The organism is Maribacter sp. UBA3344 (assembly GCF_002362375.1).
GTDB lineage: Bacteria > Bacteroidota > Bacteroidia > Flavobacteriales > Flavobacteriaceae > Maribacter > Maribacter dokdonensis.
In genome coordinates this window covers 170037-400722 of the sequence record NZ_DERI01000009.1, presented here as the reverse complement: position 1 = coordinate 400722, position 230686 = coordinate 170037, and the positions used below count along the sequence as shown (strand labels likewise).

Below are 230686 nucleotides of genomic sequence, written 5' to 3'. Positions count from 1 at the left end.
TTTCATTTTGCCAGTCGGTACTCATCCAGTTGTTCTTTGCAGAACCGTATACTGTAGGGAAATCTAACTGCCATTCTTCTGCACCAAGCTCGAACATCAAATCGAAAACTTTTTCATGCACCTCTTCTGGAGTACAGTTTTCCTTATCTACCTTATTAATTACCAAGCATGGCTTTAAACCTAGATCAATTGCTTTTTGCAATACAAAACGTGTTTGTGGCATGGGACCTTCAAAAGCATCAACCAATAACAAAACACCATCGGCCATGTTCAATACACGCTCTACTTCACCACCAAAATCGGCGTGACCAGGAGTATCTATTATATTTATCTTAGTATCCTTATATACAACGGAAACGTTCTTGGATGTAATGGTAATACCACGCTCTCTTTCCAAGTCGTTATTATCCAAAATTAAATCGCCTGTATTCTCGTTTTCACGAAACAAGCTACAGTGGTACATTATTTTGTCTACCAAGGTGGTCTTACCGTGGTCAACGTGCGCAATGATCGCAATATTCTTTGTAGTAGTGGACATAAGGTCTTATTTAAGCGTGCAAAGATACTTTAAATATTTATAGCTACACTTAAACTTATGTTATTTTTATCTTATTGATTTTGAGAGAGTTCCCTTATAGGCATGCTACTTTTTTCTACCACCTACAACCCAACCAAGTCTAACATCTATTAAAATACCTGCATCCTTATAAAAATCATCAACAAAAATACCGGGACCAAAAGCCAAGCCCCAATAGAATCCTTTTCTGTAAGTACGCTGAATACCATATACTAAAGCACCGTTATAAAAATAATCCGAGGCGTATTCCAAATCACCAATTATTGGCGTACCCAATTGAAGTTGATTTAAAAATGCAATGTAGTTACCCGAGTTGCCAGATATATTCTTTCCTTTATTTAATCTTCTATTAAAATTTATGTATTGCCTTACATCTGCTTCTACGCCAGGATATAATCCAAATCTGGTCTCCCTTTCTGTACCGCCGTTAAGTGCAAATCCTAAGAACGCCTCTAAATTCAAAGTAGTTTTATCAGCAACCCCTAGTTCATAAGATATCCCTGGTGCTAAGGCATTAACTTTGAAAAGTCCGTCTTCCACATGCTTAACGGATTGTGCATTCAAATGAAAAACGGATAATAGAATAGCGGATAAAAAAATGGTTTTTTTCATAATGTAGATTAATTGGATTTTATGCGGGATGTATATCAAATACCAGACCAGATCAATCAAAAGTGGGCTTTCTGGATTTTCTTTTGGTAGCGATCCATCCAAAGGTCACATTAAGCAAAAAGCCATGACCGCTATCTAAAGTTTTTGAATCAAAATAGCCATAACCCACTTCTGCATTTACATTGAAACCTTTTCTGTTGGTTCGCTGAATACCGTATACTCCGCCATAGAATGCAAAGGCATAATCACTATTTCCGTCAGAAATATTATCTGTAAACTGTACAGGCTCCCAAAAAATACTACGTGCAGGACCAATGTAATTTGCAGAGTTACCTATTACATTCTTATTTACATCTAAACGCTCTTGAAAATTATGGTAATATCTAATTCTGGTATGCCATGCATAACCCAAAGCATAGCCTTCTTGGTATCTTGCAAATGCCGGAGTAAAACTTGTAGAAGCACTTACATTTTTAAATAACCCTAGCTCGTACCTAATACCTGGTCCCAATAGATTAATGGTGAATTGATGACGCTCTAGATTGATGAGTCCGTTACCTTTTTCCGAGAAATCCCTTATTTGTGCATTTGACAAGGAAACCGATAAGAACAGTAGAACAAGTGTGATTTTTTTCATGTAGATTGATTGATGTTGCAACTAAAACTACAAGATTAAAAAAAGGTAAACACTTGATTTAAAGAAATATTAAGAAAAAAGGTAAGATATTACCTACCCACACACCAACGTTTCTCACTGATGATCCAGCCAATACTTAAGTTAGCAACCGGATAGATTCCACCCTCAAACTGCCCAGCGTAATAGCCCGCACCAACATCTACCGAAAAATTAAAACCACTATCATAACTACGTTGCAAACCTGTAACCAAACCTGCGTACCCAAAAGCACCTTTTACATTTTCATTGGCAATAGTTCTAGGATTTGGAAAAAACACCGCTGCAGCCGGTGCTATGTAATTGGCAGAGTTGCCATAAATCTGTCTTCTATTGCGTTGTCGTTTTTCAAAGTTGTAATAATACCTATACTGTGCGGCAACTGCCGGAAAAACACCCAATTCATCATAAACATCTGGCAACAATGGATCTAATGCCACTTGAATACCAGCTTTAATATCAAAAGTAGTGTTGGCACCCAATGCCATTTCATACTCTAGACCGGGATTTATGAGGTTGATCTTTACTTGCCTAAGCTCACAATTTTTACCAAATTGAGCATGTAAATTAGATGTAACAAACGCCAGAACTATTAATAAAGTAAACTGTTTGATTTTCATTCAGATTTTTGATTTCGACAATCTTATCCTAATAGAACAGTAAGCTTCTTAAAATAGTATCTTTGTTTAAAAATATTCGACGAATGAACCTATCTCTTATACCCCAAATAAAACATACGGACAGTAACAACTTTTTTCTTCTCTCTGGACCCTGTGCCATTGAAGGTGAAGATATGGCATTGCGCATTGCAGAGCATATTGTGACCATAACCAATGAGCTTAAAATACCCTATGTATTTAAAGGAAGTTTTAAAAAAGCCAACCGTAGTAGGCTGGATTCGTTTACGGGCATTGGAGATGAAAAGGCTCTGAAAATTTTACGTAAGGTTTCTGAAACCTTTAAAGTCCCTACGGTTACCGATATACATACAGAACAAGATGCCGCTATGGCTGCCGAATATGTAGACGTATTGCAAATACCTGCATTTTTAGCCCGCCAGACCGATTTAGTTGTTGCCGCTGCCCAAACCGGAAAAACGGTCAACATAAAGAAAGGGCAATTTATGAGTCCGGAAAGTATGAAGCATGCCGTAAATAAAGTTACCGAAACCGGAAACGAGCAAGCTATCATCACCGATCGTGGAACCATGTTCGGTTACCAAGATATGATCGTAGATTTTAGAGGTGTACCTACCATGAAACAATTTGCTCCCGTGGTATTAGATGTAACCCATTCTTTACAACAACCCAATCAATCTTCTGGCGTAACTGGTGGTAGACCAGCTTTGATCGGCACCATGGCACGCGCTGGTGTTGCTGCAGGAGTTGACGGACTCTTCATTGAAACGCATTTTGATTGTGCCAATGCCAAGAGTGATGGTGCCAATATGTTAGACTTAGGATTAATGAAAAAGTTATTGACGGATTTAGTGGCGTTGAGAGCAATTGTTAATGAGTTTTAGTATTTTTTTCTATCAGTAAACATTATTAATGACCGAAGAAGATATAGTCAGAGGGTTTTGGTTTTTTAATCCAGAAAAAGAATGGCCTCCTAAAAAGGTTACTAAGCTTGATGAGTATAATGGAGGTGATAAATTAAATTTAGATATTACCCAACAGACAAATCTAAGTGCTTACCAACAAACAAAGTTAGTTGACAAATGGTGTGATACCCTACCCAAACTATCAAAAGTAAAATACCTTTGGTTTACTTCTAAAGTAAACCAAAAAACTTTTGACACAGTTTGCAAAATGCCAAATCTAGAAGGCATATGGATTAAATGGAGTAGTATAAAAACCATTGAGAGAATGGTAAAAATAAAATCATTGAAGCATTTTCATCTTGGCAGTTCTTCACAAATTGAAAGTATTACGTGTTTAGCAGATATGAATTCTTTAATAACATTAGAACTTGAGCACATTAAAAAAATCAATGAATTTGAACCGATTTCTAAATGCTTGAAACTAGAAGGTCTGGCAATTGAAGGGAGTATGTGGTCAACTCAAGAAATAAAGAATTTAAAACCGATTGAAAAGTTAAAGAACCTCAAATATTTGTCTTTAATGAATACTAAAGTTCTGGATGCTTCATTAAAACCCTTATTAAAATTAGAAGAACTAAAAAGATTTGATTCATCTTTGAACTTACCTTCTCAGGAGATTACTAGTTTAAAAAAAATAAAAACACTAGAATTCGGTAATGTCCCAGCGGAATATTTAGATGTTAAAATACAAATTAGAAATAAACTAAAATGGATAAAATAAAACTGACATCAATTATTCTACTATTATTTTCTATAGAATGTTTTAGTCAACAAACAGGAAGTACCAGAATGACACAAACTGTAGTTACTAATGGAATTGGGATAGGTAGCGCACTTGCTATTGTAATTTCATGGGACAGAAACAAATCAATTCTGTATGCGCTATTACACGGAATCTTGGGCTGGTTTTATGTGATTTACTACGTTATAGTTAGAGAAAAATAGTGAAATCCAACTATTAAATAAGGTTTATAGTACTAAACATTTACAATCAAAGTAAATCTTTCTGCTTATAAAACCCATTTTTACGAATGGAATAAGCATCTTGTAAAACATCAACTAAAATATCGTTATCTATTTCCTCTAAGGTAGTGTAACGTAATGAACGTACTACTTTTCTGTTTTCAGAAACTAGTACGTTCAAATGTTTGGTAAGGTGAGCAGAATTCCAAAAAGCAATATCTACAAACTTTTTTTTATGATTTGCATTTAAATAACAAATGGGAGATTTCCCAATGTAAAAACAAGGTATATTCCACTTAAATTTTAGTTCAACACCTGGTAAGGTTGTTTCGATCATCATTTGTAGATGCATTAAAATACCTTTATACGGTTCCGGTTGGTTATAAATATAGTGCTCTGCTGGGTTCATATCTATATCAATTGCATTAAGATATCGCACGAATACGACTATGAATTCTAATCAAATATATAATTTTGCCACTTTATAATTTATCATGAGCTTACAAACAACTTTTTTATTTTTCTCTATTTTAATATTTGGCTGTACCACAGGTTTCTCACAAGATAGTGAAGATGATAACTGGTATTTTAATAATAGTAAGACCTTGACCGAGTTGTGGGAGCTAGATGATGAACATCATCGTGGTAATTTCATCCTTACCTCTTATAAGCCTATCTACATGACATTGGCTAAATATTCCACAAACCCTAACGAGTTTCCCGTAGCCGAAAATTCAGATAAAGTCCTAGACGAACCCAATAGTTTAAATGCTGTTGAAGCAAAATTTCAAATCAGTTTAAAAACAAAGATTTTACATAATATGCTGGGCGGGCGAATGGATCTTTGGATGGGTTACTCACAAACTGCCTACTGGCAAATTTATAATACCGATCGCTCAAGACCTTTTAGAGAACTGAATTATAAGCCAGAAATCATAGCCAATTTCCCGATCAAGTTTCCCATTCTCGGATTTGATGCAAAAATGGTAGGTATATCGGTCATTCATGAATCAAACGGACAGTCGGACCCCATCTCCCGAAGCTGGAACCGTATTGCCTTGCACGCCGGTTTTGAAAAAGGCAACTGGCAGGTAATGCTAAAACCATGGTTACGTGTGGGAAGCAAAATTGACGATAACGAAAATATATCTGATTACATAGGAAGAGGTGAAGCCGACGTTACCTATGATTGGGGCAGGCAACGTTTTAGAGCCATAGCCCGGCATTCACTGAATTTAGGAGATAAAAGCAGGGGAAGCCTACAGTTGAACTGGTCTTTTCCAATTCATAAAAACTTCAATGGCCATGTACAATTTTTTGATGGATATGGAGAAACGCTTATAGATTACAATCACCGACAAACAACCCTTGGTATAGGCGTCTCTTTAATTAACTAGTAACCTAAACATTACACAATACGGGTTACTGAATATTGGTTTTAAATTTTTTGGGCGTAGTACCTTCTTGACGCTTAAACGCTGCAGAAAAATGGGTTGCATTTTTATAACCTATTTGCTCCGCAATTTCATAAATAGGCAAATCAGTGTTCACCAGAAGTAATTTAGCCTTTTCAATTTTTTTATTGATACTATATTCATGGACGGTTTGTCCAAAAACCCGCAAGAATTCCCGGTTCAGCAGGGTTTTATTCATACCCATTTCTTTAGACAATGTAGCCACCGAATAATTAATGGCTAAATTATCACTGATCTTTTTTTTGACACTTAAAAGTTTCTTTACCCTGTGACTATTTTGGACCGAGTTGTTCTTATAATGCTCTTTCTTATAATTGGAAACTTGAATGGCCAACATTTCAAAAACCTTAGCCTTCAAATAAATTAGTCTTGCCGTACCTTCTAAACTCAGCGTATCAAAAGATTCAAGAATTACCATCATCTCATTAGAAATGGGTACTACCAAATTATCATCTATAAGTTCTTTTAATTTAAGATCATTGAAAAAACCATGTTTTGTTAAGAACGCATTAGACAACCTTACTTTAATTTCCTTATAAGTTTTGTTCCCCGCAATCTTAGACGTGCCATGAAAAGATTTAATATTTGCCATGTAAGAATCACCGCTACCTAAAAAAATATCTTCACAACCTGCAACAGATATTACCCGTTCACCCTCAATTAAAAAAGTAAGCTGCACAAAATCTATAGTTAGCTGTTGTTTTAAGATAATATCTTTCTGTAACCTAAAATGCATTGCAGATATACAAACATCTTCAATTTGTATTACATCTATACGGCCTTGCCCAAATGAATCTTTTATACGGTATACCTTATGGTCAATATCATTGTTCTGCTTTACCTCAACACAATCGGCAATTTCACTATACGAGATTTTATTGGTCTCAGATAAATCTACAATCTGTACATCTGTAAAACTGCGTCTTTTTTTTATCATTTCACGTCATTTCTAATCCACAACAAGGTCATAAATTCGCTTCAAATTTATTTAGACTAATTAAAAATAACAAATATTAAATGAAGAATCTTTACACTATACTGATCTTGTTCATAGGCACATTGAGCACTTTTGCGCAGTCTGCAGGAGTCTCAGGGTCGGTAGTTGATCAAAATAATAAACCACTTTCAAATGTGAACATCACTATTTCACATACGAGCTTGGGTACTACCACAGATGCCAAAGGTAAATTTGAGATAACCGATCTGGCACCTGGCGCATACACCCTAACGTTCTCCATCATGGGGCATGATACCAAACAGGTACAAGTAAACGTAGTTGCCAATAAAATAAAAGAAATACCGAATGTATCGTTACCGGAGAAAAGTGAACAATTAAATGAAGTGGTGGTAAAAGGCCATCATAACAAATACGCGGTAAAAACACCCTCTTCCTCCTTACGTCTAAAAACAGAAGTAGCTAAACTACCCCAAAACATTCAAATTATTAGTAGTGAACTATTGCAAGATCAGCAGGCTACGAGCATTATGGATGGGGTGATCAGAAACGTATCTGGTGTAACCATGTTAGAGCACTGGGGCAATTTTGCCAGGGTGAATATGAGAGGATTTAGATTACCTGCATTTAGAAACGGTTTCAACGTACAAGACTCATGGGGTCCATTGTCAGAGGACATGGCCTTTGTTGACCAGATAGAATTTGTAAAAGGTCCTGCAGGTTTTATGATGTCTGCCGGTGAACCAGGCGGATTTTATAATGTAGTAACCAAAAAACCTACGGAAAGAACTATTCGTCAAGTTTCATTGATGGCCGGTAGTTTTGACAATTACCGAGCTACTTTAGACCTTGGCGGTAAGGCAACAGAAAACGGAAAGTTATTGTACCGTTTTAATGCCATGTACCAAACAGCTGACAGCCATAGAGGCAATGAAGACGCTGAGCGTTATGGCTTTGCCCCTGCCCTAACCTACAAGCTTTCCCAAAAAACAGCTGTAACGGCAGAATTAAATGTACAACAGGCAGAAAGTTATATGGGTGCCGCTTATGTTTTTGCCCCTAATCATGATGGCTACGGTAGTTTAGATAGAGATTTTAAATTTACCGATACCAACTATCCAGCATCAGACATTCAAGAAGTAACATTCTTTGGAACCATAAAACACGACTTTAATAAAAATTGGAGCTGGGAAACAAAATTTGGTTCTTTACGCTATGATCAAGTAGGAAATTCTACTTGGGTCTGGTCTTTAGAGGAAAATGGAGATGCCGTAAGGTACATTAGCAATTGGGATGCCTTATCCGTTGGAAAATATTTTCAAAGTTATATTACCGGAGCATTCCATACAGGTGGTATAAATCACAATATACTGGGAGGGTTTGATTATAGCCAAAAAGAATATTGGGCAGATTTTAATCAATTCGGCTTAACGGATGTTGATCAACCCTTCAATATTTACAACCCTGTTTACGGAAATACCGAACTTCCTATTTTTGACAAATCTACCCCGGTACAATACAGAGACAATATTTACAATTACGGGGGAATTAATCGTTCTGTATATCTGCAAGATGAAATAGGTTTCTTCAACAACAAAGCAAGATTAACCCTTGCCGGAAGATACACTCACCTGTTCACAAGAGGTAAAGATGAAACAGATTCTAAAATTACGCCGCGTATAGGTCTAAGTGTGGATATATTACCTACACTAAGCGCCTATGGTCTATATGACCGCTCTTTCATTGGTCAAAATGGCGTAAGCTTCACCGGGGAAGCATTTGACCCCGTTGATGCAAACGATATTGAAGGAGGTCTTAAAAAGAGTTTTTTCAACGGAAGGTTAAGAACATCCTTGGGTGCTTACCAGATTACCAAAGAAAACGTATTGGTCACCGATCCTGAAAATCCTAATTTCTCTATACAGTTAGGTGAAATACAATCTAAAGGTATTGAGTTTGATCTGCAGGGCGAAGTAACCCCTGAGTTGAATGTTATACTCAACTACGCTAATACCAACGTTGAAATTACGGAAGATACCGACCCAGAAAATATTGGTCAACGTGTAGCCGGTCATGCAAAACACATTACCAACGGCTGGCTTAATTATAAATTCTCGGAAGAATCCAAACTTCACGGTTTTGGTGGCTCATTGGGGTATCAATATCAAATAGACCGTTCTACCTGGTCTTGGGGAGCGGACAATGAATCTCAATTACCGGATTATTTTAGGTTAGACGGCGCATTGTCATGGAGCAACGACAAACTTAGGGTACAGCTCAACGTGAACAACCTACTAGATGAATACCTCTATTCAGGATCTAATTACGCTGCTTATTTATACTGGCAATCAGAACCCGGTATTAATGGTAGAGTTACCGTAACCTATAATTTTTAAAGAACAGCATACAATTTTTTGTTGAGTTAGTTCAAATTGGTTATCCCCTCGGTTTTACCGGGGGTGTAGCCTTAAAAAAATAAACATGAAAAGAATATTTATTACACTTACTTTACTACTATTTTCCATATCGCCCATGTTCGCCCATTATTTATGGCTTGAAACGGACCGTACCGGCAGTCTAAACAAAGAACAAGAGGTACGTGTATACTTTGGAGAATACACTTATGGGGTTATTGAAAAAGTAAAAGGTGAAAACTACCCATCCGTTTCAAAGTTTACGTTATGGCTTATACATCCTAACGGTAAAAAAACAGCATTGAAAATTTCTTCCAAGGAAGAATATTATGTAGCCCATTTTACTCCAAATACAAATGGCACATATACCGTTGCCCTAAACAATGATGATATAGAAGTACTAGATTATACAGAATGGGATTTCGGTATTTTTAAAACACACTATCAATCGACCGCAAAAGTTCAAGTGGGCGACCAAGCCACAGCTACTAAAACTTTAAACCAAGATGGTATCGTTATCAAAGAACTACCCGGCACCGATAATCAAATTACACTACAAGTACTATTTAAAGGTAAACCCTTAGCTAAAAATGAATTTAAACTATATGTATCTGACCTATGGAGCAAAACCATAGAAACAGATGAAAATGGAGAAGTAAGTTTCTCTTTGCCCTGGAACACCAAATATACTATGGAAACCACTTTTGAAGAACGTGTTCCCGGCACATTCAATGGCAAGGAATATGAATTTATATGGCACTGTGCCACCTATTTTATTTCAAAATAACCTCTAGCAATGATCACCGCAATCCTAACACTTTGTTTTACTGGTTTTTATTTGGGTTACGCCACAACAAAAAGACAAAAAGTGCCAGTACACTTACATATTGAAAACTGGTGTCAAAAGAAAAGTAAAGTAGCAAATTCTTTAGGTTATGTCTTGCTACTATTTGCCTGTTCCCTAACCATTTACCATTTTGGTTGGGGTTCAGGTATTTTTACTTTTTCGGTCATTTTAATGACCATTGCAAGTCTTGTAATCTTGTTACAGCCCTTACACCTAATTACTTACAAAACCTTAATACCAACTGTTCTACTCATATTCTTGATCGAATTTTCACTTCTCTGATATGCCCGCTAATTCAAAATATCTGAATCCGTCTTTCTGGCCACGTTTCTCAAAAATTACCTCAGCTCTTCTTGGCGGTTTTATAGTATCTGTACTTTTTCATTTGGCAGTTGCCAGTTGGTTTGATCATGTGACCGTAATCATAACCAGTACCTATAGCTCACTTATTCTGTGGGCAGTTTTAATGATTGTAGCGTTTTTAGCAAAAAACGGCTGGAAAATATGGGGTATTTACCTGCTTACATCCATCATTTTGGCAATTATCATGTTTTACGGCAAAGCTTTAAATCCAATTCTATAATGAACAAAAGAACTTATAACATTCTATTTCATTTACACACCGTTAGTGGTATCGTGATCAGTGTAGCTCTTTACGTTATTTTCTTTACAGGTTCATTTTCATTTTTTAGAGATGAGATTGCCAATTGGGAACGTGGGCATACCGTAGAAATTCCTGATGAAATACAGTTGAACTTTGATGAGACTTTTCAACACATGTCAACCGAGAAAAACCTGTATGGAAGGGATATTGAATTAAGGCACTATTACAACGAACAGAATATTGGGGTGAATTTAGGCAGCTCCAAAGATACTTTGCTAACCAAAGAGGATGCCGCAGGCTCATTTTATTATTTGAATACCAAAGATGCAACTACTAAAGACTACGTAAGCTCATATACATTGGGGGAGTTCTTGTATAGACTTCACTTTTTTGCACAACTGCCCCACCCTTTTGGGTATTATTTATCTGGTTTTGTAGCATTCTTTTTTCTGTTTGCGCTGTTAACCGGTATTATAGTACACTGGGATAAGATCATTTCCAATTTCTACGTATTTAGACCAATGACCAAATTAAAAACCGTGTGGACAGATGCACATACAGCTTTGGGCGTTATAGGTTTCCCTTTTCAATTCGTTTATGCCGTAACCGGAACGTTCTTTATGTTAAAAGTACTATTGGTTGCGCCTACTGTATTGGCATTATATGATGGTGATGACAAAAAGCTATATGAAGACCTAGAATATGCTCATCCGGAATTTGAATTTCAGAATACTGCACTGACCCGTCCGGTTAGTATCAACAAATACGTAAACAAAGTCAAAAATCAATGGACCAATTTTAAAGTAAACGAAGTGCATATCTTCAACTACGGTGATACGGGCATGCACGTATCGGTAAGTGGCAACTTGGATTTTAAGGACAAAATAAACGGTTATGGTTACACTATTTTTAAAGTAGCCGATGATAGTGTTCATAGTGTAAAAGACCCCACTAAAAAAATACAGTACCTAGATGCCGTTAAGGGTATATTTTATAGGTTGCATTATGGGGATTATGGGGGATATGGCTTACGCATTATCTCTTTTATACTTGGTTTAATAGGATGTTTTGTAATACTTAGCGGTGTACTTATATGGTTAACCGCTAGAAACAAAAAGAACATACCCCTTAAAAAAAGAAAGTTTAACGAAACCGTAGTACGGTATTATTTGGCGATTTGCCTAAGCCTATACCCAATAACGGCCTTATCATTTATTTTGGTACAGGTCATTAATCCTGCGGGCATGGGATTATTGTATCAATTTTATTTTATAGGATGGCTGCTAATTACCATTTTCTTTGTTATCAAAAAAGACAATTATTTCACTAACAAATACACCTTACTCTCGGGTAGTTTAATTGGACTGTCCATTCCTATTGTAAATGGTTTTTGCACTGGCAATTGGCTATGGGTGAGCTATACAAAAGGTTATGATCAAATTCTGTTTATCGATGTCTTTTGGATTGTAATTAGCATTACAGGTTTACTTATTCTTAGTAAAATGAATGTAAAGCAAAAAAAATCTTGAAAATACAGCGGATTAAAAATACCGTTATCATAAACAACTTAATTCTCTATAGAGCAATTTTCAGCTAATAAATAGAACCTTATAAAAACGTAGAAAAATGAGTTCCAATTTCTTGCTCAAATTTTGTTGTAATGGCATTTCGGTATGCCGCTGGCGTTTGCTCACTTACTGTTATTTTATTAGCAATAACATCTACATTAAAATGGAAACATGAAAAATCTGAGCAAGCGTCCAAACTCTCAAAATTTGTAATCAAGAATTTTACGATTTTTGGTCTTAACTGATATTCCAGGTCAACACACCACCTATGTAATTTTTCATCAGCTGTATCACCTAAAATCCAATTAAATCTCATGGCACTTTAAATTATGACCACAATATAACTCTAATTTAACAATTGCTTAACAATTGATTTAAAATTTAATAAATGTAGGTTACACACTTTAATTTTCTCTCAGTTAAGAGATATAATCTTTTAAGTAGCTAAAACGTTCCGTAAGTTTTCCGTCTTTGGTCATTCTTGCTCTATTAAGTACTCCGTCTTTATCACCATTAAAAAATGCAGGAATAACATTTTTTACAAATGCATCACCAAAACCTTCACTAGCATCTCTAGGTAACTCACATGGCAAATTGTCTACGGCCATAACAGCAATAACATGCTCATTTTTGAAATCTGCTTCAGACTCCGTCTCTGGATCATAGCCATAAATTGGATCTGCTATCGTAGAAGGTCTAATGGTCGATGCCACGGGACCATCTATATCACAGCTTACATCTGCAACAACCCGTATCTTAAAATCTTTTTGTTTTGCATCTTCCCTAGTAAATAGATATGGAGCGCCCTGACCATAAAAATGACCGGCAATGTAGAAATCTGTAACCTTTGCAAACCTAAAAAAGTTAGACTTGTATTCTTCTGGGTGCGCAAAAAAATTGGCTTTATTACCGCGTACCCCATCTTTTCGCTTATTATATTCACCGGCATCTATTTGACAATAAACAGGCTCGTTGAAGGTTTCTTCTAAATACTCGGTAACATTTACACGTTTCATGCCCATACCATCTAACATTTCCCTAGCTCCGTTACCAACTCTACCTCTACCGGTAAGCAATACTTTGATATATGGTAATTCCAGTTTTTTAAGCGCGTCAATTAATGCTTGTTGATCAGGTAAATCATTAGCTTTTGGTAATTGAAAAATATCATATTTAAGTCCGTATGTCCTAAAACCATTATAAGCTCCAACAATACCGGCATATCTGCCAAACGCAACAACACGTTGCTCTTGTTTATTGGTAATCACTTCATGGTCGTACAATTCTATATTCTTCTCTAAAATGGCACGGAGCAAATCTCTATTATAAGGTTGCTTTTTAATGGTATGGGAAAAGAAAAAGTATTTTTTATTGGGAATCAGGGCATCAATAGGCACTTCTTTAACACCTAAAAGAACATCGCACTGATCCATTTCATTAGCTACTGTAATACCTAAATCACTATAGGCATTATCCTCATATGCTCTTATAGGGGAAGGTTCTACAACTATTTCTGCCTTATTATAGGTTTTTAAGACTTTTTGACATGCTTTTGGCGATAGAACCACACGCTTATCTGGCGGATTCTTACGTTCTCTAATGATTCCGAACTTCATATAGGTTTGGTATAAATATTGCACTAAATTATACAATTAGAAACACTTTAGCTTGGGTCTAAATAAAATTATAGCGGTTGCTAAAGATTTGTTAGCTTTGCTGCCCGCTATTTATTAGCGTTATGTTTTTAAAAAGACATAAAACATTAATTAGAGTAAAAAGTTCTTTTACATATTGGGGCCGACCGGTTTTGACAGCGAGACCAGTTGGAATGTAAGCATGTCGAGCGCTGGGAAACAGCTCGTTAATCTCATTTTTCACACTTTTAATTGGCGAAAATAATTACGCTCTTGCCGCTTAATCTGAATTATAGTAAGATTAGCCTCGTCCCTACAAGGTAGGGAAGCGAGATGTTCCTGAATAGCCCTTGTTGATGGCGATTCTTATAGGAGCACCAGAAAAGTCAACATAAGGGTGTTCGCTCGCTTTGGCGACACCACCAAAATCTTAAGAAGATAAGTGTGTATTAGGCGGTTTCTGGTCAGGTACACATCGAAAATTAATCAGATCCTAAGCATGTAGAAAGCATTTTAATTGCTTGTTTGGACGAGGGTTCGAATCCCTCCGGCTCCACTAAACAAAAATAAAACCACCCAAAAGGTGGTTTTATTCGTTTAAATATAGCTTATACCCTACCCCGCATTAGACCTAACATTGGAAAAATCCCCTTTAGCCAATTTCTCTTTTTCTATAAATAGCATTAAATATCCACGACCGTTCCAATACAAACCAAAACCGGATTGAAAACGCAAGGTTAATAATGATGTCCAATTTTCATTTTCCCTTGGATCAGCTTTTAGTGAATTATAATAAGGGTAGCCTAATAAATAACTATCGTATTTTTTATCCGATTTCTCCAATACCTTGGTACAGATATAGTTTACTTGTCTTTTATTCAGTCCTTTAGTTTTGTACAGTTCTGGCTTAAAAGGAATATCCACTTCTTGTTTAAAAATTACATCTAATGAATACTTATCTGGAAAATTAGGATTGTCATATTCCTTTAAATCTTCAATATTTTCAAAATAGAAGACCTTCGCATAGTTATCATCTGTCCAAACCATTGTATTTTCCTCATTGTACGCTACAAATATGCTTAACAAACCTTTCTTTGGCAGTTGGTTTTCACCCGGTGGTAGTTCACTTAGATTAAATTGTGCTATAAATTTATAATCCCCAAACTTATGCTTAGGCCATTTAAAATTCCCTGGCACTAGCGGATTTCCTCCATATTTACTGAGCCCCTTTTCATCAAAAACCGTTGCTTGCTCAATTTGTATTGCAGGAAGCATAATCGATCGTAAATAATCATCCTTCTGGTCCAAATCATATTTTCCTGCTATTATAATCTCGTTAAGATCTTTAATATCCATCGTCCGCTTTTACCACTTTAAAACTGGTTCCTCTTTCCAAATGACCAACCTAAATTCTTCATAGTGTTTTCCCGTTGCAATGGTATGGTCATCCCTAAGTCCTTTATCTAATTGTAATTTATGAAGCATACCAGATGACGATCCTACCCATAGTGTTTTTTCATCATCAGAAATGGTCATACCACTTATGGTAGACCCCAGAAAATATCTCCACATACAATTTCCTTTAGTATCAACTGCTTTAATATACCCAAAGGCATCACCCAAAATATAGTAGGTAGCTGTTGCCACACCACAATACACTCGCATTTCTTCATCTACCACGGTATACTGATCACTTTCTTCATAGGCAGGGATATTTAAATTCTCAAAATCAGTAGTGGCTACACCAATAGTAATACCGTTATAAAAGTGGCAAGAATTGGTAATCAACTGATCATCATCTTTAGAAAAAAGGCAAAAATCCGGATAGGATGATTGCGGACCAACAGCACCTACCTCGGTACCGTTTTGGTCCAATATTCTATGATCGCTACATTGGTCACCTACAACAATATACGTGTTATCATTGGAAAGCGTTGCATTCTCCATATCAATATATGGCTCCCATTCATCATCCTCTGGGTCAGGTAACGGATGAATCATTTTCTCAGTATTTTGAGTGATGATAAAAATACCTTCAGAAGTTACCATAAGTACTTTTTTACCGTCATTGAAAGGAATCAATTCCGTTATCCCCAGATTCTTTGCGGTCTCTAGCTCAAATGTTTCAATAATATTGCCTTCCCAACCTTCGGTGGTTACAATGGTATTATTCGTTACAATGGCAAATACATTATTACGTTTAGATTTACCAATGGCGCCTATAGTACTTTCTAATGCAATGACCTGATCACCTTTTAGAAGATATGCTTGTCTTTTCTGATAAGCGGTACCCACCATGAACACAATTTTTTGAGCATCTATAAAAAATAGTTGCTGTATGCTTTGTGATTTCTCTTTCATGAACTGCACCATTGGAGAATGAGCAGGTGGAAAATCATTTCTAAATGCATCAACAGTATTGTTTTTATTAGCATCTTTCAATAATTGAAAAACGGCATCTGATAAATGATCCCTTTCATCCTTAGGCTCTTCCCCCTTCCAATTATCCCATCCATTGGTTTCACCAAATTCAACCATTTTATTTACATCAGAAGCATATTTACTTCCTTTAGAATTCCATTCTTTTTTGATATCGTCAATATTCATTCCTGATTTTTTTAATTTATTAAGTATGGATCGGATCATGTTTATCTTCTAATTAAAAAGAATAGCTGTGTTGTTATTGATACTAAATTTAGCAGCATCAATTAGTGATGCGCATACTAAAATTTCAATCCAGAAATCGCCATTTTTCTGTATTATTTCATTTAACTGTTGAACATTCATAATATCATTGTTGTCATCTAACTCAATACCCAAATACTTAGTGAGACCTTTTAGTTCTTCGAGCAAGCTGTAAGATGAACCGATCATGGCACCGGGTACACGAGCTTCTTCGATATCAAAAAGCACTTCTGGCATTTTTACGGGAAGATAAAAACCCTCGGCATCTGAATGGGTCAGCAAGTGACTTTCCATATACGAATAGTGATCTTCTAAAACTGAATCTACACCAGGGTCTTCATTTTGGGAAAAAGGCTTAGGCTTCCAATTCTCTTCGTCTTCATTTTCCCAAGCATGTGCTAGAAATCGTCTTAAATGGTGCAAAAAACTATAAGGAAAACCGCCAAATTGTAACGCTTCATTTTCCATCTCCTCAGGTTCATTATGCGGTTCTAAATTATTTGTAGCAAGAACAACATTGATATTTTGAAAGATTTTTTTATAAGCTTTGTAGGCTTCAGGCTCACTACCTTTAAACTCTGCCAACATTCCGCTTGTAATTTCTAAACCCATAATTTTTTCTGTTATAATAGGTATCAAATGTATACATAGCATGGTTTTCATTTATCCCTGAAACCAATGAATTCTTTATTTCCTAGATTTCTATTGTTACTGTGTACAATTCCCTTTAAATGAAAAAACACGCTAATTATGCGTACTTTTTTGATTATTGTTATTTACACGACCAATCAAATCCACTCGGCATCAACGCCAAGAATAATCAGTTCGTCACATATATGCTCTTTTGCATAGCATAACGTAGCTTTCTTTAAATTGGGAAAGTGTTTAATATCATCGCTACATTCAATATCCCAAAATTCAACCGCACCACCGGAGAAAGGGGAAAGGTTCATATAAATATCATTACCCCCATCTTGATAAATTTCGGTAATCTCGGGTGCCAAACGTTTTGGTATGGGTAATTTTTTAAAGTATTGGGTTACTTCATCTATGGGGTCATAACCTTCTTCATCAATATCTATTTCACGATCCTTATACCAATCTGCAAACTCGTACAAATCGAATTTTGGTTTCAATAATCCCTTTATATACATCAACTCTTCTATGATGGAAAGCTTGAATCCGAAATCGGCAAACTCTATTTCCTCCTCATCAATTGGCTTAATGGTGTATTTGTCTGCCGGTATTCCTTCTCCACGAACATAAGGTTTGTGCGCACTAACTTCAATAGCTCTTACAAGTTCATTTTTTACACTGAACCACGCACTTAATCCGTTTTGCACCAAGGCACCGGAATCATCACCTTTGAATGTTTTTTCACGTTCATTTTCATGTGTTTTATAGTATTCAATAATATCTTCACCATTGAAAGTGAACGTTCCGCTGAAGATTGCTTTCGGACTGAATTTATACGTTGAAATTTCCAATTCAAACCCTAGGGAATTTACTAGTTCACCATTAGATGTATAGGCGATAATCCCTAAATCATCCCAAACAAAAAGTGTGTTATTCTTTCCTTTATGCTCTCTACATTCTGGGGTAATAATCTCCTTTAATGCTCCTATTGAAACAGGAAACTGTACTGCAACGGAATTGATTTGAAAACTATCCGAAGAAAATTCTATATTGACCATAAGCTATTTATATATTAGATTATAAAGGTTTTTGGGTACTTACAAGCTCTTTAAAAGATTTAGAAAGTAAAGCTACCTCGCCACCATCATGGTAATATGCCCAAACCGTAAATTTACATTTTGGATCTAAATATAGGTAATCTCCATTCTCCTCACCTATAACAAAACCTTTAGCTACACGTGCCAATTTTACGGAATGAAAATGTGCTGAAGGCGCAGTGAACTCCATCCCCGCTTCTTCTTGAACCGTGGTGTATAATTTTAAACATTCATAGTTGGCAGCTTTACCAACGCCACTCATTTCCCATCTTTTTAAAAGGGCTACTTTACCCATTAGGTTCCATGTACGTTTATCCCACCTGCTACTATTTTTCAATAAAACACCCCTAGGATTATCCCGAAGAAAATGAATATAGTCTACCGGCAAATCTTGCTTAAAACTTTCGCTCCATTCCAATTTCATAAGTGCTGGTTAATTGTTTTGAAAGGATGTTTAAAATGAACTACAAAAATGATGCTTCAACTTTAAAATTTGCTAACCGTTTTCAGTGATATTGCTGCCCAAATATGCCGAATTACAAGGTAAACGTTCTTTTCTAAAAATTAAAATCACCCTTTTCGGGGATAGCCTCCCCATTAATCTCAGGTACCTTAGCAGCACCAATAAATAGGTTGAAATGAGAAATAAGATTGCGTTTTCAGACCATGTAGAACAAATGAAATGGGAGGATTTTCATTTTGATATAATGACCGTAAACACCCTGCCACAGATAGAAGACCCTGAAGATATTGATAACAGTTTTACATTTTGCGATGCCCTATTAGATGCATTCAAAGTAGCAACGAACAAAGAAGTAATTAAGCTACTTTTTATTAGTCCAGTTGATATATACAATTCCAAATTCTACGGTATCGCATATTTAGAAAGTAAAGAAGTTTTTACTGCCGAAATAGAAAGCACACCGTTGTTTAAAGAATGGTTTACTATTATAGATGAAAGAACACGTAAAAAAGAAACCAACGCTGCAAAGGTGTATTTTTTTGGCGCCAATTCTTTTAGCAGTCAGCCTATTTCCAATTTTAAGGACAACCAGGTATTTGAAAAGTCCGGTTTATTTATTTCGGACCATATCCCCAATGCATTTATCGCTGAAAAACTGGCAAAAGAAAAAGCGGATTTTATAGCACCATATATTCAGTTGGAAGCTAAAAGCAATTTTCAAAAAGTGGTGCAGCTATTTGTGCAATTGGTACATGCCAAAGGTCTCGTAATTATTCCACCAAAGAACAATGATGCAATTTATGAGGAGTTTGAGGATGAAGCCGGATATCCATTTCCGAATATCATCAAAGAATTTTTAACCCTACATAACGGCGTACAGAACTCAGCGATTATGGGTGCCGAGAAAATCTTACAGGAATGGAAAGATTGGTACAGAATTTATAATGATTGGACACAAGAGGAACTGCTAGACACCTATAGTACCAACGAAGGTAAAACCCTGCTAATGTACACTACACCGTATTGGATTCCGTTTTTCGATTTGCAAAACGGAAATTTTCTGGCATTTGATTTTGCACCGGATACCAAGGGTTCAGCGGGTCAAATTATACGTTTTGGTGCCGACCAAGAAATTGGCTACATACAAGCTGATCGCTTGGATTTATTTTTAGAAAGCTTGATGGATGTTGACGGTGACATTCAAGATTATGAATGGTTCAGCAGTGAATAATTCATGGTTAAACTACCAACTAAATCCATTTAAAACGTATTAGACATCTAGGTACATGTTAGAAATTTTTAAGAATAAAATACTCCCAAAGTTAGAAAAAACACAACTATCGGCACCCGCTGCAAAAGCTTTGTTACAGGTTTTAGAACTACAGGATTGCCAAGACACCAAGGTATTAGAGCAAGTAAAAAACAGCATAGACAATCAAAATAGTGAAGCCGTGTTTACCGAGGAACTGGCACAACAAATTTACTACCATCCAGAAATTTATGCCAATGAAGAAGAAGGCATAGCATTCATAATCTCATGGCTGCCACTCTTGGAAAACGGATTTTATCCTGACAAAAAAAGCAGTGAAAAACTAATTGAGTTTCTTTATTTCAGTCTAGGCTATCTTCAAAGCAAGGCGATTTCAGAAAAAGAACGTACACAAATTTTTAGCGTTTTAAAAGCATTGGTACAAAGCGAATCTAACGCTTCACTAATTGTTGCCCATTTTTTGATTCGGAGGGTATTTGATATTCGAGATTGTGTAAATTCAGATTTTATCATACAAAACTGCATAACGCATCAAATTCTTTCGGGAAACTATTACGTTCTTAATTCCGACAATGGTTTTACAAAATATTCATTCAGTATAGACAATGAATTTGTTCACCATTTTTTTAAAGGCGATTGGCATAAGTTCGTAAACGCTCTTCACCTAATTTTACCCGTAGGTAAAGTTTACCAACCAAATGCATTTAATATCATAACCGCTTGGTTAAGTACCGACTTAGCCAAGTTTTATCAAGAACATCCGGATCTGGTATTTGCAGCCCATAGGGCGCTAAATGAGCGTTTCTTATTTATGGAAGAAGAAGGTATAGCCTTGTTGAACCTGCAAACCAAAGACGGTATTTTTCCGCTAATTTCTGCATTAGGTACAAAGGAATGGGATGCTGGCGATGTGCTCCTTTTCAATAACCGAGATAAAAACATTCCACAAAATCAACTAGACCAATGCTACCTCAGATTTTTAGATTGGCTAAAAGCCGAAAGCGGAAGTAATTTTTACACCGAAGCCTTTCAAGCATATGGCAAACATATTTTAAAGGTAGAAAGCTCCACAGTTCTTCCCGTAGCATATATCTTGTTTTGGTTTGAAAAATGCAATCCAAAATCAGGTATTCCAGATCAAATTGAGTTATACAACAGCCTATTTTCAAGATTTCTAAGTACTGGTTCAACTGGTAAACTACCGGTAGTTAGGTTAGGTAATGAAGATGTTGAGCTAAAAGGAGAATATCTTATAGAAGAAATATTTCAAATTAAAAACAACCGGACTAAATGGATTTCAGACCTGGAGTCATCAAACATATCTGATCCTCTAAATCAGTTTTTGATCCTAACCTTTTATGATGCTCGCGAAAAGCTGGCTACCCTTTTCGATTTAGACAACCAAAAAGTACTATTCGCTTATCTTGAAAAAATGGCATATTCCGCTAAACAAGCGGATGATAAAGTTAAAAAAGAATGCCTACCCCTAGTCGTTAAAATGTTAACTGCACTATTTGCAGAAACCAATGATTTTACACTTATCAATAAAATTTGGGCATTAAAAAATATTGATCCCAGTGTACTAGACCTTTGTAATGATTATGCACAATTACAGTATGTAAATGAAAGTCGCCCTTTGTTTTTGGGGCTTCTGCAAAGCTGGTATAATTTCTTAAGCGACTATTATTATAGTTTGGGTACCGAATCAGTTTGGATTCCGCATATGCTAAATACACAAGGTAGACGCAGTGCCGCCTACCTCAACGAACTTGATGAAAATGTCAGCCACTTTTTAAACCGGGCTTTAGTGCATCTTTTTGATTTCCATAAAAAAAGCAAACAGAAAGCTGAATCCAACCAATTATTTCAATCCATCCAAACGGATATTGAAAACTACCTAGAGGACTTTCTTAAAGAATTAATGGAACACAACCTGGCAAAAGAAACGGCAGAAAATATGTATATCTACAGTAAAGCACACTTTGCACATCGCAAAAAATTACAGGAGTCCATTCAAAAACACCATGACTACCATAAAGTAGAAGAACCAAAATCTGAGAAAGCAATTCTGGTTGAGCAGTTACAAAAGTCACAGATTAATAGTTCAGAAATGACCTTTGACCCAAAATATGCCAGTGCGGTCTTACACAACCTAGAAAATTATAAAACCGAAGGAACCTGTGACAGCAAACTCCTTGAAGTATTGGATAAGAACATAATAGAATTTAAAACTTGGTTATCGGAAACATCTGCTACTGAAGCTAAATTTATTCAAGCTCTTTACATGACCTTACTTGATAAAGACCTAGCTCCTGAAACCCCTTTAGAAACGTACGGAAACCTGTGCAGAAACCTGTTCGTGAAATTGGCAAAAGACAGTAAAATGGCAAGCTCCTACCAAATGGGACTCGCGGCAATGGCAAATTCCGGAGCTTATCCAGAAAACTTAACAACTGCATTGTTGCAGGTGGTTAACCTCTTAAAAGCTTAAAAAATGATAGCAGAAATTACACCCAAAATTCAAGATCAGCTCAACCTATCTGCTTTAGTTTTAATGAACAATTATAAAAAAGCGGATTTAAATACTTGGTACGGATTTAATATAAATGATCATTTGCAACTAAAAACCGTTGAGCGTATTGCCAAGTTGCACGGCATACAATCTGGCGTTCATCTACGCAACAGTTTGCACCGTTACGAAACTGGCGCTATGGCATCAAACCCTTTTGAAAAATTGGCATCTGAATTTCGCCATTATACCACCAACACTTATGAAACAAAGTATAATGCACAGAAAAACCCCATGACCAAGAATGTTTACAAACTAGTTTGGCGCTACCGTTTTAGCCTTAAAAATGAAAAACTGCAGGGCTATGATTTTGCGTATTACATTTTTCTCATGCGTATAGGCGGTGCCTTAGGTTTTATAAAACCCGAGGAAATAGCCTTGCGTTTAGAAGACGTAAATACAAGATTAAAAAACACGTTCTCCAGTTGGGGCGAATTTCACCGCAATGTGTGTATTGGCGATGAATTTATAAGAGGAGCCGCAGAGCCGGACATCAGTAAATACCCCGGCACGGAAACCCTTTGGGAATGCTATCAAAGATTACATATTCACCAAGCGAACAGCTTTAAAGAATGGAACAAATGAGCTTAACAAGAAAAGAAGTCTTAGCACATATTGAACAAGCTTACGCCCTGTTGAACGCAAAAAAGTTCGCTGAGCTAAATCCGCTTATTACTATAATACAAGATAATTTAAATGTTTTGGGCTACACCTATCCGTCGGATAATGCTCGTTACTACCGCTTTTTTATGTTGTATATAGGTGCTTTTGAACAGGTAAATATGGAAGTCATGCATTCATATGTAGAAGCACTTGAAGAAGTGGGGCAAGTTTTGGCATCAGACTATGAATACATTTGTAGTTATTACAAAGCTTGTCCCGAGTTGGTTTATGAAAAAGCTCTACAAGCGTATCCGTACAACGAAACATTGCACATACACTACGCCTTGAAATTACAGGTAGAAAAAAGGTACACGGAAGCAATTGCCATATTAAAATACGTTTTGGAATGTTACCCTGCCACAACCGAAGCACGATTCTTACTTTGGGAAATTCAATCGGCACAGTTAGAGGACCAAGTAAAATCTACCGAGGAAGCCGACTGTTACCAGCTGGTAGAATTAGCCTCAGCGACTCACAATCTTGATGTTTTAAAAGGTCTTCAATTAGATACGCGTTTAGACAAGAAAACCAAATTACTCACCTTTATTCAAGTTGCAATTTGGGAGCTACGATCGGTAGAAGTCATTGAACTATGGAAGAAAGAGTGGAAAACGCTAGATCTAACCGATCTAAGTCGTTATGTACTGGCAGATTACGCCAAGGCTTTTATGATGTACGATCTTGTTCCACAAATATTAAAGGCACCGCAAAATCCAGATTTTCCAGATGCTGATTTTACTAATTTTACGGAATACAAAGCCTTTATACAGGCATTTACGAATGCAGGATGGCAACTGGTACAACATCATTATTTATTGCTTGGTAATGCTGCCTATTTTCATTCTAAAAATGGGAATGCGGTAAAAATTTGTCTAAGAAACGGATTGGCCCTCAACGATAAAAATCCGTTGTTGTTAAATCTAAAGGCAATGTTCCTTAAAAGCGAAGGCAGTTATCAAGAAGCTGGGGCTACCTACCATGAGGCGTTTAGAAACGGGCTCACCATGGATAATTATTTACAATATTTAATTGAACTGAACAACAGAATTGAAAGTTACCAAGGTGTTTTAGACACCGTAAAGCAATTTCACATAAGACATACTCCTACATTAAAATCCATGTTCTTTAAGGCAAGGGCTTTGTTTAAATTCCACCGAGATGATGAAGCATTGGCAGTACTGAACGAAGCGCTTCAAGATTTTCCGTTACACTCCCGATCCTACGCACCGTGGATGTACCACTATCGTATGATCATCAATAAAAGAAAACGGAACTATACCCAGTATTTTTTAGACCAACAAGCTGAAATTAATTACTACGTTGATGGAGATGACGACTATTTTGATACTACCAACCTTGCCGTTGAAACCATTTTTGAACAGGGTGAATACGAAGAATGTTATAAATATGCCATTTACAATCACGAACAGGGGAAACTAACAGAAGAACTATATCCCATTTTTCAATGGATTTGTTTTTACGATTTTCTACTTGAGAAACCAGATGATTTACAAGACCCAACCGAAGCAAATATCAACAAACAACCAGAAACATTTGAAGATTTCAGAAACAATGGTTTGATTTACTGGATGCTGGACGACCATACGGCTGCTGCGGAATCGTTAATGGTAGCGGCATCAAAATCGGTTAATAAAGTTATCTATCTAAAACTAGCATTAACATGTGCAAAAGAAGGGTTTAAAAATTCGCTTAGCCTCACCATTTGTGAAACCATAAGAAAAGAAGTTCCAGAAGCTCGTGAATTTAAAACAGATTATACATATGCCCAGATTTTAAATGATGAACACCGCCATGAAGAAGCTTACAAAGCCCTATTAGATGTTTTAAAAAGTTATCCTGAACGTTCGTTTTTTGAATTCCCAAAAGATTACAATTTCCTTTTGCATATTCTAAAAAACAATGTCAAAGCCATGGAGAACATGAGTGCCTATAATAAATATATATCCATGCTTTTAAGTAGGGATACTCCTATAGAAAATCAACTTAGGGAGCAGCAAGAATTGGTAAAATCACAAAGCAAAGAAGACCTTTTCTTACAGCATAACCTTATGGAAAATTTAGTACGCTATAATTTTGAACTGTACCCAGAAGAACAAGAAGAATTAAAGGAAATGAAAATGCGCATTAAGGCTGCCCATTTCGCTTAAAGGTGGTAATTTTGCCCATTCTTAAATGAAGCTACGCACACTACATAAAATCTTTATCGTCTTCCTATTTTTAGGGGTTTACACGAATATTTGGTCGCAAAAATCAGAAGCAAACCCGCTAATGGACTCGCTTTCATACGTTTATCAAAAAAACGTGTATTCACAACCTGTTTTAGCCAAGGAAGCTGCGCAAAAATGGTTGGAAGAAAGTGAAAAACAAGGCTTAAAAATCCATACCATTAGAGCGCATTATGCACTTGCGAATCTTGGAAATATTTCGGGCGATTATAAAAGTGCAGTGAACGAAACTCAAAAAACCATTGCCCTTCTTAAAGAGCTCAACATGGAAAATGGTTTGGCGGCCAGCTATAATATTTTGGCATTGGGCTATAAAAACCTTGGCAACTACCCAAAGGCAATGGAAAGCTTTTTGGAGTGTTTACGGTATGCAGAAAAAATGGATGACACCCAGCAAGAAGCCAATGCCTACCAAAACATAGCTACTTTATATGTTTTACAAGAAGAGTATAAAAAGGCAACCGAAAATTTAGACCGTGCCGCGGACCTATATCGTGCTTTAGGTGATGATGATGGTGTTCTGGTTACTTTATTCAATTTCGCAAGTATTTTAAAAGAACAAGGTAAATATGATGAGGCTCGCGAACACTTTAAAACGGTGTTAGAATATCGTGAGAAAGAAGGAAACAAAGCAGTAATAGCATATATCAACATGAATCTTTCCCAAATGTTGGTGAAAGAAGAAAAATATGATGAAGCCGTAATTTCTTTAAAGAAAACCCTGTCGCTTTTAAAGGAAGTTGAGTTTACGTCTGACATGGTGATCATTTTAAACGACCTTGGCTTGTGCGAAAGCAAACTAGGACATACCAAAAAAGCCATCTCCTATTTTGAGCAAGCGCTGCAAATGGGTGAAGAACAAGCTATAAAACAATATAAATCTGACATCTATAAAAACCTTTCCCAACTTTACCAAGATGAAGGCGATTATAAAAAAGCCCTGGCATTTTATGAAAAAGGTGTGAGTACATTATCACAGCAGAATTCTCTTGATAAGGAGAAATATGTTGCTGAACTACAAGAGCGGTATGAAACGCAATTAAAAGAAACCAGGATCAACCTTCTTGAAAAAGAACAAAAACTGGGCGAAGCAGAACTGCAAAAAGCAGAACTTACCGCAAAAAGACAACGCCTCATTAGAAACGTATTTATTGCCGGTTTTATCCTGGTTTTATTGTCATTGCTTATTCTCCGTCATCAATATGTTAAACGGTTAAAGGTACAGCAAGAATTAAGCTTACAGCGCGAAGAAAATGCCGATCAGAAAATCAACCAAATGATCAAGGACTATAGATTATCTGCCGTTGAAAGGTATCAACAAGGTCAAGATGAAGAGCGTGCACGTTTGGCTCGTGAAATCCATGACGGTATTGGTAGTGATTTGGCAGGGATTAAAATTGCTTTTGAGCATTATGTGGAAGACCAACAAGAGAAGCCACAGACCAAGCGAATATTAACGGCAATAAATAATGCCTGTACAGATGTTCGCGGATTGTCCCATCAATTACATCCACCGGCTTTTGCCGCACTGGGGTTTACCAATTTCTTGGGTGATTTTATTGACCAAATCTCCGCAAGTGATACTATAGATTTTCAAACCTTCTTTTACCCGGAAGAAGACATCAACAAACTGCCAGATGCCCTGCTTGCAGATGTGTACCGTGTTGTACAAGAATTGGTCAACAATATTCTAAAACATGCCGAAGCCACCAATGCGGAAGTACAACTTACCAAGCATTATGACCATTTGAATATTGTGGTCAATGATAATGGCAAAGGCTTTCAAGAACATAAAAAACAAGGAATAGGTCTACGAAATATTAAGGAGCGCCTTTCTAAAATGAAAGGTACTTTAGACATAGACAGTAGCGCCAGTAGCGGAACATCTATCACCATAGATATTCCATTAAAACAGACCATGTGAAGAAAATCAATATCATAATAGCAGACGATCACTTAATGTTTCTTGAAGGGATCAACACCATTTTAAGTGACATGCCAGAAATTGGAGAAGTCCACCTTGCCACAGAAGGTAAACAGGTGGTACGGCTGTTGAACCAGTTTGAAATCGGCTTGATCATTAGCGACATCAATATGCCAAAAATGGATGGTATTGAGTTGTTGACCGAGATAAAAAAGAAGCACGGTACCGTAAAAATTATCATGCTGAGCATGTTAGACAATCATAGAACGGTACATAAGGTCATTCAAAAAGGTGCAGATGGTTTTGTTCCCAAATTTACCAGCAAAGAAGAACTGCAGAAAGCGGTACGTACCGTTTTAGATGGCGAACAATACTTTTCTGAAATTATTAAGCAACGCTATATGGAAAGTATTTTTGAGCGAAAAAAGTACAAGAATATTGAGCTTTCTCCCAGAGAGAAAGAAGTATTGTCCCTGTTGGCAGACGAGCTGACATCGAAAGAAATATCGGAAAAACTATTTATTTCGGTTAATACCGTGGAAACCCACAGAAAGAATATCCTGTTAAAAACAGGTTCAAAAACCACAACAGGAGCTGTAAAATATGCTATAGAATCTGGCTTGTTCGACTAAAACTAGAGCATTATTACATCTGAATACCCTCGGCTTCCACTTTTAATTTGATAAGGGCTAAGGTCTCATCATAGGAGATATTATCATTTTCTTGACTTACCATTTCACCAAAATACAAATGCCCCGTTTGTATATCGTAGTACGTAATATACAGCCCCGTTAAGGGGTTTTGCCATTTCTCATTTTTATCATTGTCTATGGTTTTATCTTTTAGGTATTGCACCCAAGCAATTTTTGACAAACTGGATTTATCTAAAATGATTTTCCGGTAATTATCGTCTATTTCATAATTAGGATACGAGGCATCCAAATTGGTCTGAATACGTTGTTTTATGTCTTTTTCTATGGTAACAAAATTGTTCATAGTAGCCGAAAGCATAAACATTTGCGGGTGCCATTGATTTTCAATATTCTCTAGCGGAATGTCAATAAACCCCTCAGGATGGGCTTCCGTTTTAATGTACAAAGACATAGTATACGGAATATCCAACTCCTCATATACACTGTTTAGCCTAGCAACAAACCTTTCAATTACATCATGTAAAGCAGCCGTTTCTATTTCCCCCGGAACAAAAATCTCAAACCTATCGTTCTCAAATTTTATTTTAGGTATTTCATTTACAAAATCGGCTTTTACGTTTTGTCGTGTTTCATAGCGCTTGCGTTCTCTTTCGTAGAGGTCCGCAATTTTCAAGTTTTCTTTTCCATAGTAAGATAAGGTGTCATTCTCCAATAGCTCTTTTGGATTCACATGGCAGTAGAATTCAATTTCCGGTATTTCTTTATGAAAAATAACTACGGTAAACATGTTCGGGTTCATGGTAGCGGCATTAAAGAACCTATTCAGTTCTCTAAAACCTAACTCGCCCTTGTGTTCTTTTTCTAAGTAATGTTCTAAATTCTGAGCAGCTTTATTGGTTGAAATCCCACCCATAAAACGGGAAAAATTGCTTACAAAAATGAAAAACAGCACTAACAAAACGCCTATAACAATCAATGTTTTCATACCTGAAATTTTATAAAGTGAAGTTACCGTGATTGCCTTGTAAGCACCTCACGGAATTCCGTGAGTTTTACATTTCACTTAAATGGGGTGCTTAGAAACTAACGTGCTAAAATACCTTTGAAGTATTCAAAATTACATCTAAAAAACAATCATAATGGGATTACAAGAAAAAAGAGCTGCTAAGGCAATTGAAGAACAATATGTAGGGGATTACCAAAAAGAAATCAATGAAATAGTAGGTAAAGAATTACCTATTAACATTAATTGGGACACCTTTGAAATGGATTATATAAAATTTGTACCAAGTGTATGTTTACAACGTGTTACAGATGCCTTTAAAGAAGTTTGTTCAGATGATTTAGGTAAAGAAGCTATTGCAGAAAGTATTAATAGCATTGAAGTATTCTGTATTGCCAATGACGGTGCAGAAGACAAGAAAGAATTGAAAATAGCAGATGGTGTATTCTCACTAACTGCATGTTGGGGAGGTCACCACAGCGGGTATTTCTCTGATTTGGTTATAAGAGAATTCTTAGAGAACAATCTTTAAGAGTATTGGTCTATAAAGACTATGTTGTTACAAAAAAAGGAAAGCCAAGTAGGCTTTCCTTTTTTGTTTTCATCAATCTTATTTTAAGTTTATAAGCACTTCTCTATACGATCCTGCAGTACCGCTTTTGACGCCACACTCTTTATTCCCTTAGAAAAGTCTAAGCATACAGTAAGCATATTGTTTTGTAGGTTTACTGTATTTTCCTCTCCCAAGTGAAACGACAGCTCTTTTACAGCGTTTACAAATGCTTCTTTGGCTAATGCGTCCGCGGCTATTGCTGCTAATGTTTCTTGCAATAACACTATTGTTTTCTTTGCATAGTACTTTTCAAGATCTTCAGGTTTTTCTGCATAGTCATAATTAATGACAATTGCCTTACCCAACATTTTCTCGACCGATTGCTCTACATCCCTAATTGCCTTTTTAAGTTGAAGTACGGTTGGTACATCGTCTGTATTTGGCGTAAAAGGAATGTTACCATCTGAAAATTGATATAGGTAATTTTCAATGTTCCCTAGCGAGATGGAAGCAATGGCATGCAACTCTACATATTGTAAATCTGGTTTGTGGTCATACCAATTCCCCAATAAAACAATACTTTTTTCCGTATCATAATTAATGAAGTACCCAGAGACATTACCTCTACTGGTACCAATAGACACGTTAGGCATTTGGGGTTTTTCTTTATTTCGTTCTTCGTCCGCTATTCCTTGAAGGGTTTTGAGTACCTGGGAAATTTCTAGTACAGGTAGCTGCAGCATTGTCTTAAAATCCATAGTTCTGTTTTAATTTAAGACAGTAAAGATGGAACGTATAGCGCTGAAATTAGTACCCGTTTTCAGTGATATTACATCTTCAATAACAGTTATTGCATATTGGTATTTCATTTTAGGTGAAGCGCTATATTTATTTACCTAAAACGCTAATCCAAAACTTGATTAATTGCCGTCATTCTTTTTAGAAGAATAGGCACGAACAAAGCGAATTTAGCATTGAATTCTTCTTGCGATGCAGCCGTGTTTATGGTTTTCACCATACTGCCCCAACTATTGAACAGAGCTTCTTCCGCATTTTCACCATCGGTATCCATATTCATGGCTTTTACCAGTTTAAAATTCTCATCATCATTGTAAAAACCGGTAGTCTTCACCTTTTCAAAAATGTTCTCAAGGATGCTTTGCGTAGCTAGAAGTTCAGTAACGCCAAGTGTTGCTTCTTGTGATGTTTTGATAGCTTCAAAAACGTCTATCATTAAATTCTGTACCTCATCATTGATACTCTCGTCTAAATATGTCAAAATCGTATGTGTTTTAGTTGTTTGTTTGTGTTCTATAATGGTTTTTTTACGCTGATATTTAAAGTAACTACCAATAGGTACCCACCAAAAATGTCATTCGAATAAAGGCGATAACACTTTCGCTAGTGAGTGCTATTGGTGCTTTTAAATCGGTTACCTCATCATCATCTATGAATACAACAAAGAGTCCGTCTTTAAAAGCAAGCAAAACATTATCAATTGCTTTTTGCTCATCGGTGAGGTCCTTATTTGCCAAATCGCCAAAATCCACTTTACCGCTTTGTGCCTGATCCTGAATTTCTGCGGGACTTAAAAAACCGACCACATTGACTTCCATTCGCTTTTTGTTGAAAGCCGCCACTTGGTTTTTTACGCAACCTATTAAAAGTTCCTCAAGATTCTTTGGAGTTTTTATTAAGGTGAAAGGCACTTGCTTTACCTTTTTCTTACCGAGTCTTTTTAGCTGTAATGTAATTTCCATTGATCTCTGTTTTATTTTGCGTTAGGGATTGTCGTGGAAAGCCCACAGTGCGATAGCACGCGGACTTGCAACAAAAGCCCGACCCCACCTAAGTGGGGTAACGCCATTATTCTTGTTATTTAGCTATTTATCTGCGCCAAAATTGTTGGATCTTGTATTTTATTATCCTCTGATAGTAACTTCATTTTTGAAATGATCTCGGCAGATTTTGGGTCGTCATCCACAAAGGGTAAAAACATACGTCCCCTGTGCTGACTGTGCACTGGAATAATGGATAACGACAAGCCTTTTTTGCTTACTTGACCGCTACCTAAATGTATACTGTACTCGCCCAACGTGCCCTGTATAAATATGTGACGCTCTTTAACCGTTATTTTGCTCAGCTTAAACAATTTTGCCGACTCTTCTGCCAAGGCAGCACGCATTTGCATGGTACTGTGGCTTGCTTCTGGATCTACACCACCAACATGGGCTACACTTACCACAAGATCCATATCTCTCATAATCTCACTAAAAACTACAGCCGGAATTTCTGTTAGCGGAATACGCTCATGCGTTTCAATGGAGTGAAAACAGACTTCTTCTAGCGTTGGTGCCTCTACATCTGACGGGGAATACCAGTCTGCCATAGCATACATGGTGGCAATGAAACCGCGTTTATGATATACTTTCTGTAAACCTTCTTCCCTACTCACCGTCCAGCCGCGACCCCTTAAAAGCGCCACGGTCTGCTTGGGCTGAATTTGATGTCCTTGGTAACGCTCAGACCTATTGCTGTGCTCCCGCTCATCTTCAGTAAGTAGATACAATTCTCTAAATACCTGCTTAAAAGGCTGTACCAAACGTTCAGCAAAAAGGTGTTTCTGATATACATCCCATTCTACCGCTGTATATAAATGCGATGCGTGGGCAATGACCAACTCATCTTCTTCTTGCAATTGATGGGTTTTTCCGGAAACGTCGGTAAGGCTACCATCCGTATAGAAACCGGAGATTTCCTTATTGGGAGCGAACAGTACCAATTTGCTCAACATCACCTTCACGATAGGATGCTGCATCATTTTATGAATCTCCAAAGCGGTAAACTTATCTTCATTTACCATAGCATTCTCTAGCGACAAACGTGTTCTACTATATTGCCTTGAGAGGTAGGTTTTATTCTCTTTTAATGCGATTACCAGCTTGTCTTTGCGCAACTTGGCCGGTATGGATTTTAAAGGTTTATCACCTTTTGCAACTATAATTTCGGCTTTTCCAAGATCATTGATGACCAGAGTAATTTGGGTATCATCAATAGTCAACACCGCATTTTCCATTATAGTCTGGGTTGCCTTTGCCTCCATTGCCCAACCAAAACGTACGCGATCTAGATAGCCCGCATTCCTTGACAAATTATCTAGTGCAATTTCTACCGCTGCCTTTTCACTTTCCTGGCGCTGAGCCCCAAACTGCTTGCTTTCCTTTAAAAAATCTTGCAACAGGTTATAACGCTTCAACAAATCTTTTTCAGGTACGGTTTTGCTCAACGGAATCAACCCTAAGGCACGTACATAATCTTTATCTCGCTTATCTTTTATCTTCTTTAATGTCTCGGTAATTTTTACCTCGCCCAACATTACACTGGAGTATAATTTTACCAGTCTGTGCGCATTACCATCTGTAATATATTTAGCGGCATCATGCAATATTTTCCAGTTGGCTTTACCCAAACTGCCATATACTTTATTGAACCAATCTATATCAATGGCACCCAACGAAAAGTCCGATTTTGGAATATTGGAATACCTTGAGATAATGGTTTCTTTCTCGCTACTCATATAATCCGATGCGTGGGCCTGAAACCACCAAACGGCATCTTCCAGTTTTTCCAATCCTAGATATTCACCAATAACACCTGCCCACTGGGTAGCGTAGCACGCCACTTCTATTAGTCGTTTTTTAGATATTTTATGCTCGTCTGCAAGTGCTACAAAATCAGCATAACTTTCGGTTTCCTTAAATGTCGTCTTCTTTAAAATAGCGCTGAAAAGTGATTTTTTACTATTACCATAATAGCTATAACCACGCTCAAAGGTATCTTTACCCAAACGCTGCAACACTTTAAAAACATAGTCTACCCCTTCAACGGTATTAATGGAAAAAATATAATCCGTTGCCGGTGTCACCAAATCTCCCCGTTCCAGCTCAGTTTCCAACAGGTTCGTTTTTAAGGGTAAAAACACATGTTTAGGCACCAAATTTTCAGTTAGCGTACCTCTACGAATTCTATAATTATAGCCACCATCTATAATGGTCATTAGATCATTGGAATACAGTGCTTGGAAAAGTAGGTCGTCATCATTTATCAATCCTGCTTTATAGAGCCTTAAGGTTACTTCTACATCTGGAAAATTAAGGTTGCCAGAATTTCGTTTTTCCCTGGTAATTTCCTGTATATCCGTAACCGTATCAGGATGTCCAAAATCCTGTGCCACCAAGTACATTTGAATGTCCCAGAATCTTTTTAAATCTTCATTACTTAATATATTAATCTCGCCAACACTTAGATCACCTGCATACGATGTAATAATATTTGCCCAGTTAGCGGTTATAGTATGATGGTACCCACTTAATTGAAACTTATAATTTTGCAACCTTTTGGGAAATGAAGCCACCATGTCTTCAAAAACATCTAACTTATAGGAAACAATGGTTTCCCTATCCGCATATACTATGAACAAGCGCCTGATTATAGTAATGTACGTTCTTATTTTGGTATAATAGTTTTCTTCGCTATTGATATTTAACCCCGTTAAATCTGGATAAAATTGTTTTATATAAGGTACCAGTTCTTCATACTGTCCAAAAGGATAACTCTTATGGTTTAGAAAACGCAATACGGCACTCATTTCAAAATCGTTCAACTTACTTTGTTCGTACCAGGCTACCCAAACATTGGACAATGGTAAATTATGTAAACGATCTTGTGCCGTGGCATGCTCATCTAGTTTTTTCATATCATGAAGCCCTCGGTTAATAAAGGTGGTGTCGTTCTCACCTTGATAGCCCTCCATCTGATATTCATATGTACCATTTTCAGCAACCAGAGCAATTAATGCATTGACAGTGGTAATTATCTTATCAATGTCAATGATATCCTTAAATTTAAAGTCTGAAGACTGAGAGGTTTTAATACCCAGCTTATCCAAGAAATTAGATTTAACCTCAAAACGAGGCTGTGGCTGGTAAAGGGCACTTAAGTTATTGTAATCTACAGTGCCAAAACCGTTACTGAAATTGTATTCATCCTTATTTTTAACGAACTTATTTAAAAGTACTTGTTCATTTTTGGAAATCTTGGGTCGCTCCTTAAATGTAGCCACCTGAGCTTCTACAAAATCTGGATATCTGTTCTCAGCATCTAAAATGGTAAGTATCTCTAAACCTGCCAATCGTTGGTCAATACTTTTTGCCGTAACCAAGTTGCCGGCACTCTGTTTTATGGTATCATTAGGTAAAGACACCAGCAGTTGTATTACGGCGGTACGCATACTTTTGTTCTTCCGTTTCAAAAGATCTTCGGCAATCTCCAAATCGGTATCGTACAAATGCATTTTGCGGAAAATGTTGAGTCCCGTTGCCATAACACACTCATTTCTATTGTATACAGCCTTTCTTGCCAACGCCCTGCGCCATGAGTATTGATCATAGTTTAGCTTTACTTTTTTCTCATCTGTCTTATAATGGTGAAACGCATAACTATAATGTATTGGAAAAACTTTACGAATGTAAGTCTCCCTAAATTCCGACGGCAATTCATCTAAATCGTTTGCCATAAGCTCCAGCTGCTGTTCCGTTGCCTCATGCAATAAAAACTGATAGAAATATTGAGAATTAGGGGTAAAACTCCACCAAGAGAAAATCTTGCTTTCATAAGTTTTTCCCTTATCCTCAACTGTTTTTGCGACCTCTAATAATTTGGTAAACGTATCATTATCCAACTGCATTTCCGGTAAGTTTACCGCCATCCAATGATCTAGGGCATAATCTTTACCTAATTCTTGTATAAAATATGCAACCAAAGAATCATTGGTACGATCCGTTTTACTCATAAAGTAAAGCGCTAGAATTTTCTTGTTCCTATCGGTTGAAGAATAAACAATGTCCAAGGCTTTGGCATTCGCTTTATCAACATCCAAAATACCTATAGCCCATAATGCCACATACACCTCAATATTATCTTTACTTTTCAGAAGTGTGTCTACTTCCTTTAAGTTAAGAATTAAAGAGTGCGCCAGTTCCAAAATACGATTGATGACCGATTTCTTAGGCGCCTCCCAGTTTAACCCAAACCAGGTATTTACCGCCCTTACAACGCTACTGAAACGGATAATATCATTCTCTAACACTACATTGATCATGTATTTTAAAGACTGGAGACCGGCTTCATCCATAGATTCCAGAATGGACTGTCGCAAACCTTCTTGACGTTGAGCAGCCAATAATAATTTACCCACCATCTCCCAGTGTTTTTCATCTTCCGACAGTAATAAAGCTTTGATAATATCTTGACTTACACCACCAATTTCATCTTCACCTTGTAAAATATCGTTCAACAGCTCATTGAACATATCACCACTATTTTGCAAAACAATAGCGAAAAAAACACTGTTGCCATGTGGGTAATATGTGCTGTATTGAAAATGTTCTTGCAAGCTTAATCCACAAAAACCAACACGGCTATTGTATAAAAATTGACTAAATATAGTTAGCTTATTCTGTAAAATATCTTCACTTGGTTGCGATCTAAAGGCTTTGCGATCATAGCTTCTTTGGTAAGGCATGGTATTGATAAAATCCCACATGGCAGATAAATACGGTGCTTGTACCACGCCAAATAATTGTATACCCAAACGCATACCTTCTTCGGTCAACCAAGGGTTTATGGTCAAGGGATCATCAAACTCGCTAATGAAATCGTTACTATTATAATATTCATACTTCTCCTTCTTTATACGTCCTAGAATTTGCCCAAGCCTTCTGTAAGGTTGAGAAAATGAACGAAACTCAAAACGATCTACCTCCGGTTTTTGGTGTTGGGCTATATATTTTTGCGCTTTTTCTGCTGGAATCATATGATGCTATTCTTTATGCTTTATATTCTGATATGAGGGCATTATGGATTGTATCTACATATTAACTTATGCTGTACAATGTTATTTTACAGTCTCCAATTAATTATGGCAAGTTAGCCGGAAAGTAACTTTTCTTTCTACCGGAATTTGGGGATTTTTCAACCTACAGGATTTTTTTAATCTTCAATATCACTGAATGCAGTGACAAAAACACCAGTGCTTTTGGAAAGCTTTGTACATCTAAAAAATTACGTGTTGTTATGCCGAATACTAACAAAACACCCCTATTCGATTTTTTTGAGATCGATGCTTCTTTTGAAGCTATAAAAAGCTGTACAAGATACCCTGAAGGTTTTTTCTATGAAATTTTTGTGATAGCAAAAACAACGGCGAACAAAGAAATTAGAACGGAATGCACCAATATTATCAAAAAACAGGCACCTGAGTACTTTCAAACGGCATTTAAGAGCCGTAAAAAGATAAGTCAAAAAGGAGGTGTGAAATCGGTTGATTCTAGATTGGTTGCGATGTTGGAATACGGATTACTTTCTGATGAATTAAATCTTTTTAAACTACACTCGTTATTATTCAAAGAACCCGAATTAGGGCTCTTCAATTTCACCAAAAACTTTTTAGACCGTTTGGTAGAACACCCAAGTATACTAGGTAGATTCAACGGAATACAAAAGCTAGAAATATCACTAAAGAATGAGGGCAATGCATACACTACAATTTTAGAAGCACTACCTCATCTCACCTCTTTAGAGGCACTAGAAATACATGCAGATTTTGAGCAATTGCCTGATGAACTGGGCAACCTTACCAACTTAAAGAAAATAAAGCTTACCATGCCATTTTTAAAGGAAGTTCCTGCTTCAATAGGTAAATTAAAATCACTGGAAGAATTCACCTTTAAAGGCGATTACTCTTTTGGAGGCGATGATCACAACACCTATTTAAAAGATTTCAATTGGCTTGCTGACCTTAAATTTTTAAAAGAATTAAAGTTGCAAAATGTAGGAGTGGAAGATTTGTCTGAAGTTGTATTTCCACCCACATTGAACAAGATAGATTTGTATGGTTTAGACGAGCTAACGGCGCTGCCAAAGGAAATGAAAAACCTACCAAAACTTGAGAAATTCAAAGTAGCTTCTAACCGTTTGGAAACCTTACCATCAGGATTTGAAGCAATGCCAGAGTTGCAGCTGTTTGAACTTATAGCTCCCAAAATAACAACCATTTCTGCAGATTTCTTTTTTGGTTTTGAGTCCAGACCAAATTTGATCACAAAAATTGGCAACCGCAATGTAGACATTGCCCCAATGACCGAGAAATCTAGCCGAAAAGAACTGAATTTAGACACACCCAAACTGCTAACTTATGTATTGGACTATGCGGAGTTTTTTCCAGAATTGACAACCATCTCAATTAATTGCGAAGCTCCGGAAAAAAAGCACAAGAATACCTTGGTAGCGTTTAAAAACCTATCCAGCATTACTTATAAACTAGTACCCAACTTAGATTGGATTTTTGATGGGATAAATGAATTGGAAACAATAGAAAGTGTCACCCTATACAAAAACACTTCTTATGCTACTCCTGTAGGCGAAGCACCTAGCTCGGCAATGGTACCCAAAGCACTTTCTAAAATTGAAAAACTAAAGCAATTCACCGTTCAGTTCGAGAACCATTTGGAATTAAACACAGATGCACTGCCCAAACATTCAGAGCAGCTGACCATAAAAGGTTTAAAAGGGATTATTCCTGGAAAAACAAAACGCTCGGCAACTCAGGTAAATGTTGAACATACGCCCGTATCAGACTTAAAAGCATTTTATAATGTGATGGATGCTCAACAGATGGACTTAGGTAAAAACAACTCATATATAGCAGGTGAATCGGGATTCGCGTTTCTTAAAAATCCGCAGAACATTAAAAAATATGAATATACCGGTCCTGCCAAAAATATTGCAGAGCTGCTAAAAACTTGTCCTAATTTAGAATATCTGTTTGTTGAGTTCCCGGAAGATAAACCAGAATTCTACGAGGGACTTTCTGGATATAAAAACTCAAAATTAAAATCGCTACAACTCAATAATTATAAGGGAGATAGTGCTTCTTTACAAACGGTATTGGAGCAAGCCCCAAATCTTGAACATCTAGAGCTAAGGGATTGCACGGGAATTCGTGATTTTCCAAAGGTAAGTCTGAACAAGTTAAAAATACTTGAACTATACACTTGTGATGTACAAACAATGTCAGGCTTAAATGTGCCCCAAATAAGAGCGTTTAAAATAAACTTTTGCGATGATTTTGGTTCAGAAGCCTTAGAAACGATTACGCAGTGGAAAACCCTAAAATACCTTTGGTTAGAACATATATCAAAAGAAATGGAAACCTACCCTACTGCAATTGCCAATCTCACTTTAGACACTCTTTTAATTAACGGCAAATACAGCAAAAGGAAAATACCACATTGGATCGGCACTATGAAATCGCTTCGAGTTTTAGGGGTAGAAAGTTTTACACAAAACACACTACCTATAGAATTGGCAAAACTTACCCAATTGGAAGTATTGAGTATCACCGGTTGTGATTTTCAAGAGCGGTTATCAGAGGAATTTAGACAGTTACATTTAAAAAAACTCATTTATTGGACCTCTAAATTTTCAGGCAGTAATATGAAGTATGAACTATATGAACCTCTTGTTGGCAAAGGTATAACCCAAAGATATTTTGACGATGATGACAAAATAAAACCATTTAAACTTGGATGAAATGAACATTTAAACAACAATGAACAATCTCATTTTTGAGATATAAAATCACGCAATAACATTAATGAACATTAACCTTAAAAACTATCTTATGAAGAAATGACAAATTAGATTACTATGGACAAACAAGAATTACTAGGAAAAGAATTGAGTAACCTGTATGCAATTAACAAACAGGTAAGCCATTATTTTAAAAATAGTGACCTGAGCTTTTTAGACGAACATAGACAGCAAACCGTAAATAAATACATAAATGCCAATCTTAAGAATGAGGAATTGGTCACCAAAATGTTACGTTCATTAGAGGTAAACCCAGGCAATACCGTAGATTCAATAGTAAATGAAATTACCGAGAATTTACATGAGATAAGCCTAAAAAAAACCGACAATAAGGCATTGAACGGCTTGGGTTATATGATGTCTTTTAATAGACTATTAAGCTATCATAAAGCAAATGTGGTCAACATTGATTTTATATTGAACGAGCTAGATTTAAGCTAAAGTTGTAACACCTTTACACTGCAGTTTTGCTCATCTCTATAATATCGTTCAGATTTTTTGAAATCAATGGTTTGGAAATAAAATCGCGAACCAGTTCATACTCTTTTGCCCGCTTAATTTCATGGTCTCCATAATGTGAGCTTACTATGAAAATCTGCGGTTTGTTTACCAGCGGTAATTTTGAGAATTTATCCAAAAAGCCCCACCCATCCATGATGGGCATATTGAGATCCAATAAAATAATATCGGGCATTGGCTGTCCCTTATCTAATTGATTGGTTAAATTGGTTAAAGCTTCATCACCATCCTCGTAAACAAGAATATCAGCGCTCACAAAATTGTTGTGGTTCAAAAGAATCTTAGTACCATAAACGCAAATTGGGTCGTCATCTATAATACAAACGGTGTCTATTTTCATAGCAAATTATATTCGTTAATCCCTGGGGAAATTTAGTTCTTACAAATTAACAAGATTTAACTTACAATAAATTTTTGAAACTAACTAATGAATTCTACAGAAAATCCAATAAACAGCAGTAACACCAAAGATTACGATTGGCAATTGCTTAAAATTCCAAGTTGAATTTTTACAAAAAAAAGTTTGATTCTATTATTTCCTACAAAACGGCAATAATTTTGAACGTAAAATCAGGATTTCATAAAAACACACTCAGACCTATTTTCAAACGACCATAAACCTAAAACTATTCACTAATCGCCAAGAATATAACTTGTAAAAAAATAATCTTTAACTATTAAACCTCTAAAATTAAATTAAATGAGAAAAATTAGCATCATCCTTTTATTTAGCCTTTTTGCAATCAGCACTTTACAGGCACAAATTAATTTAGAACAAAAGACAGTGACCGTAACCGGTAGCGCCCCTTTAGAAAAAACAATTATTAAATACAGGGTTAAGGCTACCTTAAGTATGGACCAAGTCTACTATGCCGATACACGAGTGGAAAACCTAGACCAATTAAGAAAACAATATTATCAAGAATTGAAAGCATTGAACATAGATACCTCTAAGTTTCAAGAAAAAGAGATGGAGTATTTTTCTTTAGGATATCAACGCGACGGTACCATTTTATACTATGAAACAGATTCTAAAGAGCTAGCCATGAAATTACTGAAGACAAACTTGTTAGGGGTTCAATTACAATTTCAAGTAAAACAAAATGTTTCACCTGAAAACAATAAAATTGCACTCAATGCCGCATTGGAAAATGCCAAGGCATACGCTATGGAATTATGTAAAACCATAAACACTGAGTTAGGCAACATACACGCTATTAGCAGTAACGCTAATTATAATGACGATTGGACCAGTTATTATGCCGACTACCAAGAGCAATTAACGGTCAACGTAGTGTATAGTATGAATTAATACTTTTGTGTTTAATGTACCAATGGGCTGTTATACTGTGTGTAACAGCCTTCATTTTATTAGATTATCAACAAAAAAAACCAACACCAAAATTGATTGGCATTGGCTTATTTCAACTCTAATTTATTCTAAACTCGCTGTAAAAATCGCAATTAACTTTAGTTTTAATTTAAAGAAATCATCAATCTTATTTTAAGTTAATCGGTTTTGCCGGCATAGTTTGTATATCTACGTCAACATCTAAAATTTCAGCTATGGTTGGTGCAAGTTGATCGGTATAAAGTTGTCCATTAACTGCTTCCCCAATGGGTTTTACATTTGGACCTAAAATTGCCATCCATGTATGTTGGGCTCCTTTTACATTGCTACCATGACTTGTCCATTTAGAATCTTCAAGAATACCAGATCCCCTACCATGGTCCGTAGTGATTATAAAATAGGTATTATCCTTATAAAAATCGTCTTGCTGTACGTATTGCCATAAATCCGCTATTAAAGCGTCAGTATTATGTAATGATTTCATGTAAAAATCAAACTTTCCTCCATGTGCAAAATCATCCGTTTCACCATAAGATATGTATACAACTTTAGGATGGTTCTTTTTTACATATTCTTTTGCGTAATGGTGGGTAAACACATCTAACCGTACACTTTCCCAAATAATTGGCGCTTGACGTTGCATTTCATTTAAGAATATCTCCCTACCACTCAAATCTCCCTGGGCATTCATATACCCTGCATTTACGGGGATTCCGCTCCTTTTATCATTAATAATAAAAGGAAAAACGTCCCAACTGGCAAAGGCGGCAACCTTACCTTTATACCGCTCTTGTTTATTTGCCAACTCTAAAACCGTTACATTCTTATTGTAGTTTTTGTCATTACTATCAATATGGGCATCATCTGCCTTACCGGTTAAGATCTCATTATACCCAGGATAGGAAAATAACATTTTATTAGTGAGATCAACTTTACTGCCTTTGGTCCTATTGCCGTACAATTGACCATCTTTGGCAATGGTATTCCAAAAAAAAGGCATGATTTTCTCCCTACTTTCTTCAGGTGAACTACCTGAAAACATTTTATTCAATAGCTCTTTGTCCTCTGTATAATTACTCTGCACCAATGCCGTATCTAAACCATGATATACATCTTGCCAACGTACACCATCTAACGTAATTAAAAATACATTAGCGGTCTTATCAATTTGGGCTGTTGCCCCTACCCACATAAATAGCACGGCAACCAATAGTATTCTCGTTCGTATTTTCATCATCAAATTAATTATTCGTTTTAAATGATTCAGTTTTTGACCAATCACTCCAATTTAAATGTTGGTCCCTATAGCGTACTCGCCAATAATATTTGGTATTCGGATTTAATCTTTTAGTGGGCTCATCGGTTAAGTTATCGTTTTTTTGCCTGTTCTCGCCGTAGTACCAATTTTCAGATTGTTTCCAACTATCCAGAACCAATGTATCAAAATCCTCTGTTGTGGATATTTGCCAATGTGATGCCGCATGATAGGCATCTTTAAAGGAACTTTTAAAAGGTTGCGCCTTTAACATTCCGCCAGTATACTCCACCGCACCACTAAATGCAATAGCTATTGGAGTTTCCGGTTGATGTGAGTTGGCATAAATGACAATTTCATCTGTTTTTTCATTGTCCCTATACAACTCTTCATTTCCCCTACTGATTCTTTTGATGGTGAATTTTGGATTCTCATGATTACCATCAACCTCTACCATGACAAATCCGTATTCATCTTGGGTAACACTAAATTCATCATAGTCCCTACCCTCAAACTCACCCCAATTATCAATAGCACCACCCGCGGACGCCACGTTGATCCAAAGATGTTTATGATCCTTAGACTGCCCTCTAGAATAGCCATGGGTATGTCCAAAAAAATGCAAACTAGGCTTACCTGTTTTGGTGGTAAATTCCTCTAACATTTTTACCACCTTACCTGAAGATTCTTCTTCACCAGGAATCCATAATTCAGATTTGTGCGGATGGTGCAATTGTGCGAACACAAAATCTATTTCCCCATTCTTAGCCGTCTCTTCAAGCAATGATTTCAGCCAAGCAAATTGCTCACGACTATCACGGTATCCTTCATTTGAATTAAGACCGATAATTCTGGTATTGCCATAATCTTTGTACCACCAATGCTCTGCATATGCGGGTGTACCATTTTTAGGCAAACTAAAATATTTAAAATAATAGTTTGCGTTTCTTTCATGATTACCCAGTACAGGATACACAGGCACTTCTGAAAAAAGTTTTTGCGCAGGCTTAAAAAAGTCGTTTTGCCACTGCTCATACTTTGCACCGTTCTCTACCAAATCTCCAGGTATTAAAACCATTGCCAAATCATCTGGCGTAGTATTGCCATATTCCGACTTCAAGAAGGGCAGTATACCTTTGTTTACAATTTCATTGAACTTATCCGGATTTTGGTGATCAATCTGCATATCGCTCATAGCCAAAAAATTGAACGACTCATTATCACTTGCAAATGGAGGTGTCTTAAACTGATAAATATCTGACACCAACTTATCTGTTTTTACACGATAATAATAGGTAGTAAATCTTTTTAGTCCCGTTAGTTTTACCTCATGAATACGAGATGGACCAAAGTTGATATCCTCAGCACCACCTACCGCTTTTTTACCCAACTTAGGTGATGTACCAAACTCAACCACGCTTTCTTCTCCCAAAGAAGTCTCCCACATTACCGTAATTTCGGTAGGGTTCGCATCTTGCAAATAAGGCTTAACCACAAATACCGATGTCTCTTGGGCATATAAGGCAACACCACAAAAATAGGTTGCCAAAAAAGTAAAATTCAATAGTTTCATATGTCATTAATTACTAACGCTATCTAGCGCATGTTCTAAAATTTGTATTGCATTCTTTAATTCAGTTCTAGTAATGGTCAACGCTGGAGCCAATTGAAGTACATTACCTGCGGATACCTTAAAACTCAGACCATTTCTAAGGCAATTGTACATAACCTGTTCAGCTTTTTCCACCGCTTTCTCCTTCGTCTCCCTATTGATTACCAACTCAACGCCCCATAGTAATCCACGACCACGTATATCGCCTATAAGTTCGTACTTTTCCTTTAAAATGGTCATTGAAGTACACATTGTCAAAGAATCTCCCGCAACCTTATGCAGTATTTTTTCCTCTTCTATAATTTCTAAGGTCGTCAATGCCGCCATGGCACCTAAGGGACTTTTTTCATGGGTATAATGCCCCAATGAAATGTCCGGGAAGGTATTATACCTATCTCTGGTAACCATACAGGCCTGTGGAAAAATACCACCGCCCAAACCTTTGCCCAAGCAAAGAATATCCGGTTCTATACCGTAATGTTCAAAAGCGAACATTTTTCCGGTTCTGCCCAAAGCAATGGGTATTTCATCTAAAATAAGAACAACCCCATACTTATCACATAATGCACGAGCCGCTTTCCAAAATGTGACCGAAGGCAATTGAACGTCCGTATTGCGAACCGTCTCTGCGATAAAAGCACCTATATCACCCTCTTTTGCAAATACATATTCCAGATATTCCAAGCATTTAGCCTCATTGCCTTCAAAAATACCCCTATAGGTCACAGGTGGAGGTATTCTTTCTACACCTGGTATCATTGGTCCCATATATTCCCTAAAAACAGCTTCTCCACCAACACTGATAGCATCTAAAGATGCGCCATGAAAAGAGTCCCAAAACGATACCACTTTAAATTTACCGGTAACGGCGCGTGCCAATTTTAAAGCAATACCTACCGCCGAACTCCCGTTTGGAGTCATTAAAACCCTATTTAAATCCGATGGAAGCAATGAAGCCAGCTTCTCCGCAAATTTTATAGCAGGTTCATTCGTATATCTCCTGGTAGAAAAAGACAGCCCCTGTAACTGCTCCGTTAAGCGCTTTACCAATTTAGGATGTGAGAACCCCAGTTGATGCACATTGTTACCATGAAAATCTAAATATCGCTTACCGGATATATTCTCTATATGTGGACCGCTACAATTACCAAGCACATCTAAACAAGGCGTAGACAAAGCTTGATGAAAAAAGTAACGGGCATCTTTTTCCAATAACCTTAAAGTCTTTACATCGGTAATACCATCAATCCAATCATTTCTGGCATGGGTGTTATTTATATCTCCTTCGGTACGTTTATTCTGCAATGGATCATGTTTCATATTACGGTCATTCAACATTATCGCGCTTTTAAAAAATCCGTAGATAAAATTTGATTAGGCGTTTTATCACCTTCAATATAAACATCTAACCAACCGTCACCACCGCCATTGAACCAAAGCACCTCAACGGTGTGACTACCTTTGTCCATTTCAATACTTCCTGTTTTTGTTCTTACGCCATGGTCCCCGTCATTATCGACAACCAAGTGACCATCTATGTACAGCTTACTACCATCATCTGATCTTACTGCAAAGTTGTAACTGTCTTCATGTTCTATTTTGAGCAAACTCTTAAACCTGAACAATGTGTTTGCTTGTATATGCTGACGAACTTCTTCCGATGAAAATTCAAAAACGGCTCCCCTAGCATCTGGTTTTCTATTCCCTATTGATGGAATAAAGGAAAGGTCGTTCAAATGAAAAACCTCATAAGAAACAGGAGCTTTAAGCGATGCTGGTTTTATCCTAAAAAATGCTTCAGAAACCCTACTGCTCAACTTATCAGCAACAAATATGGCACTCTTTACCACCGTATTTTCTTTTAGAACTATGGACTGTGTAAAGGTGTTGGATTCTTTCGTTGGCATTGCACCATTAAGCGTATACCTAATTTCACCGTAGGCATTTGGGTTCTCTAATACTAACTGGGCCTCATCATTGAACAAGCCCCCATCTGCTGCATAGCCTTTTGCCGGTCTATTTAATCTTGGTTTTTTCAACTGTACCAAAGTAGGGTAACCATCTTCCACATTTTCACCCTCAAAAGCCTCAAGTACAGGTCTACCGATCCATGCACGTGGTGTTTTAATTTGAAGGGCGTGTGCAACAGTTGCAGCATTGTCATATTGGTATACCGGATATTTTATCCTATAATCTTTTTTTATACCCTTGCCCCAAAGTATAAAAGGTATTTCAATTTCTTCCATAGATTCGCCACCATGGCCTTTGCCCTTACCGCCATGATCAGAACTAATGATTACCATAGTATTATCTGCCATACCAGATTCTGTAATGGCCTTCATAATTTCCGCCAATAATGAGTCTGCCTTTTCAACCGCATGGTAATACTCTTTTGTACCGTGACCAAACTCATGACCAGCATGATCAATATGATCAAAGTGGACAAACGTAAATAAGGGTTTTTCTACTTTGATATAACTACTGGCGTTCACAGCAGTTTCTTCCTCGGTAGCAGGATTTTCATCAAAGTCTACCGCATTTTTCTCAAATAACCGTCCAAAACCACCCCAATGATAAATAGCTCCAATTTTTTCCGATGTTCTTTGCTCACGAATCAAATGAAAAATACTGGGAAACAAAAAAGGTTCGCTCTGTGTAACCGCAGGTAAGGTAAGATTATCTCTTTCCCAAGCATTGGATGTAATACCGTGTTGTTCCGGTCCGGCACCCATAATCATAGAAGCCCAATTGGTACTTGAACTTGTGGGTAAAACTGCCCTTGCGTGCATGGTTGAAGCACCTTCTTCTATCATAGTATCAAAAGTAGGCGTATCAGCATTTTGGAGTCCGTCTGGACTCAACCCATCAAAACCAATTACCACAACATGGGTAGTTTCAGAACCCATTTTATCCAACTTGTCATAATCACAAGACCATAGGGAGGTCATCCCTATGGTCAGTGTTATAATTGAAGTGTACTTTTTAACCCTATGCTTAATCAACATCCCACCAAAGTTTGGTATTAATATCATCGGTACCCATACTTTGTACAGCGGCATTGTAGTTTTCGCTATTGGTAGATTTTACGGAATTTGGATATTGAAAACGCACCGGAACCATACCATCGTTAACAGCATCTGGTCCTGGAATTACTTCTGGCATTCCCGTTCTTCTCCAATCTGACCATCCTTCAAAACCGGTATAGAATAACGATATCCATTTTTGAAGCGCAATTTTCGCCAAATTATCATCTGTAGCTGCAGTTAATGCTACAGCATCTTGACCAACATAAGCCTCAAGATCCGTTGCTTGCATAGCATTGGCAATATCTGACCATCCGCCAGCGGCAACTCTTTCTGTATAATATGCAAATGAAGCTCTAATTCCGTTTTCATAATACATAGCTGCATCGCCAGAAGAAATAAATCCTCTTTCAGCAGCTTCTGCCAAAATAAACTGAAGTTCAGAATAGCTCATTATAATTGTATGTGAAGCCGTAGCCGAAGCCTGCTCTGGGTTACAGGCTCTACATGCTAAAAGAATACCTAGTCTAGAGATGAAATTTGAGCCGGACTCATCTGGGTTTCCAGAGGGACTATATCCTAATGCCGCTTCATCATCCAACCCATTGGGCATACCTACATAATCATTAAAATCTTCAGAGAAAATACCTTTATCAGAATCTGTGGTTGGCTGTGCAAAAACATATAGTCTATTATCGTTCAGATCCTTTAAACGGGTTTCAAGAGTTTGGCTTAATCTCACCTCGTCAAAACTACCGCTACGGGCGTCATATTTTGGTTGTGGGTTATCAGAATTCCACTCTACAAAAGCCATATCTTCATTACTTTCAAAAATTGGATAGGCAGATGGGTTACCCGTTATTTGAGCCATACCCGCAACTGCGGTGGCATTATCAACATCACTGATACGCATTAGCAAACGCAACCTCAATGAATTGGCAAACTTTCTCCATTTTTCAATATCACCATTATAGATGATGTCACCAGATATATTGCCAGCTCCCGTTAAAACGGTGTTCGCAGTTTCCAAATCTGCCAAAATACCAGCATAAATAGAGCTTTGAGCATCAAAAGCAGGAGTTACGTTACCATCTTCAATACCACTGGTAGCTTCAGAATAAGGCACATCACCATAGGCATCGGTTACGTAAGAATAAATCCAAGATTTCATTACCAAGGCAACACCATAGTAATTTTGCGCTTCTTCATTGGTTTCGGTATCCCTAATGATATTTTCCACATCACGTAAAGACGCATATGCATTGTCATAAGGATCACCAGACGGAGACCAGTTATAGGTATCGCCACTGGTAAACTGCAACCTAGCGCCATATTGTACCACGGTAAAACCTTCTTCCCAACCTTGGTTTCCCCAATTATAGGCCATTTCTCGTTGTACGCCCGGCAATAAAAGTTCTGGTTGTGCAGAAGCCGGATAATTAGGATTTATATTGATCGTTTCAAAATCTTCGGTACAGCTAACCGCAAGTACCAAGGATATTAGAAGTAATAGTATTTTTTTCATGATTTCTTTATATTATTTAGTTTTCGTCAATTAGAAATTAACCTGTAGGTTAAAGGTGAACGAACGCGAACTTGGGTAACTCATGTTTTCTATACCCGGTTGCAACGTACCCCCGGAAACACCAACCGTTTCTGGATCAAAATGAGGATTGTCCGTCCATAGAATCAGGTTTCTACCAGTTACAGAAATTCTAGCATTGGTGATCGGTAATTGATCGATCATTTTTTGCGGAAATGAATATCCTAATGAAACCTCTCTAAGTTTGGTATAAGAAGCATCATACTTTGCCGCTTCTACATTATCCCTTTCATAATATCTATTATTGAATGTTCTAGCATCCACATTTATAGTGTTTGGAGTATATACAGGGTTCTCTGCCGTTCCCGTATTTATAACACCTTCTGCAACAATTCCGGTTTCCCTTCCTTCTAAAGTTTCTTGCAGTTGCCCAGAAGTACTACCAATAGTCTTAGTTCTAGATACTACGATACCGCCCTGTCTGGTATCGATTAAAAACCCTAGATCAACATTCTTGTATTTGAAGGTATTTTGTATACCCAATGTAAAGTCTGGTGCATAATCACCTTGGTATACCAAATCATCTGTACGTTCTGGAATACCTTGATTATTAATGATCATTTGCCCAAAGTATTCACTAGTTTCATCTTCTACCCTTTGAAAACCTCTACCATAAATAGCACTGATAGAACCTCCTTCACGAGCTTGTATATATGCTCCGTTAGCCTCGGTCAACGTAAATTGGATATCATCACCCAAATCTTTCACCTCACTTTTATTAGTGGCAAAATTGAAGGTTGAGCTCCATTTAAAATTATCCGTTAACACTGGAACAAAGTTGGCAATGGCCTCAAAACCGTAGTTACGAACTTCGCCCGCATTGATCAACTGACTGCTATAACCACTGGCAATATCCGTACTAATATTTATGATCTGGTTTTTGGTAGCGCTATCATAATAGGTCATATCCAAATTAATTCTACTTTGCAGAAAACGCAGGTCCAGTCCAAATTCATAAGAGCCGGTTATCTCTGGTTTTAAATTTGCATTTGGTATCAATGAAGATTCTGTCAATATAGGTGTTGAACTATCAAATTGAGTCTCATTTTGGTAAAAACTACGTAATCTATACGCATCGGTATCATTACCTACCTCAGCATAAGCAGCCCTTACCTTGGCAAACGTTACCCAGTCTGGCATATTGAACATATCACTGGCAATGGCACTTAATGTAACCGACGGATAGAAATATGAATTATTACCTTCTGGCAATGTACTAGACCAGTCATTTCTTCCTGTAATGTCCATAAACAATACATTGTCATAGCCAAATCTGGCATAACCATATAAACTATTGATGCGCTTTTCACTGTTGTTAGAGCTCACTTGCACCGCCTGTCTACTATTATTAAATGAATACACCCCAGGATTGATCAACTGCGGAGCTACACTTTTTGTAAAATCTTGCTTTTGATGTAATTGGTTTCCACCTGCGGAAATATTTAAATTAAACTTTTCTCCAAAGGTTTTATCATAGCTCAACAAGAAATCAGAATTACTTTCTTCAAAGAAAATATTATCTTCTTGATATGTCCCAAAAGGAAAACGCTGCGTACTGAACGCTCTTTTACGAACCCTAAAATCTCTATAGAAATCACGACCGCTACGAAGCAACAACTTCCAGTTTTCACTAATGTCATAAGTAAGACTTACATTACCGAACATACGATCTTTATCTTGCGCATTGGTATTCTCATACATAGTAAAATAAGGGTTGTCATGATAGTTGTAGTTGTAGTTAAACTGCTGTATACCCTCTAGACCAGGTTGCCAATAATCTCTAAGGTTATTGGTATTCAATTGGCGCCCGTACCAAATGAACAGGTACATGATACTTTCCGTACCGTAACCTACTGCAGGTCTATTGTCACTATCTGTCTTTACGTAATTAAGATTGGCATTTACCTTTACTTTATCCGATACATTCATGGTTCCGGAAAAACTTAAGGTATTTCTATTGAGATCAGTATTGGGCAATGTACCTTCTTGATCTAAGTTCTGAAATGACAATCTCATGTTTCCCATGTCACCACTTTTAGAAATGGCAATACTATTGGTCTTTGTAATACCAGTTTCAAAGAAATCTTTTGTGTTATCAGGTTGAGACACCCATGGTGTAGGAATAATATCGGCATTACTGACCGAGGTGTCACCACCTCTGGTTCCATCTGTTCTTGGCGAGTCAAATTGTGCGATCATAAGTCCGGTATCCAATCTTGGACCCCAACTTTCATCAACACCATCGGCAATACCGGAACCACTACCATCCACAAAAGAAAACTGTTGGTTATTCCCCTGTCCATACTCATTTTGCCAGTCTGGCAGCATTAATACATTTTCTACGGTAATACCCGTATTAAAAGAAACACCAAGCTTACTACTTTGGGATTTCCCTTTTTTAGTTGTTATGATTATAGCACCATTTGCCGCTCTTGATCCATAAAGCGCTGCTGCAGCCGGACCTTTTAGTACGTTGATCGATTCTATATCTTGCGGATTGATTTCAGCTGCACCATTACCATAATCTACACTCTGCGTACCTGATCCACTAGAACCAACAATTTCATTACTGATAGGTGTACCATCTACTATGAACAATGGCGAGTTACCATTAATGTTCAGAGAAGCATCACCACGTATAGAAACCCTTGCCGAGCCACCCAATCCGGTTGGGCTGTTGGTAATTTGTAAACCGGCCACCTTACCGGACATGCTGTTCAATAAGTTTGGCTCCCGTGCCTGAACAACCTCGTCATTATCCAATTCTTGAGAGGCGTAACCCAAAGATTTTTTCTCTCTTTCTATTCCCAATGCGGTAACTACAACCTCATCTAGTTGTTGAGAATCGGGCTGTAGGTTTATGGTACCCGTAATTTTATTCGCTGTATTATACTCCTGAGCAATATACCCAATATAGGATACCACTAAAATGTCATTTGAACCATTCAGTTCAATACTGAAGTTGCCATCAAAATCTGTAGCCACCCCGTTCGTTGTTCCTTTCACTACTACGGTAGCACCAGGTAAAGGAACTTGATTTTCGTCTAACACCTTACCCGTAAATACCGTTTGGGCATGTGCTACAAAACTTGCTAAAAACACAAGCATTGTAATTAATAATGTTTTTTTCATTTTGTTCGTATTTGTAAACTTTGGTTTGTTAGTTTAGCAAATATCTAAATGAAAATTCAATGACAAGCCTATTACACATTAAGCAATTGCAACCATTACAAGGTTAAAGTTAGCTTATAGTTAGTTAAACATTATTTACAAATATGCAAAATGTAAGTTTTATGTTAAGTCCCTGCACCATGGCTGATTACAGCTGTAGCACCTACCAAAAAACAATACATTTTATTTTTCATTATGTTTGTAGGAGAACACTTATCAATGGATGATTACCTTATTGGAATTGGCAAACGGATCAAAGAAATTCGTAAAAACGGGAGTTTGACTATTAGTGAAATTGCCATGCGCGCCGGAGTAACAGCAGGACTTATTTCTAGAATAGAAAATGGTAGAACAATTCCCTCTTTACCCGTACTATTAAAAATTATAAGTTCCTTGGATATTGAAGTGACCGATTTTTTTAGCGGACTACCACAATCTAACGGAGCCAATTTTATTGTTTCTAGAAAAGAGGATAATACCTTTATTGAAAAAGAAGACGATGCTATTGGATTTTCTTATTCGCTTATTTTTGGCAAACAGCTTAATAGCCTAGGTTTTGAAGCCGTATTATTACACGTTCACCCCAACTCTAAAAGAGACAAGGTAAAGACCGATGCCTATGAGTTCAAATACATGCTTTCAGGTGAATGCTACTATATTATAGACGAAGAGGAGGTACTGATCAAAGAAGGAGATTCTATATTTTTTGATGGTAGAATTGCCCATGTCCCAGAAAACAGGAGCAACAATACGGCAACTATGTTAGTACTTTACTTTTTTATATAACCAACCAGAACATACAAATAAAAAAAAGCCACGATCAGTGGCTTTTTTTTTATTTTATTTTACTTTTCAAGATGGTAATAGCAGCTGCCTTAATTCGGTTAAGCTATCAAGAACATGGGTTGGGTTTGCACTTAATAACTGATGTCTGGTATGTGCACCAGTGGTCACCCCGATCGTAACCCCACAATTTGCATTTTTACCCTCTTCAATATCGATTATGGAATCACCAGCTTTTAGCACCTGTTCTTCATCATGAACGTTAAGTTTCATCATTGCCTCAACGATCATATCTGGATTAGGCCTACCAAGAACCACATCATCTGCCGTTACTATAACATCATACTGCTTGCCTTTGGTCCAATCCATTTTATTTAATAATAACTGGGCGGTTTTACTATCGTACCCTGTATTCAAAGCTACTTTAATGCCATTTTCTTTTAATGACAGTAACATCTGTTCTACCCCTTCATAACTACCTACGTCTAGCTTATGGTATGCTTCATTAAGCAACACCTTAAAATCTTCAAAAATGGAAGCTGCCATTTCTGCATCAACACTACCGATGTCTGCTATAATAATATCTTTTATTGCTTGATGTTTTTCTTTACCGGCACCGTGTTCCAGCACAAAATCCAAGGTCAATTGAAAACCTCTCTCATTGATCGCCTTTTGTAAAGTCTTATATACTACATTGTCTTCATTGACAACAGTACCTGCCATATCAAATACGGCCAATTTAATTGTATGCATGCTAAATATTAAAAATTTGTTGAATGTTCTGTTTTGAAAAACCTGCACTACCGGTCATTCCCTTACCCCCAATACCGGTAACAATATGAATATTCCTATCTATGGTGCGCTCATAAATATCAGAATTCTTACATTGAGAATACATGCCAAACCAACGCTGTTCAATTTCATAGGTGGGCAGGTTAAAAATTTCTTTGGCCCTTGTTAGCATTAGATCATCAATATCCATATTTAAGTCGAACCCAAGATCATCAATATTGTCCGCATCTGCATATTCATGAGAATCCCCAAGAATAACCCCACCATCCATAGCTTGTTTAAATAGAATGTGTACTCCCCATTTTTTCTCAAGACTATCCATTGGTTCTTTGGATTTGATCTTTAAATAAGACGGACACTCAGCAAAAGCCTCATATCTTCTAATGGAAAGTCCCGTTAAAATAGATCCGCTAATTTTAAAATCGCCTTGTGATTTGGTTTTCATCATCTGTAACTTAGAAACCTCTAAATCACTAGTGGAAAATAGTTCTGGATACAACGTTTTAAAATCACTACCGTTACAGATAATTACCTTTGCAGACATCAACATTCTACCGTTTGCCAATTGAGTGCTTACTTCATTATTAAGTGCATTGCATTCAATTACCTTAGCCTTATAAAAAATGCTTACCCCTTTTTTCTTTAAATACTTATGTACACGACCGATCATGGTGCGAGGTTCTACAGTAATTTCCTCAGGAAAGAATAAGCCAGCTTTTACGTACCGTTCATTTAATCCTGGGTATTTTCTAAGACATTCCGTCTTTGTAAAAAGAATAGAAGTGTAATCATTGGCTCTGTTAATTTCTTTCAACTCTTCAATTAGCTGAATTTCATCATCGTTAGAAGCCAAATAAATAGATCCTTCTTGCCGTACCGAAATATCAAATTTAGCATGGATCTTCTTATATATCTTTAAGCTTTTACGACCGTATTGTTGCCATTTGGTATTCATACCAGAGGGTACCACCTGTCCAAAATTGCGAACTGTAGCCCCTTTGGGCATAGCATCTTTTTCAAGCAAAGCTACTTTTAACCCTTTTTTCATGGCATGATAGGCATGAAAAGTACCTAACACACCACCACCAACTACAACTAAATCATACTCAATATCTGCCATTAACCATGGGGATTTTAAAATGGATACTAGAATTATTTTGCTTGTATTTCTTTTGAAAATAGTACATGGATACTATAGAAACACCTACACCCAAAAAGGCAATACAGTAGGTAGCACCCATGAAAAACTGTAGCCAAGAACTATTTGGGCTTCCAAAATTTTTATAAAGTAGTACTGCCATACTACCCAAGTAACCAAAGGAATCTGCAATATAAATAAGGTAACCAGCATTACCTTTAATAGAAAAAGTGGCGATCATCCGATCAAAAAAGATACAATTGAACGGCACATAACAGGCATAAAGTCCAAAACCAATAAACACCATCCAATACACAGGCTGAAGGGCGCCTTGTTGAAATAAAAAGGTAGAAACCCCTACCAGCACACTTGCCAGTATCAACAAGAAATGAAACCCCATAAAAGCCTTAAAGTTATTTTTTATCAACCCGAACAACCCCAATACAAGTAACACCAAAAATGCTATTGGAAGTTCAGATAGTGTATAAATAGAAGCATCACCGGCATACCCCACACTGTCCCATAATTCTCTAGAAAAATTATCCCTAAAATCCCGTAACGCGGTAAGCGCGGTATAAAAGACCACTAAAATTATAATCGGAAAAGAAAATTTGCTGAAGACTTTTTTACGATCCGCTGCACACATTGGTTTTCTTTTCTTTCTGAGTTTAATATCCTCTGCTGTTGGTGGAGGCAATTTGTTTAAAAAATACAGGCAAATGAAAAACGGCAGAAGAAATAGGGCTCCCGTAACCGCAGGCATCCAAAATTCGGAAATTGCGTAGGTGGTCATTAACCACAACCCAACAGATTTTAAGGCACCGCTAGACACTATAAAACTAGAACATAGAATAATGCTCAGTATCTCGGTCATTTTTCTACCCTCCAAAAAAGAAAACGTAATTCCCCAGATCATACCCAAGGAAAGTCCGTTAAGGAAAAAAAGTATGAAATTATATGGACTTGCCAGCAGACCAAATAGTACCAATGTCAATTCTGCAAATAAGATCATGCCCGTTAAATAGGCTACCCTATGTTGTACCTGCAATGCAGAAACCACCCGAATACCAATAAATTTAGAAAGCATATACCCTACTACCTGAGCCAAAATGAGCAAAATTTTGTAGTCGATACCAAACAACATTTGACCATCAAATGTGGCTACTGAAAAAGGCTTTCTAAAAGCATACATACAAAAGTAAAGTCCGAACGAAGCAAAAGCTCCATTTAACAGTACGGCCATATTAATTTTAGAAATCTTAAACACGTAACATTTGTTTACTAATAGTAAATAATTACCTCAAAAATCTATATTTATTTACTATTAGTAACTTTTTAAATGTTATTAGATGGTTATAAAAAGTGATGGATTAAGTTAAACCTCTGAATTATTGAGGAGATTGTTACAAACATTATTCTAAATGGACCTTAAATTTTATAGACTCTTCCCCATTCATCTGTTTTTGAAAAATTAGCGCAAATAATTGTAATGAAAGTATATCTTCATTTCCAGTTTGCCGTTGCAATACATCAAACAAAAAACTATATGTTTTTAATCTATTATGTTCAATATCAATCAATGCAATTCCATCAGCATTTCTAAGTCGATAAAAATCTAAAATTAAATCTCCACCACTCCAATTTTTAAAATCAGTTTCTGAAACACCAGCATTGTTCATTTTCAACAATAATTCCTTTTCAGAAAAATCCTCGCCTAGAACTTTTTGAACCAATTGCCATCCACTTTTATTTAACAATGACTTTTTTAAATGTTCAGGCCAATTGTTAGGCAATAAACGCCAACGCACCAATTCCTGTAAATGTATATTTGTAAAATCGAGGTAATTGGATGATGCCAAAATAGTGTCGTTCCACATTCTATCAGGAAAATTATCTCTTAGGAAATCATGCTCTTTTTTATAATTTTCAAAAAAAGAATTGAAGGAAGCTACCGAATCCAAAACTACAGTCTCTACTTCCAACTTAGATGTATTTTTTATGGTCATTAACTTATAAGCTGGCGGATAAGCAGCCAATGAAGGAGTTTGTATATTCGTTAATGTATTACCATTCTTGGTAGTTATGATACCCGTATCGTTTAAATGCATATGCCCACCCACATGTACTTTCAATCCCATATCGGCAAAAATTTCACCTACGACCTCATCGGGCACACGATGCGCTTGAAAACTATTGACACCGAATAACTGTTTCATTTCATCAGTTGCCCCATCATTGAAATCGACCATAGGGTAATGACTAAACGCAATTAACGTCTTACCTAACCGATTGGCGTTTTCTACCACCTTTTCTGTCCACTCTAGCAGATATCGTTTATATGTCAATACTTCATTATAACCTATACCAGAACCATTAAACCCTATACCATCTGATTTTGGCGTGTACACATTAGCATCTATAGCCATAAGCCAAACCCCTTCTACCGGCTCTACCAGATAACTTACATCTGGAATTGTTTTTAACGTAGCGTTAGACGAAAATCTATTATCCAGTTTAGATGCCAATTCCGCTTTTTTAAAAGTATAGCCTTCATAATCATAAGTAGAGAAAGGAGTTTCCCAATATCTGAACTTTTGTTGCGGAAAAAAGCCATACGCTTTCAACTCTTCTAAAATCTCTTTATACCCCCACTCCGCAATTTCTTTAGCAATCACTGTAGGCTCCTCAGCTATAGTGCTCGATGTATATAAGCCTTTAGTACTCATAATAGGTTGCAATCGACCATGTTTTGAAAGAAAATCACGTTCACCACTTTGTTTTCCAAAAGGTCTAGTGGGATCATGATTACCATTTACCATAAAAAAAGACACATTGTATTCCTCAGCATAACGATTCATTATTTTCTTTAAACCTTTAATATGAACAGGCTGACCATCATCACTAAAATCGCCAGGCATGGCAATAATTTTAATTCCTCTTTTGACGGCATCATCTAAAGCCGCCTGAAAAGCGAAATAATTTTCATTGAACAATCGGGTAGAATGTAATTGTGATTCCATTGACCGTATTAAAACATTTTTACCATTCACGGTGTCTGTATACACATTAGGATTTAATTCTTCAAATTCAGGATACACATCTGCGAAATGAACATCGGCCATGAAGGCAATTTGAACTTCGTTCCTTATAGTTTGAGAAGTACACGCCAAATGAAATAATAGAACAAAGAAAGTTGACATATAACCTTTCATACTTTTAAAATTAATTTTCATGAACAATCATATATTAAAAGAAAACGGCAAGAATTCACATTCTTACCGTTTCCTATTAAAGCTAATTTTTGATTAATACCCAGGGTTCTGCTCTAAGAAACCATCTATACCAGAAGCACCATCAACGGCACTTTGTGGAATTGGGAACAATCTATGGTTTACATCGGTATCCGTTTTTTCCGTCCAAGTATCTTCATACTTTCCAAAACGAATTTGATCTCCTCTTCTAAACCCTTCCCAATACAATTCAAAACCACGCTCGCGAAATAAGATATCCGTATCTACCGCAGTTAAAGGATCTGGCGTTTGTTCCGGGCGTGCCGTTCTAGAAGTTCTTACCACATTTACATCTGCCAATGCACCGGCAGCATCGCCATTTCTTAGTTTGGCTTCCGCTCGCATTAAATATACCTCGGCAAGTCTCATCAACACCAAGTCAACACTACTGTTACCATTACCATTTGGTGAGGTACGGCTGAATTGATACTTAGATGCCCTGTAGCCCGTATTATGCAAAGATCCTTCATTGGTAAAATCTATTTCCAAAGTATGATCTACGTACCCTATATCTCGAGAAGGACCATTTCCTTTTATCTGTCTTACCGGTAAAATTTTAATAGTACCGTCTTCACAGGTAAGAAACTGGCCGTCATCACCTTTTCTAGGTCCCCATTGTATACCACGAAGAATACCTCTATCCATTTCAAAAGCAACATCTTGTACACAGTAAAAACTATCTTCGGTCTCAGTTTCCAATAATTTTTCACGCCCTTCCAAATCTGCCAGTTGAGCATCTGGAACCAAGGTATTTTTTTGATAGAAACGAGCATCTGCATCCGCAGGATCAACATCTCCATAGGCATCTACCCACGTTTGATAAAAATCTGAAGTAACGGCAGGTCCGTCAGTTCCATCGGCACTAGGCCACTCAGGTCTTGGAAACATAGACCCCGCAATAGACCAATATGCCCAACGACTATGTTCCTGGGTCAATACACCACGTTGATCTAAAGCAAATATCAATTCTGGGTTAGAATGGTTCTCATCATTGAACAGTTCAAAATACTCTGGAGATAAAGAAAAGTTTCCGGAATCTATAATATTACTGGTATATGTGATTACCTGGTCCATATCTGCCTGCGTGAAGTTAGGCGTACCATAAGGGTCACGGTACACGGCAGCGTTCAAGTTCAATCTAGCCAAAAAACCATATACAGCAGAACGCGACATTCTACCAGGTCCTTTATCATCATTGATCACATCAACAACAGACAACAACTCGCTCTCAATATAGTCTATGGCATCTTGTGTTCTTAAAACCTCTGAAAGCTCTTCAGATGATTCTTTTTTAAGAACAATACCCCAACTGTCTAGCAATAACATGTTCAAATACGCTCTTAAGGCTTTCATTTCATACAATGCCCCTGCTGCTTCCGCATCTCCCTCATCCGCTAACGGAGTAAGTACTTCAATGGCGGCCAAGGTTCTTGAAATATTCGTGGTAAGCTCATTCCAACCACTAGCGACCAAATCATTAGTAGGGGTGAAATTATGGCTATGAGCCGCCAAGAACTTACCACCATCAAACCAATCCGTTCCTCCTCTATAAGGTAGTATTGCCTCATCTGATGGTATAAGCTGTAGACCATAATAATTGGTATGCCTCCATGTCCAAGAAATATAACCGTAAGCGGGTGCAATAGCCCCACTAATCACTTCTGCTTGGGCACCTGTTAATGATTCATCTAATAATTCTTCTTCTAGATCAGTACAGCTCCATGTCAACAAAGAGACCAGAACCAGTGATGATATAATTAGTTTATTTTTCATTTTGATAGATTTTTTTTGTGTTAAAAGGATACATTTAAACCAAACAAGATGGTTCTTGAATTAGGGTAAGTATACCGGTCTATACCAAAAGTTTGTATACCATCTATTTCACTACCTGTGTTTACTTCTGGACTGTAGCCTGTATAATCCGTAATGATGAATAAATTTTGACCCGTTAGCGTAAAGCGTATATCGTTCACATAATCATCTAACCCAATTTTATTGGCCAAAAGGTTGTACCCTAACGTAGCATTGTTCAATTTCAGGTAAGCACCGTCTTCCAAATATCTGGTTGATACCTCATTGGAATTATTAACATCTTCGTTTGGAAACTGAATAGCGAAATCAGTAGTATTCAAATTTCTGCTTAATTGTCCTTTTGAGAATGACGACATTACGGTGTGGTTGTAAATTTTATTACCGGACACCCCATTAAAATTAAATCCTAAATCAAAATTCTTATAATCAAAATTCAAATAGAAGGCATAAGTAAAATCTGGCAGGGCACTACCTGCAGCAATACGGTCATCATCTAAAATTTCACCGTCTCCGTTTACATCTCTAAATAGATTTAAACCGTCATCACCAATACCAATAAACTCTTTCATGTAAAAGGTACCTATAGCCTCATTGTTCAAATAACCGTTGATCGTTGCGCCAGTTTGCCCACCACCTTGTGCGGCACCTGTGGTAATAATGGCAAAAGGAGAGTCCGTAACCTCATTTTTAATGAAAGTAGCATTACCACCTACATTAAGAGAGAAATCTTCACCGATCATTGTTCTAAAATCCAACGCAAATTCTACACCGGAGTTATGTATTTCCAAATCTTCAAGATTGGTCCATATTTTCTCGGTTGGTTGAATAGGATCCACTCTATTGGCAAACAATACTACATCTGTAGTTACCTTATTAAAATAATCTACCGTACCCGTAATTTTATTATTCAAGAAACCATAATCCAATCCAATATTGGTCTGAGTGGCAACTTCCCATTTTAAATTAGGATTTGCAGTACGAGCAGGTACCGTACCAAATGGATAACCATCTAATGTGGTAGCACTATCATCTAAAGGATAGGTGTCATTATCACTTTTACTATCAATATAACTTGCCAATGACACTTTATTATCTATACCTTCTTGACTACCCGTTTGACCCCAACTAGCACGTAGCTTTAGGTTGTTCACAATGGTACTTTCTGACAGGAAATTCTCTTTACTTATATTCCAACCTAAGGCTACAGAAGGAAAATAACCGTACTTATTGTTCTCTCCAAATTTTGAAGAACCATCTGCGCGCATGGTGGCAGTCAATAAATATTTATCTTGATAATCATAATTTACCCTACCAAAGAAAGATTGTAATTCATTTTTCTCTGCCGTAGAGAACAAACTAGTAGGAAATTCTTGGCTACTGATCTGATCTTGATATCTTGGATCAATACCATTATCCGCAAAACTTTGCAACTCAAATTTCTTTTGTTGGAAGAACACTTCTTGGTAAGAATGACCAACCAAAATTGTTGCTCCATGATCTCCTTTTTCAAATGTATAGGTCAACGTGTTATCTACCTGTGTATTCTGGTTGGTAGTGATCCAACTATTTAAATACCCTTGATTTAAATCTTCTAACAAGGCATATGGCGCACGTTGTTGATCTCTATTTGTAGAGGAATAATCTACACCCAAATTAAGTTTGTACGTTAATCCTTTTACAATCTCTACAGATGGAGAAATATTCGCCAAAATACGGTTACTATTAGACTCATCGGCATAGATTTCATTACGTATCAATGGGTTTAATCTATTATCATCTAACAAAGTGGGTTCACCATTTGTGTATAAAGGTATTGTAGGGTTCAGCTCTAACATATCTGCAACCGTAGCACCAGCATCTGGTCTATTGTTCAAAGTTCTAGAAGCGGATAAATTGAAATCTACATTCAACTTACCGTCCAAAGCCTTTTGATTCAAGTTTAAACGGCCAGAATATCTTTTTAAAGAACTATTGGCAAACGTACCCTCTTGATCGTCAACCCCTACAGAAGCATAATAATTGAATTTATCAGATGCCCCACCACTCATTGAAAAGTTTACGTTTTTAGAAATACCTGTTTGTGTAAGCTCATCTTGCCAATTGGTATTTGCGCCTCCATCTACCAAAGTACCACCAACAGCTGGCACCTGTCTTCTAAACTCATCTGCAGAAAACACATCTATTTTATTAGCCAATGTTGCAAAAGCCGTAGAAACCGAAACATTCATTTCCGTTTTACCGGTTTTTCCTTTTTTAGTAGTGATTACAATAACCCCATTTGCAGCACGTGCCCCATAAATAGCGGCAGCAGATGCATCTTTCAACACATCCATGGATTCAATATCTTGAGGATTGATAAAATTTAAAGGATTAGAGGCCACACCCGTAGAAGTATTATCTATGACAAAACCATCTATTACGAACAAAGGCGAAGTACCCGATCTAAAACTACCAATACCACGAATAACAATATTTTGTGAAGCGCCAGGCTCACCACTTACCGAAGTAATGTTTACACCGGCAACTTTACCCTGTAATAATTGACCAGGATTGGCAACTACCCCTTTATTGAAGTTTTCACTTTTAACCGATGCAATGGATCCCGTAACATCCGATCTTTTTTGAGTACCATAGCCCACAACAACAACATCATCTAATTGCGTAGCATCTTCCACCAATTGAACAGCTATTGTGGTTTGGCCCTGCAAGGCAACTTCTTGTGTTGTAAAGCCCAAATAAGACACCTCCAATACAGCATCGCTCTTAACATCAATTGTGAAGTTACCATCAAAATCTGTAGTGACCCCGTTTAAAGTTCCCTTTTCAAGTACCGTAGCACCAACCAATGGAACACCACCCTGATCGGTAACCGTACCATTAACGGTCAAAAACTCAACTTCTACCACTCTTTTGAAAACCTTTGGCTTTACGGTAATAGAAATAGTGTTATTAATCCTTCTAAAGGTTAAATTGGCATCTTTGGCCATTAGCTCTAAAACGGATCGTAAAGACACGCTTTCATAAGCTACACTATAGGTATTCTTAAGCTTACCTACTTTGCGATCGTACACAAAATTAAAATTTGTCTGATCTTCGATATTGGTTAAAATATCCAATACCGTAGCGCCTTCAACGGCGATATCCACTTTGTAATTTTCTAATTTTTGGCCCCTAAGGTCAGCTGCAAGTATGGGATTCAGCATCGCCATGATCATAAGGAGACAAAACGTATTGAATGTCAACTTGATAAATTGTTTATTAGTTAGCAAATTCATAATTTCACATAATGTTTAATGGTTGTTTTTTATAAATAATCTTTGAATAATTGACAGCCTGTTTAGCTCGCCAAAGTGTTACAGGCTGTCTACTTTTTTAGGTTTAGGTCTACATCATAATTGGTTTTTGGTTTGTTAGTCATTATCTCTACATTTTCCTTTGATTAGAATTGTACTGTTCTTCAAGGGTTGAAAAGACAAACCCTTTTTCACATAAGTGATACTTTCTAAAACATTGGACAAACTTTCATTATTGAACGAAGCGGTAATATGGCAATCTAACGGCGTATCATCATGAATTACAAAAGTGACTCCGTACCACTTCTCTAAAACATCAAGTGCCTCTTTCATGGTTATATCATTCAGCGTTAAAAGTCCTTTTTGCCAATTGATCAAACTATTGGTATCAACATCGTTTTTTGAAATACTATCAGAATTTTTATGAAATACGCCCTGTTCATTGGGCAGTAAGAACACCGTATTATCCTTAGCTCCAATTTGCACTTTACCCGTAGCAACGGTTACCAAAATATCATTGCTTTTAGGGTAGGCATTAATATTGAATGATGTGCCCAAAACCGTAGTGCTTAAATCTCCGGATTTTATGATAAAAGGTTTGGTCTTATCTTTTGCCACATTAAAAAAAGCCTCGCCCACTAAGGTGACCTCCCTGGTGTTGCCCAAAAATTTCTCTGGAAATGAAATTGTACTTCCCGAATTCAATTTTATCTCTGTACCATCAGCTAACACAAAATCTTTTCGTTGACCCCATTCTGTAGTTTCAACTATTTGTGATACAGTAACCGTCTTTTTATTTTCTGTATTTAACCCTAAATATGTTAAAACCCCTAGGTTGATTATTATCGCAATAGCTGCAGCAACTTTCACCCAAGATTTATCCGACTTTCTATTTTGCTTGTCATGTATTCTCTTCAGCAGTTTTTTCCCTACCTGTTTTCTATGATCATCATTTTTAAATACATGACCTTCTTTATCAAGCATTAGAGAAGCATCAAACTTTTCTAAAAGTTTTTCTTCTGTAGTTGTAATTGTACCATTTAGGTACTTGTTCATGAGTATTTTTACTTCTTTTTCGGTCATTATACTATTGTTACAATCACAAGTACCATAACCTAAGGGGCACGCACACTCCAAAAAGCAGGCTTAATGGTTACTTAACAAAACAACGGTGTGCTTAACTTTTAGATAATGAAAAGGAAACTAAAGAAAGAAAAACAAGGTTTTTGCCACGGCAAGTTCTTTTCGCAATTGGCGTAAGGCAAAAGAAATTTGGTTCTCTACGGAACGTTGGGAAATATCCAATTTATGGGCAATCTCCTTATTGTCGATATTATTTATACGACTAAGTCTAAAAATTACCTGACATCTTTTTGGAAGGTGAGAGATGACACTATTTATTCTGGTAGATAATTCAATGACATCATCATTTTGATCCACATCTGATGCTACAGACAATGTATGTGCAACCTCTAACTGAATCTTATTGAATTTTTGATTGCGTAAATGATTGTAACATTTATTACGAATAGATTTATATAGGTAAGATTTTAAAAACTTGACATCCAAATCTTGTCTTCGTTGCCAAAAATCTACCCAAATATCCTGCACCACATCTTGGGCTAGACTGTCATTCATGAGTATAGAACAAGCGTAGGAATACATTGGATCCCATAACTCTGTAAACAATATATTGAATGCTTTTTGGTCCGACTTTTTTACACGCAAAACCAAATTTTCAATACTACCGTTATCTATTCCCTCCACTTTCATAGTTCACAAATCTCCTATAAATTAATTGAAGTGATATTATAACATTGTAAACATTAGGTAAAATGATCTCTTTAACCTAATGAGCGGATAGTGCTCTGCAAATTACTTTTTAACAGCAATTTTCAACACCTTTAATAATTTATCAAAAATTTCATTGTTCTCGTACACCCCTTGAAATTCCTGAGACATGGGACCGTAAGCAAAAACAGGAACCATAGTGCCGGTATGGTCATGAGTGGTAAAATCCGCCTCAATCTCATGCCTAACAACATTACCTTGCGGTATGGTCAACCCGCCAGTTTCGTGATCTGCTGTAATCACTACTAGGGTATTACCATCTTCATCTGCAAACTTTATAGCCTCTGATACCGCCCTATCAAAAGAGATACTTTCCGTAACAACACCCTTTATATCATTGGCATGACCATAACTATCAATCTTTGCACCTTCTACCATTAAGAAAAAAGGCTTCTCTTTATTCAAATATGAAATTCCATTCTTGGTGGCCAAAGCCAATTTTTGGACATTTGATTCGGTCACGTTTTCATTGGAATGATCAAACCAAGCTCCTATTTTTTCATCTTCACTTGCGCCTATAGTGTTTATATCGGTTTTCATTACAAAACCGGCATCATCAATATGTTTTACCGTTTTTGTTGGCTGAGAGATAAACAGTTTTAATTTAGAGATTTTTAAGTCAGAGGCTATTTCTGCCGCCATACCCCTATCCGTTCTATGCGCATAAAAAGAAGAAGGTGTTGCCCCAGTAATTTCATCTGTAGTAATGACCCCTGTATAAAAACCTTTTTCAGATAATATTTCTGTGAGATTGAGAATAGTCGCACCTTTCTTATTAGTACCTATTGCCCTATTATTTGTTTTTTGCCCTGTAGCTATCGCTGTACCTGCACCCGCAGAATCTGTGGTAAAATCATCTGCAGATTGTGTTTTAATAAAACCTATACTTTTTAATTGCGTTAAGGACAATTCTCCATTATTTGCTAAAACAGTAGACGATATCTGCGTTAACCCATTACCGTCACCTATCATTAGAATAATATTCTTTGGAACCCGTTTTGCTTGATCTACTTTAAAATTTGGATAATACACTTTAGAAAAAACAGAATTTTGCACTACTCTGTCTTTTAAGGAAGTAACATATGTAACACATTCATTGGGCATATCCGTATTTATATAATCTACACCCATGTTTACAAAAGCCTTCCAAGCAGATTTTGAATCTGGTGTTGCCCAAAAACGAAAAGGCTTATTTAAAGCATGTGCCTTATTAATAGCTTCAGTAACACTTATAAAGTCCCGAGAAGTAAGTCTACCTTTACCGTTCCATTCAGAATAGTTTTTAAAACTTAAACTTATCAACGCAATTTTTTTAAGCACTTCAGTATTGTTTACAGGCTGCAAACTCTGATAATCAAAGAAAATAAAATCAGGATAATCAATATATTCTTTCAAATCTGGGCGGTTACCCGAGATAACAATTTTTACATTATCGGCATTAATGATTGCTGGGTATTCTTTCAATTCAGCAACTATAGCATTTAACGTTTTATGTGCGTTTGACTTTACATCTATCAATAATTGTAAAGATTTATTTTTAAGCAACCCTAAGGCTATAGCCTCTTGAAGGGGATTTAAATAAAGTCGAGCCAAGGTTGGGTTTTCTTGAATTTCATTTTGTTCATGTGCTACCAACAATTTTCCGTCCTTATAAAACACATCAACTTCAACAGATTGCACCTCTGCGCCCAAAGCTTTCCAAAAAGGAATATTTTGCTTGTAATCGTTATGGGAATGCACTTTAAATTCTTGTGTATAACCCGCATATACACTAATGAACAATAAGCAAACTATTGGTAATTTTAAAAGTCTCATAAATAATTATATAAAGAAGAAATTTGGTCAACAAACATTAGATATTATTATACCTAAGCTATTTTCTATGGTTTGCAAAAGTGAGGTCTAAATTTCTTAATTATCTTAAATTAATATCAAGTAAACATTAAGTTGTTATCAAAATGCTCATATCTATTTATTTTTTTTAGCCAGCTGAAAGACTTTTTTATTTATTTTTGAAAACTACCAAAACCACCAATGACCGAAAATATTAAACAAATGTTCAGTAAAATGAACGACGAAACTCGCGAAGAAGCTTTAGAATGCTTAATGGCTGAGTTCAACTTGGAAAGTACCAAATACGCTAAGAAGAATTGGATTATAGGAGGGCGTATACCTGAGGAAAACCAAGAAAGAATTGTTCGTATTTTTCAAAATCTACTTAGAACACAAGCCTTTAGAATAAAGGAAATAAAAGTGAAGCTATAAAACTAGATTTTTAATATTTCACCAACTTCAAGCTTTAATGTTACTCCGCTTATTTTTAAAGCGAATGATTTTTCAATTAAATACTGCAAAAGTTGAGCACCTTGTTTACCACTTAGTCCGTTGGCATGAATATTTGAAATACAATTTCTACGCTCATCGGTAAAGCCTATTTTCGGATGATACGTGGTGTAAATACCCATACTTTCAGGTGATGACAAACCTGGTCTTTCACCAATACATACTGCTACAAAATCTGCATGGTAAAATTCCGCTACCGCATCACCAATTGCAACTCTCCCATGTTCCACGAGTGTAATTGCGAAAGTATAGCTGTCGTTCAGATTTGGTAAAAGATGATTTAAAACTTTAAAGGCGTAAGTATTTACAGCTTTTGCCGAAAGTCCGTCAGTAATGACAAAAACAATATCGACTTTTTCAGTCTTAGTTAAATTAGTATTAAACAGTAATTGTCTGCCAAGATCAGGTCTCTTTAAATACTCAAGCCTGTCGCTTGCTCTACTTTTAAATGTTTGATATGGTATTTCCTGCGCTTTACATTTTTGGGATAGCCCCTCTACATCTAACTTGGTTACAATAGCATCTTTTGCCATTGCATATGCATGTTTTAATGCCAGTACTTCGCTCAAAGGCAAACTAGTACCCACATGGCCTAGTGCTACTCTCGCCTTAGTGTGTTCTTTTAATTGCTGCCATTTATTGGCTATGGTTAAATCCTTACTCATAATTTCAACAGCAATTTATTCGCGTCATCTATGCTACATTTATTACCCGCTTCATCTATGATACCCATTTTCAACAACCAAGCTTCAAACTCCGGTGCTGGCTTTTTACCAAGAACCTTACGTAAATACATTGCATCATGAAAAGAGGTAGATTGGTAGTTTAGCATTATATCATCTGTACCGGGTACACCCATAAAAAAATTACATCCGGCTACTCCTAATAAAGTCAATAAATTATCCATATCATCTTGATCGGCATCTGCATGGTTGGTATAACATACATCCATACCCATAGGCAAGCCCATAACTTTGGCACAAAAGTGATCTTCCAATCCCGCACGGATAATCTGTTTTCCATCGAACAAATATTCCGGACCAATAAAACCAACCACAGAGTTTACTAAAAAAGGATCAAAGTGTCTAGCGACCGCATAAGCCCTTGCCTCCATTGTTTGCTGGTCAACACCATGATGGGCATTTGCAGATAAAGCGGACCCTTGACCGGTTTCAAAATACATACACTGATTACCAATCGTACCTCTCGCCAAAGCCAAAGTAGCATCATGAGCTTCCATTAAAACTTGTAGATCGATACCAAAAGAACTGTTGGCCTTTTGCGAACCGGTAATGGATTGAAATACTAAATCGACCGGAGCTTTATCCATAATCTGTAAAGCCGTAGTTACATGACACAACACACAACTCTGGGTAGGTATTTCATATTTTAAACGAACATCATCAAGCATTTTCAATAGATTAATAGTCACACTAGGACTATCGGTTGCGGGATTAATACCAATAACCGCATCTCCACAACCATACAATAATCCGTCTATCGTACTTGCTAAAATCCCTTTCATATCATCCGTAGGATGATTGGGCTGTAAGCGCACCGAAACATGACCTTTTAAGCCGACCGTGTTTCTAAAACGGGTAATTACTTGAATTTTGGAAGTGACGGCAATCAAATCTTGATTACGCATTAGCTTACATACGGCAGCTACCATTTCTGGAGTCAATGCTTTGCTAACTTCTAAAATATTTTGCCCAGATGTAGTATTTTCTAGCAACCAATCCCTAAGGTCACCTACCGTAAAATGAGAAATGTTATCAAAAGCTTTGACATCATGGGTATCGATTATTAACCGAGTAACCTCATCTAATTCATAAGGAACTACTGTTTCATTTAAAAAAACTTTTAGGGGCAATTCACTCAACACATACTGAGCTGCAATTCTTTCCGTATTACTAGCGGCTGCCAAACCCGCCAAAGCATCGCCCGATCGTAACGGACTCGCTTTTGCCAAAACAGATTTCAAATCATCAAAAAGATAATTCTGTTTTCCCAATGTAAATTGATAAGCCATGCTAGTTTTTCCGGATTAAAAATACATACACCAAGCTACAAGCAATAAAAATAACAAACGCCGTAAATTGAAGGTATGCAAAAGCCAATACACAAATTAGCGAAATAATTACAGCAGTCATAGCGCTAACGGTTGAGAAAATAGGGTTAAAATCTGAATGTCGATACCAATCGAACTCAGATACCGAAGATACCAAGTCTTCCCTTTTTCTTAAAACCAACAAAGATGCACTTACCGCCAAATACATACATACCGCCCCAAAAACCGACAGTTCAATTAAAAATCCGGTTTGGCTACTCCAAATAGCGACGAGGCTAATAATAAAAACCAACGCAGAGGCAACGGCTCTTTTAGAAACCCCTTTGATTTTTAAATCCGGCAGCAAGGGCTCTAGCTGCGTAGTTGCCGCAAAAGCAATTCCTTGTAAGGAAGCTATGAGTCCAAATAGCCCAATAAATGTAAATAGTTGCACTAAAAAATTCTCTTTCCCCAATATCAATGCCATAGATGCAGGCATGGGATGATTTTCAGTAAGTATATCCATACTTTCTGGCAATGTCCAATCTATACCTCCAGCGGCAAGGAATAACACCAAAAGCGCCAAAGTCAATAAGGTAAAAAAAGCGAGATTATACCCCCTGGTAATTGTTTTTCTAAACCCCTTTCTATCAATCGTTTTGGTCATAAGCGATATCCCTTCAATGGCTAAAAACAACCAAATAGCATATGGTATGGCTTGAACAAAACGCTCAACATCTAATGACCCCACTCCTGAATTCATGAGATTTTCCACTTGAAAAGAACTAACGACAGAACCTTGGTACAAAAATAATTCCGCAATGGCCAATAAGGTTAAAATCACTAATAGACGCACCCCAACATGCATTTCAAAGAGGTTTATGATAGAGAAAAATAATATAAAAAGTGTAGCTATCCAGGGAGACATCGTTAAATCATCTATTAAAAACCCTAAATATTCACCGAGAGAACTGGCAATAGCAGGAGTGGCAAATAAAAATTCAAACAAAATTGCCAACCCTACAAAATAACCCCATTTCTGACCAAAAGCTTTTTCGACATAAGAATGCGGACCATTGGCATTAGGATGTACACATGCCAATTCAATTAAATTTTGCACTAGCCCAAAGTACATTAAAGCCGCAACTGCCACAGGAACAAAAAACCATAATGGTCCGGTAATGGCCCAACCTAAATTCCAGCCGAAAGATTCACCTGAAATCACCATCCCAACACCAATTGCCCAAATTGCAAAAACTCCAATTTTCTTAGAAACAGCAGGTTTTTCAGTAATCTTCATTAAAGTAAGAGTAAGGTGATGGATATCAACGTTCACCTTAAAGCTAAGATTAATTATGATAGCTTAAGCCCAACACCGATATAATAAATAAGAATTGACATAGAAGTATGAAATCAATAAAAATAATAGGTCCATAATTAAAAAGCGATAATTTAAGACTACCAAATTTTTAGTTTCTGTGGTAAAGTCAAGACACAAAAAACCGACACATTATGAGGATATGCCGGTTTTTTCAACTAACTCAAACTTATTCTAAACTCGCTGCAAAGATGCATTCATTTATTAGGATCAAGTTTAACTAAACATCAAGGAAACTTTAAATCCTCTAAAAGCCAATGACTATTTTAGGGTTATCACGATAGTTCTTTAATTGGTACTTCAAATTTAAAATCTGTATTTTTTTTCCATAGCATAACGCAATAACTCTCCCTTTCCTTTTAAACCTAAAATTCTTGCCATATTTTTTCTATGTGTATCTACTGTGTGAACACCAATAAACAATTCTGCACCTATTTCACGTGACGTTTTACCTTGGGCAATAAGGTGTAAAATTTCTGTTTGCCGCTTAGTCAGTAAACTTTTAGATGAACTCCCTGTTTTTGAATTATTTGCCACGGTAATATTACTATCGTAATACGTTTTACCCTCATAAACAGCATTAATAGCGGCTAGCACTTCTTTTAATGCAGTATTCTTTAAAATATATCCATCTGCTCCTGCTTCTAGCATTTGAGAAACAGCCTCGTTTTGATCGAACATAGTAAACGCCAAGACCTTAATTTTAGGAAATTCCTTTTTAATAACGGTTGTTGCTTGAATACCGTCTAACTTTGGCATTCTAATATCGGTAATAACAACATTGGGTTCTTTTAATCTGACCAAATCCAACAATGCTTCGCCATCGTTTACGGTACCAACTATACTGATATTGTCCTCATACTTCAACTGTAATTCTAATCCATCAATTAGAGCTTGGTGATCTTCTGCAATAACTAGTCTTATCATATCGGTATATCTAAAATAATTACTGTCCCTTTTCCTAACTCAGACTCCACGTCCATGGTTCCATGCAAATGGTTAATACGCTTATCTATACTTTTTAAGCCCATACCACTGCTATCTGCTTGAATAGCATTTACAAGCATACCTTTACCATTATCTTCTACCAAAATATTGAGTGTTTCTCCATGGTTTGTAATATGAATATTCATTTCGGTAGCTTCGGCATGTTTAATTGCGTTGGTAATCAATTCTTGAATGATACGAAAAAGCATAAGTTCTATACTATTCTCTAGCCTATTATCCAACCCATGATCATGCACTAAAATGTTGATTCCGCTAGCTATAGATACTTTTTCCGCCATTTGTTTAACAGCCTGCAACAACCCTTGTTTAGCAATTAAACCGGAATTTTTTGCGTGTGCAATTGCACGTATTTTACCATAAGCTTCATCTATGAGTAATTCTGTTTTTGCAAAAGTTTCTAAATTCTCTTTTTTATCTGAAGCTTCCAACGAATTGAATTGCAATTTTACCGCAGCCATTAAACTTCCTAAATCATCATGAAGCTCATTGGCAACACGTTGCCGTTCTTTTTCTTGCCCCTCTACCATAGCATCTATAGTAGCAAGCTCCTGTTCTTTCAATAAGTTAGAAACTTTTTGCTGCTGCAAGGTTTTCTCTTGTTCAGCCAATAACTGTTTACGTTTGGTATTCTTATGTATTAAAATACCAATTAAGGATCCTAAAATTAAAAGTGTTCCTAGAAATATAGCCCAGTTCCTTATTTTAACATTGGAAGTCTCTAACTCCAACTTATCTAATTTTAATTTATCGGTTTGGTTTTGAACCGTAAGTATTGACGATTCTAAGGTGTTATTTTTATAACCCAATTCATATTCGATATCTACCGATTTACGCAGATAGTGATAAGCAGAGTCAAATTTATCTTCATCATAGTGGATAAATGAAGCCAACCTATTTTCATAAAACTGTTCCCTTAACCTATCAGAATACTTTTTTGATAAATTCAAATACCTTTTAGATTCTTCATTTTGGCCTTTTTGAAGGTAAACGTATGCTAATTGCCAAGCAATTTTATTTCTAAAGTGCCTAACATGATTACTATCACCTAGAAGACTATCTGCTTTTATAAAAAAATCTTCAGCTTTATTAAAATCTTCCTCTATTTTATAAAACATACCCTTTTCATAATAGTAAACGGGGTAAAAGGCATGAGTTGTAGAAAAATCCTGGAAAATAGAATCTAATTTTTTGTAGTTAGAATAATATTGTGCATCAATATTATCAATACCTTTTGAAGAAAAAATCAATTTATAAAATATAATTAAAGCTTCATCTGTTTGATCTTCTTTAATATTCATAAACCGATCTAAATACGGCTCATATTGTTTGCTCCCTATAAAAATTTCACCAGCGAACAGATCCAACATAGCTATATGTGCTGCGCGAATTAACTTTATCTCCTTTAATTCATCGGCTATTTTAATAGCCTTGGAAAAATTTTTAAAAGCCTCTAAATTATTTTGCTTATCCTTAAAAGTAGATTGATATCCTAAGATTAAGTATTTTATAAAATTTAACTCTGTGTCTAGTCCAATTTCCAAATTTACTTCATGGTTAGAAATAGCATCCTTTTCCATCAAAAGGTTTACAAGCAGGCTTAAATGATTTTTAAGTTTAAGATGCTCTTGACTTTCAGCTATTTTAACTGCCAAATCATAATTCTTATTTTTTGTAGCGTCAAAAAACCCATGAATTCCTTTGTTGTTAGACAAGAGATCAGAGCTATTAAATAAAATAAGTACTACGAAAATTCTTAACATTAAAACATAATCTTATTAAAACTTGAACTACATCTTTTACCAGGTAAGGTCGATGCAATTTCATTATTATATACTTTATTCAAATCTTCTTTATCATAATCTTCTTTTCGCACTACCAAGCGCCCATCCTTATAGAAAAACTCAAAATCAAAAGCTTTACCATTATCTGGTTTACAAGCTATTCGCCCATCATTTAGCAAAACTGGAAAACCTGACTCATTAATTTCAGGAAACATAGGATTTAAAATACGTTCTGAGTGTAAATAACTACCGTTTTCAAAATGAATATTTTTCAACTCATTTTTACCCAAATTATAAGTTGACTTATCACTTAACGCTCGCGTATAAATTATAAAGGTTAGCCCATCTAATGCCCTTGTTGTGGAAACAACTACTGAATCTATCCCAATAAAATAAGTTGGTTTATAATTTACTATTTCAAAATCAATATTTTTCAAAGTCCTATATTCTTCACCCAAAACAGAGTTTACCATTTCTATTTTGGCATAAATACCATAATTGGTTTGATAATTTTGCCCTGCCATAACAAGCTGTTTACGACTATCTGCCAAATCAATGGTGGAACTGTATTCTTGAAATGGATTATTGTCAATTTTCTTTAGGATTATTCTTTGTTCACCACCCACGGGCAATTCTTTTTTTTGAGCAACACTCATTTTACATGTGAAAAGAAATAAAATTAAAATGGCGAAACTGGTAACTTCTTTATGCATTTTCATTGTATCCTATATTTTGGTTTGGTTTTTCAAATATGAATTAAGTAATTAAAAAATACTATACCCAATACACGGTATATTCTTTAAAAGAACTAAAAATTAAAGATCAATCAAAGTATTAATACATGAAAAAATACCCGTAACTGGGTATTGTACAGATACCTAACTTCCAATAGTTTTACCCGGTAATCAATCAGGTTCAATAGAGCGTAGTTGTTAGTTGTAAAAATCCGTTCTCCCCACAAGAGGACGGATTTAACCTAAGTGAAATGCAAAGACAAAAAGAAGAACTTCAAATTTTAGCCAGAATAGGAGAACGAAAGATAAATCGTTAAAGAATAGCTATGAATTAACCGAAACTGAGCTTTTAACGATTATTAAACTACATTATAAATACAGAAATAGAAAGGAATTGGATTTTGCTAAAACCTTGAATATATTTTAGACCAAGCCCTTCATGGAAATTGCCTATCGAAATCGGGGGAACTAGAGAAGCAACGAAAATGAAGGGCTTGGTTTTTATATTATTAATGGATAAAACAGCTGCAACCTACACCCATTACATTAACAAATCACCTTATATCATACCCTGATAAATTATTAACAATTAGTGTTAATAACATTTAGTGTGCATTTCATCGAATAAATTCAACTTTTCGTCGTTAATGGATAAAGTTTAAATATTTTCGGATTGCGTTAATTTTTTAGCGAGATAAATTTTACCAACATTTACATGAAATTCCACCTTACCAAAGCCTTTTTCGTCCCTGTTGCAGCCATTGTTTTCTTATTAAGTTTATCTTCTTGCGGTAAAGACTACGACCTAGTTTCAGATTACGTAGTACGTGAGAATGTTGAAACCAATATTTTAGAGGATAACATGAATTCCCAAAATTCTAGTGTAACCTCAATAGATGCCCAAAACAATAAGGGAAAATAATAGGTTCTTTCATCCTACTAGACTCCGATTTTTCCCTAGATGTCTTCACATCTATATCTAAGTGTATATATTTGTCAGAAGCGCCACTGTACTTAAATGCTTTTTAACTTTTATACCACTAAATAATAGTTAGTTTTCTACCTACTAAGTTTCCTTTACCATAAAACAAATTACCTTTCTAACTCATTTTCAACTAACTTTGTAATGATTAGATATTCCTCACTTTTTTGTACACGATAATTGACATAGAAACTACCGGTAACGGTATTAAGGGTAATAAAATTACCGAAATTTCTATTTTTAAATATGATGGTCATGAGGTAGTTGACGAATTCACTTCACTAGTAAATCCGGAATGTGAGATTCCCGCTTTTATTACCGGACTTACAGGTATTGATAATGATATGGTACGTAATGCCCCGTTGTTAGAGGATATTATTCCACAGATTATTGACATTACCAAAGACACCATTTTTGTAGCGCACAGCGTCAATTTTGATTATAATGTCATAAAAAATGAATTTAAACTGCTTGGGCATGACTTTTCTAGAAAAAAATTATGCACCGTACGCTTATCAAGAAAATTATTGCCCGGCTACAATTCTTATAGTTTAGGAAAATTAACCAGCGCCTTAGGCATACCATTAACTGACAGGCACCGTGCCAGGGGTGATGCTCATGCCACCGTACTTTTATTTCATAAATTATTGAGAACTGAAAATGCTGAAATTGTTTTCAAGCAATTTCTCAATGCCAAATCTCAAGAAGCTACACTACCACCCGGCTTACCAAAAGAAGAATTTTTAAAATTACCTACGACCCCCGGTGTTTATTATTTTAAAGATCAAAAGGGAAAGATTATTTATGTTGGTAAGGCAAAAAACATCAAAAAAAGAGTGCTTGGGCATTTTTATGATAAAAAAACGAAAGAATTGGTTCTTTGCGCTGAAACCGCTTCTTTAGATTATGAGGAAACAGGTAATGAACTTATTGCACTTTTAAAGGAATCTGCCGAAATTAAACACTATTACCCCAAGTACAATAGTGCTCAAAAAAGGTCTATTCAACAATATGGTATTTTCACTTACGTTGACCGCAATGGTATTTACCACTTGGCGTTCAATAAGATAAAAATGACTCCCAACCCTATTGCCGTTTGTTATAGCCCAACGGAGGCCAGACAATATTTAGAAACCCTGTGTAGCACTTTTGAGCTTTGCCCAAAATATTGCCATCTGCAAGAAAATGTGGACGTATGTTCTCACTACAAAATAAAACAATGCCTTGGTATTTGTTCTGACCTAGAAATGGTGGATGAGTATAACGAACGCGTTCATAATGCTATACAAAACATTAAAGATGTTTCCTCCACCTTGGTTATTAAGACCAAAGGCAGAACTTTGGACGAAAACGGCTTTGTAATCATTAAAGAAAATAACTACGCCGGTTACGGCTTTGCACCTACCGAAGTGGCTATTTCACAAATGGAAGACCTAGAAATGTTCATTACACCGCAAAAAAATACGTTAGAAACCCAGCGTATCGTAGAAAGCTATTTAAGAAAACACCCCAATACTATTTTTCAATTATAGCGTAGTAGGGCACACATAGTCCGTCTTCTCCAAATCTTCTTTCTTCAATGCTCCATAGCCACCTTTAACATCGATGAGATTATGAATACCACGACTTTTTAAAATAGAAGATGCTATAACAGAACGGTAACCACCTGCACAATGCACCAAAAATTCTCCCTTTTCAGGAAATTTGGACAAATGTTTGTTCAATTCACTTAATGGAGTATGAACTGCACCTGCCAAATGCTCGCTTAAATACTCACCATCTTTACGCACATCAAAAACGGCATTACCTTTATCTATTAAAGTTTTGGCTTCAGGTGCCGTAATAGAAGTTATTTGATCTACTTCCTTCCCTGCCGATTTCCAAGCTTCTATTCCGCCTTTTAAATATCCGATGGCAGCATCAAAACCTACTCGGGACAATCTAGTAATAGCCTCTTCTTCTTTACCTTCAGGAATCACCAATAGTAAAGGCTGTTTGGTATCGGCAATTAAATCGCCCACCCAAGGAGCAAAATCACCGTTCAATCCTATAAATATGGACCTTGGTATATGACCTTTTACAAATTCATCTTGGTGTCTAACATCTAACACCAAAGCCTCGGTATCATTAGCCGCTTTTTCAAATGCATCGGGCGATAATTCAACATTACCACGATCAAGCACATCGTCTATATCTTCATATCCCTCCTTATTCATTTTTACGTTTAAAGGAAAATATTTAGGCGGAGGCAATAGACCATCGGTTACTTCTTTAATGAATTCTTCCTTGGTCATATCCGCTCTAAGAGCGTAATTCATTTTTTTCTGATTACCCAAGGTATCCACCGTTTCTTTCATCATGTTCTTACCACATGCAGAACCGGCACCATGCGCAGGATATACGGTAACATCATCAGCCAAAGGCATTATTTTAGAACGCAAACTATCAAACAGCGTACCTGCTAATTGCTCTTGGGTCATATCAGCAGATTTCTGTGCTAGATCAGGTCTACCCACATCACCTAAGAACAAGGTGTCTCCAGAGAAAATTGCATGATCTTTACCATTTTCATCACGCAACAAATAAGTAGTACTTTCCATAGTATGCCCCGGTGTATGAAGCACTTTAAAAGTGAGCTTGCCCAACTTAAATTCTTGACCGTCTTCGGCAATGATAGCTTCAAAATTTGGGTTAGCGGTGGGACCGTAAATAATAGGAGCTCCTGTTTCTTTTGAAAGCGTTACGTGCCCGCTGACAAAATCTGCATGAAAATGGGTTTCAAATATATACTTGATTTTGGCATTGTCATTTTCAGCCCTTTGAATATAAGGCGTTACCTCACGTAACGGATCTATAATGGCAACTTCCCCTTCACTCTCAATATAATATGCTCCTTGAGCCAAACAACCTGTATATATCTGTTTTATATTCATACTAAACTACTTTATATTATAACAATCGCTACACCTTTAAGGTACAAGATTTTTTTAATTTATATTGCTTTTGGCCTTGGCCATTCTACTATTTTCATAGGCTACTTTCGCGGCCAATAAGGATATCTCATTTGGATCATCAAAGAAATCGACAGCTTCTTTTGTTTTTACGAACAAAAATTCTCGCTGTAATTCCTTTATAATACCTGTACTAAAAATAATATCCCTTGTTGGTCCAATGGCGCCTGCAATGTAAAATTGCAGTTCACGTTCCCTAATATCGTGTATTAATTTAGTCAACATATCCGCAGCGGTAGCATCAATGTAATTTATAGATTCTGCATTCAAAATAATTCCTTTAAGTGCCGGACCTTTTGCCTTTATATGCTTAAGCAATTGCTTTTTAAAATAAGCTGAATTACCAAAATACAACTGAGAATCGAACCTAACGATCAACAAATCATTACGCACCACCACCTCATCCGCAAAACGAATGACGTTTTTATAATAGTCGGAATTGCCAATATTACCAATCTCTACAAAATGGGGTTTAGAAGTCCTATAGACCATTAGCAATAAAGAGCATAGAACACCTATTAATATACCTTGTGTAATACCGATGAACAAAGTGATTAAAAAAGTCACTAGCATCACAAAAAATTCATCTTTTCTGTTTGACCATAAATATTTAAAGTACTTAATATCTATAAGTTTTACTACGGATACCATAATGATACTAGCCAGAATAGCATTCGGTAAAAACTTAAACAACGGTGTTAAAAAAAGTAAGGTCAGCACCACCAAAATAACACTGAAAATAGCACTTAAATTGGTTTTTGTACCAGCATCAAAACTAATTGCCGATCTAGAAAAACTTGCTGTCACTGGATACCCTTGAAAAAAAGACCCCACAATATTTGATGATCCTAAGGCTATTAATTCTTGATTTGCCTTTATGGTATCTTCCCCCGTTTTATCTTCAATGGCCTTACCTATAGAAATAGCTTCTAAATAGCCCACCAATGCCAATGCTATAGCAATTGGCGCCAGTTGCTTTACATCTTCAATATTCAATGTAGGCATTATAAAAGATGGCAATCCACTAGGTACGTTTCCTACCAATTTAATTCCGTAAGTTTCTAGCTGAAAAAAGTAAACCGCCACAATCCCCAACACTACGATAATTAATATACCGGGAATATTCTTGGCCCACTTTTTAAACCCAAGCAACAAGGCTATACCAACAAGACCGATTGAGAAATCCACATAATTTATTTCTCCTAGCTTATAAAAAATATTAATTACGGTCTTGTAGATTCTGTTACTTCCTACTACGGAAATACCCAACAAATGTTTCATTTGGCTAAAAACAATTATAATAGCCGCGGCAGATGTAAAACCACTAATTACCGGTTTTGAAAGAAAATTGACCAAGAAGCCCATTCGCAAAACCCCCAACAAAAACTGAATAACACCTACCATTAAAGCAAGTACCACCACCATTTTTATATAGTTTTCTACCCCGGTTATAGCCAAAGTACCCAATCCTACAGCCACCAAAAGTGAATCCATGGCCACAGGACCAACCGCTATTTTTCTTGAGGTGCCTAAAAGTGCGTAAACAAGGACAGGAAATAAAGAGGCATAAAGACCATGTACGGGTGGCAAACCTGCTATCATTGCATATGCCATACCTTGTGGCACCAATACAATACCTACGGTAATACCCGCCAACAAATCTTTTACAAAGTCGGTTTTTTTATAGGATGAAATCCAATCCAGAAAAGGAAAAATGTTTTTCACGCCGTAAATTTAATCATTTCATAGGGCATGAAAGCCTATTTGACAGCCAAGATCATGTATTTAAAAGCGTATTAAACTCCAAAGCTTTCGCCACCCAAAAATCCAGGTCATTTTCATTATCGAACCCACCTGGTCCAACAAACAAAAAACCGCGTGAAGGCTTACCCGTAAAATCCATTGGGCTACTACCCGGTTTATTTAGCAGTTCTTCATAATTGAGTTTTCCCACTCGTACCATTAACTTGTCTTCTTCGGTTTTTTTATCGAACATAATACCTATGCACATTTTCCCATTAACCATAAAAACGAGCACGCCCATCATTTTCTTCTCCTCTACAAACCCTTTGCCCTTTAATCTTGGCCTTACCCTATCTGCCAAATATTCACTGTATGCCATTTTCTAAAAGTCCAATTCGTTAGTTTCAAGTTCCATGTATTTTACCTCATCGGCAATTGAAGCAATATTGCCTGCATAATTTTTACCTCGAAGCTTGCCCACGGTATGCGCCTCTAATTCCACCTTGTCATTTCTGTTCAATAGTTCTTTTAACTCCTTTTCAAAATCCGAATGAGAGGAAAGCCATTGCTCTTCCATATCATCGGATAGTATTAATGGCATACGGGGTTCTTTTAATTTAGGGTTATTATGAATTTTAGACATCATGCCATTACCAACAGTGGTTACAATTGAAAAAGAATGGATAGTACCACCATGTTCAGGGTGTATCCATTCAGACCATAATGCAGCCAAAGCTAATGGTTCATTACTTTTTCGGTGGATGAAAAATGGATAGGTGTTATTTTTAAAATGATGATGCTCATAAATTCCGTCCACATAAAGTATACAACGTTTCTCATTAGCTGCATCCCTAAAGGCGGGTTTCTCAAAAATGGTTTCTACCCGAGCATTTAATGTACTGTTCCAAATTTTCTTTTGTTGATCTACATTATTTACCCAATGCGGAATTAAACCCCAAGTAGCTACTATGGGATAAAAACGATCCTGATTAGTGTAGATCAACACTTCTGGATGCGAAAACCCCGATGCATGATGAAGCGGTAGATCGGTCAACGGTCCTAATTTTTCAACAATTTCTTCAATTGCCTTTAAATCTTGATTACGTTTCGCTCTTTTTAGCTGCGCTTCCAAACTGGTTTTCACATCATAACACATACGTCTGTTCTTAACGGTAATTTTTGACTACAATGGTTTTAAACTTACCTTGAAAATGGCAGGCTCATCTTTTAGCACCATAAATCCTTCCGCTAAATTCTGTTGTGCCACGGCATATGGATAAAAGGTAATCGGCTCTATACAAACCATATTTGGCACCTCTGTCCAAAGCATAAAATGGCTAAACCCTTCAGATGTTATTTGAATAGATTTCTCATCTTTTAAGGTAATGGTATCCGTTTTAGGCACTTGTAGTGCCCTACTACCCACCGCCATTACTTCTGGAATTGTAATATCTTGATTGCCCGTTGTGATTACGGCATTTTCTGAATGTAGCATAAATGCCGGATGATAACCCAACATAAAAGGCATACCTTCCTCTCCTGAAATAGAAAACGTAACTTCTAACGAATTGTTCACCAATTCAAGTGTTTTTACGAACTCAAAATCATAAGGCCAACTCAACTTTTCTGCAGTTGATTTTGCTGGATATTTAGAGTTTAAAATCTCCGTATTCGCGCTATATGTTTTAGAAAATACGGCTTTACTATCGGTGCTATCGGTAAGCACATATTCCATTTCACGCAATAGACCATGTTGATCTTGGGTAGCAAATCCTTTTGGAGTATTTACCTTAAAGTCCGTTTCATTGGTAGGACCGATCAACGGAAACATTTCAGTATCTACACTTCGCCAACCAGGGTTCCCTTTTTGATGCATAAACTCATGACCAGAAACTCGGTAGCCTACCAATTCTCCAGCTTCAATTTTAACCTGATGGTCACCTACTTTTAATGTTGTTATATTACTCATTTATCAATCTATAAATTAATAATGCCGTTCTTTTTGTTAATGCTTCTATTGTATTTAAGTTCACGGTTTCCTCAGGAGTATGGGCAGCATTTCCCATAGTACCCAACCCGTCTAAACAATCTACATATTCCGCTACAAAAGAAGTATCTGCCGCTCCTCTTTTACCGGGATCATATGCAATTACCTCACCTTGTTTCAAATCAAGGCTTACTTGATTTAGCTTTGCCAACAAAGCTTTATTTCCTTCTGTAGGTTGCATTGCCGGATAACTATCTTTGAAAGTCACCTTTGCCGATGTATGTGGTAAATTGTTGGCAACAACCGCTCTCATATTGTTACGGGCACGTTCTTTTTGTTCTTCGGATATAAAACGTAATCCGCCACGCACCTCTGCTTTTTGGGCTACTACATTAGTCTTACCGAACACACTACCCTTACTGGTCATTTCATCAAATTCAACAAACGTTCCTCCCACTAAAGTTCCAGGATTAAAGGTCAATAAATCTTCCCCCTTAACATCGGTATAAAAACCGTTCAATATTCTTGACATTTCAAAAATGGCACCTGCACCCGTGTCTTCACTAAAAATACCCGATGAATGCGCTCTTTTTCCTTCCACTTCAACTTTCCAGCCAGATGATCCTCTACGGGCAACGGTAGCATAATTGAAACCTGTAGAAGTTTCAAAACCCAGACCAATATCACTTCGTTTGGCTGCCTCAATTAAATCATGCCTACTTTTTTCCAATGGACTACCAGTACTTTCTTCATCTCCGGTAAAAGCTACTATAATCTGGGCATCATCTAGCAATCCGTTTTCCCGTAATGCTTTTAATGCATAGAGCACAATGACATTGCCACCTTTCATATCATTACCTCCCGGCGCATGGGCAATAGAATCGTTCACCATTTTAAATGTTTGAAACGGACTATCTTCTTCAAAAACCGTATCTAAATGACCTATTAATAATAATTTCTTTCCTTCGGTCCCTTTAATCTCCGCAAATAAATGTCCCGCTCTATTCATTTCTTCGGGCATGGGAATCCACGTACTTTCAAAACCAATTTCAGTAAAAGCAGTAGCAAACTCTTTTCCTACCATTTCTACCCCTTTAAGGTTTAAAGTTCCGCTATTGATATTGACGACTTTCTCCAAGAATGAAATTGCCAGGGCATTATTTTTTTCGATGGTTTTTACAACCTTCTTTTCGTTCTTAGAAAGCTTTTGCGCATTGCTAGTGGTCACTAACAACAATGTAAATAGTGTAAAAAGTAACTTTTGATGCATGTGGTCTGTTTTACACCAAATTTACCAAAAAGGGATTTAACCTAAACTAAATATGGAACAAGCTTATTATAATATACTACTCAAATCGTATCGCCTTTACCGGTGTAATTCTAGTTATTATATATGATGGAATCAGTAACATCAATAAACATAACAACAATACCCCCGCATTTAAAAGAAGAATAGTCCACAGATCTATACTTACAGGTATGTACTCAATATAATACTCCTTTGGATTTGGAAATTTAAATACCCTAAACCAATCCTGAATAAAGATAATACCCAAACCTATAAGGTTGCCCCAAAACAAACCTACCGCAATCAAATAAGCCGCATTATATAAAAAGACCTTTCTAATACTCCAATTTGTGGTACCTAATGCCTTTAATATACCGATCATGGGCGTTCGTTCTAAAATAAGCACCAACAATGCAGTAATCATATTAATACCGCCAACTATAATCATAATGCCTATGATCAGGGCAATATTAAAATCAAAAAGTCCGATCCATTCAAAAATTTTATAGTACTTATCTTTTATGGTCTTGGTATCTAAACTAGCAACCGTTTCTCCGTAAATCTCATTTGCTTTTTGATCAATATCATCAAAACTGTTCAAGAATATCTCAAAATTACCAACTTCGGTATCTTCCCACTTATTCATGCGTTGAATATGCCTTATGTCGGTGAAAATATAGAGTCCGTCAATCTCTTCAAATCCGCTATCAAAAATACCGGTAATGGTGAACTTCCGCTGATTGGGTATTTTATCCGCTGCATCATCCCGTAGAAAAAAAGTAAAGAACGAGTCGCCCACTTTAAAATTGAGTCGATTTGCCATTATCCTGGAAATCAGCACATCTGAATTCAACTCCCTGGAATAATCTGGCAACACCCCGTCAATAAGAAACTCTTCAAACGGTTTCCAATTATAATCCTTGCCAACACCTTTGGCAATAATACCTTCAAAAGTATCTTCCGTTCTTATAATACCTGCCTTGGTGGCCACCGCCTGAATATGTTGCACCCCATCTACCATTTTAAAATCCGGGTAGAACTCCTGTTCCGTACTCACAGGTACCACAGATACTTCAGAATTATTATTATCGTAATTATAGATTTGTACGTGACCGTTAAAAGCGGTCACTTTTTCACGGATTTTTTCTTTTAAACCCAAACCCGTAGCAATAGCGATCAACATCATAACCACCCCAATAGCAATTGCGGCAATAGCTATTTTTATTATTGGTGCGGATATACTAATTTTATGCTCCTTACCCTTTATAAGCCGTTTGGCGATAAAATATTCTAGATTCAAATGATGTTATTTTTATCCAATTTCAAAAGTACAGTTTTATTATGGTTTTTGGTATTGGCTACTTGCGGAAACGATTCCGAAAATGTAGCCGAGCGCACGCAAAGCCAAACCGAGCCACAAATAGTACAAGAGAAAAAAGAAATAGTTGTAGCCGCTAACCGCACGGAAGCCTATCTACCAATTTTAAAAGGAAAAAAAATAGCCGTTGTCGCCAACCAGACCAGTGTCATTTTTAAAACCGAAGGTCACACCCATTTGGTTGATAGCCTACTATCTTTAGGTGTGGACATCAAACACGTTTTTGCCCCAGAACACGGATTTAGGGGGAATTTTGATGCCGGTGAACACGTGAACAATAGCAAAGACATCAAGACAGGGCTAGAACTGATATCCTTACATGGAAAAAATAGAAAACCAAACCAGGATCAATTAGAGGGTTTAGACTTAGTGCTGTTCGATATACAAGATGTGGGCGTTCGTTTTTACACTTATATTTCTACCATGCAATTAGTGATGGAGGCTTGTGCAGAAAAAGGTATTCCCGTTTTGGTATTGGATAGACCAAACCCGAACGCACATTATGTAGATGGCCCAACGATGGAAGCAGAACACACTTCTTTTCTTGGCATGACCCAAATACCTTTAGTGTATGGTATGACCATTGGTGAATATGCAAATATGATCAATGAAGAAATGTGGCTTGAAGGAAATAAAAAAGTAAATCTAACAGTAATTCCTCTTGAAAACTGGGCGCATGACATGTTCTACAGTTTACCCATTAGACCTTCGCCAAACTTGCCTAACGATACTTCAATTACCCTATACCCGAGTTTAGGAATGTTTGAAGGTACCAATATCAATGCCGGGCGTGGAACGGAGTTTCAGTTTCAACGTTATGGAGCGTCATTTTTAGATTCAAAAGTGTATGATTTCACCTATACTCCTGAACCAAATTTTGGTTCTAAATACCCAAAGGAAGAGGGAAAACTTTGTTACGGCAAAGATTTATCGAATACCGAACGAATGAACCAAGTAACGATGGATTTTATTATTGACGCCTATACCAATACCTTGGACAAAAGTAAATTCTTTTTAACGAGCGGATTCACCAAACACGCAGGCAATAATAGACTTCAAAAACAAATTGAAGCCGGTGCTACCAATGCCGAAATTAAAACGACTTGGCAAGAAGACATTGAAAAGTTTAAAAAAATAAGGGCAAAGTATCTACTTTACTAAAGGCTGTTCATTAACCACATCCGCTAGATTACTACCATCTGTGGTAGGTTTTCTGTACCCAACAAATGGATATTTTAACAATGGTCCAATTTTACCATTGGCAACCTCATCCGGAAAAGTGTCTACGCCGTAGATAATTTTCTCTCGATCTAAATGCATGTACGTACCGAACAAACGATCCCACCAAGAAAAAATATTACCGTAATTAGAATCTGTATATGGTAACACGTAGTGGTGATGCACTTTATGCATATCTGGCGAAATCAACACCCAACTAATAGCTTTGTCCACACTTTTTGGCAATTTTATGTTCGCATGGTTAAATTGCGACAATACTACAGATAAACTTTGGTACAACATTATAATGCCTATAGGCGCACCAACGATAAAAACCCCAACAAGGGTAAACATATACCTGATCAAACTTTCTAAAGGGTGATGTCTATTTGCTGTAGTAGTATCCACATTATGATCTGTATGGTGCACCAAATGAACCATCCACAACGGTTTTACACGGTGCTCTACCAAGTGCGCCAAATATGCCCCTATAAGGTCAAGCAAGGCAACACCTAAAAACACATAAGCCCATAGTGGCATTTCTGGCAACCAATTAATAATTCCGAAATCATTGGCAACCGTCCAGTCAGACGTTTTCAAAAGAAAAAATGCCAACGGAAAGTTTACGATTATGGTGGTCAAGGTAAAAAAGAAATTGGGTACGGAATGTTTCCACTTATTATAAGCACCATTGTATAAGGGGACAATACCTTCCAGTATCCAGAAAAAGGTAATACCACCCACCAAAATTAAAGAGCGGTGTACAGCAGGTATCGATTCAAAATAGGTTATTAACTGTTCCATTAAATAAATAAGTAGTTAAATTATAAACTGCAGAAATCAACCTGCAACTCAATTATAGTATCATCAGTAAAATATTTAAATTCTAATGATTTTGTAATTAATTACGTAATATAATAAAGTTTTATTGATTTAACCCGCTACAAATACAGGATACTTATACCATGTCATCCTTGAATTAATGACATTAAAAAATTAGAATTTTACAACAAGGTAAACTTTATTGGGTCCATTACCCGCCAAGTATCTTGTATTTTATATGACTTTTTTAAAACGATCAGAAACTTCTTATCGTTACTTGAACACTCCATGGTAATACTTCCTCTTTCAATAGGCACGTTATGGTCAGGGTTACTTTTATAACTTACTTTTTCTAAAATAATATCTTTCCACAATACCCCGAAAGAGTTTCCTCTTTTACTAATGTTTTTAAAATTCTCGATAGCTTTAATCTCAAAGCTTGAAATTATGGTATCTACTGAAGGAACATTTTCATTGGGCTGAGCATTTTTGACCATTGGAATCAAATATTCCACTTCGTTTCTAGTAGGTAAGATTTTTAAAAATTCTTTTTCACTCTGAGTTTTCAGGGCATTAAAAACAGTTTTTATAACCTCAGTATTTCTAAAATTTTCTTGCGCAACGGAAGTATAGGTTACCAATAAGGAAATCATCAATAAAGAAAAATAAAGGGTACGTTTCATCAATAAAGTTTTGGTTGAATAGTATATCTGAGGTAAATAAAAAACTATTAGCTAATCTAATTCAAAAACAACATTTCTTTCGGTATTTGTCTTATACCTGATTTTGGGAGCAATCTCTAAACTAGCACCATAGCGATAATTTTTACTATTTGGGTTTAGCATATAATCAAGTTGATGTTCAATCATTTTTTCAAACGGGACTAGGAAGTCCGCCGTATCACATTGTTCAATCGTTCCTTTATTCAACAAGTTTAAAACGGTATAGACCGATTCTATGGTGCTAAGACAAAGTGCTTCTGGTTGTTGTTTGATGATGAATTTTGATGCTATGCTATTATCAAAACTAACCCTATTTAACTTTTGCAGGTTCTTACTCAATTTAAGCATCTTTCTAGCACAGGGCCAGGTACCATCGAGAATGAAGATATTTGCACCATTACCTATAAAATTATGCATTTCAGCACTACTTCTTTGAGATAGGTTAAAACTGTTTTTACCCGGGTAAAGTAAAAATGAATTTTCATTACTGTCCAGTAATTCATTTACACGAGTATTATAACTAAAATCTACGCCCACTATTATTTCAGAATTTTCAAGTTGAAGATTCGTCATGTAGCCTGTACCGTTCCTTTCCTTTTTATACTCCTTAGGGTGCATTAAAATAATGAAACGTGTTTTAGTTTTTACGGCACTAATATGTTTACAAATACAGGTACTTGAAGGTCTAATGCATTGGTAACATTTTACTCTTGGATTATTTATATCAACCAGCAATCTTAATTTATTTTCAATATTCTACTTACTTCATCAACTTCTTCATCTCCTCTACAATATTATAAGCAGCAGGACAAATAGCCACATTTTTTAAGGTAAGATTACTAATTTGCTGAAACTTCTTTCTATCCGTATGCGGAAATTCTCGACATGCTTTTGGGCGTACATCATAGATAGAACAATAATTATCCGCTCCCAAAAAAGTACATGGTACTTGCTGTAACACATAATCGTTCTCCTCATCTATACGCAAATAGCTTTCAATGAACTTCTGTGGTTTCATTCGGAAAGATTTTGAAATTCGTTCCACATCTGCATTGGTAAACAACGGCCCTGTAGTTTTACAGCAATTGGCACAGGTTAGGCAATCGGTACGTTCAAATTCCGCCTCATGCAGCTCTTGCATGGTATAGTCCAAATCTTTTGGCGGTTTTTTCCTTAGTTTGGCAAAGAACTTTTTATTTTCATTATGTTTTTCCCTTGCCTTTTTGGGCAATAGACGTAAAACCTCTTCCATGTATCAAATTAATTCTTCAAAACTAGGAAAGTAGTACCAAAAAGCGAGACTTTTGCAGACAGAAATACTAGAATTTTGGACAAGGACATTTTAGGAACAGCGCTCTTAGATTATCAACAAGGTAATTATTCAGAAGATATCATCACCTATTCTTCGCTTGAAGAAGAAGATGTATTACCATTACCCTATATGTTCAGAAATTTTGGGGAAATGCCTAAAATTGAACAAAAAGCTCTGAAATTATGTAAAGGCAAGGTTCTGGACGTTGGTTGTGGCGCAGGTAGCCACGGTCTATATTTACAGGAAAAAGGTTTATTGGTCACTGGTTTAGATGCATCGGAAGGTGCAATATCCGTAAGCAAGCAACGTGGACTTAAAAGCACCGCACATTCAGAACTTTTAAAATACGAAGGAGATAAGTACGATACTATTCTCATTTTGATGAATGGCGTTGGTTTAGCAGGTACTTTAAACGGCTTAGAACCCTTTTTCAATAAGCTAAAGTCACTACTTAATGAGAACGGACAAATTCTTTTAGACTCCAGCGATATTATCTACATGTTCGAAAATGACGAAGATGGTGGTTATTGGATACCCGATAATGTTAATTACTACGGTGAAGTGAACTTTAGTATGGAATATAAAAACGAAAAAAGCACTACTTTCCCTTGGCTCTATGTTGATTACAACACGCTACAAAGGGCTGCAAATTATAGCAATTTAACATGTAATCTTGTAATGGAAGGCGAACATTACGACTATTTAGCAAGATTGACCCATATGAAGTAATAGGTCAACTTTTTTTTCGTTATCCTATGCATACATATATTATTATGACCAAATACAAAGGTTTATTGCTGTTAGGTATTCTACTATTTACCTTTTCTTGCTCTAAAAGCTCTTCTGATTCTGAAGATGTTAACGCTACAACACAAGTGGATAAGAGCGGTAATCTTTTGGCAACAGGAGATTCTGCCTTTGATATACTTTCAAATGACAATTTTGACAAACTTTTAATAGAGATAGCTTACGTAAGTGGTTTCAGACCAACGGAGTCAGCTATGACCCAATTCACCGATTACTTGAAACAGCATACGTTCAAAGAAGATATTGAATTGGTTTACAATGAACTATCCAGTCCGTCAGAAGACGAACTTACCCTTCAAGAAATTGCAGATTTAGAAACTTCTAACAGAACCGTATTCAATACGGGCAGCACTTTGGCAATTTATATTTATTTTGCCGATGCCCCTGCGGAAGGTGATGATCTTGATGGAGGTTTAGTAACCCTAGGCTCGGTATATAGAAACACTTCAATGATCATTCATGAGGTTACCGTTAGGGAATTGGCTAGTCTAAGTGCATCGATCAACGAGAGCGATGTGGAAACAACTACCCTAAACCATGAATTTGGGCATTTGTTCGGGTTAGTGGATTTAGGTACTGAAATGGTCAATGACCACCAATCTCAATCTGAAAACGAAGATGGTCAATTAGTGGGTGATAACCATTGTAATCAAGAGGGATGCCTTATGCGAGCAGAATTACAATTTGGAGGTTCATCAGGAAAATCTTTATCCTCAAATGCTTTGGCCAAGTATGAGGCCGGTATAACATCCGGTTGTACTTTATCTGGAGCCACCGTATTACATCTTTTACAGCAAAACACTGCAAAAGGTGTTGCCACAGTAGGTTTAGACCCAGAATGTTTATTAGATATACAAGCAAATGGCGGTCGCCAATAAGCAAAAAATCAGTTAAGGAATATTAAGGTATTTATGGGTCTGTAAAGATACTTTCCATTTGGGATTGTTCATTACATAATCTACGATCATTGGAACCACCTTGTCTCTAACACTCCATTCGGGCTGTAAGTACAAAATACAATTTGCATTGGTTTTGGCTGCTTGCTCCTCGGCAAAAATTAAATCGTGTTTGTTATAGATAATTACTTTAAGCTCATGCGCTTCGTCATAGATACGACCTTCCGGTAATTTATTTTTCTTTGGTGACAGGCAGATCCAATCCCACTCACCCGATAAGGTATATGCACCCGAAGTTTCAATATGGGTCTTTAGCCCCTTTTCCTTTAAGGCCATGGTAATGGGGTTCATATCCCACATTAATGGCTCTCCTCCGGTAATGACAATGGTATCTGAATATTTGGCGGCATTATCCACAATATGCTCAATGGCCGTAGGCGGATGTGTTTCTGCATTCCAGCTTTCTTTCACATCACACCAATGGCAGCCTACATCGCATCCACCAACACGAATAAAATAAGCTGCAGTTCCCTTATGGAATCCTTCACCCTGTATGGTATAAAACTCTTCCATTAAGGGTAAATACACCCCTTTATTCACTTTCTCCAGTACCTCCTCATTTTTCATTCGGCAAAGATACGCTTTAGTTCACAATTTATATAAGAAGAACATGATGGTTAATTCTGCCTTAGACTAGTACTATAGGCGCGTACAATGTTAAAAAGTAGTGATATTTAAGGGTGATGTTGTTTTTTGGTTTGGTGAAAAATGCCCTATTTTTATCGAAAATATAGAAAATGGCCGGTACCGAAGATTTTTTTGACCATATAGAAAAAGGATATGCCACAAAGGGCGATTATATAAATATGGGCGCTGCCATGTTAAATGGTGAAGCCGTAAAAAATGCCTTCGTAAAAATACCTTTAAAAACCTTAAATAGGCACGGGCTTATTGCCGGAGCTACCGGTACAGGAAAAACAAAAACATTACAGGTTTTGGCAGAAAATTTATCTGACAAGGGTATTCCGGTAATGTTGATGGACCTTAAAGGTGATTTAAGTGGATTGGCACAACCTAGTCCCGGTCATGCAAAAATAGACGAGCGCCATGAAAAAATAGGCTTCCCCTTTGAGGCCAGTAGTTTTCCCGTAGAAATACTTTCGTTGTCAGAGCAAGATGGCGTAAAATTGAGAGCCACAGTTTCCGAATTTGGTCCTGTGCTGTTATCAAGAATACTAGACCTTTCCGAAACTCAATCTGGCATTGTGTCCGTGGTATTCAAATATTGCGATGACCAAAAAATGCCCCTATTGGACCTAAAAGATTTTAAAAAGGTATTACAATACGCAACGGGTACTGGCAAAGCAGAATTCACCAAGGAATATGGTAGAATATCCACAAGCTCTACCGGTGCAATTCTTAGAAAGATCATTGAGCTGGAACAGCAAGGTGCTGAATTGTTCTTTGGTGAAAAATCTTTTGATGTAAACGACCTTACCCGAATAGATGATGAAGGACGAGGCTATATCAATATATTACGACTGACCGATATTCAAGATAGACCTAAGCTTTTCTCTACTTTTATGTTGAGCTTACTTGCAGAAATCTACGATACCTTCCCTGAACAAGGTGATAGTGACAAACCAGAATTAATTTTGTTCATAGATGAAGCCCACCTTATTTTCAAGGAAGCTTCAAAAGCACTGTTAGATCAAATAGAGAGTATTGTAAAACTAATTCGTTCAAAAGGAATAGGTTTATATTTTGTAACCCAAAACCCTACAGATGTACCAAATGATGTCTTATCTCAATTAGGGCTAAAAGTTCAGCATGCGTTAAGAGCGTTTACCGCTAGGGACAGAAAGGCTATCAAGCTAACGGCAGAGAACTATCCGGAATCTGAATATTACGATACTAAAGAAGTGTTGACTTCCCTTGGTATAGGCGAAGCATTAATTTCAGCTTTAGATGAAAAAGGTAGACCTACCCCACTTGCCGCAACCTTACTACGTGCACCAATGAGCCGTATGGATGTTTTAACAAAAAAAGAATTGGACGAAGTAGTCAACAGCTCTTCTTTGGTTAAGAAATACGGTGAAATAATCGATAGGGAAAGTGCCTATGAAATTTTGAACGAGAAAATAGAAACTGCCGAAAAGTTAGCGGAAAAAGAAAAAAACAAACCTGCTGCGCGCAAGACCACCAAAAGAGCCAGTACCAGACAAAACCCCGTAATAAAGGTGTTAACCAGCGCTACATTTATAAGAGGTGTACTTGGAGTATTAAAAAAAGTGATGAGATAACCTATGAAGTTTAGATATACCCTTATATTGATTATTTGTTGCATACTAGCAACTAGTTGTGCCGATCAACAGAACAATGATTTTAAAATTACCGGCAACCAAGTTGGCAAATTATCAAAAGAAAGCTTGGCAAGAGATATAGAGTTAATTTTTGAAAAAGACTCTGTAGTTCAAGATACCGTTAAACTAAATTTTGGCAATGGCGCCAGTAAAATCAAAATCTATGAAAAAGGTGGGGCTTTGCTTTTGACCTTAACACCTAATAACGATAGTATAGCCACTATACAAAACGTACTTGTTAACGATGAAAGATTTGAAACCGACAAGGGCATCTCTAAAATGAGCACATTTAAAGAGATTCGTGAAAACTATTCCATAAAAAAGATTATTACTTCTCTTAACAATGTAGTGGTATTGTTAAAAGACAATGACCTTTATTTTACCATAGATAAAAAAGAGTTGCCCGAAAGTCTTAGATATAATGCCAATAATAATATTGAGGAAGTACAAATACCTGATAACGCAAAAGTAAAATATATGATGATTGGCTGGGACTAACAGTATACCCTACAATTAAACAGTGATTACCACATCAATACTTACTAATTTCAAAAAACTCATAGGTGCCCTTATTTCTTCAAAAACTTATTCCTAAACTATACGGTCTATACTTTAATATTCTAGTTTGGTTTGCTCCAAAGAAAACTGCCTACAAAGCTTTTACGGTATTTGCAACCGTACGAAAAGGCAGGGTCTTGCCAAATCAAAAACAATACTTGGACAATGCCAAATTAGAAGTCATTACCACGGGTGATCGCAAAATACAAGTTTATAACTGGCCTGGAAATAATGAAACAGTATTATTGGTACATGGCTGGGAAAGCAATACATGGCGATGGCATAAACTTATTGAAAAACTACAAAAGGAAAATTACAATATCATTGCATTTGATGCCCCTGCCCATGGATATTCTACAGGGAAAATACTTCATGCCCCATTATACGCTGAATTTGTACAGGTCATGTTACAAAAATACAAGCCCACAGTTGCGATAGGGCATTCTATGGGAGGTATGACCATTTTGTACAATGAGTATCAAAATCCAAATTTAGTTTTAGAAAAAATGGTAACCATAGGTTCACCTTCTGAATTTCATGAAATACTAACGCATTACAAAAACCTTCTTGGTCTAAACAGTAAGGTCGTTAACGCTCTCAAAAAATTTGTACATAAAAAATTCAATTTTACAACAGATGAATTTTCAAGTGCCAAATTTGTTGAGAACAATACTAAAAAAGGATTGCTCTTTCATGATCGATTTGATAAAATTGCACCTTACCATGCATCTGTTGATGTACATAAACATTGGAAAGGGAGTGAATTTATAAGCACTGAGGGATTTGGACACTCCATGCACCAAGATGAGGTCAACGACAAAATCATTTCCTTTTTAGCGGAGTAATTTCTAATTGTATACAGCACGTTCACAGACCATTAATTATTTATTTTTAAAATAAAAAATGGCAAAATCAAATAACATACCGCAAATTAAAAACGAAGAGCAATATGAAGCATTGGTAGACAAGGGCTATAGCAAGGAAAAAGCAGCTAGAATCGCCAATACTGAAAATGCGGGCAAAAAAGGTGGTAAAGCATCTACTTATGAAGACAGAACAAAAGATGAGCTTTACGAACAAGCGAAGAAAATTGGTATTGAAGGACGTTCTAAAATGAATAAAAAAGAGTTAATTTCAGCATTAAGAAACAACTGAATATGCAAAACGTTACACCTTTTCACATTGCCATTCCTGTACACAACTTAGCGGAATGTAGAACTTTTTACAGAGAAATATTGAATTGTGAAGAAGGCCGTAGTAGCGACCACTGGGTAGATTTCAATTTATTCGGACATCAATTGGTGATACACTACAAGCCTAAATCTGAAACCGAAACCGTACATCACAACCCCGTTGACGGTCATGATGTACCCGTACCACATTACGGAGTAGTATTGCCTTGGGATACTTTTCTAAGCTTTTCAGAAGAGCTAAAATCCAAAGGTGTACAATTCGTCATTGAGCCTTATGTACGTTTTGCGGGTAAAACAGGAGAGCAAGCCACCATGTTTTTTTATGACCCAGCGGGCAATGCTTTAGAGTTTAAAGCTTTTAAAGATATGGGACAGTTGTTTGCGAAGTGATCTTTAATTTAAATATTTATGATGGCAATCTTAACACTATAGATTTACCTTGAAATATGATAACTGTTTCTCTTTTAAAGTCTGATACATAAATACTCAATTACATTCAACAATCCCATAAAAATATTATTTGTCAAAATAAATGACTCAGCAAAATCTTTAGATAAAAAATATTACTTAACCCAAAATCAATTACCGTTAGATGAATTCAATATTGTACTTAGTCTAAAAATATCTACAGGACCTGCATTGTAAGGCCTAGGAATTAAACCATTATTTCCAAACAATAATTGTTCATAGTCTAAATTTCCCGAGGAACCTATGAAGGTGACATTTTCTATATCTGGTGTTTTAATTGATTCTAATTCAAAAAAACTAGCCGAAGCAAGGGATTTTATGACTTCAGGAAATTCAAACGATTTAATATTAAGGTTAACCTCATTTTCATTTTTATGGAAATATTCCCATCTCACTGTTTTATTATTAACTGGCAATCTTTTTATTGTTAGCAAATGGAATAAATCGAAATCGCCATTCAAAGTGATTAATTCTCCATTTTTTTGCCCACTCCAATCAGGAATTTCAATAGTTTTTTCTCCAACTACAGAAGCTTCCATAGTAGTATAAGCATTTACAGGAAAAGAAATCTTACTTATTATTAAGCCAAATTCATTTATTAAAGGAATTTCAACAGTATTTTTATTGAAATTACGTGGTGACTCAGAAAACATAGTTGAATAGTTTTGCTGATTCATTGCCGATTCATCCTTGAATCCAGTAACAGATAATGAGTATCTTTCTACATTATCAGGCAAATAAATATACCCTATATCATTAGGAGGTAAAAATTGGGAGAATGAAATTGACTGTTCATTAGATGTATTTATAAACAAATACCTATAGTCTTCTAACTTTATTTTATCAAAACTAGAATTTAAAGTCGAGTTTGTAGTATGAAGTAAAATATCCTCGACATTCGCGCTTCTTGAAACATTTCCAAACAAATTACTTTTAAAACCATTTAATTCTTCTACAACCTCAGTAGTAAAGACTTGAGCATAAGTATCCCAACCATTTCTATAATTTCCAAGAAGAGAATTAGCTATATTTTCAAATTCGAAGTCTTGAACTTCAATCGAAAAATATTCCGTAGGGCTAGTAGGGTTGTAAGTGTTTTCCGTAAAAGTTCCAGATTTTTTTTGATATTCAATTAAGTTAGTTCCTGGTTCGATATTAAAAATAGATTTTATCTCTGAAAAAACTCCATTATCTTCACCTAACAAGACATATGAGGTTACTATAATAGGTTGTTCCGTGAAATTATCACCTGCATACAACTTTACATTTTCAAAATCCTTGAAAACTTCTACATTAGTTAATAATTCACCAGACATGCTATTTGCCGAAATAAAAACTCTACCATTACCGATTAAGTAGGGAGAAGCAATACTTGCTAAAAATTTTTTAATTATCGTAGTATTTTCAAATTTAGTTTCATTGCCATCTTCATCTACAGAATAAAAAACAAATTTATTTTCACCTACAGGATAGTCAAAAGGATTTATATCAAACTTAAAATTCTTATCCGAATTTTCTAGTATTTCTTCTCCATTTACTATTAGCCTGTTGCTTACAATTTCTGAATCATCATTTATCTCAATAGTTATTTGAGTGACAACTTCAATTTCTGTTGTAAAACCTTTGACGGTAATTTTTGGAGCATTCTCATCTTCTCCATTAAATTCACTGATGTTTTCTTCTGGATCGCAGGCAACAGTGACAAATACTATTAAAGCAATAAGTAAACGTAGAGGATAGCGGAGCATATTATTCTTGTCTGAAGTTGAATTTTAATTATAAAGCATTTACAAATTTAATGTACACAAAAGAACGTTTATTAATAAACTTGTATTGTGTAGTTAAGTTCGATACTTAATGCTTATTGATTTTAAACCATTAAAATAACCGACAGAACTGTTTCAAAATATTTAACATGAGCATAATATTATTTAACTTCAAGTACTAAATATAATTACTACTGCGACCAAGAAGTAGGCACTCTATCCCAACGGTGCTTTTTCAATTCTTCGTACAATTCGTTAGATAACAATTTGCCATCACTAGTGGCCGTATTCGCCAAAACATTGCGTTGTTTACGCATACCGGGTATGGTAGTACCAACATTATCGTTCATTAGTATAAAACGCAATGCCATTTCTGCCATGGTCATACCTTCAGGAATTAGCGGTCTTAAAGCATCGGCATGCTCTACCGAAGAAATCAAATTCTCAGGAACAAAATAGGTACCTCGCCAGTCACCTTCAGGGAACGTAGTTTCCTTCGTCATAGTTCCTGTCAAAGTTCCTTCATCAAAAGGTACGCGTGCAATGGTTGCGATATCCAACGCTTTACAAAGTGGAAATAAATTATCTACTGGCGCTTGATCGAATATGTTATAAATGACCTGAACGGCATCTAACATTCCTGTTTTTAAGGCTTTTATTCCATTTTCCGGTTCCCAACGATTCATACTAATGCCCATTGCAGCAACTTTACCCGAAATTTTTAAATCTTCAATAGCACGTTGCCATTCTTCTCTGTCGCTCCAACCATCATCCCAAGTATGAAATTGCATAAGATCTATTTGCTCCAACCCTAAATTCTTTAAAGTCTTATGGGTGTATTCCATAATATGCTCCGTAGGATAAGATTCCTCAAAAGCATATTCTGGCTTTGCTGGCCACTGAAAATTTTTAGGTGGAATTTTACTAGCCGTGTATAATTTCTTGGAAGGGTGTCTTTTTACCAACTCGCCCAACAGCTCCTCACTATGACCTTCTCCGTATCCCCAAGCGGTATCAAAGAAATTGACGCCGTTTTCAACTGCCAAATCCAACGATTTTGCAGATTGCGCGTCATCACTTGCCGTCCAACCGGCCATTCCCCACATTCCATATCCAACTTCGCTTACCTGCCAATCTGTTCTTCCGAATCTTCTGTATTTCATTACATCTTTACACTATAGTTATTATACATATTTTAAATAGCGACAAGCATCTTTGTATACAGAAACGCTTCTCGATACTAATTTTTCGTGCCTCAAAATTCACTCGAAGTGACATCCTTATTTTGACTGCACAACTAGCATTACTTATACCTCCAACTTGTTAAATCGGCATCTTTTGGAGCACTTTTCTCAATACGCTCCATAATCTTTGGCACATACATACTATTGTAACGTAGGCGCGTTATGGCATTGGGTTGATCAGGATCACCGTTCCAGCAATGTTCATCACGGTCACCGTATTTTACTTCGCCTTCATAATAAGGATCTGTTGTGCTTTCAAGAAAATCTTCCATTAGGTAGACAGCATTGTTTAAGTAGTAATTATCCATATCACCACAATAGATATGAATTTTACCTTTTAAGTTATCGCCCAGTTTATCCCAATCACGTTCAAGAATATGTCTTAAATCAAAATTCTCTTTCCAATACTCGGCAACCTCATGATCTATATCTCCTGTCATTTTATCCCAAATTCTTTCAGGATAGCCATCTTTGCCCTGTGGGGAATAAGTTGCTTCCCAAATATCCCATTGTTGCCCTGATCTAGATTTATCGCCCAACACCAACTCTAAGTGATTTCCCTGTCTTAAGGTAGATTGAATTTGCCCTAAGTAATTTCTATGTGAGGGTACTTCTAATTTTTTATGCGCGCTTGGATAGTAATATGCATTTTCATCTTCATAAATATTGGTCAAGGTATACGCCCTAAAATCTATAGGATCGGGGCATGCCGCAAAACAACCATTGTATTCCTCCGGATATTTGACCTGTACCGCCAAAGCTTCCCAACCGCCGGTTGATCCGCCGTATAGAAAACGAGACCACCCATCTCCCATGCCCCTGAACTGTTTTTCAATTTCAGGAATAAGTTCATAGGTAATAGCATCTCCATAAGGACCTTGACTAGCAGAATTTACGGCATATGAATCATCATAATATGGAGTTGGGTGTTGAATTTCAATAATTAAAAAGCGAGGAAAATCGGGCTCGTTCCATCGTTTGTAAAAATCGTAGGCTTCTTGCTGTTGAATAATATTATACCCTTCTAAACTAAAACGCTCAGAATACTCTGGCTTTAAATTAGGGTCTGGTGGTGTAGTTCTAAATCCGCCAAAATCCGAAGGATAATGACCGTGAAAAACCATCAATGGGTACCTGGCCTCCGGATGCTCGTTAAATCCCTTAGGCAACAATACATGAGCCCCTAAATAGATATCCCTCCCCCAGAACTCGGATAATTTTTCAGATTTCACCTTTATATGCTTGATCCACTCGGTATCTTTTGGTTCTTCAATGGGCGGAATCACCTGATCTAGTTCTACAGACACATTTTCAAACCCGTTGCTCGCAACCCTTATCTTAAAAGGCTTGCTATATAAATTACCTGGTGATTTATTCCATTGTTGTCCCTCGCCATTATCCATAGGCAACTTTACGGTATGGCCGGTAGAAAGGTTAAACGTTTCATATACATTAAGAAGTGCCTGCACATTATACTCCCCTGGCGGTACATCTTTTAAACTTTCATAAGGGTAACCAAACACAGATTCATCAAAGGTCAATACAGAATCTTGAACCCAATTCTCTACATTCATACCGAAAATGAGTTGAGTGTTGAGTCCGTCATTGATTTGAAATCGAGGTTCATCACTATCATCAGACGATAACATTAGCAATAAACGACCATCTATAGATTCTTGACCAATATCATTACTAAAAGATACTTGTATAGTATGAACAGGCTCTACAACCTTTTCACAACTTATAAAAAGACCTATTACCAATGCTACTGCTATTACTTGTTTTATCATGGCAAATAAATTTACATGCTTAAAGATAATTAATGAAACCACTCAAGTGGATATTCAGAAACATTATTATGCCATATTTACCAAGATAATAATACCGGACAGTAAAAATTATTGCGTAGGAAAAACAATAGTAAACAAAGCCCCTTTATTTAGCTCGCTATCTACCGTAATCGTACCGCCTAGACTATTAATTTGATTATGTATTAAATAAAGACCTACGCCTTTGCCATCTTGTTCGGTATTAAAACGTTCATTTAAACCAAAAATCTTGCTGCCATTTTTAATCATGTCAAAGCCTTGACCATAATCTTTAAAATATAGAACTATTTTACCATCTACAAATTCCGTTTTAATTTCAATTCTTGGTGCTTCACCAGGAATAGTATACTTAATAGCATTGGTAATTAAGTTCAAGAAGATACTTTCCATATAAGAATTATCGAACAAAACACTTTTGCAAAGTGTAAAATCATAAGAAATTGAGGTTCTAGAATTCTTGATAATCGAACTTAATACGTTTTGGGTTTTGGTAAGTACATGATCAAAATAAATCTCCGTTAATGTGTTTAGCCCTTTACGTGCATTTTCAATTAATTTTAAATAATTCTCCAAAGACTCTTTCACCCCCTTGGCGGAAATCTCCATGTATCTCAAAATCTGTAGCGTATCATCATCTAGGACATTGTAATCGAGAACATCAAAAAGGGAAATTAAGTTATTTAATGGCGCCCTTAAATCATGTGAAGTAGTATAATTTAGCCTTACCAGATCATCATTGACCGTTTTCATTTTTGCAAATTCAAGAATTCTAGCATTCTTTAAATTCATTTCATGGGTAATGTCCTTGGCTATAGCATAAACAAGTTTTTCACTATCTACCGGTACTGCGCTCCAAGATAACCATACCACACCGCCGCTCTTGGTCACATACCTATTTTGAAAACTGATTAATTTTTTGTTTTCGTGCAAGCTAGCCCTTGTCTGTTGCGTTACCTCTTTATCCTCTTCAAAAACAAAATCATTAATTTTTCTGGACATTAATTCTTCTTTATCATACCCTAGTAGTTTGATAAATGCCGGATTTACATCTTCAAAGTATCCATCATAATTAGCTATACAAAGCATATCTATGGATGCATCAAAAAAATGGTTCAATTTCATATTCTAGAAGTGTCAAAAAGAAGCCTAAGCGATTGCTAATCACCTAAACCTCTGCTAAACATAGACAAATATCTGTCAGCCTAATAAATACTTATGAAAATTTAACAACCTAACGGTCTCTTATACATTAATTATTTGGGTTTGAAAACATACCATATTAAAGATAAGAACGTTTTAGTTAAACATTGGGTGTTAACATTAAACGTAGTTGTTATGAAAAAAGTAATTTACGTGATTATATTAAGTTGTTCTATAACCATCATTGCAAGCTGCGATTATGATGACAGCAACGATATTGATATTTTAACCCCAAATGACACTACAGAAACCGGAGCAGTGATAAAAAACTACCTGCATAAAAAAAGCCCTGCGATTGTTCCGCAAGGCTGATTTCATCATTTTATTAGATACTAGTTTCTACTTCTATGTCTCTCACGAGCCAGTAAAGTGTTTTTCAACAACATGGCAATCGTCATAGGACCAACCCCACCTGGTACAGGTGTAATATATGACGCTTTTTTACTAACGTTTTCAAAATCAACATCACCGGTTATATAGTACCCTTTTTCTTTTGTATCATCTGGCACTCTTGTAATACCTACGTCTATAACTACGGCATCATCTTTTACCATCTCCGCCTTTAAAAAATTAGGTACACCTAGAGCTGAAATTACAATATCCGCTTGAGAAATAATCTGGGTAATATTTTTAGTGTGACTATGAGTTAAGGTCACCGTAGAGTTACCGGGCCAACCTTTTCTACCCATTAAAATACTCATTGGCCTACCTACAATATGGCTACGACCAATAACTACGGTATGCTTACCCTTGGTATCAACTTTATAACGCTCCAATAATTCTAGAATACCAAATGGTGTTGCGGGTATGAACGTACTCATATCCAAAGCCATTTTACCGAAGTTGGTAGGGTGAAATCCGTCAACATCCTTATCTGGATCAACGGCCATAATTACCTTTTGGGTATCTATTTGTTCCGGCAAAGGCAATTGAACAATAAAACCATCGATATCATCATCAACGTTCAATTCCTTGATCTTGTTCAATAATTCTTGTTCAGAAGTGGTACTGGGCATTTGAATTAACGTAGATTCAAAACCAATACGCTCACAAGAACGCACTTTACTACCAACATAGGTTAAACTGGCACCGTCACTACCAACAATTATTGCCGCTAAATGTGGTACTTTTTCACCACGCTCTTTCATCTTGGCAACCTCAGCCTTGATTTCTTCCTTTATTTGATTGGATACTTTTTTACCATCCAATAATTCCATATCCGTCTCTTTTTTAGTTGTGTTGTTCGCTTATTATTTCATTCCTTTCATGGCGCCCATCATCTGCATCATCTTTTTACCGCCACCGCCTTGCATCATTTTCATCATCTTGCTCATTTGATCAAATTGCTTTAACAATTGATTGATCTCTTGAACTTCCCTACCGGAACCTTTTGCAATACGTTTTTTTCTACTGGCATTTAATTTAGATGGTGTAGAACGTTCATCTGGCGTCATTGAATATATGATCGCCTCAATATGCTTAAAGGCATCATCATCAATATCCAAACCTTTAAGGGCTTTACCTGCACCAGGTATCATCCCCATAAGGTCTTTCATATTACCCATTTTCTTGATTTGCTGAATTTGGCTAAGGAAATCATCGAAACCGAATTTATTCTTTGCAATTTTCTTTTGGATCTTTCGAGCCTCTTCTTCATCGAACTGTTCTTGAGCTCTTTCTACAAGTGATATTACATCACCCATACCCAAAATACGGTCTGCCATACGTGATGGATGAAAAACATCAATTGCTTCCATCTTCTCACCAGTACCAATAAACTTAATTGGTTTATCAACTACAGACTTAATGGATATTGCCGCACCACCACGGGTATCACCATCTAATTTTGTTAATATAACCCCATCAAAGTTCAAGATATCGTTGAAAGCTTTTGCCGTATTCACAGCATCTTGCCCTGTCATAGAATCTACAACGAACAATGTTTCTTGAGGTTCAATGGCTTTATGTATGTCAGATATCTCTGCCATCATTTTATCATCTACCGCCAAACGACCTGCGGTATCAATTATAACAACATTGTTACCATCCGCTTTTGCCTTTGCAATACCAGCTTTTGCGATAGCTACAGGATCGGTATTATCCCTGTCCGAATATACTGGAACCCCTATTTGCTCACCTACTACATGCAATTGATCTATTGCCGCCGGGCGATACACATCACAGGCTACCAATAATGGGTTCTTTGATTTTTTGGTTTTTAGAAAATTTGCAAGCTTTCCAGAAAACGTAGTTTTACCGGAACCCTGCAAACCGGACATCAATATTACCGATGGTTTACCCGATAAATTTATACCCTCTGACTCACCACCCATTAACTGGGTAAGTTCATCTTTAACAATTTTCACCATTAACTGACCTGGCTGTAAGGTCGTTAATACGTTTTGCCCCAATGCCTTCTCTTTAACCCTATTGGTAAATTCCTTGGCAATTTTAAAGTTTACATCGGCATCTAATAAGGCACGGCGTACTTCTTTGGTAGTCTCCGCAACATTTATTTCTGTAATTTGACCATGACCTTTTAGTACATGTAAAGCCTTATCTAGCTTATCGCTTAAATTATCGAACATTCTTTTCTTTTTTAAGGGGCTACAAATTTAATAATATCAATGCTAATTCGGTAGCAAGTACCACAAAATATACAAAACAAAAAGAGCACCCATACTAAAATGGATGCTCTTAACTTAGTTGTGGGGCAAAAAAGGAATTACATTTTCAAAAATTCCCAAAATAAAACCTCCATCAATACCGCCAAAGAGGCCCAACTCTTTACTGTTGACGGTATATTTCTGGATGTTTTAATCTTACTCTCTTTCTAAGACCAGTTGATCATAAAAACCTGTCTCATTTTCATGCTTTAGCTCAATCCTAGTTTCCTCGATCTCAAGAATTTGATAATCATTTGCCAATGGCAAGTAATTACTGCCTGTTTCAAAAGAAATAATCATTTCTAGTTTACCGGTAAAGGCGTTTCTATACACAAACCAATTTCCAGTACTGAAAACGTCTCCGTTTAGGTCTCTTACTTCCAAGGTACCATCATTCTCCATATATAACTTTACATCTGCATAAAGAGCTGTTGACACATCGTTATTTTCTGCGAAGTAAGCTACCTCCCAAGCTGCATTATCAAAAATATTCTTAATGAAAGTGATATCTTCTTCCACATCGTCATCCACCAAACATTTTTTAACGATGACCAATTCATAAAAAGTTTCTTCGACGTTGAACTTAATTATTCGGTCTTTTAAATCTGTTAACAACCATTCAAAACTCACGGCACCTTCATCACCCATAGTAATGGCAACCACAAAACGGCCTTCTGCATTTGTAGTAATTTCCCAAGTACCCTCAGTAACAGTTGCATTGTTGGTCAACGTAATTACACCTTCCGCTTGAAATTCAAATTCACCACCTAGTAACCTATTGATATGATCTCCGTTATTTTTAACTCTTTTAATAACCCAAGAACAATCTCTTAAAGTCTCTCTAAGATCTTCAACCGTTATTTCCAGCAAGTCTTCTTCACAGAATTGTTTCATTATAATTCTGTTACCGGCATCATTATATAACTTAATTTGATCATCACCTAAGTCATATACCGTCCACTCTAAATTAAAATCAGTATTAGACTCAAAATCAATGGTTAATTTAGCGCCATCATCGCCCACCGTACTGCTCCAAGTACCTTCTACCGTTGTAGCTCCTCTAAAACCGGTTACTACGGTACCATCTTCTTTAAAGTTTAATATATAATTTACATATTGAGGCGTCTGATCCACATCGTTTCGTATAAAATCTGTTACGAACCAAACACATTCAACAAGTTCTTCTTTAAACTCATCTTCATTAAAGTCATCGTCATTGTAATCATCATCGTCGTCTTCATCACAATCGTCTTTTGCATTTTCAATAGCAATTGCCAATTCTTGATTGCTTTCAACAACAATGGTTGTTTCATCATGTAACTTAAGTGTCACAGGAAAATCAAAACTTACCAAACTATCGTCATCCAAATCTTTAAAGAACAAACGTAACTCACGATCACTAGACACTTCTACGGTATTTGTTTGTTCTAAGTTGACATTAAAGGTGAACATGGTCATTGGATACACAAAATCTATACATTCTATATCATCATCGTCGCCACCTTCTTTACAGTCGGTCGCTAAATCACGTAGATCTTCTAAACCATTAATGGTAATCTCGGTAAAATCACCTGATGTTACCGTAATAGGAAAAATAATGTCCAATAGATTTTCATCATCGTCTATACTATCGAATATATCTTCTATTTGCTCTATATCTTCCTCAGAATCAATAGTCAATGGAATTCCGTTTACCTCAACAGCGTACGGGAAATTGATTTCAAAGCAACTAGTACCATCTACTATATTATCACCAGAACCATCATTAGAACTGGTACGTTGTATTAAATCTGCAGTGGAAGAACTTGCAGTTATTGCCTGTGGCTCTTCACCTGTATTGATTTCTTCAAATTCATCTTGACATGCAGTAAAACTAAGTGCAATAGTTAGTAGGCTAACATACATTGCATAATTAAAAATCTTTTTCATAATGACTTGGTATTGTTTGTTATTATGTTTCTAAAACAACCGACTTAAAAAATACCCTACCTTCTTTTTTGTTTTTTTTCGGATATCTTTGATAAAAAGTTATGAATTGAACACTGAAAAACATTTGAACGTTTGCGAAGAGTTGGTGTATAAGAGCGTTTTTAATGAAACGTCTAAAACCATCTTCAATTATATTTATTACAAATTTGGCAATGAAGAAAAAGCTCATGATGCCGTTCAAGAGGCATTTGTGAAACTTTGGGAAAATTGTGCTAAAGTTGCCCCAGAAAAAGCAAAATCTTACCTATACACGGTAGCCAATAACTTATACTTAAATGTTATTAAAGCTGAAAAAGTACGATTAAAGTACGCAGACCAAACCTTAAAGACTACTAATGAATCTCCGGAGTTCATCATGGAGGAGAATCAATTTAAGGAAAAATTGGACAACGCGTTGAACAGCTTACCAGACAATCAACGCACTACTTTTTTATTAAATAGAATAGACGGTAAAAAATATGCGGAAATTGCCGAAATGGAAAAAGTGAGCGTAAAGGCAATCGAAAAAAGAATGCACTTGGCTCTAAAAAGTTTAAGGGAGCAGATAGATGGGATATAGGTTATAAGTTAGGAGTTAGGAGTTAGGAGTTAGGAGTTAGGAGTTAGGAGTTAGGATAAAAATAGTATTAAGTAAGGAGTACAAAGTATTAAGTGAAAATTTAAAATATTAGATAAAGTACTTAGTACTTGATACGTAACATAAAAGTAGGGTTTTCAAAAACTTAGTTGTTATACTAAAACAAAGCTAAAAATATGCAAGACAATTACTTAGCAAAATGGCTTAATGATGAACTGACCGATGCCGAGTTGGCAGAGTTCGAGAAATCTGAAGCATACGAAACATATAGAAAAATAAAAGAGTCCGCATCAAAATTAGAATCACCTGAATTTGATAAAGAAAAAGCATGGAATACTATTGAACAACGTAAAACTACAGAAACACCTAAAGTTTTTGTTTTAACTCCGTTCAAGACATTTCTACGTGTTGCAGCGGTCATTGCGGTATTATTGGCCGGGTCTTTCTTTTACCTTAGTACTTTGAACGAGTCTTTTACGACAACATATGCAGAAAACAAATTCATAACCCTACCAGATAATTCTGAGGTTATTTTGAATGCAGCCTCTGAACTATCTTTTAACGAAAAAAAATGGGACTCTAACAGAAACGTAGACCTTGATGGCGAAGCGTATTTTAAAGTTGCCAAGGGAGAAAAATTTACTGTTCATACCTCCCAAGGCCTGGTTACCGTTTTAGGCACCCAGTTCAATGTAGAAAATAGAAAAGATTATTTTGAAGTAACCTGTTTTGAGGGTTTGGTTAGCGTTACCATTAATGGCAATGAAACAAAATTACCTGCAGGCAATTCAATTTTGACTATTGCCGGCAATAGTAGAAAATCTAAAGCTACCGTAAATGGCGAACCTACATGGTTGTCAAAGGAAAGTTCTTTTCAAAGTATACCGTTACATTATGTTTTAGATGAACTTCAAAGACAATATGATATTGAGATTAGCACAGAACATATTGATACCACTCAACTTTTTACGGGTACTTTTAGCAACAAAAATCTAGAACTTGCCCTGCAAAGTATAAGTGTTCCTTTACAAATTAAGTTTAACTTAGATGGGAACAAAGTGCTGTTCTATGCAGAAGAAGCACCTTAAAACTCTTTCTTATTTATTTTTTGTGCTGATATTCGGCTTAAATAGCTATGCACAGAATTCACCAAAAAAATTGGTGCAATTGCGCAATGTGCTTACTGAATTAGAAAAGATCTATGATGTAAAATTCTCTTTTGCCGACAGTGATGTTGATACCGTACAAATACCGCCACCTGATTCTAATTCACTTGAAGCCATCATAAAACAAATTAACAATACAACAGGGATCACCATTAATAAACTTAATGATCGCTATTATACCTTAACCAAAGCCACCACTGTTTCTATATGCGGTTTTGTTTTCGATAATTTCGAAGAGAATACCATACCCGGTGCCACTATTGAAATTTATGGGACCAACTTATCTGGTATCACAAAAGAAAATGGCTCGTTCAGTTTTGACAATGTTCCTATTAATGCAATAATTCAGATCAAACATTTAGGTTACAAACCTACCTTCTTAAAAGCAAAAGAATTCATTAACGCTGCAGAATGCAACATTGTTGCCTTGCCCCTGAGTTACCAAGAATTAGATGAAGTCATTGTAACACAATTTTTGACTACAGGTTTACAGAAGCTTGACAACTCCAGTATTGAAATTAATCCATCAAAATTTGGCATTCTACCAGGTGTTAGTGAACCAGATATTTTACAAACGGTACAGGCTTTACCAGGTATTAAAAGTGTTGATGAAACTGTTTCAGATATTAATATAAGAGGAGGTACCAATGACCAGAACCTTATTCTGTGGGACGGGATAAAAATGTATCAAACGGGACATTTCTTTGGCTTAATATCTGCATTCAACCCTTATGTTACAGAAAACGTAACGATCATAAAAAATGGAACCTCAGCCATATTTAGTGATGGCGTAAGTGGTACCTTGAGCATAACATCTATGGGCAAATTACCTTTAAATTTCAATGGCGGAGCTGGTGTAAATTTAATCTCGGGTGATGTTTTTGGTGAAATTCCAATTAGTAAAAAATCAGCATTACAAGTTTCTGCCCGTAGATCATATACCGATTTCCTTAACACTCCAACCTACACTACCTTCTCAGAAAAAGCCTTTCAAGATTCAGAAGTAAATCAAGAGAGTGAATTTTATTTTTATGATTTCACCACCAAATTCATCTATGAAATAAACCCATACCACAAGGTGAGCACCAGTATGATTACCATGAGTAATAATCTAAACTATTTTGAATCGGTTGAAAACAGCACTGCACCAAACCGCAGTAATCTAAATCAAGATAATTTTTCAATTGGTAGTGAATTACAAAGCGAATGGACAGGTAATCTTACATCACAATTAAGTGCCTATTACACTCAATATGATCTGGATGCCCTATCTATATCAAACAATGACGCACAACGACTAATCCAAAATAATCTAGTAAAAGAATCTAACATAAAACTTGTAACCAATTACCTATTAAGACAAAATCTTAAATGGACAAACGGTTATGAATTTACCGAAACAGGAATTGAAAACACTACAAATGTTAATCAGCCTCCATTTGAAAGTAACATAAAAGGGGTTATCCGTAAACATGGTATATTCACTGAAATAAACTATAATTCAAAAGATGAGAGACTCAACGGATTCATTGGTGGTCGTTTGAACTATATAGAAAACCTGGATACGTTTCAAGAATTCATTTTTGAACCTCGCATCAATATCAGTTATGAGCTACTACCAAATTTTAATACGGAAGTATTAGGGGAATACAAAAGTCAGGTTACCAATCAGATCATAGATTTAGAACAAAACTTTTTAGGTATTGAAAAAAGAAGGTGGATTTTATCTGATGGTGATGCGCTGCCCATTACAAGAAGTAAACAGGGGTCTATTGGTTTCAATTATGATATCAATAAATTATATGTGGGCATAGATGCTTTTTACAAGGAAGTAAATGGTATCAACGTATACACACAAGGTTTTCAAAATCAGAATCAGTTTAATGGTGAAATTGGATCTTATACAGTTAAAGGAGCTGAATTTCTGATCAACACCAAGAATAACGATTATAGTGCTTGGCTTAGTTACACCTTCAACAAAAACGACTACACGTTCAATGTTTTGGATCCTGCAACATTTCCGAACAATTTAGATGTAAGACACGCTATTACACTTGCAGGAAACTATACCGTTGGTAATTTAAAAATAGGAATGGGCATTAATTACAAATCGGGAAAACCTTTTACCCGACCAGACGAAAACGACCCAATAGATCAAACCGTTTTTCCTGCTGAAATAAATTACGAAGAACCAAATAGCAGTAGATTATCAGAATACTTTAGGGCAGATACATCAGCAAATTACACCCTAAAATTTGATGATAAAATGAATATAATCTTTGGAGTATCCGTATTAAATTTCACCAACAGACGTAATACATTAAACACCTATTACAGACTACTAGACGATAATACCATTGAAACTATTGAGCGTATCTCATTAGGTATAACCCCCAATGCCAGCGTACGAATCAATTTTTAAAATTACATACGCTCAGGAACCTCTACGCCTAATAATTTGAATGCATCTTGTATAACCTGGGCAACCTTTTTAGATAATTGAACTCGTAATACTTTCTTAGCTTCATCTACCTCTCCCAATATGGAAACCTGTTGATAGAAAGAATTAAATTCCTTTACCAGATCATAGGTAAAATTAGCAATCAATGCCGGACTAAAATTATCTGCAGCCAATTGAATGGTCTCTGGAAATAGTTGAAGCTGTTTGATCAATTCCTTTTCTTTTGAATGTAACTCAGAAACTTTGGCATCTTCAGAAATATTGATACCCATACTTTCTGCCTTTCTCAAAATAGATTGAATACGAGCATAGGTATACTGAATAAAAGGTCCTGTATTACCTTGAAAATCTACCGACTCTTCTGGGTCGAACAAGATTCTCTTTTTAGGATCTACTTTAAGAATATAGTACTTTAAAGCGCCCAAACCTATCATTTGGTAAAGCGTCTGCTTTTCTTCTTCGTTATAGTCCTCTAGCTTACCAAGTTCCTCAGAAATATTAGCAGCGGTCTGGGTCATATCTGCCATAAGATCATCGGCATCTACAACGGTGCCTTCCCTACTCTTCATTTTCCCACTAGGCAAATCTACCATACCATAACTTAGGTGGTGCAGTTTTTTTGACCAAGAAAAACCAAGTTTTTGCAGAATTAAAAACAAAACCTTGAAGTGATAATCTTGCTCATTACCAACAGTATACACCATACCATTAACATCTGGATGATCTTTAACACGTTGTATGGCGGTACCAATATCCTGGGTCATATAGACCGCAGTGCCATCTGAACGAAGAACAATTTTCTCATCCAATCCATCTTCGGTCAAATCGATCCAAACACTACCATCTTCTTTCTTAAAAAATATTCCTTTCTTTAATCCTTCCGCAACAACATCCTTACCTAAAAGGTAGGTATCACTTTCATAATATAGCGTATCAAAATCTACTCCTAAATTCTTATAGGTAACTTCAAAACCTTTATATACCCAACCGTTCATGGTTTTCCATAAGGTTACGGTTTCAGGATCACCAGCTTCCCATTTTAAAAGCATTTCTTGAGCTTCTAACAAGATAGGAGCTTCTTTTTCAGCAACCTTTTTATCAATTCCCTTAGCAACTAAATCCGCTATTTGTTCTTTATAAGCTTTATCAAAAGCTACATAGTAATTACCAACCAGCTTATCGCCTTTTAGTCCGGTTGATATGGGTGTCTCCCCATTTCCGAACTTTTGCCAAGCCACCATACTTTTACAGATATGAATACCACGGTCATTGATAATTTGAGTTTTATATACTTTTTTACCCGATGCCTTTAAAATTTCCGCAACGGAATATCCTAATAAGTTATTTCTAATATGACCCAAGTGTAATGGCTTATTAGTGTTTGGCGAAGAGTACTCTACCATAACGGCATCATCCGACTCTTGCACATAACCATAATTGGGTATGGTTGAGATCGAATTGAAAAAATTCAAGTAGAAAGAATCGTTTATAACAATATTCAAGAATCCTTTAATCACATTAAAGCCGGCAACCTCATCTATGTGTTCTTCTAAATATGCACCAATTTGCTCCCCAATTTGCACTGGGTTTCCTTTCACTACACGTAACATTGGAAAAACCACAATAGTAATATCTCCCTCAAAATCCTTACGGGTAGGTTGAAATTCCACATTTGGCAAATCCTTATCAAAAATAGATTTTACCGCTTCTTTTACTTTAACTGATAGTACCTCTTGAATATTCATCAAAACGTTTAATTAAGCCTGCAAAATTAATGATTTTTTATGCTTTAAGGGTAAACAGATGTGGCATTCATGCGGTATTTCGTTAACTTTAGTAAAACTGTACAAAAAATTGCATGCTGTTAAACGTATCCTACAATAATAAAGCCGTCACTAAAAAAATTGAGGAAGAAGTAGGCAAGCCTTTTACCTTAAAAGAAAGATGGGCCATGAACGGCATTGGGTCACCAAAACTGATCATTACGGAGACAAGCATTGAAATTAGAAATCTTCTCATATTAGACAGCAATAGGGATGTTTGTAATATAGAGATGAGGCCAAATGGAATTATTATAGGGTTTAGATCACTTTTAGAAACATATGCATTGATCATACCCTACTATAAACTATCTATATACAAAGGGCAAGCTTCGGTTTACTCCATTTACCGCGATCAATATTTTATAAAAGTGGCCTCTGATACCAAGGCGGTACAGAAATTCTTTAAAAAAATCATGGACTACAAAGCGGATAACGCGCCTACATCAATTGAAGATTTGTAATATGTCATCAAATTTACCCAAACTAAAAATAAAACTAACCAAATACCAACAAAGGCTAATTACTTTAGGATGGCTAATTATAGCTATAAACTTTATTATCGTGGGCATATCCTATACCAATTTACCTGATATAATTCCCGCTCATTTTAATTATAAAGGAGAGGTGGACGGATTTGGTACCAAAAGTACTATTTGGACATTTCCAATCTTAAATTCAATAATTTATTTTATTCTTTATCTGGTAATTAAAAATATAAATCTATGGAACATGAACTACCCTATAAAAGTAACGGATGAAAATGCTCCAGAAATTTATAAAACATCATTAAAAATGTTGGTCTATATTAACGTATTGATAGCAATTATAGCTACCCCAATAATCATAGAGATCATTTTACAAGCACATGACATTAACTTAGGTTTTAAATTCTCAAGTTTATCCATAGTTACGGTAATCAGTATAACTATAATACCATTTTTTTACATATTTAAAATGTATAAAACTCCTAAGAAATGAAAATACTGCTCACAGGTGCCAATGGTTATATAGGCATGCGCTTACTACCGCAGCTCTTAGAAATGGGACATGAAATTGTTTGTGCGGTTCGTGATGAAAGCAGACTATCTGTAGACAAAGAAATTAGAAGTAATATTCAAATCATAGAGATTGATTTTTTAGAAGAACCTAAAGAAAATATTGTACCAAAGGATATAGACGCCGCGTACTTCCTTATACACTCCATGAGCTCATCTACCCAAGATTTTGATGACATGGAAGCAAAAACCGCCATTAACTTCAATAAGTACGTAAACAACACAAATATTAAGCAAGTTATTTATTTAAGCGGTATTGTCAATGATGAAAAACTCTCAAAACATTTACAATCACGCAAAAATGTGGAGGACATTCTGTATCAAGGAAAATATAATTTAACGGTTTTAAGGGCAGGTATCATTGTAGGATCAGGAAGTTCTTCTTTCGAAATTATACGTGACCTATGTGAAAAACTGCCCGTTATGATTACGCCAAAATGGGTGTTGACAAAAACGCAACCCATTGCCATAAGAGATGTTATAGCCTTTTTAACCGGAGTACTAGGACATGAAAAAACCTATAACGACTCATTTGATATAGCGGGTCCAAATGTACTTAGCTATAAAGATATGTTGCATAAATATGCCGAAGTGCGAGGATTCAAAAACTGGATTTGGACAGTACCTGTGATGACTCCAAAATTGTCATCATATTGGCTCTATTTTGTAACCTCAACTTCATATAAATTAGCGTTGAACCTAGTGGATAGCATGAAAATTGAAGTCATAGCAAAAGACACTAGATTGCAAGAAATACTTGGTATTGAACCACATACCTACAAAGAGGCCATTGACCTTGCCTTTAAAAAGATAGAACAAAATTTAGTGATCAGCAGTTGGAAAGACAGTATGATCAGTGGTCGTTTTTTAGAAAACCTTGAAAAACATATTCAAGTTCCAAAATATGGCGTACTCAAAGATTACAAACAGATTAAGGTAAAAAATCCAGAAGAAGTCTTGGAACGTATTTGGAGAATTGGTGGCGAAACCGGTTGGTATTACGGAAATTGGCTATGGAAAATCAGGGGTTTTTTAGATAAGATTTGGGGCGGCGTAGGATTACGAAGAGGAAGAACACACCCAGACAAAATATTCGCTGGAGACGCATTGGATTTCTGGAGAGTTCTATTGGCCGATAAAAACGCAAAAAGACTTCTATTGTTTGCAGAAATGAAGCTGCCCGGAGAGGCTTGGCTAGAGTTTAAGATTGACGAGAACAACATATTGCACCAAACCGCAACCTTTAGACCTAGAGGATTACGAGGCAGGTTATACTGGTACAGCATTGTGCCCTTTCATTATTTTATTTTTGGCGGCATGATCAGTAATATTGCTAAAACGGACCACAACTAAATTCCACATGCTAAAGCGTTATTTTTTTATTTTTTAAGGTAATATTCATTTCAATTTTACGACTAGTATTGTACACCTATTTAAGCTGTATTGATCAATGCTTTTAATATTTTGAAGATGAAATATTTACGTTTTTTCCCTTTTTATGTATTGTCCATTCTACCTTTTTGGATGTTATATATGATATCTGACATTACTTACTTTTTAACGTATTATATACTTGGCTACAGAAAAAAAGTAGTGTGTAAAAACTTGCATCTTGCTTTTCCCCACAAATCAGAGAAAGAAATAAACAGCATTGCAAAAAAATTCTACCAGCATTTTTGTGATATGTTCTTTGAGTCAATAAAATTATTAACGATAAAACCAAGTGAGATTGAAAACAGATTTAAGATCAATAACTTATCCCAATTGACCGATCATCTTAAAAATAATGAAAATATAATGCTGTACACTGCACACCAAGGCAATTGGGAATGGCTTACTACGGTTCCTTTATTTCTAGAAGTAAACTGCAATACTTTATACAAACCCTTATCAAACACATATTTCAACGACTTATTCATTTTAATGCGAGAACGATTTAATGTGCATTGTATTCCAAGCAATAAAGGGTACAGACACTTATTACACTTAAAAAACAATAACGTAGTCTCTATGAATTGTGTAATTGGAGATCAAAGTCCTTTAGGAAAATCCGGTAAATCCCAAACCCAATTTTTTAATCAGCATACTTCTTTTTTTACTGGAGCCGCAAAAATTGCCAAAAAGACAGATTCCATAATATTCCTCCCTTATTTGAAGAAAATAAAGCGTGGCACGTATGAACTATTCTTTGAAACAATTGTTAATTCCGCATCTAATTTAGACGAACAAAATATTATAGATACCTATGCCCATAAATTAGAAGAGGTCATACAAAAGTATCCAGAACTATATTTGTGGACCCACAAAAGGTGGAAAAGAGATGGTATTACCTATTAGCTCAGGTTATTTTTAGAAATTTTAAGGGGCAATTCGGTCAGCCTTTCTCCGGTCAATCTTCTAACCGCATTTGCTATAGCTGCACCAATTGGTCCTAATGGAGGTTCGCCCACTGCCCCCGGTGTATCTTTTCCTTGCAACAAAACTACATCTATTTCTTTTGGAGCATTTTTCATTAAAGCCATTTGATAAGGACCATAGATCGTAGGTGTTAATTCGCCATTTTCCACTTCCATTTTCTCGTACAAAACAGCACTCATACCCATAATTACACAACCTTCACACTGAGCACGAATCTGATCAGGATTAACCGCCAACCCAGGGTCCATGGCCACGGTGACTTTACGCACAATTATTTCATTGCCAACCACTGAAACCTCAGCAACCTGTGCACAAGGCGTATTTGCATCTATAGAAGCTGCAAAACCCATAGCCCTACCACCAATAATATCTTCTGTATAATTCGCTTTTTCAGCTGCCGCCCGAATAACGTTTTTTAAACGAACATCAATGGCATCATCCCCAATTAGTGCCAACCTAAAATCTACTGCATTTTTCTTTGCCTTAATAGCCATTTCATCCATAAAACTCTCCATGGCAAAGGTATTCGCCAACAACCCAAGACTGCGCCACCAACTGGTCGCAAATGGTAAGGTAACATGCCAATGAACCGCCTTAAAATTTGGAACAGCCGTATATTGTATAAAACCACCACGTATAGCACCTACATCGGCACCTAAAAAATTAGTTAGTGCATTAGGAATTAAAGCAGAATCAGTTGCAACATCACCACTTACGAAATCATGTTCAAGAGCTTCTAAAAAACCTTCCGCATTCAGCTTACCCTTAATCACATGGTGCGTGGGAGGGCGAAACATATCATGCTGAAACTCTTCTTTTCTACTAAAAAAATATTTTACAGGTTTACCTACAGCTTTTGACATTAAAGCAGCTTGCACCGCATGTGGAGTATGTAATCTTCTACCAAAACCACCTCCTAAATAAGTAGGTATGATATTGACGTTTTCAACATCTATATTTAAACGTTTGGCAACCTCTTTTCTGGTAATACTTACCACTTGGGTTGAAATTTTAACGGTAGCCTTATCTCCTTCTACATAGGCAACAACTCCGTTTGGTTCAATTTGTGCGTGAGCACCGATCGGACTTCTAAACTCCAAAGTTTCAAAATCATCATCTTCGACAAGTGATTGACCTTTCTTTTGTATGACCATGGAATTACCATTACCAACGGTCATCATTCCTATAATATCTGCCGTGCTTAAATCCTCATAACTTTCCCAAACAACCTTAATAGCCTCTTTCGCATGTTCAGCTTCAATGATAGAATTTGCAATTACACCTACAAAATCATTTTCAACAATAATCTTAACGACACCGGGCATACCCTCTGCCTCTTTAATGTCCGCACTTACAAATGTTGCTCCTATTTTAGTTGGTCTTACCACCGCTCCATAGAGCATTCCCTGCATTTCTGCATCCATTCCAAAAATAGGATCTCCGTATACCTTAGCATCCAAATCCACTCTAGAAATAGGCTTACCAATATATTTGTAATCCTTAGCATCCTTTAAAACGGGAACATCTGGAATCTCCCAATCTACAACCCCCTCCGCAACTTGGGCGTAGGTCATTTTATCACCTGCACCAGAAATGATTCCTTTATCTATGGTAAGTTCTTCTACATTTATATTCATTTTGCGAGCAGCTTCATTTGAAAGCATTACCCGCAACATTGCAGCCAACTCTCTAAGCGGTTGCCACAATCCAGATATCGATGTACTTCCGCCAGTAGCAAAGCTATCTACATTACCTGTCGCCGAAGCAGCGTGAACCACATGTATTTGCTCAATACCAACCATAAGTTCTTCCGCTGCCATTTGAGCAATACCCGTAAAAGTTCCTTGGCCCATTTCCATTTTAGGAGAGTGTAATACTATTGTATTATCTGAATTTACCTCAAACCAAACCATAGGCTGGTCTGTATTGTCGGTATAAGGTGCTTCCAATGAATTTACCACACCTAAAATTTGTCGCCGTATCGGGTTTCTAAAGATGTAGGTACCAATGGCAACCACTCCAATAGCACCTAGACCGCCCTTGATTAAAAATTTACGTCTAGATACTTTTTTTGAACCATTTTTTTTATCAGCCATTTACTTCTCCTCTTTAACTGATTCAATATCCATGTTTGCTTGCAACTTAGCTGCCTTATGTATTGCTTTTCGCATTCTATAATACGTACCGCAACGGCATACGTTAATAATATTATTATCGATATCTTCATCTGACGGATTGGGAACCTTATTTAAAAGTGCCGCCGTTGCCATCATAAAACCGGGTTGACAATAGCCACATTGAGGAACAATTTCTTCAATCCAAGCTTGCTGTACGGGGTGTGGACGATCTCTATTTCCTAACCCCTCTATGGTAGTTACATTTTTACCATTTGCAAATTTCACCGGATACGAACAAGAACGCACTGCCTCTCCATCTACATGTAATGTACATGCGCCGCAAGCCGCTTTTCCACAGCCAAATTTTGTTCCTTTTAAATTTAACGTATCTCTTATGACCCAAAGCAATGGCGTATTATCATCTGCAATATCAATTGATCTTACAGCTCCGTTAACCGTTAAGGAAATTTTCATATAGATATATTATTTTACAGGAATAACCGCCCCGTTAGCAAACCAATTTTCTACCGCATTTTTAAAATCTTCTTTTGAAACCGGTGGCAAAGTACGTGGATCACCATCCGCATCTACCCCGGGTTCCCAAGCCCAAAGTACCAACTCATCTTCTGTCATATGCTTAACAAGCGCTGCGTGACTTCTATTGCCATTGGTGGTTTTATCTAACAAACGCTCAGCTAGTTCAGTTCTAGTGAGTCCTTCCCAAGCCATTGATGCCGGAGCCAACCCCCAATGTGGTGCACCTGGCACACCTGAATTCACATTATTTTCTGACTGATGACAAGTATTGCAATTGGTAGCCTCAAAACCATGATCGTCTTCACCTCTTGCCATATCAAAATAATGTGGATGACTATCGTCTCCTTGTTTGGGAATATGATCATTTGGGTGACAGTTTACACAACGTTGATGGGTAAGTACATTCATCATTGTATTGAAGTCATCATCATTTTGATTAGAAAGAGCCTTTTCTTCTATAATTTCATAATCAGTAATTATAGGTGAGCTTGCCCATACAAGAATAAATCCTGCAAAAGAGAATACCAATAAAATATAAATTGCTTTTAACCTCATAAAGACTTTGAATTCTAAATAGCTTCAATCTCTATGAAGATAGCGAATACAGTTTAAAAATGTTACCCCATTAAGTTTAATTATTTTAATAGGGTAACAAGTATCATAATTCTTTTGGTAGAAAAACTTCAGCCATCATGCAACGGGCACTACCACCACCACAGGTTTCAATAGTATGTAAAGAACTATGTAAAATTGAACAATGGTTTTCTATTTTAGTAATCTGCTCTTTGGTCAAACTATGAAATGCAGCTGAGCTCATCACCATATATCTTTTATCTTCGCTACCCAAAACCTGCAACATATTACCAGCAAAATGATGCATTTGCTGCTCGGTAATCGTAATAATCTCTTTACCATCTTTTTTAAGATGATCTAACACATTCTTTTTTTCCTTCTTATCATCAATAGAATCTGCACAGATAATTACAAAATTTTCTGCCAGTGCCATCATTACGTTAGTATGGTAAATTGGTAATCTTTTACCGTCTACAGACTGGTTTGCGGTAAATATTACCGGAAAAAAATCGAAATCTTCACAGAACTCAATAAACAATTCTTCATCTGCACGTTCAGACAATGCGCAATATGCTTTTTTATTTACGCGATCTATAAGAATGCTACCTGTGCCTTCAAGAAACAATTCTTCCTCTTCGGCAGAAGTATAATCAACAACATCATTGATCTTAAAACCGTTAGATTCTAGAATATCAAAAATATCATCGCGCCTTTCATTTCTTCTGTTCTCTGCGAACATTGGGTAGACACCAACGGTACCATTTGCGTGAAATGATATCCAATTATTTGGAAAAATACTGTCTGGGGTATCAGGCTCTTTAGTATCTTGAACAACGATTACGTTTACTCCTTTATTTCTTAATTCTACCACAAAAGCATCAAACTCCTCTTGGGCCTTCTTGTTAATTTCTTGATTCTTCAAGTCAATATCCTCCATAAAGTAGTTATTGACAGCCGTTTGCTCATTCATTCTAAATGACACAGGGCGAATCATTAGTATAGTGTTAGTAATTTGCATAGGGGTACATTTATTTAAATTATACTCTAATTAAGGGTAAAGTACTACAGCGTAATAAACCCTCTTGTTTTGATATTTCGCCATACGGAATCTCTTCTACCGTAAAGCCTTGTTCTCTTAACCAATTATTCAAACGGGTGAAGTTGCGTTCAGATACTACAACATCTGGTGAAATAGAAAATACATTGCTATACATATGGTACATTTCTAAGGCATCTATTTCAAAAACATTTTCTTTTCCAAAAAAATCAACCAACCATTGGTACTCTTCCTCAACCAAAAATCCGTTTTTATGAATAATAGCTTTCCCTTTACCCAAAGGCTGAAAACAACAATCTAAATGTAAAGCGTTGTCTTTAGCTACTGTATTGGACTTGCGAAGCTCAAACGACTTTATAGTTTTATGCGGAAACTGTTTAGCTAAATATTCTACCGCGGCCTTATTTGTTCTTGCAGTAATATATGATGGATAATCATCCGCTGTATAGGTACCAACAAAAATATAATCGTTCCATGGCATTACGTCACCACCTTCAACATGCACGTCCTCAGGCGGTGTAAGAATGTTGTCATCCTCTATTTTATCAAGTACGTGTAAAATAGCCTCAACCTCTTGTTCACGATCAGGTAAGATGTTGGCTTTTATCAACTTATTTTCTATTACAAAAGCGATATCTCTAGTAAAAATCTGATTACAATCTTCTAGAACCTCTGGTCTAAAAACCTTTACACCATATTTTTCAAAGACTTCTCTAAAAGCTTCCATTTCTTTAATCATGTCAGCTTCTAACGGATAAGTCCCAGCCTTTATATGCTCCTTGGATTTTGGATCATAAGCTTCCTCTAAAGTGGGTGTAGGTCCTGAGCTTTTAGCAATACCTAATACCACTGCCTTTAAAGGTGAAATCTCATCATTGATATTTAATTGTAACATATGTGTTTATTTAAATAAAAATTAAAATTTGGCACAAAAAAAAGCTCCTTTAAAATTAAAAGAGCTTTTGTTTTTTTATTAACGGTAGCAATCTACCTTTTGTCAAGTTCGACAAAAGATCTTAAATTTTCACCAGTATATACTTGTCTTGGTCTACCAATTGGCTCACCATTCAATCTCATTTCTCTCCATTGTGCAATCCACCCTGGCAATCTACCTAATGCGAACATAACTGTAAACATTTCTGTTGGTATACCCAAAGCTCTATAAATAATACCTGAGTAGAAATCTACATTAGGGTATAATTTTCTATCCACAAAGTACTGATCTTCCAAAGCCTCTTTTTCTAAGCCTTTGGCTATATCAAGAATAGGGTCATTAATACCTAAATCTGCCAATACCTCGTCAGCTGCAACTTTAATGATTTTTGCACGAGGGTCAAAGTTCTTATATACTCTATGTCCAAAGCCCATTAATCTGAACGGATCAGATTTATCTTTAGCCTTGGCCATATATTTTTTGGTGTCACCACCATCCGCTTCAATTGCTTCAAGCATTTCTAAAACAGCTTGGTTCGCACCACCGTGTAGTGGTCCCCAGAGAGCTGAAATACCAGCAGATAATGATGCAAATAATCCAGCATGTGAAGAACCTACGATACGAACAGTACTTGTAGAACAATTTTGCTCATGATCCGCATGTAATATCAACAACTTATCTAAGGCTTCAATGACAACTTTATTCTTTTTATAATCTTGGTTAGGACGCTTGAACATCATTTTATGAATGTTCTCAACATACCCTAAACTATCATCTCCATAATCTAATGGAAGACCTTTCTTTTTACGTAAAGTCCAAGCTACAAGAACTGGGAATTTTGCAAGTATACGTACAATTGCGTGGTACATATCCTCATCTGAACTTACATCAACAGTAGAAGGATTAAATGCAATTAGTGCACTTGTTAAAGATGATAGAACACCCATTGGATGTGCGGACTTTGGAAAACCATCCAATATCTTCTTCATCTCTTCATCTACGTGAGATTCATCTTTAATATCCTTGTGGAACTTTGCCAGTTCCTCCTTGTTAGGTAAGTCTCCAAATATTAAAGCATAGGCAACTTCTAAGAAATCAGCTTTCTCGGCTAATTCTTCAATTGAATACCCTCTATAACGTAAAATACCTTTTTCGCCATCTAAAAAAGTAATAGCACTTTCACATGATCCTGTATTTTTAAAACCCGGATCTATGGTTATCATTCCTTTGGTTGCTGAACGCAATGATTTGATATCTATTGCAAGTTCATCTTCGGTTCCCTTAATTACCGGAAACTCATATTTTTCACCATTATATTCTAAAATAGCTTTGTCTGACATTTTTAATTTTTACGTTTTAAATACTCCTCGTAAAGTTAACAAAACAGGATTGGTCTACCAATTTCATAAATCTGTTTTGGGTAAAATTAACAATAAGTACTATGAATAGCTTTCATTACAACAGATATAGTTTATCATAATACTCATTTAAGGATTTCTCCCAAGTAAATCTCACCTTTTTAGCATTGGATTTAATTTTTTTCCAAGTGTCTTTATCATGCTCCCAAATAGTCAATGCTTCATCAAAGCTCTTCACCATATTACTAATCTGTTCATCATAGGTATTTCCGCTAAAAGCAAAACCAGTTTTTAAATGTTCTACCGTATCTTTTAGACCGCCTGTATGATGAACTAGGCAAGGATTTCCATTTCTCATTGCTAACATTTGACTTATACCACAGGGCTCAAACAAACTTGGCATAAAATAAAGATCGGTTTCCAAGTACATAGAATCTATTAAATCTTCTGATTGACCGTTCGTAAAAACAAAATTCTTATGATGATAACTCATATGACGAAAGAATTCCTCATAATCAGGATCACCAGTCCCCAAAAGCATAAAAATACCATCCACTTCACTTAGCCTAACCAGCATCTTTTCAAACGCCTCTGGTGAGCGTTTTAAAAAATAAAATTTCTGCTCTGTAAGCCTTGCCACACTAGACACAATAAATTTAGGTCTATTTCCTACATACTGCATTATTTTTTCACCAGTATGGGCTAAAAAATCAGCTTTGTATTTCTTGGAGTTTTCTTGCAACCATCTAAAAAGTGCTTTTACCGTATTCCTATACAAAAGACCTTTTTCCGCAACTCTAATATTACCGTAATTACTCGCATTCAAAATTCCAAATAAACGACCTTCATTATCTGCCTTCAACAAATCATTTTCCAAACTTTCACCGCCAATAAACTCTGGTCTTCTACTAGGTAATAGAACATCTTCTTTATAAGATGGCGATACTGTATGAACGGCATCTGCCAAGCGTATGCCCACAGCCATTAAATTTATACAGTCTTGATATCTTAAATCCTTTAAGGCATTATGATCCAATTGTATTTCTGGAAACCAATTGTTAACCGAAGCATAATTATTATAAAAGGGACGAATACCCTGTATAGCCAAATTATGAATAGTGTAGACGTATCTCATCTTTTTTAGATCATTATAACTTGGATGATAGGTCTTTATAAACAAAAGTGCCGCTGAATGCCAATCATGCATATGCACAATATCCAGATCACCAAAAGCTCCAATTTTAATAGCCTCTGCAGTAGCAGTGCAAAAAATAATGAATTTTACAAAATCATTAAAAAATGGCTCGGTAGGATCATCATGATAAATATGAGCAATTCCACCTTCTAAGATTTCTGGATGATGAATTACATAATGGGTAATATTTTTATCTACCCTTTTTGGAATTACCTCATATAATTCTGCCGTATACGGAACACCACGTAAGCTAAATTCTAGTTTCGTTTTAAAAATTCCGTTTTTATGTAATCTAGAATAAGCTGGTACGACAACGTGAACTTTATCTTCTCGTTTCGAAATTTCCCTAGGCACATCTCTAACAACATCACCCATTCCACCAGCTTTACAATCTGGAATAGCATCGTTTTCTGCTGAAACAAAAAGAAAATTATTCATACGCCAATAAAATGGTATTAAATGTGGTTTATTCTCAAAAGGTAGTTAAAGTTTTGAAGTACGCCAAAAAAAAAAGCCTTTCTAATAAGAAAGGCTTAATTATAATTTTAGCACAGAAATTAACCTAATTTAAAGGCTTTTTCTTGAGGGTAGTAAGCTGTACTCCCCAATTCTTCTTCTATTCTAAGTAGTTGGTTATATTTAGCCATACGATCAGACCTTGATGCTGATCCTGTTTTAATTTGACCTGTATTCAATGCAACCGCTAAATCAGCGATAGTATTATCTTCAGTCTCTCCAGAACGGTGAGACATTACTGAAGTATAACCTGCATTTTTAGCCATATTAACCGCCGCTATTGTTTCTGTCAATGTACCAATCTGGTTTACTTTGATCAAGATGGAATTTGCGATTCCTTTTTCAATACCTGTAGACAAACGCTCAACATTGGTTACAAACAAATCATCACCAACTAATTGAACTTTATCTCCAATTTTGTCAGTTAAAGATTTCCAACCATCCCAATCGTTTTCATCCATACCGTCCTCAATAGAGATAATAGGATACTTTGCACTTAGATCAGCTAAATACTGAGCCTGTTCTTCAGAAGTTCTAACGACACCAGATTCACCTTCAAATTTAGTGTAGTCATATTTTCCATCTACAAAGAATTCCGCTGCAGCACAATCCAATGCGATCATTACATCATCACCTAAGGTATAACCTGCGTTTTTAACCGCTTTTGCAATAGTATCCAAAGCATCTTCAGTACCACCTGCTAGGTTTGGCGCAAAACCACCTTCATCACCTACTGCAGTACTAAGTCCACGGTCATGTAACACCTTTTTAAGATTATGGAATATCTCCGTACCCATCTGCATCGCGTGTGAAAAGCTTTTTGCTTTAACAGGCATAACCATAAATTCCTGAAATGCGATTGGTGCATCTGAGTGAGACCCACCATTAATAATATTCATCATTGGAACCGGTAATGTATTAGCGCTAACACCACCAATATATCTAAAGAGTGAAAGACCTAATTCATTTGCAGCAGCTTTAGCTGCAGCAAGAGAAACACCCAAAATAGCATTAGCTCCTAATTTAGATTTATTTGGAGTACCATCTAAATCTATCATTGTTTGATCTAATAAATTTTGATCAAACACGTTCATACCTAAAATTTCTTCAGCAATAACACTATTTACGTTATCAACAGCTTTCATTACACCTTTACCCATGAAAGTCTCCCCTCCATCACGCAACTCAACAGCTTCATGCTCACCTGTAGACGCACCAGAAGGAACCGCTGCTCTACCCATTACACCATTTTCTGTAACTACATCAACTTCTACAGTTGGGTTTCCTCTAGAATCCAAAATCTGTCTTGCATGAACATTTAAAATTATACTCATTTTTAATCTTTTTATTTGTTGTTTGTTAAAAAGTAAAGATACAAAACAGGGAAATCATTGGGTTTGTTTAGACCCAAGATTTCCCAATTAAATAATGTTTATTTAAACTATTTCGTTATGTTTTGAACTTTTCTCTATCAATTTGAAAAAATCATCAAATAGATAATCGGCATCGTGAGGACCAGGACTAGCTTCTGGGTGATATTGCACAGAAAAAACATCTTTATTCTTCATTTTTATACCAGCTACTGTTTTATCATTTAGATGCGTATGTGTAATCTCTAAATTAGAATTTGCTTCCGTCTCTTCCCTATTAATTGCAAAACCATGGTTTTGAGAGGTTATTTCTCCTTTACCTGTAACCAAGTTCAATATTGGATGATTAATTCCTCTATGGCCGTTGTGCATTTTGTATGTAGAAACACCGTTTGCCAATGCCAAAACTTGATGACCTAAACAAATCCCAAAAAGAGGCTTGTCCGTTTCAATCATCTTTTTTACAGCTGCTATAGCATCTACTAATGGTTCTGGATCTCCAGGTCCATTAGATATAAAGAAAGCATCAGGATTCCACGAAGACATTTCCTCGAAACTACTGTTGTATGGAAAAACTTTTATATATGCCCCTCTTTTAACCAGATTTCTTAAAATATTCTTCTTTATCCCAATATCTAAAGCTGCAATTTTAAAAGTTGCATTTTCATCACCAACAAAATATGCTTCTTTTGTAGATACTTTTGATGCAAGTTCAAGACCCTCCATACTTGGGACCTCACTTAAACGTTTCTTAAGATCTTCAATATTATCCACATCTGTAGATATAACCGCATTCATAGCTCCGTTATCACGTATATAACTTACCAATGCACGAGTATCGACATCTGAAATTGCAAAAAGATCATTCTGTTCTAGAAATCCTTGAAGGCTATCATCTGCTAAAGGCCTAGAATATTCATAACTGAAATTTCTACAAACTAATCCAGAGATTTTTATTGATTCAGATTCAATTTCGTCTTTATTAACACCATAGTTACCAATATGAGCATTAGTAGTTACCATTATTTGCCCAAAATATGAAGGATCTGTGAAAATTTCTTGATATCCGGTCATGCCCGTATTAAAACATACCTCACCAAAAGCAGTACCCTCTTTATCACCAACAGATTTACCGTAAAAAATAGTTCCGTCTGCAAGTAGTATTAATGCTTTTCTTTTTGCTTGATATTTCATCTTGTACTTATAATTTATTCGTTAACAAAAAAACATAAAAAAAAGGATAAGCTAGATAGCTTATCCTTTTTCATTATTAATATTTATTGACAATGTTATTCCTTTGAATCATCTGTCTTAGCTTCTGTATCGGTTTGTGCTTCAGCTTCAGGCTTAGTCTCTTCAACTACCTTAGCTTCCTTTTCAGCTGCAGGAGCTTCAGTAGCAGCAGAGCCAGATCTTCTACTTCTTCTAGTAGATTTTTTCTTAGGCTTACCAGCATTGTATAATTCGTTGAAATCAACCAATTCTATCATTGCCATATCAGCATTATCACCTAAACGATTACCCAGTTTAATGATTCTTGTATAACCACCTGGTCTGTCGGCTACCTTCTCAGAAACCACACTGAATAATTCAGTAACAGCATTCTTATCACGTAAGTTTTTGAAAACTATACGTCTGTTATGGGTACCCTTTTCAGCACTTACATTGTTCTCAGCTTTTGATTTAGTAATCAAAGGCTCAACAAACTGTTTTAAAGCTTTCGCTTTCGCTACAGTAGTATTGATTCTTTTGTGTTCAATCAATGAACAAGCCATGTTTGCCAACATAGCTTTTCTATGCGCTGTTTTTCTACCTAAGTGATTAACTTTTTTACCGTGTCTCATATTTTTGTTTTATCATCTTGCTACCAAACTCGATAGAACGAGGAGCAAAATATGATTATTTAATCTTTGTCTAATTTATATTTTGATAAATCCATACCAAAACTTAACCCCTTGTTGATCACAAGTTCTTCAAGTTCTGTTAAAGATTTTTTACCGAAGTTTCTGAACTTCATTAAATCATTTTTATTGAAAGAAACTAAATCTCCTAAAGTATCAACTTCAGCTGCTTTTAAACAGTTTAGAGCACGAACAGAAAGATCCATGTCTACTAATTTAGTTTTCAACAATTGTCTCATGTGTAAAGACTCTTCATCATACGTCTCCGTTTGAGCAATTTCATCCGCTTCTAAAGTGATACGCTCATCAGAGAATAACATGAAGTGATGAATAAGAACTTTTGCGGCTTCTGTTAAAGCATCCTTAGGATGAATAGAACCATCCGAAGAAATTTCAAAAACTAATTTTTCGTAATCGGTTTTTTGCTCTACACGAAAGTTTTCAATACTATATTTTACATTTTTAATAGGTGTAAAAATAGAATCAACAGCAATAGTACCTAATGGAGCACCAGACTTTCTATTTTCTTCCGCAGGAACATATCCTCTACCCTTTTCAATAGTAATCTCCATATTGATGCTAACTTTTGCATCCATATTACAGATAACCAAATCTGGATTTAATACTTGATAGCCAGAAATAAATTTTTGAAAATCACCGGCAGTCAATTGATTCTTTCCACTTACAGAAATTGAAACAACTTCAGCTTCAGAATCTTCTATTTGCTTCTTGAAACGAACTTGTTTCAAGTTTAATATAATCTCTGTTACATCTTCAACAACGCCAGGAATCATAGAGAACTCATGCTCTACTTTATCTATCCTAACCGAAGTAATTGCATGACCTTCTAACGAAGACAGCAATACTCGTCTTAATGCATTCCCAACAGTTAATCCATAACCAGGTTCCAAAGGGCGAAATTCAAACTTCCCTTCGAAATCAGAGGAATCGATCATTATTACTTTATCGGGTTTCTGAAAATTAAATAATGCCATAATTGGATCGTTGTTGTTTATTTAGAGTATAACTCCACGATTAATTGTTCTTTGATATTTTCTGGAATTTGCATTCTTTCAGGAATAGAAACGTAAGTCCCTTCCTTTTTTTCGCTATTCCAAGAAATCCACTCATATACTGCACTACTAGCAGCTAATGAATCTTGAATACTTTGTAATGATTTAGATTTCTCTCTAACACCAACAACATCTCCCGCTTTTAATGAATAAGATGGTATGTTTACCAACTCACCATTAACCGTAATGTGTCTATGAGATACTAATTGTCTTGCACCGCTTCTAGTTGGAGATATACCCATTCTATAAACTACGTTATCTAAACGTGACTCACATAATTGAAGTAAAATCTCACCAGCAACACCTTCTTTTCTCTTAGCAGTCTGGAATAAGTTTCTAAATTGTTTCTCTAAAATACCGTAAGTATATTTAGCTTTTTGTTTCTCCATCAATTGAACAGAGTACTCAGATTTTTTACCTCTTCTTCTGTTACTACCGTGTTGTCCTGGAGGGTAATTTTTCTTTTCGAAAGATTTGTCGTCTCCGAAAATTGCTTCGCCGAATTTACGAGCGATCTTTGATTTTGGTCCTGTATATCTTGCCATTTTCTATAAATTTGAAAGTGAGATTATGAATTAAGGCTTATCCTTCGATAATCGTAATTACACTTTCGGTGAAATTATTTGTAATTAATTAAACTCTTCTTCTTTTTGGAGGTCTACAACCATTGTGAGGCATTGGAGTAACATCAATGATTTCAGTTACTTCGATACCTGCATTATGTAAAGATCTAATAGCAGATTCTCTACCATTACCTGGACCTTTTACATAAACCTTCACTTTTCTCAAACCTGCTTCATGAGCAACTTTTGAACAATCCTCAGCAGCTACTTGAGCAGCATAAGGAGTATTTTTCTTAGACCCTCTAAAACCTAACTTACCAGCAGATGACCAAGAAATAACATCTCCTTTTTTATTTGTCAAAGAGATAATGATATTATTGAAAGAAGCGCTAATGTGTGCTTCACCAACAGAATCAACTACAACTTTACGTTTCTTGGTAACTTTAGTACTTGCCTTTGCCATACCTAATTATTATTTAGTTGCTTTCTTCTTGTTAGCAACTGTTTTACGCTTTCCTTTTCTAGTTCTAGAGTTGTTCTTAGTTCGCTGACCTCTTAAAGGTAAACCTGATCTATGACGAATTCCTCTATAACACCCAATATCCATTAAACGCTTAATGTTCAATTGAGTTTCTGAACGTAATTCACCTTCAATTGTAAATTCAGAAACAGCTTCCCTGATACGTCCTATTTCATCATCATTCCAATCAGAAACCTTAGTATCTTCGCTAACTTGGGCTTTACTCAATATTTCTTGTGACCTACTTCTTCCAATTCCAAAAATGTAGGTTAAGGCGATAACACCTCTCTTTTGTTTTGGTATATCTATACCTGCGATTCTTGCCATAATTACCCTTGTCTTTGTTTAAATCTAGGATTCTTTTTGTTGATTACGTACAACCTGCCTTTTCTGCGAACAATCTTGCAGTCGGCACTTCTCTTTTTAACTGATGCTCTTACTTTCATCTTGTATCTTAGTATCTATATGTAATTCTTGCTTTTGTAAGGTCATACGGACTCATCTCCAATTTAACCTTATCCCCAGGTAATAGTTTAATATAGTGCATACGCATCTTACCTGATATATGCGCTGTTACCACATGTCCGTTCTCCAATTCTACACGAAACATTGCATTTGACAATGCTTCAATTATAGATCCATCTTGTTCTATTGCTGCCTGTTTAGCCATAAATTATGCTACTTTTCTATTTTTACCGGTTTTCATTAAACCATCATAATGTCTGTTCAACAAATATGAATTTACCTGTTGTACCGTATCGATAGCAACACCAACCATAATTAACAGGGAGGTACCACCATAAAATAACGCCCATCCAGCTTGAACATCCATCAACTTTACCACAACCGCTGGTAAAATAGCCAGCAAAGCTAAGAAAATAGATCCAGGTAACGTTATTAAAGACATAATCTTATCTAAATAATCTCCAGTTTCTTTCCCAGGACGAATTCCAGGTATAAAACCACCACTTCTTTTTAAGTCATCTGCCATCTTATTGGTAGGAACCGTAATAGCAGTATAAAAATATGTGAAGATTATAATCAATATTGCAAAAAGTAAATTATAAGCCCAACCGAATATATCACTGAACTGAACTTGCATCCACTGTCCAAAAGATGTATCATCAAAAGCACCACCTATCATACCAGGTACGAACATGATTGCCTGAGCAAATATTATAGGCATTACACCAGAAGCATTTAACTTCAATGGTATATATTGTCTAGATCCCATGATGTTCTTTTCATAACCACCAGAAGCAGTTCGTCTTGCATATTGTACAGGAATCTGTCTTGTAGCCATTACTAAAAGAATACAAGCCAAAATAACCAAGAACCAAATAATAACTTCAATTAAAATGAACATTAGTCCACCATTATTATTTGTTGTTCTTGAAATAAATTCTTGAACAAAAGACTGTGGCATAGTAGCTATAATACCAATCATTATCAATAACGAAATACCGTTACCAATACCTTTATCGGTAATTTTCTCACCTAACCACATTGCAAAAACCGTACCTGTTACCAATATAATAACAGCTGGCACCATAAAATCAAGTCCCTTTCCTAATAAGAAAGCACTATCCCTAACACCAAAGGCTTCTAATCCATACAAATAAGCAGGAGCTTGAACAATACAAATACCGATAGTCAACCATCTAGTGATTTGATTGATGGTCTTACGACCACTTTCTCCTTCTTTTTGCAATTTTTGAAGATAAGGAATTGCAATACCCATCAACTGAACCACAATAGAAGCAGAGATATACGGCATAATACCTAATGCAAAAACAGAAGCATTAGCAAACGCCCCTCCTGTAAATGCATTTAAAAGACCAAAAATTCCTTGGTCAGTACCATCTGTTAACCCACCTAATTGTGTTGAATCTATACCTGGAAGTACGATTTGACAACCAAAACGATAAACCAACAAAAGACCTAGTGTAATAAGAATTCTATTTCTTAGCTCTTCTATTTTCCAAATATTGGATATTGTATCAATAAAATTCTTCATGCTCTCGTCTATGCTTACAAACTTATTGCTTCACCACCTGCTGCTTCAATTGCTGCTTTGGCAGATGCTGTAAATTTATGTACTGAAACTTTAAGAGTGGCTTTTAACTCGCCATTTCCTAAAATTTTCACTAAATCATTTTTACCAACTAAACCATTCTCAATTAAAATGTCTAAAGACACCTCATTAGTAATAACTTTATTATCTACAAGTTCTTGTAACTTTTCTAAGTTGATACCTTGGTAATTCTTACGGTTAATATTCGTAAAACCAAATTTAGGTACACGACGTTGCAAAGGCATTTGACCACCTTCAAAACCAATTTTCTTAGAATAACCAGATCTTGATTTCGCTCCTTTATGCCCTCTTGCAGCAGTTCCTCCCTTACCAGAACCCTGACCTCTACCAAGGCGTTTTCCGTCTCTATTTACTGAACCTTCTGCAGGCTGTAGACTATGTAAACCCATTTTATTCTAAATTTAAGCTTCCTCAGTGGAAACTAAATGTTTAACTTTATTTATCATTCCAAGAATGTTAGGAGTATCATCATGCTCAACTACCTGACCAATTCTCTTTAAACCAAGAGCCTCTAAAGTTCTTTTTTGATTTTGAGGTTTCTTAATTCCACTTTTTACCTGTGTAACTTTAATCTTTGCCATAATTTTCCTCTTAGCCTTTAAATACTTTTTCTAAAGAAACACCTCTCTGTGTTGCAATGGTTTTTGCATCTCTAAGTTGCAATAAAGCATCAAAAGTAGCTTTTACAACATTATGTGGGTTTGAAGAACCTTGAGACTTAGACAATACATCATGCACACCAACTGATTCAAGTACTGATCTTACAGCACCACCAGCAATAACACCGGTACCATGAGATGCAGGCTGAATATATACTCTAGCCCCACCGAATTTACCTTTTTGCTCATGTGGTAAAGTACCTTTGTTCAAAGGTATACGCACTAAATTCTTTTTACCATCTTCAATTGCTTTGGCAATTGCAGTAGCAACTTCTTTAGATTTACCTAAACCGTGACCAACAACACCATTTTCATCACCTACAACAACAATTGCAGAAAAACCGAATGCTCTACCACCTTTTGTTACCTTAGTTACACGTTGAATACCAACTAATTTATCTTTTAAATCTAAACCACCTGGCTTAACAGTTTCTACGTTTTTATATTTTTGGAACATACTAGTATATTAGAATTTTAGACCTGCTTCTCTTGCACCTTCAGCTAGAGACTTAACTCTACCATGATACAAATTACCCCCTCTATCAAAAGCTACTTTATCTAAACCAGCTTTTACAGATTTCTCAGCGATTGTTTTACCAACCAAAGCAGCAATCTCGGTTTTATTTCCTTTTACTTTTGCAATATCCTTATCTCTTGAAGAAGCAGATACTAAAGTGACTCCTTTAACGTCGTCTATAACTTGAGCGTAAATTTCGCTATTACTTCTAAATACAGATAACCTTGGTCTAGCTGCAGTCCCAGAAGAAACCTTACGAATTCTACGACGGATTCTTAATTTTCTTTGTGTTTTTGATAATCCCATAATATCCTATTATTAAGCTGACTTACCAGCTTTTCTTCTTAATATTTCACCTACAAACTTGATACCTTTCCCTTTGTATGGCTCTGGCTTACGGAAAGATCTGATTTTCGCTGCTATATGACCTACTAGTTGTTTGTCATGTGAAGTCAGCTTTACGATAGGATTCTTACCCTTTTCTGATATAGTTTCAACTTTTACCTCTGGGGCCAAGTCAAAAACAATGTTGTGTGAAAAACCTAAAGCCAAATCAAGTTTTTGCCCTTGATTACTTGCTCTATATCCTACACCAACTAATTCCAATTCTTTAGTCCATCCTTTAGAAACACCTTCAACCATGTTAGTGATAAGTGATCTATACAAACCGTGCTTAGCTTTATGCTCTTTAGAATCTGAAGGTCTTGTTACCCAAGCCTGACCATCTTCTACTTTAATCGCTACACCAGAGAATTCTTGAGTCAATTCACCTAATTTTCCTTTTACAGAAATTATATTGTCATTGATTTCAATTGTAACTCCTTCTGGAATTGCGACTGGATTATTACCTATTCTAGACATTTTCTAAATCTTTAATCAATTAATAAACGTAGCACAAAACTTCACCACCAACTTTCTCTGCCTTGGCCTGCTTGCTAGTCATTACACCATGAGATGTAGAAACAATTGCAATACCTAAACCATTCAATACACGTGGCAATTCTTCACTGCCGGCATATTTTCTAAGACCAGGCTTACTTATACGCTGTATTTTCTTGATAACAGGCTCTTTTGTAAGCTTATCATATTTCAAAGCTATTTTAATAGAACCTTGAACCTTGTCTTCTTCAAACTTATAACTTAAAATATATCCTTGATCGAACAATATTTTAGTTATCTCTTTCTTTAGATTTGACGCAGGGATTTCAACAACCCTATGTCCCGCTCTACTAGCGTTTCTAACTCTCGTTAGGTAATCTGCAATAGTATCTGTTACCATGTATATATAATTCGGGAACGGTTTTCAGCAATAGGCTAAACCTGAACCCATTAATAATCTTTTATTTACCAGCTAGCTTTCTTAACCCCTGGAATTAATCCAGCGTTAGCCATCTCTCTGAACATTACCCTTGAAATACCAAAAGTTCTCATGTAACCTTTTGGTCTACCAGTTAATTTACATCTGTTATGCAAACGTACCGGAGATGCATTTTTAGGTAATCTCTGCAACGCTTCATAATCACCAGCTTCTTTCAAAGCTTTGCGCTTTTCAGCATAATTTGCTACAGTTCTTTCCCTTTTTCTCTCACGGGCTTTCATTGATTCCTTAGCCATACTAATTCTTTTTAAAAGGTAATCCTAATTCTGTTAATAATGATTTTGCTTCCTTATCCGTATTGGCAGAAGTTACAAATGTAATATCCATACCGTTAATTCTATTGATTTTATCAATATTAACTTCAGGAAATATAATTTGTTCCGTAATACCTAAGTTGTAATTTCCACGACCATCAAAACCTGTTGCTTTGATACCCTGAAAATCTCTAACACGTGGTAAAGCAGAAGTTACCAAACGATCCAAAAATTCGTACATACGCTCACCTCTTAAGGTAACTTTTGCACCTATCGGCATGCCTTTTCTTAATTTAAAGGCAGCAACATCCTTTTTAGACATTGTAGCAACAGCTTTCTGACCAGTAATCATAGTCATTTCATCTATTGCATGGTCTATAAGTTTCTTGTCAGCAACGGCAGCACCTACACCTCTACTCATTACTATCTTCTCTAACTTAGGAACCTGCATTACATTACTGTAACCAAACTCTTCGGTAAGGGCAGCTATAATTCGCTCCTTATACTCTTTCTTTAATCTTGCAACGTATGCCATAACTAAATTACTTCATTGGATTTTTTGGAAACCCTAACTTTTTTACCATCCCTTACTTCGTAACCTACTCTAGTTACATCTCCAGTTTTACTGTCGATTAACCCTAAGTTAGAAATATGGATTAAAGCTTCTTTTTTTACAATACCACCTTGAGGATTCTTAGCACTAGGCTTCTCATGTTTAGATACCATATTGGCACCTTCAACGATGGCTTTATTTTTCTCAAGATCAACACGCATAACTTTACCTTCGGTACCTTTATGGTCTCCAGCAATGATTCTTACCGTGTCTCCTGTTTTGATTTTTAACTTTTTCATCTTGTCCGTTATATTATAATACCTCTGGGGCCAATGATACAATCTTCATGAATTGCTTATCTCTAAGCTCTCTTGCAACAGGTCCGAAAACACGTGTTCCTCTCATTTCTCCGGCAGGATTCAATAACACACAAGCGTTATCATCAAATCTGATATAAGACCCATCAGGTCTTCTAACCTCTTTCTTTGTACGAACTACAACAGCTGTTGACACCGCACCTTTCTTGATACCTCCATTTGGAGTTGCTTCTTTAACAGTAACAACAATTTTGTCACCTATAGAAGCATATCTTCTTTTGGTACCACCAAGAACACGAATAGTTAAAACTTCCTTTGCTCCGGTGTTATCCGCTACTTTTAGTCTAGATTCTTGCTGTAACATAACTTATTTAGCTCTTTCTAAGATTTCTACTAATCTCCAACATTTGGTTTTACTCATAGGACGAGTTTCCATGATCTTTACAGTATCACCAATGTTACAATCGTTCTTTTCGTCATGCGCAACATACTTCTTTGTCTTCAAAACGAATTTACCGTACATAGGATGTTTTACTCTTTTCACCTCAGAAATAACTATGGATTTCTCCATCTTATTACTAGTGACAACTCCTACTCTCTCTTTTCTTAAGTTTCTTTTTTCCATAAAGCCCACCAATTATTGGTTTTCCCTATTAGTTAATTCAGTTGCTATTCTTGCCACCGTTCTCCTTACTTTTCTAATCTGAAGTGGATTTTCTAACGGAGTTACAAAATGCGCAATTTTCAAATCTGAATGTTGCTTCTTGTACTCGACCAGTTTCTCCGTAAGTCCTTCCACAGACATTTCTTTAATCTCTTGTTTTTTCATTATTCCTTACGTTTAATTTCCAGCCTCGTAATCACGAGCTACAATAAATTTAGTTTTAACAGGAAGTTTTTGAGCCGCCAATCTTAAAGCTTCTTTTGCTACTTCCATAGGAACTCCGGCCACTTCGAACATAATTCTACCTGGTTTTACCACGGCTACGAAATATTCTGGAGCACCTTTACCTTTACCCATACGTACTTCTAATGGTTTTTTGGTAATCGGCTTATCCGGAAATATTTTAATCCACAATTGCCCTTCCCTTTTCATATATCTAGTAGCAGCAATACGTGCAGCTTCTATTTGACGTGAAGTTAAAAATGCAGCATCATCAACATTCTTTATACCGAACATACCATTTGAAAGTTGGTGTCCTCTTCCAGCAAGACCTTTCATACGGCCTTTCTGCATCTTACGGAACTTTGTTCTTTTCGGTTGTAACATTACTTTAGTTCTTTAAAAAATTACTTTCTACGACGTTGTTTTCTTCCACCTTCTTGTTTACCACCTTTAGAAGAATCCTTTTGCATTCCAACTAACGGAGATAATTCTCTTTTACCGTAAACCTCACCCTTCATAATCCAAACTTTAATACCAAGTTTACCATATGTTGTTTGAGCTTCCTGTAAAGCATAATCAATATCAGCTCTAAAGGTTGATAATGGAATTCTACCATCTTTATATGATTCAGAACGTGCCATTTCAGCACCGTTTAATCTACCTGAGATCTGAATCTTAATACCTTCGGCATTCATACGCATTGCTGCGGCGATTGCCATCTTTATCGCTCTTCTAAAAGAAATTCTACTTTCTATTTGACGAGCTACACTTGCTGCAACTAAATTAGCATCAAGTTCTGGTCTTTTTATTTCAAAAATGTTGATTTGAACCTCCTTATTGGTGATTTTTTTCAACTCTTCTTTTAACTTATCAACTTCTTGACCACCTTTACCAATAATGATACCAGGTCTTGCAGTTGTTACCGTTACAGTTATAAGTTTTAAGGTACGTTCAATTATAACTCTTGAAACACTAGCTTTAGAAAGTCTTGCATGAATATACTTACGTATTTTATCATCCTCAGCCAATTTATCTCCGTAATCGTTTCCACCGTACCAGTTAGACTCCCAACCTCTGATGATTCCTAGACGATTTCCTATTGGATTTGTTTTCTGTCCCATTCTAGTTTTCTGTTATATTTTTTGACCCCAACACCAATGTAACATGGTTTGAACGTTTTCTAATTCTATGCGCTCTACCTTGTGGAGCAGGACGCAATCTCTTAAGCATAGCACCACTATCAACTCTAATCTCAGCAACTACCAAATCAGCATCCTCTAAATTTGCATCTTCGTTTTTTGCTTGCCAATTAGCCAAAGCAGAAAGTAATAATTTCTCTAACTTTCTTGAAGCTTCTTTTGGATTGAATCTTAATATAGCTAATGCCTGCTCTACCTTTACACCACGAATTAAATCAGCAACTAAGCGCATTTTTCTAGGTGATGTAGGACAATTGTTCAACTTAGCGAAAGCTACTTTTTTCTTCTCGGCCTTAATTCTTTCGGCCATCTGTTTTTTACGAACTCCCATAGCTTACTTTTTTCCTTTGTTTTTTGCACCAGCATGACCTCTAAAAGATCTAGTTGGCGAAAATTCCCCAAGTTTATGTCCTACCATGTTTTCTGTTACAAAAACAGGTACAAATTGTTTTCCATTATGAACCGCTATAGTCATCCCAACAAAATCAGGAGTAATCATAGAAGCTCTTGACCAAGTTTTAATTACCGATTTCTTACCGGATGATACACTTTGTTGGATTTTTTTCTCCAAGCTATAGTGTACGTATGGTCCTTTTTTTAGTGAACGTGCCATTTCTTTCTACTTTTTTATTTCTTTCTACGTTCTATTATATACTTATTGGTGCTCTTGGTCTTCGTACGAGTTCTGAAACCTTTAGCAGGTATTCCGTTTCTCGATCTTGGATGACCACCTGAAGCTCTACCTTCACCACCACCCATTGGATGATCGACAGGGTTCATAGCTACCGGTCTTGTTCTTGGTCTTCTACCCAACCATCTACTCCTACCTGCTTTACCAGACACCAATAATTGATGATCAGAGTTTGAAATAGCCCCAATGGTCGCAACACAACCAGAAAGAATTAATCTTGTTTCACCAGATGGCATTTTTACAGTAACAAACTTACCATCCTTTGCCATTAATTGAGCAAATGTACCAGCACTACGCGCCATAACAGCACCTTGACCAGGTCTTAACTCAATACATGAAATTATAGTTCCCAAAGGAATCTCGCTTAATGGAAGAGCATTTCCGATCTCAGGAGCTACAGTAGCACCCGCAGAAACCTGCTGACCTACTTGTAAACCATTTTGAGCGATTACATAACGCTTTTCTCCATCTGCATATTCCAAAAGAGCAATAAATGCAGTTCTGTTTGGATCGTACTCAATAGTTTTAACAGTAGCAGCAACATCTTGCTTATCTCTCTTAAAATCTATTACACGATACCTTCTTTTATGACCACCACCTTTTTGGCGCATGGTCATTTTTCCTTGACTGTTTCTACCTCCGGACTTTTTTAACGGAGCAAGCAAGCTTTTTTCCGGCTTATCAGCAGTAATGGCGTCAAATCCGTTTACTACTCTAAAACGCTGCCCTGGAGTGATTGGTTTTAATTTTCTAACTGACATTTCTTGTCTTTATAGATTACTGTAAAAATCGATAATATCACCTTCTACAACATCAACGATCGCTTTTTTAATTGCATTCGTCTTACCATGTTGCACACCAGTTTTTGTATATCTGGATTTTCTTGAAGGACCGTAATTCATAGTACGAACCTTCTTCACAGAAACACCATAAGTAGCTTCAACCGCATCTTTAATCTGCAATTTGTTAGCCTTAGGGTCAACTACGAATCCATAACGGTTGTTCAACTCGCTATCAGCAGTCATTTTTTCCGTTATAATTGGTTTTATCAACACACTCATGATATTATTGTTTATTTAAATTCGATTCAATTCCCTCTAAAGAGCTCTCTAACAATACCACACTATTAGCGTGAAGAATTTTGTAAGTACTTAATTCTGAGTTAGTTATAACTTCCGACCCTTTAAAATTACGCGAAGACAAATATACACCTTTATTTGAATCACCCAACACTATTAAAGACTTTTTATTCTCAAGACCTAAGGTCTTTAAAACACCAACAAAATCTTTAGTTTTTGGAGTATCAAAATCGAAGTCTTCGACTACTAAAATTGCATTTTCTTTAGACTTTAAAGTAAATGCAGATTTTCTTGCCAAACGCTTTAAGTTTTTATTCAACTTTTGGCTATAATCCTTAGGTCTAGGACCAAATATTCTACCACCACCTCTAAATACCGGCGATTTAATACTACCTGCTCTTGCAGTACCTGTACCTTTTTGTTTTTTAATCTTTCTTGTACTACCAGCTATCTCTGCTCTTTCCTTAGCTTTATGCGTACCTTGTCTTTGATGTGCCAAATACTGCTTAACATCAAGGTATACTGCATGCTCGTTAGGCTCTATAGCGAAAACATCATCAGAAAGGTTTGCCTTTCTACCTGTGTCTTTTCCTTTAATATCTAAAACTGCTACTTTCATTACATCTACCTTTGTATAGTTACATAAGCATTCTTATGGCCCGGAACACAACCTTTAACTACTAAAAGATTCTTTTCTGGAACTACTTTTAAAACTCTAAGGTTTTGAACCGTAACACGATCCGTACCCATTCTACCGGCCATTTTCATACCCTTGAATACTCTTGCGGGATATGATGCAGCACCAATAGAACCTGGAGCTCTAAGTCTGTTATGCTGACCGTGCGTTGCTTGACCAACACCACCAAAACCGTGACGTTTTACAACACCCTGAAAACCCTTACCTTTAGATGTACCTATAACATCTACGAACTGTCCTTCAGCAAAAACATCAACACCAACGGTGTCACCTAATTTAAAATCACCTTCAAAATCTTGAAACTCAACGACTTTTTTCTTAGGAGAAGCACCTGCTTTTTTAAAATGGCCTAATTCAGCCTTATTAGCACGATTTTCTGCCTTGTCATCGAAACCAAGTTGAAGGGCACTATACCCGTCTACCTCTTCGGTTCTGACTTGGGTAACTACACATGGTCCAGCCTCAATAACGGTACAAGGAATGTTCTTTCCGTTCTCGTCAAAAATACTAGTCATGCCTACTTTCTTTCCTATTAACCCAGACATACTTATTTATATTAATTATTACTTATTAAATTCTTATCAAAAAAATAGGGTCAAAATAATTTAACCCTAAATTATTTTTATCCGTTTTTCCCTCGCACGCAGCTTAGGACATGTAGCCCAACTCTATAAAAGAGATGGACGGTGATTATACCTTAATCTCTACTTCAACACCACTTGGAAGCTCTAACTTCATAAGTGCATCAATAGTCTTAGATGAAGAGCTATAAATATCCAACAATCTCTTGTAAGAACTTAATTGGAATTGCTCTCTAGATTTTTTGTTCACGTGAGGTGAACGTAAAACCGTAAATATCTTTTTATGCGTTGGTAAAGGAATTGGTCCTGTTACAACAGCACCGGTAGTCTTTACCGTTTTTACAATCTTCTCAGCAGATTTGTCCACTAAATTATGATCGTAAGATTTTAGTTTTATTCTAATTTTCTGACTCATGTCCTAAATTTATGCTGTTATACCTTTTGCTGCTTTAATAACTTCCTCCGAGATATTAGAAGGAGTTTCCGCATAATGTGAAAATTCCATTGTTGAAGTAGCACGACCTGAAGATAAAGTTCTCAATGAAGTAACATAACCGAACATTTCAGATAAAGGGACAGTACCTTTAACCACTTTTGCTCCAGCTCTATCACTCATATCGCCAATAGTACCTCTACGTCTATTTAAATCCCCAACGATATCACCCATATTTTCTTCAGGAGTAATAACTTCCAATTTCATTATAGGCTCCATAATTACAGCACCGGCAGCTTTACCAGCAGCTTTGTAACCCATTTTAGCAGCCAACTCAAACGAAAGTGCATCTGAATCCACAGGGTGGAAAGAACCATCCTTAAGTACAACTTTCATTGAATCCATTTCATATCCAGCTAAAGGACCATTTTGCATAGCAATCTGGAAACCTTTCTCTACAGATGGTATGAATTCTTTTGGAATACGACCACCTTTAATTTCATCAACAAACTGTAATCCATCACCTTCGAAATCATCATCAGCAGGTCCCATTTCAAATACAATGTCACCAAACTTACCACGACCACCAGATTGCTTTTTATAAGTTTCTCTATGTGCAGCAGTTTTTGTTAACGCTTCTTTATATTCAACTTGAGGCTCACCTTGACTAACCTCTACCTTAAACTCTCTTCTTAAACGGTCAACAATAATATCTAAGTGAAGCTCACCCATACCAGATATAATAGTTTGTCCTGAAGCTTCGTCCGTTTTAACCTGGAAAGTTGGATCCTCTTCAGCCAATTTAGCCAAAGCCATACCTAACTTATCAACATCCGCCTTAGTTTTAGGCTCAACAGCAATACCGATTACAGGCTCTGGGAAGTCCATACTCTCCAAAACAATAGGATGTTTCTCATCTGACATTGTATCACCGGTTTTAATATCCTTAAAACCAACAGCCGCACCAATATCTCCCGCTTCGATAAAATCGATAGCATTTTGCTTATTGGAATGCATTTGATAAATACGAGAAATACGCTCTTTCTTACCAGACCTATTATTCAATATATATGAACCAGCATCTAGACGACCTGAATATGTTCTAAAAAATGCCAATCTCCCCACAAAAGGATCGGTAGCAATTTTAAATGCAAGTGCAGAAAAAGGCTCCTTTACACTTGGCTTACGCTTTTCAACAACGCCAGTATCCGGATTAGTACCAGCAATATCATCCTTATCTACAGGAGAAGGCAAATATCTACATACCGCATCCAACAAAAACTGAACACCTTTATTCTTAAATGAAGAACCACAGATCATAGGTATAATTGCACGATCCATAACAGCAGCTCTTAAAGCAGCATGTACTTCTTCTTCAGTAATAGAATCTTCATCCTCGAAGAATTTCTCCATTAACTCCTCATCATACTCAGCAACAGCTTCAATCAAGGCAGCTCTATACTCCTTAACCTCTGCTTTCATATCTTCAGGAATATCAATAACATCGAAAGTAGAACCAAAGTTGTCATCATGCCAAACAATAGCCCTATTCTTTGCTAAATCTACAATTCCTTTAAAATCAGCCTCTTCTCCAATTGGCAAAACAATAGGAACTGCATTTGAACCCAACATTTCCTTAACCTGCTTACAAACCATAAGGAAGTTAGAACCTTGACGGTCCATTTTGTTTACAAAACCAATTCTTGGAACTTTGTAATTATCTGCCAATCTCCAGTTAGTCTCTGACTGAGGCTCAACACCATCAACAGCACTAAAAAGGAAAACCAAACCATCCAACACACGTAAGGAACGATTTACCTCAACGGTAAAATCAACGTGTCCTGGAGTATCAATAATGTTAAAGTGATAATCTTTGGTATCAGCTAATTCCTTAGCATTTTCCAATGGAAACTTCCATGTACAGGTTGTTGCAGCAGAAGTAATCGTAATACCCCTTTCTTGCTCCTGCTCCATCCAGTCCATAGTTGCAGCACCATCATGTACCTCACCTATTTTATGACTAACACCCGTATAAAAAAGAATACGTTCTGTAGTAGTAGTTTTTCCAGCATCAATATGAGCTGCAATACCAATATTTCTTGTAAATTTTAAATCTCTTGCCATGTCTATTTAGAATCTAAAGTGCGAAAATGCTTTGTTTGCCTCAGCCATCTTGTGCGTATCGACTCTTTTCTTAACAGCAGCACCTTCTTCTTTTGCCGCCGCTAAAATTTCTCCAGCTAGCTTTTGCGCCATACCTTTCTCATTACGCTTTCTTGCATAACTAATCAACCATTTCATAGCAGTTGATATCTTACGGTCCGGTCTAATCTGCATTGGAATTTGAAATGTTGCACCACCAACTCTTCTACTTCTCACCTCAACATGGGGCATAACATTACTTAATGCATCCTTCCAAAGCTCTAAAGCTGTTTTTTCTTCATCGGTCTTTTTAGCATCTACGATATCTATTGCATCGTAAAAAACACCAAAAGCAACTGATTTCTTACCATCCCACATCATCATATTGACGAAACGCGTCACCAACTGATCATTAAATCTTGGATCTGGTAAAAGTGGTCTTTTCTTTGCCTGTCTTTTTCTCATTACTTCGTTTTAAACAAGTTTAATTACTTCTTAGGGCGTTTTGCACCATATTTAGATCTACGCTGTGTTCTACCGGCCACACCTGCTGTGTCCAATGCACCACGTACAATATGATACCTAACTCCTGGTAAATCTTTAACTCTTCCGCCTCTTACTAATACTATCGAGTGCTCTTGCAAATTGTGACCCTCACCAGGTATGTAAGCATTTACCTCCTTACCATTGGTCAACCTAACCCTTGCTACTTTTCTCATAGCTGAATTTGGCTTCTTTGGCGTGGTAGTATAAACACGTGTACAAACACCTCTTCTCTGAGGACACGAATCCAAAGCAGCCGATTTACTCTTCTTAGTAATCGTCTCTCTTCCTATTCGTACTAATTGTGATATTGTTGGCATACTATAATAATATATAAAAATTACCCCTACTTTAAGGGTCGGCAAATGTAGTTATATTTCGGTAAAATTCAAATCATTATGAATTTATTTTTATTTTTTTTCAATTTAACAGAAATCAACACAAAAATCATTGGTTAAAACTGTCTTAACATTTTAAAAACTTCGAGTAAAAACCCATACAATTTTCACTTTAAATTAAATGCAGGTTTTTTAGACTTTTTCTGAAGAATTATGAATATGATAAAAAAAACCGTGTTGAATTATATAACTTTAAATATGGATCGTGTTTAATATGTAACTCCGAATTTTATAACAAGTTCTTAAAGTTTTATTAAAATTATCTTGCATTATTAACACATTATTGTGAAGTTTGTCGCTAGCTAATTCAAATAATTTAAAAATGAGAACAAAACTAAATGGATTGTTAACGCTACTATTGGCGTTAGTTGTGCATATTTCTTTTGCACAGCAAAAAACAGTATCCGGTACGGTTACTGATCAGGGAGGGCTTCCTTTGCCCGGGGTTAACATTGTAGTTGAAGGCACCACAACAGGTACTCAGACAGATTTCGATGGTAACTATTCCATTATGGCCTCACAAGGCGAAACATTATTATTTACTTACATTGGTCAAAAAGCCGTTAGAAAATCGGTTGGTGCTGGCAGTACAGTAAATGTGCAAATGGAAGAAGATGCACAAGCACTGGAAGAAGTGGTTGTAACCGCTCAAGGTATCAAACGTGAGAAAAAAGCTTTAGGTTTTGCAGTTTCTTCTGTAGACGAAGAGGACTTGGAGTCTCGTTCTGAAGGTGATGTTGCCCGTGTATTATCAGGTAAAGCATCTGGTGTACAGATTACCGCTGCAGGTGGTATGTCCGGTTCTGCAACCAACGTTGTAGTTAGGGGTTTAAGTTCCTTTAGTGGAAGTAACCAAGCACTTTTCGTAGTTGATGGTGTACCATTTAGTAGCGATACTAATGCACAAGACACAAATGGTGGTGGTTCTAACTTCTTAACTGGTAACACTGGTTCTTCAAGATTTTTAGATTTAGATCCTAACAACATTGCCAAAATTGAAGTATTAAAAGGTCTTGCAGCAGCAACACTTTATGGTTCACAAGGTAAAAATGGTGTTATTTTGATTACTACAAAGGCAGGTTCTGCAGTAGGAGGTAAAAAGAAAACCGAAATCACAGTAAATCAATCATACTTCGTAAATGAGTTTGCTTCTTTACCTGACTATCAAGATGAATATGGTAATGGTTTTGATCAAGCATTTGGATGGTTCTTCAGTAACTGGGGACCAAGTTTTGAAGAAAGCGGCCTTTCAGGTTGGGGAAGACAATCTGCGATTGACGAAAATGGTACTTTAGAGCACCCTTATAGTAGTACTGCAGTTGCTGCTACTCGTGAAGCTTTTCCTGAATTACAAGGAACAAGATATGACTGGAAACCTTACGATTCTGTAGAAGATTACTTCAAACCAGGTTCTGTAAGCTCTACTTCTGTAAACATTAACGGTGCATCAGAAGATGGAAATACAACCTTTAATGCAAACTTTGGTTACTTAGATGATGAATCTTTTGTACCTGGAAACGGTTTAACAAGAGCTAACATTTCTTTAGGTGGTAGATCTAAATTATCGAATAAATTCACAGTTTCAGGAGCTATGAACTACTCGAGAACAGATTACAGTTCACCTCCAATTGCAGCGAGTGAAGGTAATGGTACTACAGGTCTTTCAATTTTTGGAAACATTTACTTCACACCTCGTAGTGTTGATTTATTAGGATTACCTTACCAAAACCCAATTGATGGTTCTAGTGTATACTATAGAAATGGTAACGATATCATTAATCCACGTTGGACTGAAAATAACGTAAAATACTCTCAGTTAACAACACGTGTTTTCTGGAATGCTTCTGTACAATATGACATCAATGATAACCTAAACATAACCTACAGAGCAGGTTTAGATTATTATAACGAAAGAAATGAACAATACTCTAATAAGGGTGGTGTTGCATTTACAAGTGCAATATTTGGTTTCTTGAATACCTATGATAACAATAATACGATTTGGGATCACTACTTAGCCCTTAACGGTAATTATGATTTATCTGAAAAATTAGGTTTGTCATTCAACGCAGGTGCTACAACAAGATCTACAACTTTTGATCAGCAGGGTGTTGCTAGTACAGGTCAAATTGTATTTGACATACAGAGACATTTTAACTACTCTAACCAATCTCCTATTCAATATTCTGAAAAAAGAAATATTGCTGGTTTATTAGGACAGGTTACTTTGGACTATGACAACATGTTATTCCTTACAGCATCTACTAGAACTGACTGGGTTTCTAACTTAACTACAGAAAACAACAGTCAAACATATCCAAGTGCTAGTGCATCTTTCTTACCTACTGCTGCTTGGCCTGGTATTAAATCTGAAAAAGGTCTTAACTTCTTGAAATTAAGAGCTGGTTTAGGACAGTCTGCGACTTTCCCAACTGCTTATCCAACGGTAAGTGTTGTTGAGCAAAATACACAAGTATATGGTGAAGGCGGTGAAGTTACAACCAACCAAGTTGCAGCTTTTAAAGCTAATCCTGACTTAAAACCTGAGCTATTATCAGAATTTGAAGTAGGATTTGAATCTAAATTCTTTAACAATAGAGTTTCTTTAGATTTCACATATTTTGACAGAACTACAAAAGACTTGATCGTAAGAGAGCCTCTTTCTCCTTCAACCGGTTTTACTTTCACGCAAAGTAACGTTGGTAAAATAGAAGGTGATGGTATTGAAATAGATTTAGGTGTTGACTGGGTAAGAAGTGACAACTTCAACTGGAACACAAGAGCTAACTTCACTAAAAACAAATTTATAGTAACTGAGCAAGAGCAAGATATTATTATCTATGCTGGTAGTTCAACTTTATCAGTTGGTGGTAACGCTGCAATTAAAGGTGAGCAGTTAGGTGTTATTGTAGGTGATGCAATTGCAAGAGATGCGGATGGCAACTTCTTAATTGATGATGGTGGTGATTATGTAACTACAGAGGTAGATGTTAATGGTAATGTTCCAATTATTGGAAATCCTAACCCAGACTATATTATGAACATCATAAACTCTCTTTCTTACAAGAATTGGAATTTAGGTTTTCAATTTAGTCATACCAAAGGTGGTGACATAGTTTCTAATACTATTGGTACATTATTAGGTAGAGGTTTAATTACTGAAACTTTAGATAGAGAGAACACTTATATTTTACCTGGTGTATCTCAGAGCACTGGAGAAGTAAACAATAAGCAGATCAATAACTCTACTTACTACTTCAACAACATCTTATTCGGACCTACAGAATTAAAAGTTTATGATGCTTCAGTAGTACGTTTACAAGAACTTTCTTTAGGATACACTTTCCCTGCAAAAGCATTAGAAAGAACTCCTTTCGGTTCATTAACGATCACTGCCCAAGGATTTAACCTTTGGTATGATGCTTACAACACACCAGATGGAGCTAACTTCGATCCAAACATTCAAGGTGCTGGTGTTGGTAACTCTCAAGGTTTTGACTTTATCAACGGTCCAAGTTCTAGAAGATATGGAGTTAGTATTAAAGCAACCTTTTAAAAATTGCTAATCTTAATTAATAGAAATATTATGAAAAAAATAATTAAATATATAACCGTTGTTTTTGCAGCTGGAGTGTTATTCAACTCTTGTGAAACAACAGATCTAGATCTTAGGACTAGCCCTAATGATCTTGCTGCTGATCAAGCAGATCCTAACCTATTATTGAATTCAATTCAATTAGCGTATGTTGCTAACATGTATACAATAAATGATATTGGTTCTGAATTAACTAGAATTGATTACATGCTTGGTCGTAACTACTTTAATACATACCCTGGTGATACGTTTGATGACATCTGGGAACGTTTGTACAGTAGTACAGATGGTAATGGCGCTGTTTATAGCTCAACTGTAGATTTAGGTATATTCCCTAACGTTGACAACTTGCAAACTATAGATGCTGAAAGTGATATTGATTACTCTTTCCATATTGCCGTAGGTCAAACATTAAAAGCTCACATGCTTTTATTGTTAGTTGATTATCTTGGAAAAGCGACGTTGAGCGAAGCTGGTAATCCAGTTGATTTCCCTGCTCCTATGTTAGATGACGGTCAAGATGTTTATACAGGAGCGTTAGCCCTTTTAAGCGAAGCAGAAGCATTATTTGCAGCTGACCCAGCTACTCAAGGTGGAGAAGATTTCTTTTACGGTGGTGATACTGAAAATTGGATTAAATTAATTAACACCATTAGATTAAAAGCAGCTGTTACTACCGGTGACACAAGTACATTTAATTCTATAATTGCTGGAGGTGAATATATTGCTGATTCTGCAGATGATTTTCAATGGCAATATGGCACTAGAGAATTACAACCAGATACACGTCACCCAGATTATCAGAATGATTATACTACAAGTGGTGCAAACATTTACCAAAATAACTGGTTAATGAACAACATGATGGTAAGAAACGATCCTAGAATTAGATATTATTTCTATCGTCAAGAAAGCGCTACTCCTGGTGCAGCGGGTGAACCAGCCAATGAAGAGCTATTAGCTTGTTCTTTAGCTACACCACCGGCACATTATGACGGTTTCATCTATTGTTCCGTACCTAACGGATACTGGGGTAGATCTCATGGTAACAATGAAGGTACTCCTCCAGATGGTTTCCAAAGAACGGCTGTAGGTGTTTACCCTGCAGGAGGTCGTTTTGACGATAGCAGCTTTGATGTTGTAGGTCTTGGCCTTGGTGGCGGAGGTGGCGGTATAGAGCCGATCATCTTAGCATCTTATGTTGATTTCTGGCAAGCTGAAATGGCTTCATCTGCAGCTGAAAAAGCAACTTTCTTAGAGTCTGCAATGACCAAGTCTATAGCTAAAGTTCAAAGTTTTGGATCATTGGATTCTGGTGCAGATTTATCTGTAGCCCCTTCTGATGATGAAGTAACTACTTACATTGAAGATACGGTTGCTGATTACCTAGCGGCAACAGGAGATGATCAAATGAATATTTTATCTGAACAATACTGGATAGCACTTTACGGTGGTGGTGTTGAAGCATATAACTATTATAGAAGAACTGGCTTCCCTACTACATTGGCTCCAAACTGGGAGTTAAATCCAGGTGCTTTCCCAAGATCATTTTTGTATCCTCAGACAGAGGTAATTACAAACTCAAATGTATCGCAGAAATCAGATTTATCAACTCAAGTATTTTGGGATACAAATCCAGCCGGACCAGCATTCCCATCTGCTAACTAAAAAATAAGAAAATGAAAATAAACAATAAAATATTAGGCGCTATTCTAGGTGTTTCTACGCTACTAATATCATCATGTGATGATGGTGACAAAGTTATTGACACTGTTTTTGACGAAACAACTAGAGGTGCAATTCTTAGAACAATTGAAGCAGACGGTATTTTTGATCGTTTTGATACTTCAACTACCTATGGGTTTACATTTGAAGAGCAAGATTACGAAGATGGTGATCTTTTGGAGAAAGTAGATCTATATATTAGCTTTGAAGATAATACTGAAGCTAATGGTGATTCCACTGTAGACGAAATTCTAATTGAAACTTTCTTACCTGCAGATTTTACAGATGGTGAATTTGGTTTACCTAGAGCTAGTTATGAAACCACTTTAGCTAACGCACTTTCTCAACTAGGTTTAGTTGAAGGTGATTTTGACGGTGGAGACGCTATTCAATTCCGTTTAATTTTAACTTTAACTGACGGAAGAACCTTTACCAATGATGATAGTACAGGTACAATTACAGGTTCTTTCTTTAATGCACCTTATTTCTATGCACCTATCATAAAATGTATTCCTCCAGCACCAGTTGCAGGTGAGTACACTATTGAAATGGAAGATAGTTATGGTGATGGATGGAACGGAGCTTCTATTGATGTTGTTATTGATGGTGTTGAAACATCTTACACTCTTGACAGTGGAGCTGCCGGTTCTCAAACATTTACAGTACCAGAGGGAACAGCTGAATTTACTTTAGCATTTTCTTCAGGTGACTGGGATGGTGAAATTACTTATGAAATTATTGCGCCAACTGGAGAATTAGCCCTTTCTGACGGCCCAACGCCAGCTGTAGGTGTTCAAACATTGAATATCTGTGGAGGGTAGTCTTAAATAATATTTCATTCATTAATATAGCTGCCTTATTTAAAAATTAAGGCAGCTATTTTGTTTACAACAACATATAACTTCCCCTTATGAAATTTGTATTAGAGTTCAATAGAATAAAGAAAATGACGAAAATTCTGATTTTGTCATTACTCCCAATAATGCACTCGTGCTCTGAACAAACAAATAGCAACTCAAAAGAAATTGCTGTAAATAAAAAAGAAACAACAAAAATTTTTGAAAAAATTACCAGTGAACATAGTGCTATAGACTTTAGCAATAACTTAATTGAGAATGTTGAAACTTATGAAAACGTTTTTAATTTTGATTATTTCTACAATGGGGCTGGAGTAGGCGTGGAAGATATCAATAATGACGGTTTATTAGATATTTTCTTTTCCGGCAATCAAGTTGACAATAAATTATATCTAAATAAAGGGAATTTTAAGTTTGAAGACATCTCCTCTACCGCCGGTATCAACATCAATAAAAAATGGTGCAACGGTGTTACTTTCGTAGACATTAACAATGATGGATGGCAAGATATATATGTCTCACAAGGCGGTCCTAACAATAGAAGTAATAGAAACAACCTGTTATATATTAATAACCAAAACTTAACTTTTACGGAAAGTGCCACGGAGTATGGTTTAAACGATCCTGGAATTTCTACACAAACTGCATTTTTCGATTTTGACAACGACGGTGACTTAGATTGCATAGTCATGAACGAAAATGAATTATATGGTTTAGACCCAATATCCTTGTTAAAAACAGTAAATACCACCAAAGAATCTAAGTATTTCAATAGCAGCCATTTTTACAAAAATGTCAATGGCAAATATGTGGATGTCACAAAAGAAGTAGGACTAGAAAACCCGATATTCGGTCTAGGTCTTTGTGTATCCGATATAAATTCCGATGGCTATTTAGACATTTACCTTTCAAGTGACTACTACTTGCCCGATGCTATATACATCAATAATCAAAAAGGCAAATTCACAAACCAAGTCAATCAATTAACACAACAAATTTCATTTTACGGTATGGGCCTGGACATTGGCGATATCAACAATGACAACTTACAAGATATATTTGTATTAGATATGGCTTCGAACGACCATTTTAGGGCTAAAACCCTTATGGCATCTATGAGTACAGAGAGATTCGACTTCTTAACAAAAACAGCCGGATTTCAACATCAATACATGTTTAACTCCTTACAGCTTAATCAAGGTAAAAACCATTATTCCAACATCTCACAATTAACCGGTATGGCGAGCTCTGATTGGAGCTGGTCTGTTTTAATGTCAGACTATAATAACGATGGCACAAAAGATGTATTCATTACCAACGGTTACCGCAAGTATGCATTAGATAATGATTTTCAGAACAAAGTATATAACGCCAAGATAAAATATAGAGGAAACATACCCATTAATTTAAAGCAACAACTTTACAATGAAATGCCTTCTGAAAGTCTTAGCAATTTAATGTATCAAAATAACGGAAACTTAGAATTTCAAGAAGTAAGTACGGATTGGGGATTAAATGAACTTACCTTCAGTAATGGTGCCGCACAAGCTGATTTTGACAACGACGGTGATTTAGATCTAGTGATCAACAATATTGATCAAAAGGCGCTAGTGTATAAAAATAACACGGTTGAAAACCAATTAGGCAATTTCTTGAAAGTGACCACTACGGCTTCTACACCCGAATCTTTTGCCAAAGTAACTATTTCATATGCTGAAAAACAGCAATTTAATGAGATAAAAAGAGTTAGAGGGTACATGTCCTCACAAGAAAACGCTGCCCATTTTGGTATTGGTACAACAACCGTCATTGACACAGTTAAGGTAGAATGGCTTAGTGGAAAAATATCATACAAATACAATATAAAAGCCAACTCATTTTTAACGTTCTCTGAAGATAAAGCAGTAGTACCAAACGTGAAATCTTCACTAGCGTTTAACTCATTTTTTTCTCAAAAAAACGCTACTGATTTTAACTTGAATTACAGTCACCAAGAAACAACATACGACGATTTTGAGCAAGAAATTCTACTACCCTACAAACAGTCTAACACTGGTCCATTTATAGCTAAAGCGGATGTCAATGGTGATGGTAAAGAAGATATTTATGTTGGTGGAGGCTCTAGGCAAACAGGTACCTTATTTTTACAAACTGAAAATGGTTTTGTCAAGAACCCACAGCAATCTTTTGAATTAGACAAGGAAAAAGAGGATGCCGAATCCGTATTTTTTGATTTTGATAATGATAACGATCTAGACCTATATGTAGTTAGTGGTGGTAACGAATATGGAGAAAGCTCCTCATATTATGCAGATAGACTATATATAAATGACGGAAAAGGAAATTTTGAAAAACGTAACACACCAATTTTACAATCTTTTCCAAAAAGTGGTAAATCTGTAACCATATTGGATTTTGATAAAGATGGCGATAACGATATTCTAGTAGGTAATAGAATCATACCACACAACTATCCCAAATTCAGTGCATCCATATTATATGAAAACGATAACGGTGTTTTAAAAAATGTGACAAATACTATTGCCCCGGAATTAGAGAATTTTGGACTGATCAATAGTATTATCACCACAGACTTCAACAATGACGGATGGCAGGATTTTATTGCCGTGGGGGAATGGACGCCAATTGGTATCTTTGAGAACAAAAATGGAAAATTTCAACGTCTAGCATCAGAAAACTCAGTGCTAAATACTAAAGGATGGTGGTTTAAAATAAAAGAAACCGATATTAACAATGACGGTAACAAAGATTATATAGTAGGTAATGTAGGTAGAAATATAAAGTTTACTGCCAGTGAAGAAAAACCATTTAAAATATTTGCAACCGATTTTGATAATAACGGAATAAACGACGTTGTGTTAAGTAAGAAATATCATGAAACTTATGTTCCTGTTAGAGGTAGAGAATGTTCATCTCAGCAAATGCCTTTTATCAAAGAAAAATTTTCGACCTATAATGATTTCGCACATGCAACTATGGAGGATATTTATGGAGAAAAACTTAAAGATGCGTACACAAGCGAAGCTACAGACTTTAACTCCATAATATTGGTGAACCAAGGAAATAATACTTTTGAAAAAGTTACCTTACCTAATGAATCTCAATTATTTCCCACTTTAGCAATTTTATTGTTTGACCTGAACAACGATGGTTTTGAAGATTGCGTACTATCTGGTAACATCTATGAAACAGAGGTTGAAACTCCAAGGCTTGATGCCATAACCGGTTTGGCATTAATTTCCAACAGAAAAGATGGATATACTACCACCTCCATAGGAAAAACAGGAATGTATCTTAGAGGAAATGTAAAAAGTATGGAATCATTAAAATTCAACGAAAAGACGATAGTTGTTGCGGGTTTAAACAACGATAAATTGAGAACTTTCGAATTAACAAAAAATTAAACATACTGATTATAAGATGTTTAAAAAAAATATCTAAATTAAACATCTTAAACAACCATACCATGAGAAAAATTTTAATGTTAGCTATTACAGCAATAGTTAGTACAACTTTACAAGCTCAATATTCTGGTCAAGTACCAACAAATATGGGAGGAGCTAGTCAAAATGCGGCTGCTGGTGCTGCTATAGCCAACTTCTTAGGGCCAGTTAATGAAGCCTACCAAAAAAGAAGAGAAATAGACTTGGATAAATTTCAAGGCACACCCTACACATCCAATACGTTTGCCCCAACCATCTTAAAATATAATGACGAAGTTGTTGGTAATATTTATTACAGGTACAATGCTTTGAACGAAGAAATAGAAATTAAAAAAACCTCTTCTGAAGACGAACCGTACAAAGCCTTAGTTAAGGACAAGGAAGTTAGTTTACTTATCAATGCAAAACCTTTAAGTTTCAAAACTTTTGTTACTGAAAAAAATGAAACTATAAATGGCTATTTAACCTTGCTACAAAAAGGAAATACTTACGATCTGTACCAAAGAACACTTGTTAAATTTACCGAAGGTCAACCTGCACAAAATTCATTTGTAGCAGCAGTTCCTAGTAGGTTTACTAAATTTACAGAATATTATTTTCAAAAAGATGGGGTAAATAGAATTGATCAGATACCTCAAAAAAATAAAAAGCTTTTAAAATTAATAGATGCCTCTAAAAGAGAAGATTTAAAAATCTTTTTAAAGGAGAACAATCTAAATATTAAGAACGAGCAAGATTTAATAAAAGTTTTTGACTATTTAAACAGTTAAAATTTAAATCTTAAGATTAATGACCGCCCAACAATAGTTGGGCGGTTTTTATTTACCTTTGCTCCATGCAAAAAACCACTCAAATTTATGGCTTAAGAGCCATCATAGAAGCCGTTAACTCCAATGAGGAAATAGATAAGGTATTTCTACAAAAAGGTCTTAAGGGAGATCTTATGAAAGAATTGGAAGGTTTATTGCGACGTAATGAAATCAATATGGTTTACGTACCTGTTGAAAAATTAAATAGACTTACCAAAAACAATCACCAAGGTGCCGTTGCCAATATCTCCCCTATTTCATTTCATACCCTTGAAGATTTAGTAGAAAAAGCAAGCGAAAAAGAGGGGCCTGCCCTATTTCTATTGTTAGACCAACTTTCTGATGTTCGCAATTTTGGTGCTATTATTAGAACAGCGGAATGTACCGGTGTTGATGGTATTATCGTTCAAAAGAAAGGTGCTGCTCCTGTTACGGCAGATACCATAAAGACCAGTGCCGGGGCTGCCTATAAAGTTCCCATTGCAAAGGTTGACCACTTAAAAGATGCTGTGTTTTATTTACAAGCATCGGGAATAAAAGTTGTATCGGCTACAGAAAAAACAGATGACTCCGTATATGATGTACCCTTCAAAGATTCTATTGCCATAGTAATGGGAGCGGAAGACCGTGGTATTACACCATCAATTTTAAAGGCTTCAGATTATAAGGCCAAACTTCCTTTATTAGGAGAAATTGGATCACTAAATGTGTCCGTGGCATGTGCAGTATTTTTATATGAAGCTGTTCGTCAGCGTCTATAATTTTCATACTTCACTACTTTTATTATCAACGTTATCTTTATAGATGTAGTTGATTTTCAATGTTTCTTCATTGACTTCAGCATCGTCTTTTGGCAACTCCCTAAAATTTCCATTTTCATCAAAATGTTGTAAAAAAAGGTCGTCATCTTCATTGTAATCATCTTTTTCCCAATCAAACTTAGTTGTTTTAGGAATATGTGCTTTAACTACTTTCGCTAAAAACAAACCGGTAATAAAACCGGCTAAATGCCCTTCCCATGACATACCTTCTTTAACCGGGAATATATACCAAAGCATACTACCATAAATAAAGACTACAATTAAAGAAAGTGCTACAAGTCTAAAGTATGAGCTAAAAATTCCTTTAAAGAATATAAAACTGGCTAAAACATAAATTAGTCCGCTTGCACCAATATGATAAGATGTTCTTCCTATGACCCAAGTCATAAAGCCAGATAAAAGAATGCCATAAAATATGACTTTCCAAGCCACACTTCTATAAAAATACATTAGTGCCGAGAGCAATATTGCCAAGGGTATGGTATTGTTATATAAATGTTCTAGAGACCCATGAATGAACGGACTAAATACTATGCCACGTAAACCGGTTAATGTTCTTGGCATTACCCCAAGTTCATTAAAATTAACACCTAAGGAAAGTTCTACCCAGTATACCGCCCATATCATAATCATTGCCAAAAGTGGTACGGCAACAACATTATTGGAAAACTTAAAATGTGCCATTTCTGACATAAGCTACTTTTTATTATATAAATTACAATTATACTACCAATCTATACTAATTGGTCATATTGTCATTTCAATACTTACTTAACGATCAATTGGCTATTAACTTTATAATCTCTTTTAAGTTTATCATATTTTTGTAATATGAACGAACCTTTAGCCGAACGTGTACGCCCTAAAACATTAGACGAATATATTAGTCAACACCATTTGGTGGGTGTGAAAGGCTCGCTTACGCATCAAATTAAGAAGGGTATTATTCCCTCTTTAATTTTATGGGGACCTCCTGGCACAGGAAAAACAACTTTGGCCAATATTATAGCGGAAGAAAGCAAAAGACCTTTTTATGTTCTTAGTGCTATTAATAGCGGAGTTAAGGACATACGCGAAGTTATAGATAAAGCTAAACAAGCGGGTGGTCTGTTTACTGCAAAAAATCCGATTTTGTTTATTGATGAGATACACCGTTTTAGTAAGTCTCAACAGGATTCACTTTTAGCGGCCGTAGAAAAAGGTTGGGTCACATTAATTGGTGCAACTACCGAAAATCCTAGTTTTGAAGTAATACCCGCTTTACTCTCTCGTTGCCAAGTATATATTTTAAATGCCTTTGGAAAAACCGACTTGGAAAACCTTATCAAAAGGGCAATGGAGAAGGATTCGATATTAAAGTCTAAAAAAATAGATCTTAAGGAAACCGAAGCTTTATTACGAATATCTGGAGGCGATGGCAGAAAACTATTAAATGTTTTTGAATTGGTAGTTAATTCTGAAGAAAGCGACACCGTTGTTATCACCGATGAATTGGTACTTTCCAAGGTTCAGAAAAACACCGTACTATACGATAAGACAGGAGAGCAACATTATGATATTGTTTCTGCATTTATTAAATCTATACGCGGTAGTGACCCTAATGGAGCAGTATATTGGTTGGCTCGTATGATAGAAGGTGGTGAAGATATTAAATTCATTGCGCGTAGAATGCTCATCTCTGCCTCTGAGGATATTGGTTTGGCAAACCCTACGGCTTTGGTCATGGCGAACACCACTTTTCAGGCGGTAACAACTATAGGTTATCCAGAAGCACGTATAATACTTAGCCAATGCGCTATCTATTTAGCTACGTCGGCAAAGAGTAATGCCAGTTATATGGCAATAGGCAAAGCTCAACAGGCAGTTAAGCAAACAGGTAACCTTTCTGTTCCTCTACCTTTAAGAAATGCACCTACAAAGCTAATGAAAGATCTTGGTTATGGTCAAGAATATAAATATGCCCATGATTACCAGAACAACTTTGTAAATGCAGAATTTTTACCGGATGAAATTACCGGTACTACATTTTACAAACCTGGTAACAATGCGAGAGAAAAAAACCTTAGCGATTTTCTAAAGAACAGATGGAAAGACAAGTATGATTTTTAGAACTTAATATTCAGTTCTTCTTTAACCAAAGTATCGTTTTCATAATATTCAAAAACCCAAGTACCATCTTTTTGGTAAACCATACCATTCTTAGAATCGGTCTTTGCCATAAAAACATTTTCCGCAGAACTGTTCATTAAATTCATTCTCACTTTAGGCGAACTATCTACCAATTGATATCCTGTTTCAGTAGCTTGCGCATACCAAATATCTTTAATTACAGACTTATTAACCTCTAAACCGTTAAGAGCCGGCTTATCCATTTCCGCCTTTTTAATATTAGATGCTACGGGAGTACGATCTTTATAATACTGTGTTTTCTCGGTTTCTTCTGAAACAACGGTAGCTTCTTTTTTAACCGGTATATCTGCCATTTCTTTTTCTGCTTCTATTACCTTTTTTGCAGAAGATGGGTCCAACTTTTTAACATCATTTTTGTAACTAACCGTAATAGCCTCATTCTTTTCATTTTTACCACTGTATGAATAATTCATTCCATTAAATGAACGCATAGATTCCCTAATAGCTTCATTGTAGGCTACTTTATATTGCTTTTCTTTACTAATGCCCTGCATACTACTGTACACAATGTTGTCATTACAATCAATCAAATTGATAATCGTTTTGGTAGAAAACATAGTACTATCATCTTGAAGATCAGCAATTACACCTAAACATCTGTTGAATTTTAAATCTTCCGGTAATTGATCGTCATATACCGTGGTAAAACCTTTACCCGTAAAAAGGTATTTTATCAAGGTACTTGTTTGATGCTCGTTCATGTTCTTGAAAGCATCAAACTTTTTTGGAACAATAATATATTTGTAATCGTCCAAGTTTGCTTGGGCAAAAGTTGCATACCCAATGAATGTAAGAAGAATTGTAATAACTGTTTTCAAAACGACATAAAATTTAAATTCAATGTAATATATGAAAAAAGCATGCCAAAAAAATAAAATAGAGGTAAGAAGATGTACTATTTTCCACTACCCCATGAAATGATATTTAAACCGAACTGAAAAGAGGCATAGTTACTATCGGCTACATTATTATAAGATAATAAGTTGTCTGCCATTATGTAAAAATTAACGGGTCCGGCCTGTAGATTCATCCCTAACCCTAAATTGGTATAACTAAATTTATCTACAGTATAAGTACCTTTAAATGCCAAAATATTACCTATTCTACGTGTATAAAACCCAGTTAAAGCCATTTGTGGTCCCCTTGGCCTATTGATCATATAGAATTGTCCCCCAAAAGAATTTCTATACTTTGTTCTCAATTCTCCTCCACCAGGAGATCCCGCCGTACAATCACAATTCTGCAGTCCACTATTGCCAACAGGTTCTCCAAAATCATTTCTAATAGAAGCATATAGCTTTGTAGGTCTAAAAGTGATATAGTTTTTAGTATTTGTATCAAATGGCACAGCAGCTTCAACTTCATCTACCAAATCTTGCCAAAAATCCCTATCCAGACTGGCAAAATTTTCTAAAACATCTATCTCTATACCTTCAACAGTTGTATTTCCTTCTAAACTGTAACTTTTAGGATCACTAGAATGGTATATAAAACCTAGATCTAACAAACTACCTGTTACCGTAGTTCTTTCACTCAAATGGTAAGTAAACCCAACATCCATTCCTATACCTAAGTCTCCACCAAAAAGCGCCCTATTTATAATTTCATTGGTAAGTAAATCATCATCGCTTGCATTATCCAAATCTTGAAAACCAGAGGTCTGTAAAAGCAGATCGGCATTTAAGGTTGATGATATAATATTATTCTGACCTTCTATGTTTCTTAAGGATCCACTGTTACGCGTTGAACTGTAATCCACAATACCAGAATAAATTTTTCCCCTAGCACCTATGGTTAAATAACGGTCTACCTTTTTGTTTATCCCAAAATGTAAAACGTTTACCAAAGACCCACGGGTTTTTAGGTCTCCTAAATTATAACGTCTCCCTAGCTGCCCTGCATTGCCGTCAAAAACTAAAAAAGCGTAGTCTTGGGGCCAGTAAGTAATATTATCCATTTCCAAATACCCTCCAAAAGAATAGAAGTAATTAGGATTCCTACCTCTAAAACCACCCGTAAGATATTCTAATTGAACTGTTGTGCTAAACTCATCTCTTGGACCAAGACTATTTAAGGCACGCTCCCTAAATTTTACATTAATGTCCAAACCATCATCTGCAAAGAGGTCATGAACAGAAATACCGTTAGACCCAAAATTACCGGAAATACCGGATAGCAAGGGTACACCTGCAAACCATTTAAAATCTGATTCAACACCAGGGTTTAAGGAAAGTGATTGAGGTATTTCGTTAAAATCATAGAGCAGTTGTTTATTTTGAGCTCTGACACCCACTACAAAACAAATAGCAATAACAAAAAGGCAATGGTTGAATCTCATTGCAGTTCTAATGTAAATTGTGCACTAGAACGAAGCTCTATTGCCGAGTCTGGAATATCGGATTCACTGCTATTATCCCCTAAATTAACAGCGGTCAATCTTATTTTAGATGTTGTTCTAATGATATCCAAACTTTTACCTGTTGGGCCGTATGCCACATCTCTGCTTAAAACAGAAGTTGGTGCCGGATCCATACTAAACACTTCGGTATCTATAACATTTTCATTTACATCTAAAAATTCAAGTCTTATTTCAATAGGTTTACTTGTTGTATTTTCCAGCTCATAGGTTAACACACCGGATATTACCCTCTCAGTAAAAAAAGGTTCTTCAAACGCATCAAAATTAAAATCTTGGGTAAAAAAATTGAGTCCGGATACTCTATTGATCAAAGTCTCTTGAGCCTTAACGTAAAAAATACTAGCTTCATAACTAGGAACAATGGCCAGCTCATCTATTTGATCAAAGTCTTGATTTTCAGAACAAGAGGTTAGTATTAGGAAACCTAATAATAGCATATAAATAGTGCGTAACCCTTTCATCGACTCTACGAAGTTTTAAATAAGACAGGAATCTGTACTATTAGTAACTCTATAATAACGATTTTATTTCTTCCAAATCATAAATAATAGGTGACAGATCATGCTTTTTTTCTTTATGCGCATTAAAATGAATGGTATAAAAACCTAAAGCTTTTGCACCCATGATATCCGCCTCTAGACTATCTCCGATCATAATTGAACATTCTGGTGTGGCACCTGCCTTTTTTAAAGCTAAATTGAAAATGATAGGGTTTGGTTTTTTGACTCCCGCCATCTCAGAATCTATAATTTGGTCAAAAAAATCATAAATCCCAGAATTTCTTAGTTTCCTTTCTTGTACCTCTTGAAAACCATTGGTAATGATATGTAGCTTATACTTAGGTCGTAAATAGTTCAATACCTCAATAGTATTAGGAAACAAAGCATTAAATGAAGACAGGTGATTAATGTATTCTTCGGATAATAAATGAATGACCTCATCAGAAGCCGGGTAATCCAATTCATCGAAAACAGATTTTAATCTTTGGTAGCGTAATTCTGCTTTGGTTATCTTCTCTTCACGGAAAAGTCTCCAAAACTTGAGATTAGCAGGTACATAAACTGCTAAAAAATCATGCAGTTCTATATCGATATTTTGCTCGTTAAAAATTTTCTGAAATGTATTTGCAGAGTTCTTGTCAAAATCCCAAAGGGTATGATCTAGATCAAAGAAAACATTGGTAACCTTATTGTGGAACATATTGTTGTTTGATTATTTCGGCATATAAAGACATCCAGTCCCTATCTTCTTTATTGCCTAAGACCTCATTAGAGAACATAGTAATAAGCGTACCATTTACTTTACGTACCTCATTAGTCAAAGCTTTTACCTGACTTAAAACATCGTTGTCCTTTTTAATTTTTGATAATGAAATATCATGTATAGCAAACGGATGTACTTTTATTGGCTGCTTTACCTCTAATGGTATATCATAAAACTGAAATGCCGTGCACGTTCCGGCCCTAAACCCAAGTTCAAAGGTATACCCCATGGTATAATCATTTGTAAACTCGGCTGCAATTAAATTACGATAGGTTTGTGGTACATCTACCCTATTATATCTCATTTTAGAATTGTTCACTGGTCTATTTATGACCTCTTCCAAATTTGCCTTTTCTTTCTTCAATAGCTCTAAATCCGAAAATGAACTATAACTCGCCGCCATGGAAACGGGCACATAATCTGCCACATACTTTATAAGCGACTTAAATTTTATACTATTGGTAGAAACATTTTTATCGTACTTGGAATAATCTGCAAATTGAAAAAAGAAATTACATTTTACCTTATATCTTTTATGTAAATCTATGAGCTCTGCATAATTGTCATAAGGATCTTTTTGTCTGTTCAATCCTACTGCAATACGCTCGTAAACACGTTTAAATTTCAACGTCCCCAAATCCATCAACATACCCACCAAACCACGTACGACGCCCCGGTTTGCATAACAATGTGATGTAGCTACATCTATAACGGATATAAAGTCATAAGATTTGTGTTTAAATTCCAAATCTTCAAAGCGTTCCTTTAGTGCTTCTAATAATTTATAGGCCCAAATATCAACAACTGGTTTTAAAAGAAAACCATTCTGGTAGGCTACACTATCTTTTGGAGAAAATCTGCCATGAATATCCTTTACGTGTGGCAAATACTCTTCATACCTAGAAAGCATAAAAAAACTGGCAGCAAAAATATCGAAAGGTAAAGTACTTTTATCACCCGTCTGAAAAAAGCAAGGTGTACCTTCCCAATCACCAATGTTCAATTGAACATCGTTAATGCCTTGCTCAAACAACAATTCATTACTACGAACAAAAAATTCATTCTGTAAGGGCTGTTTTGTATACGTGATTTTTGCCCCCGTATGTTTAATAAAATCTTCGACTTTGGTGGTGAAATCAATCTCAATCCCCAAAATAACCACAAAGATATGCCTCATAACATAGGTAAGGCGCGGTGTTATTTTATGTGTGTAGATCAATAACATTTATAGCATATTTTCATCTGCAAAGCTATAGTAACTTTTTTGGGTAATGATCAAATGGTCTAACACTTTAATATCTAAAGTTTCACTGGCCGTTTTAATCTTTTGGGTAATCTGTTTATCTGCTGCACTAGGTCTTAAAGTGCCCGATGGGTGGTTATGCGCTAATATTATAGCAACCGCACCTAACTCTAACGCCTGTTTCATTACAATTCTCACATCTACAAGGGTACCTGTTATACCACCTTTACTCAATTGAGCCTTATGTAACACTTTATTGGAATTGTTGAGAAAAAGAATCCAGAATTCTTCATGTTCCAATTCTCCCAACATGGGATGTAAAATATGGTAAGCGTCTTTACTACTACCTATTTTCTCAATTTTAGGAGCATCTTCACCTCTTCTTCTTCTACCCACCTCTAAAGCTGCCGCAATGCTTACTGCTTTGGCTTCGCCAATACCTTTGAAAGCCATTAACTGCTTAATGGACAATCTACCCAATTCATTTAAATTGTTATCCACCGATGCCAAAATACGTTTTGAAAGCTCAACTGCGCTTTCTGATCTACTACCCGAACCTATCAAAATAGCGATCAATTCTGCATCGGACAAAACAGCACGGCCTTTGTTGACCAGCTTTTCTCTTGGCTTATCATCATCTGACCAATTTTTTATGGAGAACGAAACGGATTTATCCTGCATTGGCTAAAGATACAGAACAAATTATTTTATGCTAAATTTATACATCAAATTAAAATCATGAAATCATTATTAACAAAAGAGGCTTACGAAGAAATCAATCAAAGAATTGATCTTCTAACCCTAAACTCAGAAAAAGGATGGGGTAAAATGAGTGTTGGTCAAATGTGTTGGCACTGTCAATACCCTCTACAATTGGCTATTAAAAACAAACCTAACAATTCAAAAGGAAATTGGTTCATAAAAACTTTCTTCAAAAAATCATTGTACAATGACAAACCGTGGAGAAAAAATATGCCTACAGCTCCACAATTAAAAGCTAAGGAAGATAAAGACTTTGAAACGGAGCATAAACTATTAAAAAAATTGGTGAGCGATTTTTATGCCGTAAGAGACAGAGAAGAATGGCACCCACACCCAGCTTTTGGTACTTTTACAAAAGAACAGTGGGGTCAAGTTCAATACAAACACCTTGACCATCATTTAAAGCAGTTTGGAGTATAACTTGGTTGTTGAAAAAACTCAAGTTCAAGTTCAAAAATCAAGTTCAATTTCAATCTCAAAAAAAGACTTTGTACTTCCTCCTTAACTCAACAACCCGTGCAATTTGTTTAAATCGAATCCGCCATAATTACCTGAACTCATTAATAACAGCGTAGTATCCTTGTAAGATTGTGTTTCTAAATAATCATGAAATGAATTGGCGTCTGTAAAGATTTTTAAATCGTTGCGTTGAAATGCTTCTGATATTTGATCAGCGGTCACCGCCTCTAATTTCTTTATGGCCACAGATTCTGGCAAGAAGAAAATGACCGCTTCATCTGCAGCATCTAAGGCGCCCTTATATTCCTTTAAAAATTCTGGATTAAAACTGCTGTAAGTATGTAACTCCAAACAAGCTGCCAGTTTTCTATTTGGGTATTGTTCTTTAACTGCTCTGGTAGTTGCCGCAACTTTACTTGGTGAATGTGCAAAATCTTTATACGCAATACTGGTTGCTCCTTCTGCAATTTTTTCCAATCTTTTAGATGCGCCTTTAAATGTAGCTATGGCCTCATAAAAATCTTCCTCATCTACTCCCATATTCTGGCATATCCATTTTGCCCCCGCTAAGTTGCTTAAATTATGTTTACCAAAAACCTCAATTGGCATTGGTCCCTCATTAGTTTCTAAAAGGGTTTCTCCGTCTTCTACAGTATATTCTGGTGTGGAATATGGTAATTTTCTAATGGCATTTTCAGAGGACTCTACTACATCTTTTACAGTATCATCTTCAACATTGTAAGTAATAGAACCACCGTTTACAATACTATCTACAAATATTTTAAACTGCTCTACATAATTTTCAAAAGTTGGAAATACATTAATATGATCCCAGGCAATTCCACTTAGTAAGGCAATATTAGGTTGATACAGATGAAATTTAGGTCGCCTATCTATTGGAGATGACAGATATTCATCGCCTTCTAAAACAATAAAATCATTATCCTCTGTTAAATGCACCATGCGATCAAAACCATCTAATTGTGCACCTACCATATAATCCACATCAATATCATGAAAATTAAGTACATGCAAGATCATTGAGGTAATGGTGGTTTTACCATGACTACCACCAATTACTACCCTAGTTTTATTTTTTGATTGTTCATATAAAAATTCAGGATAAGAATAAATAGTAATTCCTAAATCTTGGGCTTTCAACAATTCAGGATTATCTGCTTTTGCATGCATACCAAGTACAATTGCATCTAGATCCATAGTGATTTTTTCAGGAAACCAACCAAATTCATCAGGTAATAATCCCTTGGCTTCCAATCTAGATTTAGAAGGTTCATAAATAACATCATCACTTCCTGTAATAATGTATCCTTTATGTTTCAAGGCCAACGCTAAGTTATGCATGGCACTTCCTCCTATCGCAATAAAATGTATTCGCATTCCTAAATTTTAGGTGGCAAAGATACGTATTGTCCAATTAAATCTATGGAATACCTATAAGCTAAGGCCAATGGTTACATGTAAAAAGTGTAATTACATATCGATGAAATACACATAATTTTAACACTTTCTAACAATTTTAGTAGTATTCACCTTACATTTTAAGTGTTTTACAACAAATAATTTCCTACATATGTGAACAAAAATACCTTAGCAGTTATCAAAAACATATTCAGCAACCAACCCCCTGTGAATGAATAACCTAAAATTCAAGCTCTTAACATTTCTGTTTTTCTTGACCGGCATTCTAAGCCAAGTTCAAGCTCAATGCGCCGGTGAAAATGCAACTGTTGAAGTTTGTGAGAAAGACGCTGACGTTGCTAATCGTAATTTTGATTTATTTTCTAGATTAGGTGGCACACCTACTTCTGGTGGTACATGGGCAACCAACAACCCCGAAAATTTTTATGCCCTAAACCAAAATACGGGTATCGTAGACCTTTGGCGAATTAATAATTATGGCACCCATTCTTTTGTTTACACCAATGCGGATTGTAACCAAAGTGCAACGTTAACCATAGTTCTTGGAGGATACCCCGGCGAAGATAATATAGATGGTAGCGCTAATGCGTGTGGTGATGACAGTAGTGTAAACTTACATGGTTTTTTAGGCAGTAATGTAGACGGTAAAGTACAAGATTTTAATGGCTTGTGGGAAGAAGACCCAGCAACTTTTACCGGTCAATTAAATGAAAATTTTTTCAATGCAAGAGAAGCAGGACCCGGAATATACAATTTTACGTATACGGTACCTGATGTAAATGGTTGTTCAGGAAGAACCTCAACAGTAATATTAGAGGTGCATCCACCGCCAAATGCAGGTACGGCTCCCGTTCTAACCTTTTGTGCAGGAGATGATCTATCGGCTTACGCCGCATTTGATCTTAGCGAACATTTAATAGGCGAAGACCCTAACGGTACCTGGACAGAAAATGGAACCAACCAATTAAGTGACCTTAATGATACTATCATTAATATTGAAGAAATATATAACAATTTTGGGTATGGAGATTTTACCTTCAATTACACCGTTTTCCCCAGCCATCCGGTTTGTGAAAAAAGAGTGTCTGAAGTAAGCATAAGAATATTACCAATATTAGATGGCACTATTGCTGCCGATGATATCTGTGTAGGGGAAAGCTATGTTGTTGAACTAGCTTATGACAATACGCTTTTACACAATGGCGATTTTATACTACAGTATCTCGTTAACAATGACGTAGGTGAATCGCCAACAACTTTGATTGACGGCAATGGAAGTTTTGTAATTGACCAAGGTTTGGTGCCTTTAAATGAAGAGGTTTCCTTAGAAGTTATTGGTATAAGAAGTGTAACGCCTCCCCGAGATGTTTGCCCAAGAGTTATAGTACCACCTACCACTTTTTTAGTAACAAGTTCAGATATTACTGCTGAAAATATATGCATACAGACAGAAAATACCATTCAAATTATTGAAATTCTTGATGCAGACGGCAATTTTGCAACTGGCAACTTCTCTACGACGTACGCATTGACAACTCCTGATGGAAGTACCACAAGTTCTCCAACATTTGAGCTTGAATTCACCAATGGTAATGCTTCATTTATAGTGCCTGAGAGTAATTTCACTTTGGACGGGGAATACACTATTAGACCTACTATTTCAGGCATTTATGCAACAAGTTGCCCATTGGTAGATACTTTTACAGTTACCCCTTTACCCAACGCCATTCAACTAGACCTCATTGTAGATAACAGTTGTGATGCAACACAAATAGATGTTTTGGTAGATGCACCTACGCTACCCAATGGTACATATACGATAACCTATGATGTTACCGAATTAGGTTCCAACACCGTACTAACCACGAATACGATCAACTTTACAGGTGGTACTGCCGCCTATCAAATAGACGTTGATGCCTTACCTACCGGTAATTATACCGCAAGTGTACGCAGTATCCAAAACGATACCACCCCTTGCCGATTGGACTTTGAGTTCGAAGAGACCGAAAATTTTTCCCGCGGAGGTGTTCCAGGTGCCCCACAAGCCGTTGCCAACCAGATATTTTGCATTAGCGAATATCCTGATGGAGCTACATTAATAGATATTGAGGTTATAGCAGATGGAGATGTATTGTTCTATGATACCGAAACGGACAATAATATTCTGCCCATTTCCACGGCACTGGTAGATGGTGAAGATTATTATGTGACCAATAGTGATCCACTCACCAATTGCGAAGGTACCGATCGGGTTCAAATTACGGTAAGCTTTAGTAATCCCGATGCCCCAACGGCAAGTACGGTTAATCCGCTTTTTTGTGCGGAAACGAATGCGACCCTTTCCAACATATCTATTGATATTACCGCAGGTAGTTCTATTACTTGGTTTGATGCCGCTACCGGTGGAAGTGAATTAGCAGCATCAACAATTTTGGTTGACAATCAATCTTACTTTGTAGCAACTAACAGTAACGGTTGTAACAGTTCCGATCGTTTAGAAATAATCCCTACAGTGATTACTGTTACCCCAACATCTTTAACTTCAGATATGTTACAGGTCTGTGGACTGGATAATCCGACCTTAACAGACTTAAGATCATTAGAAAATGAAGCCGACTATGAAGTACGTTGGTTTATTACCGAAAACGGCGGTTCGCCACTACAAGATGACGACTTGTTACTAGAAAATACCACGTACTACGCAGAAAATTATGATCCACTTACCGGATGCTCTGCTGCAACAAGGGTTCCAGTTACCATAGGTTTCAGTGATTGTGACCCCGAAAATTATGATTTTTTCATCCCGGACGGATTCTCACCGAATGCCGATGGCAAAAACGATACTTTCTTTATTCCTAATATAGAAACCATATTCCCCAATTTCACATTAGAAATATTGAACAGGTACGGCTCCACATTATTTAAAGGTGATATTTCCAATCCTGCCTGGGATGGTAGCAACGGATCGTCAACAGCACCTAACGGGGTATATTTCTACATTATTAACTATAACAAAGGTAATGCCGCACCTATTCAAGGGCGTCTATACTTAAACAGATAACCCATGCACAAAAAAATTACAAACACAACTTGGGGCATCTGCATAGTTATGCTTCTGTTCTTAATAAAACTGCAAGGTCAACAAGACCCACAGTATACCCAGTACATGTACAACATGAACGTGGTAAACCCTGCATACACCACCAATGAACCAGGAATGCTGAATGTTGGTACGTTATACAGGACCCAATGGGAAAATGCGGTAGGCGCACCACAAACCCTAACCTTCTTTGCCCATGCACCGCTATCCAAAAAAATTGAAATGGGCACCTCTATAATATCAGATGATATAGGAGACGGATCTTTAAAGGAAAACAATATCTATGTAGATTTTGCCTACATTTTGAAACTCGATGAAAAGAGCAATTTAAGCTTAGGATTAAAAGGAGGTATTACCACATTTGAAACCAATTTCAATGGCTTTAGGTTACCAGAAGTACAAGATGATCCAGCATTCAATGAAAACCTTAATAACACCTACCCTAATATTGGCATTGGAGCTTTTTATAATCGTGACAAGTTTTATGCCGGTCTGTCCATACCCAATTTACTGACATCTAAACATATTGAAAATAAAGATGGTATTACACGTTTAGGCGCAGAAGCCATTCATCTTTTTGGAATGGCCGGTTATGTGTTTGACGTAAATTCCAATTTAAAATTAAAACCATCTATTTTAACAAAAATGGTATCCGGCGCACCTGTAACAGCAGATTTTTCGTTCAACGCGCTGTTCAATAACCGTTTAGAAGGAGGAATTTCTTATAGAACAGATGACTCGGTAAGTGCCATGTTCAATATTTCCATAATACCCTCACTACGTATAGGTTATGCTTATGACTATACCTTATCAAATTTAGGGGCATTCAATAATGGCTCACATGAAATATTTGTATTGTTCAACTTAGACCTTTGGGGACTTAAAAAGGGCTATGATAAATCTCCTAGATTCTACTAATATGAAAAAAATACAATTATACCTCATCATTTGTATCGGCATTTTTCAAACAGCTTGGTCTCAACAAGACTTAAAACGTGCCAATGATCTGTTTACCAAAGCCCACTACGCAGATGCCATTTCCTTGTACGAAGCTGCACTGCCCAATAATAAAAATAGTGAGGTTATTAAAAATTTGGCAGATAGCTACTACCATACCTTTGACCTTAAGGCTGCGGCACGTTGGTACCGTTACTTAATTTCAAATTATGGTGATAAGGTTAACGAACAGTATTATTTTAAGCTGAGCCAGTCATTGAAGGCTATTGGCGAATATGAAGAAGCAAATAATGTTCTGACCGATTTTTACACCAAAGAAAGCAAGCTAGAACATCTAGATAAGTTAAAACAAGATATTGCGTATCTAGAAAATGTAAGTGCCATTGGTGATCGCTTTGCCATTGAAAACAGTAATTTCAATACTACGACCTCAGAATTTGGGGCTATGCAAATCGGCAATGCTATTTGGTATACCGCAACACAGAAAAAAAACAATCAAAAAACCTATAGGTGGAATAATCAAAATTATTTGGATATCTACACCCATGCCATTGACAAGGAACATTTAGGGGATAGTATTAGTATAAGTTTATCCAATACGATAAATACCAAATTACATGAAGGATCTTTTACTGTCACTCCTGATGGAAAAACCATGTACTTTACCCGCAACAATTATAAGAATGGAAAACGAAAAACAGATGATGAAAAGGTTTCAAATTTAAAGATCTACAGTGCTCAATTATTGGACGGGGAATGGAAAAATATTACTGAATTACCTTTTAACAGTGATGACTTTTCAAATGAACACCCTGCTATTAATAAAGAAGGTTCCAAGTTATATTTCTCTTCGGACAGACCTGGCGGTTATGGTTCTTTTGATATTTACGTAGTGAATCTGCAGGATGATAATTCCTTTAGCACACCAGTTAATTTAGGCAGTATTATTAATACGGATAAGAAAGAACAGTTTCCCTTTATTGCCAGTGATGGCACCCTCTACTTTTCATCTAACGGACACCCGGGTTTTGGGCTTTTAGATGTATTTGTATCAACAAACGAAAAGGGTATTTTTCAAAAACCTGACAACTTAGGCTTACCCGTAAATAGTGGTTATGATGATTTTGCATATGTTTTGAACAGTGATGGCAATTCTGGCTATTTTGCGAGCAATAGACCCACAGGTAAAGGAAGCGATGACATCTATAGTTTTAAAGAAACCAAAGAATTAAAGATAGCCGACTGCCAGCAATTTATTACGGGCATTATAACCGACCGCACTACCCTACAGCCTTTAATGGATGTTACCGTTGATTTATTGGATAGCGAAAATCAGATCATTGAATCCCGCATTACAGCAGAGGACGGTGCGTTCAAATTCAATATTGACTGTGAGGCCATGTATACCGTAAAAGCTTCGAAAGCTGAATATGAAGGTAATTCAAAAAATATTCGTAGTTCAAAGAAAAGAAATGCCGAACATGATGCATCAATGGATCTTTACTCCGTTCATGAAAAGCAAAAGGCAGCCGCTTTGGCTTTGCAAAAGAAACAAGAAGCTGAAAAATTACGTGCGGAACAATTAGCAATCAAAAAATTAGAAGATGAGAAAAAAGCCCAGTTAATGGCAGAAAAACAAGCCAAGGAAGAAGCTGAACGCTTGGAGCAAGAGAGAATCATTGAAAAAGCAAAAACAGAAAAAGCCTTGGTGAAGAAAATTGAAGATGCCATAAAGACCGAAGAAGCATTGGTCAAAGAAACCGACCGAACAATTATAAAAACAGAAGAAATTCATTTTGATTATAGTCTTTGGTATTTAAGAAGAGAATCTAGAGAACGCTTACAGACGGTGATTGAAGTAATGAAAGAAAACCCAGGCATTATAATTGAAATTGGCACACATACAGATATTAGGGGAAATAGCACATACAATAAAGACCTATCTCAAAAACGCGCAGATTCTGCAAGGGATTATTTAGTTAAAAATGGTATTGCATCTGCCAGGATAGTATCTAAAGGTTACGGCGAATCAAAACCCATTGTGGTTTGCGCCACTGAAAGCGCGTGCTCAGAAGAAGATCATGAATGGAACAGAAGATGCGAATTTGTGGTTATAGGATGGGACTATACCCAATAGTCTTAATTAAAATCTGATCCAATTTTTCAATTCCAACATTTACAATTGAAATTGATTCATGTATCTTTAAGTGCTTAAAACTTAAATTATGAATCTAAACCTTGCAGATATCAAACCTGTAGAAATAATGCCAGGATTTCATGGTAAATTAATCCATACAGACCAAATAAGCATGGCATTTTGGGAGGTTAAAAAAGGAGCCGAAGTAACCAGTCATTCTCATATGAACGAGCAAATTATGCATGTTATGGAAGGTGAATTTCAGTTTACATTAGAGGGCGACACAAAAGTCTACCACCCTGGCGATATTGTAATAATACCCCCAAATAAACTCCACAGTGGCAAGGCATTGACAAACTGTAAATTAATGGATATTTTTTGCCCTACAAGAGAAGAATATCGTTGATAATCCACTCATTTTTGAATTCCAATGAACATATCCCTAAAACATAAAAAAGCTTTAGTTGGTGGTAGCAGTGCCGGTATTGGCAAAGCTATTGCACAACAGTTGGCAGCTAGCGGCGCGAGTGTTACCTTAATGTCTCACAGCGAAGAAAAATTACACCACATAGTTACACAACTACCTACAGACCAAGGACAACAGCACCAATATCTTGCGGTAGATTTCAATAATTTTAAAGATTACAAAAAAGTAATTAGCACTTATTTTGAGAACAATACGGTTGATATATTGGTAAACAATACCCAAGGACCTGCCGCCGGAAGTGCTACCGAAAAAAATATTGACGATTACCAAAGTGCCTTTGACCTATTATTCAAAACCGTGGTTTATACAACGGAATTGGCTTTGAAATCAATGAGGAGCAATAATTGGGGGCGGGTTATCAATGTGGCTTCAGTTTCTGTAAAAGAACCTTTGGCATACCTGGCATTGTCCAACTCCATAAGAGCAGCGGTTGTCACTTGGGCAAAAACCTTGGCTACAGATGTTGGCAAACATCATATTACGGTAAATAGTGTATTAACAGGATACTTCAACACCAACCGGATTGCACAGTTAAACGCTAAAAAAGCGGAGCAGCTTGGTATTGATCAAAGTGAAGTTCTTAAAGAAATGGAATCAAGGGTAGCCGTAAAACGAATTGGAGATCCAGAAGAATATGGTTATCTGGTAGCATTTTTAGCATCTAATGAGGCGGCATATATTACCGGTACCAATATCCCTATTGATGGCGGACTTTTAAAATCCCTGTAAATATTACATGAGTAGCATTTAGAAAATGCTCACCTAAAACATCATCCTTGTTAGCATAGCTATTTTCTTTAAAACACCTCACCCATATTGTAGCACATTAAAAAACCTTATCTTCCTACTAGGTAATACGTATTGTGACCTCTAAATACATACATTAAATTAAGCAAATAGATGAAGAAAATAGTACTTACAATGTTCGCCCTTACTCTCATATTTTCTTGCAAAACAAATCAAGAAAATAAAGAACGACAGCAACCGGATGGCGAAAGACCAACTTCTTCTCAGTTAATTTCAGAAATGGATGCCGATAAAGATGGAAAATTATCTATGGATGAAGTTAAAGGACCAATTGCCAATGACTTTGAAAACATAGACAGTGATAGCGATAATTTCATCTCGCTTGAAGAACTTGACAAAGCAGAAAAAACCCGAGAGAATAGACCTCCTAGGCAAGAAGAAAGCAATGCTGATTTATCAAATGAAATTGAAACTTCCGCAAAGGTAGTACCTGTTAACACAAATTATTTTATAACCGAAAATATTATTGGCGAAATTCAAGAGAAAACAGTGGAACTTAATGGTATTGAAACCTTATGCTATATCATTAAAACCCACTCTCAGGCAACGGAGCATCAAATGGGTCCCTGGTGCCCAAGGCATATAAGCGATGGAATGGAGAAAGCTGGAATTTGGTTCAAAGATGATAAAGTTTACGATGTATCAGGACACTTTATTGCCAATCTAGACGAATTTTATAGTGATGACAAATGGTTGCTTTACAGAGAGGACGGCACAATAAAAGTTACTGAAACTGAAGAAGCTTGCTTAGCCGCCGCCAAACCAGAAGTAGATGAAGATTACCACAACTATTGTGTGGAGTGCTTACCGGAGTACTTTAAAGACCAAGTGACAACTTTTGTTATACCCGCAACACCAACTTATTTAAAATCGGTTCAAAATTTTGGTCGAGGAGGAATAGGAATAGCTTTTAACGGCGTAAACTATGATCCACCTGCGCCTACTCACGCTATATTGGCAGCACATACCATTGCACCTCTAGATGATCATGGCGGGCATGTAAATCCGCATGGCGGTTACCACTATCATGCCGTCACGGGATCAACTAAGGAAGTTGAACAAACAGATATTCACGCACCCCTGTTGGGTTATGCAATTGACGGTTTCGGTATTTATGCGCTAGAGGATGAAAACGGAAATAAGCCTAGCGATTTGGATGAATGCGGCGGACATTTTGATGATATTAGAGGGTATCATTATCATGCAGGTGAACCAGGTGGAAATCAAATTATAAAATGCCTACACGGATTACCAGGATATACAGAAATAAAAGAATAATAGTTTGGATTAGATTTCAGTTGTAGCATTTAATTTTTAGCGCAAAGAAATTTAATTACTTTAGTAATCGTGGTTTTACATATCCTCTTAGAATAAACTTTAAGAATTGAAGAAAGTACACGTAAAAAAAGGAACAGTTCTACAGCGTAAAGGAGATTTAAGCTCCAAAGTATACCTAGTTGAGAGCGGTTTACTACGCAGCTACACTATTGATGGTAAAGGAAAAGAGCATATTTACATGTTTGGACCAGAGAATTGGATAGTAGCGGACAATTGTCAACTAAATGAACCTTGCCAACTATTTATAGATGCCATTGAAAACTCAATAATCAACATAACCACCAAAGAAGAGTTACTAAAATCAAGTCCCGATTTAAAAGCTTTGGCTAAACGATTAAGGGTAATGCAAAATAGAATTATCATGTTAATGAGTTCCAATGCAAAAGAAAGATATGAGCATTTTATTACAACCTATCCAAATGTTACACAAAGAGTTCCTTTAAAAATGATCGCCTCATACTTAGGAATTACACCTGAAGCTTTAAGTCGTGTTAGGCATCAACTTTCCCAAAAAAACGGCTAATATAATTTCTTGATGTACATCAATGCATAGGCTATTAAAACCTATGACATTTGCTGAAAACCAATACAGAAATTAAAATGACCCAACAAAAGAACAACAAGGCATTGAATATAGGATTATGGATTGCCCAAGGATTATTAGCTGTTATGTTTATAATGGCAGGTGTTATGAAAGCCACCCAGCCAATAGAAGAATTAGCTGTATCACTACCATGGGTTGCCTCATCACCCGTAAGTCTAATTCGTTTTATTGGTATAAGTGAACTCCTAGGTGGATTAGGGTTATTGATTCCCGGTATTTTTCGTTTTAAACCATTTCTAACTATTTGGGCAGCTTTAGGTTTGGCTATAATTATGGTTTTAGCTGCTATATTTCACGCATCTAAAGGTGAATATTCTGCTATAATCACAAACATCTTAATCATGGGCATTGCCTTATTCATAGCTTGGGGCAGAAGTAAAAAAGCTCCCATACTGTCAAAATAAATACATGTACCATATTTGCTTAGATCACAGAAGCAGATTTAAATGAATGGTCATATTGCTATTATAAAGAACTACAAAATACAGGTTATTACTTTTAGATAATAACCTGTATTTCCCTTTTTGTATACTTTCATTTCATCATAAAAAAGAACTACCTAAATTCCCATCTAAAATTCACTACTTTTAAAATAGGCTATGCTATTAAACCTATTATATGAATGAAATCAGAGATTTTATTGATAAGATTTCTAAAATGAACAATACTGACTGGGCTTTTTTTTCTTCTAAACTAAAAAAAATCAAGTATAGCAAAAACACAAAGATTTTAGAATTGGGAAAAATAGAAAGGCATTTATATTTTATTACTAAAGGAATTATTCGCCTCTATATACCTAAAGAAGATGCTGATATCACCTTTGGTTTTTCGTTTGAAAATGAGTTCGTTACAGGTTATGATTCACTTTTAACAGAAACACCATCAGCATATGAAATAGAAACTTTGACGGAAACGGAAATGTGGCAAATTAATAACATGGATTTACAAGAAGTCTATGCGCATACATCTGTTGGCAATATTATAGGTAGAAAAATGGCAGAAAACATGTATTTGATAAAGTCTAAAGGAGAACTTTCCCTTTTAAGCAAAACAGCAGAAGAGCGTTATTTGGATTTATTTAATGAAAGACCAAATCTGCTGCAACACATACCTTTAAAATATATAGCTTCCTATATTGGTGTTACTCCGCAAGCACTGAGCAGAATAAGAAAACGTATTACTTAACCTAGGTTCATTAATTCCAAATACGCTTTCATGACCTTTGTGTTTTAATAAATATAAAGAATCATGAAACCACTACTTGTTCTTCTAATAGGTTTTGCCATTACATTAGTTGCGATTAAAATCATTACAAAAACTTATGACTATAAACTAGCAGCTAGAATTGCTATGAGCTTAATGCTCCTATTTACGGCAATTGGTCATTTTGTCTTTACTAAAGGGATGACCATTATGATGCCGGAAATTATCCCCTACAAAGAATTGATCGTGTATGCCACGGGTTTTGTTGAGATTTCACTTGCCATAGGAATATTAATACCCAAGTATTCTTCATTAGGTGCGTGGGTATTGATTATATTTTTCATTGTAATATTACCGGTCAATATTTATGCAGCTATGCACAATATCAACTATCAAAATGGAACTTTTGATGGTCACGGTCTTTCATATTTATGGTTTAGAATTCCGCTACAAATTCTGTTTATTTCTTGGACATACTGTAGTACAATTAGATTTTAAATAATGGTGTTGTATTAATGCAGTTCTAGCTAAAATCCCTTTTATAAAACTTTAAATACCACAAACAAAATCAACGATAGCGAAAGCTGTAGCATATTTACTAATTTAGAATGACCATTTTATTTCAACCAACATTTCAAAGAAGCTAAATGAATATGCACAATTTATACCACCACCCTATTCTTTCCCTATTCATCATGATCTTTATGGGCATGTTTGGTAATCAAACTTTAAAGAACGAAGACCTAGTAACATCGTTTATTGAGGCTAGAAATAATTATGATGTTGAAAAGGTGAACACTTTGATCCACGATCATTATTATGAACTTTTTATGGATGGAAGTAAAGAAATAGAAAGTAAAGAACAATTGATGGACATAATTTTATGGGGCAAAGAACTTGATTCGCATATATCATTATTGGACATTAGCGTTAACAAGGACACAATTATCACCATTGAAGAGAACACCAATTTTCTTGACGTGGCACTACAGAGGAAACCTAGAAAATTCAAAATTACCTATAGCTTTTTAAATGGTAAAATAAAGAATCAAAGTATTGATACTTTGAGCGGGCATCAAAGTATCATAAAATTTAATGCTGTCAAATACCAAGAATTCATAGCTTATTGCCAACAGCATAATCTAACGTACCATGGGAAATCTTTAAACAAAGAATTTGGGGTACAATTAAGAAAAGTACTTGAACAGTATAAAAGCGTAAATCAAAATAAACCGTGAATTAGTTACAGAAGGATCAAATACAGGAAAGCAGCAAGCAAACAGCCAATTAACGGACCTACTATTGGCACCCAAGCATAGCCCCAATCACTACTACCCTTAATGGGTAACAACGAATGAACAATACGTGGTCCAAGATCTCTAGCAGGGTTTATGGCATAACCTGTAGTACCACCTAGGGACAAACCTATAACCCAAACCAAAAAAGCAACGGGCAGCGCTCCTATAGAGCCCAATCCGATAATTGCCCGTGAGTCTACATCACTAATAATATCTAATTCAGGACCCGCAAAATAGAATATTACAAATACCAGAACAAAAGTTCCGATCACCTCACTAATTAAATTGGAAAAAGTATTTTTAATAGCTGGTCCCGTACTAAAACAAGCCAACTTACCACCTTCATCATCTGTAATTTTAAAATGATCTTTATAAAACACCCAAACCAAAAACGCCCCCAACATGGCGCCGATCAGTTCTCCTGCTAAATATTCAGGAACAAGGTCCCATGATACTTTGCCGGCTACGGCCAAAGCAATGGTTACCGCGGGGTTTAAGTGCGCCCCACTATATGGACCTGCAACAACAACACCAACAAACACGGCCAGTGCCCAACCCGTGGTAATAACTATCCAACCAGAGCCATTGCCTTTAGTACCGTTCAAAACCACATTCGCTACCACTCCGTTACCTAAAAGAATAAGTAACATAGTGCCTATAATTTCCGCTATTAAAATTGACATATCTAAAAAGTTGGTTAATGGTCAGTTTTTATTCTTCAATCCAATGTTGTGCGCATTTTACAGCTTTGTTCCAGTAATAGAGCATATTCTCTATTTTCTCTTTTGGAGCTTCTGGAAAAAACTCTTTATCAATGCTCCATTGCGATTGTATATCGTCTATACTGTCCCAATACCCAACGGCCAAACCTGCAAGGTACGCTGCACCCATTGCCGTTGTCTCTAAAGTTTTTGGTCTAATAATTTTAAACCCGAACAAATCTGATTGTATCTGCATTAATAGGTTACTGGCACTTGCCCCACCATCTACACGAAGTTCAACACTTTCCTCACCTGAATCTGCCTCCATGGCCTTTACGATATCATAAACTTGAAATGCAATACCTTCAATGGTTGCACGTGCAATATGTGCATCTGTTGTACCCCTTGTAATTCCCATCATGGCTCCTCTGGCATATTGGTCCCAGTGTGGAGCACCCAATCCAGTTAAGGCCGGCACAAAATACACTCCACCGTTATCTTCAACCGTTTCTGCCAAATGATTGATTCCAGGTGCAGTTTTAACCATTTTAGCACCGTCTCTTAACCATTGTATTGCAGCCCCACCAACAAAAACACTCCCTTCTAGGGCATATGTAATTTCTCCGTTAATCTTCCAACCTATGGTAGTAAGTAAATTATTTTTAGAGTACACCGCTTTATCACCAGTATTCATCAACAAAAAGCAGCCTGTACCATAGGTATTTTTTACCATACCCGGTTTAGTACACATTTGACCGAACAAAGCTGCCTGCTGATCGCCCGCAATACCTGCTATAGGAATTTTAGTTGAGAACAATGTTGTAGCCGTTGTTCCATAAACCTCACTACTTTGTTTCACTTCGGGCAGTACTGATTTGGGAATGTTCAAAAGGGTAAGAAGTTCTTGATCCCACTCTAACGTATGAATATTGAACAACATGGTTCTACTTGCGTTAGAGACATCTGTAATGAACATTTTACCTCTGGTCAACTTCCAAATCAACCAAGTATCTACAGTACCAAAACAGAGTTTTCCTGCTTCAGCTTTTTCCCTAGCACCCTCTACATTGTCAAGAATCCATTTAATTTTTGTTGCCGAAAAATAAGCATCAATGACCAGACCTGTTTTCTTTTTAATTAAATCTACATGACCATTATCCTTAAGTTCATCGCAATACTTGGCAGTTCTTCTATCTTGCCAAACAATGGCATTATAAATTGGTTCACTGGTTTCACGATCCCAAACTACAACTGTTTCTCGTTGATTGGTAATTCCTATTGCAGCTATGTTATCACCGGTGATACCCTGTTTTGCAATTACCTCCGCCGCTACAGATATTTGTGAGGACCAAATTTCATTAGGATCATGTTCAACCCATCCTGGTTTTGGAAAGATCTGCTCAAATGGTTTTTGAGAAACCTTTACAATTTCACCGGCATGATTAAACAAAATGGCACGTGAAGAAGTTGTACCCTGATCTAATGCTAAAATTAATTTGGTATTCATTGAGTTGTTGATTTTAAGTTAATTCAATTGTAAGTTGACATCAATTGAATAGTTATTTTAAATAATATAGTTGGAAGTTACCTTCTTGTAATCTTCTACTTGCTTGGCTTGCCATTCGGAGTCTTTACCTAGTTCGCTTGCCATAATTTCCGCCACTCTTGGGGCCATCCTAACACTTTCCTTTGCATCCAATAACTGGCAACGGGTTCTACGGGCAAGAAAATCTTCTACATTAAGAGCCATTTCATTTTGAACGGCCCACACAACCTGTCCTTCTATTACACCTAATGAATTGCTAAGAGTAGCGTTCCACCCCTTTTCCTTGGAAAGTTTTAACAAAGGTTCTTCATCACTACCATAAAAGTATAGGGGGTTATTTAAGTCTACATCTTTTTTATAACCATGAATTTTAAGGTTTTTGGTTTTAGTAGCAATATGTTTCCATTGCTGGTTCCTTTCCGCTTTATCAACCAAATCTTCGCCCATTTTTCTAAATGTGGTCCATTTTCCGCCAACAATGGTCAACAGACCGGAATCTGATGAAAAGATTTTATGGCTGCGCGAAATCTCTTTTGTTTTATTTCCATCCTCACTTGGAGCCGCTAACGGTCTTAACCCCGCAAAAACACTTAAGACATCGCTTCGTTTTGGGGCTTTTGTCAAATACCTGGTTGCAGTGTTTAAAATAAATCCTATTTCATCTTCTAAAGCTATAGGTTCCAAAGATTCTTTTTTAACGGGAGTATCGGTAGTACCAACAATGACCTTATTATGCCAAGGCACTAAGAACAACACTCTACCATCATCTGTTTTAGGAATAGTAATGGCATCGTCACCAGGTAAAAAAGACTTATCCAACATGAGATGAACACCCTGGCTTGGAGCAATTGTTTTTTTAGACCCAGGAGCATCCATTTGCAACACATCATCAGCAAATACCCCAGTAGCGTTCACCACCTGTTTTCCCTTGATTTCAAAAGATTCTTTGCCTTCCTCATCAAAGACCTTAACTCCGGTAACTTTACCGTTGGCATCTTTCAACAAACCTTCAACAGCACAATAATTAGCCACAACAGCGCCTAATTCCACAGCACTTTGCAAGGTATTGACCGCCAAACGAGAGTCGTCAAACTGACCATCATAATATAGCACACCTGCCGATATTTTATCAGGATTTATTAAAGAGATTCGCTCTAAGGTCTTTGTTTTGGATAAACGTTTAGACCTGCCAAGACTTAATCTACCCGCTAACAAATCATAGAATGTTAAGCCAATAGTATATAGAATTTCATCATATAGGCCATGTGTTGGTATCACAAAAGATTGGGTTTTGGTTATGTGAGGGGCATTTTTTAACAAAAGACCTCTTTCAACAACCGCCTCCCGCACCAAGCCTATGTTTCCTTGAGCCAAATATCGCACTCCGCCATGCACCAATTTTGTTGCTTTACTGGATGTTGATTTAGTAAAATCCGATTTCTCCAACAAAGCGACCGAGTACCCTCTAGCCGATGCCTCTAATGCTATTCCAATTCCCGTAGCACCGCCACCAATTATAATAAAATCATAAGTATTAGGCGTAACCTTCAACTTACTAATCATTTCTTTTCTTTTCACAAAATTTCCTTTTGTTACGTTTTATATCAAAATTGACGCTAAAAATACAATAAATAGAAACAATTCAAAATAAAATATTATTTAAATATTACTAGAAACGGCATAAAACAACTCATTTAAACAATTATGAAGTATAAAAATTACGAACTATTCAATTATTTCTTGATTCAGACAATACAAGTATAGACTCTTACTCCTCTACGCTATTTTTGAAATAAAGTTTCGTTTTGTTACTATTATGAATCTTGTTCATAGCCACCCTTTTACATAAAAGCTTATATATTTGTATAAACCGAAACCCACTTACGTTGAATATTGTAGACCGCCATAAATTAATTTTAAGCAAACTAGAAGAGCAAGGTTTTGTAAAGGTGAATGACCTTAGCAAGGAATTCAACGTATCTCTAGTGACTATTAGAAAAGATCTTAAATTATTAGAAGATCGAAAATTACTTTTTAGATCTCACGGTAAAGCCATACCTGCCAACCCATATATTGTTGAAAATTCGGTTAATATTAAAGAGAAATTTCATCAGGAGGAAAAAAATAAAATTGCGATCGCCGCAGCTTCTAACCTTGAACCTAATGATTGCATTATAATAGCCTCAGGTACATCAGTAATAGAATTTGCCAGGCATATAAAACCAATTGAAGGCCTTACCGTTTTAACCGCATCTTTAAACACAGCATTAATATTGGGGGAACACAATGAAATAGATGTTATGCAACTTGGTGGTAACATAAGGTCCAGTTCATCTTCGGTAGTGGGCCCAATAGCAGAGAAAATGCTTACGGAGTTCACCTTTACCAAATTATTTTTGGGAGTTGATGGTATTGACCTTGAATTTGGGCTTACCACTACAAGCTCTATGGAAGCGTCTTTGAACAAACAAATGATAAAAGCTGCACAAAAAATTATTGTACTGGCAGATTCATCTAAATTCAATAAAAAAGGATTTGGTAGAATTTGTGGAATAGATGAAGTTGACCACATTATTACGGATGCCGGTATTGACGAAAAGACAAAAGCAAGACTCATTAAATTAGGTGTAGAACTTACTATCGTTTAAAAACGAAGGTCATGAAACTTATTCCATCAGAAAAAATTGAGCTAACTACGGCATTTACTACAGCTGAAATAGAGAAACTTCTTTTGGAAAACATTAGGGAGCATAAAAGCTATAAAGTCAGCTATAATAAAGAAGATACCAAGAGTGGTTATTTTATTGGTCACGTTTACCCTAATGGATTTAGCTGTAAAAAATTTACCTACCAACGAAATTCATTTCTACCCCAAGTAACCGGTTCATTTAAAGAAACACCCCAAGGGACGAACGTAAAAATCAATCTAAAGATAGATTCATTTATAACTATATTTCTTTACTTATTCATTACAGTAATTTTCTGTGTGTTTCTTGTTACGCTTTATATGGTAACCACCCAAGGTAGTGCTCCATATATTGCTTTGATTCCATTGGCTATTTTAGTCATATTTACGGCATTGCCCCATATTGGTTTTCAATTGGAAAAAGAACATACTATTGCTGAGCTAAAAAGAATACTAACCTCTTAACATCCATATTAAATCATAAAAAACGCCAAACATTTCTATTTGGCGTTTTAATTTTGGAGTATTGCTCAAGGAGCAAATTTAAAAACGTTATTTTAATTCATAAATAGCTATAGTGCTAGATACCTCATGAGTTGCTATCATTAAATAGTTACCTGTAGGGCTATCATCTTTATCAATTACGATTATACCTTCTGGCGAAATATCAGTACCATCATAAATCCAAGTAACAAAAACAGGATTGAATGGATTTGTAATGTTGTAAGCCAAAATTCCGCTTGTTCTTTCCAATCCTACGAACAACAAAGTTTCATCACCTACTTTTAAGGTTACTACCGCTTCGGGCTCCGCCCCTTTATCATCTGATCGTTCATCTACCTCGCCCTCATCTTGATTGAATATTGAAGGTGCCAATGCCAATGTTCTTCTGGCAATTTCAGAACCAGAGTCATACACTAACTGACCATTTGCATCCCAAATAGAGAAGGAACGGGCACCATAGGCATAAATTTGCTCGTACAACCCATCATTATCTTCATCTCCGTTTGCAGTAGTAGTTTTTAGACGACCCAAATTTTCATCTTCTTGCAACATATCAAAATCTGGATAAAAAGCAGGGTCTAAATCCAGGTCCTTTACACGCACCTCTTCAGAGTATCCATCATAATCCCTAGCATCTCCTTCATTCGCAGAAACCACATAACCATTTCCATTTGCCGTGAAATAATCTATAGCATCTGGCATATAAAAACCTAGAACATTCCAGTTCTGTAAATTCCCAGGAATACCATCATCATTAGAGGCATCTATTTCATTCCCTGAAACATTGTGATTTTTTGTACCTAAACCTACAAGACCGATAATGGTCTTTGAAGCTAAATCTACAATGGCCATACCATTGTTTTCTTGCAAACTAATGTAAGCTGTGGCAGAATCATCTGAAATGGCAACATACTCCGGCTCTATATCTTGTACAAATGTTGACATACCGTTATTACCAAAAACTCTGAATCCGTTTCCGGGATCTGTTTGTCCGGTAAAATAAACTTGAGTTACCGTTTCGGTAGCTACCTCAACAATTGTGATGGAGCCTTCTGGATCTACCGTATAATCATCATTTGGTTCGCCCTCATTAGCAGAAACGATATATTCACCATCAGGAGAAAAAGCAACCATATCTGGTAACGCACCCGCCGGATAAGACACTAATAAAGATTGCGTATCTGTAGCGTAGGTTTCAATAGTTCCATCGGCTTGCTTATCCATATTCTCAACAGCAACAGCTAATACTCCATTATGAACCGCCACTGAATTTGGATTTCCAGCCAATGCAATTGAAGTCCCTTTAACAGGATTTGAAGCATCTGTCAAATCTAACACCGAAACCTCATTTTCTTCAGGGTTAACAATGAACAATTTATTTGTAGCAGTATCAAAAGCGGAGATTTCTGCAAAAGCTTCATCATTTCCATTGGTGAAAGTTCCTATTTTAGAAAAGCTCAGTTGATCGATCGTGATTGGAAATTCGGCATCCATTCCGTCAGCTCCATCTTCCCCGTCGACACCATCAGCACCATCTACGCCATCTACTCCGTCAATACCGTCAACACCGTCCATACCATCATCGGCACAAGAGGTAAATAAAATAGAAATTCCAAGAATTGCTACACAAAAAGGTCGTAATACATTTTTCATTTTAATACAGTTTGGTTTTAAGTATCAAAACAAAAAGATCAATGTAAAGTTCGAGTTAACTGAGGCGGAAATAATTATTATGAACACATTAAGTTCATGTAAACAAGCACTTTTACTTTGTAAAATTTATGGTAGGAACGGTGTTTAAAAATTAAAGCCTACACTGAATATGACACGGTTACCATCTTCCCCATGATAAAAACCTAAGTTACCGGTTAGCGCACTAAAGCCCGAAACCCACACAGAGCCACCGTAGTCATTATGCCATTTTGAAGAAGTATCGTTATCCGTCCACACTCGTCCATAATCAAAACCTGCACTTATACCTAATTGAAGCGGAATAAAATTGGTCTTAAATCTAGTTAAACCCACCCTTACATCCGTACTTTGATAAAAAGCCGTTTTACCATTAAACCGCTCATTTCTATAAGCCCTTAAACTCTGGTTACCTCCTAAAACAGCACCGTGATAAAACTCATAATTCTCACCTATTACCGTTTCGCCCGCAATTTTAGTTGCTATTACAGCAATACCACTGGGATGTAGCGGATATGTTAATTTCAATGTAGGTTTTATATAACCAAAACGATTATCAAAACCATTAATACTAGATCTGTAACCAGTAATAACATCTGCCTCCATAGCCCTATTTGGAAACGCCGGATCGTTTTGGTTTTTATAATTATAACCTAACTCAGCGGTGACATATAATTGATCTTCATATACATCATTATCAGATGTAAAAGCCTGCCCTACAAAACGATCATCATCATTTGACACATCAAAAGATTCTAATGCGGTCCTCACATAAAAACTGTTACCCCTATGTTTATGCACTAAATAAGGAGAAAACTTCCACTGGCGCATGCGCACCCTATTGAAATCTCTATCAAGGTCACCATCAAATGCAGAATTATTTCCTTCTCCAAAATAGTTCATTGTAAAATTGGGACTGGCATAGCGAAGATCAAAACCTAAATTCCAATTGTAAAATACATGACCAAATTCAACATTATAATCGATCGCAAAACCATCTGTAGCAAAAAAATACTCGGCACCTATGGTATGTTGCGCCTCAAAAGGATTATTGACCAACCCATATGTTGTAAAACGATTTTTTAATCCGAATCTGAATCCGGTATCGGCATCATAACCTATACTTGGAAACACAATATTTTCATGATACTTTCTCTTTTGGTAATCATAATTATTAACGTCATAAGAATCTGTAAGCCATTTTCTAGATTTTGAATTTACTATAGTGTTGTTCTTACTTTTATAATCATAGAGTTTCACCTTTTTGGTATTTTTAAAATTATAGGTATCATTTTTCTTCCCTCCCATTATCTTAATATCTATAGGCTTTTTACCATTCCCTTCTACAGTAAACATATCATTACCATCAAGACCATAGACCCAAATCTCATTCGTTTGCTTATTGTTATATGAATTTTGAAAAATTACCGAATCTTTTGCTATACCTATTTCGGTAATGCCGCCTGGCTTACGGGTAATCAAGAATTCATCATCATCTTCGGTACCAAGAACTACCTCAAAATTGCTTAAATAATCGTAATATGATTTGGCAATAGATTCTAGTCCGTCTCGGCGTAACCTTAAATTCTTTTTAATCGTTTCTATACTTTCATCTTGAGCTTCTACGGGCAAAGTTTCAAATGCTGATTCTATGTCCGCATCAGACAGGTTCTCTTGAATAAAATCTACTTGGGATTTCCAATCTTCCCAATTTGCTTTTTTTATAAAAGTTTTATCCAAAGGATATCCTGAAAAATTGAACCACTTCACATTTTTGATATCAGCATCGTAGCTTTCCATTTTTCGCAGTAATGGAAAACTAAACTTTAACAAAGAAATTATTGGTCCGTCATACTTTGGAAAAGCTTGATCCCAATCGCGGGGTATTGCCTCATATCTTTTTTTGCCATCGACCGTTTTAAATTCTGCCCAGCGCCATTGATCTTGATGGCGATCCCAGTTACCCACCAGCATGTCAAATAATCGCGCACGTATAAAACTAGATTCATCAACAAAAGCGTTTTTTGACTCCCTTAGTTCCATACGTAAATCCGTAGTACTTAAAATATCATTGGGCTCCCCAAAGGTTTCAAAGGTTTTATTCTCATCGCCTACATGCTCCTCTAACATAAAAAGTGCATCGCCATAATCTTCATTATAAATACCCAAGCCTTTTTGTTTGGGTACATAATAGATTTTTGGATTTGCATGCAGCACGCCCAAAGACGCAGAAAGTTCATTCATGGAAAACTGCGCATAAGGGTGGGCAGTGGTATAAAAATCTAGTAAATAACGCTCAGCAATAGTGTTTTTAAGGTAATCTTCAACATAATGATTATCTATGGCGGTTGTCTGCAGAAAACGAACAGCACTTTTACGTAAAGCCCTTAGCGTGTACTCATGTTCATTATCATCGATCAATCGTAATGACCTAGATTGTGTACCGCCTCCTTCTGAAATAGGTTTTACATTACCTGGTAGTTCTTCAATATCCAATACCGGAGCTGAAATTTCTTTGCTGTAAAGATTTCTAAAATGATCTCCCCACAGAAATTTATAGAACCCTGTTTTATCGGTTTCCTCTTTTGTATAAATCGATGCTTTTGTAGTTGCACCATATGCTTTCTTCGGATAGGATATCTCATCTACGGAAAGTCGCTCCCTTTTGATGGTTTTTGTAAAGATTGATTGAGAAGTATTATCCGTTACTTTAAAAAATTCTACTTGAGAACTACCATCTTTAAAGACCGTCAATTTTGCATATCCTTGCTTTTCACTCTCAAAATGCTCTTCTTTTGGGGCTCTAGCCCTATCTGTTTTACCTATTGCACCACTAATGATCTGTGGAATACCATCATCTTCCAAGTACTGTAGATTACGGTCTTTACCAGAAACGAAAATAACATCTTCAAACTGACTAGCAATGGTTTCCATTCTACCACGCAGTTGTCTGTTTTGACTATTTTGATATGACTCTGGTGTAAAACCACCCATTTTATCAACAACTGAAACCTTTGTATTGCTCATCACCGGTTGGTAGACCGCTACGATTACGGTTTTACCCTGACTATCTTTTAAATCATCTTTAAATTCTGCCAAGAATTGATCTCTTGTTTTATGCTCACATTTTTCATTAATATATGGGTGATCGTCCCAATCTTCTAAAAACCATTGAGAATCTACCATTTCTAGCACCACCTCATTATTAATTGTTTCCTTTTCCAATGGGCAACCATCATTAGGCCAAAATTTAGCCTTACTATTATCTTGTAAAAAAGATTCTAGGTCATCTATACTCTGCGGCGCATCTTTCAACCATTCATTTTCTCCAGGGGTCAGGATTACGTTTCCATTAAAATTATCCCATAAGTTCATCAATGGTTGCAGATTATTTTTAACTTCATTTTGCTCATCATCATGAGAAGAAAACCCATCCTTATCCAATACATTACCAATTAACAACAAGGTAGCTTCATTATCATTTACCGAGGCGTTATTGATTTGTTCCAGATTTTTTTGAGCTTCGTTAAAAGGTACATTCCCAACATTCGAGGTGATATAAAAAGAATGCGAAACCTCTTTTTTTGAATTAGAATTCTCAGGTTCTGTCCATTGCGAGAACGAATAGGAAAAGCAACATATAATGAAGGAAAATAATAATAGTGAACGCATGTATACCAAGGTTTGTTAACAATCTACAAAGTTTCGGTTTTGATGATGTTCATCTCAGACCAAATAGAAAATATCCAAAAAAAGGAAGAGATGATTTAAAATACCATCGAATACCATCTAAACTGTAGAATTTTTGATTTAGTTTACCAGAATTCAAAGTTAGATATTGACTGATATCATGCTAACCCAAAACATCTTTTAAATGACTTTAAAAATCTGCTACGCCTGTACGTTATAAAAGTCTTATATCATTCTTACAGATTAAAGGCAGAAGTATCTTTAACAGAATCAAGAACAAAAGAACTATGTATGGTAGAAATACCATCTATAATGGAGAGCTTTTCATTAATAAAGCTATGAAATGAAGAAATATCATTTACCGCTATCTTTAATAAATAATCAAAATTACCAGATACTTGGTGGCACTCCATAATATCTGGCAGCAACAATATTTCCCTTTTAAAGTTATCTGCAAGTTTCTTTTGCTGCTTGGAAAGGGTTACTTGGCAATAGGCTATAAGTTCTTTTCCTATTTTGTTTCTATCCACTAAGGCCACATATGATTTTATAATCTCTTGCTGTTCCAACTTTTTGATCCTTTCATAAGTTGGCGTAACACTTAAACCTATTTTAGAGGCTATTTCTTTGGTGTTTTGCTTAGCATTTTGCTGCAGTTGCATTAAAATTTTTCTATCTGTAACATCCATAGTAGTTTATTATTCTATCTAACAAGATAATCCAAGTTTAAACAGTATTAAAAATCTAAAAATATCAAATAAAAAGATATATATACTAATATTTGATAATATAAAGAATCAAATTACCATTAATTGTAATTTTACAGTGATAAAAATCCATGTTTAAAAAATAAAAATAAATGAATAACGAACAAAAGATAGATGAGCTGTTGACCAAGTTAATTCAAGAAAAAGATAGAGTTATTGGTTACCCGGTTGCAAAGGACTTTGATTATTCTAGGCTATATGAATTTTTAAAACACCCCATAAACAATGTTGGCGATCCCTATGAGGACAATACATACAAAGTACAAACCCATGAAATGGAACGAGAAGTAATAGACTTTTTTGCCCAACTTTTCAGGGCAGACCCAACCGATTTCTGGGGGTATGTTACCAATGGAGGATCCGAGAGTAATTTATATGGTTTATACTTAGCAAGGGAATCTCACCCAAAAGCCATGGTTTATTTTTCTGAATCTACCCACTACAGCGTAAAGAAAAACATACACTTGCTAAACTTACCAAGTATTACCATTAGAGCTCAAGAAAACGGTGAATTAGATTACGAAGATCTTGAGAATACGTTACAGCTGAACAGAGATAAACCTGCCATTATCCTTACCACCTTTGGCACCACAATGACAGAAGCCAAAGATGATGTATCTGAAGTAAAGAGAATACTGAAGAAACTGGCTATTCAAAATCATTATATACATTGCGATGCCGCCTTGGCCGGTTCTTACGGTCCATTTATTAAACCTCGTATACCGTTCGATTTTCAAGACGGTGCAGACAGCATTTCAATTAGTGGTCACAAGTTTATTGGTTCCCCGTTTCCTTCTGGAGTAATCATTGCAAAGCGTTCATTAAGAGATCGTATTGCAAGGGGCATTTCATACATTGGTTCTTTAGACACTACCATAACCGGTTCTAGAAATGGCCATAGTCCATTATTCTTATGGTACGCCATTAAAAAAATGGGCGTAAAAGGGTTAGAAGCACGGTACCGACATAGTTTAGAGACCGCCGAATATTGCAAGGAAGAATTACAGAAAATAGGAATTAACGCCTGGACCAATAAAGGTGCCATTACCGTTGTACTGCCCAAGGTGTCCGAGACCATCAAAAAGAAATGGCAATTGGCTACAGATGATATTACACATGTAATTTGCATGCCCAATGTAACCAAGTCTCAAATTGATGAATTTATAAAAGATTTGGTGGCTGAAAATATGCAACCAAAAGCTGAGACAACTCATCAAAAGTTTCAATTACATTAAAAATTCACAAAGTTTAAACTTTCACCTTATATAAATAACACCCTGTCTCATTTTTTTTGAGCAGGGTGTTTGCAGTAATACCATAATACAACAAGCTAATCTTCAGAAATACTTCCTCATAACATTTTCGAACATAACTAATCGAAAGCAACAGTTCACTCATTTTTCATTGCATTTAAAATTACCTTGGCACAGTTTTGTATTGTAATTTTACTATGATGAAAAAACTATATTTAATCTTAACTGTATTCATGTTTTCACAATTTGGTAATGCCCAGGCAAATAACTCGTACGATCAACTTTGGCAACAGGTAGACAAACATGAGTTGGAGAACAGGACCAAATCTGCACTACAAGTTGTAGAAACGATTTTTTCAAAGGCAAAAGAAGAAAACAATTATACGCAAACCATTAAGGCATTATTGCATAAGTCTGCTTATGTAATGACACTTGAGGAAGATGCTGAACTGAACATTGTAAATGAGTTTAAATCTGAAATTGAACTAGCAGATGCCCCTACCAAACAAATACTGCATAGTCATTTGGCTAACTTATACTGGCAGTATTTTCAATACAACCGATACAAATTTTACAATAGAACAACCACCGAAAGCAAGGTTGACCCTATAGATTTTAGAACATGGGACCTAAACACCCTTTTTAAGGAAATAGACGAACATTTTTCGGCCTCGTTAATGAGTGCAGAAAAAACCCAAAGTTTACCTATTTCAGATTTCGACGAAATACTACATATTCAAGAAAAAACCAGAATATATAGACCTACACTTTTTGATGTATTGGCACATACCGCTTTAAATTTTTATACATCAAATGAAAATAGCATTAACAGGCCACTTAATACATTTGAAATAGATGACCCTAAAATTTTGTGTGAGGCATATACTTCTAGTTTTTTGAAGTTCAGCGACCTCAAAAATACATCGTTACAAGCCAAAGCTTTAGGCATTTATCAGGAACTAGTAGCGTTTCACTTTGGTAACCCCGATATTAATCCCTTGGTAATGGTAGATATTGCGCGCCTGTTGTTCATTCATAAAAATGCCGTTTTCACCAACAAGGACAATTTGTTGCTAGAGGTACTTCAAAACTCTGCAGAGAATATTAAACATAGTCCGCTTTCAGGGTTATATTCCTATGAAATAGCAAAACATTACCAAGAAATAGGGCAAGCATACAATCCATCTACCAGTACTGATCACCAATGGAAACTAAAGCAAGCTGTAGATTTGTTAGATGGTGTAATTGCCAAGTTCCCAAACACCCTTGCCGAACAAAAATGCGTTGCCTTAAAATCTGAAATCCAAAAACCCAACATTCAATTAACTACCGAAAAATATTTAGCCAAGAACACTGCAGGTCGTATTCTAGTCAACTATAAAAATGTAGAAGAATTAGACCTTACAGCTCGGAAAATCACCCAAAAGCAAATAAACAAATTAGATGAGCTTTATGACACTGCCAACAAACAAAAATTCATCAATGCTTTATCTATAGATACTTCATGGACTGCTCCCTTAAAAACGGAACATGATTTTCAAATGCACGGCATTGAAATTTCTTTACCATCATTAACGAACGGCAATTACGTAATTACTGCAACATCTAAGGATGAACTGGGTAATTTCTTTAGTTTCACAACCGTACAAATTACCGACTTAGCTATAGTTGAAACACAGACAGGCTCCCACAACCATTATCAAGTTATTGATCGTAGCAACGGAAAACCGATCTATAACGCAGAGGTTGTGCTCGCGTATAAAAAGAATTATAGAGACAATATAAACTCAAAAACCTACCATACAGATAAATACGGTAAAATTATAGTAGCAAAAGGTAAAGACAGTTGGAGCCAGATTGATCTTACTGTCAAAAAAAATAATGAAACTGCCTATTTTAAGAATTACTATTTAAATAGGTATTATAGCCAAAACAACTCTAGCACTAGGCATTCTTGTTTTTTATTTACCGATAGAAGCATTTATAGACCAGGACAGCCTGTGTACTTCAAAGGTATTGCCATACAACAAGAAAACGGAATTTCTCAGGTTTTACCCAACAAAGAGATTGAAGTAGAACTGCATGATGTAAACGGACAAAAGTTAGAGACATTAAAGCTAACAACCAATGAATATGGTTCTGTCTCAGGAGAATTCATTTTACCAAACTCCGGTCTTACGGGCGGCTACTCCCTACACACCTATTCAGATGAATTTGATCTATCGGGTTACGCTAGTATTTCTGTAGAGGAATACAAACGCCCTAAGTTTGAAACCATTTTTAGACCTGTTACAGAAACCTATAAAATAAATGACAGCGTAGTAGTAAAAGGTGAAGCAAAAGCGTATGCAGGCAGCGTTATTTCTGGCGCAAAAGTAGTGTATCGGGTAAAGCGAGTAGTGAACTTACCTAGATGGTATTACTGGTCAAGACCTTATTTTAATATCGCACCTCAAGAAATAACCCATGGTGAAACCATTACAGATGTAAATGGCAACTATGAAATACCATTTATTGCTGCTCCAGACAATAGTATTGACAGTTCTAATCTACCAACATTTAATTTTGAAGTTACTGCAGATGTCACTGATATTAATGGTGAAACAAGAAGTACGACTACCCATGTTGCCGTTGGATACCATTCCTTAAACGTTACTTTACAAGTACCGGAATTCTTTGACAAAACAAAAAAAGATAACAAGATCAACATCGCCAGCACCAATTTAAATGGCGAATTCGCAGCTACAACGGGCGAAGTAACATTATACAAACTACAAGCACCTAATCATGTTTTAAGACCAAGACCCTGGGCTGCACCTGATTATAGCGGTTTTACCAAAAAGGAATTTAAAGAACTCTACCCACATGACGCCTTTAAAAATGAAAACGACCCTAGTCAATGGGAAAAAGAAAAGGTAATCTGGTCATCTAATTTCAATACGGCGGAATCAAAAGAAATAGCTTTTGGCAAAACAAAAAATTGGAAATCAGGCAAATACAGACTAGAGTTAAGTGTAAAAGATAAATTTGGACAACTAGTAAAAGATGTTGCCATTATTACATTTTCTGGTGAGGAAAACGTATTGGCAGACAACCAATTGTTTCAGGTCAAAACTGATAAACATCAATATGAAATAGGAGATACCGCAAAGGTCACTTTTCTTTCAAGTGCAAAGAATTTGAACGTAACGGTTGTTATAGAAAAGGACCAGAAAATTACAGATGTAAAAATCCTTGCGCTGAACAACGATTCCAAAACCATTTCCATACCCGTAACAAAGGATGATTTAGGCGGATTCAACGTAAATTACAGCTACGCTTTTGCCAATGACTTTACCACGAACAAGCAGACCATTTCAGTACCCTACCCAACTACAGATCTTCAAATAGAAACCATTACTTTTAGAGATAAGTTAGCCCCTGGTACAGAAGAAACATGGTCATTTAAAATCAAAGGACCAAAGGGCGAAAAGGTAAGTGCAGAACTTTTAGCCAACATGTTCGATGTTTCTTTAAATCAATTCAGACCACATTATTGGAATTTTAATCCGTTAAGCAAACCAAACTATTATTCAGAAAGCAGAACCAATGCACAACATAGTTTTGCCACAAGTAGTTTCTATACCCAATTAAATTATGAAGGTGTAAGCTATCCTAACTTGTCATATGATTCCTTTGACTGGTTTGGGCTAAATTTTGTCACTGGCGGCATGTTCTATGAAACACGGTCTACCGCATTGGCATACTCAAAATCTCCAATGAGAAAGGCTCAAATGGCTAGTGACGCAGGTTTAGATGAAATGGTGGTTACGGGCTCAGCTGTAGCATCGGAATTATCTGGAGCAGTTGCCGGCGTAGAAACAGAGATATTGGAACCAACAAAAGAAACGGATTTAGATGCGGTATCCGTTAGAAAAAACCTTCAAGAAACGGCATTTTTCTTCCCAAAATTATTAACGGATAAAGATGGCAATGTTTCGTTCACGTTTACCACTCCCGAAGCGCTAACACGTTGGAATATTCAATTATTGGCACACACTAAAGCTTTAGAGAGCAGCATCATCAATTTAACCACCGTTACCCAAAAGGAACTAATGGTAACACCAAATGCACCACGCTTTTTACGTGAAGGGGATACTATTACCATAAGCAGTAAAATATCTAACTTAACCAACAAGAACCTTAAAGGAATAGTACAATTAGATTTAACCGATGCGTTGACAGGTACAGATATCACAGCGCAGTTGTTAACAAACGCTCAGCAACAAAATTCATTTTCTATAGATTCTCTTGGTAACACTCAAGTATCATGGAACCTAAAAATTCCTGAAGGGCTACAAACGGTTCAATATAGAATCATTGCAAAAGCAGGTGATTATTCAGATGGTGAACAAAACATGTTACCGGTACTATCCAACAGAACCCTAGTTACCGAAACTTTACCTATGTGGGTTCGTAGTAACCAAACGAAAACCTTTACCCTTGACAAATTGAAAAACACGTCTTCAGCAACTTTAGATCATCATAAGTTAACTTTAGAAATGACGTCTAATCCTGCTTGGTATGCAGTACAAGCCCTACCGTATTTAATGGAGTATCCGTATGATTGCAACGAGCAGACCTTCTCTAGATATTATGCAAATACATTGGCAAGCTACATTGCCAACAGCAACCCTAGAATTCGTGAAGTATTCGATCAATGGGCAAATTCAGATGCATTATTGAGCAACCTAGAGAAAAATCAAGAATTGAAATCGCTTTTAATTCAAGAAACCCCATGGCTCAGAGATGCACAATCTGAAACCGAACAAAAGAAAAGAATAGGGTTGTTGTTCAATTTGAACAAAATGAAAAATGAGCAACAATCAGCATTGAACAAACTTGTACAGAATCAGAATTCTAACGGAGCTTGGTCATGGTTCCAAGGCGGTCCGGACAACAGGTATATTACTCAGCATATCATCACAGGTATGGGGCATTTGAACAAATTGACAGACTCAGAAGCCAACGACACCAATGATTTGTCAATTTTATTCAATTCCAAATCAGAAATGATTGAAAAAGCTATTGAATATCTTGATGACGAGTTCGTAGCTGAATACGAACAAATGAAGAAATATACCTCCAATATTGATGATGACCATTTAAGTACCCACCAAGTACATTATTTATATATGCGTAGTTTTTTCCCTGAAATAGAAACTTCTAAAAAGGTGCAGGAAATTACAGCTTACTATACAAAACAAGCACAGCAATATTGGACTTCTAGAGGGTTATACGCTCAAGGCATGTTAGCATTGACCTTACATCGTATGAACGATACCAATACAGCTAATAAAATAATACGTGCTTTAGAAGAAAACAGTATAACCAATGATGAGTTGGGTATGTATTGGAAAAGTAACACCAGTTCTTGGTTTTGGTACCAAGCACCTATTGAGACCCAATCATTACTCATAGAAGCATTTTCAGAAATTAAACCAACAGATGTTGAAACCATTGACAATCTAAAAATTTGGCTATTAAAAAATAAGCAAACCAATCAATGGAGTACCACCAAAGCTACTACCGAAGCTGTTTATGCTTTATTATTACAAGGCAGCGATTGGTTATCCGTCACCGATGCCGTAGCTGTAATTATTGGCGGAGAAAAACTAAAGCCTTCCACTTTGGAAGATGTCAAAGTAGAAGCTGGCACAGGGTATTTTAAAACCGCTTGGAACGGTAATGAAGTTGCACCAAAAATGGGCGAGGTCCAAATAACTAAAAAAGGAAATGGTATTGCTTGGGGCGCATTGTACTGGCAGTACTTTGAAGATTTAGATCAAATAACAAGCGCAAAAACGCCGTTGCATTTGAAGAAAAAAATCTTTTCGAAAAAGAATACCAATTCTGGAGAAGTACTCTCTGAAATTACCGATAAAACCTCATTACAGGTGGGCGATTTGGTACGTATACGAATTGAACTAAAATCTGACCGAGACATGGAATTTATTCACATGAAAGATATGAGGGCAGCAGGTTTTGAACCGGTGAACGTGATATCCAAATACAAATGGCAAGATGGGCTGGGTTATTCCGAAAGCACCAAAGATGCCAGCACCAACTTCTTTTTTGACTATTTACCTAAAGGGGTTTATGTATTTGAGTATGATGTAAGGGTCAACAATGCAGGTAACTTCAGTAATGGTATTACCACCATAGAAAGTATGTATGCACCAGAGTTTAGCAGTCATAGTGAAGGTGTTCGGGTTTCTGTTGAAGATTAACCTCATTACGATCGTAGTGAAGTAATCTGCTTGCTGGCTGACTAAAACTTATTCGTGACCATTAACAGACAGATTGCTTCGTCGCGAAAAACTCCTCGCAATGATGTATCGAAACAAAAAAGGGCGCTATTATGTAGCGCCCTTTTATCTTATAAATTATTGAAAAATTACCAAATACTTACTCTTTTCTCTGGAGCTAAGTACATGTCATCACCTTCTTTGATATCAAAAGCATCGTAAAATGCCTGAATGTTCAACAATGGTTGAGTAGCTCTAACCAGACCAGGAGAGTGTGGATCCGTTTTGATCTGCGTTCTTAACGCTTCATCTCTACTCTTAGTTCTCCAAACCGTAGCCCATGACATAAAGAAACGCTGCTCTGCCGTAAAACCATCAATATCTTCAGGACGCCCATTTTCAGCGTAGTATTTCTGTAAACCATCATAAGCACCTAACAAACCACCTAAATCTCCAATGTTCTCACCTAAGGTAAACTTACCGTTTACATATACATCTGGTAAAACCATAACACTGTCATACTGCACCGCCAAAGCATCGGCTCTTTCTGTAAAAGCTGCCAAATCAGCTTCTGTCCACCAATTCTTAAGATTTCCATCGGCATCAAAACGAGAGCCGCTATCATCAAATGCATGAGAAATCTCATGTCCTATAACAGCGCCAATACCACCATAGTTTACGGCTTCATCTGCAGTATAGTTATAGAAAGGAGGCTGTAAAATTGCTGCAGGAAAAACAATCTCGTTATTCAGCGGATTAAAATATGCATTTACCGTCTGTGGAGACATTCCCCATTCCGTTTTATCCACTGGCTCACCAATTTCTGAGTAGTTCTTTAATTCTCCCCATTTATTAACAGCGGTCATATTCTCAAAATAAGACTTATCGGCAGAAACTTCCATTGTAGAATAATCTTCCCATTTATCTGGGTAAGCAATCTTAACAGTGAATTTATCCAATTTTTCTATAGCCTTTGTTTTTGTAGAATCGCTCATCCAATCCAAAAAAGCAATACGCTCTTTGAAAGCATCGATCACGTTGGCTATCATTAACTCTGCCTTCGCTTTTGCTTCTGGCGGAAATTTAGCATCTACGTATAACTGACCTAAAGCTTCACCAACAGTACCATTTACGGTTGCCAATGCACGCTCATCTGCTGGGCGTTGCTCCTTAGCCCCTCTTAGGTATTTGCTATAAAATTCCCAATTAGCGGTTTCAATTTCGGTCGTCAATTTACCGGCTGCGCTGTTGAACGTATCCCATCTAATCAATGTCTTAATATCTTCAATAGGTGTTGTTTTCAAAAACTTGTCCAAAGCTTGGGTATACCTCAACTGGGTTACCAAAAGGGTATCGAATTTTTTGGTGATTCCTAAATCGGAAATCAACTTTTTCATATCAATTGTCGACATCATCTCGTCAACTTCAGCAACAGTTCTTGGATTATTGTAGTTTCTAGCATCTCTACGCTCTACTTTATTTAAGCGAGGTTCTGCCAATTGTGTCTCCAATGCTAAGATCTTATCCGCTGCTTTATTAGCATCTGCTTCAGAGTCACCCAATTTCTGCAACATTTTAGAAACGTGTTTTTTGTACTCTTCACGAATTTCAATAGATTTTTCATCTTCCTCCAAATAGAAATCACGATCCGGTAACCCTAATCCATTAGCTCCTAAATAAACGGCATTCATGCTACTATTATTTAAATCTGCACCAGCGCCAATATTAAGGAAAGGAGAAGACACCGCGGCATTGGTAGCCAAAACGGTCTGTAAATCTTTTAGATTTTTTATCGATTCAATTTCCTTAAAAGCTGGTTCCAAAGGAGAAATACCTGCCTTGTTTCTGGCTGCGGTATCCAACTTTGTATCAAAAATAGCCAAAGCCTTAGCTTGATCGGTATCTGCAGCGTAGTTACCACTCTCTTTAGCTGTAGCCAATATTTTCAACACATCGTCATCTGTAGATTTACGAAGTACACTGAAGCCTCCCCAACTTGTTCTATCATCAGGAATTTCAGTAAACTTCATCCAATTTCCGTTAACGTAATTATAGAAATCTGATTTAGGGTTTTGGGTAGTATCCATATTGGCAAGAACAATACCAGGAATTTTTTCTGCCTCGGCAGTTGGTTTAGCCTCTTCTTTACAAGAAGCCAATGCTACCAGACCGGCAGCAAATAAATAAACTTTTTTCATTTTGTGAGTTAGTTTTTAAACGTGTCGATGTATAAGACGTACGTTTTGAGTTTTGTTACAAAAATAACACGATTTTATTTTTACATAGAAAAAATAACTACCAATTCACAACATTAACATTTGACTTCTAGCAATTTATCTTGAAGAAAAAAGAATTAAAAAATACGAGCAAATCTTCTTAACTCACTGAAAACACCACTTTACTCATTAGGTGTTTTATAAGAACACCCTTAAACATACTTTAGAAGTATAATTAAAACAACCGCATTATGAAAAGCACATTAACAATTACCGTAAAAGAACCCTGCAAAGAAAAATTTAGTAATTTTAGTACAACTGAAAAAGGAGGATTTTGCCAAAGCTGCGAAAAAGAAGTTATAGACTTCACCAAGTTTTCAGATAAAGAACTTGTACGTTACCTAGGTACTACAAAAAAGAAAACTTGTGGAATGTTCAAAGCCTCTCAACTGAAAACCTATGAAACCAATTCTTTACACGTTATGAACAGTTCAATGATACATAAAGGCATAGCTATGATGGGTTTTTCATTATTAGCTCTTTGCGCAACAGAAGTTAAAGGTCAAGAATCTGCGAGTATTCAGTCCCCAACAGAAGTGGTTTCCACAGATGTAATGGGCGATATTTCATACGTTGAGACAATACAAGAAAAACATACAGTGACCGGTACTATAGTAGATGAAGCCAATGAGCCGCTACCGGGAGTAAATGTTGTTCTAAAGGGTACAGCAATTGGTACACAAACAGATTTTGATGGTAATTTTGAATTTCCGCAACAGCTGGTAGAGAATGATGTATTGGTCTTTAGTTTTATTGGTTACGAAACCAAAACTTACAAAGTAAAGGCTAATGAAAACGCTAATATTAATCTGAACATTTCTTTTGACACTTATGATGTTGAACTAATGGGCGAAGTGGTTATAGGCGGTGCATATTCCAGCAAAAGAAATATTTTTCAGAAAATTGGAGATATTTTCAGAAAATGAGAATTAGCCAATTGCTATTCATGTTGTTATGCACTATAACGTGCATTGCCCAACGATCGGATTTTCAGGAAATCGATTTTACTAAAGCCGATAGTATTGCGTTGAAATACAAAGGTGCAAGTCTAAAAAACATTCCTGTACTTACCCACAATCTAACCTCTTCTTTACAAACCGATGTAGAAAAGATCAGGGCAATCTATACGTGGATAGGAACCAATATTGAAAATGATTATTCGTCATACCTTAAAATAAGCCACAAAAGAAAAAGGCTTGCTAAAGACAGGCAAGCCTTTCTAGATTGGAACACTGGCATTACACCAAAAATATTCAAAGCCTTATTGGAACATAAAATAACTGCCTGTACAGGTTACGCTTATTTGGTTAAGGAAATGACCAACCTGGCAGGATTTGAATGTGATATTATTGATGGCTACGGACGAACCCCCACCTTACTTTTAGATGAAGATAGCTCCCCTAATCATTCATGGAATAGGATAAAAGTGAATAATAAATGGTATTGGTGCGATGCAACTTGGTCAGCAGGGGAAACTATTATTCTTAACGGTGAACCTATGTTTAACCCAGATTACTTTGATGGATATTTTTTTGCGGACCCAGAATTATTCTCTAAAAACCATTTCCCTATAAATACAGCTAAGAAAGACACTATAAATACCAAAACGTTCAAATCATTTATAAAAGCACCAGTTGTGTATAAAGAAGCTTTTATTGAGCCAATAATTTCAATTGCGCCAAAGAACATGCATAACCAAATTACCAAGGGAACCAGTGTATCGTTCAAATTGAAAGTCCCCGATGATTTCAATGAAAATATACATCTTCTGTTAAATAAAGGAGGTGGTCAAAAAGTTATAGAACCCACCATTACCAAAGAGGAACGCGAAATCATTTTACAACATACGTTTGATAAAAAAGGAAGCTATGATGTACATATATCTACCAAAGACTATCTTGTAGCAACCTATGTAATCAAAGTAAAATAAAGCACTTTAGGGCAAGCCCATGAGGCATTTAAAGAAAACAAACTTTTAAATTTGAGCCAAGCCTCCGGGTATTATACCCTTTGGCGGTGCCAATAAAATTACTCCGGTGGATACTTACTAAATATCTTATCTACTACCGCTTGTAATTTTTCTGATTTTTCTTGAGGTGAATCCCCTTCACGAAACGGACTTTCACTTATTGCCTGCCAAATAAGAATATCCTTGTTCGCATCAACAAAATCAATTTGCAGTTCGCGGGTAAGTTTAGGTCCACCTACGGGTATGCCAATGGAAACACCACCACCTACTCTACCGCCTCCGCCGCCAAGGCCTACACCAACGTTGTTTCCAGATTGGGATCTAAAAACACTACTTTTAATATTGATAAAAACATCTGGCTCTTCTGCAAACATGTAACCTTTTTCACCGAGGGTGGCATCTAGGGCATCCATGAGTCTTTTTTCGTCCAATTCGCTTAAGCCGGTTTCCATATCACCAAAATAGTTATAAGTAGAATAGGAAGAAAAATCGGTTTGGCCATCATAATCATAATTAACCCTTGCCACACCGCAAGAAGTCAAAACAACCAATAAAGCACCAATTAAAATTGTTCTCATAACAAGGTATTTTCTTAAAATTAAAGAAAATATAAGAGTAAACTATCTTTTTACACAGGTATTCGACTAAGCGTTAATCATAGCCCAAAGTTTATCTTTTAATTCTACTATACCCATTTGGGCAACTGAAGATATGAACATAAAAGGTGTATCGCCAAACTCAGTATTGAGCTCTGCCTTCATTTCGCTCATTAATTCATCGTCCAACATATCACTTTTAGAAATACAGATAAGTCGTTCCTTATCTAACAATTCCGGATTATAGCGGCGCAATTCATCCAACAAAATTTCATATTCCTTACTGATGTCTTTACTGTCTGCAGGAATTAAAAACAATAAATTAGCATTACGTTCTATATGTCTTAAAAAATAATGGCCCAAACCTTTACCTTCTGCGGCACCTTCAATAATACCAGGAATATCTGCCATTACAAAACTTTTGAAATCACGGTACTCCACAATCCCCAAGTTTGGTTTTAAGGTGGTAAACTCATAGTCCGCAATTTTTGGTTTTGCAGAGGTAATTACAGATAATAAAGTTGATTTCCCCGCATTTGGAAAACCTACCAAACCAACATCTGCCAATACCTTAAGCTCAAGTAAAAATTCGCCTTCCAAACCATCTACACCTGGCTGTGCATATCTTGGTGTTTGGTTGGTGGCCGTTCTAAAGTGCCAATTACCTCTACCGCCCATACCACCTTCCAAAAGTATTTTTTCTTCGCCATGTTCCGTAATCTCAAAAAGGATTTCTTTGGTTTCAAAATCCTTTATCACAGTACCTAACGGCACATCTAAATAAACATCCTCCCCATCTGCACCGGTACTTCTGCTCTTACTACCATGTGCCCCATGACCTGCCTTAAAATGCTTTTTGTATTTAAAGTTCACCAATGTCCAAAGGTTTTCATTACCGCGAACAATAATGTGACCTCCACGACCACCATCACCACCATCTGGACCACCTTTGGTAATAAATTTTTCACGGTGCAAATGCACAGATCCCTTACCTCCTTTACCAGAAGCCAAACTTACCTTAACATAGTCTACAAAATTACCTTCGGTCATTAGTATCTTTTCAGTTCAAAATCCTTGCCGATTACATTAAGACAAGGTTCTTATTATTTTATATCCTCTATCACTTTGGTTAAACGTTCGGTAATTTCTGCAATTGTACCTATTCCGTTTACACTATGAAATTTACCCTGCGCTTCATAGAACTCTTTTACAGGCGTGGTTTTTTCGTTGTATTCGTCAAAACGATTTCTAATCTTGGTAACATCTTGATCATCACTACGACCGCTTACTTTACCCCTTTCCAAAAGGCGCTCTATTAAAATTTCATCATTTGCCTCTAAAGCAATAGTAGCGTTAATGCCCATATCTTTAGACTCTAAGAAATTATCAAGTGCTTCGGCCTGTGCAGCAGTTCTTGGGAAACCGTCAAAAATAAAACCATCGGCATCTGGGTTTTTCTCTACCTCGTCCTGTAGCATTTTAATTGTAACCTCATCTGGCACCAACTCACCTTTATCAATATATGATTTGGCCAAAGTACCTAACTCCGTTCCATTTTTGATATTGAATCTAAATACATCTCCAGTAGAGATGTGCTTTAAATTATATTTCTCCTTTAAGAATTGTGCTTGTGTGCCCTTGCCGGCTCCTGGCTTACCAAAGAGTACAAGATTGATCATATGTTTTTGGTTTAATTGGTATACTTCTTTTAAGTTTCTTCCTTGCTCGTTGTAATCTAGCCCATATCCAACAATAAAACTATCTGGTATGGCCAGTCCGAAATAATCTATGGCGTACTCCCCTTTGTAAACATCCGGTTTATAAAAAAGACTGGCGATTTTAAACTCTTTTACCTTCGTCTTCGAGAACAAATGCACAAGTTGCTGCAAGGTACGCCCGGTATCAATAATATCCTCTAAAATGATAACACTTCGTCCTTCAATATTATCGGGCACATCCAATAAGGTTTCCACTATGCCCGTTGAAGTTAAACCCTGGTAGGAGCTCAATCTTACAAAAGATACTTCACATGGATGCTCATAAGCCTTTAAAAGGTCAGAAACGAACATAAAAGACCCGTTTAGAACACCAACAAAAATAGGCACCTCATCTTTATAGTCTGCCGCTATTTGATCTGCCACAGATTTAACGGCCTGCAAAATTTCAGACTCGCTAAGAAAAGGTTTGAAAAACTTATCGTGAATTTGTATCAATTTTCATAGATTATCAAGGTTTGCAAAGATAAGGTATTGCCTTGTGTTTTTAATTAGAAAGGAATTGGTTTCTAAGATTTAACCGTATTTTTGTAACACTTAAGGCATTTTATTACTTGCCAAAAGCACAATTATATGAATTATTTTTCTTCAGATTTCAAATTAGGCATTTTAGGAGGTGGTCAACTTGGTAAAATGATGCTTTACGAAACCCGAAAATGGGATTTATTCACAAAAGTTTTAGATGCATCGGCCGATGCCCCAAGCAGAATGTCATGCAATGAATTTGTACAGGGCAGTCTGTTAGATTTTGATACGGTCTATAATTTTGGAAAAGATGTAGACATACTAACGATAGAAATTGAAAATGTAAATTTAGATGCCTTAGAAAAATTAGAAGATGAAGGTGTAAAGGTATACCCACAGCCTAAGGCTTTGCGTATTATTCAAAATAAAGCAAAACAAAAATTGTTTTATGTGGATAACAATATACCTACCGCAGATTTTCAGCGGTTTGCCTATTTGAGCGAAATTGAGGATAGTGTTGGGAACGGAGGATTAAAATTTCCTTTTGTTTGGAAAGTAGCTCAATTTGGATATGACGGACAAGGTGTTAAAGTAGTTAGAAGTTTAGCCGATTTAGAAGGATTACCTACCGGCGAATGTATTGCAGAAACCATGGTGCCGTTTAAAAACGAATTAGCCGTAATTGTTTCTAGAAATGCGGAAGGAGAAATAAAAACCTACCCTGTGGTAGAAATGGAGTTTCACCCAGAAGCCAACCAAGTGGAATATGTAATTTGCCCTGCACGTATTGATGATAAAGTTGCAGATAAGGCAAGGGCTTTAGCACTTAAAGTAGCCGACAAAATAGGCTTGACAGGATTACTTGCCGTTGAAATGTTCCAAACCGAGGATGATAAAATTTTGGTGAACGAAGTAGCCCCAAGACCTCACAATAGTGGACATTACAGTATTGAAGCAAGCTATACCAATCAATTTGAGCAGCACATAAGAAGCATTCTTGGTCTTCCATTAGGGAATACAGACAGTAAAGTAGCCGGGGTTATGGTAAACTTAGTAGGTGCCGAGGGCCACACGGGTAATGTCGTCTACAAAAATATAAACGAAATTTTAGCTATGGAAGGTGTTACCCCGCATATTTACGGAAAAGCACAAACCAGACCATTTCGTAAAATGGGTCATGTAACCATAGTAAATTGTGATCTCAATAAGGCAAGAGCTATTGCCGAAAAAGTAAAGGAAACAATTCAAGTGATTTCAAAATAGATAACATGAGTAAAGTAGCCGTAGTAATGGGCAGCACAAGTGATATGCCCGTAATGCAAGATGCCATAGATATTTTAAAAGGTTTTGATATTGAGGTAGACGTAGATATTGTATCTGCCCACAGAACACCCGAAAAATTGTTCGATTTTAGTAAAAACGCACATACCAATGGCTATTCGGTAATTATTGCAGGTGCCGGTGGTGCTGCACATTTACCCGGGATGGTAGCATCAATGTCCCCGTTACCCGTTATAGGCGTACCTGTTAAAAGCAGCAATTCTATTGATGGTTGGGACTCTGTACTTTCTATACTTCAAATGCCAGGCGGTGTACCAGTTGCTACCGTAGCATTGAACGGAGCAAAAAATGCAGGTATTTTAGCTGCCCAGATCATTGGTAGCTCAGACAAATGTGTATTGGACAAAATCATTCTTTACAAGGAAGGTTTAAAGCAGAAAGTAATAGATGGCGCTAAAGCTGTAAATGGCAATACTTAAAATATTAGGAATGCACTAGCTTCGTTATTAATTAGCCAACATTTCACAAAGCAAAACATATGAACAAACCAACCATTGTTTGTATTTCTATAGCTATTTTATTAACGCTCATTCTTTTTATTTATAAACGTAGATTTCACACTAAATACTTAAAACTGTTATTTCGCTTTTTTAGTACATTTCTACTCTTATACTTACTTATTCAATTTTTAGTTTTTATTCGTTGGGAATATTTTGTTCCATCAAACACAAGTAATGATACTGCTAGAAATTTTGCTTTTCTTACAGGAGCTGTTTTTTCATTTACGATATCATTCGTAATTTTATTAATCGATTTTCTCATCAAACTTCTGAGAAACAAAAAAACTTAACATACGGCAATGAATCCATTATTATCCCCATTTGACACCGCTCCATTTTCAAAAATAAAGAACGAGCATTTTAAGCCCGCATTTTTACAATCTATAGAAGAGGCAAGAGCGGAAATAGATGCCATTACAGAAAATACAGATGCACCTACATTTGAAAACACCATTGAAGCCCTAGAATTTTCGGGTCAGCAATTGGATCGCATTTCAAGTGTATTTTTCAATTTGAATTCCGCAGAAACTAATGAAGAGATTCAAAAAATAGCTCAAGAAATTTCTCCGCTTTTATCTGAATTTGGCAATGACATTACTTTGAACGAAGCACTTTTTAAAAGAGTTAAAGCCGTGTACGACCAAAAGGATAATCTGGAACTTACTGTTGAGCAAAACACACTTTTAGATAAGAAATATAAAAGTTTCAGTAGAAACGGCGCCAACTTATCTGAAGATAAAAAGAAACGTTTACGTGAAATAGATGCCAAACTAGCGAAATTGAAATTGACTTTTGGCGAAAATGTACTTGCCGAAACCAATAAGTATCAATTACACCTGACAGATGAGTCTGATTTAGATGGTTTACCGGAAGGGGCAAAAGAAGCTGCTGCACAATTGGCAACTTCAAAAGGCAAAGAAGATGGTTGGTTGATCACCTTAGATTATCCTAGCTATATTCCGTTTATGAAGTACGCCAAAAACCGCGCATTAAGAAAAGAACTTTCATTGGCTTTTGGTAGTAAAGGTTTTCATAATGATGAATTGGATAATCAAGAAAACGTGCTAGAAATAGCCAAACTACGCTTTGAAAGAGCCAATTTGTTAGGCTATAAGACCCATGCCGATTTTGTACTGGAAGAACGTATGGCAGAGACGCCAGAAAAAGTACATTCCTTTTTAAATGAATTGTTAGAAAAAGCAAAGCCAGCTGCAGAACGTGAGTTTAAACAATTAGAGGATTTCGCCAAAAAATTAGACGGAATTGACCGACTTGAAAAATGGGACAGCAGCTATTACTCCGAAAAATTGAAACAAGAGCTTTTTAATTTAGACGACGAGAAACTAAAGCCATATTTTAAATTGGAGAATGTCATCAATGGCGTTTTCAAAGTAGCTGAAAACCTATTTGACCTTCAGTTTGAAGAAGTAAGCGACATTGAAAAGTATCATGACGAAGTAAAAACATATAAGGTTTATGATTCCACCAAAAGTTTTATTTCCTTATTCTATGCAGATTTCCATCCCAGAGCAGGAAAACGCGGTGGTGCCTGGATGACTTCCTTTAAAAGCCAATGGAAGCGTAACGGAGAAAATGTGCGTCCGCATATATCCAACGTGTGCAATTTTACACCCTCAACAAAAAGCAAGCCTTCATTACTGACTTTTAACGAGGTTACTACCTTATTCCATGAATTTGGACATGGCTTACACGGCATGTTGGCGAACACTACCTACCCTAGCCTATCAGGAACTTCTGTATTTTGGGATTTCGTAGAATTACCTAGTCAGGTTTTAGAAAACTGGTGCTATGAAAAAGAAGCTTTAGAACTATTTGCCAAGCATTACGAAACTGGTGAAACCATACCGATGGAACTGGTTGAAAAAATAAAAGAATCTGCAACTTTCCAAGAAGGTATGCAGACGCTACGTCAGTTGAGTTTTGGGTTATTGGATATGTCATGGCACGGAATAAACCCAACAAGCATTACCAATGTAAAGGCTCATGAAGATGAAGCATTTAAAGATACCAGTCTATACCCAGACACCCCTGAGACTTGCATGAGCACAGCTTTCTCCCACATTTTTCAAGGCGGATATTCATCTGGTTACTATAGTTACAAATGGGCAGAAGTGTTAGATGCAGATGCTTTTGCCTATTTTAAGGAAGAGGGAATTTTCAATAAAGAGGTTGCCACCAAGTTTAAAGACCATGTACTTTCACAAGGAGGCACAGAAAATCCTATGGTGCTTTACAAAAGATTTAGAGGTGCAGAACCTAAAGTTGAGGCATTATTAGAACGTGCCGGTCTACTTACCAGTTAACATACTGAAACACTTTATAACAGCTATTAAAATATATAATCAACATGTATTTTAATAGCTGTTCTTTTACCAACATGTGCATGTAGTAGGCTTGAAAACATGTACCGTAAAATATATGTGCATTAAGGCCTACAGCCTTCTAAAAAGGCCTAATAATTATAAAAACATACTCTTTTTCAAATATTTAAGCATTATATTGTAAGTATCAATACCAGAATTTACAACCACTGTTTATACCACACGTCTTAGTCGGCCATTATTAAACACTTTTTGAAATGGAGAAAGAGAACACTCTTTTAGAAAAGAACAAACTATTTTCAGCAACCAAAAAAGTTGCTCAAATTGGTATATTTCAGTTAGACTTAACATCCAATTCCGTTTATTGGAACGATGATTTAAAAGAAATTCACCAAGTCCCTCTTAGCTTTTCTCCATCAATAGAGGGATTATATGGCAATTGCACTAACGTATTTCAAAAAGAACTCCTTTTCAATTTGCATAAAGAAGCTATTAATGAAGGCATACCATTTGAAATATCTTATGAAATTCTAACAAAACAAGGCCAAAAGCGCAATTTGCGCACTACTGTTCAACCTATTTTCAAAGCTGGGCGTTGCACTAATCTTCACGGAACTACGGTAGAGGTTTCTCAATTTGAAAATTCAAATATTGAAACGGTTCAATATACAGAGCAATTAAATACCGCGGAAATTCTAGCAAATTCAGGATCGTGGAAATGGAACATTATCACAGATGAATTAATTTGGTCCGATAATTTCTATACTATTTTTGACCACAAAAGAGATACTCCAATATCATATGATGTCTACTTGAATTATGTTCACAAAGAAGACAGAAAAAAAATTTCCGCCAAGTTTGAAAGTGCATTAAAGAATAAAATATTTCCAGAATCTATATACCGTATTCAATTAGCAGATGGCATCATAAAAACCCTTAACTCTTCAGGGAAAGTCATAATTAATGAAAAAGGCGATGTTGTTTCCTTAATGGGCACCTGTCAAGATATTACAGAGCAGGTAGCTAAAGAACAAGAATTATCTGAAAAAAAACAACAATTAGAGCTTTCTGAAAGCATTAATAAAGCAGGTTCATGGCAATTTACAATAGCAAATGGAGAATTTAAATGGTCAGACAATCTGTATACTATTTTCAACCTGGGTATAGGTGAAAAAATGAATTTTGAAAAATTAAAAAAATTCATTCATCCAGAAGACATAGGACTTATTAAAGAAAAACTTGAAGAAACAATCAAGGAAAAGAAATCTCACACTTTTACACATCGTATTATTTTAAAAAATAATACAATTAAAACAGTTAGGGTAGTCTCAGATGCCTTAACTAATGATAAAGGCGAGGTTGTAGAGTTAATAGGAACCACACAAGATATAACCAAGAGATTGGATGTTGAAAAAGAATTAAAGGAAAAAAATCAGCTGTTAGATTTTGCCGAGAATTTGACAACCATGGGTTATTGGAAATACAAACCGGAAACAGATGATGTGTTTTGGTCAGACAACTTATACACCATATTTGATATTCCAAAAGAGAAAAAGATAACTTTTGATACTTATTTTGATAAAATTCATCCAGCGGACAAAGACATTATAAAAACAAAAATAGACCAATCTATTAGCGAACATAAGTTCCACGATTATACCCATAGAATTATTACGGACAATAACATCATTAAGACCGTTCAAATCTTAGGTAAAGCCACTTATAATGCACAAGATGGTTTACAAGAGCTTTTAGGCGCCTGCTTAGACATTACAGAAAACCAAACCAAAGAATTGGTACTTGCTCAAAAAAACCATCAGCTGAACAGTGCCGAAAAAATGGCCAAAATCGGTTATTGGCATTGGAATACCGCCTCTAATGAAGTGTATTGGTCAGATAATTTACATGCTATATATGGTCACGATAAAAACAAACCTCTAAATTTTGAAACCTATATAAGTTATATACATAAAGATGACCGTGCAGCTATATCCACAAAACTTTCAAATGCCATAATTGCCGGTGATTTTCCAAATTCCACTTATAAAATTCAATTAAATGATGGTTCAATAAAAACGATAAAATCCATTGGTAAAATAGTTAGAAACCAAAATGGGGAAGTTCTTGAAATGTCAGGAACATGCCAAGATATAACTAGCCTTATAAGAACCGAAAAAGAATTAAAGGAAAAAAACCGTTTACTTTCTGTATCCGAAGAAATGGCAATGATGGGATCCTGGAAATGGAATCCAGGCACTGGGGTCTCAACTTGGTCAGACAATCTTTACCAGATCTACGGTATAGATTTACACACTCCAATTACAATTGAATTATTTTTATCTAGAGTACACCCTAATGATGTGGATAAAGTTAATAATCACATTGCCAAAATTCTAGAAACACGCAAAAGTGAGAAAATATTAACCTTTCGTATAATAAAAGGTGCTAACTCAATTCGATCTTTAGAATTAATCGCTGAAGTCATAGAAGATAAACATGGAAATATTTTAGAATTAATTGGATCTACACAAGATGTAACCGACAAGGTTAAAGCCCGTAAAGAGATTAAAGAAAAGAATCAACTTCTATCCTATGCTGAAGAAATTTCCAACATGGGATCTTGGCATTGGGACTTAGATCGGGATATTTTAAAATGGTCAGACAATCTGTATAAAATTTATCGTTTAGAATTAGACGCTACCATTAACATGGAAAAGTTTTACTCACAGATACACCCAGACGATATAGCCCAGGTTAAAACGTTAATTACAGAATCCATCAATGGTAACGAGAAAATTAAATTATTATCATTTCGTATCATTTTAGACGATGGTACAATTCGCTCCATTGAATCACGAGCCGAAACTAAAAAAAATCATTTAGGAAAAGTCGTTGAAATGGTAGGCACAGCCCAGGACATCACCGAAAAGCTAAAAATTGAAAAAGACATATTGGAAAAAAACCATATGTTAAATTTTGCAGAAGAGCTGGCAATGATCGGATATTGGCAATTAAACGTCGGCAATGGCTCTTTTATATGGTCCAATAATATGTATAGAATTTTTGGTTTTGAAATGGGCATTACCATGAATTTTGATTTGCTCTTATCCCATACACATCCAGCAGATCGAGAGTTAGTAATGCACAAAAAGCAAAATGCCATTGCTACCAAAAAATTTGAAAAATTCACACAGCGCATCCTACATGAGGACGGTGAAATACGGTTCAGCGAAATTGTCGGCAAAGTCATTACCGACAAGGAAGGCAACGCCACAAAAATTATTGGATCAAGTAGAGATATTACCGAAGAAATTTTAGCCCAGCAAAAGATTCTGGAAACCAATAAAAATTTGGAAGAATCTACTATAAAACTTACTGCCCAAAACAAACAGTTAGCAGAATTCAACCAAATAACATCACACAACCTGCGTGCTCCGGTAAGCAATCTAAATGCTTTACTGAAGCTTTATAACAAAACGCAAAGTGAAGGTAAAAAAATCGAAATATTTGAAAAATTTGAAATTGTAATAGAACGCCTTACCGAAACCTTAAACGCTCTAGTAGAAACCATTACCATAAAAAAGAATGGTGTTGAAATCATGCCTAAATTAGAATTTGAACAAGTATTGCTCAAAACAAAACAAACACTAGCAGCAACTTTAATAGAAACTAAGGCTAAAATAACTTATGATTTCTCTAAAGCTAAAAACGTAGATTACAACCCTATTTATTTAGAAAGTATATTCTTAAATTTAATAAGCAATGCCATAAAGTACAGATCACCTGATAGAGTTCCGCAGATTTTCATCACTTCAAAAAAAGATAATAATAGAACTGTATTAGAGTTTAAAGATAATGGCTTAGGTATAGATTTGAAAAATCATGGCAATAAGTTATTTGGACTTAACCAGGTTTTTCATAAGCACCCAGAATCAAAAGGAATAGGACTATTTATAACTAAAGCACAAGTATTGGCTATGGGAGGATCAATAACCGCAGAAAGTGACGTTAATATAGGTTCAACTTTTATTATAACACTAAATTAAAAACAAAATGAAAAATAATATAAATGTATGTATTATAGATGATGATGATGTTTTTCAATACACCATTTTACACACCTTGCAAGTACATAAATCTGTTAACCATATTATTCCTTTCACAGATGGTGCAGAGGCAATGACATTTTTAAAAGCCAACATCAATAATGACCAAGAGTTACCAGACGTCATATTTTTAGATATAAATATGCCCGTAATGGATGGCTACGGGTTCATGCAGCAATACGAAAGTCTAATTCCCAACCTAGCCAAAAAAATAACGGTATATATATTATCATCATCCGTAGACCTTGTTGACTTTGACAAGACTAAGAAGATCAACCAGGTAACAGATTATATAGTTAAACCAATTAGAGATAACCAATTGACCAGAATTCTTGCTGAACTTTAAATCTCAATAATTATGCTGACACTATAAAAAGACTCAGTCCTTACTGGAATAAGCATCATATCCACCCTGTAGGTCTACAACATTATTAAATCCCAATTCTACCAATCTTGCTTGAGATTTTAAACTTCTACCTCCCTTTTTGCAGAAGACATAAACTTTTTTAGTCTTATCAAGTTTTGTCACTTTTTCGTCAAAATCATTAGAAAGCCAGTTAATATTGATTGCACCATGTATACTACCTTCTTTATATTCTTGTGGCGTTCTAACATCTAACAGTATTTCCTTAGCGCTATCAAATCCGTTAAACTTCGATATTGGTTGCGACTCTATTTGTGCTAAAACACACTGACTACTGATAATTAGAACAAATAATAGTATATTTCTCATGATTAAAGTGTTTGTTACCAAAAGTAAACATTATACCTAAAATTATTTTACTTTTGAAATGCAGAAAAAATGGAAATACAAAACCTCAATCCAGACAAGTGGGTAGATCTCTATGCAGATTACCTTTTTAATTACGCCGTAACTAGGGTAAGCGATGCTGAAATTGCAAAAGATCTTGTTCAAGATACTTTTATTGCCGGATTAAAATCTGCTAAAAACTTTAAAGGCGATGCTGCTGAACGCACATGGCTGATCGCCATATTAAAGCGTAAAGTCATTGACCATTACCGAAAAGCAAACTCAAAAAAAGGAAAGGCCGAGGTACGTATGAGCTACAGCTCACAAACCGATGCCGAAGGAGATTGGATCGAAGAGCGCATAGCCGATCCCAATAGTAATTTTGAAAATGACCTACTTGAAAATGAAGAACTTGGTCTTGCTATTCAAAATTGCATTTCCAAATTACCTAAAAAACAAGCCGAGGTTTTTATCATGAAAACTATTCAAGGTATGGAAACTGAAGATATTTGTAATGCTTTAGGAATTAATGCGTCTAACCTTTGGGTAATGATACATAGAGCTAGAACTAGCTTAATGGGTTGTTTAAATCAAAATTGGTTTTAATTATGATGATTTCGTGTGAAAAGGCTGCAAATATTTGCAATAAAGCCCAATATAAAGAAGCGACTTTTTGGGAAAAAATAAAGTTGAAGTTTCATTTACTTATATGTAAAACCTGTGCAAAACACAGTAAAAACAATACTAAATTAACATCGCTTTGTAATCAAGCAAGGATAGCTGTTTTGTCTGATGAAGACAAGAAAAAAATGAAAGAAACCTTCAACAAAGCTAAATAACCAACCTCTCTACAAAAACAAATAACAGCCACCAGAATAAAGGTATTGCCTCTACCCAAAAAGAAGAGAAATATTTACTTTGCTCCTTTTTTGTCTTATAAATTACAAGAATTAGTATTGAACATACTATAGTCATTGCCAACATTCGGTTTATGTCCAAGTCCTTTTTTAAAAATGAAGCGCCGTAAAAGAGTGCAATCCATACATAACCTATAATTTTTGCTCCTTTAACGCCTACCCTCTGTGGTAAGGTCTTTAATAGCAAGCTATCATATTTTAAATCTCTTATTTCAAAAGGAATCAGAAGTATTAGCACAAACAGAAATCGCTGAACCGTTTCTACCTTTATATTCCACGAAATAGTATCAAGTACTGAAATAGCTGGCAGTATTACGGTTGTACCTGCCCAAACGGCAGCGACAATTAAAATCTTCAGTCCGCTTAAGCTTCTAAAGTTTTTATGCCTGGGCAAGACCGGAAGCGCATAAAGACCCGTAATTGCAGCTAATACCAATAATCCTACAAAAACCCTTTCAGAAAGAAATAACAATTGATAGCCAGCAACAAGCAAGCACCCAAGGCTAAAAAATTGAATGTTTTTTTGATAGGTATTGGTAACTAGAAAATACTTTTCTGCCTCTACCCCAAATTTTACAAAATTATAGCACGCTATTGACCCAAAAAAGATAAAAAAATAAAGCTCTGGCGGTACGTTTATGTTTAAGGTCAATGCAGTAACATGAACTAAACTAAACACCCCTAAAGACACGTGAATACTAGCATCTAAGTAAAAATCAAAAATCTTTTTGATTATGGTCATTGAACAAAAATAGTTAAAGTGTTTATAACCCTAGGTTTTGGTTAAAAACTTTCACCATTAGGCGCCCAACCAAGCACAAATTAAACACATAAAAGTGGTAATTTTGCACTTTATATAACAATCGTATCTATGAAGACTGACGTGTTTGCTCTACGCCATATCGGCATAAGGGAAGAAGACTTAAACAGTATGTTCAATACTGTAGGTGTTGAAAATTTGGAACAGCTTATTTTTGAGACCATACCTGATCATATTCGTTTAAAGGAGCCCTTAAAGCTTGACCCACCAATGAGCGAACATAAGTTTCTTGCGCATAGTGAGGCTTTGTCCAAGAAAAATAAGGTATTTAGAACATACATTGGTTTAGGTTACCATGAAAGTTTAATACCGTCTGTCATCAAAAGAAACATTCTTGAAAACCCAGGTTGGTATACAGCCTATACTCCGTACCAAGCAGAAATTGCACAAGGCAGACTAGAAGCGCTTTTAAATTTCCAGACCATTGTTTCCGACTTAACGGGTATGGAACTGGCAAATGCCTCTTTGCTGGATGAAAGCACCGCTGCTGCAGAAGCTATGACTATGCTTTTTGACGTTAGAAGTAGAGAGCAGAAAAAAAGCGCAGTAGTAAAGTTCTTTGTTTCGGAAGAAATATTACCACAAACGTTGTCCCTACTAAAAACGCGTTCAATTCCACTAGGTATCGAATTAGTAATTGGCAAGCATGATGAGTTTGATTTTAGTTCGGATTTTTACGGTGCATTGTTACAATACCCAGGGAAATATGGTCAAGTCTATGATTATTCCTCATTTGTATCCAAAGCAAAGGAGAATGACATTAAGGTAGCTGTGGCTGCCGATATTATGAGCTTAGTTCTATTAACACCTCCAGGTGAATTTGGGGTAGATGTTGTAGTAGGTACCACCCAACGCTTTGGTATTCCTTTAGGTTATGGCGGACCTCACGCAGCATTCTTTGCCACGAAAGAAGAATTTAAAAGAAATATTCCCGGTAGAATAATCGGTGTCACCAAAGATACCGATGGCAAACCTGCGCTAAGAATGGCTTTGCAAACTAGGGAACAACACATAAAAAGAGATAAAGCCACATCAAATATATGCACCGCTCAAGTATTATTGGCGGTTATGGCAGGTATGTATGGCGTGTACCATGGTCCAAAAGGATTAAGATATATTGCATCTAAAATTCATGCTACCGCAGTTACTTTAACAGATGCTCTTGAAAATTTAGGCTTGTATCAAGTAAATACTGCTTATTTTGATACTATCACGGTTAAGGCAGATTCACAAAAAGTTCGCCCCATCGCAGAAGCCAATGAAGTTAATTTCTACTATGTGGATAACGACACCATTTCAATTGCCGTAAATGAAGCTACTTCACTAAAAGATCTTAACCAAATTATTTCAATTTTTGCCGAAGCTGTAGGTAAAAAGTCATCTGAAATCACAGAACTATTAAGTTCCACATCAATACCTGAAAATATTGAACGTAGCAGTTCATTTATGGAGAACAAGGTTTTTAATTCCTATCACTCAGAAACAGAATTAATGCGCTACATTAAAAAATTGGAGCGCAAAGACTTGGCCTTAAATCATAGTATGATTTCTTTGGGTAGTTGTACCATGAAGTTAAATGCGGCTAGTGAAATGCTACCGTTAAGTTCATCTAACTGGGGCAATATCCATCCATTTGTACCAGTAGACCAGGCAGAAGGGTACCAAACCATTTTACGTGAACTTGCCAAAGACCTATCTACAATAACAGGATTTGCAGATACTTCTTTACAACCAAATTCCGGCGCACAAGGTGAATATGCAGGATTAATGGTCATTAGAGCATACCACGAATCTAGAGGAGAAGCTGAAAGAAATATTTGCCTTATACCTTCATCTGCCCATGGTACCAATCCGGCATCGGCAGTTATGGCAGGCATGAAGGTCATAGTTACAAAGACCGATGAAAAAGGCAATATAGATGTTGCCGATTTAGAAGAAAAAGCAAAATTACATTCAGATAAATTAGCCGCATTAATGGTTACTTATCCTTCTACTCATGGGGTTTTTGAGTCGTCCATAAAGCAGATTACAAAAATAATACATGACCATGGTGGTCAAGTCTATATGGATGGTGCAAATATGAACGCCCAAGTTGGGTTGACCAATCCTGCAACTATAGGTGCAGATGTTTGCCACTTAAACCTGCACAAAACGTTTGCCATACCTCACGGTGGTGGCGGTCCTGGCGTAGGTCCTATTTGTGTTGCACCCCAGTTGGTTCCGTTTTTACCTAGCAACCCTGTTATAGAGACCGGAGGAAAAGATGCTATAACAGCTATTTCTGCTGCGCCATGGGGTAGTTCTTTGGTATGCCTAATATCTTATGGATATATTAAGATGCTAGGGGAACAAGGCTTAACCCAATCCACAAAAATCGCCATTTTGAACGCCAATTATATCAAACATAAACTTGAAGGTAAGTTTGATGTTCTATACACAGGCGAAAAAGGACGCGCAGCCCACGAAATGATTTTGGACTGTAGACCTTTCAAGAAAAACGGAATAGAAGTTACGGATATTGCCAAGCGACTTATGGATTATGGTTTTCATGCTCCAACAGTTTCTTTTCCTGTAGCTGGTACGGTTATGATAGAGCCTACCGAAAGTGAAAACCTAGCGGAGTTAGATAGATTTTGCGATGCCATGGCATCCATTCGTGCAGAAATAGATGAATCTAGTGCTGATGAGCCCAATAACGTGCTTAAGAATGCACCGCATACATTAGAAATGACAACAACAGATGAATGGAATTTTCCATATTCAAGACAAAAGGCATCTTTTCCATTACCTTATGTAGCCGAGAATAAATTTTGGCCATCTGTTAGAAGAGTTGATGATGCATATGGAGACCGTAATTTAATATGTACATGCGCTCCTATTGAAGCATATATGGAAACGGAATAACTCTCTAATCACCATATTTTAATGCCTTTTCTAGATTTTGAAAAGGCTTTTTTAGTTGCATCATTTTAAAAAATAATGAACTGACCATCGTAAAATTTATTATGCATGCATATAATTTTTACGTCATTTCATTATATTTCAATTACAATTCAATAATTACAGATGAGCATATCAATTACGGGTACGGGTAGCTATATTCCCGAACTCAAAGTTTCCAATAAAGATTTTAATGACCACCATTTTTTAAACTTAGACGGTACAGCGTTTAAGCAAGATAACGAGGTCATTATTAAAAAATTTAAAGCCATTACCGGTATTGAAGAAAGAAGATATGCCCCAAAAGAGTATAACGCATCGGACCTTGCATTTTTTGCAGCAGAAAAAGCCATAAATAATGCACAGCTAGACAAAGAAACCCTAGACTATATTATTGTTGCGCATAATTTCGGAGACCTAAAAGATGGCTATATACAAGGTGACACTTTACCTAGCTTGGCCACAAGGGTGAAACATAAATTAAAGATCAACAATCCAAAATGTGTGGCCTATGATCTGATTTTTGGTTGCCCAGGTTGGTTAGAAGGTATGATTCAAGCTAACGCCTTTATAAAAAGTGGTATAGCCAATAAATGTATGGTAATAGGTGCCGAAACATTATCAAGAATAGTTGACGACTATGATCGGGACTCCATGATCTATGCAGATGGTGCAGGAGCCACCATAGTTGAAAGATCAGATGACGGAGGTGAAATTATCGCCCACGAATCTGCCACCTATGCCAATGATGAAGCCAATTTCCTTTTCTTTGGCGACTCCTATAATAAAGAAGATGAAAAAAAGGCATACTATATTAAAATGTTCGGTAGAAAAATTTATGAATTTGCCGTTACCAACGTACCATCAGCAATGGCTTCATGCTTAGATAGTAGCGGTATAAGAATTGACGAAGTAAAAAAGATTTTTATTCACCAAGCCAACGAAAAGATGGATGAAGCCATAGTAAAACGCTTCTACAAAATATATGATAAAGAAATGCCGGAAGGTATTATGCCAATGAGTATATCCAAGCTTGGCAATAGCTCAGTGGCAACCATACCAACACTATTTGATATAGTTAAAGCAGGTAAATTAGAAAATCAGGAAATTAAAAAGGGAGATGTTGTTATCTTTGCTAGTGTTGGCGCCGGAATGAACGTCAATGCAATGGTATACAGAATTTAAACATGTACGAAAACAGCTTTCCGAACAAACGCTATAAACATACTCTTCAGTTTTTACGAAAACATATTGACCCCTCTGAATCTATTCTGGATTTAGGGGTAGAAAATCCGTTTACTGAGATAATGCGCCAAGATGGCTACCAAGTTACTAATACCAAAGGCGAAGATCTAGATTTCAATTTTGATGCCGTAACCAAAACCAATGCAGATGTTCTAACAGCTTTTGAAATTTTTGAGCATCTTTTGGCCCCGTTACATTTATTGAACAATACAACTTCCAAAAAATTAGTGACTAGTATACCATTGAAATTATGGTTTTCACCAGCATACAGAAGCAAAACCGATAAATGGGACAGACATTACCACGAATTTGAAGATTGGCAATTTGATTGGCTTCTAGAAAAAGCAGGTTGGGAAATTCAAGATTCTATGAAGTGGACCAATCCTGTAAAGAAACTTGGTTTCAGACCATTTTTAAGGCTATTTACGCCAAGGTATTATATTGTGTACGCTACGCGAAAATAAGGCACAAAAAAACTATGGATTACTACGTGGTGATACCCATACATAATGAAGAGGATTTTTTACAGAAAACCTTAGACTCCGTTCTGGAGCAAACATTAGCACCCAAGAAAGTAATTCTTGTCAATGACAATTCTACTGATAATACTGAAAATATCATAAATGAATACACCCTTAAAAGTAGTGTTTTCAAAAAAATAAATTCAATATCATCAGCTCAGCATATGCCAGGAAGTAAGGTGGTAAATGCTTTCAACAAAGGTTTGGAACAGCTTGATGAAAATTACAACTTTATAGTAAAACTAGATGCCGATCTAATTTTGCCCTCCAATTATTTTGAAACCATCAGTAATCATTTCAAACTAAAGAAAAATTTAGGGATTTGTGGCGGATTCATTTATGAGCAAAAAAATAACGGAGAATGGGTTTTAAACCATCCTATGGACAAAGACCACATTAGAGGTGCCATAAAAGCATATTCCAAAGATTGTTTTAAGTCAATAGGAGGCTTAAAAAATGCCATGGGCTGGGATACCGTAGACGAACTATTAGCGCGATATAACGGCTTTTCATTGCACACCGACGATGAACTTAAGGTAAAGCACTTAAGACCCACAGGAAAAGCCTATAACGCCAAAGCTAAAAGGTTACAGGGAAAAGCAATGTACAGTATGCGTTATGGATTTACAATTACAATTATTGCCTCTTTGAAAATGGCCTTGAAGAACAATTCCATTAAATCATTCTGGAATAATATGGTCGGCTACATAAATGCCAGTAAAAACAACAATATTTATTTGGTCACAGAAGAAGAAGGTAAGTTTTTCAGAAAGCTACGCTGGACAAATATTAAAAGAAAAATAGGAGTATAAAAAAAAGCCATCTAAATTTGATGGCTTTTTCTTTATTATCATGGTTTCTATTTAGAAACCTAATTGTTTCTTAACATCTGGTAAAAGATCTTTACCTTTTGCAACGATCAAACCACCACCTGCTTGTGCATCAATTACGTAGTCGAACCCCTGTGCTGCGGCAACTTTTTCAATAGCAGCTTTCGCTTTTTCTGAAATTGGAGCAAACAATTCTGCTTGCTTCTTTTGGAATTCTTGCTGAGCAGCTTGTTGCGCCTCACCAATATTCTTTTCATAGCCTTGTAACTCTACTGCTCTCTTATCATTCTCTTCCTTTGACTTAGAAGCTGCTTCATTTTGATATTGAGTAAACTTGTTACGCAATTCTGTCATTGAAGCTTGAATATCGGCATTATAAGTTTCTTGTAATTTCTTAAGCTCTGCTTCTGCAGCTTTCATCTCTGGCATTGCAGACAATAATTGAGTAACATCTATGTGAGCTACTTTACTTTGGGCATTTACAAAACTTGTCGTTGCTACGAACAACAATAAGGCTACCACAATTTGTTTTACTTGTTTCATGAGTGTAATTTTAATTCAATTTTGAGTGTTAATGTGCGGTCGTTAAACCTATTTAAATAGTACCGTTATCATCTTTTTCGGTATCGCTATTTTCTTCTTCTTTATTATCGTTTCTTTCCTTTAACTTTTCTTGTCTTTTAGCCTCGCGCTCCTCCAATAACTTTTTTCTTCTTTCCTCGTAGGCTTTTTTACGCTCTTCACGTAATTTCAATTGTTCCGCTTTGGCATCTGCTGCACTTTTCTCCCTAGTTTCAGCAGCTTGTGCCGCTTTATCTAAACGATCTTGCAAAACTTCACTAATTTCTTCCTCTTCTTCGCCCTCAAAATCATCTAATCTACTACGATCATTTGACTTTTTAGCAGGTTTGCTAATTTTTCTTGTTCTAGCAATACCCCTAAGCACTAAATCACTAATATCATGCCTTTTTTCGGAATACAACATTACAACATCCGCAGATTTATCAAAAATAAAATCATACTTTTTATTAGCTCCAATTTTCTGAACTTCATTGAACACTTGATCTTGTATAGGCTGAATCAACCTTCTTTTTTGCAACACCAAGTCCCCTTGAGGTCCAAAACGATCTTGTTGATACTCGATCATTTCACGTTCCAAAATCTGTATTTCTTCTTCCCGTTCTTCTATAAGCTCAGGTGTTAATAGCACTTTCTCCGCCATTAAATCCTTTTTCATCTGCTCAACAATACTCTGCTTCTGCTCTACTTCAACTTTCCAACGTTGCACTTTAGTCTCTAACTGTTCTGTTGCCTCTCTGTACTCCTCTACATTTTGCAAGATGTACTCCATATCCACATAAGCCATTCTTACACCACGTTGGGCAAAACCCTGTATTGTCATACAAATGACCGATACAACTAATAGAACTTTTCTTTTTGTACTCATTGTTAATCTCGTTTAATCCTATAGAAAATATCGTGCCAAAATTACTAAATCTTTTAAAATTAAAGGATTAGCAAAAAGCACAATGATAATAATTCAATGAAAATTAAAACTGTTGACCAATGATGAAGTGCGTTTGCCATCCGCTTGGTCCTACAGAACCTGGCACGTAGTCTTCGTCGAATCCGTAACCAAAGTCAATACCAAGTAAACCAAATGCTGGCATAAAGATGCGCAGCCCCACACCGGCCGATCGTTTTAATTCAAACGGATTAAACTCTTGAAAATTGTTGAAGGCATTACCACCTTCTAAAAATGCTAGTCCGTAAATGGATGCAGACGGCTTCAGAGTCAAAGGATATCTAAGCTCTAAAGAGAATTTATTATAGATCAAAGCACCATCGGGTGAAGTTGCCCCTTCAGAATAAGGGGTTATAGATTGATTGTCATAACCTCTTAATTGTACTACATCTCTACCATCTAATGTAAAGTTACCTAAACCATCACCACCTACATAAAAACGTTCAAAAGGCACATCTCCTACAGCACTGTTATAATTACCAAGGAAACCAAATTCAGCATTACTGCGCAACACCAATTTATCTACCAAAGTAGTATACCAATCTCCTTTAAATTTAACTTTGTAGTACTCTAACCACCTAAATCTCTCCTGATCAAGACTCTCAAGTTCTGCCTGTTCCGTACTAGTTCTACTTGCAGCAGGAATACTTTCTATTTCATTAGATCGATCTTGTAATGATCTATAATCCTTGTTACTGAACAAAGACCATGGTGGTGTAAATTTGGCGGACATTTCAAATGTTGATCCGGACATAGGAAATATTCTACTTGGTCCTTGTGAGCTTCTAGAGATACCAAAAGTATACGCTAATGAATTTGCCTTACCATCACCAAAGTTAAATAGACCAATATTATAGTTTCTAAAATCATATAACTGGTAACTTAAGGAATGTGAAATAGTAAAGAAATCATCTGGCCATTGTACACGTTTTGCCAAACCGGCCGTAATACCCGTAATGGAAAATTGTTGATCTTTCTGAACATCTATATCTCCACTGCTATCATATTGAGCAGCAAATTGCTGTGTTCTAGACATACTAAGGTTAAAACGTACCGGTTTTTTACCACCCAACCATGGCTCAGCAAAGTTTAAGCTATAGACTCTATACGTTTGACTGGCCTGTAAACGTAGCGCAAATGTTTGACCATCACCCATAGGTACCGGCTTATATTTTTCTCCTTTGAATAAATTCTGAATAGAGAAATTACTAAAAGATAATCCTAAAGTACCAATGAAGCCACCGCCACCATAACCACCTTGTAGTTCTATTTGACTTGACCCAGATTCTACCAGACTCCAAGCTAAATCTACAGTACCCTCATTAGGATTGGCGTTCAATACATCTGGAGTAATTTGTTCAGCATCGAAAAAGCCCAACTGACCTAACTCACGAATACTTCTGATAATATCTGCCTTATTATACTTTTGACCTGGTCTTGTACGCAGTTCACGATAGATGACATGGTCATTTGTCTTATCATTACCAGAAACGGTTACATGGTTTAAAAACGTTTCTTTACCTTCTATAATCCTAATTTCAAAATCAATAGTATCATTAGCGGCAGAAATTTCTACAGGATTAATGGTCGAGAACAAATAACCATTATTTTGATACAAACTAGTGACATCATTAGGGTCTGGTTTAGAATTATCCGCAATTCTCTCACGCAATAACACACCATTATAGGTATCTCCCTTTCTAATACCCAACACTTGATTCAATTGACGATCGGTATAAACGGTATTACCCACAAAATCAATATTACCAAAGTAGTATTTATCGCCTTCTTCCACTTTAATCTTTAAATCGATATTATTTTCATCGACTTTAATAATAGAATCAGAAATTACCCTAGCATCACGATAACCATTTTCAGCAAATTTATCAATCAAAAGACCAAGATCCTCTTCATAATCTTCTTCAATATATTTCGATTTTTTCCAAAAACGACCTAATTTTTTCTGCTTTGTATTCTTTAACGCTTTACGTAATTTTTTATCGGATAATTGCTCATTACCCTCAAAACTAATACTACGAATCTTTACTTTATCACCTTTATTAACGTTTACCACCATATTCTGGGTATTGGTATCCGTTGTATCCTTAGAAGTGGCTATAGTAACCTCAGCATTTAAATAACCTTGCTTCTTATACTTATTAGTAATATAGTTTTTTGAATTGGAAATAAAACTTTCAGTAATTTTCTTTCCTTTTTTTAGATCTGTATCCTTAATAAGACTTTCTACCTTACCTTTTTTAACACCATAAAACTTAACATTGGTCAAGGTAGGTCTTTCAATAATATTCAACTCTAAGAAAACAGTATTCTCCTCTATATTGGTAATGAAAATGTCAATTTCACTAAAAAGTTCTAGACCCCAAAGTTTTTTAATGACTTCACTAATTTGTTCTCCTGGCAACGTTATAGGCTGCCCTACTCTTAAACCTGTATAGGTTTTAACCGTTTGCTCGTTATAACTTTGAAGACCAGTTACATCTAACCCTCCTAAAATATAACTTTTGCCATCTTCATAAGATTGATCCTGTGCAGCGGCAATAAAGGTGGTTAAAAATAAAAGGGTGGTTAAAAATTGGTTCAAGGATATGAACCTAGTCATATCTTTAAGTGAGTTGTTCGCTAGTTTTTCCAAATCTTCGTTCTCTGTTCTGGTAGTTTTTGATGGCCTCCACTAAGTGATGCTCTCTAAAATCAGGCCAATATACATCAATAAAATATAACTCCGCATAAGCTATTTGCCATAATAAAAAATTACTGATCCGATGTTCTCCACTAGTACGGATAAGTAAGTCTACGTCAGGCAAATCATGCGTGTAAAGATGGCTATTTATAATGTCTTGGTCAATGTTTTCAACTGAAATTATATTATTTTTAACTTTGGTACTGATCTCTTTGACCATAGACTGTAGCTCTTCGCGAGCCCCGTAACTTAAGGCAAGGGTCAATGTCATCCCTGTATTTTGCTTAGTTTGCTCCATTACATCTACCAACTCCTTATAAGCTTTTGCAGGCAATGCATCTATGTTGCCAATAGTATTTAAACGTATGTTATTTTTGTTAAAAGTTTTAAGTTCTTTCTTTAAAGATGAGACCAAAAGGCGCATAAGTGTTTGCACTTCTATCTTTGGTCTGTTCCAATTTTCTGTTGAAAATGTATAAAGTGTAAGAAAATCTATTTTTAATTGAGCGCATTGTTCTACAACTATCCTAACGGTCTTTACCCCATGTTCATGACCAAACACCCTTAGTTTACCACGTTCTTTTGCCCATCTACCATTACCGTCCATAATAATAGCAAGGTGCTTTGGAACATTCAGCTTGTCAATTTCGTTACTATCGCTCATCTTTATATTTACTCAAAACAATCCATACAAGGCTTTCTGCCAAAAGTATAGGTCAAGGTTAATCCAGAAAAAACATACCAGTCATCACTAAAAATGTTTCCGAATTGGAATTCTTCAAAGTTAGAACCTTCTGGATTACTACCATCTAAATTATCGGTAAAGGTATACCTAGCCCCTATTTCGCCTCCAAAAATAAGAAACTGATTGATACGATACTTAAAACCAACGGTCATTGGCACCGCAAAACTACCTTCTTTCTGATTTATTTCTTGAAGAACACCACCATTAAAATACTGGTAATCATATCTAAAGTAAGTAAGACCGGTATATAAATAAGGTGTAAATGCCGGACCCAGTTTGTGCAAATTATATTCAACAAAATTAAACTCTAGCCCAACCGAACCTTCTAAAATAGAATTATCTATGACATAACCTCTTTGCTGCCTGGCCGTAGAACTAGATTTATTGTCATCTGCAGTGAATTTGCCGTACGTTAAGCTTCCCCTCCAAGCATATCTTTTACTGATATTCCATTTGAACAATCCGCCAAAAGCAATATCTGAAGGTAAAATATAATTTGTTCTACCTACATCACTTATAGTATTGGCTCCACCTGCAAAAATACCTACTTCATATGTCTGCGATCGCAAACCCGAAAATGAAAGTAAAAGAATCAATAACGTTATATAACGCATAAAATGGGTTTTTAATTATTGGCACTATAGGGCTCTAAAAAATGGGTACCATAATTTTTATGTTCTCAAAGGATAAACAGCAATTGAAAGTATTTATTGTTCTAAAGGAGGTTCAATTTCGTCTATCTTCACCCCAAAGCAGCTTATTTCTTAAGGTCTTTAAAAAACTTTCTGAAGTGTATTCTATCATTTTAATTGTAAAAGGAGCTTTGCTAATGGTTATCTCTTCACCATTCTCCAAAGAAGCTATTCTAGAGTCTAAGGACACCAAGTGGTTATCTTCCCTACCCGAAACCTTTAACCGAATTACCGTATCATCTGATATTACCAACGGTCTAGCATTTAAGTTATGGGGAGCAATTGGCGTTAACACCAATGATTTAGCAGTAGGCACAATGACAGGACCACCGCAACTTAATGAATAACCTGTTGAACCTGTTGGTGTAGAAATTATTAAACCGTCTGCCCAATAAGAGGTAAGGTATTCATTATTTAAATAGGTCTCCACCGTAATCATAGAGGTAGTGTCTTTTCTGCTGACCGTAATTTCGTTCAAAGCAAAATTCAAATCCCCGAACTCAACATCCAACTCCTTGGTATTCAGTTGTACCAAACTACGTTCTACCACAGTATACGCCCCTTGCTTAAATTCTTGCACTACTTTACGAACATCTTCTTTCTTAAACGTTGACAAAAATCCCAATCTACCTGTATTTACACCTACTATAGGTATACCTAAGTCTTTAACAAATGTTGTAGCTCTTAATATGGTACCGTCACCACCAAAACTCACGAACATATCAAAAGTGGCATCCAAACCTTTTTCCATAGTAAATATTGGAAATGTTTCAGATTCATCATGCAACTTATATAGTTCGTAAAAATCTTTCTCTATGGAAACTTCTGCAGATACTTTGTTCAACTCATCTAACAATTCAATGAGATATTCAATAGCATTATCTTGATAGGTTTGACCGTATACCGCTACTTTCATATTATACATTAAGATATTTATCCAAGTAATCTGATCGTTTTTTCAAATCCTCAAGAAACTCATCATCACTATTACCAAATAAAATATGGTAATTATAACGCCTAAATGTCTGTACTACCTTATTATAGTTATTGGCAGTAATCTTTAAGGTCACCTGTACGATATCATTTTGGGTATCGGTAATAAACCCACCAATGAGTTTGGCATTATTACTCTCTACAATTTGTGCAATTTCACTAAAGGAATAATCCTTAATACCTGTAGCCACTACCAAAATACTACCTGGATCTGTAAAGAAAGGGGTATCAATAAACTCGGCAACAATATCGGTAAGGCAATAGTAACCTACCACCTCTTCTTTTTCATTCAAAATAGGCAGTAAATTAGCCTCGTTACGGGCAAAAACCTCAAGAACATCAAGCCAATTGGTTTCCCTACGGGCAAAAAAACTTTGAAGCTCATACCTAAAGTCTTCTATTTTTGAGTCCGGCAATAAACCGTCCGCATCAATCTCGGAAAATAAACCTAAAAACCTTCCATCTTCCAATATAGCAATATGGGAATAGGTAGTGTCTTGAAAAAACTCCAATATTTTTTCAGAAGTATCCTTGATATCGAATACCGGTAAGTTCGTAATGATATGTTCTTGAATATGCATAAGCCTATTTATAACGCAAAATAACAATTAATAATATCAAAAGGCGTGCCTTATTTGTATTTTTGATGCTCTTAAAAGGTAAATAAGACACAATGACAAAACTTAGCGTTAACGTTAACAAAATTGCAACTCTTAGAAATGCCCGTGGCGGTAATGTTCCAAATTTACTCAAGGTAGCTACAGACATAGAAAGTTTTGGCGCCCAAGGTATAACCATACACCCAAGACCAGATGAACGGCATATTAGATATCAAGATGCCAGAGATCTAAAAAAAACGGTACAAACAGAATTCAACATAGAAGGCAACCCAATATCAAAATTTATTGATTTGGTACTAGAAGTAAAGCCAGAACAAGTGACGTTAGTACCGGACTCCGTTGATGCAATCACCTCTAATGCAGGTTGGGATACCATAAAACATAAAGAATTTTTAACCGATGTTATAAAAACGTTCAAATCTGCCGGAATCAGAACATCTATTTTCGTAGATCCGGACCCAAAGATGATAGAAGGAGCAAAAGTTGTTGGTACCGACCGAATAGAACTTTACACGGAAAGCTATGCCGTTGATTATGAAAAAAATAAAGAGAAGGCCATACTACCTTTTGTAGAAGCTGCAAAAAAAGCAAATGAACTAGGTTTGGGCATCAATGCAGGTCATGACCTAAGCTTGGACAATATTGAATATTTTGCAAAAAATATTCCTAACTTACTAGAGGTATCCATTGGCCATGCGCTAATTAGTGAAGCACTTTATTTAGGGCTGGACAATGTAGTAAACATGTATTTACAAAGATTAAAATGAAACAGATATTACATTCGGTAATTTTAGGCGAAGGCAAACCCCTATGTATTTTACACGGTTTCCTGGGCATGCTAGATAATTGGAAAACATTAGGAGCACAATATGCAGAAAATGGGTTCTGCGTACACCTAATAGACCAAAGAAATCACGGCAAAAGCTTTCATTCACCAGATTTCAACTATGACATTTTAGCCAACGATTTTTTAAATTATTTAGATGCGCATACAATTGAAACCACTGCCTTAATTGGACATTCAATGGGTGGTAAGACCGCCATGCAATTTGCCTGCACCTATCCTGAGCGTATTAGCCAATTATTAATTGCCGATATAGCACCAAAATACTATCCGCCACATCATCAAGATATCATTAACGGCCTAAATGCCATTGATACTACTAATTTAAAATCCAGAAAAGATGCCGATGAGCAATTAAAAAAGCATTTAGCAAAACCCGGTATTCGTCAGTTTTTATTAAAAAATCTTGAAAGGGATGAAAATAAAAAACTACGTTTTAAATTTAATCTAGAGGTTTTAAGTGAAAAAATGGAAGATATTGGGGACAATATCAACAGTACGGATAGCTTTGACGGACCCACTTTATTTCTAAGAGGAGACAAGTCTGAATATGTCACTAAAAATGATTTTGAAACCATACAAAGACACTTTCCAAAAGCTACTGTTGAAAGTATCGATAATGCTGGGCATTGGCTACATGCGGAAAACCCAGAACAGTTCTTTGAAAAATCAATGAACTTCTTTGACCAAGGCTAAACTTTTAACCCTATAAAATATACTCCTATGAAACTAATTTTGAGAATCCTTTTAAGTGCAATTGCTGTTATCATCTTAGCAAATGTATTACCTAATGTATCAGTAGATAGTTTTATGACCGCGGTCATAGTTGCCGTTGTACTCAGTATACTGAATTTACTGGTAAAACCTATATTGGTAATCCTAACATTACCGGTAACGGTAATAACTTTTGGTCTTTTTTTACTGATCATAAATGCTTTGATCATTCTTTTGGCAGACAACCTCATTGACGGTTTTGCTGTCGGAAACATTTGGTGGGCATTGATTTTTAGCCTCTTGCTATCATTTTTACAATCAATCTTTTTTTCGTTGTTAAAAGAAGACAAGTCATAGTTGCTTGTGATTTGAAATTCAATACTTTAAAAAATTGGTTGACTTTGCAAAATGTAGTATTTTTGCATCCCATTTTACACATGCAAATAGATATTAAGGAATGAATATTACGAAAGAGCAGATAGACGATTTAAATGCAGTAGTTAAAGTTGCTATCACAAAAGAAGATTACCAAGATAAGGTAGACACCATTTTAAAGGATTATAAGAAGCAAGCTAATATTCCTGGTTTTAGAAAAGGCCAAGTTCCTATGGGGCTTATAAAGAAGCAATATGGTAAAGCTGTATTGGTAGATGAGGTCAACAAATTATTACAAGATAATCTTAACAAATATCTTACAGAAGAAAAATTAGATGTTCTTGGTAACCCATTACCAAAACAACAAGACAATTTTGACTGGGACCAAGATGAATTGGCGTTTGAGTTTGAATTAGGGCTTGCACCTGATTTTGAGGTTTCCTTGAAGACCAAAAAAGCAATAACCCAATACAAAATTGTAGCTGACGATAAAATGGTCAACGAGCAAGTTGAGCGTATCCAAAAACAATACGGTAAACTAGTCAGTAAAGATGAGGTTAGCAAAAACGATGAAGTAAGTGGTACTTTTTTCAATGAAGCTGAAGAGATCGATAGCAAAACAATGATCGAAACGGACAAATTGAAAAGCAAAAAAGCTTTAGATGCTTTAAAAGGTAAAAAAGTAGGCGATGTTGTTACACTAAAAACCAAAGGTCTATTTAAAGAAGATCATATGCTATCTAGCGCTTTAGGTATTGACAAGCAAAAAGCCGAAGCATTGGATACCGAAGTTACCTTTACTATATCGGAAATTAATGAAAGAGAAGCTGCAGAATTGAACCAAGAGCTTTTCGATAAGCTTTTTGGTCCTGATAGCGTAAAATCTGAAAAGGAATTAAAAGAGCGTATTAAGGAAGATTCAGAAAAGCAATTTGAGCAACAGGCAGATCAAAAGTTATTGAACGATGTTACTGAATACTTTATAGAAAACACCAAATTTGAACTACCTACAGGTTTCTTGACCAAGTGGATTCAAATGACCGGTGAAGAACCATTATCTGAAGAGCAAGCAGCTGAAGAGTATGCAAAATCAGAAAAAGGATTGCGTTACCAACTAATTGAAGGTAAAATAATTCGCGATAATGAGTTGCAAGTTCAGTTTGATGAATTGAAAGAATTCTCTAAAGGATTTATTCGTTCTCAAATGGCACAATTTGGTCAATTAGATCCAAAAGAAGAGGAGTTAGATTCTATAGCTGCTCGTGTTTTAGGTAACCAAGATGAAGTAAAAAGACTGTCTGAACAATTGATGAGTCAAAAATTATTGAATCTCTACAAAGAAAAGGCAAACCTTAAGACTAAGGAGGTTACCTATGAAAATTTCGTGAAAGAAGTTTACGGATAATTCCAAACAATAAATTAAGTATCTTTACGGTGCCGGAAATATAATTTTCGGCACCTTTTTTTACTCAAAAATATAGACATACAATTTATGGATTACGGAAAAGAATTCAAGAATTTCGCTATAAACGACCAAGGAATCAGTAGCACATATTACGATTCTATAATGAGCAGCATGTACCCAACTAACATGACGCCGAACATTATTGAAGAACGTTCTATGAATATTGTAGCAATGGACGTTTATTCGCGTTTAATGATGGACCGCATCATTTTTATGGGGACCGGTATCAATGATCAGGTTGCCAACATTATACAAGCACAATTATTGTTTTTGGCCAGTGTAGATGCCAAGAAGGATATTCAAATTTACATTAACTCACCTGGAGGCAGTGTTTATGCAGGTTTAGGTATTTATGATACCATGCAGTTTATCTCTCCAGATGTAGCAACAATATGTACAGGTATGGCAGCATCAATGGGTGCCGTATTATTATGTGCAGGAGAAAAAGGAAAACGTAGTGGTTTACAGCATTCACGTGTTATGATCCACCAACCTTTAGGTGGTGCACAAGGTCAAGCCAGTGATATTGAAATTACGGCTAGAGAAATCTTAAAATTAAAAGATGAGCTTTACCAGATCATTGCCGAACACTCTGGTACAGATATCGAAAAAGTACGTGAAGATAGTGATCGTGATTACTGGATGAAGGCAGATGAAGCTCTTAAATACGGTATGATAGATGAAATTTTGGTAAGGGAGAAGAAATAATTTCGACTAACTTATTCAAATAAATAGATGATTTTTAAACCAAAAACGATTTTAAATCGTTTAGGTATAGAATTGAGAAGATAGATAATGGCAAAGGAAAATTTAGAGTGTTCATTTTGCGGCAGAAAAAAACCAGAGACAAACTTGTTGATTGCTGGTCTTGACGCACATATTTGCGACCGTTGTATTGAGCAAGCACATGGTATTGTAGCAGAAGAATCAAAACAAACGAAGACCAACGATCTTTCTTCTGAACTTGTTTTAAAAAAACCACAAGAGATCAAAGAGTTTCTTGACACTTTTATAATTGGTCAAGAACGTACCAAAAAGGTAATGTCTGTTGCAGTATACAATCATTACAAAAGATTATTACAACCTTCCTCAAAAGAAGATGATGTAGAGATACAAAAAAGTAATATTGTTATGGTTGGTCAGACCGGTACAGGTAAGACCTTAATGGCAAAGACTATTGCCAAATTACTTAATGTACCGTTAGCTATAGTTGATGCTACCGTATTAACCGAAGCTGGTTATGTTGGTGAA

General features: G+C 36.2%; 208 protein-coding genes and 1 other RNA gene (1 of these 209 running past the window's edge). 81 read left to right on the top strand and 128 right to left on the bottom strand.

The features are described 5' to 3' along the window. The 4 genes from typA to B2Z27_RS06845 form a co-directional block, all read right to left on the bottom strand. A protein-coding gene (typA, locus tag B2Z27_RS06860; RefSeq protein ID WP_058103710.1) for a translational GTPase TypA crosses the window boundary here: on the bottom strand, nucleotides 1–538 show its 5' portion. 1265 nt of this gene lie to the left of the window's left edge; only the first 538 of its 1803 coding nucleotides appear in the window; it begins with the start codon at nucleotides 536–538; the stop codon falls past the left edge of the window. A gap of 105 nt (nucleotides 539–643) precedes the next feature. Further along, nucleotides 644–1189, bottom strand: a complete 546-nt coding sequence (locus tag B2Z27_RS06855; RefSeq protein WP_286813079.1) for a hypothetical protein — start codon at nucleotides 1187–1189, stop codon at nucleotides 644–646. Nucleotides 1190–1241: 52 nt separating this feature from the next. Next, nucleotides 1242–1826, bottom strand: coding sequence for a hypothetical protein (locus B2Z27_RS06850; RefSeq protein WP_286813077.1), 585 nt, complete (start codon nucleotides 1824–1826; stop codon nucleotides 1242–1244). An 89-nt stretch (nucleotides 1827–1915) separates the two neighbouring features. Further along, nucleotides 1916–2482 (bottom strand): hypothetical protein, encoded by a 567-nt coding sequence (locus tag B2Z27_RS06845; RefSeq protein ID WP_286813075.1) that lies wholly within the window; start codon nucleotides 2480–2482, stop codon nucleotides 1916–1918. An 83-nt stretch (nucleotides 2483–2565) separates the two neighbouring features. Here B2Z27_RS06845 and kdsA point away from each other — a divergent pair, with 83 nt between their 5' ends. Both kdsA and B2Z27_RS06835 read left to right on the top strand, forming a co-directional pair. Further along, nucleotides 2566–3384, top strand: a complete 819-nt coding sequence (gene kdsA, locus B2Z27_RS06840) for a 3-deoxy-8-phosphooctulonate synthase (protein ID WP_286813073.1) — start codon at nucleotides 2566–2568, stop codon at nucleotides 3382–3384. 28 nt (nucleotides 3385–3412) lie between these two features. Continuing rightward, nucleotides 3413–4186 carry a hypothetical protein gene (locus B2Z27_RS06835; RefSeq protein ID WP_286813071.1) on the top strand — a complete coding sequence of 258 codons (774 nt, stop codon included), beginning with the start codon at nucleotides 3413–3415 and terminating at the stop codon, nucleotides 4184–4186. A gap of 270 nt (nucleotides 4187–4456) precedes the next feature. On the opposite strand, the gene B2Z27_RS06830 is transcribed toward B2Z27_RS06835, so the two are convergent. Further along, nucleotides 4457–4837 carry a DUF1801 domain-containing protein gene (locus tag B2Z27_RS06830; RefSeq protein ID WP_286813069.1) on the bottom strand — a complete coding sequence of 127 codons (381 nt, stop codon included), beginning with the start codon at nucleotides 4835–4837 and terminating at the stop codon, nucleotides 4457–4459. A gap of 85 nt (nucleotides 4838–4922) precedes the next feature. Between B2Z27_RS06830 and B2Z27_RS06825 the strand changes: the two genes are divergently transcribed. Then, nucleotides 4923–5825, top strand: a complete 903-nt coding sequence (locus B2Z27_RS06825) for a phospholipase A (RefSeq protein WP_286813067.1) — start codon at nucleotides 4923–4925, stop codon at nucleotides 5823–5825. A 25-nt stretch (nucleotides 5826–5850) separates the two neighbouring features. Here the strand turns inward: B2Z27_RS06825 and B2Z27_RS06820 are convergent, their stop codons facing one another. Beyond that, on the bottom strand, nucleotides 5851–6840 hold the full coding sequence (locus B2Z27_RS06820) for a helix-turn-helix domain-containing protein (RefSeq protein ID WP_286813066.1): 990 nt from the start codon (nucleotides 6838–6840) through the stop codon (nucleotides 5851–5853). 80 nt (nucleotides 6841–6920) lie between these two features. Between B2Z27_RS06820 and B2Z27_RS06815 the strand changes: the two genes are divergently transcribed. From B2Z27_RS06815 to B2Z27_RS06795, 5 genes are all read left to right on the top strand, one after another. Further along, the gene (locus B2Z27_RS06815) at nucleotides 6921–9254 is read left to right on the top strand and encodes a TonB-dependent receptor (protein WP_286813065.1); all 2334 of its coding nucleotides are present in this window, start codon (nucleotides 6921–6923) and stop codon (nucleotides 9252–9254) included. 85 nt (nucleotides 9255–9339) lie between these two features. Then, nucleotides 9340–10059, top strand: a complete 720-nt coding sequence (locus B2Z27_RS06810) for a DUF4198 domain-containing protein (RefSeq protein WP_286813064.1) — start codon at nucleotides 9340–9342, stop codon at nucleotides 10057–10059. 9 nt (nucleotides 10060–10068) lie between these two features. After that, the gene (locus B2Z27_RS06805) at nucleotides 10069–10401 is read left to right on the top strand and encodes a hypothetical protein (RefSeq protein WP_286813063.1); all 333 of its coding nucleotides are present in this window, start codon (nucleotides 10069–10071) and stop codon (nucleotides 10399–10401) included. A gap of 1 nt (nucleotide 10402) precedes the next feature. After that, on the top strand, nucleotides 10403–10702 hold the full coding sequence (locus B2Z27_RS06800) for a hypothetical protein (protein WP_286813061.1): 300 nt from the start codon (nucleotides 10403–10405) through the stop codon (nucleotides 10700–10702). Then, a complete protein-coding gene (locus B2Z27_RS06795; RefSeq protein WP_286813059.1) occupies nucleotides 10702–12252 on the top strand; it encodes a PepSY-associated TM helix domain-containing protein in 1551 nt (516 codons plus the stop codon). Before B2Z27_RS06800 ends, B2Z27_RS06795 begins: the two co-directional genes overlap by 1 nt. A 79-nt stretch (nucleotides 12253–12331) precedes the next feature. Here the strand turns inward: B2Z27_RS06795 and B2Z27_RS06790 are convergent, their stop codons facing one another. Both B2Z27_RS06790 and B2Z27_RS06785 read right to left on the bottom strand, forming a co-directional pair. Next, nucleotides 12332–12607, bottom strand: a complete 276-nt coding sequence (locus tag B2Z27_RS06790) for a hypothetical protein (protein ID WP_071341446.1) — start codon at nucleotides 12605–12607, stop codon at nucleotides 12332–12334. A gap of 103 nt (nucleotides 12608–12710) precedes the next feature. Then, a complete protein-coding gene (locus tag B2Z27_RS06785; protein ID WP_286813057.1) occupies nucleotides 12711–13907 on the bottom strand; it encodes an NAD(P)-dependent oxidoreductase in 1197 nt (398 codons plus the stop codon). Nucleotides 13908–14084: 177 nt separating this feature from the next. Here B2Z27_RS06785 and ssrA point away from each other — a divergent pair. Next, nucleotides 14085–14484, top strand: a transfer-messenger RNA (tmRNA) gene (gene ssrA, locus B2Z27_RS06780). A 56-nt stretch (nucleotides 14485–14540) separates the two neighbouring features. Here the strand turns inward: ssrA and B2Z27_RS06775 are convergent. The 5 genes from B2Z27_RS06775 to B2Z27_RS06755 form a co-directional block, all read right to left on the bottom strand. Beyond that, complete coding sequence (locus B2Z27_RS06775) at nucleotides 14541–15281, bottom strand: YwqG family protein (RefSeq protein WP_286813055.1); 741 nt, start codon at nucleotides 15279–15281, stop codon at nucleotides 14541–14543. A 9-nt stretch (nucleotides 15282–15290) separates the two neighbouring features. Further along, nucleotides 15291–16532 (bottom strand): hypothetical protein, encoded by a 1242-nt coding sequence (locus tag B2Z27_RS06770; RefSeq protein WP_286813054.1) that lies wholly within the window; start codon nucleotides 16530–16532, stop codon nucleotides 15291–15293. 48 nt (nucleotides 16533–16580) lie between these two features. Next, nucleotides 16581–17222 carry a hypothetical protein gene (locus B2Z27_RS06765; protein WP_286813053.1) on the bottom strand — a complete coding sequence of 214 codons (642 nt, stop codon included), beginning with the start codon at nucleotides 17220–17222 and terminating at the stop codon, nucleotides 16581–16583. Nucleotides 17223–17398: 176 nt separating this feature from the next. Beyond that, a complete protein-coding gene (locus B2Z27_RS06760; RefSeq protein WP_286813051.1) occupies nucleotides 17399–18304 on the bottom strand; it encodes a DUF6892 domain-containing protein in 906 nt (301 codons plus the stop codon). A 19-nt stretch (nucleotides 18305–18323) separates the two neighbouring features. Then, a complete protein-coding gene (locus B2Z27_RS06755; RefSeq protein ID WP_286813049.1) occupies nucleotides 18324–18767 on the bottom strand; it encodes an SMI1/KNR4 family protein in 444 nt (147 codons plus the stop codon). Between the two features lie 214 nt (nucleotides 18768–18981). Between B2Z27_RS06755 and B2Z27_RS06750 the strand changes: the two genes are divergently transcribed. From B2Z27_RS06750 to B2Z27_RS06725, 6 genes are read left to right on the top strand one after another with little or no spacing between them, the layout of a single operon-like run. Beyond that, entirely contained in the window at nucleotides 18982–20037 is a 1056-nt protein-coding gene (locus B2Z27_RS06750; protein ID WP_286813047.1) for an SMI1/KNR4 family protein, read from the top strand. A 55-nt stretch (nucleotides 20038–20092) separates the two neighbouring features. Next, nucleotides 20093–22567, top strand: a complete 2475-nt coding sequence (locus B2Z27_RS06745) for a hypothetical protein (RefSeq protein ID WP_286813046.1) — start codon at nucleotides 20093–20095, stop codon at nucleotides 22565–22567. Nucleotides 22568–22570: 3 nt separating this feature from the next. Beyond that, complete coding sequence (locus B2Z27_RS06740; protein ID WP_286813044.1) at nucleotides 22571–23230, top strand: DUF1266 domain-containing protein; 660 nt, start codon at nucleotides 22571–22573, stop codon at nucleotides 23228–23230. Beyond that, a complete protein-coding gene (locus tag B2Z27_RS06735) occupies nucleotides 23227–25476 on the top strand; it encodes a tetratricopeptide repeat protein (RefSeq protein ID WP_286813042.1) in 2250 nt (749 codons plus the stop codon). The genes B2Z27_RS06740 and B2Z27_RS06735 overlap by 4 nt, the downstream gene beginning before the upstream one ends. A gap of 25 nt (nucleotides 25477–25501) precedes the next feature. Next, complete coding sequence (locus B2Z27_RS06730; protein WP_091606447.1) at nucleotides 25502–27478, top strand: tetratricopeptide repeat-containing sensor histidine kinase; 1977 nt, start codon at nucleotides 25502–25504, stop codon at nucleotides 27476–27478. Then, nucleotides 27475–28110, top strand: a complete 636-nt coding sequence (locus B2Z27_RS06725; RefSeq protein ID WP_286813039.1) for a response regulator transcription factor — start codon at nucleotides 27475–27477, stop codon at nucleotides 28108–28110. Before B2Z27_RS06730 ends, B2Z27_RS06725 begins: the two co-directional genes overlap by 4 nt. A gap of 13 nt (nucleotides 28111–28123) precedes the next feature. Here B2Z27_RS06725 and B2Z27_RS06720 read toward each other — a convergent pair whose 3' ends face one another. Then, on the bottom strand, nucleotides 28124–29116 hold the full coding sequence (locus tag B2Z27_RS06720; RefSeq protein WP_286813037.1) for a hypothetical protein: 993 nt from the start codon (nucleotides 29114–29116) through the stop codon (nucleotides 28124–28126). A gap of 154 nt (nucleotides 29117–29270) precedes the next feature. On the opposite strand from B2Z27_RS06720, the gene B2Z27_RS06715 reads away from it, so the two are divergent. Further along, nucleotides 29271–29666, top strand: coding sequence for a hypothetical protein (locus B2Z27_RS06715; RefSeq protein ID WP_071341433.1), 396 nt, complete (start codon nucleotides 29271–29273; stop codon nucleotides 29664–29666). 89 nt (nucleotides 29667–29755) lie between these two features. On the opposite strand, the gene B2Z27_RS06710 is transcribed toward B2Z27_RS06715, so the two are convergent. From B2Z27_RS06710 to B2Z27_RS06695, 4 genes are all read right to left on the bottom strand, one after another. Next, a complete protein-coding gene (locus B2Z27_RS06710) occupies nucleotides 29756–30445 on the bottom strand; it encodes a hypothetical protein (protein WP_286813035.1) in 690 nt (229 codons plus the stop codon). A gap of 146 nt (nucleotides 30446–30591) precedes the next feature. After that, complete coding sequence (locus tag B2Z27_RS06705) at nucleotides 30592–30966, bottom strand: hypothetical protein (protein ID WP_232231178.1); 375 nt, start codon at nucleotides 30964–30966, stop codon at nucleotides 30592–30594. A gap of 67 nt (nucleotides 30967–31033) precedes the next feature. Continuing rightward, a complete protein-coding gene (locus tag B2Z27_RS06700) occupies nucleotides 31034–31447 on the bottom strand; it encodes a hypothetical protein (protein ID WP_286813034.1) in 414 nt (137 codons plus the stop codon). A gap of 119 nt (nucleotides 31448–31566) precedes the next feature. Further along, nucleotides 31567–36561, bottom strand: coding sequence for a DUF4132 domain-containing protein (locus tag B2Z27_RS06695; protein WP_286813032.1), 4995 nt, complete (start codon nucleotides 36559–36561; stop codon nucleotides 31567–31569). Between the two features lie 260 nt (nucleotides 36562–36821). Here B2Z27_RS06695 and B2Z27_RS06690 point away from each other — a divergent pair, with 260 nt between their 5' ends. After that, nucleotides 36822–39338, top strand: a complete 2517-nt coding sequence (locus B2Z27_RS06690) for a leucine-rich repeat domain-containing protein (RefSeq protein ID WP_286813031.1) — start codon at nucleotides 36822–36824, stop codon at nucleotides 39336–39338. A gap of 117 nt (nucleotides 39339–39455) precedes the next feature. Continuing rightward, nucleotides 39456–39839, top strand: coding sequence for a hypothetical protein (locus B2Z27_RS06685; RefSeq protein WP_074672330.1), 384 nt, complete (start codon nucleotides 39456–39458; stop codon nucleotides 39837–39839). Nucleotides 39840–39852: 13 nt separating this feature from the next. Here the strand turns inward: B2Z27_RS06685 and B2Z27_RS06680 are convergent, their stop codons facing one another. After that, nucleotides 39853–40257, bottom strand: coding sequence for a response regulator (locus tag B2Z27_RS06680; protein WP_071341428.1), 405 nt, complete (start codon nucleotides 40255–40257; stop codon nucleotides 39853–39855). 360 nt (nucleotides 40258–40617) lie between these two features. Here B2Z27_RS06680 and B2Z27_RS06675 point away from each other — a divergent pair, with 360 nt between their 5' ends. Continuing rightward, nucleotides 40618–41229, top strand: coding sequence for a hypothetical protein (locus tag B2Z27_RS06675; RefSeq protein WP_286813030.1), 612 nt, complete (start codon nucleotides 40618–40620; stop codon nucleotides 41227–41229). A gap of 187 nt (nucleotides 41230–41416) precedes the next feature. Here the strand turns inward: B2Z27_RS06675 and B2Z27_RS06670 are convergent, their stop codons facing one another. Genes B2Z27_RS06670 through B2Z27_RS06645 form a run of 6 tightly spaced genes read right to left on the bottom strand, consistent with a single transcriptional unit; the run spans nucleotide 41417 to nucleotide 51893 of the window. Further along, entirely contained in the window at nucleotides 41417–42505 is a 1089-nt protein-coding gene (locus B2Z27_RS06670; protein ID WP_286813029.1) for a sulfatase-like hydrolase/transferase, read from the bottom strand. 4 nt (nucleotides 42506–42509) lie between these two features. Beyond that, a complete protein-coding gene (locus B2Z27_RS06665; protein WP_286813027.1) occupies nucleotides 42510–44096 on the bottom strand; it encodes a purple acid phosphatase family protein in 1587 nt (528 codons plus the stop codon). A 6-nt stretch (nucleotides 44097–44102) separates the two neighbouring features. Then, nucleotides 44103–45455 (bottom strand): (R)-1-hydroxy-2-aminoethylphosphonate ammonia-lyase, encoded by a 1353-nt coding sequence (pbfA, locus tag B2Z27_RS06660; protein WP_286813026.1) that lies wholly within the window; start codon nucleotides 45453–45455, stop codon nucleotides 44103–44105. Nucleotides 45456–45472: 17 nt separating this feature from the next. Then, entirely contained in the window at nucleotides 45473–47140 is a 1668-nt protein-coding gene (locus tag B2Z27_RS06655; RefSeq protein WP_286813025.1) for an alkaline phosphatase family protein, read from the bottom strand. Next, nucleotides 47130–48683, bottom strand: coding sequence for a SusD/RagB family nutrient-binding outer membrane lipoprotein (locus B2Z27_RS06650; RefSeq protein WP_286813024.1), 1554 nt, complete (start codon nucleotides 48681–48683; stop codon nucleotides 47130–47132). The genes B2Z27_RS06655 and B2Z27_RS06650 overlap by 11 nt, the downstream gene beginning before the upstream one ends. A 30-nt stretch (nucleotides 48684–48713) precedes the next feature. Then, the gene (locus tag B2Z27_RS06645) at nucleotides 48714–51893 is read right to left on the bottom strand and encodes a SusC/RagA family TonB-linked outer membrane protein (protein ID WP_286813022.1); all 3180 of its coding nucleotides are present in this window, start codon (nucleotides 51891–51893) and stop codon (nucleotides 48714–48716) included. 258 nt (nucleotides 51894–52151) lie between these two features. On the opposite strand from B2Z27_RS06645, the gene B2Z27_RS06640 reads away from it, so the two are divergent. Continuing rightward, nucleotides 52152–52718: a helix-turn-helix domain-containing protein gene (locus B2Z27_RS06640; RefSeq protein WP_082642945.1), complete on the top strand. Its 567-nt coding sequence runs from the start codon at nucleotides 52152–52154 to the stop codon at nucleotides 52716–52718. Nucleotides 52719–52784: 66 nt separating this feature from the next. On the opposite strand, the gene B2Z27_RS06635 is transcribed toward B2Z27_RS06640, so the two are convergent. The 9 genes from B2Z27_RS06635 to B2Z27_RS06595 form a co-directional block, all read right to left on the bottom strand. Beyond that, nucleotides 52785–53468, bottom strand: a complete 684-nt coding sequence (locus B2Z27_RS06635; protein ID WP_286813020.1) for a phosphonatase-like hydrolase — start codon at nucleotides 53466–53468, stop codon at nucleotides 52785–52787. Between the two features lies 1 nt (nucleotide 53469). Beyond that, entirely contained in the window at nucleotides 53470–54627 is a 1158-nt protein-coding gene (locus B2Z27_RS06630; RefSeq protein WP_058103760.1) for a TIGR03364 family FAD-dependent oxidoreductase, read from the bottom strand. Continuing rightward, complete coding sequence (locus B2Z27_RS06625) at nucleotides 54614–55912, bottom strand: DUF5690 family protein (RefSeq protein ID WP_286813019.1); 1299 nt, start codon at nucleotides 55910–55912, stop codon at nucleotides 54614–54616. Before B2Z27_RS06625 ends, B2Z27_RS06630 begins: the two co-directional genes overlap by 14 nt. Before the next feature lie 145 nt (nucleotides 55913–56057). Continuing rightward, nucleotides 56058–57857, bottom strand: coding sequence for a metallophosphoesterase (locus B2Z27_RS06620; protein WP_286813018.1), 1800 nt, complete (start codon nucleotides 57855–57857; stop codon nucleotides 56058–56060). Nucleotides 57858–57950: 93 nt separating this feature from the next. Further along, on the bottom strand, nucleotides 57951–59708 hold the full coding sequence (locus tag B2Z27_RS06615; RefSeq protein WP_099189555.1) for a RagB/SusD family nutrient uptake outer membrane protein: 1758 nt from the start codon (nucleotides 59706–59708) through the stop codon (nucleotides 57951–57953). Between the two features lie 20 nt (nucleotides 59709–59728). After that, nucleotides 59729–62950, bottom strand: a complete 3222-nt coding sequence (locus tag B2Z27_RS06610) for a SusC/RagA family TonB-linked outer membrane protein (protein WP_286813017.1) — start codon at nucleotides 62948–62950, stop codon at nucleotides 59729–59731. Nucleotides 62951–63157: 207 nt separating this feature from the next. Then, nucleotides 63158–64123 (bottom strand): FecR family protein, encoded by a 966-nt coding sequence (locus B2Z27_RS06605; RefSeq protein ID WP_091606498.1) that lies wholly within the window; start codon nucleotides 64121–64123, stop codon nucleotides 63158–63160. A 120-nt stretch (nucleotides 64124–64243) separates the two neighbouring features. Beyond that, a complete protein-coding gene (locus B2Z27_RS06600) occupies nucleotides 64244–64813 on the bottom strand; it encodes an RNA polymerase sigma-70 factor (protein ID WP_058103765.1) in 570 nt (189 codons plus the stop codon). Nucleotides 64814–64915: 102 nt separating this feature from the next. Beyond that, complete coding sequence (locus tag B2Z27_RS06595; RefSeq protein WP_286813016.1) at nucleotides 64916–66706, bottom strand: alkaline phosphatase; 1791 nt, start codon at nucleotides 66704–66706, stop codon at nucleotides 64916–64918. A gap of 219 nt (nucleotides 66707–66925) precedes the next feature. On the opposite strand from B2Z27_RS06595, the gene B2Z27_RS06590 reads away from it, so the two are divergent. After that, the gene (locus B2Z27_RS06590; protein ID WP_058103767.1) at nucleotides 66926–67156 is read left to right on the top strand and encodes a hypothetical protein; all 231 of its coding nucleotides are present in this window, start codon (nucleotides 66926–66928) and stop codon (nucleotides 67154–67156) included. A 2-nt stretch (nucleotides 67157–67158) separates the two neighbouring features. Here B2Z27_RS06590 and eutC read toward each other — a convergent pair whose 3' ends face one another. The 6 genes from eutC to B2Z27_RS06560 all read right to left on the bottom strand — a co-directional run bounded on the left by eutC (nucleotide 67159) and on the right by B2Z27_RS06560 (nucleotide 74170). Then, nucleotides 67159–67899, bottom strand: a complete 741-nt coding sequence (eutC, locus tag B2Z27_RS06585) for an ethanolamine ammonia-lyase subunit EutC (RefSeq protein ID WP_286813015.1) — start codon at nucleotides 67897–67899, stop codon at nucleotides 67159–67161. Continuing rightward, entirely contained in the window at nucleotides 67896–69266 is a 1371-nt protein-coding gene (locus tag B2Z27_RS06580; RefSeq protein WP_286813013.1) for an ethanolamine ammonia-lyase subunit EutB, read from the bottom strand. The genes eutC and B2Z27_RS06580 overlap by 4 nt, the downstream gene beginning before the upstream one ends. A gap of 1 nt (nucleotide 69267) precedes the next feature. Continuing rightward, on the bottom strand, nucleotides 69268–70584 hold the full coding sequence (locus B2Z27_RS06575; protein ID WP_286813012.1) for an amino acid permease: 1317 nt from the start codon (nucleotides 70582–70584) through the stop codon (nucleotides 69268–69270). A 384-nt stretch (nucleotides 70585–70968) separates the two neighbouring features. Then, complete coding sequence (locus tag B2Z27_RS06570) at nucleotides 70969–71589, bottom strand: response regulator (RefSeq protein ID WP_286813011.1); 621 nt, start codon at nucleotides 71587–71589, stop codon at nucleotides 70969–70971. Next, nucleotides 71586–73430: a sensor histidine kinase gene (locus B2Z27_RS06565; RefSeq protein ID WP_286813010.1), complete on the bottom strand. Its 1845-nt coding sequence runs from the start codon at nucleotides 73428–73430 to the stop codon at nucleotides 71586–71588. Before B2Z27_RS06565 ends, B2Z27_RS06570 begins: the two co-directional genes overlap by 4 nt. Continuing rightward, on the bottom strand, nucleotides 73430–74170 hold the full coding sequence (locus B2Z27_RS06560; RefSeq protein WP_286813009.1) for a hypothetical protein: 741 nt from the start codon (nucleotides 74168–74170) through the stop codon (nucleotides 73430–73432). Before B2Z27_RS06560 ends, B2Z27_RS06565 begins: the two co-directional genes overlap by 1 nt. A gap of 730 nt (nucleotides 74171–74900) precedes the next feature. On the opposite strand from B2Z27_RS06560, the gene B2Z27_RS06555 reads away from it, so the two are divergent. Next, nucleotides 74901–75107, top strand: coding sequence for a hypothetical protein (locus B2Z27_RS06555; RefSeq protein ID WP_058103771.1), 207 nt, complete (start codon nucleotides 74901–74903; stop codon nucleotides 75105–75107). A 227-nt stretch (nucleotides 75108–75334) separates the two neighbouring features. Further along, nucleotides 75335–76699: an exonuclease domain-containing protein gene (locus B2Z27_RS06550; protein ID WP_286813008.1), complete on the top strand. Its 1365-nt coding sequence runs from the start codon at nucleotides 75335–75337 to the stop codon at nucleotides 76697–76699. Here B2Z27_RS06550 and B2Z27_RS06545 read toward each other — a convergent pair. The 7 genes from B2Z27_RS06545 to B2Z27_RS06515 form a co-directional block, all read right to left on the bottom strand. Further along, nucleotides 76694–78100, bottom strand: a complete 1407-nt coding sequence (locus B2Z27_RS06545) for an MBL fold metallo-hydrolase (protein WP_286813006.1) — start codon at nucleotides 78098–78100, stop codon at nucleotides 76694–76696. The two genes, B2Z27_RS06550 and B2Z27_RS06545, sit on opposite strands and share 6 nt — an antisense overlap. 54 nt (nucleotides 78101–78154) lie before the next feature. Continuing rightward, entirely contained in the window at nucleotides 78155–79903 is a 1749-nt protein-coding gene (locus B2Z27_RS06540; RefSeq protein ID WP_286813005.1) for a SulP family inorganic anion transporter, read from the bottom strand. A gap of 52 nt (nucleotides 79904–79955) precedes the next feature. Further along, complete coding sequence (locus B2Z27_RS06535; protein WP_286813004.1) at nucleotides 79956–80300, bottom strand: TfoX/Sxy family protein; 345 nt, start codon at nucleotides 80298–80300, stop codon at nucleotides 79956–79958. Nucleotides 80301–80303: 3 nt separating this feature from the next. Then, nucleotides 80304–81077: an SOS response-associated peptidase gene (locus tag B2Z27_RS06530; RefSeq protein ID WP_286813003.1), complete on the bottom strand. Its 774-nt coding sequence runs from the start codon at nucleotides 81075–81077 to the stop codon at nucleotides 80304–80306. 27 nt (nucleotides 81078–81104) lie between these two features. Then, nucleotides 81105–81890 carry an aldose 1-epimerase gene (locus B2Z27_RS06525; RefSeq protein WP_286813002.1) on the bottom strand — a complete coding sequence of 262 codons (786 nt, stop codon included), beginning with the start codon at nucleotides 81888–81890 and terminating at the stop codon, nucleotides 81105–81107. After that, entirely contained in the window at nucleotides 81883–83178 is a 1296-nt protein-coding gene (locus tag B2Z27_RS06520; RefSeq protein ID WP_286813001.1) for a M20/M25/M40 family metallo-hydrolase, read from the bottom strand. Before B2Z27_RS06520 ends, B2Z27_RS06525 begins: the two co-directional genes overlap by 8 nt. A 76-nt stretch (nucleotides 83179–83254) precedes the next feature. Then, nucleotides 83255–84496: an ABC transporter permease gene (locus B2Z27_RS06515; protein WP_286812999.1), complete on the bottom strand. Its 1242-nt coding sequence runs from the start codon at nucleotides 84494–84496 to the stop codon at nucleotides 83255–83257. 3 nt (nucleotides 84497–84499) lie between these two features. Between B2Z27_RS06515 and B2Z27_RS06510 the strand changes: the two genes are divergently transcribed. Continuing rightward, on the top strand, nucleotides 84500–85735 hold the full coding sequence (locus B2Z27_RS06510) for an exo-beta-N-acetylmuramidase NamZ family protein (RefSeq protein ID WP_286813105.1): 1236 nt from the start codon (nucleotides 84500–84502) through the stop codon (nucleotides 85733–85735). Here the strand turns inward: B2Z27_RS06510 and B2Z27_RS06505 are convergent. From B2Z27_RS06505 to B2Z27_RS06490, 4 genes are all read right to left on the bottom strand, one after another. Beyond that, entirely contained in the window at nucleotides 85724–86596 is an 873-nt protein-coding gene (locus tag B2Z27_RS06505; protein WP_286812998.1) for a sterol desaturase family protein, read from the bottom strand. The genes B2Z27_RS06510 and B2Z27_RS06505 overlap by 12 nt on opposite strands. A 200-nt stretch (nucleotides 86597–86796) precedes the next feature. Further along, nucleotides 86797–87297 (bottom strand): hypothetical protein, encoded by a 501-nt coding sequence (locus tag B2Z27_RS06500; RefSeq protein ID WP_286812997.1) that lies wholly within the window; start codon nucleotides 87295–87297, stop codon nucleotides 86797–86799. 51 nt (nucleotides 87298–87348) lie between these two features. Then, nucleotides 87349–88071: a tRNA-uridine aminocarboxypropyltransferase gene (locus B2Z27_RS06495; protein WP_286812996.1), complete on the bottom strand. Its 723-nt coding sequence runs from the start codon at nucleotides 88069–88071 to the stop codon at nucleotides 87349–87351. A gap of 25 nt (nucleotides 88072–88096) precedes the next feature. Next, on the bottom strand, nucleotides 88097–88588 hold the full coding sequence (locus tag B2Z27_RS06490) for a YkgJ family cysteine cluster protein (protein ID WP_058103782.1): 492 nt from the start codon (nucleotides 88586–88588) through the stop codon (nucleotides 88097–88099). Nucleotides 88589–88663: 75 nt separating this feature from the next. On the opposite strand from B2Z27_RS06490, the gene B2Z27_RS06485 reads away from it, so the two are divergent. Then, nucleotides 88664–89377: a class I SAM-dependent methyltransferase gene (locus B2Z27_RS06485; RefSeq protein ID WP_286812995.1), complete on the top strand. Its 714-nt coding sequence runs from the start codon at nucleotides 88664–88666 to the stop codon at nucleotides 89375–89377. Between the two features lie 44 nt (nucleotides 89378–89421). Beyond that, nucleotides 89422–90333 carry a hypothetical protein gene (locus B2Z27_RS06480; RefSeq protein ID WP_286812993.1) on the top strand — a complete coding sequence of 304 codons (912 nt, stop codon included), beginning with the start codon at nucleotides 89422–89424 and terminating at the stop codon, nucleotides 90331–90333. A 12-nt stretch (nucleotides 90334–90345) separates the two neighbouring features. Here B2Z27_RS06480 and B2Z27_RS06475 read toward each other — a convergent pair whose 3' ends face one another. Continuing rightward, the gene (locus tag B2Z27_RS06475) at nucleotides 90346–90978 is read right to left on the bottom strand and encodes a 7-carboxy-7-deazaguanine synthase QueE (protein ID WP_286812992.1); all 633 of its coding nucleotides are present in this window, start codon (nucleotides 90976–90978) and stop codon (nucleotides 90346–90348) included. A gap of 170 nt (nucleotides 90979–91148) precedes the next feature. Here B2Z27_RS06475 and B2Z27_RS06470 point away from each other — a divergent pair, with 170 nt between their 5' ends. From B2Z27_RS06470 to B2Z27_RS06450, 5 genes are all read left to right on the top strand, one after another. After that, complete coding sequence (locus B2Z27_RS06470; RefSeq protein ID WP_091606556.1) at nucleotides 91149–92654, top strand: helicase HerA-like domain-containing protein; 1506 nt, start codon at nucleotides 91149–91151, stop codon at nucleotides 92652–92654. Nucleotides 92655–92657: 3 nt separating this feature from the next. Continuing rightward, nucleotides 92658–93212, top strand: coding sequence for a hypothetical protein (locus B2Z27_RS06465; RefSeq protein ID WP_058103787.1), 555 nt, complete (start codon nucleotides 92658–92660; stop codon nucleotides 93210–93212). 65 nt (nucleotides 93213–93277) lie between these two features. Next, entirely contained in the window at nucleotides 93278–94117 is an 840-nt protein-coding gene (locus B2Z27_RS06460) for an alpha/beta fold hydrolase (RefSeq protein ID WP_210706480.1), read from the top strand. Nucleotides 94118–94175: 58 nt separating this feature from the next. Continuing rightward, complete coding sequence (locus tag B2Z27_RS06455) at nucleotides 94176–94427, top strand: DUF7218 family protein (protein WP_058103789.1); 252 nt, start codon at nucleotides 94176–94178, stop codon at nucleotides 94425–94427. A 2-nt stretch (nucleotides 94428–94429) separates the two neighbouring features. Next, nucleotides 94430–94855 carry a VOC family protein gene (locus tag B2Z27_RS06450; protein ID WP_286812990.1) on the top strand — a complete coding sequence of 142 codons (426 nt, stop codon included), beginning with the start codon at nucleotides 94430–94432 and terminating at the stop codon, nucleotides 94853–94855. Nucleotides 94856–95043: 188 nt separating this feature from the next. On the opposite strand, the gene B2Z27_RS06445 is transcribed toward B2Z27_RS06450, so the two are convergent. From B2Z27_RS06445 to B2Z27_RS06430, 4 genes are all read right to left on the bottom strand, one after another. Then, complete coding sequence (locus B2Z27_RS06445; RefSeq protein WP_286812989.1) at nucleotides 95044–96681, bottom strand: hypothetical protein; 1638 nt, start codon at nucleotides 96679–96681, stop codon at nucleotides 95044–95046. Nucleotides 96682–96890: 209 nt separating this feature from the next. Continuing rightward, a complete protein-coding gene (locus tag B2Z27_RS06440) occupies nucleotides 96891–97862 on the bottom strand; it encodes an aldo/keto reductase (RefSeq protein ID WP_286812988.1) in 972 nt (323 codons plus the stop codon). 140 nt (nucleotides 97863–98002) lie between these two features. Further along, nucleotides 98003–99733 (bottom strand): alpha/beta hydrolase-fold protein, encoded by a 1731-nt coding sequence (locus B2Z27_RS06435; RefSeq protein WP_286812987.1) that lies wholly within the window; start codon nucleotides 99731–99733, stop codon nucleotides 98003–98005. A gap of 108 nt (nucleotides 99734–99841) precedes the next feature. Next, nucleotides 99842–100894, bottom strand: a complete 1053-nt coding sequence (locus B2Z27_RS06430) for a sensor histidine kinase (RefSeq protein WP_286812986.1) — start codon at nucleotides 100892–100894, stop codon at nucleotides 99842–99844. Between the two features lie 213 nt (nucleotides 100895–101107). Here B2Z27_RS06430 and B2Z27_RS06425 point away from each other — a divergent pair, with 213 nt between their 5' ends. After that, a complete protein-coding gene (locus B2Z27_RS06425) occupies nucleotides 101108–101284 on the top strand; it encodes a hypothetical protein (RefSeq protein ID WP_286812985.1) in 177 nt (58 codons plus the stop codon). A gap of 20 nt (nucleotides 101285–101304) precedes the next feature. Here the strand turns inward: B2Z27_RS06425 and B2Z27_RS06420 are convergent, their stop codons facing one another. The 3 genes from B2Z27_RS06420 to B2Z27_RS06410 form a co-directional block, all read right to left on the bottom strand. Next, nucleotides 101305–102189 carry a bifunctional 5,10-methylenetetrahydrofolate dehydrogenase/5,10-methenyltetrahydrofolate cyclohydrolase gene (locus B2Z27_RS06420; RefSeq protein WP_058103795.1) on the bottom strand — a complete coding sequence of 295 codons (885 nt, stop codon included), beginning with the start codon at nucleotides 102187–102189 and terminating at the stop codon, nucleotides 101305–101307. A gap of 33 nt (nucleotides 102190–102222) precedes the next feature. Next, nucleotides 102223–103560 (bottom strand): signal recognition particle protein, encoded by a 1338-nt coding sequence (gene ffh / locus B2Z27_RS06415; protein ID WP_058103796.1) that lies wholly within the window; start codon nucleotides 103558–103560, stop codon nucleotides 102223–102225. Between the two features lie 234 nt (nucleotides 103561–103794). Then, nucleotides 103795–105567, bottom strand: a complete 1773-nt coding sequence (locus tag B2Z27_RS06410; protein WP_286812984.1) for a hypothetical protein — start codon at nucleotides 105565–105567, stop codon at nucleotides 103795–103797. Between the two features lie 106 nt (nucleotides 105568–105673). Between B2Z27_RS06410 and B2Z27_RS06405 the strand changes: the two genes are divergently transcribed. The 3 genes from B2Z27_RS06405 (at nucleotide 105674) to B2Z27_RS06395 (ending at nucleotide 109792) form a co-directional block, all read left to right on the top strand. After that, nucleotides 105674–106186: an RNA polymerase sigma factor gene (locus tag B2Z27_RS06405; protein ID WP_058104315.1), complete on the top strand. Its 513-nt coding sequence runs from the start codon at nucleotides 105674–105676 to the stop codon at nucleotides 106184–106186. A 194-nt stretch (nucleotides 106187–106380) separates the two neighbouring features. After that, on the top strand, nucleotides 106381–107292 hold the full coding sequence (locus tag B2Z27_RS06400) for a FecR family protein (RefSeq protein ID WP_286812983.1): 912 nt from the start codon (nucleotides 106381–106383) through the stop codon (nucleotides 107290–107292). Next, nucleotides 107273–109792 carry a TonB-dependent receptor gene (locus B2Z27_RS06395; RefSeq protein WP_286812982.1) on the top strand — a complete coding sequence of 840 codons (2520 nt, stop codon included), beginning with the start codon at nucleotides 107273–107275 and terminating at the stop codon, nucleotides 109790–109792. Before B2Z27_RS06400 ends, B2Z27_RS06395 begins: the two co-directional genes overlap by 20 nt. Nucleotides 109793–109794: 2 nt before the next feature. Here the strand turns inward: B2Z27_RS06395 and argS are convergent, their stop codons facing one another. Beyond that, nucleotides 109795–111576: an arginine--tRNA ligase gene (argS, locus tag B2Z27_RS06390; RefSeq protein WP_286812980.1), complete on the bottom strand. Its 1782-nt coding sequence runs from the start codon at nucleotides 111574–111576 to the stop codon at nucleotides 109795–109797. A 113-nt stretch (nucleotides 111577–111689) separates the two neighbouring features. Here argS and B2Z27_RS06385 point away from each other — a divergent pair, with 113 nt between their 5' ends. The 4 genes from B2Z27_RS06385 to B2Z27_RS06370 all read left to right on the top strand — a co-directional run bounded on the left by B2Z27_RS06385 (nucleotide 111690) and on the right by B2Z27_RS06370 (nucleotide 115046). Continuing rightward, nucleotides 111690–112115 (top strand): hypothetical protein, encoded by a 426-nt coding sequence (locus B2Z27_RS06385; protein ID WP_091606583.1) that lies wholly within the window; start codon nucleotides 111690–111692, stop codon nucleotides 112113–112115. 1 nt (nucleotide 112116) lies between these two features. Beyond that, complete coding sequence (locus B2Z27_RS06380; protein ID WP_286812978.1) at nucleotides 112117–112632, top strand: DUF1648 domain-containing protein; 516 nt, start codon at nucleotides 112117–112119, stop codon at nucleotides 112630–112632. Further along, the gene (locus tag B2Z27_RS06375) at nucleotides 112629–114062 is read left to right on the top strand and encodes an SDR family oxidoreductase (protein ID WP_286812977.1); all 1434 of its coding nucleotides are present in this window, start codon (nucleotides 112629–112631) and stop codon (nucleotides 114060–114062) included. Before B2Z27_RS06380 ends, B2Z27_RS06375 begins: the two co-directional genes overlap by 4 nt. Nucleotides 114063–114179: 117 nt before the next feature. Continuing rightward, the gene (locus B2Z27_RS06370; RefSeq protein WP_286812976.1) at nucleotides 114180–115046 is read left to right on the top strand and encodes a lysophospholipid acyltransferase family protein; all 867 of its coding nucleotides are present in this window, start codon (nucleotides 114180–114182) and stop codon (nucleotides 115044–115046) included. On the opposite strand, the gene B2Z27_RS06365 is transcribed toward B2Z27_RS06370, so the two are convergent. The 41 genes from B2Z27_RS06365 to rpsL form a co-directional block, all read right to left on the bottom strand. After that, entirely contained in the window at nucleotides 115043–117223 is a 2181-nt protein-coding gene (locus B2Z27_RS06365) for a xanthine dehydrogenase family protein molybdopterin-binding subunit (RefSeq protein ID WP_286812975.1), read from the bottom strand. The two genes, B2Z27_RS06370 and B2Z27_RS06365, sit on opposite strands and share 4 nt — an antisense overlap. After that, nucleotides 117224–117718, bottom strand: coding sequence for a (2Fe-2S)-binding protein (locus B2Z27_RS06360; protein WP_058103804.1), 495 nt, complete (start codon nucleotides 117716–117718; stop codon nucleotides 117224–117226). A gap of 9 nt (nucleotides 117719–117727) precedes the next feature. Then, nucleotides 117728–118336 (bottom strand): hypothetical protein, encoded by a 609-nt coding sequence (locus B2Z27_RS06355; protein WP_286812973.1) that lies wholly within the window; start codon nucleotides 118334–118336, stop codon nucleotides 117728–117730. A 103-nt stretch (nucleotides 118337–118439) separates the two neighbouring features. Further along, nucleotides 118440–119372, bottom strand: a complete 933-nt coding sequence (gene ctlX / locus B2Z27_RS06350) for a citrulline utilization hydrolase CtlX (protein WP_286812972.1) — start codon at nucleotides 119370–119372, stop codon at nucleotides 118440–118442. A gap of 19 nt (nucleotides 119373–119391) precedes the next feature. Next, entirely contained in the window at nucleotides 119392–120306 is a 915-nt protein-coding gene (locus B2Z27_RS06345; protein ID WP_074672204.1) for a dimethylarginine dimethylaminohydrolase family protein, read from the bottom strand. Between the two features lie 92 nt (nucleotides 120307–120398). After that, nucleotides 120399–121685 carry a citrate synthase gene (locus B2Z27_RS06340; protein WP_058103808.1) on the bottom strand — a complete coding sequence of 429 codons (1287 nt, stop codon included), beginning with the start codon at nucleotides 121683–121685 and terminating at the stop codon, nucleotides 120399–120401. 115 nt (nucleotides 121686–121800) lie between these two features. Then, a complete protein-coding gene (locus B2Z27_RS06335) occupies nucleotides 121801–123336 on the bottom strand; it encodes a glycogen synthase (RefSeq protein WP_058103809.1) in 1536 nt (511 codons plus the stop codon). A gap of 119 nt (nucleotides 123337–123455) precedes the next feature. Then, complete coding sequence (gene eno, locus B2Z27_RS06330; RefSeq protein WP_074672198.1) at nucleotides 123456–124748, bottom strand: phosphopyruvate hydratase; 1293 nt, start codon at nucleotides 124746–124748, stop codon at nucleotides 123456–123458. A gap of 102 nt (nucleotides 124749–124850) precedes the next feature. Then, nucleotides 124851–125978: a glutamine-hydrolyzing carbamoyl-phosphate synthase small subunit gene (gene carA, locus B2Z27_RS06325; protein ID WP_286812969.1), complete on the bottom strand. Its 1128-nt coding sequence runs from the start codon at nucleotides 125976–125978 to the stop codon at nucleotides 124851–124853. A 95-nt stretch (nucleotides 125979–126073) separates the two neighbouring features. Further along, nucleotides 126074–126628 (bottom strand): 50S ribosomal protein L17, encoded by a 555-nt coding sequence (gene rplQ, locus B2Z27_RS06320; RefSeq protein WP_058103812.1) that lies wholly within the window; start codon nucleotides 126626–126628, stop codon nucleotides 126074–126076. A gap of 59 nt (nucleotides 126629–126687) precedes the next feature. Further along, a complete protein-coding gene (locus B2Z27_RS06315; protein WP_058103813.1) occupies nucleotides 126688–127680 on the bottom strand; it encodes a DNA-directed RNA polymerase subunit alpha in 993 nt (330 codons plus the stop codon). A 17-nt stretch (nucleotides 127681–127697) separates the two neighbouring features. Beyond that, nucleotides 127698–128303, bottom strand: coding sequence for a 30S ribosomal protein S4 (gene rpsD, locus B2Z27_RS06310; RefSeq protein WP_286812968.1), 606 nt, complete (start codon nucleotides 128301–128303; stop codon nucleotides 127698–127700). 88 nt (nucleotides 128304–128391) lie between these two features. Further along, on the bottom strand, nucleotides 128392–128784 hold the full coding sequence (gene rpsK / locus B2Z27_RS06305; protein ID WP_286812967.1) for a 30S ribosomal protein S11: 393 nt from the start codon (nucleotides 128782–128784) through the stop codon (nucleotides 128392–128394). Between the two features lie 9 nt (nucleotides 128785–128793). Beyond that, nucleotides 128794–129168, bottom strand: coding sequence for a 30S ribosomal protein S13 (rpsM, locus tag B2Z27_RS06300; protein WP_036152167.1), 375 nt, complete (start codon nucleotides 129166–129168; stop codon nucleotides 128794–128796). Between the two features lie 2 nt (nucleotides 129169–129170). Continuing rightward, the gene (ykgO, locus tag B2Z27_RS06295; RefSeq protein WP_013305171.1) at nucleotides 129171–129287 is read right to left on the bottom strand and encodes a type B 50S ribosomal protein L36; all 117 of its coding nucleotides are present in this window, start codon (nucleotides 129285–129287) and stop codon (nucleotides 129171–129173) included. A gap of 8 nt (nucleotides 129288–129295) precedes the next feature. Beyond that, nucleotides 129296–129511, bottom strand: coding sequence for a translation initiation factor IF-1 (gene infA / locus B2Z27_RS06290; protein ID WP_013305172.1), 216 nt, complete (start codon nucleotides 129509–129511; stop codon nucleotides 129296–129298). 3 nt (nucleotides 129512–129514) lie between these two features. After that, a complete protein-coding gene (gene secY, locus B2Z27_RS06285; RefSeq protein WP_058103815.1) occupies nucleotides 129515–130858 on the bottom strand; it encodes a preprotein translocase subunit SecY in 1344 nt (447 codons plus the stop codon). Between the two features lie 14 nt (nucleotides 130859–130872). Then, nucleotides 130873–131325: a 50S ribosomal protein L15 gene (rplO, locus tag B2Z27_RS06280; RefSeq protein WP_058103816.1), complete on the bottom strand. Its 453-nt coding sequence runs from the start codon at nucleotides 131323–131325 to the stop codon at nucleotides 130873–130875. Between the two features lie 12 nt (nucleotides 131326–131337). Then, nucleotides 131338–131517 (bottom strand): 50S ribosomal protein L30, encoded by a 180-nt coding sequence (gene rpmD, locus B2Z27_RS06275; RefSeq protein WP_027064811.1) that lies wholly within the window; start codon nucleotides 131515–131517, stop codon nucleotides 131338–131340. 10 nt (nucleotides 131518–131527) lie between these two features. Further along, entirely contained in the window at nucleotides 131528–132052 is a 525-nt protein-coding gene (gene rpsE / locus B2Z27_RS06270; protein ID WP_058103817.1) for a 30S ribosomal protein S5, read from the bottom strand. A 9-nt stretch (nucleotides 132053–132061) separates the two neighbouring features. Further along, entirely contained in the window at nucleotides 132062–132418 is a 357-nt protein-coding gene (rplR, locus tag B2Z27_RS06265) for a 50S ribosomal protein L18 (protein WP_058103818.1), read from the bottom strand. 12 nt (nucleotides 132419–132430) lie between these two features. Beyond that, nucleotides 132431–132973, bottom strand: a complete 543-nt coding sequence (rplF, locus tag B2Z27_RS06260; protein WP_058103819.1) for a 50S ribosomal protein L6 — start codon at nucleotides 132971–132973, stop codon at nucleotides 132431–132433. 19 nt (nucleotides 132974–132992) lie between these two features. Beyond that, complete coding sequence (gene rpsH / locus B2Z27_RS06255; RefSeq protein WP_058103820.1) at nucleotides 132993–133391, bottom strand: 30S ribosomal protein S8; 399 nt, start codon at nucleotides 133389–133391, stop codon at nucleotides 132993–132995. A 65-nt stretch (nucleotides 133392–133456) separates the two neighbouring features. Next, nucleotides 133457–133726 (bottom strand): 30S ribosomal protein S14, encoded by a 270-nt coding sequence (gene rpsN, locus B2Z27_RS06250; protein WP_058103821.1) that lies wholly within the window; start codon nucleotides 133724–133726, stop codon nucleotides 133457–133459. 1 nt (nucleotide 133727) lies between these two features. Continuing rightward, nucleotides 133728–134279 (bottom strand): 50S ribosomal protein L5, encoded by a 552-nt coding sequence (gene rplE, locus B2Z27_RS06245; RefSeq protein ID WP_058103822.1) that lies wholly within the window; start codon nucleotides 134277–134279, stop codon nucleotides 133728–133730. A gap of 2 nt (nucleotides 134280–134281) precedes the next feature. Next, the gene (gene rplX / locus B2Z27_RS06240; protein ID WP_058103823.1) at nucleotides 134282–134596 is read right to left on the bottom strand and encodes a 50S ribosomal protein L24; all 315 of its coding nucleotides are present in this window, start codon (nucleotides 134594–134596) and stop codon (nucleotides 134282–134284) included. Nucleotides 134597–134609: 13 nt separating this feature from the next. Beyond that, complete coding sequence (gene rplN, locus B2Z27_RS06235; RefSeq protein ID WP_027064819.1) at nucleotides 134610–134978, bottom strand: 50S ribosomal protein L14; 369 nt, start codon at nucleotides 134976–134978, stop codon at nucleotides 134610–134612. A gap of 3 nt (nucleotides 134979–134981) precedes the next feature. Then, nucleotides 134982–135239: a 30S ribosomal protein S17 gene (gene rpsQ, locus B2Z27_RS06230; protein WP_058104316.1), complete on the bottom strand. Its 258-nt coding sequence runs from the start codon at nucleotides 135237–135239 to the stop codon at nucleotides 134982–134984. Nucleotides 135240–135251: 12 nt separating this feature from the next. Further along, nucleotides 135252–135443, bottom strand: a complete 192-nt coding sequence (gene rpmC / locus B2Z27_RS06225; protein ID WP_286812965.1) for a 50S ribosomal protein L29 — start codon at nucleotides 135441–135443, stop codon at nucleotides 135252–135254. 12 nt (nucleotides 135444–135455) lie between these two features. Next, entirely contained in the window at nucleotides 135456–135884 is a 429-nt protein-coding gene (gene rplP, locus B2Z27_RS06220; RefSeq protein WP_058103825.1) for a 50S ribosomal protein L16, read from the bottom strand. A gap of 20 nt (nucleotides 135885–135904) precedes the next feature. Further along, the gene (rpsC, locus tag B2Z27_RS06215) at nucleotides 135905–136621 is read right to left on the bottom strand and encodes a 30S ribosomal protein S3 (protein ID WP_058103826.1); all 717 of its coding nucleotides are present in this window, start codon (nucleotides 136619–136621) and stop codon (nucleotides 135905–135907) included. A 1-nt stretch (nucleotide 136622) separates the two neighbouring features. After that, the gene (gene rplV, locus B2Z27_RS06210; protein WP_058103827.1) at nucleotides 136623–137030 is read right to left on the bottom strand and encodes a 50S ribosomal protein L22; all 408 of its coding nucleotides are present in this window, start codon (nucleotides 137028–137030) and stop codon (nucleotides 136623–136625) included. 3 nt (nucleotides 137031–137033) lie between these two features. Then, the gene (gene rpsS, locus B2Z27_RS06205) at nucleotides 137034–137312 is read right to left on the bottom strand and encodes a 30S ribosomal protein S19 (protein WP_036152139.1); all 279 of its coding nucleotides are present in this window, start codon (nucleotides 137310–137312) and stop codon (nucleotides 137034–137036) included. A 14-nt stretch (nucleotides 137313–137326) separates the two neighbouring features. Further along, nucleotides 137327–138151: a 50S ribosomal protein L2 gene (rplB, locus tag B2Z27_RS06200; protein WP_058103828.1), complete on the bottom strand. Its 825-nt coding sequence runs from the start codon at nucleotides 138149–138151 to the stop codon at nucleotides 137327–137329. 9 nt (nucleotides 138152–138160) lie between these two features. Further along, nucleotides 138161–138451: a 50S ribosomal protein L23 gene (gene rplW, locus B2Z27_RS06195; protein ID WP_036152136.1), complete on the bottom strand. Its 291-nt coding sequence runs from the start codon at nucleotides 138449–138451 to the stop codon at nucleotides 138161–138163. Nucleotides 138452–138455: 4 nt separating this feature from the next. After that, nucleotides 138456–139088 (bottom strand): 50S ribosomal protein L4, encoded by a 633-nt coding sequence (gene rplD / locus B2Z27_RS06190; protein ID WP_286812964.1) that lies wholly within the window; start codon nucleotides 139086–139088, stop codon nucleotides 138456–138458. 5 nt (nucleotides 139089–139093) lie between these two features. Next, nucleotides 139094–139711, bottom strand: a complete 618-nt coding sequence (gene rplC / locus B2Z27_RS06185) for a 50S ribosomal protein L3 (protein ID WP_058103830.1) — start codon at nucleotides 139709–139711, stop codon at nucleotides 139094–139096. Between the two features lie 145 nt (nucleotides 139712–139856). Then, nucleotides 139857–140162: a 30S ribosomal protein S10 gene (gene rpsJ, locus B2Z27_RS06180; RefSeq protein ID WP_007094989.1), complete on the bottom strand. Its 306-nt coding sequence runs from the start codon at nucleotides 140160–140162 to the stop codon at nucleotides 139857–139859. 9 nt (nucleotides 140163–140171) lie between these two features. After that, nucleotides 140172–142304 (bottom strand): elongation factor G, encoded by a 2133-nt coding sequence (gene fusA, locus B2Z27_RS06175; RefSeq protein ID WP_058103831.1) that lies wholly within the window; start codon nucleotides 142302–142304, stop codon nucleotides 140172–140174. A 6-nt stretch (nucleotides 142305–142310) separates the two neighbouring features. Continuing rightward, nucleotides 142311–142787: a 30S ribosomal protein S7 gene (rpsG, locus tag B2Z27_RS06170; RefSeq protein WP_027064831.1), complete on the bottom strand. Its 477-nt coding sequence runs from the start codon at nucleotides 142785–142787 to the stop codon at nucleotides 142311–142313. A 23-nt stretch (nucleotides 142788–142810) separates the two neighbouring features. Continuing rightward, nucleotides 142811–143185 carry a 30S ribosomal protein S12 gene (gene rpsL, locus B2Z27_RS06165; RefSeq protein ID WP_036152127.1) on the bottom strand — a complete coding sequence of 125 codons (375 nt, stop codon included), beginning with the start codon at nucleotides 143183–143185 and terminating at the stop codon, nucleotides 142811–142813. Nucleotides 143186–143585: 400 nt separating this feature from the next. On the opposite strand from rpsL, the gene B2Z27_RS06160 reads away from it, so the two are divergent. The 6 genes from B2Z27_RS06160 (at nucleotide 143586) to rlmB (ending at nucleotide 154474) form a co-directional block, all read left to right on the top strand. Beyond that, nucleotides 143586–146819, top strand: coding sequence for a SusC/RagA family TonB-linked outer membrane protein (locus B2Z27_RS06160; RefSeq protein WP_286812956.1), 3234 nt, complete (start codon nucleotides 143586–143588; stop codon nucleotides 146817–146819). 30 nt (nucleotides 146820–146849) lie between these two features. Further along, nucleotides 146850–148526, top strand: a complete 1677-nt coding sequence (locus B2Z27_RS06155) for a SusD/RagB family nutrient-binding outer membrane lipoprotein (protein ID WP_058103833.1) — start codon at nucleotides 146850–146852, stop codon at nucleotides 148524–148526. 11 nt (nucleotides 148527–148537) lie between these two features. Then, nucleotides 148538–149404, top strand: coding sequence for a hypothetical protein (locus B2Z27_RS06150; RefSeq protein WP_058103834.1), 867 nt, complete (start codon nucleotides 148538–148540; stop codon nucleotides 149402–149404). An 89-nt stretch (nucleotides 149405–149493) separates the two neighbouring features. Next, a complete protein-coding gene (locus B2Z27_RS06145) occupies nucleotides 149494–152865 on the top strand; it encodes a VCBS repeat-containing protein (RefSeq protein WP_286812955.1) in 3372 nt (1123 codons plus the stop codon). A 62-nt stretch (nucleotides 152866–152927) separates the two neighbouring features. After that, complete coding sequence (locus B2Z27_RS06140; RefSeq protein ID WP_286812954.1) at nucleotides 152928–153674, top strand: hypothetical protein; 747 nt, start codon at nucleotides 152928–152930, stop codon at nucleotides 153672–153674. Nucleotides 153675–153739: 65 nt separating this feature from the next. Continuing rightward, the gene (gene rlmB / locus B2Z27_RS06135) at nucleotides 153740–154474 is read left to right on the top strand and encodes a 23S rRNA (guanosine(2251)-2'-O)-methyltransferase RlmB (protein WP_074672186.1); all 735 of its coding nucleotides are present in this window, start codon (nucleotides 153740–153742) and stop codon (nucleotides 154472–154474) included. A gap of 3 nt (nucleotides 154475–154477) precedes the next feature. Here the strand turns inward: rlmB and B2Z27_RS06130 are convergent, their stop codons facing one another. Continuing rightward, nucleotides 154478–155227: a rhomboid family intramembrane serine protease gene (locus B2Z27_RS06130; RefSeq protein WP_074672184.1), complete on the bottom strand. Its 750-nt coding sequence runs from the start codon at nucleotides 155225–155227 to the stop codon at nucleotides 154478–154480. Between the two features lie 138 nt (nucleotides 155228–155365). Between B2Z27_RS06130 and B2Z27_RS06125 the strand changes: the two genes are divergently transcribed. Beyond that, entirely contained in the window at nucleotides 155366–156643 is a 1278-nt protein-coding gene (locus B2Z27_RS06125) for a replication-associated recombination protein A (protein ID WP_286812953.1), read from the top strand. On the opposite strand, the gene B2Z27_RS06120 is transcribed toward B2Z27_RS06125, so the two are convergent. From B2Z27_RS06120 to radC, 6 genes are all read right to left on the bottom strand, one after another. Beyond that, on the bottom strand, nucleotides 156640–157542 hold the full coding sequence (locus tag B2Z27_RS06120) for a hypothetical protein (protein ID WP_286812952.1): 903 nt from the start codon (nucleotides 157540–157542) through the stop codon (nucleotides 156640–156642). The two genes, B2Z27_RS06125 and B2Z27_RS06120, sit on opposite strands and share 4 nt — an antisense overlap. A gap of 77 nt (nucleotides 157543–157619) precedes the next feature. Continuing rightward, on the bottom strand, nucleotides 157620–159062 hold the full coding sequence (locus B2Z27_RS06115; protein WP_286812951.1) for a DUF5723 family protein: 1443 nt from the start codon (nucleotides 159060–159062) through the stop codon (nucleotides 157620–157622). Further along, nucleotides 159059–159604 (bottom strand): hypothetical protein, encoded by a 546-nt coding sequence (locus B2Z27_RS06110; RefSeq protein WP_091606629.1) that lies wholly within the window; start codon nucleotides 159602–159604, stop codon nucleotides 159059–159061. Before B2Z27_RS06110 ends, B2Z27_RS06115 begins: the two co-directional genes overlap by 4 nt. Before the next feature lie 49 nt (nucleotides 159605–159653). Next, entirely contained in the window at nucleotides 159654–160343 is a 690-nt protein-coding gene (locus tag B2Z27_RS06105; RefSeq protein ID WP_286812950.1) for a YjjG family noncanonical pyrimidine nucleotidase, read from the bottom strand. Next, on the bottom strand, nucleotides 160330–161631 hold the full coding sequence (locus B2Z27_RS06100; RefSeq protein ID WP_286812949.1) for a polysaccharide deacetylase family protein: 1302 nt from the start codon (nucleotides 161629–161631) through the stop codon (nucleotides 160330–160332). Before B2Z27_RS06100 ends, B2Z27_RS06105 begins: the two co-directional genes overlap by 14 nt. Beyond that, nucleotides 161632–162330: a RadC family protein gene (gene radC, locus B2Z27_RS06095; protein WP_058103845.1), complete on the bottom strand. Its 699-nt coding sequence runs from the start codon at nucleotides 162328–162330 to the stop codon at nucleotides 161632–161634. It lies immediately after the preceding gene. Nucleotides 162331–162387: 57 nt separating this feature from the next. On the opposite strand from radC, the gene B2Z27_RS06090 reads away from it, so the two are divergent. Then, nucleotides 162388–162831 (top strand): DUF1569 domain-containing protein, encoded by a 444-nt coding sequence (locus B2Z27_RS06090; protein ID WP_071341347.1) that lies wholly within the window; start codon nucleotides 162388–162390, stop codon nucleotides 162829–162831. 81 nt (nucleotides 162832–162912) lie between these two features. On the opposite strand, the gene B2Z27_RS06085 is transcribed toward B2Z27_RS06090, so the two are convergent. Next, a complete protein-coding gene (locus B2Z27_RS06085) occupies nucleotides 162913–164268 on the bottom strand; it encodes a UDP-N-acetylmuramate--L-alanine ligase (RefSeq protein ID WP_286812948.1) in 1356 nt (451 codons plus the stop codon). Between the two features lie 253 nt (nucleotides 164269–164521). On the opposite strand from B2Z27_RS06085, the gene B2Z27_RS06080 reads away from it, so the two are divergent. The 11 genes from B2Z27_RS06080 to B2Z27_RS06030 all read left to right on the top strand — a co-directional run bounded on the left by B2Z27_RS06080 (nucleotide 164522) and on the right by B2Z27_RS06030 (nucleotide 176184). Further along, the gene (locus B2Z27_RS06080; protein ID WP_286812947.1) at nucleotides 164522–167374 is read left to right on the top strand and encodes a gliding motility-associated C-terminal domain-containing protein; all 2853 of its coding nucleotides are present in this window, start codon (nucleotides 164522–164524) and stop codon (nucleotides 167372–167374) included. A 3-nt stretch (nucleotides 167375–167377) separates the two neighbouring features. Next, the gene (locus B2Z27_RS06075; protein WP_286812946.1) at nucleotides 167378–168331 is read left to right on the top strand and encodes a PorP/SprF family type IX secretion system membrane protein; all 954 of its coding nucleotides are present in this window, start codon (nucleotides 167378–167380) and stop codon (nucleotides 168329–168331) included. Between the two features lies 1 nt (nucleotide 168332). Then, on the top strand, nucleotides 168333–170507 hold the full coding sequence (locus tag B2Z27_RS06070; protein ID WP_286812945.1) for an OmpA family protein: 2175 nt from the start codon (nucleotides 168333–168335) through the stop codon (nucleotides 170505–170507). Between the two features lie 88 nt (nucleotides 170508–170595). Beyond that, nucleotides 170596–170913 (top strand): cupin domain-containing protein, encoded by a 318-nt coding sequence (locus tag B2Z27_RS06065; protein ID WP_286812944.1) that lies wholly within the window; start codon nucleotides 170596–170598, stop codon nucleotides 170911–170913. Between the two features lie 24 nt (nucleotides 170914–170937). Then, nucleotides 170938–171723, top strand: a complete 786-nt coding sequence (locus tag B2Z27_RS06060) for an SDR family oxidoreductase (RefSeq protein ID WP_286812943.1) — start codon at nucleotides 170938–170940, stop codon at nucleotides 171721–171723. A 171-nt stretch (nucleotides 171724–171894) separates the two neighbouring features. Beyond that, a complete protein-coding gene (locus tag B2Z27_RS06055) occupies nucleotides 171895–173079 on the top strand; it encodes a YHYH protein (RefSeq protein ID WP_286812942.1) in 1185 nt (394 codons plus the stop codon). Nucleotides 173080–173185: 106 nt separating this feature from the next. Beyond that, nucleotides 173186–173662, top strand: coding sequence for a Crp/Fnr family transcriptional regulator (locus B2Z27_RS06050; protein ID WP_058103854.1), 477 nt, complete (start codon nucleotides 173186–173188; stop codon nucleotides 173660–173662). Between the two features lie 50 nt (nucleotides 173663–173712). Next, on the top strand, nucleotides 173713–174147 hold the full coding sequence (locus B2Z27_RS06045; RefSeq protein WP_201796619.1) for a DoxX family protein: 435 nt from the start codon (nucleotides 173713–173715) through the stop codon (nucleotides 174145–174147). A gap of 214 nt (nucleotides 174148–174361) precedes the next feature. Beyond that, nucleotides 174362–174928, top strand: a complete 567-nt coding sequence (locus B2Z27_RS06040; protein ID WP_286812941.1) for a Crp/Fnr family transcriptional regulator — start codon at nucleotides 174362–174364, stop codon at nucleotides 174926–174928. Between the two features lie 63 nt (nucleotides 174929–174991). Beyond that, nucleotides 174992–175444 (top strand): DoxX family protein, encoded by a 453-nt coding sequence (locus tag B2Z27_RS06035; protein ID WP_286812940.1) that lies wholly within the window; start codon nucleotides 174992–174994, stop codon nucleotides 175442–175444. Nucleotides 175445–175593: 149 nt separating this feature from the next. Beyond that, complete coding sequence (locus B2Z27_RS06030; RefSeq protein ID WP_286812939.1) at nucleotides 175594–176184, top strand: hypothetical protein; 591 nt, start codon at nucleotides 175594–175596, stop codon at nucleotides 176182–176184. 5 nt (nucleotides 176185–176189) lie between these two features. Here B2Z27_RS06030 and B2Z27_RS06025 read toward each other — a convergent pair whose 3' ends face one another. From B2Z27_RS06025 to B2Z27_RS06015, 3 genes are read right to left on the bottom strand one after another with little or no spacing between them, the layout of a single operon-like run. Then, nucleotides 176190–176927 (bottom strand): MIP/aquaporin family protein, encoded by a 738-nt coding sequence (locus B2Z27_RS06025; RefSeq protein ID WP_286812938.1) that lies wholly within the window; start codon nucleotides 176925–176927, stop codon nucleotides 176190–176192. Between the two features lie 28 nt (nucleotides 176928–176955). Continuing rightward, on the bottom strand, nucleotides 176956–178452 hold the full coding sequence (glpK, locus tag B2Z27_RS06020) for a glycerol kinase GlpK (protein WP_058103860.1): 1497 nt from the start codon (nucleotides 178450–178452) through the stop codon (nucleotides 176956–176958). A 57-nt stretch (nucleotides 178453–178509) separates the two neighbouring features. Then, nucleotides 178510–180054 (bottom strand): glycerol-3-phosphate dehydrogenase/oxidase, encoded by a 1545-nt coding sequence (locus B2Z27_RS06015; protein ID WP_286812936.1) that lies wholly within the window; start codon nucleotides 180052–180054, stop codon nucleotides 178510–178512. Nucleotides 180055–180377: 323 nt separating this feature from the next. Here B2Z27_RS06015 and B2Z27_RS06010 point away from each other — a divergent pair, with 323 nt between their 5' ends. Together B2Z27_RS06010 and B2Z27_RS06005 are read left to right on the top strand one after the other, a co-directional pair. Next, the gene (locus B2Z27_RS06010; RefSeq protein ID WP_071341332.1) at nucleotides 180378–181139 is read left to right on the top strand and encodes a DeoR/GlpR family DNA-binding transcription regulator; all 762 of its coding nucleotides are present in this window, start codon (nucleotides 180378–180380) and stop codon (nucleotides 181137–181139) included. Between the two features lie 11 nt (nucleotides 181140–181150). Beyond that, on the top strand, nucleotides 181151–181642 hold the full coding sequence (locus B2Z27_RS06005) for a hypothetical protein (RefSeq protein ID WP_286812934.1): 492 nt from the start codon (nucleotides 181151–181153) through the stop codon (nucleotides 181640–181642). An 87-nt stretch (nucleotides 181643–181729) separates the two neighbouring features. Here the strand turns inward: B2Z27_RS06005 and B2Z27_RS06000 are convergent, their stop codons facing one another. The 3 genes from B2Z27_RS06000 to B2Z27_RS05990 all read right to left on the bottom strand — a co-directional run bounded on the left by B2Z27_RS06000 (nucleotide 181730) and on the right by B2Z27_RS05990 (nucleotide 187749). After that, complete coding sequence (locus B2Z27_RS06000) at nucleotides 181730–183334, bottom strand: choice-of-anchor I family protein (protein ID WP_286812933.1); 1605 nt, start codon at nucleotides 183332–183334, stop codon at nucleotides 181730–181732. 144 nt (nucleotides 183335–183478) lie between these two features. Beyond that, entirely contained in the window at nucleotides 183479–187042 is a 3564-nt protein-coding gene (locus tag B2Z27_RS05995; protein WP_286812932.1) for a metallophosphatase, read from the bottom strand. 254 nt (nucleotides 187043–187296) lie between these two features. Next, a complete protein-coding gene (locus tag B2Z27_RS05990) occupies nucleotides 187297–187749 on the bottom strand; it encodes an Lrp/AsnC family transcriptional regulator (protein ID WP_058103866.1) in 453 nt (150 codons plus the stop codon). Between the two features lie 170 nt (nucleotides 187750–187919). On the opposite strand from B2Z27_RS05990, the gene B2Z27_RS05985 reads away from it, so the two are divergent. Together B2Z27_RS05985 and B2Z27_RS05980 are read left to right on the top strand one after the other, a co-directional pair. Then, nucleotides 187920–189062, top strand: a complete 1143-nt coding sequence (locus B2Z27_RS05985; RefSeq protein ID WP_286812930.1) for a histidine decarboxylase — start codon at nucleotides 187920–187922, stop codon at nucleotides 189060–189062. Between the two features lie 251 nt (nucleotides 189063–189313). Further along, nucleotides 189314–195349, top strand: coding sequence for an alpha-2-macroglobulin family protein (locus B2Z27_RS05980; protein ID WP_286812929.1), 6036 nt, complete (start codon nucleotides 189314–189316; stop codon nucleotides 195347–195349). Between the two features lie 167 nt (nucleotides 195350–195516). Here the strand turns inward: B2Z27_RS05980 and B2Z27_RS05975 are convergent, their stop codons facing one another. Then, entirely contained in the window at nucleotides 195517–197565 is a 2049-nt protein-coding gene (locus B2Z27_RS05975; protein WP_286812928.1) for a M13 family metallopeptidase, read from the bottom strand. Between the two features lie 269 nt (nucleotides 197566–197834). Here B2Z27_RS05975 and B2Z27_RS05970 point away from each other — a divergent pair, with 269 nt between their 5' ends. After that, nucleotides 197835–198569, top strand: coding sequence for a carboxypeptidase-like regulatory domain-containing protein (locus B2Z27_RS05970; protein ID WP_286812926.1), 735 nt, complete (start codon nucleotides 197835–197837; stop codon nucleotides 198567–198569). Further along, nucleotides 198566–199573 carry a transglutaminase domain-containing protein gene (locus tag B2Z27_RS05965; RefSeq protein WP_286812924.1) on the top strand — a complete coding sequence of 336 codons (1008 nt, stop codon included), beginning with the start codon at nucleotides 198566–198568 and terminating at the stop codon, nucleotides 199571–199573. The genes B2Z27_RS05970 and B2Z27_RS05965 overlap by 4 nt, the downstream gene beginning before the upstream one ends. Nucleotides 199574–199671: 98 nt before the next feature. On the opposite strand, the gene B2Z27_RS05960 is transcribed toward B2Z27_RS05965, so the two are convergent. The 3 genes from B2Z27_RS05960 to B2Z27_RS05950 form a co-directional block, all read right to left on the bottom strand. Further along, entirely contained in the window at nucleotides 199672–200190 is a 519-nt protein-coding gene (locus B2Z27_RS05960; protein ID WP_286812923.1) for a DUF4136 domain-containing protein, read from the bottom strand. A gap of 66 nt (nucleotides 200191–200256) precedes the next feature. After that, nucleotides 200257–201258, bottom strand: a complete 1002-nt coding sequence (gene obgE / locus B2Z27_RS05955; RefSeq protein ID WP_286812922.1) for a GTPase ObgE — start codon at nucleotides 201256–201258, stop codon at nucleotides 200257–200259. A gap of 53 nt (nucleotides 201259–201311) precedes the next feature. Then, the gene (locus B2Z27_RS05950) at nucleotides 201312–202421 is read right to left on the bottom strand and encodes an adenylate kinase (protein WP_210708748.1); all 1110 of its coding nucleotides are present in this window, start codon (nucleotides 202419–202421) and stop codon (nucleotides 201312–201314) included. A gap of 135 nt (nucleotides 202422–202556) precedes the next feature. Between B2Z27_RS05950 and B2Z27_RS05945 the strand changes: the two genes are divergently transcribed. The 5 genes from B2Z27_RS05945 (at nucleotide 202557) to B2Z27_RS05925 (ending at nucleotide 211083) form a co-directional block, all read left to right on the top strand. Continuing rightward, entirely contained in the window at nucleotides 202557–203711 is a 1155-nt protein-coding gene (locus B2Z27_RS05945; protein WP_286812921.1) for a 5-(carboxyamino)imidazole ribonucleotide synthase, read from the top strand. Nucleotides 203712–203716: 5 nt separating this feature from the next. Further along, nucleotides 203717–204208: a 5-(carboxyamino)imidazole ribonucleotide mutase gene (gene purE / locus B2Z27_RS05940; protein ID WP_071341315.1), complete on the top strand. Its 492-nt coding sequence runs from the start codon at nucleotides 203717–203719 to the stop codon at nucleotides 204206–204208. A gap of 380 nt (nucleotides 204209–204588) precedes the next feature. Continuing rightward, complete coding sequence (locus B2Z27_RS05935) at nucleotides 204589–206613, top strand: M3 family metallopeptidase (RefSeq protein ID WP_286812920.1); 2025 nt, start codon at nucleotides 204589–204591, stop codon at nucleotides 206611–206613. 275 nt (nucleotides 206614–206888) lie between these two features. Next, nucleotides 206889–210677 (top strand): PAS domain-containing protein, encoded by a 3789-nt coding sequence (locus B2Z27_RS05930; protein WP_286812919.1) that lies wholly within the window; start codon nucleotides 206889–206891, stop codon nucleotides 210675–210677. Between the two features lie 7 nt (nucleotides 210678–210684). Next, nucleotides 210685–211083, top strand: a complete 399-nt coding sequence (locus tag B2Z27_RS05925; protein WP_058103878.1) for a response regulator — start codon at nucleotides 210685–210687, stop codon at nucleotides 211081–211083. Nucleotides 211084–211116: 33 nt separating this feature from the next. Here B2Z27_RS05925 and B2Z27_RS05920 read toward each other — a convergent pair whose 3' ends face one another. Then, complete coding sequence (locus B2Z27_RS05920) at nucleotides 211117–211470, bottom strand: rhodanese-like domain-containing protein (RefSeq protein WP_286812918.1); 354 nt, start codon at nucleotides 211468–211470, stop codon at nucleotides 211117–211119. Between the two features lie 69 nt (nucleotides 211471–211539). On the opposite strand from B2Z27_RS05920, the gene B2Z27_RS05915 reads away from it, so the two are divergent. Then, nucleotides 211540–212094, top strand: coding sequence for a sigma-70 family RNA polymerase sigma factor (locus B2Z27_RS05915; RefSeq protein ID WP_286812917.1), 555 nt, complete (start codon nucleotides 211540–211542; stop codon nucleotides 212092–212094). Nucleotides 212095–212096: 2 nt separating this feature from the next. Beyond that, nucleotides 212097–212327, top strand: a complete 231-nt coding sequence (locus B2Z27_RS05910) for a hypothetical protein (protein WP_339631395.1) — start codon at nucleotides 212097–212099, stop codon at nucleotides 212325–212327. Here the strand turns inward: B2Z27_RS05910 and B2Z27_RS05905 are convergent. Beyond that, complete coding sequence (locus B2Z27_RS05905; protein WP_286812916.1) at nucleotides 212320–213147, bottom strand: hypothetical protein; 828 nt, start codon at nucleotides 213145–213147, stop codon at nucleotides 212320–212322. The genes B2Z27_RS05910 and B2Z27_RS05905 overlap by 8 nt on opposite strands. Nucleotides 213148–213276: 129 nt before the next feature. Here B2Z27_RS05905 and gcvP point away from each other — a divergent pair, with 129 nt between their 5' ends. From gcvP to B2Z27_RS05885, 4 genes are all read left to right on the top strand, one after another. Further along, nucleotides 213277–216129, top strand: a complete 2853-nt coding sequence (gene gcvP, locus B2Z27_RS05900; protein ID WP_286812915.1) for an aminomethyl-transferring glycine dehydrogenase — start codon at nucleotides 213277–213279, stop codon at nucleotides 216127–216129. Between the two features lie 162 nt (nucleotides 216130–216291). Next, nucleotides 216292–217350 (top strand): 3-oxoacyl-ACP synthase III family protein, encoded by a 1059-nt coding sequence (locus B2Z27_RS05895; protein WP_286812914.1) that lies wholly within the window; start codon nucleotides 216292–216294, stop codon nucleotides 217348–217350. Between the two features lie 2 nt (nucleotides 217351–217352). After that, nucleotides 217353–217874 carry a methyltransferase gene (locus B2Z27_RS05890; protein WP_286812913.1) on the top strand — a complete coding sequence of 174 codons (522 nt, stop codon included), beginning with the start codon at nucleotides 217353–217355 and terminating at the stop codon, nucleotides 217872–217874. 14 nt (nucleotides 217875–217888) lie between these two features. Beyond that, complete coding sequence (locus B2Z27_RS05885; RefSeq protein WP_286812912.1) at nucleotides 217889–218743, top strand: glycosyltransferase family 2 protein; 855 nt, start codon at nucleotides 217889–217891, stop codon at nucleotides 218741–218743. 51 nt (nucleotides 218744–218794) lie between these two features. On the opposite strand, the gene B2Z27_RS05880 is transcribed toward B2Z27_RS05885, so the two are convergent. The 7 genes from B2Z27_RS05880 to B2Z27_RS05850 all read right to left on the bottom strand — a co-directional run bounded on the left by B2Z27_RS05880 (nucleotide 218795) and on the right by B2Z27_RS05850 (nucleotide 225998). Next, nucleotides 218795–219304 carry an OmpH family outer membrane protein gene (locus tag B2Z27_RS05880; protein ID WP_071341305.1) on the bottom strand — a complete coding sequence of 170 codons (510 nt, stop codon included), beginning with the start codon at nucleotides 219302–219304 and terminating at the stop codon, nucleotides 218795–218797. Nucleotides 219305–219356: 52 nt separating this feature from the next. After that, nucleotides 219357–220208, bottom strand: coding sequence for an OmpH family outer membrane protein (locus B2Z27_RS05875; RefSeq protein ID WP_286812911.1), 852 nt, complete (start codon nucleotides 220206–220208; stop codon nucleotides 219357–219359). A gap of 103 nt (nucleotides 220209–220311) precedes the next feature. Further along, on the bottom strand, nucleotides 220312–222906 hold the full coding sequence (locus B2Z27_RS05870; protein ID WP_286813102.1) for a BamA/OMP85 family outer membrane protein: 2595 nt from the start codon (nucleotides 222904–222906) through the stop codon (nucleotides 220312–220314). Between the two features lie 4 nt (nucleotides 222907–222910). Further along, nucleotides 222911–223651 (bottom strand): isoprenyl transferase, encoded by a 741-nt coding sequence (locus tag B2Z27_RS05865; RefSeq protein WP_058103889.1) that lies wholly within the window; start codon nucleotides 223649–223651, stop codon nucleotides 222911–222913. A gap of 8 nt (nucleotides 223652–223659) precedes the next feature. Continuing rightward, nucleotides 223660–224346 carry a DUF6089 family protein gene (locus B2Z27_RS05860; RefSeq protein WP_058103890.1) on the bottom strand — a complete coding sequence of 229 codons (687 nt, stop codon included), beginning with the start codon at nucleotides 224344–224346 and terminating at the stop codon, nucleotides 223660–223662. 112 nt (nucleotides 224347–224458) lie between these two features. Further along, entirely contained in the window at nucleotides 224459–225340 is an 882-nt protein-coding gene (locus B2Z27_RS05855; protein WP_058104320.1) for an NAD kinase, read from the bottom strand. A gap of 1 nt (nucleotide 225341) precedes the next feature. Next, complete coding sequence (locus B2Z27_RS05850; protein ID WP_058103891.1) at nucleotides 225342–225998, bottom strand: CBS domain-containing protein; 657 nt, start codon at nucleotides 225996–225998, stop codon at nucleotides 225342–225344. 92 nt (nucleotides 225999–226090) lie between these two features. On the opposite strand from B2Z27_RS05850, the gene B2Z27_RS05845 reads away from it, so the two are divergent. The 6 genes from B2Z27_RS05845 to B2Z27_RS05820 all read left to right on the top strand — a co-directional run. After that, the gene (locus tag B2Z27_RS05845) at nucleotides 226091–226804 is read left to right on the top strand and encodes a pyridoxine 5'-phosphate synthase (protein WP_099189713.1); all 714 of its coding nucleotides are present in this window, start codon (nucleotides 226091–226093) and stop codon (nucleotides 226802–226804) included. Further along, nucleotides 226801–227577 carry an alpha/beta fold hydrolase gene (locus tag B2Z27_RS05840; RefSeq protein WP_286812910.1) on the top strand — a complete coding sequence of 259 codons (777 nt, stop codon included), beginning with the start codon at nucleotides 226801–226803 and terminating at the stop codon, nucleotides 227575–227577. Before B2Z27_RS05845 ends, B2Z27_RS05840 begins: the two co-directional genes overlap by 4 nt. Nucleotides 227578–227604: 27 nt before the next feature. Then, a complete protein-coding gene (locus B2Z27_RS05835) occupies nucleotides 227605–227952 on the top strand; it encodes a phage holin family protein (RefSeq protein ID WP_074672087.1) in 348 nt (115 codons plus the stop codon). Between the two features lie 100 nt (nucleotides 227953–228052). Next, nucleotides 228053–229375, top strand: coding sequence for a trigger factor (gene tig / locus B2Z27_RS05830; RefSeq protein WP_210708737.1), 1323 nt, complete (start codon nucleotides 228053–228055; stop codon nucleotides 229373–229375). 87 nt (nucleotides 229376–229462) lie between these two features. After that, on the top strand, nucleotides 229463–230143 hold the full coding sequence (clpP, locus tag B2Z27_RS05825; RefSeq protein ID WP_058103896.1) for an ATP-dependent Clp endopeptidase proteolytic subunit ClpP: 681 nt from the start codon (nucleotides 229463–229465) through the stop codon (nucleotides 230141–230143). 87 nt (nucleotides 230144–230230) lie between these two features. After that, nucleotides 230231–230686: ClpX C4-type zinc finger protein (locus B2Z27_RS05820; RefSeq protein WP_286812909.1), on the top strand; the 456-nt coding region annotated here is incomplete at its 3' end.

Coding starts and splice junctions, on each gene's coding strand:
- B2Z27_RS06785 (WP_286813057.1), bottom strand. CDS start 13,907: ATGAAGTTCGGAATCATTAGAGAACGTAAGAATCCGCCAGATAAGCGT.
- B2Z27_RS06580 (WP_286813013.1), bottom strand. CDS start 69,266: ATGGCTTATCAATTTACATTGGGAAAACAGAATTATCTTTTTGATGAT.
- B2Z27_RS05890 (WP_286812913.1), top strand. CDS start 217,353: ATGTACGAAAACAGCTTTCCGAACAAACGCTATAAACATACTCTTCAG.
- B2Z27_RS06140 (WP_286812954.1), top strand. CDS start 152,928: ATGAGAAAAATTTTAATGTTAGCTATTACAGCAATAGTTAGTACAACT.
- B2Z27_RS06465 (WP_058103787.1), top strand. CDS start 92,658: ATGAAGTTTAGATATACCCTTATATTGATTATTTGTTGCATACTAGCA.
- B2Z27_RS06830 (WP_286813069.1), bottom strand. CDS start 4,837: ATGAACCCAGCAGAGCACTATATTTATAACCAACCGGAACCGTATAAA.
- B2Z27_RS05865 (WP_058103889.1), bottom strand. CDS start 223,651: ATGAGCGATAGTAACGAAATTGACAAGCTGAATGTTCCAAAGCACCTT.
- B2Z27_RS06015 (WP_286812936.1), bottom strand. CDS start 180,054: ATGATTAGTAAGTTGAAGGTTACGCCTAATACTTATGATTTTATTATA.
- B2Z27_RS06740 (WP_286813044.1), top strand. CDS start 22,571: ATGATAGCAGAAATTACACCCAAAATTCAAGATCAGCTCAACCTATCT.
- rpsN (WP_058103821.1), bottom strand. CDS start 133,726: ATGGCTAAGGAATCAATGAAAGCCCGTGAGAGAAAAAGGGAAAGAACT.
- B2Z27_RS06850 (WP_286813077.1), bottom strand. CDS start 1,826: ATGAAAAAAATCACACTTGTTCTACTGTTCTTATCGGTTTCCTTGTCA.
- obgE (WP_286812922.1), bottom strand. CDS start 201,258: ATGACCGAAGGTAATTTTGTAGACTATGTTAAGGTAAGTTTGGCTTCT.
- B2Z27_RS06430 (WP_286812986.1), bottom strand. CDS start 100,894: ATGAAATTGAACCATTTTTTTGATGCATCCATAGATATGCTTTGTATA.
- rplW (WP_036152136.1), bottom strand. CDS start 138,451: ATGAGTGTGTTGATAAAACCAATTATAACGGAAAAAATGACTGCTGAT.
- secY (WP_058103815.1), bottom strand. CDS start 130,858: ATGAAGAATTTTATTGATACAATATCCAATATTTGGAAAATAGAAGAG.
- B2Z27_RS06505 (WP_286812998.1), bottom strand. CDS start 86,596: ATGGAACAGTTAATAACCTATTTTGAATCGATACCTGCTGTACACCGC.
- B2Z27_RS06510 (WP_286813105.1), top strand. CDS start 84,500: ATGTTATTTTTATCCAATTTCAAAAGTACAGTTTTATTATGGTTTTTG.
- B2Z27_RS06575 (WP_286813012.1), bottom strand. CDS start 70,584: ATGAAGATTACTGAAAAACCTGCTGTTTCTAAGAAAATTGGAGTTTTT.
- B2Z27_RS05875 (WP_286812911.1), bottom strand. CDS start 220,208: ATGAGTACAAAAAGAAAAGTTCTATTAGTTGTATCGGTCATTTGTATG.
- B2Z27_RS06490 (WP_058103782.1), bottom strand. CDS start 88,588: ATGGAAGAGGTTTTACGTCTATTGCCCAAAAAGGCAAGGGAAAAACAT.
- B2Z27_RS06710 (WP_286813035.1), bottom strand. CDS start 30,445: ATGGATTTTAAGACAATGCTGCAGCTACCTGTACTAGAAATTTCCCAG.
- rpsD (WP_286812968.1), bottom strand. CDS start 128,303: ATGGCAAGATATACAGGACCAAAATCAAAGATCGCTCGTAAATTCGGC.
- B2Z27_RS06075 (WP_286812946.1), top strand. CDS start 167,378: ATGCACAAAAAAATTACAAACACAACTTGGGGCATCTGCATAGTTATG.
- B2Z27_RS06525 (WP_286813002.1), bottom strand. CDS start 81,890: ATGAGTAATATAACAACATTAAAAGTAGGTGACCATCAGGTTAAAATT.
- B2Z27_RS06080 (WP_286812947.1), top strand. CDS start 164,522: ATGAATAACCTAAAATTCAAGCTCTTAACATTTCTGTTTTTCTTGACC.
- B2Z27_RS06420 (WP_058103795.1), bottom strand. CDS start 102,189: ATGGAATTATTGGATGGTAAAAAAGTATCCAATCAAATAAAGGAAGAA.
- B2Z27_RS06595 (WP_286813016.1), bottom strand. CDS start 66,706: ATGAGACTTTTAAAATTACCAATAGTTTGCTTATTGTTCATTAGTGTA.
- tig (WP_210708737.1), top strand. CDS start 228,053: ATGAATATTACGAAAGAGCAGATAGACGATTTAAATGCAGTAGTTAAA.
- ykgO (WP_013305171.1), bottom strand. CDS start 129,287: ATGAAAGTAAGAGCATCAGTTAAAAAGAGAAGTGCCGACTGCAAGATT.
- B2Z27_RS06720 (WP_286813037.1), bottom strand. CDS start 29,116: ATGAAAACATTGATTGTTATAGGCGTTTTGTTAGTGCTGTTTTTCATT.
- glpK (WP_058103860.1), bottom strand. CDS start 178,452: ATGAATACCAAATTAATTTTAGCATTAGATCAGGGTACAACTTCTTCA.
- rplQ (WP_058103812.1), bottom strand. CDS start 126,628: ATGAGACACGGTAAAAAAGTTAATCACTTAGGTAGAAAAACAGCGCAT.
- rplB (WP_058103828.1), bottom strand. CDS start 138,151: ATGTCAGTTAGAAAATTAAAACCAATCACTCCAGGGCAGCGTTTTAGA.
- B2Z27_RS06530 (WP_286813003.1), bottom strand. CDS start 81,077: ATGTGTTATGATGTGAAAACCAGTTTGGAAGCGCAGCTAAAAAGAGCG.
- ctlX (WP_286812972.1), bottom strand. CDS start 119,372: ATGCAAATTACTAACACTATACTAATGATTCGCCCTGTGTCATTTAGA.
- B2Z27_RS06555 (WP_058103771.1), top strand. CDS start 74,901: ATGAAATTCCACCTTACCAAAGCCTTTTTCGTCCCTGTTGCAGCCATT.
- B2Z27_RS06065 (WP_286812944.1), top strand. CDS start 170,596: ATGAATCTAAACCTTGCAGATATCAAACCTGTAGAAATAATGCCAGGA.
- B2Z27_RS05835 (WP_074672087.1), top strand. CDS start 227,605: ATGAAACTAATTTTGAGAATCCTTTTAAGTGCAATTGCTGTTATCATC.
- B2Z27_RS06055 (WP_286812942.1), top strand. CDS start 171,895: ATGAAGAAAATAGTACTTACAATGTTCGCCCTTACTCTCATATTTTCT.
- B2Z27_RS06435 (WP_286812987.1), bottom strand. CDS start 99,733: ATGATAAAACAAGTAATAGCAGTAGCATTGGTAATAGGTCTTTTTATA.
- B2Z27_RS05975 (WP_286812928.1), bottom strand. CDS start 197,565: ATGAAAAAAGTTTATTTATTTGCTGCCGGTCTGGTAGCATTGGCTTCT.
- B2Z27_RS06610 (WP_286813017.1), bottom strand. CDS start 62,950: ATGCTGAATCCCATACTTGCAGCTGACCTTAGGGGCCAAAAATTAGAA.
- B2Z27_RS06715 (WP_071341433.1), top strand. CDS start 29,271: ATGGGATTACAAGAAAAAAGAGCTGCTAAGGCAATTGAAGAACAATAT.
- B2Z27_RS06155 (WP_058103833.1), top strand. CDS start 146,850: ATGAAAAAAATAATTAAATATATAACCGTTGTTTTTGCAGCTGGAGTG.
- B2Z27_RS06385 (WP_091606583.1), top strand. CDS start 111,690: ATGCTGTTAAACGTATCCTACAATAATAAAGCCGTCACTAAAAAAATT.
- rplD (WP_286812964.1), bottom strand. CDS start 139,088: ATGAAAGTAGCAGTTTTAGATATTAAAGGAAAAGACACAGGTAGAAAG.
- B2Z27_RS06115 (WP_286812951.1), bottom strand. CDS start 159,062: ATGAGATTCAACCATTGCCTTTTTGTTATTGCTATTTGTTTTGTAGTG.
- gcvP (WP_286812915.1), top strand. CDS start 213,277: ATGAAGACTGACGTGTTTGCTCTACGCCATATCGGCATAAGGGAAGAA.
- B2Z27_RS06335 (WP_058103809.1), bottom strand. CDS start 123,336: ATGAATAATTTTCTTTTTGTTTCAGCAGAAAACGATGCTATTCCAGAT.
- rplR (WP_058103818.1), bottom strand. CDS start 132,418: ATGGGATTATCAAAAACACAAAGAAAATTAAGAATCCGTCGTAGAATT.
- B2Z27_RS06480 (WP_286812993.1), top strand. CDS start 89,422: ATGACCAAATACAAAGGTTTATTGCTGTTAGGTATTCTACTATTTACC.
- rplF (WP_058103819.1), bottom strand. CDS start 132,973: ATGTCTAGAATAGGTAATAATCCAGTCGCAATTCCAGAAGGAGTTACA.
- B2Z27_RS06750 (WP_286813047.1), top strand. CDS start 18,982: ATGAGAAATAAGATTGCGTTTTCAGACCATGTAGAACAAATGAAATGG.
- B2Z27_RS06400 (WP_286812983.1), top strand. CDS start 106,381: ATGCAAGACAATTACTTAGCAAAATGGCTTAATGATGAACTGACCGAT.
- B2Z27_RS06355 (WP_286812973.1), bottom strand. CDS start 118,336: ATGAGGTTAAAAGCAATTTATATTTTATTGGTATTCTCTTTTGCAGGA.
- B2Z27_RS05910 (WP_339631395.1), top strand. CDS start 212,097: ATGATGATTTCGTGTGAAAAGGCTGCAAATATTTGCAATAAAGCCCAA.
- B2Z27_RS05905 (WP_286812916.1), bottom strand. CDS start 213,147: ATGACCATAATCAAAAAGATTTTTGATTTTTACTTAGATGCTAGTATT.
- B2Z27_RS06640 (WP_082642945.1), top strand. CDS start 52,152: ATGGATGATTACCTTATTGGAATTGGCAAACGGATCAAAGAAATTCGT.
- rpsH (WP_058103820.1), bottom strand. CDS start 133,391: ATGGTAACAGATACTATTGCAGATTACCTAACGAGAGTTAGAAACGCT.
- B2Z27_RS06500 (WP_286812997.1), bottom strand. CDS start 87,297: ATGAAACGTACCCTTTATTTTTCTTTATTGATGATTTCCTTATTGGTA.
- rplE (WP_058103822.1), bottom strand. CDS start 134,279: ATGGCATACGTTGCAAGATTAAAGAAAGAGTATAAGGAGCGAATTATA.
- B2Z27_RS05935 (WP_286812920.1), top strand. CDS start 204,589: ATGAATCCATTATTATCCCCATTTGACACCGCTCCATTTTCAAAAATA.
- rlmB (WP_074672186.1), top strand. CDS start 153,740: ATGCAAAAAACCACTCAAATTTATGGCTTAAGAGCCATCATAGAAGCC.
- B2Z27_RS06025 (WP_286812938.1), bottom strand. CDS start 176,927: ATGTCAATTTTAATAGCGGAAATTATAGGCACTATGTTACTTATTCTT.
- B2Z27_RS06545 (WP_286813006.1), bottom strand. CDS start 78,100: ATGAATATAAAACAGATATATACAGGTTGTTTGGCTCAAGGAGCATAT.
- B2Z27_RS05925 (WP_058103878.1), top strand. CDS start 210,685: ATGAAAAATAATATAAATGTATGTATTATAGATGATGATGATGTTTTT.
- B2Z27_RS05990 (WP_058103866.1), bottom strand. CDS start 187,749: ATGGATGTTACAGATAGAAAAATTTTAATGCAACTGCAGCAAAATGCT.
- B2Z27_RS06795 (WP_286813059.1), top strand. CDS start 10,702: ATGAACAAAAGAACTTATAACATTCTATTTCATTTACACACCGTTAGT.
- B2Z27_RS06560 (WP_286813009.1), bottom strand. CDS start 74,170: ATGAAAATGCATAAAGAAGTTACCAGTTTCGCCATTTTAATTTTATTT.
- B2Z27_RS05960 (WP_286812923.1), bottom strand. CDS start 200,190: ATGAGAACAATTTTAATTGGTGCTTTATTGGTTGTTTTGACTTCTTGC.
- B2Z27_RS05845 (WP_099189713.1), top strand. CDS start 226,091: ATGACAAAACTTAGCGTTAACGTTAACAAAATTGCAACTCTTAGAAAT.
- B2Z27_RS06845 (WP_286813075.1), bottom strand. CDS start 2,482: ATGAAAATCAAACAGTTTACTTTATTAATAGTTCTGGCGTTTGTTACA.
- B2Z27_RS06370 (WP_286812976.1), top strand. CDS start 114,180: ATGAAATATTTACGTTTTTTCCCTTTTTATGTATTGTCCATTCTACCT.
- rpsC (WP_058103826.1), bottom strand. CDS start 136,621: ATGGGACAGAAAACAAATCCAATAGGAAATCGTCTAGGAATCATCAGA.
- B2Z27_RS06825 (WP_286813067.1), top strand. CDS start 4,923: ATGAGCTTACAAACAACTTTTTTATTTTTCTCTATTTTAATATTTGGC.
- B2Z27_RS06145 (WP_286812955.1), top strand. CDS start 149,494: ATGAAATTTGTATTAGAGTTCAATAGAATAAAGAAAATGACGAAAATT.
- B2Z27_RS06835 (WP_286813071.1), top strand. CDS start 3,413: ATGACCGAAGAAGATATAGTCAGAGGGTTTTGGTTTTTTAATCCAGAA.
- B2Z27_RS06060 (WP_286812943.1), top strand. CDS start 170,938: ATGAACATATCCCTAAAACATAAAAAAGCTTTAGTTGGTGGTAGCAGT.
- B2Z27_RS05995 (WP_286812932.1), bottom strand. CDS start 187,042: ATGCGTTCACTATTATTATTTTCCTTCATTATATGTTGCTTTTCCTAT.
- B2Z27_RS05985 (WP_286812930.1), top strand. CDS start 187,920: ATGAATAACGAACAAAAGATAGATGAGCTGTTGACCAAGTTAATTCAA.
- clpP (WP_058103896.1), top strand. CDS start 229,463: ATGGATTACGGAAAAGAATTCAAGAATTTCGCTATAAACGACCAAGGA.
- B2Z27_RS06520 (WP_286813001.1), bottom strand. CDS start 83,178: ATGCATCAAAAGTTACTTTTTACACTATTTACATTGTTGTTAGTGACC.
- B2Z27_RS06615 (WP_099189555.1), bottom strand. CDS start 59,708: ATGAAAAATAAACTAATTATATCATCACTGGTTCTGGTCTCTTTGTTG.
- rplO (WP_058103816.1), bottom strand. CDS start 131,325: ATGGGTTTACATAGTCTACAGCCTGCAGAAGGTTCAGTAAATAGAGAC.
- B2Z27_RS06410 (WP_286812984.1), bottom strand. CDS start 105,567: ATGAAAAAGATTTTTAATTATGCAATGTATGTTAGCCTACTAACTATT.
- B2Z27_RS06085 (WP_286812948.1), bottom strand. CDS start 164,268: ATGCGAATACATTTTATTGCGATAGGAGGAAGTGCCATGCATAACTTA.
- B2Z27_RS06765 (WP_286813053.1), bottom strand. CDS start 17,222: ATGGGTTTAGAAATTACAAGCGGAATGTTGGCAGAGTTTAAAGGTAGT.
- B2Z27_RS06380 (WP_286812978.1), top strand. CDS start 112,117: ATGTCATCAAATTTACCCAAACTAAAAATAAAACTAACCAAATACCAA.
- rpsQ (WP_058104316.1), bottom strand. CDS start 135,239: ATGGAAAAAAGAAACTTAAGAAAAGAGAGAGTAGGAGTTGTCACTAGT.
- B2Z27_RS06645 (WP_286813022.1), bottom strand. CDS start 51,893: ATGAAAAAAACATTATTAATTACAATGCTTGTGTTTTTAGCAAGTTTT.
- B2Z27_RS06375 (WP_286812977.1), top strand. CDS start 112,629: ATGAAAATACTGCTCACAGGTGCCAATGGTTATATAGGCATGCGCTTA.
- radC (WP_058103845.1), bottom strand. CDS start 162,330: ATGCAGGATAAATCCGTTTCGTTCTCCATAAAAAATTGGTCAGATGAT.
- B2Z27_RS06470 (WP_091606556.1), top strand. CDS start 91,149: ATGGCCGGTACCGAAGATTTTTTTGACCATATAGAAAAAGGATATGCC.
- B2Z27_RS06685 (WP_074672330.1), top strand. CDS start 39,456: ATGGACAAACAAGAATTACTAGGAAAAGAATTGAGTAACCTGTATGCA.
- rplX (WP_058103823.1), bottom strand. CDS start 134,596: ATGAAAAAGTTAAAAATCAAAACAGGAGACACGGTAAGAATCATTGCT.
- B2Z27_RS05860 (WP_058103890.1), bottom strand. CDS start 224,346: ATGCGTTATATAACGTTATTGATTCTTTTACTTTCATTTTCGGGTTTG.
- fusA (WP_058103831.1), bottom strand. CDS start 142,304: ATGGCAAGAGATTTAAAATTTACAAGAAATATTGGTATTGCAGCTCAT.
- rpsK (WP_286812967.1), bottom strand. CDS start 128,784: ATGGCAAAGGCAAGTACTAAAGTTACCAAGAAACGTAAAGTTGTAGTT.
- B2Z27_RS06340 (WP_058103808.1), bottom strand. CDS start 121,685: ATGTCAGACAAAGCTATTTTAGAATATAATGGTGAAAAATATGAGTTT.
- B2Z27_RS06855 (WP_286813079.1), bottom strand. CDS start 1,189: ATGAAAAAAACCATTTTTTTATCCGCTATTCTATTATCCGTTTTTCAT.
- rpmD (WP_027064811.1), bottom strand. CDS start 131,517: ATGGCAAAGATTAAAGTTACACAGGTAAAAAGTGGAATTAAGAAACCT.
- B2Z27_RS06345 (WP_074672204.1), bottom strand. CDS start 120,306: ATGTTACAATTAAATATCAATGATGAGATTTCACCTTTAAAGGCAGTG.
- B2Z27_RS06570 (WP_286813011.1), bottom strand. CDS start 71,589: ATGATAAGACTAGTTATTGCAGAAGATCACCAAGCTCTAATTGATGGA.
- B2Z27_RS05915 (WP_286812917.1), top strand. CDS start 211,540: ATGGAAATACAAAACCTCAATCCAGACAAGTGGGTAGATCTCTATGCA.
- B2Z27_RS06775 (WP_286813055.1), bottom strand. CDS start 15,281: ATGGATATTAAAGATCTTAACGAGATTATAATAGCAGGAAAATATGAT.
- pbfA (WP_286813026.1), bottom strand. CDS start 45,455: ATGAAACATGATCCATTGCAGAATAAACGTACCGAAGGAGATATAAAT.
- B2Z27_RS06455 (WP_058103789.1), top strand. CDS start 94,176: ATGGCAAAATCAAATAACATACCGCAAATTAAAAACGAAGAGCAATAT.
- infA (WP_013305172.1), bottom strand. CDS start 129,511: ATGGCTAAACAGGCAGCAATAGAACAAGATGGATCTATAATTGAAGCA.
- rpsL (WP_036152127.1), bottom strand. CDS start 143,185: ATGCCAACAATATCACAATTAGTACGAATAGGAAGAGAGACGATTACT.
- B2Z27_RS06425 (WP_286812985.1), top strand. CDS start 101,108: ATGAAAAAAGTAATTTACGTGATTATATTAAGTTGTTCTATAACCATC.
- B2Z27_RS06000 (WP_286812933.1), bottom strand. CDS start 183,334: ATGAAAAATGTATTACGACCTTTTTGTGTAGCAATTCTTGGAATTTCT.
- B2Z27_RS05980 (WP_286812929.1), top strand. CDS start 189,314: ATGTTTTCACAATTTGGTAATGCCCAGGCAAATAACTCGTACGATCAA.
- B2Z27_RS06030 (WP_286812939.1), top strand. CDS start 175,594: ATGAATATGCACAATTTATACCACCACCCTATTCTTTCCCTATTCATC.
- B2Z27_RS06110 (WP_091606629.1), bottom strand. CDS start 159,604: ATGAAAGGGTTACGCACTATTTATATGCTATTATTAGGTTTCCTAATA.
- B2Z27_RS06690 (WP_286813031.1), top strand. CDS start 36,822: ATGCCGAATACTAACAAAACACCCCTATTCGATTTTTTTGAGATCGAT.
- B2Z27_RS06730 (WP_091606447.1), top strand. CDS start 25,502: ATGAAGCTACGCACACTACATAAAATCTTTATCGTCTTCCTATTTTTA.
- B2Z27_RS05850 (WP_058103891.1), bottom strand. CDS start 225,998: ATGCATATTCAAGAACATATCATTACGAACTTACCGGTATTCGATATC.
- B2Z27_RS06700 (WP_286813034.1), bottom strand. CDS start 31,447: ATGGAAATTACATTACAGCTAAAAAGACTCGGTAAGAAAAAGGTAAAG.
- kdsA (WP_286813073.1), top strand. CDS start 2,566: ATGAACCTATCTCTTATACCCCAAATAAAACATACGGACAGTAACAAC.
- B2Z27_RS06125 (WP_286812953.1), top strand. CDS start 155,366: ATGAACGAACCTTTAGCCGAACGTGTACGCCCTAAAACATTAGACGAA.
- B2Z27_RS06070 (WP_286812945.1), top strand. CDS start 168,333: ATGAAAAAAATACAATTATACCTCATCATTTGTATCGGCATTTTTCAA.
- B2Z27_RS06035 (WP_286812940.1), top strand. CDS start 174,992: ATGAAACCACTACTTGTTCTTCTAATAGGTTTTGCCATTACATTAGTT.
- B2Z27_RS06150 (WP_058103834.1), top strand. CDS start 148,538: ATGAAAATAAACAATAAAATATTAGGCGCTATTCTAGGTGTTTCTACG.
- B2Z27_RS06105 (WP_286812950.1), bottom strand. CDS start 160,343: ATGTTCCACAATAAGGTTACCAATGTTTTCTTTGATCTAGATCATACC.
- B2Z27_RS06760 (WP_286813051.1), bottom strand. CDS start 18,304: ATGGTCAATATAGAATTTTCTTCGGATAGTTTTCAAATCAATTCCGTT.
- B2Z27_RS06440 (WP_286812988.1), bottom strand. CDS start 97,862: ATGAAATACAGAAGATTCGGAAGAACAGATTGGCAGGTAAGCGAAGTT.
- rpsS (WP_036152139.1), bottom strand. CDS start 137,312: ATGGCACGTTCACTAAAAAAAGGACCATACGTACACTATAGCTTGGAG.
- B2Z27_RS06620 (WP_286813018.1), bottom strand. CDS start 57,857: ATGAAAGGTTATATGTCAACTTTCTTTGTTCTATTATTTCATTTGGCG.
- ffh (WP_058103796.1), bottom strand. CDS start 103,560: ATGTTCGATAATTTAAGCGATAAGCTAGATAAGGCTTTACATGTACTA.
- B2Z27_RS06590 (WP_058103767.1), top strand. CDS start 66,926: ATGACCGAAAATATTAAACAAATGTTCAGTAAAATGAACGACGAAACT.
- B2Z27_RS06695 (WP_286813032.1), bottom strand. CDS start 36,561: ATGATTCCAGCAGAAAAAGCGCAAAAATATATAGCCCAACACCAAAAA.
- B2Z27_RS06650 (WP_286813024.1), bottom strand. CDS start 48,683: ATGAAAAAAATACTATTACTTCTAATATCCTTGGTACTTGCGGTTAGC.
- rplV (WP_058103827.1), bottom strand. CDS start 137,030: ATGGGAGTTCGTAAAAAACAGATGGCCGAAAGAATTAAGGCCGAGAAG.
- B2Z27_RS06755 (WP_286813049.1), bottom strand. CDS start 18,767: ATGAAATTGGAATGGAGCGAAAGTTTTAAGCAAGATTTGCCGGTAGAC.
- eno (WP_074672198.1), bottom strand. CDS start 124,748: ATGAGTATAATTTTAAATGTTCATGCAAGACAGATTTTGGATTCTAGA.
- B2Z27_RS06450 (WP_286812990.1), top strand. CDS start 94,430: ATGCAAAACGTTACACCTTTTCACATTGCCATTCCTGTACACAACTTA.
- carA (WP_286812969.1), bottom strand. CDS start 125,978: ATGAAATATCAAGCAAAAAGAAAAGCATTAATACTACTTGCAGACGGA.
- B2Z27_RS06655 (WP_286813025.1), bottom strand. CDS start 47,140: ATGTTGATTAAGCATAGGGTTAAAAAGTACACTTCAATTATAACACTG.
- rpsM (WP_036152167.1), bottom strand. CDS start 129,168: ATGGCAAGAATCGCAGGTATAGATATACCAAAACAAAAGAGAGGTGTT.
- rpsE (WP_058103817.1), bottom strand. CDS start 132,052: ATGTTCCAAAAATATAAAAACGTAGAAACTGTTAAGCCAGGTGGTTTA.
- B2Z27_RS05885 (WP_286812912.1), top strand. CDS start 217,889: ATGGATTACTACGTGGTGATACCCATACATAATGAAGAGGATTTTTTA.
- B2Z27_RS06630 (WP_058103760.1), bottom strand. CDS start 54,627: ATGGCAGATATTGAGTATGATTTAGTTGTAGTTGGTGGTGGTGTGTTA.
- B2Z27_RS05895 (WP_286812914.1), top strand. CDS start 216,292: ATGAGCATATCAATTACGGGTACGGGTAGCTATATTCCCGAACTCAAA.
- B2Z27_RS06565 (WP_286813010.1), bottom strand. CDS start 73,430: ATGTTAAGAATTTTCGTAGTACTTATTTTATTTAATAGCTCTGATCTC.
- B2Z27_RS05945 (WP_286812921.1), top strand. CDS start 202,557: ATGAATTATTTTTCTTCAGATTTCAAATTAGGCATTTTAGGAGGTGGT.
- B2Z27_RS05880 (WP_071341305.1), bottom strand. CDS start 219,304: ATGAAACAAGTAAAACAAATTGTGGTAGCCTTATTGTTGTTCGTAGCA.
- rplN (WP_027064819.1), bottom strand. CDS start 134,978: ATGTTACAGCAAGAATCTAGACTAAAAGTAGCGGATAACACCGGAGCA.
- B2Z27_RS06675 (WP_286813030.1), top strand. CDS start 40,618: ATGAGAAAAATTAGCATCATCCTTTTATTTAGCCTTTTTGCAATCAGC.
- purE (WP_071341315.1), top strand. CDS start 203,717: ATGAGTAAAGTAGCCGTAGTAATGGGCAGCACAAGTGATATGCCCGTA.
- B2Z27_RS06665 (WP_286813027.1), bottom strand. CDS start 44,096: ATGAAACTATTGAATTTTACTTTTTTGGCAACCTATTTTTGTGGTGTT.
- B2Z27_RS05965 (WP_286812924.1), top strand. CDS start 198,566: ATGAGAATTAGCCAATTGCTATTCATGTTGTTATGCACTATAACGTGC.
- B2Z27_RS06315 (WP_058103813.1), bottom strand. CDS start 127,680: ATGGCATTATTTAATTTTCAGAAACCCGATAAAGTAATAATGATCGAT.
- B2Z27_RS05840 (WP_286812910.1), top strand. CDS start 226,801: ATGAAACAGATATTACATTCGGTAATTTTAGGCGAAGGCAAACCCCTA.
- B2Z27_RS05930 (WP_286812919.1), top strand. CDS start 206,889: ATGGAGAAAGAGAACACTCTTTTAGAAAAGAACAAACTATTTTCAGCA.
- B2Z27_RS06800 (WP_286813061.1), top strand. CDS start 10,403: ATGCCCGCTAATTCAAAATATCTGAATCCGTCTTTCTGGCCACGTTTC.
- B2Z27_RS06535 (WP_286813004.1), bottom strand. CDS start 80,300: ATGGCATACAGTGAATATTTGGCAGATAGGGTAAGGCCAAGATTAAAG.
- B2Z27_RS06670 (WP_286813029.1), bottom strand. CDS start 42,505: ATGATGAAAATACGAACGAGAATACTATTGGTTGCCGTGCTATTTATG.
- B2Z27_RS05870 (WP_286813102.1), bottom strand. CDS start 222,906: ATGACTAGGTTCATATCCTTGAACCAATTTTTAACCACCCTTTTATTT.
- B2Z27_RS06820 (WP_286813066.1), bottom strand. CDS start 6,840: ATGATAAAAAAAAGACGCAGTTTTACAGATGTACAGATTGTAGATTTA.
- B2Z27_RS06735 (WP_286813042.1), top strand. CDS start 23,227: ATGAGCTTAACAAGAAAAGAAGTCTTAGCACATATTGAACAAGCTTAC.
- B2Z27_RS06605 (WP_091606498.1), bottom strand. CDS start 64,123: ATGACCGAAAAAGAAGTAAAAATACTCATGAACAAGTACCTAAATGGT.
- rpmC (WP_286812965.1), bottom strand. CDS start 135,443: ATGAAAAAACAAGAGATTAAAGAAATGTCTGTGGAAGGACTTACGGAG.
- B2Z27_RS06635 (WP_286813020.1), bottom strand. CDS start 53,468: ATGCATACAATTAAATTGGCCGTATTTGATATGGCAGGTACTGTTGTC.
- B2Z27_RS06600 (WP_058103765.1), bottom strand. CDS start 64,813: ATGAAAGTGGAGGGAATAGATAACGGTAGTATTGAAAATTTGGTTTTG.
- B2Z27_RS06100 (WP_286812949.1), bottom strand. CDS start 161,631: ATGTTATTGATCTACACACATAAAATAACACCGCGCCTTACCTATGTT.
- argS (WP_286812980.1), bottom strand. CDS start 111,576: ATGAATATTCAAGAGGTACTATCAGTTAAAGTAAAAGAAGCGGTAAAA.
- B2Z27_RS06395 (WP_286812982.1), top strand. CDS start 107,273: ATGCAGAAGAAGCACCTTAAAACTCTTTCTTATTTATTTTTTGTGCTG.
- rplP (WP_058103825.1), bottom strand. CDS start 135,884: ATGTTACAACCGAAAAGAACAAAGTTCCGTAAGATGCAGAAAGGCCGT.
- B2Z27_RS06360 (WP_058103804.1), bottom strand. CDS start 117,718: ATGAAAATTTCCTTAACGGTTAACGGAGCTGTAAGATCAATTGATATT.
- B2Z27_RS06745 (WP_286813046.1), top strand. CDS start 20,093: ATGTTAGAAATTTTTAAGAATAAAATACTCCCAAAGTTAGAAAAAACA.
- B2Z27_RS06090 (WP_071341347.1), top strand. CDS start 162,388: ATGAAATCATTATTAACAAAAGAGGCTTACGAAGAAATCAATCAAAGA.
- B2Z27_RS05855 (WP_058104320.1), bottom strand. CDS start 225,340: ATGAAAGTAGCGGTATACGGTCAAACCTATCAAGATAATGCTATTGAA.
- B2Z27_RS06160 (WP_286812956.1), top strand. CDS start 143,586: ATGAGAACAAAACTAAATGGATTGTTAACGCTACTATTGGCGTTAGTT.
- B2Z27_RS06130 (WP_074672184.1), bottom strand. CDS start 155,227: ATGTCAGAAATGGCACATTTTAAGTTTTCCAATAATGTTGTTGCCGTA.
- B2Z27_RS06445 (WP_286812989.1), bottom strand. CDS start 96,681: ATGCTCCGCTATCCTCTACGTTTACTTATTGCTTTAATAGTATTTGTC.
- B2Z27_RS06815 (WP_286813065.1), top strand. CDS start 6,921: ATGAAGAATCTTTACACTATACTGATCTTGTTCATAGGCACATTGAGC.
- rpsJ (WP_007094989.1), bottom strand. CDS start 140,162: ATGAGTCAGAAAATTAGAATAAAACTAAAATCTTACGATCATAATTTA.
- rplC (WP_058103830.1), bottom strand. CDS start 139,711: ATGTCTGGGTTAATAGGAAAGAAAGTAGGCATGACTAGTATTTTTGAC.
- B2Z27_RS06680 (WP_071341428.1), bottom strand. CDS start 40,257: ATGAAAATAGACACCGTTTGTATTATAGATGACGACCCAATTTGCGTT.
- B2Z27_RS06365 (WP_286812975.1), bottom strand. CDS start 117,223: ATGGCTGATAAAAAAAATGGTTCAAAAAAAGTATCTAGACGTAAATTT.
- B2Z27_RS06790 (WP_071341446.1), bottom strand. CDS start 12,607: ATGAGATTTAATTGGATTTTAGGTGATACAGCTGATGAAAAATTACAT.
- rpsG (WP_027064831.1), bottom strand. CDS start 142,787: ATGAGAAAAAGACAGGCAAAGAAAAGACCACTTTTACCAGATCCAAGA.
- B2Z27_RS06810 (WP_286813064.1), top strand. CDS start 9,340: ATGAAAAGAATATTTATTACACTTACTTTACTACTATTTTCCATATCG.
- B2Z27_RS06475 (WP_286812992.1), bottom strand. CDS start 90,978: ATGAAAAATGAGGAGGTACTGGAGAAAGTGAATAAAGGGGTGTATTTA.
- B2Z27_RS06805 (WP_286813063.1), top strand. CDS start 10,069: ATGATCACCGCAATCCTAACACTTTGTTTTACTGGTTTTTATTTGGGT.
- B2Z27_RS06040 (WP_286812941.1), top strand. CDS start 174,362: ATGAATGAAATCAGAGATTTTATTGATAAGATTTCTAAAATGAACAAT.
- B2Z27_RS06770 (WP_286813054.1), bottom strand. CDS start 16,532: ATGAATATTGACGATATCAAAAAAGAATGGAATTCTAAAGGAAGTAAA.
- eutC (WP_286813015.1), bottom strand. CDS start 67,899: ATGAGTAAGGATTTAACCATAGCCAATAAATGGCAGCAATTAAAAGAA.
- B2Z27_RS05970 (WP_286812926.1), top strand. CDS start 197,835: ATGAAAAGCACATTAACAATTACCGTAAAAGAACCCTGCAAAGAAAAA.
- B2Z27_RS05920 (WP_286812918.1), bottom strand. CDS start 211,470: ATGAGAAATATACTATTATTTGTTCTAATTATCAGTAGTCAGTGTGTT.
- B2Z27_RS06005 (WP_286812934.1), top strand. CDS start 181,151: ATGAAACTTATTCCATCAGAAAAAATTGAGCTAACTACGGCATTTACT.